Origin of the sequence: Legionella quateirensis (assembly GCF_001467955.1) — a bacterium.
Taxonomy (GTDB): Bacteria; Pseudomonadota; Gammaproteobacteria; order Legionellales; family Legionellaceae; genus Legionella; species Legionella quateirensis.
On sequence record NZ_LNYR01000048.1, the window covers coordinates 1 to 177,035 of the forward strand.

Sequence of the window (177,035 nt, forward strand, 5' to 3'; positions counted from 1 at the left end):
TGACGACACTTCGGCATAATTCCAGAGAGTTACGTCATCCCGAATGCAATGAGGGATCTCCTCAACGCGGCATTGTGCCTGCATTTGGAGATCCTACACTACGTTCAGGATGACGAAATTTATGGATTGATAGAAAATTTACAATAATACACAAATCAGATTTCTATAAGGCTTCGAAAATTGCAGCCGCTCCCATACCCGTACCTATACACATCGTTACCATTCCATAGCGGCCTTTGGTTCTTCTCAATCCGTGCAGCAATGTAGCTGTCCTGATTGCTCCTGTAGCTCCCAGAGGATGTCCTAAAGCAATAGCTCCACCTAGCGGATTCACCTTATCTCCAGGCAAGTCAAGCTCCTTCATTACTGCTAAGGCCTGAGCAGCAAAAGCTTCATTAAGTTCTATCCAATCAAGCTGATCAAGTGTAATTCCAGCACGTTTTAGAGCAATAGGAATTGCTTTGATAGGGCCTATCCCCATAATTTCTGGAGGAACCCCAGCGACTGCGAAACTCAATAAACGACCCATAGGTTTCAGATTATATTGTTTTAATGCTTCTTCACTTGCTAATAGGGCAATTCCAGCACCATCACTAGTCTGCGAGCTGTTTCCTGCTGTTACTGTTCCTCGAGCAGCAAAAACAGGTCGTAGTTTGGAAATAACTTCATAAGAAGTATCTGCTCTAGGCCCCTCATCCACACTGATCAGTTTTTTCTTAACGGTAACCGAGGAGGTGTTAAGATCAGCATGTCTTACAGTAATTTCTATTGGGCTAATTTCGGCTTCAAAATCACCTCGTTGCTGAGCTGCAACTGCTTTTTTATGGCTCGCAGCGGCAAACTCATCCTGTTGCTCACGCGATATTTCCCAGCGTTTTGCTACATTCTCAGCGGTAATACCCATACCATACGCTATTGCAATGTCCTCATTATTAAAAATCACTGGATTTGCAGTATATTTATTGCCCCCTAAAGGAACCATGGACATACTTTCAACACCACCAGCTAAAGCTAAATGCATATCTCCATTACGAATGGATGCTGCTGCAGTAGCAATACTCTGTACCCCAGAGGAGCAAAAACGATTAATGGTCATCGCTGGTGTGGATTGAGGCAAATCAGCCAATAAAGCAGCGATACGGGCGACATTCATTCCCTGCTCAGCTTCTGGCATGGCACAACCTATGACAACATCCCCGATTTCATTCCAGTCTACAGATTGATGCCTGTGAATTAAACATTTCATCGTGTGTGCTAACAAATCATCGGGTAATGTGTGACGAAAAACGCCTCTTGGTGCTTTGCCAACCGGAGTGCGCAATACATCTACTATATATACATTGGTCATTATTAAATATCCTTCCTTAATTGCGCAGTGGTTTACCAGTCTCTAACAAATGACTGATCCTTGCCTGAGTTAATGAGGTGTCAGCCAGAGTGATAAACGCCTGACGTTCCAATTTCAGCATCCACTCTTCATTGACTAGTGTTCCCTGATTCACATCACCACCACAAATTACTTTGGCTAATTCATTTGCAAGGAAATAGTCATGTTTGGAGATAAATCCACCTTCTAACCAGTTTATTAATCCTGCTTGCAATCGAGCATGGCCTTCAATACCAGCAACTTTAAAGTGCTTGCTCAATACGGGAAGGTAACTTGCTGCCTGCATGGCTTTGACTTTGGCCAATGCTGCAAATAACACTTCATTAGCATTCATTATTATGGAATCGGAATGACGTAAATACCCCATCTGCATCGCTTCTGCGGCACTTCCAGCGACTTGAGCAGTTGCAATCTGTTGATAATAAGGTTGAATAAAAGTCAACAAATCGGCTTGTTGGGCATGATTGGCAGCACGCAATGCCATTTCTTTACATCCGCCACCAGCTGGAATGACGCCTACTCCCGCCTCAACCAGACCAGGATACGATTCAAATGCAGCTACAACTGCATCACAATGCATCATCAGCTCACAACCACCACCTAAGGCTCTACCCCTCAATGCGGCGATAGTGGGTATCGAACTGTATTTCAAGCGCATGGCTACCCGTTGAAATTGGGCAATCATATTATCCAGAGCCTGAAGTCTGCCTTCCTGAATTAACATTGAAACACCACGTAGATCAGCCCCGGAACTGAAATTGGAGGCATCGCTCTGATGTATAATGAGACCCTGGCATTGTCGCTCTGCAATTTCCAGAGCAGCCTCCAGACCATCCAGAACGGATTGCCCTACTGTATTCGCCTTACTTTTAAAATTAACTACTGCTACATCGTCTTTCAGATGCCACAAACATACCCCTTCATTTTCATAAATGATATTTATAGGATAAAGGGATTCTTTTAATACCCGATCAGGGAAAAACTGACGTTGATAAACCGGTAGTGAGCTTCGAGGTTGATACTGATTAGCTTGTGGTGAATAAGCACCTTCCTGAGTATAAAACGATTTAATTTCTGCCAGCCAATCAGGTAATTTCACATTATTTAATGATGAATTAGATTGAATTGATTGATTAATATAATCAGTCATCTTGCGTATATCTGCTAATTGCCAGGTTTCGAAAGGTCCCTGCATCCAGCCAAAACCCCAACGAATTGCTAAATCGACATCTCTGACATTATCAGCAATTGATTCCAGATGATAAGCACAGTAATGAAATAAATCCTTAAAACAGGCTGCTAAAAATTGAGCTTGTTTATTAGATGAAGAGATCAGACTTTGCATACGTGCAACGGGATCTATGATCTTCATAATTACTTTCACTTCATCACTAACTTCTGATTTGGAAGGCACGTATGTTCCTGATTTGATATCATAAACTTCTATAGTTTTACCATTTTTTCTATAAATACCCTGACCTGATTTTTGTCCCAAATGTCCGTCTTTAATTAATCCCAGCAACCATTCAGGTAATTTAAAACTGCTATGCCAAGGATCGTCTCTGAGCTGATGATACATAGTATGAATTACGTGTTGCATGGTATCCAGACCGACAACATCCATAGTACGGAACGTTGCAGATTTTGGCCTGCCCAACAATGGGCCTGTTAGTGCATCCACCTCATCTAATCCCATATTCATCGCCATAGTATGATGAAGTGTGGTTAACAGAGAAAATACACCAATACGGTTTGCAATAAAATTAGGAGTATCTTTTGCTCTTACCACTCCTTTACCTAAATGACTGGTTAACCAGGTCTCAAGATTGTCTAATAAACTCGGTGAAGTTGTACTTGCAGGGATGAGTTCAGCAAGATGCATATAGCGAGGAGGATTAAAAAAATGAACGCCACAAAAATTGGCTCGATGCTGTTCCGGCAATACATCACATAAAGAATTAATGCTTAACCCCGAGGTATTGCTCACTAGAATTGTGTGTTCTGAGAGGTAAGGTGATATCTGTTTATATAATTCTTCTTTCCAATCCAATCGCTCAGCGATTGCTTCAATTATCAAATCACATGTAGATAAATCAGCCAGATTATCCTTATAATTTCGTGCCTTTAAGTAGGCTGCAGTTTGTGCTGTTGCAAGAGGGGCAGGTTTTAACTTACCCAAATTAGCGATTGCCTTATCGATTAATCCATTAACAGGCCCCTCCTTTGCTGCTAAATCAAATAACAAAGTTTCTATTCCTGCATTAACACAGTGCGCAGCTATTTGAGCACCCATAACACCTGCACCCAGAACCGCGACTTTCTTGATGAAAAATGGTTCCTGCATTATTATTTCCTCTTTATTGGTCATGAAATTTATAAAATCCCCAATTGTTCTATTCTCTTACTGATTGTTATTTAGATAATTTACCAAGCTCCAGACAGGAGGTACAAACTTAAAAGGATGACAAGCACTTGTCTTCCCGAGAGAAACGAGGGATCTCCTGAATGTGGAACAGTGCCTGCATCTGGAGATCCTTCACTGCGTTCAGGATGACGAAATTTCCAAGGTAATTGGAACGCTACCTTTAAATACTAATCCAATAGTTCACGGACATTCTCAGGACAAATTAAATCGAATGCCTTGAGCCAAAGGTAATTCATCACCCCAGTTAATCGTATTGGTTTGACGCCGCATATACGCTTTCCATGAATCAGAACCAGACTCTCTACCACCACCAGTTTCTTTTTCACCGCCAAAAGCACCACCGATTTCAGCTCCGGACGTACCAATATTAATATTGGCAATTCCACAATCACTACCGTAAGCGCTTAAGAAGCGTTCAGCATTTTTCAGATTTTGCGTGAACAATGCAGAAGATAGTCCCTGAGGAACACCATTCTGAAGTGCTATTGCTTCATCTAAAGTACGATAAGACATCACATATAGAATAGGTGCAAATGTTTCTTCCTGCACAATATCCCAATGATTTTTTACATCACAGACTAAAGTAGGCTGAACAAAGGAGCCGGCTTGTTTTATCACATCACCACCAAAGACAATCTGTCCACCTGCTTCCTTGATCCTGGAAATTGCATTCTTGAATTGCTCTACTGCATCCTGATCAATTAATGGTCCCATCAGATTACGACTGTCCAAAGGGTCCCCAATAGTGATCTGCTCGTATGCATGTTGTAATCTCTTGATTACATTCTGATACTGAGACTCATGGACAAACAATCGTCGAGTAGAAGTACAACGTTGACCAGCTGTACCTACCGCTCCAAACACAATCCCGGGAATAGCTAAATGGAGATCAGCTGACTCATCGAGAATTATCGCGTTATTTCCGCCCAGTTCCAAAATTGTTTTACCCAGTCGCGCGGCAACTTTTGCTGAAACCTTTTTTCCTACAGCTGTAGAGCCTGTAAAAGAGATTAATGGAATTCGTGAATCATCTACCATGGCCTCAACCACATCGTGTGACTCAGGAATAACAAGACTGAAGATCTCGGGACAGTTATTTTGTCTCAAAACGTTATTGCATATAAGCTGTACAGCCACAGCACAAAGTGGTGTTTTAGCGGAAGGTTTCCAAATCGTAACGTTACCGCATATAGCAGCTAAAAACGCATTCCATGACCAAACAGCAACTGGAAAATTAAATGCAGAAATAACTCCGATAATTCCGTAAGGATGCCACTGTTCATACATTCTATGATTAGGTCTTTCTGAATGCATGGAATTTCCATACAACATTCTGGATTGACCAACTGCAAAATCGGCAATGTCAATCATTTCCTGAACTTCGCCATCCCCTTCTTGTTTCGACTTGCCCATTTCAAGTGAAACCAGACTGCCCAAGCTGTCCTTATGTTCTCTTAAAGCCTGACCAATTTGACGAATGATTTCGCCTCGTTTGGGTGCAGGAACTTTTTTCCAAGCTTCTGCCGCCTGTTCAGCGCGTATCATAACCTGCTCATAATCTTCCATAGTGCACGTGGCAACTTCAGCCAACTTAGCTCCATTTGCAGGACAAAATGAAGATAATGTGTGATGATGAGCTGCACTCTGCCAACCCTGGCCGCTAAAGGCACCAGGATTCACTTCTTTAATGTTTAATTGTTGTAATAATTCCATGGAAAGCTCCTAAGCGTAGTATTTACCAAAGCGATTATTCAATACTCTGTCCAGATGGAATTCTTCCTGTAAAATAAGCCCTTTATACTCATTTTCCTGTCCCAATACCAAATCAACCACTGCGCAAATACCTGAAGCGGTACTCACTTGAATAGCGGACCACTCCAAACCACGAATGGTTTCAGGATACACTTTTTTGACATAACTTTTTTCAGTTAGCTCACCCTGTTTAATACCCTCAACAGTAACGTAAACGATAACAATGTCCTGATAAGTTTTAGGTATAGCGTTTTCCAGAATACGTTTTAAAGTAGATCGATCTTCATTTAATCGCAAATCATTCATGAGCAGACGCATTTTTTCACAATGCCCAGGATATCGCATGGTCTTATAGTTCATGGATTGAACTTTGCCTGAATAAAGCTCTCCCAAACTTCCCAGCCCGCCTGAAGTATTGAATGCCTCGTATTCACACCCATCTATTTGAATTGACTCCAAACCCTCAAGTGGGGCCATCACAACTGCCTTGCCGCCTTCAATACCATAACATGGGTTTCCGTACTCATTAATTACCCCGTCAGTAGACCAGGTTAATGAGTAATGAAGCGCATTATTTGCTCGTTGAGGCAGTGCGCCTACTCTCAATTTAGCATGATGGCATTGTTCAAATTCCTGCATCAGGGTGTTTGCTGCGATGCTGATAAATCCAGGAGCCAGACCGCATTGTGGCACAAATGCAGTTTCAGCATGTTCTGCAATAGCTTTTACGGCTTCAGTAACCGCTGTATCTTCAGTTAAATCAAAATAATGAGCTTTAGCAGCTTTTGCGGCGAGCGCAACATGAGTGTTTAAAAAATACGGCAAACTGGAAATCACCGCAATTATGTTATGTTTTTCTAAATAGGCTTGAGTGGATTGTTCATCTTTAACATCCAATGCAACCGTTTTAATTTCAGGCAATGCAGCTAATAACCTTGTAACATCAGAGCCATTAAAATCCACATCTGCCAAATGAACTTGATAAGACCCGCTATCCGCCAATAAACAAGCAATCAAGCTACCTATCTTCCCAGCACCAGTAATCATTACATTGTACATACAATCCCTCTCCGTTGTAAAACGAGATTATCCTACACAAAATAGAACTAATTTGATAGACAGAAGAGACAAAATCCATGCACAAATGCAAAAAATTCCTGTTATTATCAACTGATTCATCGCCTCTTATTCCATATAACTTGACCTTAAAGGCGTAGTCATTTATCTTGACTGCTTTGATCACTATGATTAGTTCATGAAGCCAGCAGCTCTTACCAACTCCTTATTAATGGATTCATCAATCCGGATAAACCAATTGACCTATCTTTTTGTATTTTTGGCAGGCCTGTTGGGTCCACTGGGTTTTGCCCCATTCCATATGCCAGGACTAACCATTATTAGTTTGGCACTTTTATTTTCATCAGCCCTCAACTGCAGCAAAAAGCAAGGTTTTATGCTCGGTTTTCTATTTGGATTAGGCTATTTTGGTTTTGGAGTATCTTGGGTTATTGTCAGCATCCATGATTACGGTCAATTAAATTATGCCCTTGCCGGAATAACTACTCTGGCCTTTATCGCATACCTCGCGCTATTTCCTGCGTTAGTAGTCTGGTCCTTCAAAGTTCTCAATCAGTCACACTATAAGCTGTTTACCCTGTTGTTATTCAGTACTTTATGGTGTTTAAGCGAATTTGTACGATCATCATTATTCAGTGGCTTTCCCTGGTTAATTGCTGGTACTACGCAAATCGATACGCCACTAAAATATCTCGCGCCCATTATTGGTTTGCAAGGATTAAGTTTTATTTGTGTCTTTCTTGCCTGCTTGTTAACTATTGGAATCCGTGAACAATCAATCAGGCGATACTACTATCTCTGCGCTTTTGTATTGATTCTCATCATTCCAGCTGCAGGAAAATACATTCAATGGACACAGGTTAAAAATGATCCTGTTTCTATAGGTGTTATTCAGGCCAATCTGTCAATGAGAGATAAATGGGATGAACAGTTATTTTGGCAACTTTTAAAATACTATGAAAAAACCACCGATAAGCTTTTGGGGAAACAATTAATCATATTACCTGAATCGGCAATTCCTTTGCCTGCGAGCTATCTGGAGGATTATTTGGATCGGCTGCATGAAAAAGCATTAAAAGCGAACAGTTCCCTGATTCTTGGAATTCTACAACCAACGGATACTAATGAAACTAATTACTATAACTCGATAATAAGTTTAGGTACCGCACGCGGGGAGCATGTCAAAAACCAATTGGTCCCATTCGGTGAGTACATCCCCAAACCTTTTGTTGCAATTAACCGATGGATGAACTTGCCAGAGCCCAATATTTTACCAGGGAAACCCCATCAACCATTAATTAACATTGCAAATCACCCTATTGCCAGTTTGATTTGTTATGAAATTGCCTATCCCAATATCGTCAGACTGCAAATGCCCCTGGCACAATGGATCGTTTCAATTAGCGACAACGGCTGGTTTGGTCGTTCACTTGCCAGTTATCAGCAATTACAAATGGCACAAATGCTATCATTACTTACGGGCAGATTTCAGGTTGTAGTCAATAATGATGGTCTATCCTCTGTAATAAATAATCAGGGAGAGGTTCTTGATAGCCTCCCCCCTTTCAGTTCAGGGATTCTTCAAAGTGAGATTTTTCCTGCTGTTGGTACAACCCCTTGGGTTCTTTGGTATGAGTATCCGGCGCTAATATTATGCGCATTTATGTTTGTTTTTGCACTATTTTTACAGGTTAGACGATTAACTAAGCAATAATCTATTGCTGGCGAGGACAAGAGGGGTTATCCTAAGCGCTTTACAGTCACTTATTTAATTGGACTATGGATAATACCTATAAACCCCAAGAAGTTGAAGAACAAGCTCAACAATATTGGCATAAAAAACAATCATTTAACGTAACCGAAGATTTAAACAAAGAGAAATTTTATTGTTTATCTATGTTCCCCTATCCTAGCGGAACCTTGCATATGGGACACGTTCGCAATTACACCCTGGGTGATGTTATAGCACGCTATCAGCGAGCCCTAGGTAAAAACGTCCTGCAACCAATAGGATGGGATGCCTTCGGTCTTCCTGCTGAAAATGCGGCAATTAAAAATGGAATCCCACCAGCGGTGTGGACCAAAAAAAATATTGCAGCAATGAAAGAGCAGTTTTTACGATTAGGTAACGCATACGACTGGAAGCGCGAATTAACTACCTGTGATCCAGAATACTATCGCTGGGAACAGTGGTTCTTCATTCGATTGTTTGAAAAAGGCTTGGTCTATAAGAAAAATGCCGTTGTAAACTGGGATCCTGTTGACCAGACTGTTTTAGCTAACGAACAAGTCGTTGATGGACGAGGCTGGAGATCCGGTGCCTTGGTTGAGCGGAAAGAAATATCTCAATGGTTTATTAAAATTACTTCCTACGCAGATGAGTTGCTGAATTCACTAGATACTCTGGATGAGTGGCCCTCTCAGGTAAAACAGATGCAACGCAACTGGATCGGTAAATCTATTGGGACAGAAATCTATTTTCATGTAAATAATTACCCAAAACGCTTAAAAATATATACGACTCGACCAGACACTTTGATGGGAGCAACGTACCTTGCAGTTGCAACCGATCATCCTCTGGCAAAGGAAGCAGCAACTCACAATGAAGAGGTTAAAGCATTTTTAGACAGTTGCCAGGGTACCAAAATGGCAGAAGCAGAACTGGCTACCATGGAAAAGCGTGGTATTGATACTGGGATGACCGCAATTCATCCTATCACAGGTAAAGATATTCCTGTTTGGGTTGCCAATTTTGTGCTCATGCAATACGGCTCAGGAGCTGTAATGTCCGTGCCTGCTCATGATCAACGTGATTGGGAATTTGCTCATAAATACAATCTTCCAATTATCGAAGTAATAAAACCTGAACACGATAAAAAGCATGATCTGACTCAGTCAGCTTATACTGGTGAAGGAATATTAATTAACTCAGGACAATTCGATAAATTACATTCTTCTCAGGCCATAGAATCAATTACTCATTTCCTGGAAACACATGAAGCAGGTAAAGCGACTATTAATTACAGGCTTCGAGACTGGGGAGTGTCCCGTCAAAGATACTGGGGTACTCCTATACCCATGATACTCTGTGAACAATGTGGCGTAGTTCCAGTTCCTGATGAGGAACTTCCAGTAACTTTACCAGAAAATGTTGAATTTACCGGCGCAGGCTCGCCTCTTGCTCAATGCCCTGACTTTGTCAACGTTACCTGTCCTAAATGCGGACAGGACGCAATGCGCGAAACCGATACATTCGACACTTTCGTTGAGTCATCATGGTATTATGCTCGCTTCGCCTGTAAAGGACAGGAAAGCGCCATGCTTGATGACCGTGCCAAATACTGGACTCCAGTTGATCAATATATTGGTGGAATTGAACATGCGGTCATGCATTTACTTTATGCACGTTTTTTCCATAAACTCATGCGTGATGAAGGTCTGGTTAATTCAGATGAGCCTTTTAAAGCCCTGCTAACTCAAGGTATGGTATTAAAAGACGGACATAAAATGTCTAAATCTATCGGTAATGTGGTTGATCCTAATAACCTCATTAATACCTACGGTGCGGATACTGCTCGTCTGTTTGTAATGTTTGCAGCGCCTCCAGAACAATCTCTGGAATGGTCCGACACCGCAGTTGAGGGAGCGCACCGCTTTCTCAAACGAGTGTGGGCATTTGCGCATCAACACGTCAATTTATTCATAGATATTAATGATATTATTCTAAGTGGTAATGGAATTATCGATTGGCAAAAAACTGAAAATCGTTTGAAAAAATCACGACATGTTGTGCATCAAATACTGGCTCAGGCAAATAATGACTACGAGAGAAATCAATTTAATACCGTCGTTTCCGGGTGCATGAAATTATTTAACGAAATTTCAGGCTATACCATAGAAACAGAAGAGGATAAGTTTTTTATCCATTCGAGTATGAGCATTTTACTTAAGTTGTTAGCCCCAATAACACCCCATATATGTCACCATATTTGGCAACAACTGGGATTTGAAAAAGCAATTATCGATGCGCCATGGCCTAAAGTTGACAAAGGTGCGTTAAGAACAGAAGAAGTGGATTATGTAGTTCAGGTAAACGGCAAACTGAGAGCGCAGTTTACCGCGAGTGCTGAAGCTTCAGAAGAGGAGTTAATTGAGGCAGCCAAGAAACATGCTCACAGTTTCCTGGAGAACCTCAGCATCAAGAAGGCTATAGTTGTTTCACACAGACAATTAATTAACCTGGTTGTTGGTTAATGAAAGCAAATTATTTTATATCGTTGCTTTTAGTACTTCTTTTATCTGCTTGTGGATTTCACTTGAGAGGAGTAATTGATATTCCTGAGTGGCTCAACAATGTATCCATTATCTCCAGGGATGGAGATAAAGATCTGATCTCAAAAATGAAAACACAACTGGAAGGATATAAAATTGATGTAAATCCTGATCCAGCAAATGCCAAATATTGGCTGATTATTAATAAATCTAATGTCCATCAACAAATCATCAGCATTGGCGCCAGCACGAACCCAAGACAGTATCAATTAATAATGACTACTCTATTTTCGCTGCAAACACCAAAAGGTCAAATTATTAAAGCACCAAAACAAGTAATGGTCACTCGACAACTCACTGTAAATAATAACAGAATTTTAGGTTCAAATGAGGAAGAGACCATTTTATTAAATGAAATGCATCAAGACACCGTCATTCAAATTCTTAATCGGATAAGCCGTAAATAGTTGAATGCATTTGTTTGATTATTCACAATCAAACATGATATCTGTGATTGGGCACTTTATCATTCTGAATAGACAACAAACAAAGCCTTGATTAAAATGATAAATGGGGCATACAAGAACTACCATGCAAATAAAACATCAATTGCTTATACAACAAATCCAGAAAAGGCTTGATCCTATCTATGTATTAGTAGGCCAGGATAATTATCTTATTGAAGAATCATTGAATATTATCAAGTCATCGATCAAAAAAGCGCATGATTATGAGGAAAAAATTATATCCGTTCAGAATTCAGAAGACTGGAATACCATTCTGGAAGAAGCAAACAGCTACTCATTATTTTCAGATACTATTTTACTCAATATCCTCTATGATAAAAAATCCATAGATGCTGCAGGAAAAAAAATCCTGACCGAATACCTTAACTCGATTAATTCTCGTTGCTTTATTATTATCAGAGCCCCAAACGTTCCAACAAAACAATTAAGCTGGCTATCCAATCATAATCACGTCACGGTAGTAGTAGCCTATCCATTAAGCTCTGAAGCTATGAAAAATTGGATTCAATCACGGTTTAAATTAAATTCCTTGAATAGTACGCCTCAAATAGCAGACTTAATTTACAAGTATACTCAAGGTAATATGCTTGCTTGTGCACAGGTAATTGAAAAAATCGCATTAAGCAATCCTCCCGGTAGTCAAATTACATCTCAATTGGCATTAGAGCACTTATTCGATCAGTGTGATTACTCTCTGTATGAACTGGTGGATGCCTGTCTACTAGGACAAGCGGATAAGGCAATACAAATTCTCAGACAAGCGGCTAACAATAAATCTGAGCCCACGTTAGTTTTATGGATGCTTACCCAGGAGATAAGATTATTGCTCCAGTTATCCTATTTAGTTCGGCTTGGAACGAATATAAAAAGTGCCTGTAGTGAATTAAAAATATGGCCTCAACGAGTCAATTTCTACCAACTGGCCATCAAACGATTTGATGAGAATCATGGACTGAAAATGCTTTATTATTGTAAAAATATTGATGAACAGATCAAATCCAGTTTAAATAATCAGGTATGGAACTCACTGGAACAATTGACCCTGTCTCTTAGTTTAGGAAAGCAATGTATAGTATAGCGATCTTTGGCGGGACCTTTGATCCTGTTCATAATGGACATATTCAAACAAGTATTACCTTACAATCCTATTTTAAATTCGACTCATTTTACTTTCTGCCATGCAAAATACCTACAATAAAACCCCCTGCACAGGCTAACAATGAGCACAGAGTAGAAATGCTTAAATTGGCTATACAAAACCACCCCTATTTTGATATTGATTTACGTGAAATCAATCGCGACTCACCTTCTTACATGGTTGAAACCTTACAAAGCTTCAGAGAGGAGTATCAACAAGCATCAATTAACTTGATCATAGGATATGATGCCTTTCTTTCCTTGCCTCAATGGCACCAATGGACCCGAATTATAGAATTAGCCAATCTGGTGGTTATTGACAGAGAGCACTATGTGCAAAACCCTGTGCCAGAAGCAATTACACGCCTTCTGACAACTCACAAAAAAGATACTAAAAATAGTTTATTAAACAGCAAAGCAGGAATCATTTGTTTTTTTGATGCAGGTCATTATGCAGTATCGTCAACTGCTATACGCAACATGCTCAAACACAACCAGGATGTTAAAAATGACCTGCCCAAAGAGGTTTATGAATACATTAAGTCGTGGGGACTGTATCAATAATATTTTCAGTTTTATCGACCGCTTTAACCTGTTTAATAAATTCAGGTAGATGTGAATAAAGCAATGAAACAACGGGATCAAAACGCGCATAAAGTTTTGAATCATTTGAATACTGCTGATAAGGTAAAGAAGTCATTTTAACTGCAACCATAATCAGTGCTACTATAAATACCCCACGGACAAATCCAAATCCCATACCCAAAGTTCTGTCGGTACCACTTAATCCGGCACGTTTTAAAATAAAACTGAGAATGGCATTAATCACGCCGCCTACAAATAAAGTTCCAAACATAATAATGATAAAGGCAATTGCGGTACGTGCTGATTGTTCCTGTATGTATGATTGAAGCCAGGGATCAAGGCTTTGCGAATAGTTAATTCCTAACCATATCGCTAAAACCCAGACACATAATGCGACAAGCTCTTTTACAAAGCCACGAAATAAGCCAGTCAATACTGATAATCCAATAACAGAAATGATGGCAATATCAACCCATTGAAGTTGCATGGTTAACTAACTCCGGTATTCACAATAAAGCCATTTAACTGCATGGCGCTGGCTAATTGATTTTTTAATTTCATTACATCCAGTTTACGAGGGGAATGTCCTACATACACTTTATAAATGGCGCCATTTCGACTTGCGATCTTTACAAAATTAGCTTTATAGCCTTTGGTTTGCAAACGTTTAACCAATGATTGTGCATTTGTTATTTGTGAAAACGATGCTAATTGAAGTGCGTAAACATCCTTTTTAGTTGCAGGAATGTATTTTGCTTTGGCAGCAGAAGCAACTTTCGTCGATTTTGGAACGGTTTTGTTCCTTGAAGCAACTACAGGGGCTTGATTCCTGGGTTTTACTGCTGCTGCAGCTACAGTCTGCTTCACCACTGTTTGTTTCGTTATCGTTTGTTTTGCAGTAGATTTAGCAGCCTGGTTCAATGCAAGTTGAACTGGCTCTGATTTTAAATCTGGCTCAATTTTCGCAACAGCAGCGGCCTTATTCGTATTAACCAAATCTGATTTAATGGGTTCTGCCCGAACCAACTCAGATAACTGATTCTCTTCGGACACCGCCGGGATTTTAACTTTAGCTACCTTGATTGTTTTGAATACGTCTTGTTCATTCGTTGAAACCACATCAGGCACTAATGGCTTTGGTGGTAATTTAATATTAACGCTGTAATTATTTTCAAGGTTTTGGCTGGATTTTTTCAGAACAGCAGGTGCGAATATAGCTCCTAATGAAATAATAACGGCCAAACCAATCAAACGATGTTTCAGTTTCTCATCCATTACCAGTTTCATTGTATCTCCTTCTGCTCCAAAATGTTATGTTGGGCAGCCATTACCTGACTAACCGTAAAAAATGACCCGTAAACAACAATTAAGTCTCCAGCTTCTGCCTGATTTAAAGCCTGCTCAAAGGCAAGAAGTGGTGTATTATAGCAAACATCCACAATTATTTCCGCACCTTTAAATTGCGCCAGAAGCAAATCGGGGCTGGCAGCGCGTTTGTTATCTAATTGTGCAGGATACCATCGATCAACACAATCCCTTAGAGGAAAAATTAACCCAAAAATATCTTTATCCTTCAAAGCGGAGAATACTGCATGCACCCTGGTATTGGTATTCAGTTGCTTCATTCTATCTGCCAGAAGCCGTGCAGACTGAGGATTATGCGATACATCATATAAAATACGGACACTACCCCTTTGTTGTAGCTGTAATCTACCGGGTAGAAATACAGTCTTCATTGCAGTTCGAAAATGTTCATGTGAAACAGGAAGATTGTCTTCCAGCAATAAACAGGCACTAATCGCAGCAGATGCAGATTTTAATTGTATATAGGGTATAGGCAGATCACTAATCGTACTCCCCTCAAAATTCAGGCTCCAATTAGACTCATGACGTTGAAATGAAAAATTTCTTGAGTACAAAAAAGTGGGTGAATCAAGATCATGAGCCACATTGAGAATACTTGCTGGAGGATTGTCATCCGCATAGACCAAAGGTTTTTCCGGTCGCAAAATACCGGCTTTTTCATATCCGATGGCGTCCAGAGTAGTGCCTAAAAACTCTTGATGATCATAATCAATGGTTGTTATAACCGCCAAATCTGCATCAAGGATATTAGTCGCATCCATTCGACCGCCTAATCCCACTTCAAGAATCAGAACATCCAGATTGTGACTTTTGAAATACCATAATGCAGCCAGGGTCGTCATTTCAAAATAAGTCAGGTTGACTTCACCACGCCCCTCTTCGATAGCACAAAAAGCATGACACAACTCATTATCCGGAATCGGCTTTAAATTGACTCGAATTCTTTCATTAAACTGAAGGAGATGAGGAGAGGTATATGCCCCTACTCTATACCCTGCGGTATGATAAATCGTTTCAAGAGCAGTTACTGTTGAACCCTTGCCATTAGTACCTGCTACAGTAATTATTGTACAGTCTGGGGCAAGCAGATTTAACTTTTTTGCTACTGCCTTGATACGAGTTAATCCCAGTTGGATTTCCTGAGTATGCCGGGACTCCAGATTGCTTAACCAGTGATTTAAATCCCACTCACTCAATGGATTGTGCAAAATAATTCCCCAAGCTTCTACCAGTCAGTTTGGCTACTAATTCTGAAATAGTTGAACGTAGATGTTTCCGTTCAACAATCATATCAATATGCCCATGCTCCAATAAAAACTCACTCCGTTGAAACCCTTCCGGCAATGTCTGTCTCACGGTCTGTTCAATAACTCTGGGGCCTGCAAAACCAATTAACGCATTAGGTTCGGCAATAATCACATCACCAAGACTGGCAAAGCTTGCAGAAACGCCCCCCATAGTTGGATCGGTCAATACAACAATAAAAGGTAATCCGGTTTCAGCGAATTTCGCCAATGCTGCCGACGTTTTAGCCATTTGCATTAAAGAGAACAAACCTTCCTGCATTCGAGCGCCACCGCTTGCAGTAAAACAGATATAAGGTCGTTTTTCCTGGGTAGCAATATTAATAGCCCGAACAAATTTTTCACCAACGGTTGCCCCCATTGAACCACCCATAAAATTGAATTCAAAGGAACTGACAACAACGGGTTGTTGAGACAAAGTTCCCTTAACGACAACAAGCGCTTCTTTTTCGCCCGTTGCCTTTTGAGCTTGTGAAATTCTGTCTTTATATTTTTTAGAATCCCTGAACTTTAATCTATCCTGTGGTTCAAGATTCGCCCCAATTTCTTCCTGACCCGCTTCATCTAAAAATTGAGAAATTCGTACACGCGCTGAAATACGGTGATGAAAACTGCATGATGGGCACACCATTAGATTTTTGGCCAGCTCAGTACTGTAAAGAACTTCATTACATCCCGAACATTTAACCCACAATCCTTCAGGAACCCCTTTTTTTTGTGAGGTTTCAGTACGTACCCTTGATGGTAATAGTTTTTTAAACCAGCTCATAAATTAGAACCTATATAGTGAATCGATTATTATTATACACAAAACAGAAGATATTCTTAACTAGGGTCTGTTGACAATTCAACTCCCCCTCCCTACGTGCCGCGCTTTATGCGCGGCATCCACTCATCCTGTATTAACATATTACAACACAAGACCCATAGTTCAACTGGATACCGCGCATAAAGCGCGGTACGTAGGCGATTTGGGTCAATTGTCAACACGCCCTAATCATGATTTCCATTCTTCTTTCAAGAATGAATCACAGATTCAGGGGGCATATAACATCAAGAAACAACCCCTTATTACATTCTATTAATATGCGGCATTTTCTCATTATTAATGATTTAAATCTACCCAAAGCATACCCTGTATAATTTTTAATTCACTGTGAACAAAATTGTAACATGCTCATTTTATTAAGCAATTTTTTGTATTTTTCAAAAAAATGTACTAAGCACGCTAAAGTTTTTCATCACTTTTCCGATAACAAAAGTGGGTACGGTAAATTCGCAATAAAAATAATGAATTTATCGAACAATAACCAAGGATTCAGGTCTGAGGAGACTAAAATCATGGCTCAAGTAATAAATACAAACGTAGCGTCGTTGACATCCCAACGGAATTTGGGAGTCTCAGCGAATGCAATGCAAACATCGATTCAGCGGTTATCATCCGGCTTTAGAATTAACAGTGCTAAAGATGATGCTGCCGGTTTGGCAATTTCTCAACGTATGACTGCCCAAATTCGCGGTATGAATCAGGCCGTTAGAAATGCTAATGATGGTATCTCTCTGGCTCAGGTAGCTGAAGGAGCAATGCAGGAAACAACGAACATTCTGCAACGTATGCGCGAATTGTCAGTACAGGCTGCAAACTCAACAAACAACTCATCTGACCGCTCATCAATTCAAAGTGAAGTATCACAATTGCAAAGTGAGTTAAACCGTATTTCTAATAACACAGAATTTAACGGACAAAGAATCCTGGATGGTTCATTTACCAATGCCAGTTTCCAGGTTGGCGCTAACGCAAACCAAACGATCAGTTTTAGTATCGGCAGTATTAAAGCATCATCTATAGGTGGTATTGCTACTGCAACGGGTAATGAAGTTTCTGCGGCAGCAGCTACTGACATTACTATTGCTCTGGGTGGTGGAGCCGCTACTACAATTAACTCATCCGCTGGCTTTGCAGGAGTACTTAACGGGCAAGACGGTACTTCCGCATATGCTAAAGCAGCTGCAATTAATGATGCAGGTGTTGCTGGATTATCTGTAACTGCCTCTACTTCAGGTACACAAACTGTTGGTGCTATAGGTGGTACTGCAGCGGATACCTATGACTTGACTCTTAATGGTGTTGCGGTATTCACTGGTCAGGACGTCGCTACAGCAATGACCAATACTACCCTTCGTGATGCAATTAATGGAGTCAGTGATCAGACAGGTGTGACAGCATCTCTGAATGGTGGTGACTTGACTTTAACCGCAGCTGATGGTCGTAACATTACTGTAACTGAAAGTGGTACTGGCTTTACTGCAGGTACAGACGGTTTAACAGTTACTGGCGGTGATTTCGATGGTGTATTGCGAGGAAAACTGTCTGTGAGCGCAACTGATACGATTAACATTGGCGGTACAGTTGCTACATTAGGTCTGAATGCTGCAATTGCTAAAGACGCTCTTGGAATCGACACTGTAGATGTTAGTACTGCTGCTGGTGCACAAACTGCTATTAAGCGTATTGACGCAGCATTGAACAGTGTTAACGCAAACCGCGCCAGTATGGGTGCTTTGCAAAACCGATTTGATTCTACTATTGCCAACCTGCAAAACGTATCAGATAACTTGTCTGCTGCTCGCAGCCGGATTCAAGATGCTGACTACGCTTCTGAAATGGCAAACTTAACCAAGAACCAAATCCTGCAACAAGCTGGTACAGCAATGCTGGCTCAAGCGAACAGCATGCCACAATCTGTTTTATCATTGTTAGGTCACTAGGATGTAACAATTGAGGTGTAGCTGTGGCTACACCTCAATTTGTTTATACCCCCAAAGCTATTTGGGTATAAAGGAGTATGAAATGAAAATCGAACCAACACCTTCGGTCAATCAAGTGACCCAGACTGAATCAATAAAAGACGCCGAAGAAGTCATTAAAATTGATCATCAAAGCTCTATAGATTCCGTCCTGGATGCTGAAACCAAGCAGACATTGGATGAGGCCACAGGATTGATTCAGACTATTGTTTCAGACAAACTATCGGATAAAATAATTCGTAAAATGCCATCTGATGAATACTTGCATTTATTAAGTTTGCTTGATGATATTATTAGTGGTTCTATAGATAAGCACGTTTAATAAATGGACCTGTTTGATGTGGCTGAATAATAAAAACAATAATTTAAATAAGGGAATATATGAGTTTATCATCACCAGGTGTGGGATCAGGGCTTGATGTAAAAACCTTAGTGGATGCATTAGTAAAAGCCGAAATTACCCCTGCGCAAACACGACATGACAGACAGTTAACTGATGTAAGTACGGAATTATCCGCTATCGGACAATTGAAAAGCAGTTTATCAAACCTTCAGTCCTCCTTGACCAAATTATCTGACTTAAGTCAGTTCTATAATATGAAATATTCAATGAGCGACCAGGATTATTTTTCAACGAATATAACACCGCAGGCGACTAAAGGATCGTATCAGATTGAAGTTCAAAAAATGGCTCAACAACAAAGCCTTGCCAGCAACTATTTAACGAATACGGGCAGTGGTACTCTGACGATTAACTTTGGTACTTATAATAACGATAAAACCGTATTTACTCCCAACGCAACAGCCACTCCCCTATCAGTTACTATTGCACCGGGCAGCGATAGCCTTATCGCTGTTCGGGATGCGATTAATAATGCCGGTACATCAGTTACAGCGAGCATAGTTCAGGACAATCTCGGATCCCGACTCACCTTGACTTCGTCAAAAACAGGTGAAAATTATGCCATGAAAATCAGTGGAGGAATTACTGCATTAAATTATGATCCTACAACGGGTGTCAATGCATTAACAGAAACTACAGGTGCTCAAAACAGTACAGTCAAAATTAATGGGTTAGTGCTTAACCAAAGCAGTAACCAGTTGCAGGATGCCATATCAGGTGTCACGCTCAACTTGAAAAAAGCTGAGATTGGAAAAATTATCACGTTAACGGTAGATGATAATAAGGATCAGTTAACCAGTTTAATGAATGATTTTATTAAACAATACAACGACAGCATGACCTTCCTGACCAATTTGACCGGATATAATTCTGGAACAAAACAAGCTGGTGTATTCCAGGGCGATCCGCAGTTTCGAAATCTGAAGCTTAATATCAACAGATGGGCAACCACCCCGATAACCAATGGAAGCAGCCCAATTAAATCGCTGGCTGATTTGGGAATTACCACCAATAAACAAGGTTTATTGGAACTCAACCAGGATAAATATAAAAAAGCCCTTGAAAACAATTATAAGGACATTGGATCCTTGTTTGCAAAAACAGCAACAGCAACCGATCCGAACATTCGCATCAAATCAGTTAATACAAAAGTAAAAGCCGGCTCTTATGATGTAGCCCTGACTGAATTCACACCCGGTGTCAGTATGTCAGGAACCATCGGCTCTCTTCCAGCTAATTCCGCAGATGGCGTCACTTTGAAAGGCACTGGCGAACTTAACGGATTATCAGTGAACATCCTGTCAGGTTCTACAGGAGCACGTGGTCAGGTAGTAGTAACCGATGGAATTGCAGTATTAATGAATTCGTTTTTAGACTCGTACATGAGTTCCAAAGGGGATTTGAATATTAGAGCGGAGCAATTAAATAACCAGGTGAAACAATTAGGAAAAGTTCAGGATGGAATCGATACCCGCAGTAACTCCATTCAAACCAGGTATTTAAAACAATTTACCGCTTTGGATGAATTACTCTCACGACTTCAAAATACCAGTGGCTTTTTGACCCAGCAATTAGCCAATTTACCGCAAATCAAAATAAAATGAGACTATACTTATGAAAAATCCATATACGCAAGTTTCAAATCAATATAAATCAATAGAACTACAAACTCGTATTGATACAGCATCCCCACATGAACTAATTGAGTTATTGCTGCAAGGGGCGCGATCACATATTGCCACTGCCCAGGGTAATATTCAAAGAAATCAGATTAAGGATAAAGGAGAACACATTGGGAAAGCGATCAGTATTGTAGAGGGTTTAAAATCAAGTTTAAACCAGGATCAAGGCGGTGAAATCGCAGTAAATCTGCTTAAAATATACGACTATATCCAACATATATTGTTAAAAGCCAATTTGAACAATGATGAAGATTTATTAGCTCAATCCAATATGTTACTCGCCGAAATCCACCAAGCCTGGCAAGCAATTAATTCAAGTACGGAATCCCCGGAAATCCCGAAATAAAATGCTTAATACTGTAAAGTAAATATACTTTTTGCCGCTATACAATATACGATGAATAAAGATTGAAATCATTATGAATAAAATTTTGATATCAATAGCCGCATTTATAGGATTCATGCTGAGTGTTCAAAACAGCTTTGCCTATGTTCGTTACGGTGAGACTTTATGCAATAAGCCGGATTATTTTTGTATGAAAATCAAAAATGGGGAAAGCTGGGAAGAATTGTTTCCCAATATTGAAGAAAGAGATATTGTCCGACGCATTAACCGTATGAACATCAGTTTAAAACAAGGAATGATAATTGCCATTCCGAAAAACATAGAACGTTTAACCATATATGATGTATCTCCCTTCCCCCGTTATATAGAATCTGATGGTGAAAAAACAATCTATGTTAGCCAAAAAAAACTGGCATGGGGAGCTTATGATGAAGACGGAGAATTGCTCTGGTGGGGACCAATTTCTTCAGGAATAGGAAGTTGTAAAGTTGCAGGAGGATGTGGTACACCAACAGGATCATTTCGAATTATTAGGAAACAGGATATAGATTGCGTATCTACGGTTTTCCCTCGAAGAGCTAATGGGGAAAGCGGAGGCGCATTAATGCCCTATTGCATGCACTTTTTTAGAGGATTTGCCTTACACGGCAGCTATGATGTTCCTGGCTATAGAGCAAGTCATGGTTGTGTTCGAATGTTCATTGAAGATGCTCGATGGCTCAACGAAGAGTTTATTGATTTACCTGGAGGAGGAATGAAAGGAACACGCGTTGTTCTTGATGCTCCAGATGATCCTAACGAACAATAAGTGCCCACATTCAACTTAATAGACAAATAATGTTCAAGCTGTTACTATTTTAATAAGTGATATTTACCTGCATATATGCTAACTTATAAAGTTGACTTTGTGATTAAAAAAACTGCACTTTTGACGGAGCGCAAGGGATCTCATAACCCCGTCGTTTATCGATTGTTTTCGGTCTGTAAATCTCGCAAAATCATATTACCTGGGTAAATCTGGAGAACAATAAAATAATGGCTCATTATAATACACAGTCAAAATCTATGCAGACCACTACCATCCAATTATTAATGCCCTGGATAGTATGGGGTTTAGGATGCATGTTTTATTTTTATGAGTGCCTGTTACAAGTTTCCCCCAGTGTCATGAGCAATGAATTAATGAGAGATTTCTCAGTCACCAGTCATACCTTAGGTATTTTATCAGGAATTTATTTTTACTCTTATGCCGCGATGCAATTACCTGGTGGTGTATTAATGGATTATTTTGGTCCTCATCGCCTTCTTACACTAGCTACTGTAGTCTGTGCATTAAGTACTATTGCTTTTGGGATGACCGATAATTTTTTTATGGCATGCATTGCTCGCTTAATGATTGGTTTTGGTTCTGCTTTCGCAGCTGTTGGTACAATGAAGTTAGCAGCAAACTGGTTCCCTGCACAAAAATTCGCATTATTAACAGGGCTGATGGTCACCATAGGAATGTTAGGAGCCATAGGTGGAGAAGCACCTCTTGCGCTGTTAATTGATAACTTTGGCTGGCGTCACAGCATGATTATCATGGGAACAATTGGATTACTCCTGGCTATTTTACTTATTTTAATCGCCAGAGATACACCCAAAAATTACACTCCTCCGGTTCACCAACATCCTGTTGAAGAAGAAGAGCGCTTATTACCCAGTTTATTTGCCTTGATCAAAAACAAACAACTTTGGCTGGTAGCTACTTATGGTGGTCTGATGTACATGGCTACTCCAGTATTTTGCGGTCTTTGGGGCGTTCCATTCCTGATGAACAAAATGTTAATTGCCAAATCTACCGCTGCCAATTATATCTCACTGGTATTTATCGGCTGGGCTATTGCAAGTCCACTATGGGGTATATTTTCTAACCGCATCGGTCTGCGAAAACCTCCTATGTATATCGGCTGTGTGGGAGCATTAATCTGCTCAAGCCTCTTTATTTTTGCTCCTGTCAGCTCATCAACCGTTATGGAGTTACTGCTCTTTACTTTTGGTATTTTTTCTGCTGGCTTTCTGCCTGCATTCTCTGTGGCAAAAGAATTATGTAACAAAAAATACGTTGCGACAGGTCTCAGCTTTATGAATATGATGAATATGGTGGGAATTGCTCTGGTGCAACCACTGATAGGATACGTTCTTGATACAATGTGGCAAGGTGAAATGAACGGTACAGTTCGACTTTACCCGCTTGTAGCTTATCACACGGCTTTGGCAATTCTGCCTTTGGGTATGATCATAGCGTTACTTATTTTACCAAAAATTAAAGAAACCTATTGCCAAAGTGTACATTAATGAAATAATACGGCGTTTTAAAAGTAGAATGAATATGGCTAAAAAATTATATATTAAAACCAATGGTTGCCAAATGAATGAATACGATTCATCAAAAATGGCAGAAGTCTTAATGGAATCTCATGGTTTGGTTAAGACAGATCAAGTAGACGATGCGGATGTCATATTGCTGAATACCTGCTCTATCAGGGAAAAAGCACAAGAAAAAGTATTTTCTCAGTTAGGTCAATGGCGAGAATATAAAGCAAAAAATCCTCATGTCGTTATAGGTGTCGGAGGATGTGTTGCCAGTCAGGAAGGGGCTGATATTATCAAAAGAGCTCCCTTCGTTGATATTGTTTTTGGTCCTCAAACATTGCACAGACTCCCTGCTCTGCTTAACGAACGTCTTGAAAAAAACAAATCGGTTGTAGATATCAGCTTCCCTGAAATTGAAAAATTTGATCATCTACCTGCCCCTCGGGCTGAGGGTCCAACTGCATTTGTATCCATTATGGAAGGTTGCAGTAAATATTGCAGCTTCTGCGTGGTTCCATACACCCGTGGCGAAGAAATCAGCAGACCATTTGATGATGTGCTTGCCGAATGTTACCAGCTTGCGGCACAAGGCGTAAGAGAAATCAATTTACTGGGACAAAATGTAAATGATTATCGTGGTAAGATGGAACAAGGTGAAACCGCTGATCTGGCACTTTTAATACATTATATTGCTGCAATTGAGGGAATAGGCAGAATTCGGTTTACTACGTCTCATCCTTTAGCTTTTTCAGATAATCTAATCAATGCCTATGCTGAAGTTCCTGAACTTGCCAATCACTTGCATCTCCCCGTTCAAAGTGGATCCGATCGTATATTAGGATTAATGAAACGCGGTTATACAGCATTGGAATTTAAATCTAAAATCAGAAAATTACGCAAAGTTCGTCCTGATATCCGATTATCAACCGATATAATCGTAGGTTTTCCGGGTGAAACTGATAAAGATTTCCAGGACACTATGGATTTGGTTCATGAAATTGGATTTGATACTTCATTCAGTTTCATTTACAGCCCAAGACCGGGTACACCGGCTGCAAATTTGCCCGATGACACCCCTCTGGACGTTAAAAAGCAACGTTTGCAAATACTGCAAAACCGATTGCTCATGAATGCTGCTCGATACAGTCAATCCATGATAGGCACTACCCAAAGAATTTTGGTTACCGGATTTTCTAAAAAAGATAATAATCAGTTGGCCGGTCGTACTGAATGCAATCGTGTAGTAAATTTCGAAGGACCGGAACATCTCATTGGTCAATTTGTTGCACTACAGATTACTGATGCCTTGCCTAACTCGTTAAGAGGACGCCTAACTGAAGTCGAGATGCAACCAGCCTGATGATAGAACACATACAAAAACACATTAAAGTTCCTCGCGAGTATCACAGTCAACGTATCGACAGCGTACTCGCTCAATTGTTGCCAGATTATTCACGCTCTCAAATCAGCAACTGGATCAAATCGGGCGCTGTAACTTTAAATGAAAAACCCTGCAAACCCAAAGATAAAGCTCTGGATGGTGATTTGATCGAAATTCATGTTGATTTGAACACAATTGATACTGATTTTACTCATTGCGAACCGGAAGATATTCCGCTTGATATCATTTATGAAGATGAGGACGTTCTGGTTCTAAATAAACCTGCAGGTTTAGTGGTCCATCCAGGAGCCGGTAATAAAGATCATACTCTCGTCAATGCATTGTTGCATCATGCGCCAGACCTTCAGCATTTGCCTCGAGCAGGAATTATCCACCGTCTGGATAAAGATACAACAGGATTATTAATCGTAGCTAAATCATTAACAGCACATACATCATTAATTCGTCAAATGCAGGCAAGAGATATAAGCCGTCAATACATCACTCTGGTATTGGGACATGTGATATCCGGAGGCACTATTGATACAGGTTTTGGCAGACACCCCAGAAACCGACTTAAAATGACAGTCACTGGACAAGGAAGACAGGCGATAACTCATTACACAGTCAAAAAACAATATAATGAGTTTACCCTACTGGATGTCAGTCTGATGACAGGAAGAACCCATCAAATCAGAGTTCACCTGGCTTATATCAATCATCCCGTGGTTGGAGACCAGCTTTATAATGGAAGAATGAGATTTCCATTAAATGCCAGCGATCAATTAAAAACAAGGCTTCAAAAATTTAAAAGACAAGCGCTTCATGCCTGCTCCATTACATTTTGTCATCCCAAAACAGAAGAAGAATTGACATTTAAAGCACCCATGCCTGATGATTTTAAATTATTGCTTGAAACCCTGGATGAGCATTATGAATACTAAATTAGCCAATTGGCCCGCCCCTTTAAATATTTCAGCCTTGAGTACAACTCGACTGTCAGGACATAGTTTACCGCCTTATAATGAAAACAATCTTGGATTTCATGTAGGTGATGATCCCAATCATGTCATGAAAAACAGACAACAGTTAAGAGAACAGCTCAAACTACCAGAAGAACCTGTCTGGTTGGAACAAACCCATAGCACAACGTGCATTATTCCGGAAAAAGACCTTAATCGATCTGCTGATGCGGCAATAACACGCTCTCCATTACATCCATTAGTCATTCTAACCGCAGATTGCCTTCCAATTACGTTGTGCAACATACAAGGTGATGAAATCGCCGCCATCCATGCTGGATGGAAAGGACTATTTAATGGTATTGTAGAAAATACCCTGGCTAAAATGAACAGCCATACTTCAGATGTACTGGCATGGATTGGACCAGCAATATGCCAAAATTGTTATGAAGTTGGAGAAGAAGTATATCAATCCTTTACTGAGAAGTATCCTTTAAGTCATGTGGCATTTAAATCCACTGGCAGCAAATGGTTAGCAAATTTACCCAAAATTGCTAAGTTAATCCTTAATTTACATGGAGTAACGGCAGTTTATCAGTCGGATTTATGTACTTTTGAATTAAAAAATGACTTCTATTCCTATCGTAGACAGTCACAAACAGGTAGAATAGGTACCTTTATCTGGTTTAACGATCAACCTCGGGATGAATAAAATGATAAAACACCTAAAATTATTAGTAAGCACCTTACTCTTGTTAACAGTCTCGTTAGCTGTAAAAGCCGATGAGACTGCTGTTCCTAATTTGGCACCAGTATTAAAGAATATAATGCCAGCAATTGTTAATGTAGCAGTTCAAGGATATTTACCCAATGACGCATCGAATTCAGGGTCTGGCGGAGATGAAGAAGTCGCTCCAGACAACAGACGTCAGTCACGAGTACCGGACAAAGGCCGCAAATTTGAAAGCATTGGTTCTGGAGTAATCCTCGATCCCAAGTCAGGCATCATTGTGACAAATGACCATGTAATCCGTAATGCAAATTTGATTACTGTAACCCTGCAGGATGGCAGAAGATTGAAAGCTCGCTTGATTGGTGGAGATAGTGAAACTGATCTGGCCGTTCTAAAAATTGACGCAAAAAATTTGAAATCGTTAGTCATTGGCGATTCTGATAACTTGCAAGTTGGTGATTTCGTAGTTGCAATCGGCAACCCCTTTGGATTAAATAGTTTTGGTAACAGCCAATCAGCTACTTTTGGTATTGTCAGCGCATTAAAACGCAGTGATCTGAATATTGAAGGTGTAGAAAACTTTATTCAGACCGATGCAGCCATTAATCCTGGCAATTCTGGCGGTGCTCTGGTTAACACTAAAGGCGAGTTAATAGGTATCAATACAGCCATCATTTCTCCTTACGGCGGTAATATCGGAATAGGATTCGCTATTCCTATTAATATGGTCAAGGATGTTACCCAACAAATTATTAAATTTGGCTCTATCCATAGAGGATTGATGGGCATCTTTGTACAACACTTAACACCTGAATTAGCTCAATCCATGGGCTATCCCGAAGATTTTCAAGGTGCTCTGGTATCGCAGGTCAATGAAAATTCTCCAGCCGAAATTGCCGGATTAAAAGCAGGTGACATCATTGTTCAAATCAATGATACGAAAATTACTCAAGCGACCCAGGTTAAAACAACCATCAGTTTATTACGAGTAGGATCTACTGCAAAAATCATGATTGTACGTGATAATAAGCCTCTTACTTTAAACGCTGAAGTTACTGATATCAAAAAACATGAGCAGAAACTGCAGTCCAATAATCCATTCCTTTATGGACTGGCTCTGCGTAATTTCGAACAGGAATCACCACCGCACGGTAATGTTATTGGAGTACAGGTAGTAGGTGCATCTGAAAGCAGTGCTGGATGGCGCGCAGGTTTACGCCCAGGGGATATCATTATCTCTGCCAATAAAACTCCTATTAAAGATGTAAAAACGTTACAGTCCATTGCTCAAGATAAAAAACAGCAATTGTTAGTTCAGGTATTACGCGGTCCAGGAGCGTTATTCCTGTTAATTGTATAGTCCCTTATATTCATTGCGCGGACATCAAACTTCCTTTATTTGATGTCCGCGCATTTTATCCTTCCAAGATGTTCATCATGTCCCTGATAGTTTATTAGCAGCAAAAATAACTTTTACGTTCTCCTGAAAACACAGCCGAATCTTCCGCACATCTTCAATAAACCAGTCCAGCTCTGCTCTCTGACGTTCTGTAGAAATTCCTCAAGAAGTAATCAGTGATATGATCAAGTGACAGCACCTCGTTCAGGATGACGTTTTTGAAATTAGAAAATTAAGAACTATGTTTTACCAGACTGTGTTGAGAATTCATCAAATGTATCCCAATGTAGAGCGACTTGTTCATAAACGTTCGACAAGCAAGTGTGACTAATGGCAGAACTATTAGTTATTTTTTTCTGCCACAGATCCAACACCGGCAGCAAGATCATATTCATGATGTTATTTTACAGATGGGGATGAAGTTAAATAAGTAGATTTTAATGGCAGTTATTTCATCCATTATTTTTATCAATGGTAACTTGCCAAATAATCGAACATAGGTTGTGTTTCGCTTCTTTACTATTCTTAATGGTATTAATTTCAAGAAATAAGCAGACTTCTCCTCCCCTAAACAGTAAAGCTTTTTTGTTGGCTTTAGAGAAAGACTATGAATTAGAAACTCTTTGGATTTATTGCGCTCTTTCTCCAGTTTTTGGTATACCTTTTTATAATCGATGGGGGTAGAAAAAGAGTGTTGAGAGATATCAATTACATTATTGTAAAATCGATTATGATCAATTCCTAACACGTTAAATAAACTTTCTATACGGTGATTACCACCTACTTCTCTCTGAATACAAAAAAATTGTTTTTTAAAAATAATCGCAAAAACACAACCATGAAATGAATCAGTGATTAAATAATCGCAATTTTTTATATAATCCAACCACTTTGAAACTGAATTATATTGTTCAAACTTATCCTTTAACACGTTGATAAAGGTATATTTAGATTTAAGAAAGGCCAATAGTTCATTTTGACGTATTGCCTTATCTTGCTCACTATCGAGTAACATATATGCAATATACTTTGTAGTTCTATTTGTTGTCTCAAACAGTTCTTCATCAATAATTATTTCGTAATCTTCCGCATCCAATAATAAGGTTGGGTCCAAAACATGCTCTGCATTAACGTTAAATAAGTCTTTGCAAATATCAACCCCTGCTTTTTCTCTAACCGAAATTGCGTCAAATCGTGATAATAGTGCTTGTATTTTCATTTGTTCAACATAAGTACACTCATAGTAACTCTTGGCAAAACTAGCTGCATAAGAAAGTAATGTTTTATTTCCGAAAACCCAATTAAACATATATTTATAATTATCATGCCATCGCCAAACTTGATCGCTACCTGCAATAAATATGTCAAAGTGCTTATTCAGCTCTCTTAAATCGTTCTCATTTTTACAAAGAAAAGTTCTTACAAGGTATTTATTTCTAAAATTCTCAAAAGGGCAATTAATCAAATGAGTTCTAAACTTGTTAGGAATATAATTAATTATCTCAGGTTGGTACCCTAGCTTTTTTAATAGAGTAGAAAGAGCATAAGGAACCATAACAGCGCCAAAATTATAATTGGTAAAATGAAAATTCATAATTCCGACTTTTAATTTTGGCATCATATGATCCTGTCCTTATCGATGATACAACGAGCACTATGCGTTTACTGTTCCAAACAGATCACCGTGAAGATAAATCCTTTTAAAACCCAAGAGTTTTACCCTCTTGTTCTTGAAGTAATTCTTTTAAATTCATAACTTTACATTTTATTCTGAAGAGTATTTGAATTCAATTCTTCAGAGTAATTTAAATATAGAATTAGTTAAAGAACATTAGGGTGTACAATTTTTATAAGACAGTGATCATTGCGAAAGTGGGATCCATCCTAAAAATTAGCACGGTGCCACATTGTTGCATGGATCCCCCGCTTGCGCGAAGATTAGGGATAAAAAGTGAAGATAGTTCAGCATCAAGCCGTGGGACAGTGAGACCAGAGTGGTCAAGGCAGTCTGTTAAAATAAAAATTGTTCGGAAGTCTTATCAAATAAGTTAATAACTGATCAATACTGTATTTCGGTTGCGTCTAAAACCGGCTATGATCCATTCACCTACCCCCAAACAACTAATGGTTCATTATTAAGATATTGACGATCGTGGCTCGCTTCGGTTCTCTAATGTTTGATCATCATCAATTTCACTTTTGTTGGATTCGCTCGAATCGACTACCTCTAAAACTTGATGCACTTCGGTATTCGTATCGGTCCATAATTTTGCAGGTGTGTCCCGTAAAATATCAGCTGGGGTTTGAATTTCCCTATTGGGTACATCCGGAGCAGATGAGAGCAAACGGGATGCGGAACTACCATGTAGTTGTGAGGATTCAGTTGTATTTTGTTCAGCCGAATCAACATCAGCATTGGCATTCAGTTGTTCCTTTTCTTTTAATTGATTGACTAACAATTTCGTGATACCCATCGAAATAATTGCTCTAAATCCAGAGGCAACCAAAGCAGAAATTGCATCAATGATGTCATAAGTTGTCTTTTCTACCCAATCTGCAGCTGTCAGAGCTATGGTACCCACAGCAGCGCCCAATACAATGGCTGAACCTAACCCTACTGCTGCTGCCAACCCTGCCGGGGGAAATATAATAAATAATACGGTTGCTATAACCGCGCTGCCTAACAAAGCAAGCCCTAAGGGTGCACTCCAATGAAACAATGATTTTTGATTTTTTTTAAGAACTGGATCGTGATCAGTCTCTTGCTTGTGCTTTAGTAACTCTTCCATTTGAGATTTTACTTCTGATGGCTTTATGAGTTCATCGTCAATTACCGGTGTAAACTGCCGCAATTCAGCCAACATTCCTTTCTTCTGTTGCTTGTACTTTAATGCCGCCCCATGCATAAACTCAAACATTCTCAAATTGGTTTCTATATCATGTTGCGTTCTTCTATATACAAATTTTGCCTCAGGCAAACCTTTTGCGCCAATTTCAGGATGAAATTGAGTTGTTATTATTGGCACCCCGTTTATGTTTTCTATTGCTTCGTTTGATTGGTTATCACTCGCAATAGCTGACTCGATAAATCCTTTAGGTAATCTGGAAATTATTTGACTGTGCGCGCCAAAAAAATTACCTTCATAATGTGTTGATGAAACATCATCAAGGTGATTTTTCCCACCAAATATCTGGGCTGCCATTGTGTCTTTATTGATTCTGATCGCATCATAATTCATATAGCATTGTTTATCTAACTGCGTTGAATTTAAATCTGCAATTTCCCCACCGCCATAGACAGCAATAACCTGATGTCCTCCGCAGACACCCAATATAGGCATACCTTTTTGAATGGCAACATGGACTAATGCGAGTTCTGCTACAGTGCGAGAAAAATCATAAGGTTGCCCTTCTTGACGCTCTTTATTAAATAATTCAGGATCAATCATGGCGTTGTTACCGGATAATGCCAAACAATCAACATCTTCAAGTATTTCAGCTGCTCTGGCTTTAGCATGTGCAAAAAGTAGTTGTCGCCCCTGAGGATCTTTATACAGCTGTTGAAATTTCTCTTCAGGGATGTCTTCCAACATCATTCTGAAATCAGCATCCACAACGGTAGAACCAACGTGTTTAAATGCTTTTTTTAAAGAAACTACACTGCTTCCACCAACAATAGGACTAAAAGTGACCGCAACTTTAGGCATAAACGATTCCATCAATTCAAGAATTATTGCTTTTATTATAACCTACCAGTATTAAATAAACCTTAAGTGACTTTCAAAAAACCATTCACCGATTCGTGTTAATTTTGAAACGTATCGAGTATTACAATGCTCTTGTATTTTTTTCATTTGGGTAACCCAGCTGAACGTTAAAAGACAATATAATTCAGGTAACAATTCCCTTCCTGACAAAATCAAAAAAAATATAAAAAAAAGGACTAACAGACTTGACATCACATCGTGAAAAAGACAAAATCACGCCTCTTGTGGCTATGTAGCTCAGCCGGTTAGAGCGCGGCACTCATAATGCTGAGGTCGGTGGTTCGAGTCCACCCATAGCCACCATTTCCCTTCTTTATAAAATTCCTTAAGTTAGTTATCAAAAAAGCTATTGTAAGCAATCAAATTTAGTTATTATGTTAATATCCATGACTTTACGGTTTTTAAATGCGCTCTTTAGTAATTTTACTTTTAGCCTTGATGTGGTCTTCTTTGATTCATGCTAATGATGTTAATATTTCCACCATCACCAAGAATGGCTCTACCATTTTTTATCTACAGGCTGGTGCTTTTAATTTAAAGAAAGATGCGGAACTGCGGCAACAGGAACTTTCAAAACTAACAGAACAAAAAATCGAGATCAAAAACCTTGCCGATAAACATCTGTACCTTGTTCAAATAGGTCCAATTGACGATTACCATACTGCCAGAGAACTCAAAAACACGTTATCTCAAAAACCTGACACGCAACAAAATAGTGCGAACTCAAAACAAACCTCATCTCTTGATGTAAGTGAGGTGCCAAAAAATCTGGATAAATCACAAACACTTCACGCATCCAGTAAACTATGGAATTTGAGAAATGCAGATATACGTGCAGTCATAGCCGAAGTATCACGTGTTACAGGTAAAAACTTTGTAATTGATCCCAGAGTACAAGGAAAGATATCAATTATCTCTTCCACCCCACTATCGAATCGTGAATTGTACCAAGTATTTCTGTCTGTACTTCAGGTTTCAGGATATGCAGCCATCCCTAACGGAGAAATTGTTAAAATCATACCGAATATTGATGCCAAAACCCAATCGCCAGATCTGTTGAATGGGATGAGAGCTGCTCCCAGAGGGGATGACATGATGGTTTCTGTTGTTCCAGTTCATTATGTTCCAGCCGAACAGCTTGTCCCCGTATTACGTCCCCTGATGCCGCAATGGAGCAGTGTTTCTGCTTACGCGCCCTCGAACATGCTTATCCTTTCCGGACGGGCAAATAACATTAAAAGTCTAACGGATATTATCAAACAAGTTGACAGCTCCTCATCAAACGGCATCGACATGGTGCCCTTAAGACATGCTCTTGCTATGGATGTTGCCAATACTCTGAAAGACTTGGTTAAGACACAACCCAGTATAGGTAGTAGAACGCAAATTACCATTGCTGCTGATGACCGATCTAACTCAATTTTAGTTAGCGGTAATAAAACCGATAGAATCAGGCTGCGAATGTTAATCTTGAAATTGGATAGAGAAAGCTCGGAAGGAATTAATTCCAACACTCAGGTTGTTTATCTGAATTACCTGAGAGCAGAGGATTTAGTTCCCATACTCGCAGGGATTGCCCAAGCTAATTTTAGCGGCAATGTAGGCACAACTATTGGCACCATTACTCGCCCTGCATTGGACAGCACCAATCCAGCGTCAAATCTGGTCAGCCTTAGTGGAGCAGATGGTCAGAGTTCATCGCAACCCATGTCAGCCCCACCAGGATTGAACGCATCCCAGGCAACTGGCAATACCACTTCTGCAAATACCCAAAATGAAGGCTCTACCAAGCCAACAGTACAAATTATCGGTGAGCCCAATACCAACTCCATCATTATAAATGCCCCTTCTTCAATTATTCGCATACTAAAAAATGTAATTTCCCAATTGGACATCAAACCTGCCCAGTTACTGATCGAGGCTTTGGTTGCAGAAGTTGATCAAAATGATGTTAATAATTTAGGTATCGAATGGGGATCTGATCTGCAAACAGGAGATCCTAAAAAATTCAGACCTGGCTTTGCAATTATTAACAGCAAAACACGAACGGATGATTTCCAGGCTCAAATTTATGCTTTGGCTCGAGAACAAAAAGCAAATATTTTATCAACGCCCTCTGTTGTTGTATTGGATAACCGTCAAGCTAAAATTCTCGTAGGTAAGCAGGTATCCGTAGCTTCAACCACACAGCCGAGTAACGCAGGCGGTTCGACTAATGGAGGTACTCCTTTCACTACCTTTGATCGCGTGAATGTGGCATTACACCTCTATGTAAGACCACAAATAACTCGTGGTCAGGGAATTCAGATGCAAATTGACCAGGGTAATGACACCTTAGATCCTGCAAGTACTACAGAAAGTACACTTAACCCTACTTTTAAAATCAGCAGCATCGTGACCTCCGTTCACGTTGAAAGTGGTGATATTGTTGTATTAGGCGGTTTAACTCAAGACAGTTTGGGAAATGACAATAACCGCATACCCATCCTTGGCGACATACCCGGATTAGGTAAACTATTTCAGCACAACATTCGAAATAGAGACAAACGAGTTCTGATGGTCTTTATCAAACCGATTATACTTCGTAATGAACGAGATAATTTAGAGGTAACAGGCGCTAAATATAATGATGTACGTCAATACCAATTAGACTGGATACGTTCGCAGGAAGAGTACGAACAAGTCAATAACCAGACTTTATTACCACCGTTAACGCAAGGAAGTTTGCCCGTACCCTTTAGTGGTCCGCCTAAAAATTTATCACAAATGACCAAGTAAACTATGGACAAAGACGAAAAATCACTAAATCTTCCCTATAGTTTTGCTAAAAACAACGGTGTTGTGGTGAGCGAAATTAAAAATGGGGCTGCACTAGTATATCACCTGCCCTCTACTTCGTTACAGGCTCTGGTTGAAGTAAAACGCATACTCCAATGTGAGCTGGATTTAAAACCAATAGATGAATCTGCTTTTCAACAGCATCTGGCTCATATCTACCAATCCAAATCATCCATACTGGATGCTGCAGAAGGTATGGAAGATGATATGGATCTTTCCATGCTGGCCAGCCAGCTTCCCGTAAGTGAAGACTTGTTAGAAAACCAGGATGATGCCCCAATTATTCGTTTACTTAACGCTTTGTTTACCCAGGCTATAAAACAAAAAGCGTCCGATATCCACATCGAAACTTATGAAGACAGAGTCCTCGTACGCAATCGAATTGATGGAGTGCTTCAAGAAGTTCTAGAAATACAACGTGCTATTGCACCTTTGGTTATTTCACGGGTAAAAGTTATGGCAAAACTGGATATCGCTGAAAAACGTATACCCCAAGATGGCCGTATTTCTCTTCGAATTGGCGGTCACAATATCGACGTCAGGGTTTCCACCCTCCCTTCAAACCATGGTGAACGAGTGGTTCTAAGAATATTGGACAAACAAGCCGCACAGTTGGATTTAAACTTGCTAGGAATGCCCAAATCGACCCTGTTTGCTATGCGAAAAATGATCGCTGAACCACACGGCATCATTTTAGTAACGGGCCCAACTGGTTCGGGTAAAACAACTTCTTTATACGCCATGCTTACTGAGCTGAATCAGGTCACCCGAAATATTCTTACAATTGAAGATCCAATAGAATATGATTTGGCAGGCATCGGACAGACTCAGGTAAATACCAAAGTACAAATGACTTTTGCTAAAGGTTTAAGAGCCATACTACGACAAGATCCCGATGTTGTAATGATTGGGGAGATACGGGATCTGGAAACAGCAGAAATTGCTGTTCAGGCAAGTCTGACCGGGCATCTGGTATTATCAACCCTGCATACCAACAGTGCTTTGGGAGCATTGACCCGTCTTCGTGATATGGGAGTCGAGTCATTTCTAATGTCTTCCAGTATCGTCGGTTTGATTGCACAACGACTTGTAAGAAAGCTCTGCTCTCACTGCAAAACTCCTCATCAATTACGCGATGATGAAAAAGAACTGATGGGGCTTGCTCCTGATGCAGATGTTTCTCAGGTCTATGAACCTAAGGGCTGTGAATTATGCAATAATCTGGGATACAGAGGCAGAACAGGTATTTACGAGTTAATAACCATTGATGAAACATTAAGAGGGATGATTCATCGCCATGAAAACATGCAAACCTTGGAAAGTTATCTAAGACCCACAACTCCAAGTATTCGAGATGATGGGTTTAAACGTGTACTCTGTGGTGATACGTCACTTGCAGAAATCCTTCGTGTTACCAGTCAAAATTAAACAAGTACCTGATTTAATTTATATTTAATTTTTTTTCATTTAAGAATGTTCCTGTCGCACTTTTTAACTTTATACTGATAATGAAGTGAGTCATTTTCTTTTTATTATTTATATAACAGGGCAGCTAAACTAATAATGCAGTCCTCCCCAATACCATATACTTAGATCTGAAGGAGCAAAATGAGACATACTACAACACATTGCATAAGGTACATGATTGACAATAATCAGGGCAAGGCGCACAATATTGCCTCAGTATTTAAGCGAGTACATCATGGCTAACTCCTATTTGCAAATCTGGTTACAAAGACAAATCGCTGCAGGCACCTTTCCCGCAGATCGAGAGGACTGGTACATAAGTAAAGGGTACGGTACTTCTGAATCAACATTGGATGAGCGATTCATACTCTTTGAACAATCATTACATCAAGCAGACTCCCCATATTATCAAACATTTCAAGATATCGCTCTTGAACGTCGTGAAGTAGAGGTAACTCTGGCAAACCAAATGACGTGTCGAACTGAAGTGATCTCATTTCATAACCAAAACAGCGATTTAATGCCAATTAGTAATGGTGCAGGGAAACACATCCTGTATTTCACGGGTATAGCTTCTTTATACCAAAACTGTTTTGGGGATATCACTGAAGCGGTGCGCAGAACAGAAGCCAGCTATTATGCTTTTGAATATCCAGGAATGCGCTCTTTAGGTGGAGAAGTTCTCGAAGTTAATGATTTGGTTAATACTGGGATAGCAGTGACTAATGATCTGCTTAGAAAGGGAATTTCTATTGACGACATAATTTTTCAAGGCGATTCCTTTGGGGCAGCTATTGCAAATAAAGTAAGTGATCAATTTAAACAGCAATCTGGCGTTGAAATACGATGTATTATGAATAATACCTTTTCAACATTTCAGGCAGCGGTACAAAATGTATTAAACCAAACCGCATGGCAAAAACCATTGAAACCTGCAGTGAGACCCGCACTTCGATATCTTGGCTGGGATATCCGCCCAGGAGATCTCTATGGCAAAGATACTCCTTACCGAATTCATGTAAACCACATTGGCGATCTGACTCTTGGGCATGCGACTCTGGCTGAATTAGTTGAATCCAATTCTCAAATCCAGGATTTTGTCGATCCCTGCCCTGAAGATTATCGCGAGATAAGAGACTCATATAATAATTTGCACTGGGCTTCATTGAGTGCGTATGGAGATCAATATCTGGCTACGAAATACGGTAGAAATAGCGATGGACTGGTCGATACGCATTTGGCAGACTTGAGTATTCTCGTCTATGAAAATGGTCAGGGCGTATATACTACACTGGTTTGTAAATATCTGAGTGACAGCAATAAATACGTTATGGAACATCCTCAATCACTGTCATTGGAACATTTACCACAACCTCTTCAGTCAGAAGCGGTATCACTATGTACATTGATGCTGCCGACACTCCCATCACTGCCTTCAATGCCCAATCTGTTCCGATTCTTCAAACGTCCAGTTAGTGATGAGAATGAAGAATTATTACCTCAAGCTCAATTAACCAGAAATGAGCCAAAATAAACAGAGCACTGGATTGGCCCATTTGAACTAATTGTTCGATGGGCCACTACTGCACGGGATCGAATCCGTCATTACTTTATCCATTGCTCGTTCCGGCAACTTAATCCCCGAATAAATCAAAACATCACCTTTGTCATGAATAGCTGGGATTTTCTTCAATATCCCCTTTTCTTTTGTAATCCAAACACCTGTATCGTATTTTGCTAGTACATCCTGCACTGCACAATCTCGGCATCGAATGAATCATTTGATTAGGCTTTTTTGCACCTCAATCAGCCTAACCAAATTCTATAGTTCTACCTTGGGTAATTTCATAGAGTACCGAATTAACTTTAAATTGACCATCAGAATTAAACCCATTAGCCAAAGTCATATACAATAGATCGTCCATAGTAAAGACATGTGCACTGACTCCACCATAAGTAGGAATATTCTGTATTACGCTGAATTTCCCATCGGTCCATTGATACAATTGGGACTGTACATCAGTCTTGTATTTAAGACCCTGAGCTATTCTATAATTTACTCTCATGAGGTAATGATGTTCATTTAAGAAAAAATAAGCAAAATTACGGCTGCCAGGCCCTTGCAAATTCTGGAATCGAATAAATTGTTTACCATTCCACTGATAAATCAGTGAATCAGTTTTTATATTGGCAAAAGCAAGATAATGCCTGTCTTTTATACTAAAAAACTCAAAAGCACGAGCTCCTGCTCCCTTGAACTGCTGATGCTTTATAAATTGTGATCCATCCCAACGATATAAAACTGCTCCATCAAAATGGTCGGCAAAGGCAAGATATGGGGTTCTGTCTATGTTAAAAAATTTAAAGGACTCGCCCCGTAATGATGGAATAGTTTGAAAAGGACGAAACTGCTTCCCATCCCACTCATAGATTATTGAAGGGGTATTGTTCGCGATTGACTTATCATCCGTATGACCACTACCGTTGGCAAATGCCAGAAAATGACGTGTACCTATAGTAAAATAATAGGATTGTCTAGCCGCATAAGTTAAAAACTGCTGGACTGGATAGAAATAATGCCCATCCCAACGATACAGCATTGAATAGGTTAAATGATTCAACGGCGGTTTAGGTCCTGAATTCAGACTGGCAACTGCAATGTATGAGTCTTCCCCAATACTAAAAAAGGTAGCGCCCGCATTACCGTGACTGGGTATATGTTGATATTCGCTAAATTGTTCGCCTTGCTTTTTATAAATGATGACATCAACATCAGCATCACCACTATCAAGTGTTGACGGAGTGCCGGGTATATCTTTCGCCAGCTGAGCAGCTGCAATGTAATACTCGCCATGAAGGTTAAAGGGTGTAAGTTCTCTGGCACCAGTAGTATTAAAATACTGTACTGGATTTAATAATTGCTCCGATAATCCGGGGATCGAGAAGCCGAGCATGAAGAAATAAACTAATTTTCTTACTAAATTCATATATCTTCCCTACTCCTGTTCTTAATAAATCTTTACAGTTTAACAATATAAATTCTATTGACCCGATCATCTTAATTTCGCGATACTTTAAAAATCAATACATCATAAATGGACTTAAATGAAAAATAATAACTCAGCATTTAGTTTAATATTCTTATGTTTATCATTAGTTACCCCAGTTAATTTCGCTGCTGAAGCCACAACTTATACTACCCCGATTCAATTCATGAATCTATATTTTGATTTTACAGGATCTGGAGAAGTTGATTTTCCCAAAAATAAAATGACTATTGGAGACTATTTAATTCAGTCTGAAAAAGCAAAGAATCAAAATACTCCTTATAACGGTCCCTTGGTAATGTTTCTGGATTCATCCATCTACATATACGATCAAAATAGAAAGCTGCTATATTCCAAATTATTACGTACCAACAGGTCTTCTGGCTTTTTTGAAATGACGGCTGTATCTCATATTGGTCCGGCTCTTTCCTACCTCGCTAAAATAAAAGAAAATGGCGATCCTTCCTGGAAGTCTGCTATGGCGGGACTTTTAGAGGATATCAGACAGGTCAGAACCTTAAATGCACAGACTACTGACAATTGGCTGGATAAAGCCAATATTAAATCCTGGCAACCTCATAAACAACAAATTCAAGCCATGGTAGATTATGCGATGTCTATGGCAGGAAATTATATCATTTCGGTGCAAAATGGTGCCCCTTTTGATTTGTACTCGTTACAACAGAATTTTTTAAATGGTAATAAGGACTACCCCATTCCCTATAATTCCGTGATGATTGCGACTTTTATGTTAACTGCCATACAAAGTATGACTGAAGTTCATGATGGCTTGGTTCATTTACATCTGGACTGGCCACATGCCATGGTTATTGTTCGCAATGTAGCCGGATCAAATGTTTCAGCCGGCCTCACTACGGGAACGAACTGGATGGTTCCCTTTGTCCATGCACTATCCAATAATCAAATTCCCGCTGATAGAATACTAATTGCTCCTTATGCTCAAATCAAAGATGATACAGGAGAAGATCCCCTTCCTGTAGCTTCATACCAATATTATACTGAAGCTGTATGGGGAAGTATTTATAATCGAAGTAAAATTGCTCAATCCGTTTTTACGCAATTGGAGACTATTTATATGCCGGGACGGCCAGCCATACCCGGAGATTATAACTACAGCAAAGCATCGGATATAACCGATTTTATGGTTCGTCTGAAATACTCCCTGCTTGATCCAAGAGAAATGCTCTCTAATACTGTCGGATTCTGGATGGCTGGGGAAATGCAAAATAAAAACTGGGATAGTACTAAAATTGAGATACCAGGCTTAACTACAGGCTTTCCTACTGGAATAACAGAATACCCAAAACAAAACCCCGATATTTCCAATCAGGCAAAAGCTGAATTATTAAATCAGGACATTAACTGGCATTTGTAGTCAACGATCCTGATAAGGCTATATACCCAAAAGGAGCTGAATAGTACGTTACCATTTAGCTCCTTCATACATAAACAGTAGTTCCAACGTCAATCTGCCTGTCAGTTTTGACTACTCATAACAAAAATGGATACAACGTCACATTAAAAGCCTAAATAAGCAGCTAAAGGATCGGGTTCAGCATCATAATATACATGAAGTGTATTTGAAGTGGTTTCCATTACAACAGGCTCTAGTTGATTTACCAATGCATTTAGCGACTCTATAATTTTAGGGATACCAGGTCTTATAGTCCTGTTGTCAGAATACATTTTTTCAAAAATGTCATTCAACTGTGCATAACATTGGGGCTTAACGGGTATTTCATTCCATAAGAACATTAAAATCATACCAAGAGCAAAAATATCTGTTTCTTCATTTTTTACCCGAATTTCACTATAACACTCCGGTGCGGCATAAGGCGGTGAACCTCGGCAATCGATTGGCCTATCATTAATTTTCGATATAAAACCAAAATCAATGATATAAACTTCAAATGCATCGCCATTTTTATATACCAAAATATTTTCGGGTTTGAGATCTCTATGAATCCATCCTTTATCATGTATTTGTACTTTTAGAGCCTTGACCAATTCAACAGTGAGATCATAGCGTTCCTGGATGGTTAATGTGTTATCCGTAATCAGACTGTATAGTTGCACCCCGGGTAACTCTTTCATAATAATATAAGTTTTATCCTGATCTACAACCAAGGGCTTGCAATGGAAGATATCACTCTGCCCCATAGCAGTTGCTTCTGTAATAATCAGATCCAGATGAGATTCACCTTGATGAATAATGTCCTGTACTTTTATCAATCGAACTCTGTTGGGTTTACGTTCTTTTACTTGCAGTTCTCCGTTATCATCAATAGATAGAGTATATCGACAACGATAAAACGTTCCGAAATTCCCCGCCCCAAAGACTTCATTATCCATGACTTCATAACGGACTCTGGGACCAGGAATCCCGTTTCGAACTCGTTCAGAGCTCAAATGTTTAATGATTCTAAAATTAAGATTTAACTGATCATGCTCTCCTTCCCCCCAAAATTGAGTCGCAGGATCGTTCTGTAAGATTTGAGTTAAAGCACGTTTTGTTGTTTCATCAAGGTGACTTAAATCACTTATATCTACCATTGTATATGATCCATCCCTAATCAATAGAACATAAAGCATACGTTTTTATATGCAAAAGCACAAATAGAGTTATTTAATATTAATTTCTCAAGAAGTTAAGGCAAATTGTTTCATCATTCAGGTCTTATTGAACAGATTTAAAGTTGAGCTTATATGGATGCAAGTGGAATTACCTGATCTCATCAACTAAAATTTAGTAACTGCAGGTAAATCTTATACACCAGGAACTGGAGACGGCCATGAGCAGTAAACATCAAGATATTTCATTGGGTTTTTCTCATAGGCGCTTTGCACGAGGAGCTCATATGTGTATGCTTTATCGTGATGAAACTGAACGTCGTGCCGTAATTTCCAAATACATCGAATCAGGTTTACTCAATGATGAAAAAATTGGTTATTTTGTTGATACAATGAAACCTGAAGAAGTTATAGACTGGTTATCCGAGCTAGGCGTTGAAGTTCCTGATGGGAAGCAACTCACCATCTCATCTGCCCCAACAACGTACTGCCCACATAATATATTTGTCCCCGAAGAGATGCTAGAAAGCCTGCGAAAATACCATGAACAATCAATCGCCGAGGGATATTCAGGCGCGCGTCTTTCCGGAGAAATGAGCTGGTCACTTAGACATATACCAGGCTCCGAAAGACTGGTTGAATACGAAGCGTTGATTAATACAATTCTTAAAACCCACCCTATTACTGCATTATGTCAATATGACGCAACCAAATTTGACGGTGGAGTACTATTTGATATTCTACAAGTACACCCATTAATGGTTGTTCATGGACAAATTGTGGAAAATCCGGCTTATATTCGACCGGAGGAGTTTTTAAAAGAATATCACAATAGAACCTAATCATGCATTCTCCATCTAACCACCAAGATGACTCCCTATTATTGCGTTTATACGCCGCACATAGTGCGCTTTTTGCATTTAATACCATTGTAGGAATCATGAGTTTCCTTGAACGAGTAATTAACAACATACCCGGTGTTGACCAAAATGAGATATATTTAATTGACCCATCGAAGACCAATGAAGTTATTTTTAATTCTCGATTTATCGGCCCAATAAATCTTAAAGCAGGTTCATTCTCCCGTGAGGATTTTTTCCAGTTATGTAATTCTTTGGAGAAAAAAAATATTGAAGTGTATCCTGTGAAAACAGCCGATATTTTTTTTGGCTTTATTGCTATTAAAGCAAAAAATATCAAACAATTTCAAATATATGACCCAATAGTGAATAGTTTTGCGGTATCTGTTTCAATTATTTTAGAAAATAATTATCAAAAGAATCTTCTTGAAGTCAGCAACAACGAATTGGTGATGCATAGACACCATCTTACCAAATTAGTGGAATCACAAACGGCTTCATTGAATGAAGCAAATATAAAATTAGCCAATATTTTAGATAAAACCGTTGAGGCGATAGCGTTGATTACTGAAGAACGTGATCCCTATACTGCAGGGCATCAATTCAGAGTAGCAAAATTAGCGGAGGCGATGGCAACAAAGTTAGGATTAAATACTAATGAGATCCATAATGTCTATTTGGGGGCATTGATTCATGATATAGGTAAAATTCGTGTACCATCAGAGATCCTTATTTCGCCTGCCAAGTTGACTTCAATCGAATTTGATTTCATTAAAATACACCCTGAAGCTGGGTATAAAATAGCTCAATCGGTTCCCTTTAATCAAACCATTTCAGATATTATTCTGCATCATCACGAACGACTGGATGGTAGCGGATATCCAGATAAATTGACAGACAAAGAAATCCCGTTTACTACCAAAATTGTTACGGTAGCGGATGTATTTGAAGCAATGAGTTCTCATCGCCCTTACAGACCAAAACACAGCGTCCTGGAAACATTAGATGAGTTAAAGCGGGGAGCAGGAATTCGGTACGATGCAACCGTGGTCAATTGTTGTATTGAGCTTATAACAGAAGACTGTTTTATACTTCCACTGCCCCCCTATCTGGGAAGAAATTAATAACCCAATAAATTTATCGAGTACCTTTAAGATAATCCTCGCATCGATGATAGGGATCCTGAGCATTTAACTCTTCTGCTTTGTGTGCAAATACAGAAAAGCGTTACAGTGCTTTTAGATGATTATCCTTAAGTATTTTGGGAAGTGCTTTAGATAGTATTCCATGTAATAATTCTTGTACGTGCATAAGACCTCTGGGTTATTTGTTCTCGACAAACAAATTGGATCATATTGTCTTATGCACTTCAATAACTTATTGATAATAATAAATTCTTATTTCTTTTTGCGCCGATTTATCAGAGCTGGCTACATTAAATACAAAAATTCGCTGGTTTGATGTCTATGAGTCGAGACCTACCTATATATTTAGTTCCAAATATAAAGATACACGATATATTAGTTGCATTTTGATTCTTGTATAAAACATAAAATTATAAGAATATATTCTAGGATGTGGATTATATAAGGAAATTTTATGCAAGGGTTAAGACTCGTACTATTCAATTTTATTTTTTTATTAACAAGCAATGGTTATACAGCCACCCCTTTATGGACTTTTTCGTCGCCATCACCAGCAGTCGTGTCTGTTGGAGCAGGTGAAGTTGCAACGGCTGAGTACACAGTAACTAACCAATCAAACAAGCCTAAACACTTATTTTTAGTTGCACAACCTGGCTTAAGCGCTTCGAATTGCGCTTTAACAAATAAAGGGAGTACCTGCAGATTAACTATCTCGATAAATGGTAATTTAATTCCTGCAGCAGGCATTAACACTGGCCCAGTTCTTTGTGACCAACTGAATCCGAATCAATGTTATCAACCGGCACTTACGAATCAACTCAATATAAAAAGAACATCGAATGTTCCTACGTCTAAAGTAACGATTAATGTAAACCCAACTTCTCTTACATTCTTCGCTGGAACACCAAGCAGTCCAGCAACACTTACCAATCAATCGCTCAACATTGATTTAAAAAACTTACAAATCCTGCTTCCCGCAGGCCTAACCCTGGATCCTGGATCAACCTGTACACCAGGTGGTAATCTGCCAGCAGCAAGCTCTTGTACTCTTATTTTTACAGCGATGACCGAATTAGGGACTGTAAATGTCGCAATCCAAGGGGATAATTCAAACAGTCTTAATTTACCAATTAACGTCAACTCAATACCCAGACGTGTTGCTGTGGGGAGATCGTCAAGTAATACTCTTATCAGTTATTACTCTCTTGATGCAGGACAAAGCTGGATGGCATCAACAGTTCAACCGCAAGGAAGCGGTCAATTATCAAGTGTCAGCTGTAATTCAACTGGTTTAAATTGTGTTGCAGCGGGGGGAGTTTCAAACAATGCTGTCTCATTTAGAACCGCTGATGGAGGTAAGACCTGGAGTACTTCATCAATGAGTGACGTACCTCCAGGGACCACAGCTTCTGCCTTCAATAAAGTTTTTTGCGATGCCAATACCGGATTGCAATGTGTGGCAGTCGGGACTTATCAATTAGGTAGTACATTGCCATTAGTTAATATTAGTTCCAATGGAGGTCAAACCTGGAGTTTAGCTAACACCAGGCCTTCTTTTAACAGCGCTTTACTAGCTCTTTCTTGTGATAGCACTGCCAGTCGATGTACCTCTGGCGGGTCTGCAGGCATGTTTTACTCATTAAATGGCGGTGTAGATTGGAACACTGCAAACAGCTTTCCTGCAACAGCCATTGTTAGAGATATTCAGTGTGATAGTGCTATCCCTATGAATTGTACAGCGGTTGGTCAAACTGCTGCTAGCGCAGCTTTTGCAAGTTACACATCAGATAATGGTGACACGTGGATCCAATCAACCATAAACCCTGCGCTAGCCCTTGTTAGACTAAGTAGTGTCAGTTGTTCCACCAATTTATCAAAGTGTATTGCGATGCAAGGCGCTACATTTTCACTGGTAATCAATATTTTGAAATCCACTGATCAGGGGCAAGTTTGGAATCAAATTGGGACTATGCCAGTAGCAGTTTCCTCAATATTTAATGATGTTTTTTGCGATGGCAACGGACAAAATTGTACGGCTGTTGGTGGTATTGGCGCAGGAGTTAGTGCTGGTGTGACCTATTATAGTCTTGATGGCGAGACTAATTGGACGGCATCTAATTTGCCTGCTGGAAGCACTGTTTTAATAGGTGTTAGTGGACAACGCTAATACTCAAATACTTCACAATAGTGACTTTGCAGCAAAAAACCTTAAGTCACTATTTTCACTAGAACCTATTGATTACACTATGAAAATTTAACAACCTTGCTACCCTTTGCCGGTGCAAGGTTGCTAATAAAACCAGCCAAAACCAGTTGGGTTCTGAACCAACATCAGAATTAAATGAAAGCAAAGATTCAGTTTCGGGTCTCGACCCAATTTACGCTCGCCTTTCAGCAACCCTCATCCCCAGCCCTTCTCCCTTAAAAAGGGAGAAGGGAGCGTTTGGGTCCGACCCGGACACATCGGTAACACAAATGACCGGACACATAGGTAGCAGCAAGGTTGGGTGGAGAACCAACATGAGATCCGAATAAGTGCAAAAAAGCAAGGCCAGGTCTCTACCCGACTATGCTACTTGTTGGAACTATTAGATGAGTTAAAACAGGGAGCAGGAATTCTTTATGATGAATCAGTACTGAATTGTTGTATTGAGCTTATAAGTTAAGACTATTTTAACCCCCCATCCCAACGTATCAGTAAAAAAAATAAATAATCCAATAACATTATCTAGTACCATTAAGATATTCTTCACATCGATGATAAGGATCCTGTGCAATTAATTCTTCTGCTTTGTGTGCAAATACAGAAAAGCGTTGCAGTGCTTTTTGACGATTATCCTTAAGTATTTTGGGAAGTGCTTCGCCGGAGTGCTCCTGTTGCATTGCAGATTTTTCAAGTTTGGAACTGACCGTATATGCTCGTATGATGGGGTTTGGAAATGAGGAAGATACGCCCAGGCCATCCAATGTGCGAATTTTGCCATCTACTATGGGAGCATTGTTCATCCAACCCATATATCCCTCTTCCTGCTGCTTGATTCTTTTAAGCGCACCTCCAATTTCCTTGTATCTGCTCGACAAAAGGAGAGTTAATGAATCAAGCGAGTCTTTGGGAAGTTTATCATCAATCCATTTTTTAAGATTTCCTGTGCGAAACAGCTCACGTCGATTCCGCGTAGATTCAAGTAATGCAGCTCTATCTTTGACTATGTTGTCAAGGCGAATTGCAAGGTCATCCAACTTAACAAGCATCATACCTAAAGGATAGATTGATTGGGCAGCGCTACGATCATGGTAATTCCAGTGATCAGGGTTACTTTCTGGAAGATAGGGATACTTTTGAATCGCTTTTGTTATATTGATACCATAAATCTCATCATGAAGACTATCAAACGCCTTTTTTAAATCAAGGGTTAGGTGAATGATCTCTGCTTTAAATCTCTTTTCAGGACGTTTCTCACCAGATGAATGAACTCCTTGAGTCATTGAATGAACTTTTTCACGAGACATTTTGTGCTCCATAATAATTCAATATGTTCATTATAGCACACGCAACGTCTAACTAAGGGCAATCGTATAACCCGTTCAAGTCTGTCCGTTCACAAAAGCCAAGGCATCGATGCTGGATCAAGACCCAAGATGAAATCTAAATTAAAACAGAGATTTATGTAGGGTCTGACCCGACCCTACTACTTGCTAATCAGAAATTTTTCGCCAGGTAGTTCCATTTTCTCCGTCTTCCAATTCGATACCCTGAGTTAACAATTCAGCTCGAATTTGGTCTGCTCTTGTCCAGTTACGTTCGGTTCTTGCCTGTAATCGCTCAGCAATCAACTGCTCTATAGCTTCCTTATCATCTGATGCAAGACCAGACTGCAAAAATGCTGAGGGTTCTTCCTGTAAAAATCCCAATATTCCAGCCAAATGCTTCAAGGTTGCAACAAGTACAGGCGACGCATTTTTATTGACTTCACGACTGAGCTGAAATAATACCGACAAAGCAATAGGCGTATTGAAATCATCATTCATGGCTTGGGTAAATTGCTCAACCCAATGATTATCTAATTCATCACCAACTCGTGTAGGCGATGATTCTTTTATGGATTGATACATGCGGGTTAACGCTTTTTTCGCATTGAGCAGATTTTCTTCAGAATAATTTAAGGGACTGCGATAATGACTACTCAATAGAAAATAGCGAATGACTTCAGGATGATGATCCTTCAATACATCAGCAATCGTGAAAAAATTACCGGTTGATTTAGCCATTTTCTCACCATTAACCTGCAACATTCCTACATGCAGCCAATAATTTGCAAAAGGCTTACCTGATGCTGCCTCGCTTTGCGCAATCTCATTTTCATGATGGGGAAACTGTAAATCCAGACCGCCACCATGTATATCAAATTGCTCACCTAACTCATGCATGGCCATAGCGGAACACTCAATATGCCAACCTGGACGCCCATCTCCCCAAGGAGATGGCCAGCTGGGTTCATTAGGTTTTGCTTTTTTCCATAAAACGAAATCCAGTGGAGAGCGTTTTTCTTTAACAATTTCAACTCGAGAACCCGATACCAGCCCTTCAATGTCTTTATGAGATAATTTACCGTACTCGGAAAAAGACTCCACCTGGTAACACACATCCCCATTATCACTCACATAGGCATTACCTTTATCGAGCAAACGTTCAATTAATCGGATAATGGTATCAACATGTCCTGTTGCTCTGGGTTCTATATCAGGAGGCAGTATGTTTAAAGACCGGGTGTCTTCATACATTGCTTCAATATAGTGATCCGTTAATTCTTTGATGGAAATACCACGCTCATTTGCCCGAACTATAATTTTATCATCGATATCTGTAATGTTTCGAACATAAGTCACCTCAAAACCCTGAGATCGCAAATAACGGACGATGACATCAAAAGAGACCATAGAGCGAGCATGACCTAGATGGCAATGATCATATACCGTGTTTCCACAGACATACATTCCAATTTTACCGGGTTTTAATGGAACAAATGCTTCTTTTGTTCTGGTTAAGGAATTATATAAATGCAACATCTCTGCCCCCTAGCTCACTTTGCCCCAAGTGTCTTTTAAATCGACCACACGATGAAACGCCTGGACCTGCCCTTCAACTACTTTATTTACGCAATAATAACCTAATCGCTCAAACTGAAACACTTCGCCTTCAGATTGATTTGCAAGCTCGGGCTCACAAAATGCCTGTTGAGTTTGTAATGAATCATGATTTAAAAACTGCAGAAAATCGTCTTCACGCGCAGGATTTGCATCATGAAACAGCCTGTCGTATTGATAAATGGTCACCGGATAAGCATGAGCACAAGACACCCAATGAATTACCCCTTTGACTTTACGGTCTTCAGGATTTTTACCCAAAGTATTGGGATCATAGCTACAGCGTAGTTCTATAATGTCACCCTTCTCATCTCGTATTACTTTCTCACACTTAATCACATAGGCATGCCGCAAGCGGACTTCAGCGCCAGGAGACAGACGAAAATATTTTTTAGGAGGATCTTCCATAAAATCAGAACGCTCAATATAAACTTCCCTTGAAAAAGGTAAATTTCTGCTTTCTGAATCAGGATCCTGCGGATAAAAATTGGATTTAATAAGTTCCACTTTATCTTCAGGATAATTTTCAATCACAATTTTAATCGGATCGATAACACATAATGCACGCTTTGCCGTTTTATTAAACTCTGCACGCACACACTCTTCCAATAAAGACATATCGATGACTGAATCACTACGGGAAATCCCTATAATCTCGCAGAATTGACGTATAGCTGCCGGTGGATAACCTCTTTTACGCATCCCTCTCAAAGTAGGCAATCGTGGATCATCCCAGCCGGAGACAATATTTTTTTCAACCAGCTCACGTAATTTACGTTTGGAAGTCACAGTATGCGATAAATTTAAACGCGCAAACTCCGTCTGAACAGGTCGGGCCGGTAAGGGTAAATTATCAACCAACCAGTCATATAAAGGGCGATGATCCTGAAACTCTAACGTACACAATGAATGAGTGATTTGTTCCAGTGCATCGGATATTGGATGTGCATAATCATACATTGGATAAATACACCATTCATCGCCAGTTCGTTGATGAGAAGCATGTCGAATACGGTAGAGAACCGGATCACGCATATTCACATTCCCGGATTTCATATCAATCTTGGCTCTTAGAACGTGTGTGCCGTCTTCGAATTCTCCCGCCTTCATTCGAGTAAACAAATCAAGGCTTTCTTCGATTGGTCTGTTTCTGTAGGGACTTTCGCGTCCAGGCTCCTGTAAGGTACCTCTATAAGCACGAATTTCTTCCATACTCAGACTGTCAATATAGGCCATATCCTTTTTAATTAAATAAACAGCCAAATCGTACAATTCGTGATAGTAATCAGAAGAATGAGTCATGTCACACCACTCAAACCCTAACCAGCGGACATCGTCGATGATAGCATTGACGTATTCCTCTTCTTCTTTAATTGGATTTGTATCATCAAAACGCAGGAAACATTTACCTTTAAATTCATCGGCCAAGCCAAAATTCAAACAAATTGATTTGGCATGTCCAACATGCAAATAGCCGTTAGGCTCAGGAGGAAATCGAGTCACCACTGATTGATGTTTACCACTGGCCAGGTCATCTGTAATCAACTGTCTTATAAAATGAGCCCTTTTATCTGTTAATTCTGTCATACATTTTTTCCATTATTATCTATTGCCTGCCGCATGGAGCTGATTAAATTTGCTCCAGCCTGTGCTGCGTTTTTATTTGATTCATATGCCTCGAGTATCGTAGTGATTAGCGCAGCCCCTACTATAACGCCGTCAGCAAAACCTGAAACCTCCGCTGCCATTTCAGGGGTTTTTATCCCAAAGCCCACCATTAAAGGGAGACCGGTTTGTGCTTTACGCTTTTGATACTCTGCTTTTAAGGAGGACATTTCCAGCGCATCAGAACCCGTTACACCTTTTAAAGAAACATAATACAGATAACCTTTGGCATATTGATTTATCAATTCCATCCGTTCTTGGGAAGTTGTGGGAGAACATAGAAAAATACTGTACAAACCATGTTTTTCCCAGACTCTTGAGATACCTTCACCTTCTTCAGGAGGTAAATCAACCAGAATGGTGCCATCTACTCCGGCCGCTACAGCATGTTGTGCAAACAAATCATAACCATACTGTTCTATAGGATTTAAATACCCCATAATAATGACTGGAGTATCCTTATCACGTTGTCGAAATACCTTAACCATCTGAAGAACATCGGTACAATGTACTGATTGGGCCAGGGAACGTTCCATAGCATGCTGAATCACAGGACCTTCAGCCATAGGGTCAGAAAAAGGTATGCCAATTTCCAAAATATCTGCCCCTGCATGTACCAATGCATGCATCAGCTCAACTGTACTATCAGGATGAGGATCACCTGCAGTAAGGTAGGGACTCAACATTTTTCTGCCTTTGGCTTTCATATCCGCCAGAGTTTTATCAATTCGGTTCATATAGTACCTAAATTAGTATCAAACAAACTTCAATCCAAAATCAGCCGTTCCAATCCTCATGGGGTAAACAAGACTCAGAACGACATTTTATGTTCCATTAAACTGTAATTCCATTAAACTGTAATTCCATCAATAGATGCCACTGTATGCATGTCTTTATCACCACGTCCCGATAAATTGACTATAATACGTTGGCTTTTAGTCATGGTTTTCGCTAATTTCATTGCATAAGCAAGAGCATGACTTGACTCCAGTGCGGGTATTATCCCTTCAATGCGCGTCAAAGTCCGAAAGGCTTCCAGAGCTTCATCATCATTGATTGCAACATATTGAACCCGTCCAGTATCTTTTAAATAAGCATGCTCAGGACCAACCCCTGGATAATCAAGACCTGCCGAGACAGAATGCGTATCTTTAATTTGCCCGTACTCATCACAAAGCAAATAAGTTCTATTACCGTGTAATACGCCTGGTTTTCCTGCAATTAAAGAAGCCGAATGTTCTCCCGTTTCCAAACCTTTACCACCAGCCTCAACACCATAAATGGCCACAGACTCATCGTTTAAAAAGGGATAAAATAATCCAATTGCATTTGAACCGCCGCCGACACAGGCAACGAGGGCATCGGGTAATTGGCCTGTTTTTTCAAGACATTGTTCTCGAGCCTCCACACCTATTACGGTCTGAAAATCTCTAACCATTTGAGGATAAGGATGAGGCCCCGCTACAGTACCAATAATATAAAAGGTATCATCAACATGACTTACCCAATCTCTCATTGCCTCATTTAATGCATCTTTAAGGGTTTTTGATCCAGAGGTGACAGGAACTACTTCGGCACCCAGGAGTTTCATACGATAAACATTACTGGATTGCCGTTTAATATCTTCAGACCCCATATAAACAACACATTCAAACCCAAGTTTTGCAGCTACGGTTGCTGACGCCACGCCGTGTTGTCCGGCACCGGTTTCTGCAATAATTCGGGTTTTTCCCATACGTTTGGCAAGCAAGGCCTGCCCTACTGTATTATTTATTTTATGCGCGCCAGTATGATTCAGATCTTCTCTTTTGAGATAAATCTGCGCGCCGCCTACCATTTTACTTAAACGATCAGCATGGTAAAGAGGATTGGGACGCCCCACATAATCTCTTAATTCCGAATGCAATTCAGCTAAAAACTCCGGATCATTACGGAATTTGGTATAAGCCAGATCCAACTGTTTCAGCGCAAACATCAACGTGTCAGCTACAAATATCCCGCCATAAGGACCAAAATGCCCTTGTCTATCTGGAAGTTCTTTAGTACTCATTCTTTGCCCCATAATGCCTTCATAAACCGGCTCATTTTTTGATGATCTTTTACCCCAGGCAATGCCTCAATTCCACTACATACATCTACTGCATAAGGCCTATGTAGCTTAATAGCATCCATAACATTAAATTCATTAAGCCCGCCTGCCAAAATATAAGGTTTGCTTAGGTTATCAGGAATAATATTCCAGTCAAAAGTTAACCCCGTACCGCCTCTACAGTTTTGTGTGGCAGTGTCTAAAAGTACAGCGCGAGCACTATGAAATTCATTCGCAACATGGATTATTTGACTTGATGATTTCGCGTGCACTGCTTTTATATAAGGAACTTTAAACTCCTGGCAAAACTCAGCAGACTCATTACCATGAAACTGCAATAATGTAACTGGCAGTTCATCAAGAATCTGCCGAACAGTGCCCTTGTCCGGATTAACCAACACGGCAACTGCATCGATAAAAGGCGGCAGATTTTTTAATAGCATCCCGGCTTGTTCTATACTGACGTAACGCGAACTCTTAGGGTAAAAAATCAATCCAATAGCATCAACTCCCAAGCTGATGGCATGAGCTATATCCTCATTACGTGTCATCCCACACATTTTGACTCGTATACGAGTTTGATTCAATCATTTCTCCCAAAGAAATAGGGGACCCGGATTATTTTGTAAAACACCAAATTCTGATGGATAAGCTACCTGAACCAGATATAAACCATAAGAAGGAGCTGTTTCAGCGCCCAATTTCCGATCTCTGGCATGTAAAACCTCTTCAACCCAAGACACCGGATGTTTATTTGAGCCTACTGAAATCAATACACCTGCTATATTGCGCACCATATGGTGTAAAAAAGCATTTGCGGTAATATCAATTATGACTAACTCACCTGATCGGCTCACTTGTATTTGATGTATATTTCGCATCGGTGTTTTAGATTGACATTCTACAGAGCGAAAAGAAGTATAATCATTCTCACCTAATAATTTTTGCGCCCCTTCATGCATAAGCCGGTGATCCAATTGCCTGTATTGCCAGGTAACATTGCTACGTAATAAAGCCGGACGTATCGGACCATTATAAATTACGTAACGATATCTCCTGCTGGTAGCGGAGTAGCGAGCATGAAAAGTGTCTTTCATCTCCTTTCCCCATTTAACACAGATATCTTTAGGCAAAAAAGAGTTCGCGCCATGAATCCAGGCACGTATGGTACGCTCCTTTTCACAATCAAAATGGATAACCTGATTTGTCGCATGTACGCCGGTATCTGTTCTACCTGCGCAAACAACAGAAATAGTACTATCTGCAACCTTTGACAAAGCATGCTCAACGGACTGTTGAATAGTATGCAAGCCTGTCTGTGCTTGCCAACCATGATATTGGCTTCCATCGTATTCGACCACTAAGGCAATACGCATTCAATTTTCCTGATAAAAAGGGTCAATTTATATTACCCCATTTATTTTGTCTATATCTAGATGATGGTTTATGTCAGATTATGGGAATACAGTTTTTATTTTTTATGAATTATACACTAACCTGAGGTATTTAGTTTAAAAATTAATCATTTGGCATGGGAACTTTTTGTACATAATCACTTGATCCCGATGAGAGTTTAAACGATACCTACATCTCATCTATCTTTAATTTGTTCCAGCAACCCCTGAGCCTCTGCTTTTTGTTGTTCACTACCGTACTCAAGGACTTCCTCCAGAGAATGTCTGGCAGATTCAAAATCATCCATTCCAATATAAGTTTTTGCAAGATCCAACAAGGTGTTGAGTGCCTTGGTACTTTTTAATGGATTCGCAGACTCATTTGTTAATTCTGATTCTGGTTTGATGGCTGATTCATCAGTTAGATCCTCACCATCCGAGTTCATTTTTTCCTGTGACGGATCTACAAAAAAGTCGGTAATTGATTTATCGATTGAAGTATCCACTTTCTCAAATTGTTGCGGACTCTCTTGATTACTGAATGAGTCGGTTACTTGCTCTCCTTCGCCTTTATCCTCATCGACTGGTTTATCATCACGATCACTTACTGGGATCTCTGATAACGACGAAACAAAATCTAAAGACATGTCTTTATCCGGATCTTCATAAGTTTTATCTTGAGTAGCCTGCTGAGTCGATTGATCCTGGAGTGCCTCATGCAATCCTGCCTCAAACTCCAATACATCGTTTTCTGGTAATTCTTCTTCACTGGCTGATTCAGTTAGTATTTTATGAACGGGTTCATCGGGTTGATTCTCATTCTGTATAGGGTGAACCTCAATAAGAGAACGTTCCGGTTGAACCGCACTCAATTGTTCTGGATTAACAGATTCTTCACTTGGGGATTGATCAACGCGTTCGGAGGGTTCAATAACGCTCTCCTGGTCATCTTTATGAAGTTCGTCCTTTGAATCCTGTTCAATCAACGGTTCATTCAATGTCTCTTTCTTTTTTCTGCCTGAACGTTTTTTTATTACTTTTTCCGGAGACACCTCGGTCTCGAGCTTCGCTTCAGGTTCAATCTCTGGGGCATTTTGTTCAGCTGCTGGCTCCTTTTTCACCTCAACCAACGCCTCATTATTTTCATTAACCACCACTTCCGTTTTTGTCTGTTCCCTCTGGACATCAGCGGGAATAGCTTCAGGATTGGATTGAGACTCAGTAATCGATTCTTCAACTATTAAAGGCACAGGCTTGACCAAAGGAGTAAATGGCTTAGGCTCAATTGGGGTATCGGTTAAATAGGGAGATTCCTCGGTTTCTTGTTTTCGAAGTATGAAATACCAATAAGCAAATCCACCACCGCCTGCAGCTACAAGCAATAATAAAAAGAATGGCCAATAACTAGTAGTTGAATTATTGGAATTTGAAGAACTTGCCTGAGCAGCCACTGCAAATCTTTGTTTCATCATCACTTGTACTTGAGCCTGCAATTGCTCAAATTCTTTGTCCCGCTTATCTAACTTTTGTTGTAATTTCTTATTTTGATCCTGCAATAAATGTAATTGCTCCATCAGTAATGCATTAGATTCTCTAACTGATTCAACCGCAGCAGTTGTAATGGATAACTCAGCTCGGGTTGTTGCATCCCGATCACTAATCTGAGGGGAATTATTATTGGGTATAGAGTGTTGTTGATTGGTATTCATCACAGGAAGTGCTGTATTTACAGGAATCAACTGCGTTGCAGATCCTTGTGTTGGTTCAGCCTGTATATTCATTTTCGGAATGGTCGGAATCTGCGAGTTATTCACAGGAGGACTGGAAATTATTGTTTTTCCATTCATATAAGGCGGCGATAAAACATGATTTACAGATGTTTTCTCATTCCAAGCTTTATCATGAGCCATGACCTCTTCCGTGGCCAGATCAGCTGGTACCTGCATAATTTCTTCAGTACTCGGGATTACTAAACGTACCCCTATTTTTAAACCATTCAAATTACCCTCTTTAAATGCATCGGGGTTTGCTCCTACTATAGCAAGAACAACTTGGGGTAAAATGATCTCTGATGTTTTATATCTTAGTGCTATTTGCCACACATTTTCATTCGTAATCGTTGGTCCGTAAGTCGCTTTTTTCTTACTGTCATTTAAATTTAACGGGTTATGTTCAACTTTGGTACTTATTGTTTTATTAATTACACCAGGTTCATAAGTATGTTTTTGTACCGTTTTATAATGTGTTGGACTACTTTGTGCAGTAGTGGAGACCAATTGATACCCCGGAGGGTCTAACAAAACCGTATATGCCTTATATAACTGCCCTTGGGGCCAGGTTAAATCCACAACCAATTCAATATAAGGTTCTGTCATGCGTTCCTGGGATTGAACCAGGATTATGTATTTACCTTGCGCGTTTTTTTCAATTCTAAAACTGAGTAAAGATAATATAGCTGTGCGTTCAATTCCTACTTCATCAAAATTTTCAGGATCAGCCAGCCCTACCCTTATTCCGGGCAAAGGCGTTGATCCAACATCTATTAATTCTATTTCCGCAGAAAATGGTTGATCAAGAGCTGACTTTACTGTCATGTTTCCCAGACCTATAGCATAAATAGACATAGGTAGAGTCAACGCGAATATAGCCGCATGCAGAACAGTTTTTTTCAATCAGAGCTCCATGCACACTGTGATAGATGGATATTTTTATTCATAAAAATTAACACTATATGTCAGTCTATTCAAGAAAACATCATAATATTCTATAAGAAATATCAACTGTTGTTTAAATTCAATGCAATAAAATACTTATTAATTCACTCGCTAGATTTCTAGAGCGACGTTCCTCTCTCAAAAAAATTAGTTTAAATGAATGGATTACATCAGGATAAAGTCAATTGTATCAGCTACGTTCCCCTGCCGAGAAGTTTCTTAAATCACCTTAATGTTAACTTAATAATCAATATATATAATTGTTATATATAGTTTCATTTTGAGAAGGTATTTTATGGTTAAAATTTACCTACTGACAGCACCTTTTGATGAAGAGGCAAAAACAGGTGATGGACAATATGCAGCCTCTTTAACATCCGGCTTTGTACAAAATTACGAGGCCATACAATGTACATGGTTAAAAAGGAATATGGGGCATTATGCAATTCCACTTCCAGCTGAATCTACATCAATTCCTCATGAAACCATCCCAAGTGCTGAGGTTTTGCAGCCAGTTGCTAATAAAAGAACAACGATAAGTGGTTATAAATTAGACACCCCATTTTCACCAACCGTCGAAGTGGAAGAAATTAATAAACAAACAGTTAGCCCTAAAACGCCCAAAGTTATTGTAAGACATGATGATATCCTGCATTCACTAACCATTATGGACATTTATTCTCAGAAGCCCATCCAATTAAATCGAGAAAAAGTTTCTGACATATTGTCTACTTTAGATACTAAATTAAGAATATTAACAAGAGCTACTGCAAATAATGCACATGAGCTTAGCAAATTCAAAAAACAAAACTCTAAAAAAAATCATCTGGTTAAATTATATAAGCTGAATATAGAAGGAATTCAACAGTACTGCAGTCTAAATGAATACATCGAAGCACATTTAGAAGATGCACAATTTGAAACAAGACATCGTAAAGCGTACACAATTTTTTCAAATTTATTTCAGCATTTTGAAAATCCAATTAATTTGAAAGAACTAGAGAAATTATCGGATACTCTCACTGGAATTAAAGATTATCCCTTTGATTTACATAGTAATAATCTACCCTATGATTTAGAAAACGATACGACATTTAGAACTCTATATGATTTGAATCTTTTAAAGGACTCAATCGATACTATCATCTTTAACTTAAACTCTTTAAGTATTCGTCAATCTGTAGCAGCAGCTTATCCCCATGGTTTCAGCCTGTTTCAGGATCCCAACGTTGAGTACGCCGATAAAGTAAGTTGGGTTAATGCTGTTTTCCTGGATGGATATAGATTAACCCACGACCAAGTTCAGTTTTCTAATGCCTTGTTAAATCCTTCATTAATGGGTGTGGATCTTGCACCTTCAGCTGATGTTGAGAAAGCGATAGAAATTTATACAAATATTAGCAATAAACTGCAGAATACCCAAAATATATTGTTAAACAAAAAAGAAAGAGCGCAACTAATTTCAGATTTACAAACACTGATTTTAAAAAAAGATGAACCATTTGTGACATCGAATACAGGTCTTAATGGTTTTTATAGTAAAAGAACATTTAGCGCAGCAGAAGGATTTCACCTGGCTTATCAAGCCAACCAACGTGATCCGGTGAAACATCATGTAATCAGTAACATTATAAATAGTATGCAGCCTATTGATGATAATACCTATCTTGATATTCATATACGCCCGCCGGATTGTGGTGTATTCATCTCTCCAAGAGATATTCTGACATTCCAGGAAGCCGGTATTAAAGTCAATATCACCATTCATGAGTACAAGCAAAATTATACCCGACGTTATTTACAGCAATATACCCATGACTTAATGCGCCAGGCTAATACTGTACAATTTTTTAATGAAATGGACAGGGATAATGCAATCATTGCTGCTACCTACGGCGATTGTGATAAGCGAAATACAGATGAGCCTTCAGGTGTTGCTAAAAAGGCAAGAGAGGTTGGTGATTTCGAGTTAGATAAATTCCCTGTCGAACCCTATGATCTGGAAAGAAAATCAGGATTAACAGTTGCATCACAGCAGCTAAGTACCGCGCCGTCGCATCCTCTTGATGTAATAAGTAGAAAACCGAATATATTGTCCTTTGGAACCATTCGACCTGGTAAAGGTTTTGAAGAAGCCTTAAGTTTGGCGCGATTAATTAAAGCCGATGCAGAAACGATTAACAATCAAATCAATGCAATACCCATTGTTAAACTGGCAGGTGATCCCCAGGATAAAGACTTAATGCAGCATATCGTTGAAGAACGATTTGGAGCAAGTGTGGTTGAGGACTATCAGCGCACTCATCAATATAATAATTATTTTAATAACAGTCAGCGCAGAGATTATTGGAAAGGTCTCGTAAATGAATTAAATAATCAGGTTACCCAGGGAACGACTGTACTTAATAATCCCTATATCGAAATACATCCTTGGTGTGAATCTCATGAATTACTGGAACTTAAAGAAAGCTGTAAATACGTTTGCCGCATGGATGATATGGGAATGAGAAATAATGGTTCAGCGATTATCAGCGTATTAGACGTTGGCATTGTTTACACAAAATTTGGCTCCGTTACCGATGATATATATACAAAATCCGGCCAATATGGTGCTGCAGTTGATATTGGAGAATATCGATATGGAAAATATAGTTTATTAAAGCGTGAAGAAGAATATAAAGCGCAGCATGGCCCCGACGCGATACTTCCTAGATGGCTTCGTAAAAATCCAGACTCAGATTATAAGCGTAAACCAGAGTCTAGAGACCCCAAAGAAATTCTGGACTCAATAATTGCAAGAGAAGTTAATCAGTTACATACCACTCGAGAATTATCAGATAATTACAAAACAGTGGTAGAAGCTCAAAAATTATTAAGAGAACGATTTTCATTAAAAAATGCAGCAGATCATCTATTAGAAAACGTTGGACTCGGTGAGTTAATTATTAGAGAAACACCTGAGGACTTATTTGATGAGTTTGATCCTGTACTCGCCCAGACAGAACTCTTAAGTCATCTTGCTGATATTAGACCTTCTCGGTTTAGTTTATCGCTTTCAGCTCCAAATATAGGGTTTTTTAGTTCAAGTTGTGCTTCAGAAAGCCGTGTTCTGCCACATAAACTATCGCGGTCGCTTAGCGAAGAAATTCTGGACGATTCAAAGCAATATATCAGAGCCGCTCAAAAGGGTAATGTTTAAAATATACCTAATCGAACAAATCAATTCGGCGTGATTTACAGGAAGAAATGTTACGTTAAGCAGGATCGTCTGGATGCCGAGGACAAGCCGCGTCAGGTAGAAAGGAGGGCTGAATAGTCAGCAGCTTAAGTAATCATTGACCTTGATCATGCAAGGCTGTACTTATTATCATACTCCTCTTGAACTGGAACAACCGCCTTTCACACAAGGCTGATCATCAAACTGAGGCATACAGTTTGGTTCTTGTTGCATTTGTGTCTCGAACTCTTTAAGAGCTTGCATTTCCAAATTATGTCGTAAAGTATAAGGTAATGCCTCTGAGCAGCGTTTAAGAAAATGGTCTTTTATTTTATTTATTGTAGACAATCCAAATCCATTGCTCATTTTTATTCCATGACCAAAATAAGTATTATGAATTTGCGTCTCTGAATATTCTTCCCATAATCCAGCTAAATGTATTAATTCCCAACACTTTTTATAACAATCAATAGCTTTATTTTCCAATTTGAGATTCTGATAAAAATCTGCAAGATAAAAATAAGTATTTGCAAGCAATAAGCAACCAGAAGTTTTAAATTTAAGTAAATTGGAAGTTAGGACATTTGTAGTTGTGTTTAGGTTATCGATTATATTTTGTTCAGAAATCTTATGACAATCAGTAATCAAATTGCTTAATAGTTCTCGAGATGCATGGAAAGAATTAAATTTAAATGTTGAAAGTGCAAGATACTCTTCATACTTATTATTTTGTTTTCCTTTTTCTTTCATGGCAGCTAAATACAATACATAGCCACAATAAAAATCAGATCTGGAGAGTGGAGATGGATCTCTAAATTGAAAACTTGAATCTCTTTGTAATCGTAGAGTGTTGAATTTATTTACCCATAATACACTTAGCTGAGGGCTATCAAGTATTTCTGCTTCAACACTCTTACTCGTGGCTTTAAGCAAAGCCAGCTCCAATGGTGTTAGTTTCTGTAGATCTGTAATAATTTGTTCCGTACTGGCAATAAGATCTATTCGTTTAATTTCAACATGAGAAAAACCCATAGGTTCCCTTATTTTATTATTACAATTTTATCATCGACTATGAGTATTTTACATCTTTTTTGAGCACTTTTCAAGCTGATTGTCCTGAAAGTGCGTGATTAAAATACGAACAATCAACTGGAATCTGTGCTATCCTTTTATAATGCAGTCGCAACTCATTTCATATCTACCTACAATCCAACAAGCATCCAAGGAAGTTACATGCTAAAAACATACAAATACATCGTTTGGTTCATTGCGGCATTATTTGTAGTTTATTCCTTCTGTCTCAATACAGCTTCCGCAGTTTTTGCTGATTCAATAAAAACATCGCTTCATGCGGATAATATCAGTGTATCGGTTGCATTAAGTGCATTTATACTCGGGTTTGCCTTCATGCAGATACCAGCAGGCTATTTATTGGATAAATTCAATGCGCGATATATAGTCAGTACCGGCATATTTATTCTGGCGACTGGTAATGTTCTGATTTCATTTGCAGATAATCTGACCCTGTTCACTCTGGCCAATTTCATTCAGGGTATTGGAGCATCCTTTGCATTTATTTCTGCTGCAGTACTCATATCGCAGTGGTTCTCTGAAAAACAGTTCCCTGTATTATTTGGCTTAATCCAGGGCGTCTCATGTACTTTAGCGGGCATCATTCATTATTGGTTCACTTTAGCCTTAGCTTCACACAGCTGGAATGAAATCTACCGTAATCTGTCCCTTTTTGGATTTTCTTTATTTATACTGTCCCTGTTATTAATAAAATCGCCCAATGAGTACAAACGAGAACAAGGTTGCTCTTTAAAACAGTCCCTAATTACCGTTTTAAAAAACAAACAAATACTTTTGTGTTCTATTGCAGCTGCTACATCCTTCGGTGTTCTACTGGCCTACGCGGGTCTTTGGTATCTGAAAATTCAAATGTATTACTCCATTGCCAATCTTCAAGCCGTGATGATAAGCGCAATGATTTTTTTTGGTATTGGTGTGGGCACTCCCTTCCTCGGCTGGTTTTCAAATAAAATAAAATCAAGGGTTAAGGTAATTCATGTCACCCTGTGTCTAGGGACTATGGCGCTAATACTAGGGATTTATCTTCCACATTTTAATTTGGATACTCTAATCATCATTCAACTCATTTCATTTCTTATAGGTTTTTTTCTTTCAGGCTCCATGTTGTTTTATACCTTGGTAAGTGAGTGTTCAACAAATGCTACGAGAGGAGTTGCTATTAGCGTATTAAATACTGCCGTGTTCTTATTTAATACCCTGATGATGTTTCTTCCTTATCTATTTATAACCGCGTTGTCACCAGACTTTTTTACCTATCTCTGGATACTGCCTTTCTTTATTCTGGTTTCGATACTGCTACTTTATTTTATAAATGACAGTTCTCCATCTTAATTCATAGGGAGTTATAACATGAATGATAAAACAGCATACCGAGGTTCACTGTTCTATTTCAAGGATACAGCGACTATTTCTAATGTACCTGTGAATAAAGACAAACAATCAGCTGAAGACTGTCAGTACGTATACATTGAGGATGGGCTTCTGATTATAGAATCAGGAAAAATCGTAGAAGCAGGCACTTATAGTGATTTAAAAAATAAAATTAAAGACATCAAACTTGTCAATTATGCCGGTAAATTAATTACTCCTGGATTTATTGACACCCATCAGCATGCATCGCAAAGCGCCATTGTTGCCGCCTATGGGGAGAAATTATTGGAATGGCTGGAGAATTATGTTTTTCCTGCTGAAAGTACTTATATTGACGATGAACATGCGCGAAATGATTTAAATTTCTTCCTGGATCAACTATTAAAAAACGGCACAACTACTGCCGTATCCTATGGTCCCTTGTTTTATAGCGCATCGGATATATTCTTTGAAGAATTAACCAGTCGAAATATGCGCTTCATCACCGGCAATATATTAATGGATATTAATTCGCCCGACTCTCTAAAGTTGACTGCAGAACAGAATTATGACAATTGCAAACAATTGATCGAACGATGGCACAATACCAATAGACTCTCATATTGTATTTCACCCCGTTTCGCTCTGTCTTGTTCTCAGCAAATGCTGGAACTTTGTGGTGCGTTAAAAAAAGAGAATCCTGATTGCTACATTCAGACCCATTTAGATGAAAACCTAAGAGAAATTGCTGAAGTAAAAAAATTGTACCCCAAGAGTAAACATTACATGGATGTATATGACCATTTTGGACTGGTCACTGACAGAACTGTATTTGGTCACTGCATCCACACAACACATGAAGAACTTGAGTTATTTAAAAAATCAGGAGCAATAATATCCTGGTGCCCATTAAGTAATAATTTTCTAGGCAGTGGATTATTTAATTTTGGAAGAGCAGTTAAATACACGGACAAAATTACAATGGGAACAGATTGGGGTGCTGGTAATTGTCTTTCCATGTTCGCTGTATTGGATGATGCCTATAAAGTCTCCATGCTTAACAGCGTTCAGTTACCCAGCATGACCCGATGGTATATGGCAACCTATGGAGCGGCTAAAGCCCTCCAGCTTGATGACAAAATTGGTAATTTTTCTGCAGGAAAAGAGGCGGATTTTGTCGTCATCGATGCGGACGCAACTCCGTATTTAAAATACAGACGGGAGAAAGTTAATGATATTTTTGAATTTCTCTTTATTTTAATGACATTGGGCTCAGAGGAAAATATAAAGGCAACCTATATCTACGGTAAACCTGCATATATTAATGATCATTAGAATAAACAAGTTAAAGAGTGTGTTTCCAGTTTATGCGCTATCCATTCGGGCTGAGGAATTTCTGTATTTAAAGTAGCCTGGATGAAGTGCAAAGCGCGTAATCCAGGAAGCCCCTCGAAGCGGGCACCGACTAAAATGTACTATGCTGCGCATAGCCTTCCCGGATTTCGCTGCGCTTCATCCGGGCTACTTTTGATGTTCTCCGGATCGATCAAAGTGACTCATAACCCTCAAGCTACACAATTTCTGTATTTAAAGTAGCCTGGATGAAGTGCAAAGCGCGTAATCCAGGAAGCCCCGCGAAGCGGGCACCGACTAAAATGTACTATGCTGCGCATAGGCCTCCCGGATTTCGCTGTGCTTCATCCGGGCTACATTTGATTTTCTTGCTTGCCTGACGGCTACGGGTCTATTTGCTGGAAATCTACGATGTCGCAGGTTTTATTTATAACTCCATCACCTGTTACTCAGGAACAGAACGTTCTTCTTCAAAAAAACGAACCTGACCTGTTTTAATGTCATGCACTCCAGCAACTATCCCAACTTTTTTGCTTTTAACCAAATCTCTAAGGATGGGACTTCTGGCCTGAATTTCCCTGACAACATGTAATGCATTAGCCTGGGCAATAGCATCCACTAACTGTGCATCACTGCAATTTTTAGTGCCCAGAGTTTCCATACTGGGTTTCACAACCGGTTGAATTTTATCTAAAACATCAGTTAAATGCCCCAATTTGACGTCTTTACATGCTCCAGAAACAGCGCCACAAGACGTATGCGCCAATACGACAATCAATCGCGAACCTACAACCGCTGAGGCATACTCCATACTGCCCAGTATGTCATCATTTACTACATTACCGGCAACACGTAATGTAAACAAATCAGCTAATCCTTGATCAAAAATCAACTCAGGCACACTGCGTGAATCCATGCAATTGAGCACTACTGCAAAAGGAAACTGACCATACGAAGAGATCTTGGCCTGTTTTAAATAATCACGAGAAATTTGTTTATTCGCCAGAAATCGCTGATTCCCTTCTTTCAATCGTAGTAATGCCTGCTTGGGAGACATTTGCTGTTGTTTTTCCTGACTTATGGTTTTACCCAAAGGAGCTGTTTCGCTGGATGCTGCGTGAGCCAAATCGTTGGAAATCCATATGACACTGCAAGCCAGAACCATAATTTTTAATCCGATATGATACATTAATCAACTCCCTTTCATTAATTTATATTTTAACCAAATTTATCATAACGTTAACTTACCTCTATTTGCAAAGATCCATTACAAATTGATTCCTTCATCTATAATTAACAAATAAGGAATTATAGACCCAAAGAAGTGAGGACACCATGAATAGGGAAATAGAAGTTGAAGAAATCTACTTGATGAATATCAGCAACAAAGAAAAATGCAAACGATTAAATGATTTCTTATTGGACTGCTTTAATGAAATGGAAGCAGTAGATCAGAACATGCATCCAGAAGTTCATCACAATTTATCAGAAGCCTATCAGCTTGCGAAAAACTATCTAAGAACATTGGAAGAAATGTCTTGATTCAATTACGTTCACACAGCGCGATTCTCACCTCCAGATGCATTGGTCCCCTTTTAAATTAATACAGAAGAACTCTTTGCCTGCAAGTTAATCTCTAGCTATTGTCCCTGTTCACATTTCAAGTTACAGTCATGATTCTAATTAATAAGTGGAGCATTCATGTTAAGGAAAACCCAAGTACTAGGGGCAGGTCTGATTATTTTAGCGGCCTCATCAGCAAACTCAGGATTTTATGCCGGAATTGGAACGGGATCAGATACAGTTGATTTCGCAATGAGATCCCGGGTCACGGGACCAAACCCGGGACATCCTGCAAATTTTGATGTAATCAATAAATCACATGCATCAGCTACGGGCATTTTTGGTTCACTCTTTGCCGGATATGGTGCACTTGCCTATAAGAAATTTTATTTTGCCGCAGAAGCAAACGGTACTCTCAGTGCAACTGAATCTAACGGCTATAATTTTGAATTCATCCACAAATCATTCATACAGACCGTAATTAAACTTAAAAACACTTTCGGCATTAGCGTACTTCCAGGATATCAATTTTCACCTGATACATTATTTTATGGTCGCCTGGGACTCACTAACAGCACATTGCAAGTAAATACTTCTGACATTTCCCTGGCTAACTTCACCAGGAAAAAAAATGGCTTTCGCTATGGATTGGGTATAAAACAGAATATTACCAATCGACTGGCATTGCGTATGGATTATAGCCGTATAACCTATAATGGCACTAATACAAGTACTTTTGATCCCGTCGGAGTAGTTATCAAAGCAACACATATGTCACCCAATGAACAATTAGTTGAATTTGGGTTAATTTTTAATTTTGCATAACTCACTTTAATCCATTTGCAATGAATGGCTGTAACAGCCATTCATTCCAGATTTTAATTTTTTACGCAGACTGCCCAATTAATATATTGCATTAACTACCCCCCTAATTCATAATTAGAGTCTCGATTTTTATGGAAAAACTATGACAGCATCGTTACTCGATGGCAGAGAATTAGCAGCTCTTCGCCGGAATGAACTCAAACTCAGAGTGCAGCATCATGTTCAACAAGGACAGCGAGCACCGGGGCTGGCTGTCGTACTCATTGGTACTGATCCTGCATCAACGATCTATGTAAATAATAAACGAAAAGCCTGTGAAGAAGTGGGCATCACATCCCACTCTTATGATTTACCGGCAGAAACCAGTCAACAGCAATTACTTCAACTCATTACCGAATTAAATCTCTCAGAACAGATCGATGGAATATTAATTCAATTACCATTACCCAAACACATCAATGAAACAGTGATCATTGAACACATCAAACCAGAAAAGGATGTGGATGGCTTTCATCCTTATAATTTGGGAAGACTAGCCCAGCGAAATCCCTTATTGAGGCCATGTACGCCCTTGGGCATTATGAATCTGTTACACCATTATCAATTGAATGTTAAAAGAAAACATGCGGTAGTCATAGGTGCATCAAATATTGTTGGCCGGCCAATGAGTCTTGAGTTATTACTCGCAGGAGCTACAGTTACGGTCTGCCATAAATTCACCCAAAATCTGCAAAAACTGGTGGAAATTGCCGACATCGTTGTTGTAGCAACAGGTAAAATGGATGTCATAGATTCCGACTGGCTTAATGAAAGTCAAATAGTCATTGATGTTGGAATGCATCGTTTGAGCGATGGCAGTATTAGAGGTGATGTTGATTTTCGTAAAGCAGTAAATAAAGTAGCCTGGATAACTCCTGTGCCCGGTGGAGTTGGTCCAATGACTATAGTTTCATTACTTGAAAATACTATGTTAGCCGCAGCGAAACTCATGGGATGAAACTTATTTATCCAGTTCATCCCAATCAAATTCACCGCTTAACTCATCAAAATCATCTTTAAACTCATCTCTCAAGCGCTTTCTTTCTAATCGGTCTTCCAACATGCGCTTTACTCTTTTTTTCTGAGTCATGTCGTCAATGTCATCATCATAGTTATAATCAGAAAACGATTGATCATCAAATTCTTCATGTAAACCCATTTCACCCTCCTTTTGAATGTCCTCAAGAAAAGTATAGTGCACAAATTTAAAATACGGTAATTGGAATTGAATTCATTAATTCAGTACCAGACTGTTTAGAATAGATCAGAACAGAGGGACATTTATCCCCCTGTTCCGAAATCAAATACAATTCTCTGAAAAAAACAATTCACGGCTATAAAAAATACATCACTGCTCGATAAAACACTGCGTCCAGAACAGTTATTACGATAAATAAAGGGATTCTGTTATACTCAGCAAAACTCTTTAAACAAGTACTCATTTATGCTCAGCTATCAACATGGATACCATGCGGGCAATTTTGCCGATGTTATCAAACACGTGACTTTAACCCGACTGTTATCGTATGTAATAAAGAAAGATAAACCATTGTTTTATCTTGAGACCCACTCTGGCAAAGGACAGTATGACTTAAGGGATAAACAAGCTGAAAAAACCGGTGAATACAAACAGGGAATTAAATTAATCTGGCCTGATCGTAAACAGCTCAATCCAGTATTTAAAGACTATTGTGATACCATCAAAAGCATGAATCATGAAGATGGTTTAAGAAATTATCCCGGATCCCCATATTTCGCAATTCATACATTACGCATGCAGGATAGATTATACCTGTGTGAACTCCATCCTGCTGAATTTGAAGCACTGGATCAGATGGCTCATTTGAATAAAAAAGTCCATACCAGCAATACTGATGGTCTGACCAGTATGAAAGCGCTTTTACCTCCTCCAGAGAAAAGAGGATTGATTTTTATTGATCCCTCATTTGAACGCAAGGAAGAATATAAAGAAATCCCTTCCTCTATAAAACAGGCCTTTGCCAAATTTTCAACTGGCGTGTATTGTCTTTGGTATCCTGTGGTAAACAGAAAACTAACAGAACAGCTCATCAGAGGTATGAAAGATATTGAGGCAAAAGAAGCACTAAGAATAGAGTTTAATCTTACTCTGGCACCAAAAGATGGAATGACTGGCTGTGGATTATGGATTATCAATCCGCCCTTCACTTTAGCCGCGGAACTTAAAATTGTACTGGATACGCTTAGAACCTATTTTAATTCAGGCGTGTCATCTTACATTATTGAACCTTATTCAAAATAACAAGAGAAATAAATGTTTCAAGTGCTCCCTATATCTGCATTTTCGGACAATTATATCTGGGCTATTACGGGCGATAAACCAGGGGTTTTCGACTGTATCGATCCTGGAGAAGCTGCTCCGGTCATTCATTTTGCACAAACACATCAACTGAAACTTCGTACTGTTTTATTAACGCATCATCATCATGATCATATTGGCGGAGTGACTGAGCTACGTAACGCGTATCCTGACGCCATCATCTATGGACCCAGCGATTCACGAATTTCTTACCTTACTCAATCAGTGGGTGAACACCAATCCCTCAAGATTGGAACATTAACCATTGATGTCCTGTTTAATCCAGGACATACGTCCACTCATATAAGTTATTATGAACCTCGTCAGCAATGGTTGTTTTGCGGCGATACCCTGTTTTCCGCGGGTTGTGGTCGAGTGTTCGATGGAACAATGGAACAATTACATCATTCGCTAATCCTGTTTAAACATTTACCGCAGTCTACTAAAATATTTTGTGGCCACGAATATACACGGCAAAATCTCAGATTTGCCCTGACTGTAGAACCTGATAATCAGGATGTAATAAACTATATAAACCAATTAACACACCAGAAACTCGGCTGCTCCTTGCCCTCTAACCTAGAACTGGAGTTAACTGTAAATCCTTTTCTTCGCACGGATAAACAGGCAGTAATTGAATACGCTCTAAAACACGGCGCGCAATCTACTGATTCTCTAGAGGTATTCAGAGTCTTAAGAAATCAGAAGGATGTATTTCAATAACAAACAGAATGCACCAAAATAACACTTTATGAATAGATAAGATCCAGAAAGGGTTTAATAGTTCAGCGTTTTTTAGTAAACTGTTTAGCCAATTATGAACACAGGTAATACCATTGAAATTTAAGTCATTCATTATAAAAAGTTTTTTATTCTGCAGCTTCATCTTTCTTGGCATTTCAAATGTTTCAATTGCTCGCGGTGCACCGGATGTTTGGGATGTACTGCGTAATGAATTTACCCTAAATCATGAAGTAACCCGTCCGGAAGTTCAGGAACAGATTAGATGGCTGGTTGCTCACCCAAGTTATTTAAATAAAGTCAGCAGACAATCAGAACCCTACATTTATCATGTTCTGGGTGAGATAAAGAAACGCAAATTACCTGGCGAGCTGGCGCTTATTCCAATGGTTGAAAGTGCTTATGATCCCTTTGTTTATTCTGGGGCAGGAGCTGCAGGATTATGGCAGCTGATGCCAAGAACAGGTAGTGAACTGGGATTAAAACAGGATTGGTGGTTTGATGGACGTCGCAGCATAAGACCATCTACTGATGCAGCACTGAATTATTTACTTTACCTGAATAAATTTTTCAAAGGGAACTGGATATTGGCTATTGCGGCTTATGACTCCGGAGAAGGAACTATCGGCCGAGCAATTAAATCTACAGCGCGTCCCAGTAAATCGGTCAACTTTTGGAATTTGCCTGTACCAAGAGAAACCAAACTTTATGTACCTCGATTACTTGCCTTGGCAGAAGTAATAAAGAATCCAGGTCGTTATAAAGTTAGTTTGCCCAGTATCCCTTATCTACCTTATTTCGAAGAAGTAAATATAGGCAGTCAAATTGATTTGAATCATGCCGCCAAACTTGCTGGTATCAGTTATACTGAATTAAAAAAATTGAATCCTGGATATAATCGTTGGACAACCCCGCCTTATAAACCATTTAAATTACTCATTCCTACAGAAAAAGTTGAGCGTTTTAACTTGAATTTATCCAATATACCAGAAGATAAACGTGTAAGCTGGCCAAAACATCAAGTTCAAGAAGGCGACAGCCTCGACTCTATTGCCGCTCGATATAACACAACGGTAAAGCTCATTAAGCAATTAAATCAATTGACCAGTAATAGTGTAAAACCCAATCAAGCCATATTGATCCCAAGTAATAAGAAGACACCTGTGGTTGTCAAAAATGAAGCTTCTGTTTCAACTGCTTTGGCAAAACAGTTAACCAAAACTAAAATCCAAAGAGTGATTCATATAGTCAAAGCTACAGACAGCTACCAAAAAATTCAGAAAACTTATGGAGTAACTGCTGAAGACATTAAAACCTGGAATAAACTTACGACAAATAAACCGTTAAAAACCGGCCAACATTTAGTCATTTGGAACAAGGTAAAGCAACAGACCCTATACATAGTAAAACCAGGAGATAGTTTAAGCGTTATTGCAAAGTCTCATCAAACAAAAGTGAAATCACTTCTTAAATTAAATCCAAGCCTCGGAAGAAAGAAAACGCTTCGCTTGGGACAAAAAATATGGGTAGGTTAATCAAAACAGATAAACCATAAAGAAGAGCGCTGATACGGTCTATCAGTAGAATCTTCAGATTTAACTCGTTGGATTAGTACGTGGCTATCGAAATTGATGCAACGAATCAACCAGAAAATGGATTACGAATAGCCCTAAAAACGGAAAATGTCTGAAATTATAGTATATCGTTTATTAAAATGAGCTTCAAAATATATTGATTACTTATTGATTTACAATACAATTTTTATTAATGTGCGAGTATATGTTGATTTATTTTTCTTTTCAGGTATGAAGCTTGCAGGAGTGTCCTGAAACTTGTGTTATACTGTTAATATCTAATTAATAAACTAAATAATATGAAATTACTGTTTGATTTTTTCCCCATAGTTTTATTTTTTATTGTATATAAATTTTTCGGAATTTATATAGCAACAGCTGTTGCCATGATTGCTTCAATCAGCCAGGTAGCTTTTTATCGATTAAAATTTCAACACTATGAAAAAATGCATGTGATCAGCCTTGCCATCATTATGGTTCTTGGTGGCGCCACTTTATTTTTTCATAATCCATGGTTTATCAAATGGAAACCAACCGGAATTTATTGGCTATCCGCTCTAGTATTCTTTAGTTCCAGTTTTATAGGTTCAAAACCTATCATTCAAAAAATGATGGAAGCCAACGTAAAACTGTCTTCTAAAATCTGGCACAGGCTTAATTTTGCCTGGACCTTGTTTTTTATTATGATGGGCGCTTTAAATCTTTATGTCGCTTATTATTACGATACTGATGCCTGGGTTAATTTTAAATTATTTGGTGGAGTTGGATTTACTTTACTGTTTGTACTGATACAGGCTTTTTATTTAACCAAGCATATGGATGAAAATGCGCTGGAAAAACAATAATATATAACAGAGTCTTCATCTACGATGATGAAATATAAGTAGGAGCTACGATGAGATTATTACTTGTTGAAGATGACGAACTACTTGGCGATGCTGTGAAGACTGGTTTAACCCAGTTTGGATATATTGTTGATTGGTTAAAAGATGGTGAAGCGGCTCGTGCTGCTTTAAAATCAGAATCATTTGAGTTAATCATTCTGGATTTGGGGTTACCCAAATTATCAGGCCTATCCTTATTGCAAAGCACTCGACATGATGGTAACGCCACACCAATTATTATCTTGACTGCCCGTGAATCTGTAGAAGATCGTGTAAAAGGTCTGGATAGTGGTGCCGATGACTATCTCGTAAAGCCTTTCGATCTAAATGAATTAAGCGCTCGAATTAGAGCCTTGGTAAGACGATCCCAAGGTCGAGCCGATTCCGTTCTGCAATATAGAAATATCACTCTGGATCCCGCAGCACATTCTGTCTTGGTCGATGACGTACTCGTTAATGTACCTCGCAGAGAGTTTGCCCTGCTGCAAAAACTACTTGAAAATAGTGGTCAGGTTTTATCTCGCGAACAGTTAATGCAAAGTATCTATGGCTGGGAAGAAGATGTAGACAGTAATGCCCTGGAAGTGCATATACATAATTTGCGTAAAAAACTTAATGCTAATTTTATTCGTACTATCAGAGGTGTTGGCTATATGGCAGAAAAAAATGATGGTGTTATTATATCGTGAAATCTTCTATACGAAAATTTCTGTTAATTAACCTGCTACTGGCTATCACGATCACCACCACTCTTACCGCCATAGGTAACTACTATCTGGATCAAAAGGACATTCAAGACCATCTGGATACCTTGATGGCCATTTCAGCATTGTCCTATCAGGCATTATTAGGAGATGATCTTCATCAACGCCCTCTGATAAAAATTCAGGATGCTCTTGAAACCATTCCGCAAAAAATTGATGCCTATTACCAAAAACGATTTTTAAACGATGAACCCCCGGAAAACTACCTCGATAAATTTAATTTTCAGGTTTGGACAAACGGTGGAAAATTATTATTACATTCGTCTACAGCACCCAAGGTTCCATTAACTTCTGAAATTGACGGATTTAGTGATAAAAAAATCGCCGATCAAAATTGGCGTGTGTTTACTACTTATAATGATAAAGCAGGCATTCGTACCGTTTTAGCTGAGCGATATGATACGCGCAATGAACTTGGTCATCGCATAGCCCAGGATGATCTCTACATCATGCTGCTTACATTTCCCCTATCTGGATTATTGATCTGGATTATTATCGGTAGAGGTTTAGACAGCCTGGACAAAGTAGCAGAAGAAGTAGCCAACCGTGCTCCCTCTCATTTGGAACCCGTGGATTTACAAGAAGTCCCAGAAGAAATTAAACCAGTAATAGATGAATTGAATAAGTTATTTTACCGGCTTAAAGAAGGTTTCGAGCGAGAAAAACGTTTTGCTGCTGACGCAGCGCATGAATTAAGAACTCCTCTTGCTGCTCTTAAAGCGCAAGCACAAGTCGCTCTTAATTCAAATGATATTGAAGAAAAAAATCAGGCGCTGCAAAAATTAATTGCCAGCGTAAATCGCAGCACTCATATTGTTCAACAGCTATTAACTATGAGCAGACTAGTGCCTGAGGCTACCAGTTTTCATGATGAAGATGAAGTCAATTTAAGTAAACTTACTCGTGAAATGTTAGCTATGCTGGCTCCGGCAGCAGTTGAAAAACAGATAGAATTAGAATTTGAAAGTGATGATAACATACCCAAAATTCAAGGAAATCCAACAGCATTAGGTATTCTAATTCGTAATCTGGTAGATAATGCCATTCGTTATTGTGGCGAAAATGGACGCGTTATTGTGCGTCTAATCAAACAGAACAATGAATTGGTCCTTGAGGTTGGGGATAATGGACCAGAGATTCCACCTGAATTACAGGCCCGTGTATTTGAGCGATTTTTTAGAGTATTGGGAAATAAAAGTCCTGGTAGTGGTCTTGGGCTAGCCATAGTACAACAAATTTGTGAATTGCATGGAGGCAGGGTTGTTCTTGATTCTCCCAAAACAGGCACTGGCCTCATTGTAAAAGTGTACTTACCTCTTAAATCAAAAAACCGAATGATACAATAATAACTTAGCTGGAGTATTCAAAGGCTTCATCTACAGAATCAAGAAAGCTTATTTTCAATCGTATGACCTGCAGTTAATAACTCGTTCAAATCAGCTCCAATAGTCGGATCATTTAACCAGGGTGTAATACCTGAACTCAAAGTACCCGTATTGAGAACTGCCTTATCTTTCTCACATAAAACCCTATTCTCCGGGTGCTCCAGTTGTTCTAGCAGGTGATCAATTGCAGCAAGTTTTTCTGATTTGCTATAACCACTTAAGCCAAAAAAGCTACCTGCGTATTCGATTAAACCCCAAGAATACTCTGTTGTTCTGGAACTGGTAGCATCGATGTAAGGCCTTAAACTTTCTCTAAACCGTTCAATTGCGACAGATCGAGGATTTACTGATTGTGTTTCTTCAGGCACAGGATCCATTACTGTCGTAATGGGTTCCACACGAGGTTCTGTTTGAATTTCTGCTATGTCTTGAATAGATGTATTTTCTGCAGTGAGCTGTATTTCAATCAAACGTATTTTTTTTTCAAGCGCTGCAATTTGAACTGGTAAATTTTTAGTGATATTAATTAAACGAACTGTGGGACCAAATTGGTGGGCATAATAAATCATACTTCCTTGATCAATTCCACTCAATTCGGAGTTTCTAAATTGTTCCAGCGCATTTTCTTTCTCTGAAATTAAAGATGAAGCAAGTGCGTTATCAACAATCACCACTAAATCCTTGAATTCCTGTTCAAGCTCAAGCAATTTATGCATAATAAACACCCCGATTGTTCATTATATATTCAATATTAGTTTAGCAGGTAATTATTAAGCGAATATTAAATTAAATAACATAATCATAAATTCCGCATGTAAACTTATTATTCCTGTATTCACTAATACTATTGAGCAATAATCGCTATTCAATGATACATAGAATCAATTATGTACTGTAAGCCCGAATAATAGGGTTGCTGGTTACTTTACAATCAATGTTGGAGCTGAAGTTGCACAAATTCATTATTGACCTAAAACAGGGGCTCTAGTCACAGTAAAAGCTAGCGAACTGAATCAAAAAAGCCGAATGATACAAGAAATAAATACCTGTACCAATCGGTTAAATGTATATACACACATCAGATCAACTGATTAATTAATATAATTTCAAACAAAGCAGTTCATCTGATTAGAATACTCTTTATGAACCAGATGAATCTTTAACTGGATTCGCTTGTGATTGTTGAGCAGCGTTAGCGTTAGCAGCATTAGCTTGGGCAGCATTAGCTTGAGCAGCATTAGCTCGGGCAGCGTTAGCTTGAGCAGCATTCGCTTGAGCAGCGTTAGCTTGAGCAGCGTTAGCTTGAGCAGCGTTAGCGTGAGCAGCATTAGCTTGAGCAGCATTAGCTTGAGCAGCATTAGCTTGAGCAGCGTTAGCTTGAGCAGCGTTAGCTTGAGCAGCGTTAGCTTGAGCAGCATTAGCGTGAGCGGCATTAGCGTGAGCCTGGGCTGCTTTTGCATGGGTTGCATTTGCTTGAGTTGCATTTGCTTTAGCAGCATCAGATTGAGTCGCTGAAGCATGTACAGCAGTTGCTAAAAGTGCTGTTGCAGCAATACCTAAAATACGTTTCATAAACACTCCTGTAGGTTATTAAGTTAAAGTCCATTGGCTGACCATGATTTATTTTAAAATCATAGTGATAACAGCTTATAGGATAATGTATTACTTCTCAATAGAGAATGCTCCAAGAAGAATTAACCCTTATTTTTAGCTACTGAGAACTATTCGATAAATTGCTTCGCAAATAACGAAAAAACGATCACGTTACAACTTTTAAACGAAAGAATTATGGCTGCTTTTTTTCGTACAGCTGGCTGGAGATAATATAAGAAAGGGAATCTGATTTGTTGAAGCATTTTATTCTCTTTATAAAGAGGTTATGTTGAATTGTCATAATTAAAAGCATCTGACGCGTCATCTGAGACTCTACGAACCTATTCCAATCAGTTCGGTTTGACAATCGCCACCGGAATGTCTATAAATTAATTAAACAGATCAATTTTAGAGCATACCAGTCATGTTATCTAAACAAGATTTGCAAAGATTATTCGATTCGGCACAAAGTGAGATGTTTCGAGAGCCAGTTCTAAAGAACAAAGCTCCTCAATCGTTGCATCAATTAACGCGTGCTATTGATGTGGCGAATCGCCAGTATGAAGCTGAGCGCGATGCTCAGGAACCACTGGCACCAATGCAGATGAGGTTAAAAATAAACGCTCAGGCAGTCATTCTTGCATATTTAGAACTGGAGGCCTACGATTACTATAACCGGAATGTGAACAAAGAAGATAAAGAAGATAAAGAAGATAATGAAGAAACATACCTTGATGTTTTTAAGAAGGAGTCTGGAAATATCGAGAACATAAAATACTACATTGTTGATTATGTAAAAAAATGTGATGCTATTGGGGATCAACTATTTGTTCAATGGGTGAAAGGTATTTTTACAACGGCTGATGCTGCTTTAACTGATTCCGATAGTGGCGAACTGGAACGTGAGAGACGAATAGATGATTTATTTAACGCAGAAGAGAGTAATGAATATGTTGCGGGGATGGATAGACCGTAACAGAGTATCACAATCATGGTGCAACTAGTCGCAACTGTTCAGATCAAGTCATGCTCTTAAAGACAGAATTTGCAATGACTCACGTATTAACTGCTCACAGGTTTTAATTCCATCATCAATTTTACTAACCACTTTCAAAGCTTCCTGTGGTTTATATCCCAATGCCTCCAAAGCACTAATGGCCTCATCCTGGCTGCTCATCTTATGTTTTTGTTGATGCATGGAATCGGACTGAACTTCTCCGAATTGCTTAATGCTGTCCCTCATTTCAACAACAAGCCGTTCTGCTGTTTTTTTACCGATACCAGGTAATTTCGTTAAAAGCACCGCATTTTCCTGATGTATGCATTGAATAAACTCATTTGGGGAAATACTGGATAATACTGCCATCGCCACCTTTGGACCCACACCATTCACTTTAATCAACGCACGGAACAGCGAACGTTCCTGTTTATCCAGGAATCCATATAGTAGCAAAGCATCTTCACGAACTACTGTATGTATATGAAGACCGACAGCAGATGACGATCCTTCGAGCTGGAAGAAGGTATTTAATGAAGTCTCAACATCATAACCCACGCCATTGACATCCAGGACTATTTTTCCTGGTTGATGTTTATCTACAATCTGTCCATTCAGCCAACCAATCATCGTGTATGTCTCCTTCGTGTGTACCCTTTTTTACGAACTGCAGCAGCTAATCCGTTTCGCATATGACTATGACATATCGCAATTGCCAAGGCATCCGCCGCGTCATTTTGAGGGGAACTGTTCAGCATAAGCAAGTGTACCACCATATGGTTCACCTGATCTTTTTCAGCTGCACCATAACCCACTACAGTCTGTTTCACTTCTCTTGCAGAATACTCACTGATTTTAATACGATGGGAAGCAGCAGCAACCATTGCAACTCCTCTCGCCTGCCCCAATTTTAAAGCTGAATTGGGGTTTTGATGCATAAATACTTGCTCTATTGCAACTTCGGTAGGCGAGTACTCATCCATTAATTGACAAATACCATCATATATCTGCAATAATTTTTGACTTAACTCGCTGTCAGGCGAAGTACGAATACAACCGCTATCAATATATTCAATCCTACGGTTTGTTTCCCTGATCAGTCCATATCCAGTAATCCGCGATCCCGGATCTATCCCTAAAATAATAGTCATTAATTCATGGATTCTAATAAGTTTTCTGAAAATTCAGCATTACTGTATACCTCTTGTACATCATCCAAATCTTCAAGCATGTCGATTAATTTAATCAAGGACTCAGCTGTTTCATCATCAACAGTAATCATGGTTTGTGCTCGCATGGTCAGATGAGACTGTTCAATCTCCAAATTAGCGTCTTGTAACGCATTCAGCACACTATGATAAGCTTCAACGGGTGTTATTACTTCAATTTGCCCCTCTTCAACCGTGACGTCTGACGCTCCGGCATCTATGGCAAGCTCCATCACCTGATCTTCAGATTGACCCGCTGCCATAAGAATTTCACCCTGATTAGCAAATAGATAGGAAACTGAACCATCAGTTCCAAGGTTTCCGCCGTGTTTTGTAAATGCATGACGAACTTCTGAAACGGTTCTGTTTTTATTATCCGATAAACAATCAACCAGAACAGCAATGCCGCCTGGACCATAACCCTCATAACGCATGGCAACCATAGCATCACCATCAAGGCCGCCTACTCCACGCTTTACGGCATTATCTATGGTATCGCGCTTCATATTGGCATTCAGCGCCTTCTTTACAGCATCTCGTAATCGTGGATTTGTTGATTCATCGCCACCTCCCATGCGGGCAGCAACGGTAATTTCACGAATTAATTTAGTAAATATTTTTCCTCGCTTGGCATCCTGTACTCCTTTACGAAACTTAATATTTGCCCACTTACTATGACCTGCCATTGCTTCACCTCTAACCCAAATAATTAATTACCCTGATTATACATCGCTCCATCGGTAAAAAGAACGCCTAAAACATCATTCGCACTCGACATTTTGAACTTTTTTAGACTATGCTAGCCTGTTTAGTAAAAAACCCTTAAGGAGACTTACAGTGTATATGCAAGGATTTGGTAATTATCATCAAAGTGAAGCCGTTAATGGTGCATTACCCTTAAATCAAAATTCGCCTCAGCACTGTAATCTGGGTCTGTATGCTGAACAGTTAAGCGGTACAGCCTTTACTCGTCCCAGACACAATAATCTTCGCAGCTGGCTATATAGAATACTTCCTTCAGTGGCTCAAGGAATTTATTACCCCTATGAACGAAACGTCACACATCCATTTAATGAGGAACAGTCACCCAATCCTTTACGCTGGTCGCCTTTGTATACCAGCTCGCAGATCGAGTGTAATTTTATTGACGGCTTATTTCATATTGCTGGTTCCGATAAGGTCAATGCGTATATGTACCATTGCAATCAATCGATGGAAGATAAATATTTTGCTAATAATGATGGCGAAATGTTATTTGTACCCTATCACGGTGAAATCAATCTGCACACGGAATTTGGTACACTTAATCTGTGTCCTGAACTCATTGCAGTCATACCACGCGGAGTCAAATTTAAAGTAGAGCTCATTGGTAAAGAGGCGAAGGGGTACCTTTGTGAAAATCAGGGAAGCCCTCTGACCCTTCCTCAGTTAGGTCCAATTGGCGCCAATGGATTGGCGAATCCCCGTCACTTCCAATATCCTGTTGCTTCATTTGAACAAAATACCAAAGAAAGCACTTTAATATGCAAACATCAAAATAAACTTTGGTTTGCTGTGAGTGATCATTCGCCTCTTAATGTGGTGGCCTGGCACGGAAATTATGCGCCTTACAGCTATAATTTAAGTCTGTTTAATACCATAAATACCGTAAGTTATGATCATCCCGATCCGTCCATATTCACTGTACTTACCTCTGAAAGTGACACTCCTGGGGTAGCCAATTTGGATTTCGTCATTTTTCCGCCACGCTGGATGGTAGCAGAACATACCTTTAGACCCCCTTATTTTCATCGCAATTACATGAGTGAATTCATGGGACTGGTGCGTGGAGAATATGATGCTAAAAAAGAAGGTTTTTCCCCCGGGGGAGTCAGTATCCATAACGGCATGACACCGCATGGACCAGATCATGTATCTTATGAGAAAGCCTCGTCGCTGGAACTAAAGCCGGAATACTATGATTCTTTAGCCTTTATGTTTGAAACAAAAGACGTGTGGCTGGTTACGGAACAGGCTATCCATAACCCGGCATTTCAAGCAGATTACGCCAAATGCTGGCAGGGATTTAAAGCAGAATTTAAAACAGAATAACTGATATAAATAACCAATTGCTCCTTGCTAATAATCCCTTAAGACAAATAGATAATCCCCGCTTTAGCGGGGATTATCTATTTAATTAATATACAAAGTATAGGAGATCGAAATGATGATAAATCGAAAGTAAGATAAATTGTTTATCAGAGCTTTCGTAAGTATCCAGGAGTCGCTGTTTTTTTTCTATTCATCTAGAAGAGATCCTCCTGGGTTAAACCTACTCGCTCCAATAATGTTCTTAATGTTTTTAATGCCTCAACCTGAATTTGACGTACCCTTTCTCGAGTCAAATCAATTTCTTTGCCCACATCTTCAAGCGTTGCCTTTTCGAACCCTCTTAACCCAAATCGTCGTGCTATCACTTGCTGCTGGTTTTCAGTCAATTTATCTAATAGAGATTCTATATGTAGACGAAGATTCTCATTAGTTAATAATTCAGCTGGATTCACACTGTTTTCATCAGCGATTGTATCCAACAAAGATTTGGTTTCATCAAACCCGATTGGCGTATCAACTGAAGTTACTTTATCGTTTAAACCCAACAGTTTCTGAACATCTTCCAATGGTTTATCAACCATTTCAGCGATTTCTTCAGGTGAAGGTTCATGATCGAGCTTTTGCGTTAATTGTCTTGCTGCCCTTAAATAGACATTTAACTCTTTGACTACATGAATTGGTAAACGAATGGTTCTCGTTTGATTCATTATAGCTCGTTCAATAGTTTGTCTGATCCACCAGGTGGCATAAGTTGAAAATCTGAATCCACGATTGGGATCAAATTTCTCCACGGATTTCATTAAACCCAAATTACCTTCTTCAATCAAATCAAGTAATGGCAATCCTCGATTCAGGTAACGGCGAGATATTTTAACAACTAAACGCAAGTTCGATTCAATCATCTTCTTACGTGCCGCTACATCACCCTTTAAAGCAAGAGTTGCATAGTGAACTTCTTCCTCGGCACTCAGTAATGGAGAAAACCCAATTTCACTTAGGTACAGTTGGGTTGCATCCATCGCCTTAGCAATATTTTTGCCTCGGTGGAAAGAAGGAAAAGCAACATCATCACTGAAATCAGGGAGATCAAGAAGTTCTTCGTCTTCTGACTTATCTATAACCGATTCAATATCATCCTCGATTAATAGCGAATCATCATCAGGTTCAGCCCACTCTTCTTCCTTGATTTCCGTCTCTTTTATTGGCTCATCTTCCTCGCTCATTGTATCACCTATAATGTTTAGCCCCGTTTCGAAATGTTTTTTTCCTTCTCAACAAGTCTATTGTTGCTATAACTACAAGTTATATGTCAACCTTTTTGTAGATAATTCAATGGATTGACTGGTATACCCGCCTTTCTGATTTCAAAATGAACACCCCAATACTTACGTTCAATCATTCCAGCCTCTGCTATCACTTGTCCTGCACTAACTCGCTGTCCTTCCGTAACCAGGTTCCTGGAATTATTTCCATAAGCTGTTAAAAACTCATTATTATGTTTGATAATTATTAAATTACCATATCCAGCTAATCCACTTCCAGCATAAGCAACCACGCCACCAGAGGAAGCGCGAACTCTGCTTCCTTTAGTACATGCAATATTTATGCCTTTTTTACCCTGATCAGGAATAAATGTGGTCACAACCTGACCGTTAACTGGCCACAACCATCCAGAACGCGAACCAAAGCGCGAGAAAACAGTAGGCGAGTGGATCACTTTTTGCGGACGTCGGGTAACTGGTTGCGTATATTTAGGAGTGTAGGCTTTCCTGACAGGATAGGTTGTTCGCCTGACACCTTGGACATTCAAAACTTGACCTACTCTTAAAGAAAATGGTGGTCGCAAATGGTTTAACTGAGCAAGTTGTCTATAATCTGTATCATAACGAAATGCTATTGCATAAAGAGTCTCACCACGCCGAACAATATGAGTTTTTTGATACTTGGAATAGGGTTGCCATTTTAACTCAGTTACCGGCGCCAGGTCATTTCTTGCCCCACAACCGGCAAGAATTATCAAGAGGAACAGGCAAAAAAGTCTTTTGCATAAATTTAGCATTGTAAAAATCTCAAATTAAATGTTCTTTAATTAAACTAGAAGGTGTGGAAAGTTCATCACCTCATTCCCAAAATCCACGTCCCGCGAACAAGTCGCGACACGTCGAAATCGGAATTATCAAAAGCCTCTATACAAACAAAATCAGGTATTGAACTTAAGCCTGTAAATGCATTCCAGAAAGCAAGTTAGATAATTGATCAAACAACTTATAATTGGTCATATCCAGGTGAAGCGGCGTTATAGAGACAAAACCTGAATTAACTGCATGAAAATCAGTTCCCGGCCCTGCATCTGCTTCCAATCCTGGTGGTCCAACCCAAAAAATGGGTCTCCCTCTTGGATCATAATCTTTAACAATGGGTTCAGCACCATGACGTGTACCCAGGCGAGTCACTTGCAATCCCTTGATTTGATCCAATGGTAAATTCGGAACGTTTACATTGAGTATCGTTTGAGATGGAAGACTGTTAATACTTAATTTCATAACCAGTTGCCGGGCTATAACAGCCGCAGTTTGATAGTGCAGGTTCGAATCACCAACCATGGAGATTGCTATGGCTGGCAATCCAAGGTAACGCCCTTCCATAGCTGCAGCAACCGTTCCGGAGTATAGAATATCATCGCCCAGATTGGCGCCTTCATTTATTCCGGAAACCACTATATCAACTACAGGTTCTAAAAATCCGGTTAAAGCAAGATGTACACAATCGGTGGGAGTCCCCTCAACGCTGTAATACCCATTATCCAGTTTTTTTATTCTAAGCGGATCTCTCAAGGTTAATGAATTACTTGCACCACTTCTGTTTCGATCTGGGGCAACTACCTCGACCTCTGCAGTTCTGGCAAGCTCTGTGGCCAAAACTCTGATTCCAGTTGCAGAAACACCATCATCATTACTTACTAAAATTCTCATCATCAACTCTCAGGTGATTCCAACCATTTCACTACAGCCAGATAATCGGCTAAATCGTGTTCATTTTGTGCTATAGAAGCCTTTAATTCAGTATTCAATCCACCAGTTTTCAACTCCAGCTTTTGCTTGGCAATAGTTTGCTGAATGGCCAGAATTTTATTACCAAAAGCCTGTGGATTTAATTGCAATTGATAGGCGAGACTACTCAATCGACTGCCCAGTTGCTGAATTTGCTCGCAGGTCAAACCAGCAGGCTGTTTCTCGGGACAGGACTTGATAGCCATTTGTAATACTTTAGGATTGGAGCGATAATACTGCTCGCCCTGCTCACTACAGGCCGTTAATCCCATTATAATGAAAATCATCACCAGGTACTTATTCATTCACAACCTCTTGATGTAGACTACAAAAAGCCGATATTATCACCAGTCAGCAAGTAACGCTATCTTAAGAGAATACCACATGCTTGATTTTAAATTGAACCGTGACGCACAAACCGGTGAGTTGTATATTGAGACCGCTTTATGTGGTAAGCCTTTACTGACTACACCACAATTAAATAAAGGCACTGCTTTTACTAATGAAGAGAGAAAGGAATTTGGTTTATTGGGAAAACTTCCCAATCGTGTAGAGACTCTGGATGAGCAAGTAAAACGAGCTTATTTACAATATTCAACCTATACAACTCGATTGAAACAGAATATTTATCTAAATAATCTGCATGATAAAAATCAGATTGTTTTTTATAAGTTATTAAGCCGGCATTTAGCGGAAATGCTGCCAACGATTTATACGCCAATAGTAGGCACAGCAGTAAAACGCTTTAGCCATGAATACAGGCAACCCAGAGGTCTTTATATTGCTCATTCTGATAAAAACCAGCTTGAGGAGATAATTAATAATCGTTCCAATCCGGAAATAGATCTCATTGTCGTAACAGACGGCGAAGGAGTTCTGGGTATTGGCGATCAGGGGATAGGAGGTATGGATATCCCGGTAGCCAAGCTCATGGTTTATAGCTTATGCGGAGGCATCGATCCAACGCGAACTTTACCCGTATTTCTTGATGTGGGCACCAATAATCAGGAGTTACTAGATGATCCGATGTATCTGGGATGTCGTCATCAACGCATTGACAGCTCTGAATACGATAGTTTTATCCTGACCTTCGTCACAGAAGTGCATAAACAATTCCCCAATGCATTTCTTCATTGGGAAGATTTTGGGCGGGGAAATGCCAGACGAATATTGGATCAATATCAGGATCAATTATGTACTTTTAATGACGACATTCAGGGCACTGGCGCAGTAACTCTCGCGGCATTGCTGGCTGCCTGCGACGTCACCGGAACAAAGCTTCAAGATCAACGAATTGTTGTATTTGGTGCTGGTTCTGCAGGTACGGGTATTAGTGATCAGATTATCGATGCAATGGTTCGAGAGGGTCTGACTGTCCAAGAAGCACATCAGAGATTTTGGTTAATTGACAGACAAGGTTTATTGCTTGATACCGATATGGATATGACGGATGCACAAAAACCTTATGCACGGACAGCTGAGGAAATTACATCATGGGCCATTAATGAAAAACAACATCCATCGCTCACTGATACTGTGCGTCATGTAAAGCCCACGATCTTGATAGGCTGCTCCGCTCAGACTGGTGCTTTTTCCCAGGATATTATTGAGAGCATGTCGGCACATTGTGATCGCCCCATAATTTTCCCTCTTTCTAATCCTGATGAAAAATGTGAAGCGCAACCAGCAAATATTTTAGAATGGAGTCAAGGAAGAGCACTTATAGCCACTGGAACCGCATTTCCGCCTATAGAATTTCACAACCGCATGGTTCAGGTAGCCCAATGCAATAATGCCTTAGTATTTCCAGGCATTGGCCTTGGAGTCCTGGCTGTTAATGCGACACGATTGACTAAAGAGATGATTCTGGCTGCGTCGAGAGTACTGTGTGACTTTGCACCCAGTAAAAAAGACAGTTTCTTGCCTTTATTGCCCTCTCTGGATAATGCTCAAACTGTAGCAAAAGCAATTGCTGTTGCGGTAGCTCGTTGTGCTATAGATTCAGGATACGCCCAAAAAAATCAAGATGCAGATTTGGAACAATTGATTCATGATATATTTTGGGAACCGCGATATTTACCATTTAGAAAAGTAACGTCTCAATAGCTACGAGAATTAAATCATCCTGTATTATTTGTCATCCCATTTAATACGTCATCCTGAGCGTCGCGAAGGATCTCCTAATATTAGCACCATGCCAAATTCAGGAGATCCCTCGCTTCACTCGGGATGACGGGGCTTTTATTCGTCATCCTGTTTTATTTGTCACCCTGTTTTATTTGTCACCCTGTTTTATTTGTCACCCTGTTTTATTTGTCACCCTGTTTTATTTGTCACCCTGTTTTATTCGTCACCCCATTTAATACGTCATCCTGAGCGTAGCGAAGGATCTCCTAATATTAGCACCATGCCAAATTCAGGAGATCCCTCGCTTCACTCGGGATGACGGGGCTTTTATTCGTCACCCTCTTTTATTTGCCACCCTCTTTTATTTGCCACCCTGTTTTATTCGTCATCCCATTTAATACGTCATCCTGAGCGTAGCGAAGGATCTCCCAATATTAGCACCAAGCCAAATTCAGGAGATCCCTCGCTTCACTCGGGATGACGGGGCTTTTATTTGTCACCCTGTTTTATTCGTCACCCTGTTTTATTCGTCATCCCATTTAATACGTCATCCTGAGCGTCGCGAAGGATCTCCCAGTATTAGCACCATGCCAAATTCAGGAGATCCCTCGCTTCACTCGGGATGACGGGGCTTTTATTCGTCACCTTGTTTTATTTGCCACCCTGTTTTATTTGCCACCCTGTTTTATTTGCCACCCTGTTTTATTCGTCATCCTGTTTTATTCGTCATCCCATTAAATACGTCATCCTGAGCGTAGCGAAGGATCTCCCAGTATTAGCACCAAGCCAAATTCAGGAAATCCCTTGCTTCACTCGGGATGACAGTTGTTTTGTTAAGGGTTCACAAAATTAACGATAACAGTCTGTATTTTTCCGGGTACTTGTTCCCAGGAACGAGCATAACTGAACACCATTTTAGTTGATTTAGGGTACGTTTTACCTTTATTCAAAGCAAAGGTAAACGTCATCTCTCCTCCAGCTCCAATCAGATTTGTTTTAGGGCGATGATACTGGCTGCTTGTTAATTTTAATAAGTCCTTATCATATTGCTCAACAGTCCACTGAAACCCTGTTGTTGGATTTGCTGCCAAAGTAACTTCAAAACTGGTCACGTTATTATCCACATCCATTGTTAAATCATCAGCAGCATTCGCTATTATTGAAATACCCATTAATAAACAACCTAATAATATGTTCATCATTAATCCCTACCTGTCTCATTATGTCATTGTTATGGATTTCTATTAGCGTTAATTGTCTGCAATACTCCTGAATTAAAAATTAATTCATATTGAAAATCAGCCGATGATTTTTGATAAATCCAGGTTTCTATAGTACTTGCTCCGACCCCTACTTGATATCCGTATTGATTGAAAATAGGAACAGACTGCTCATAAACCTGCTTATACAGTGGCTCACCACATTTAGCTAGTACGTTATACTGGCTGTCACCTTCATATACTAATTTATCACCGCAGCGCATCGCAGATACATTGGTGAAAACAAAGAGATTCAAAATCATAGCCAAAAAACAATTTCGAGCAAACATCATATGCTCCTGCGTCTGAGATATGAAGACAGCTATCAATGGTGTGATATAAAACCCCTCTTCCCATTTGCACGTCAAATACCATAAGTTTATTTAAGCTTAGCACTTTGTCAGAAATCCAACGAGTTAATCAATCATGTATTTTGCCTATCAGGCAGTGTAATGGCCAAATGATCTCTCGTTCAATATCAATATTCCCCCAGCTGGATTTCAATTCATTAAATATTAAATCAAGTGGATTAAAACCTTTCCGTTTTTGAAATTCCTTAACCGCAGACCATGTAGATAAATAACCAATCAACTGATTAAAGTTGATCCTCTTTTTAATGCTAAATTCAGGTGTTTCCATTAGAGTAAACGGAAAAGGAATGGTCTGATATTTCTCATCTATATAAAAACGTTCTTTAGGCCAAAATTCCGTACCCAAAACATCATAATAAAGCTGTTTAATAAGGCGATCTATAGAATCATTATTCAATGAGCCTAAACTATAACACCAGGCTGCAATGATGCCTTCGGGACTACTAACTCGTTTTACCTCATCATAAAACAAAGGAAAATTGAACCAGTGCAGAGCCTGTGCAATGGTAACCAAACCAATGGAGCCTGACTGAATTGGGGTTTGTTCAGCTGGAGTACAGAAGTACTGAATATTTTGACGTTGTACCGCTACATCAATCTGTGCCGGATTAATATCCGTAGCAATAACCTGTGAAAAACGTTCAGCCAAAGCCTTGGCTGCCTGACCATTTCCTGTACCACAATCCCATACAGTCACATCGTGTGCTACCATCTGTGCCAAATGATCAAACAAAGCGGGCGGATAATCCGGGCGACAAAGTAAATAGTGCTCTGTTCCTTTATTAAAATGACGGATATAGTCCCTATTCTCTTTACTCATCCCAGTTATCCCTCTCTTTATCGGATTCAGGCAAGAAGCCACCTACTTGTGCATCCCACATAGACTTATATAAACCGTTTCTGGCGACTAATTGATCATGAGTACCATCCTCAACGATTTTCCCTTGTTCAAATACAAGGATCCTATCCATATGCAACAAAGTAGATAAGCGATGCGCAATGACGATTGTGGTTTTAGATTCCATTAAATGCCATAGTGAATTTTGTATCGCCTCTTCTGTAAGAGAATCAAGTTGAGAAGTCGCTTCATCCAGTATCACTAATTTGGCATTTTTTAATATAGCACGGGCAATGGCAACGCGCTGTCGTTGTCCCCCGGATAATTTAATCCCTCGTTCCCCGACCATAGTATTATATCCTTCAGGTAATAAAGAAATAAAATCATCACAACATGCCTTCTTCGAGGCCTCGATTACCTCTTCATCAGTGGCGCCAGGATTTCCATAGCGAATATTTTCCATCAGCGTTCGATGAAACAATGTGGTATCCTGGGGAATCATGCTGATTGCTGCGCGAAGAGATTCTTGAGTTACCTTGCTGATATCCTGCCCATCAATCAGTATTCGTCCTGACTCAACATTAAAAAAGCGCAGTATTAAATGAATAAAAGTTGTTTTACCGCTGCCTGAAAAACCAACCAGCCCTACTCGTTGATTCGGTTCTATGAGTACCGATTTATTTTCGAATACTTTCTTTCCCTTGTTGTAATGGAATGTAACATTCTCAAACTCAATTTTTCCTTCTTTAACAACCAAAGGCTTTGCATCAGAGACATCCATAATATCAATAGGAGCACTAAGAAGAGCAATTGCCTGACGAGCAATGCCCATTTCGCGATACAAATCAGCCATGGCATGACATAAGTACCAAATTTGGGTCATGATGGCAAAAGAGACATTAAAAATAAATACCAGATCACCAGTAGTAATTAATCCCTTTTGCCAGAACACCAATAACAGATACACCATGGTTACCAACATGATTGTAACCGGGATGTCCAGATACAGACGAAATATATTCATATAGATAGTCAGCTTTTTGTTACTTTGTTCTTCCTTATCCTGACTCAGCTTAATATAGGCCATTTCGTCCCGGGATCTGGCAAACAGCTTCACCGCATTTGCGTTGCTGAGACTGTCAACAATTTTCCCGCTTAATTCACTTTTATCCTCAGCATTCTCTACTGAATATCGATCTACTTTTTTTGACAATTGGTAACTGATTAATAACTGCAAAACAATCCAGGTTAATAAAACTACGGCGAACCAATAATTAATGGTGCACATAAGAATCAAGGCAACGATGATGGATGAAAACGCGGCTATACCATACCAGGTAATGATCATAAAGATTGAATCTAAGGCGCGCGGCAAATCATTAATTTTATTCGCAAGACTACCGGCCATCTGATTGGAAAAATAATGATAGGATTGTTTGCTTAAATAGTCGAACACGGACATACGCACATCGGCCTGAAATCTTGGAATAACATAACCTTGCCACCAATTTTGTAATCTCAAAATAAGCAGTAAAGTGATCCAGGCTCCTCCTCCAACCCATAACGCAGGAGCGACCGCTAAAAAAATATTTTGTCCAGGAGAATGTGAGCCTAATGCGTCGACTATCATTTTTAATGAATAAGGAATGGCATTATTTTCCAAAACCATAGTAATGGGAGCCAGAAAAAAAACAATGAAGGCCAAACGCTGCTTTTTTATAAAATATAAAAAAAACCGGCCTAATTTTTTAGGTAACTCTGCTGTATTTTTATTCTCATTATCCATAAGATACACCCACTATTAGCATGAACTAACGTCAACCATATTAACCTATTTATTTAACAATCAGATAAATTTATTATATATATGAGCGATATAGATTATTCAAAGTATAGACAAAAATAAGGAGTACCCTACTGAATTGTTGCGTCCTTTAACTTATCACAAGAACGATATGGTTATTTTGATAAGTAAAAGGAACTAAAATTCAAAAGAAATGCTGCATCGAATTCTGCTTTTTATGCAGCAGACACGGTATTGGGAGTTGCTTTCATAATAACGTCCTCGATAGCATTTATTTTTTTGACACTGTCGGTGGAGAAAAATGAGAATTTATTGCCATTCAACATCATGCCAATGCCAAGAGCGATACCATAACCAATTCCGGCAGTGAGAATAATAGCGGTTATGTTCAATATGATGGTCAGCAATCCCCGATGTTTTTCAAGCTCAGGGCGATTAGCGGTAATTGATTTATCACAGATTCTTTTAAATTCTATATAATTATCTTGCGTTGGATTAGCAAAATATACTTTACCTGCTCTCTTTAATTCACTGTGGAGCACTGAAGCCGCATCAAAAGCGTTCTTATAATGTGTTTGCCCCTTATTTAATTTGAATTGAAATTCATTCTTTTTTTCATGAAGTAAATGAAGATGTCTATTAAATTGCAACTCAATAACAGGAGCTTGTCTGTGTTCTGATTTCTCTGGTTCATTAGCGTGTTGTTCTTTGAAATCGCTTGTATTGGGATTGTCTTGAACTCTTTGTGGTGTTGATTTAAAGTCTAGTAAATCGAGTGATTTTCGTTTGGCGACGAGAGTCGAATAATCCTGTTCCGTTATTCCATCAAGAAATTCAGCGGCTCTCGTTTTAATTTTCAGCTTCCTATCCATAATGCTCATATTATAAAATTTAGGTTCCATGTAAGGATTACCACTATAATGGTTTCTGGTGTGTTGCTTTACATAATCATCAACAGGCTTTCCGTTGTGTCTGACATAATTTTTTCCTGCGATATAGGCATCAAAATAATTTAATGCTTGAATATGTTTAATTATTGATCCAAAATGCTGCGGTAAATCCATTATTTTTACATAATTTAACGATTTTATTGCTTCCATAAAAAATGGACGATTAAATTGGCTTAGTTCACCACGCGTTGTAATAAGGTGCTGAATATAGGCCCCATAATTTGCAAATGTGCCTAATTTCCCATCACTCACGGAAGTACTCAAAGACTCATGAAGGTTTTCGATTTTAGATAAGGCCAAAGCGTAATCCAAAGCAAAATAAGGACAGTGTTTTCCTTCCGTTTGTAAATATCCACCACTAAAAGTCAATTTTGCATTTGGACAATGTTCTATTATCGATGATAAGCCTTGAAGAACAGTTTGCATTGAGTTTGCGGCATCTAGAATATAAAACTCTAAGTGCCCTTGATTCACTCTAACGTCGATTGTACTCCAATGGGTTCCATGTTTATAAACAATCTGAATGCGAGTATGTTCAGGAAGTAACTTTTTATTCTGATTCAACTGGATTAAAAACTGATCAAACTCATTCTGTTCAGGATTCATGGCATCTAAATTTAACACCACGCAATTCAATGCGGAATGATGCTTGTCCTTATAGTGTTTTAAGCTGGCAACTGCTACAGTCATTGCTTCGATAGAGATAGGACAGTCTTTAGATGCAAGCTCTGCTTTAACTTGGTCGATTAGTAACATAATAATTTTAGGTTTATTTAAAATGCTCGAATTATACACAATAAATCTTAACGAAATATTAGGCGACATCTTTCTTTTCACTATCAAGAAGATAAATACACTTATTCTCTTGAAGACAGAACAGAACATAAGATCGTGCTCGATAACTACCAAGTGATGAGGAGCGTTCAAGTAGAAGCGGCGGTTCTTAGATGTTTGCGGGTAATTTCCTAGTGAATTGTCAAAAGTCCCTAGTCAATATTATTCAATTTAATCTTGATCTTAGGACACATAAAAGCGATGATTTTATCTTTTTGAAGCAGGAGATCGTGTGGAACACGAAACAATGGAATTTGATGTCATTATCGTGGGGGCTGGACCTGCGGGTCTATCTGCCGCTATAAAATTAAAACAATTAGCTCAGGCCTCAAATCGAGAGCTGTCAGTATGCATTTTAGAGAAAGGCGCTCAGATTGGAGCTCATATTCTTTCCGGTGCAGTATTAGAGCCAATAAGTCTCAAAGAATTACTACCTGATACATGGCAGAACGCGCCCCTTGATACCCCGGTTAGTCAGGATCAATTCTATTTCCTGACCGAAAAAAAATCGTATAAGTTACCGACTCCCAAGCCCATGCATAATCAGGGAAACTACATTATTAGTCTAGGTGAGCTTTGTATATTTCTTGCGGAACAGGCCGAAGCCCTGGGTTGTGAAATTTACCCTGGATTTGCCGCAACAGAAGTACTGTTCAATGATAAAAATCAGGTTATTGGCATTTCAACGGGCAATGTTGGGATTGATAAAGAAGGCAACGAAACCAATAATTTTCAGCCAGGAATGCACTTATTAGCAAAACAAACGCTATTTGCCGAAGGCTGTCGTGGACAGCTTAGTCAGTATTTAATGGGACGATATCATCTTAGAGACAATGTGCAACCACAAACTTATGGAATAGGAATAAAAGAATTATGGCAGGTAGATGCTTCTCGTCATGAACCCGGTAAAGTAATTCATACGATAGGCTGGCCCATGGATCACGCCACCTATGGAGGTTCCTTTATTTATCATCTATCTAAACAACGTGTTGCAATAGGATTTGTTGTCGGTTTGGATTATAAAAATCCATGGTTAAATCCATTTGCTGAATTACAACGATTTAAAACACATCCACTAATCAATTCTGTTTTAACAGGTGGTGAACGACTGGGCTACGGGGCGCGTGCACTTAATGAAGGCGGATGGCAATCCCTTCCTAAACTCGTTTTTCCAGGCGGAGCATTAATTGGTGATGCGGCGGGTTTTCTCAATGTACCGAAAATCAAGGGTATACACACCGCGATGCAATCAGGAATGCTTGCTGCTCAGGCTTGTTTTGAAGTTTTAAATCAAGACAATACAAATCAATTTGAATTAAGCACCTATCCAGAAAAAATAAAAAATTCCTGGTTAGCTCAGGAGCTTTATTCGGTGCGTAATATTAGGCCAGGATTTAAATTAGGGCTTATTCCAGGTTTAATTAATGCTGCTTTTGAAACCTACATCACCAGGGGCCGCTCTCCGTGGACTTTATCCAATCATGCGGATCATACGAGCCTGATTCCAGCAGAAAAAGCAAAAAAAATTGACTATCCAAAACCCGATGGTAAATTAACTTTTGACAAGCTTTCTTCCGTTTTTTTATCCAATACCTATCATGAAGAAAATCAACCTTGCCATCTCAAACTGCAACAACCGAAATTAGCTATTGATGTGAATCTAAAAGTCTATGCCTCTCCCGAGAGTCGTTATTGCCCTGCTGCTGTATACGAAATAGTTGAAGAAGATCAAGGACCAAGATTACAGATTAATGCCCAGAACTGCATTCATTGTAAAACCTGTGATATTAAAGATCCTCGTCAAAATATCATCTGGCATGCCCCAGAAGGTGGTGGTGGCCCTAACTATACAGGAATGTAGGCTATTTGATTGTCCCGCCATAAATCACTTCATGGCGGGTTTGAACCTGAGGTTTTAGATACTTTCCGGGTCTTTATTGATAATTTTAGGCCATTCATCATTCGCTTTTTTGATATAGCCATTGATGTCTTTAGACCAAATTTCCTGAATCTGGTTGTTAAGATTCAGATAGAGAGTTCCATTTACAATCTTCCATGCCAAAGGATCACTGATTATCTTTTTCCCAACGGATACACCATAGGCACAATAACCTCCATATGCAGGCAAGTATTTTTTAGGATCCGCCTGAAATGCTTTTTTATTGGCGTCAGTTGCAAAAATATAACTTATCCCGTTATAAAAAACCGTATGATTGCCACTCCCTCGAACAGGGCCACTGTTTTGATGGTATGAAACCAGATCATAGCCTTGCGCACCTACCAGGCTGTTGGCAAAATCGGCAGCAAATCCTGTACCAGATAAGTTAAACCAGACGCTTAGCAAAACAACTAAAAATTTAAAGTTTTTCATCCTATCCATCCTTATTCATTAACACGCTCAGCAGTTATATCTATCTGTTTAAATAGATTATCAGGAGGTATTACTTATTCATCCTATTAAATAGAATAGGAGTTACTCGCAAATTATGCCATAACGTTCAATACTCTTTTTATGCGGGCATGCACTTAATTCAAAAGAATTACAAACTCCAATTGAACTACATCATATAACAGCAGGTTTTAAAATTTCCTTATAATTTGGATAAAAATCTTCAAGCTGCTGGGATAAATGATCTACTGTACCCAAAGGAAACCAAATATCGGGTTTCGGTCTAGCACCTTCATGAAGTATAAGTTCCTGCATCAGGAGACCCAGTTTATTAACATCCAACTCAATACCTCTATCACCGATTAATGCTTTGACCTTTAAAAGTTCTAAAGCGTCTCTTATCTTGGGCATAGAAAGCCAGATCTGAGGATCCATTTGATAAATATCATTAGTCTCTAAAGTACTGAGCAAGGACAATGCCTTAGTGTAATCATCAAAAGTCACAGTTAAGTAATTTTTTTCTATTCGCTCCAGAATCTGACCCAAGTTGATGGCAATATGATAAGCATCCATATCTCTGTTCAGACTCAGTTCTTCAAATCGCTTTAAACAATTCATAACATAATCCTGGATTGAAGAAAGCAAGGGTTTAACAAAAACACCCTTATCTGTTGTAAATTGTCTGACCTTCACAGCTGAATGCATGGTATCAGGAACTACCATCTGTTCCGTTATACCAATACTGGAACCATCCAGCCCATCGGAACATTCTTCGCGACAGTCAAAATCAGCAAGAAGATCTAAAAGATGTTTAAAATTATAATCATATAAATCAACAAACGCATAACACTCCATGTGCAAAAAAATACGTGAATCATGAGTAGTAAACTTGAGCTGAAAGTAAGAATAGACAGGGAACTCAGCAGAGTCTATGGACGAGTGAATACCAGGAATATGTCTTTTCAGCTGGCTCAGTAACAGTTGATGATGAATTCTATGACAAACAGCAAAATAAATCGTTAACGAATCAGAAGTGGTTTTAACCAAGGTGGGTTGAAAATAATTCTGAAAACAAAATCCATAAGCTTTTTTAAGCGATATAGAATCATTTGACAGGGGAATCCCTAAAGAAGTACCCGCTGTAAAAAATGTTGGCAATCGAGTCAAAGTGCTCATTGAGCTGTCTTGTTCCTCCGTATCCAGACTACCCTTATCTTTGTCCAGAATGTATGTATCACCATCAATTTTATTTATACCCCTCATAAAAACATCCTTTTAATATTTAAAACTCCATAGAACCACAACCTGCCAATCAGTGGAGGCGTAATCGAAGGTACCGTAATTTAAAAGATCAAGTCAAGTATCAGAAAATGATATAAAATCCATTGAACTACATTTTAAATAAAATGACGGATACAGCCTATATTTTCATTACTGATCACATTAAGTTGAACTCCCACCGGATTACAGTGTTCCAATGTCATATGTTCACAGCAATAACACAATATCAAATGTGCTCACATCAACTAATATGACTATAAAAAACACCGTATCATATATCCTCATAAGCCTGTTAAAAATACAATTTTACAACAGAACCACTTTAATTCCGTTGTCATTTATCGATGATAAAGGTAGACTTGCCACTGTGAGTCCCGGTGGCGCAGCTGGATAGCGCGGCCCCCTCCTAAGGGGCAGGTCACAGGTTCGAATCCTGTTCGGGACGCCACTAAAATCAAAGAGTTACGAAATTTATTCTTGTCTAGACTTACTTTTTAGGGTGCATCCAGGGTGCAAATTAAAAGTGTCTGCAAATACCGCCATCTAATAACACGTGTCTAAACAGTTTCAGCGCACCATAACAATGTGTAATTCTCATTTAAAGTGGATTTTTTTGATTTCCTAATCTTTTTTAAGATAATTCTCATTATAATAAGAAATATTTGAAAAAAAGGCTAAATTAGCTATAATTCTCATTATAATGAGAATAGGGTTACCCAAAATGAATAAGTATCATATCGAGAACCTGGAAGAGTTAGCAGAAGTACTCAAAACTAGACGTCGGGAATTGAATATAACTCAAAAAACCTTGGCGGATTTTTGCAATCTTTCTCATAATGGCATTAGTCGCATCGAACTCGCGCAATCTGATGCTCAACTATCAACACTTTTAAAAATGTCTAAAATTCTAGGTTTTAAAATTATACTCGAGATGGAACAATGAAAGTACTTTATGTGTTCTATGAAAATAAAAGAGTAGGTATTTTTTCGCGTGATGAAAATCTAGTTTCTTCTTTTTCTTATGATGAACAATGGCAAGTTGACAAAAATAGCTTTCCACTAAGTCTAGCTATGCCCCTCTCCCAGAAATCTTTTAATAATAGAATTACTCTATCCTTTTTTGAAAATCTTCTTCCCGAAGGTGATGTACGAGACATTTTGGAAAATGACCATAATATTCATGGTTCTTTCGAGTTCTTAGAGCGCTTTGGTCAAGATTGTGCAGGAGCGGTTATTATTACCTCTAATGAGAATTTTTCATATAGACCTAGTTCTTCTATGAAAGAAATAGATATAGAGAAAATATATTCAGCAATAAGTAAAAAAAAATCTATTGCTGAAGTAATCTCTCACATGGAACCAGGATATCTCTCTCTAGCTGGAGCGCAAGACAAATTCGCAGCTATTTTAAAAAACGGAAATATCTTTTTACCCACCGAGGGAGCACCAACTACCCATATAATTAAAACCCCTATAATTCGACATGGGATTAAAGAATCAGTATATAACGAATTTTATTGTATGGAATTAGCTCGAGCTATTGGGCTTCCTGTAGCTCCTTGTGAAATTATGGAAGGAGTCTATCCTCTTTTTATAACAGAACGATACGATCGTATTAAAGACAATCAAGGAATAGTGCATCGACTGCATCAGCAAGACTTCTGTCAGGCACAAGGGGTAGTGAGCGAAGCTAAGTATGAATTTAAAGATGGTCCAAGTATCAAAGGCAATTATGAATTATTACTTAAAAATGTCTCAGCAACCAAGCGTATTCAGGCTATACAAGATTTCCTCTCTTGGATATGTTTTAATTTACTTATTGGAAATAACGACGGCCACTCTAAGAATCTTTCTTTATTGTTAGTTAACAACAAAAACGAACTTGCCCCATTTTATGATCTTCTATGCACAGCGATTTATGAAAGTTTGCACAAGGATTTTTCTTTTAAAATAGGAGATCGATATACTTTTGCCAAAATAGGCTTGAATCAGTTTAACCTTCTTGAGAGGGAGTTAAATGTAAAAAAAGGTACATTCACCCAACGAGTTAAAGATATGCGAGAGCTGATTTTAATTAATAAAGATCTAGTTCTGGAAGAAATAATGGATAAACATCCACTAGCAAAAATACCTAAACGTATTAGTGCCTTGATTGAAAAGCGAGCAAAAGGTTTGCGTCAACAAGGTGTTTGAACTATTGATCTGGATAACTCTAGTACTTTTAAGGAAAGAAAGTAAGAAACATTCGAATGAATGTATATTGCGCCCTTGCTTTTAGAGATCTGGCACTGTGCGCTAAATCTGTTAACTCATTTGCGGAGAAATGATCATGTCTACGAAGACAGTATCGCAGATGGAAGCTGTTCTCTTGGATAGAATCGAAAAAGCTAAAATCAAGTTAGATAAATTACAACAAAAGCACAAACTTGAAATTGGTACTCTTGCCTACAAAGACGGCCTTCATCAATTTGATATTAAGCATTTGGATACAGCATTTTTAAAACGTGCTGGGGAGTTATTTAATGGCAATTCTTAAACAAATTGAAAAAGAAAAACAAATTATTGCCCGTTGTGAAAACTCTCTTTCCTTAGAAAAAATAAAATAGTGTTAATAGACGTCAGCTGTAGCAAATTTAAATTTATTTTAAAGAAGGTACCTTAGATGATGTCTCATTTACAACCATATCCTGTTTAGCCTTTTCTTGAAGTTCTTTAACAAAATCATCAAGCTTAGCTGAGTGAAGTACTTCGAAAAATGCCTTTGCAGAGTGCGTTTCTCCATGGCGTGCTTTAAAAAAGTTAAAATTACCGCCTCTTGCTGTAGATGCTTCTTTGATGAACTCAATAACAGTCTTATAAGCGAGATCCATCTTCTTTTGTTCACAATAAAAATTAAATTGATTATGTAGCATCGCTAACATGTCTTCCTTGTTCTCTTTACCAATTACTAAAATGTTTTTACTTAAGCTGCTTATCGATTTTTTCATTGCCTCAGATAGAGTTAAAATATTATTTTCTAAGTCAACGCAAGTAATTTTTTTATCTTCATCCTCTGCCGTCTCTGGTATTTGAATTTTTGAAGTGAGCGCTGGTTCCTTAGATGAGTTAAAATTCTCTGATTCTTCAGTGGGTAAAGAGTCCTTTCTATTATTCATGTTAATTTCTTTAGTAACGCCCTCCTTTATATTAAAAACGAACGCTTCAAAAAAGGAAAAAGCAATATCATTGGTAATTTTTTCACCCAGACTTTTGAGCTGATTCACAAATTCGTTAGTCAACTTGGCTACTCGATTTTTATCGATATCGGGTAGCTTGTTTAATTCTTCAATTAGCTGATTCTTATAATATTGTTGAATAATTATTTGTGAGTATTTTAATCCTTTGTTTCTCAGATATCCATTGTATGTTTTTCCATCCTTAGTTTTAGAGTATCTCTCTCTAAACTGCGCTAAATTTTCTTGTGTCCCGTCTTTAAGAACATGAATTATACTAGGATTTTTTTCTTTGCTTTTATTATCCTCTACAAAGGCTGATATTTGAGCAGTCTTTAGTAATTCATCTGGCAAAAAGGCCTTTTTTAATGTAATTTTCTTTTCAGAAAAACCTGTGCTTACATCTGCAACATGTTCTGTAGCCCTGGATTCAAGCTGCCCAACTAAATGGGCTGATTTAAAATAGGCGTTTTCTTTTTTAGCCGTTACATCTCTTACGAAAACAAGAGCATCCGTATAGCAAGAGATTAAATCTGCCTGCCTTATTTCTTCAGTAACAAAGATAGGTATCTCTGGAAAATGCTCTAAAAGCAGCTCACTAATAATTTTTCTAACTTGACCGTAATTATGTTCATGTGTTCTTCCCACGGAGTCGGGAATAAAAAATCCTTCGCTATTACCCGATTTTAAATAAAATACAGGTGTCGCATGCCGCAATCCAATTAAAATATAAGCACAACGATAATCACCTTTTTCTGCTCGACCTTTCTTCACTAGCTCCATGAAATTTTGGCCTTGGCAATAGATGTTATTATCCATTATGACATTAACATCATATTTTTCCCGATAAAATTGCGCAATTAGCTGCATGCCTTTATCACGTAATAAAACGCCTTTTCCAAATGTTGTATCTGGATCATACTCAAAGTATTCATGCTGAGGCATTTTTTTTAATGTCATAAATACAACCAAACAAGTAGGCTATACTTAAATTATAATATAAAGAGCACTTTTTTTTGCAAATATTTAACCTCATTGCGCAACAATAGCCCACAAAAGTCATCACTAAGTAACCATCTAAACTCAGAGCCCCATCAGAATCCCAATTGATTTTATTTCAAAGCTTGAAATAAATTGACCTAAATTAGATCTTATTTTGATCACCTATTCCTTTTAAAAGTTACTTACTTTAAGATATCGATAAAAGTAAGGTATTTATAATTGAGTAAAATTAAAATAGGATAGCGACTTATCGCCCAAACAAATCATTAAAGGAATCTATTTGCATGGAGATACATAAAGATATTTCGAGATGTTTATTAAATCCCCCTCCTAAGGGGCAGGTCACAGGTTCGAATCCTGTTCGGGACGCCAATGAAATCAGGTCTAATCCGAAGTCATCGATTAATAGTTACAGAGTCTTTCCCAATTACGGGGTCATTCACCAAGAACACAAAACCATCCGTACAAATGAGACACCGAACTGAATTTTATGCGCTCTATTGAAGCTTAAAAATTAATTTGCTATGGTGCCTTAAAATTACGCTATTAATCAAAAAGAGTAGCCTCGGACATGAACACAGAACAATTATTTTCTTATGGTACCCTGCAATACGAACAGGTTCAGCACGCTAATTTCGGACGAAAATTACAAGGCAAAATCGATTACCTACCCGGATTTGAATTATCTATGGTAGAAATCACCGATCCCGATGTTATTGCTACCAGCGGAGAAGCCTTCCACCCTATTATTAGCTACACCGGCAATCCTGAAAAAAGTGTGAAAGGAATGGTTTTTGAGCTCAGTACGGATGAACTAAATCGAGCAGACTCCTATGAGGTTTCAGATTATAAACGCATAAAAGTTCAACTAGCCTCTGGTTTATCGGCCTGGGTATATGTTAGTACTGCGACTCGTTTAGAATGATATTTTGGATAATTGGTAGTGGAGTGCTCAAAAGAAGGTACTAAAAAGAACACGAGTTGTACTTCAAAACTGCATCTATCTATACATCCTTTACCCTGTAATCGCACCCTCTTCCTCATGCTCTACACCTTCTTTAAAATCATTGTTCGGTTTCTAATACAACCGTTTTTCAACGATAAGCAAAGTTAGGTCATTTTTTGATTTAATGCAAATATCAGCTACATTTTAATTGGTACACAAACAGTTCAAGGAACCCTAATGAAACAGTTCATTTTATCTATTTTATTCATGATTTATGGAACTGATCTTTCTTATGCATCATCCAACACCGTTGAATGTACTATGAAAGAAATGAACGATACAATTTCTTTTGTTATTCCTGAAACTATGGGTAAGGTCCCTTCGGTTGATTTTGCCTATCCCATTAAAGTGATTGAATTCAGTATGAGATCAGGTAACTTACTTCTGGTTGCTGTTGATCAGGAAGACTCCTCTCGTCCAAGATTATTTATTTCAGCGCAATTAAATAAAAAGAACAAGACCTATATTGGGCAGTTTATGACAGATTCTGGTGGTAATGAAATACAACTGGATAATGGAGTAGTAACCTGCAAAGTGAATGGTACACATAATTAAATCAAGTCAAACGAAATTAAAAAATAATCCATAAGATTAGAGTGTTATAAATGTTTCATCATCCTACAGCTTTTGTTAAATAAAAATCGGGAAAGATTATATTTTATATACTAATAGTGTTATAATTATTCATGTATTTTTATAAGTGAGTTAAAGATGCTTTTATTTAGTTCTGCTAAACCAACTGTGACATTTACTAAATTAAATCAGGTTAATGAAAATTCATTTAATAGCCATTTAGAATTGGTCACTAAATGGTTCACCAATGAGTGGGGTTATATTCATGATAAAATTGGTGATGGTCAATTTAAAGAACCCGAACAAGCCATTGAAGATCGTATGCAATACTTGACCGAAAATGCAGGCCGGGTTTATTTGGCTTTTTATAACGAACTCGTTGTTGGTGCCTTTCGAATCGAAAATAAAATGCTAGATACCAATGAAATATGGTTTATCTACGTCGATCCCTCGGCTCGTGGTTTAGGAGTCGGTCGTCAAATAGTACAGGAAATTAAACGTCTATCGAAAGAAGATAAGGCCAATATCGTCTTATTAGAGACTTTAAAACCTAATTTAAATCATTTGTACAAATCTGAAGGTGCAGAACAAATTTGTGACAATACTCTGGATAACAATCCTACTGATGTGTTAAGAATAAAACTGTAAACCATTCAAAAATAGTAAAGTACAACAGCAATTTGATTTAGGGTGTGTTGACAATTCATCTATTTATTTCCAACGTCGCGGGACGTCGAAATCGGAATTGTCAACACACCCTACTTGAATCACAAAAACCTTTTTAGTCCAATATCTTCCCTAGTACAATTTTTTTTCTGTTCCTTTTGTTCCCCAGACTGGCAACAATGATATTGAGTCGAAAGTGCACCAGTTCATTTAAGAGGATAGGATCTGATTAATGCCCAACAGGATACATTTAAGGTGACTTTATGATCGTTTGTAATATTGTTTGTCATTGTGTATTTTTTTTGATAAAATTTTTCCTCATATATTTACATAAGGTTCAACATGTGCTTTAAGTCCTCTAATTGTTTGTGTCACTATTTGGAACAGGCTATTAAACAAGATAAGACACAAGAATTAAAAGCAATTTTTACTAGTTATTATCTTGATGAGCATTATAATTTCATATTGGATGCCTATCGATTGCTCGAAATCAGAAGTGATAATAAATATACAGCTGAAATGAATCAATTAGTAAAAAACTATCTTTTAGACCGCTCTGCAGAATCAATTAATGTTAAGAATGAGTATGTAAAACGGGACTTTATGAGTCTATACGATGAAAAGATTGACGATCTTGGGTCAGCAAGATCCTCGCTTAATGAAAAGCTCCTTCTGCTAATAAAAGATGTTCAGTACCTAGTCTATCAAAATCTCTCAGGTATGGACTCCTTTGATAATTATCTCGCCAAAACCAAAAAAGAAAGTATGGATGATCTGAACAATGTGAAATCTCACAAACGAAGTGGATGTACTATTATCTAGGAGAGATTATAAGAAGCCCCCTTCTGATTCTCGTTTCAATTCCTGATGATGAATAAAAACAGTTTTTTAAGCGGTCACAATAAGTTATCAGGAATAAAAATGTGTCTACTTCAACTAAAGTCATTTATGTTCCTTAAAGCACTATCCAAAAATAATTTGGCTTACAGTCTAGAGAGCAAAAATCAAATATAATTAAACAACGTTAATCCTTGAATACGGACAAAGCTTTGTTGCGCGATCTGTAAATTCAGGACTTGGATGTTAAATTCTGTGGCGACTTGTACAGGATCGATCTCCCTGAGCAGTTTCAAAGCCGCGGCACTGGTATCAAGCAAATTCTTATTCGCATTATCGGCACTTTCCAATTGATTTAATCGAGCGCCCAAATCAGCTTGAACCTCGGAAATATGGGAAAATGCTTTATCCAACTGAGCCAGTAATTGATTGTTTTCAGTTTCCGTTGCTGCCTTATCCACTGCTGTTTTATAGGGTTTATTCAGATTGGCTATCATACGTTGTACTGTTGAAAACATGGATTCGTTTTTAGATGGTGCAATTGCGAAAGAATCGCCCGCCTGTGGTGTACCACTGACCGTCATTTCCATACCATTAAAAGAAATTACTGAACCTTCCTGATATAAAGGAGCATCATCAGGTAAACCAGTAGGTGGAATTACATCTCCACTCGCAGTGCCACTAACCATGACCACCAGTTTGCCTTGAGTATTCAGTGCAAAACTCATAGAATAATTATCAGATACATAAGCAAGTGGATTAACGACTGATCCGGTGCTGACTACCGCGGTGCCCGCGTTTGGAGTAGCGGTTTGGTTAATTGTAAAAGTTCCATTGCCATTGGGTATGCGCATAAACACATTATCGCCAGTATCGTTAATGGCTACTTGTAAACTATGGGTTACTGCCTGAAATCGTTGCGTACTGTCTCCATTATAAATATATTGACCTGCGCCATTTATAGAAAACGGCTGAACTAAAGATTTCCCGCCACTAAACATGTAATTACCATTTGAATCTTTGGTATTAGCATAATCCTGTAATTGACCCAGGAGATTTTTCGCCTCTACGGATAAGGCCTTTCTATCTTCTTCAGATAAAGAACCATTACCTGCCTGAATTTGAATTTCTCTCAAACGGTTTAATGAGTTAATTGCATCACTTAATATCCCCTCTTCCAGACTCAGGGCACTTTCCACAGATTGCCGATTTTTTTGCAACAGTTCTGTAGTACCTATACGATGATTCATCAACTCGATCTGAGCAGAGGCTACCGGATCATCAGATGGCGATTCAACTTTCAACCCGCTGGATTGCTGAGACTGCAATTTCATTACCCGTCCTTGCAGATCTAATAAATTATTTAATCCACTTTGATACATTTGATTGGTAGAAATTCGCATTTATCACCTCATCATATCGAATAATAAGCTCATCATTTGATTGGATATTTCCAGCAGTTTACCTGCGGCCTCATAGGCCTGTTTAAATTTAAGGAGATTAATTCCTTCCTCATCTTCATTCACGCCGCTTTTGCTTTGCCAAAAATCAAGAGCTTGTTTATGTAATACATCGGCTGATTCAGAACTTAATTGAGCTTGTTTGGTTTGTCCGCCAACTTCAGCCAATAAATTGGCATAACGATCAAAAAGATTTTCAGTTCCATTCGATAATAACTTGCTTTGTTGAATACCCGACAAACTTAAACCATTACGGTTGTCACCTGCGGCGCCTGAATTATATTCCGCAGTAAATTGATCCCCTGATTTAGGTATGCCTGAGATCACTACAGAATAGGATGGATTCAACGCATCAGGTATCTGAACTGTATTATTTGTATTGGGTACAAAGGCTAGAGGTCCAGTTGTTGTGCTGTCCGTTACATTAACCAGGTTATATTGAGTGTCCGAAATAAAATCAATTCGATACTGTTTATTAACTGCCGTAGTATTGTATACCGTGCCTAAAGCAATTTGTCCCTGACCTGAATTATTCAGTGAGGCTCTGGTACTGACGGGTGAAGCCAAAGCAATTTCACGCGCATCATTAATTTGCAATGCCAAATCTCTTGCTGCGCCACGAGTTGGAATAAGGGTAAAATGATCATTATTCGCAAGATTTGCAGTATCATCAACGGTTATCGTCATACCCTCAAAAACGAGTTGACCTGCTGGTGGCGTGGGTGGGGTATTAGTCCAGTTTAGTATAGTTGAAGATCCATCTGATTTACGAGTCACTCGGACCTCATTGGTCAATGCATCGGTAACTACCACTTCGTAATCGCTTAATTTCGTTTGTGATATATCAGAAATGGCTACCGATAATACCCCTGTTCCTGTATTTGTTGTTGGCGCTACAACCCTGTTCCTTTGCTGCGCAGGACTGTTGAAATCAGTAAAGAAATCCTTACCAATTTGATTATTCAAATCCATACCCAATTTATGCTGCGCATTAAAGGTTTGCGCCAGTCCTATGGCCATTTGACCTATCATTTGGCCGGCTTGAGCAATCACATCGTGTTCATAATCCATTAATCCACCAAGCATACCTGAAGTCAATCGTGATGAAATATCAATTTGACCGGTTCCATTACTCAAATAAACCTTGGTTCCGGAAACTCCAGAATTACCAGTACCGACAACCAGATCCCTTTGCTCAGTGCCTGACACCAGCATATCACCAGTTGCAATTCCTACACTGATTGTGCCATCGCCCTGATCAAAAATAGACAAATTGGTATATTGAGACAGCTCTTTAAGCAATTCATCCCTTCTATCAAGTAATTCTGGTGAATCAGAAGTACTCATCAACTGTTTATTTACTGCCGCTATATCTTTAGTAAGTTGATTGATTTGGCGGACTGCACCCGAAATCTGAGCCGTTGAATTTTGTTGGTATTCATCCAGTTTTGTTTGCATGGATGTAAACTGTTGCACTAATATTTGGCTTTGTTTTAATGCCACACTTCTTGAGGAAATACTGTCCGGAGCACTGTTTAATTGGCCTAAAGCATCAAAGAAAGACTGTAATGAGGTAGAAATACTGGTTCCATCCTGAGACAGTAATTTATCAATCTGAATGGCTTGATTGTAGAAAGTATCAAATTGCGATTTAAGGCTTAAAGTACTTCTGACTTGCGAATTAATGAATTGATCAACATTTCGATCAATTGACGAAACAAAGACGCCACTACCAACGAATGAACCGGCATAACGCTGAGAAGGTCCAGGACTAAACTGAATGGTCTGTCGTGAATAACCTTTAGTAGTCGCATTAGCTATATTGTTTCCGGCCACTGTGAAGGCACGTTGAAAAGCACTTAATCCTGAATAAGCAATACTCAGTATGGACATATTCGTTCACTCCCTAAACTAATACATGCAATTATTTCAAGTGTTATACTTGATCGGCTAATCCACATCTTTGTATTGCCTGATTCAACTCATCGCCATGATAAATAGACAGTATTTTACTTCCGTAATTCGGATCACTTGCATATCCGGCTTTATGCAATTCCTGAACGTAGAGGTCTGGATTCCCTGCATTAGCCAATGCGCTCTGATAGCGATCACTGCCTTTTATTAAAGAAACATAATCATTAAAACTGTGTTCAATCGAAGGATATTTACGAAACGACGCATTCATGCTGATTGGCGTATCGGCAATATACTCCGTAGTTTTAATATTCACTGATTCGAATTCTTTACTGGAACCGGTTTTAACATTAAATAAATTATTACTGCTGGAACCGTCTGCATCTTTTGCAACAAACTTTCCCCAACCTGTTTCAAGAGCGGCTTGAGCGATCAATACTTTGGGATCAAGTCCCATTAAAGATGCTGCCTGTTTGGCTTTAGGCCAAATGGACTTAACAAAGTCATCAATCAGTGCCGCTTCTGTTCCCTTTTGCTCTTTAGGCTCGTTCGTCCTGTTCAGTGGAAGTGGCGAATCAGTACTTGCTGATTTAATGGAATCAGGATGATTTTTAGCCACAGTGCCTTCCAATTGTCTGGACAACATGGCAGCTAAACCTATGCCACCAGATCCCGCTATATTATTAGCATATTGCCCGTCCAGCATCTCCTGAAAAGTTGCCTCATTCTTGCCACTAAAAGGACTGGACTCATCAAGAAAATGTTGTCCCATACGCATACTTTTAAGCATGGATTGCAAAAATATGCCTTCAAATTGCTTGGCAACTTCGGGTAAAGCCTTTTTTTCATCTTTATTAGCCTGGACTTTCAATTCGTTTAAACTTTGAAAATCGCTGACCGCAATCCGTTCTACTTTCATTTCCATCACCTGTTCATTACATCTTTAAATTACGATTAATGTAGCATTCAACGCACCTGCCTGCTGTAAGGCTTCAAGGATGGAGATTACATCCGCCGGCGTTGCTCCTACAGCATTAATTCCCCGAACGATATCCTTCAATGTGGTTCCTTTAGGAAGAACGAAAGCATGATTACTCTTTTGCTGAACATTAACCTGAGATTGTTGTGTTGAAACAGTTCTTCCACCAGCAAATGCATTAGGTTGGCTTATTACAGGCGTCTCGGTAATACTGACAACCAGATTTCCATGAGATACCGCCGCCGATTTAACAATTACATTACTGGAGATAACCACAGTTCCAGTTCGTGAATTAATAATAATTTTTGCAACGGGTTCTCCCGGCCTGAACTCTATATTCTCCAGGACAGACACATAATCTACTCGTTGTGACAACTTTTTCGGAGCGGTGACTGTCACTGAGGCAGCATCCAGAGGTCTTGCGGTACCAGGTCCCATCATTTCATTAATGGCATCGCTCATCCTTTTTGCAGAAGTAAAATCAGGGATATGCAAATTGAAGGTTAGTGTTTTTGAAAAATAAAAAGGATTGGGAATATCTGCTTCAACAGTAGCACCATTAGGAATTCGACCTCCACTTGGAACGTTGACTGTGACACTGGAACCATCAGAACCCGATGCGCTGATTCCTGAAACAACAACATTTCCCTGCGACATGGCATAGACACGACCATCCGCTCCTTTTAATGGGGTTAGCAATAAGGTTCCCCCTAATAGACTTTTAGAATCCCCTATGGATGAGATATTAACATCCAGCGTTTGCCCTTTTTTCATAAACGTAGAAAGGCTGGCCGTTACCATCACAGCAGCAATATTTTTGGAATTAAGTTTAGTGCCTGCAGGGATATTAATACCCAACTGGGTTAACATATTGGCGAAACTGTCTTCAGTATATTTGGTACCTGATTTATCACCCGTACCATTTAAACCCACAACCAATCCATAGCCAACCAACTGGTTAGTTCGAACTCCAGCCAAAGTAGCAATGTCTTTGATCCGCTCAGCAAAAGCCTGGCTTGCCATCAAATTCATTACGATTAACCATGTAATAACCAGCACTCGCCGCATTACAGTTCCTTGTCATTAAATCGTTTACCTAACCCGCACCTGTTCAAGCGTTTCAAAGGTGCACATTGACCCATGTAAACTTCGCTTCTCAAACCTTTTGTGTCATACACTAAATCAGTAGTCACAAATTAGGCAAAATGTCTCTTAAAATTATGTTGGGAATAAGGGACTCCAGAGGAATCGAGCTAACCAACCTTGAGCATTCGTATTATTTATTTGCCCCGTTCCACCATAAGATATTCTGGCATTCGCAACTCGATCTGAATTAATCGAATTATCCGCTCGGATATCCTGAGGCCGAACTATACCAGAAAGTTGTACGTATTCATTACCCTGATTAATTTTAACCCATTTTTCGCCTTGAACCACCATATTTCCATTAGCCAGTACTTTTGCCACCGTAACCGAAATACTACCAGCCAATCGATTATTCTGAATAGACTTTGCATCACCAGTAAATTTCCGTTGGTTACTCAGATCAAAATCCATACTGTATCCGCTACCTAATGATATGGGCCTGCCCAGAAAGAGATTATTAGTCACTTGTTCTTGATCATTTTTCTTTTGCGTAGTAGACGCATTTTTTTGAGCATCCGTTCGCTCGACCAGGAAAATAGTCAATATATCACCAGGATGTCTTGCTCTTGGAGTTTCAAAAAGTGGCAAAGCGGTCTCACTGCTGTAAATTGCTCCATTGGCTTTACGCAGTTCCTTAGGATCAGGAGAAGCTGGATAGGTTGGCGCATAATCTGGATTAGTACCTGGAGCAGGTGGGTTAATTGCTTCACAGCCGCTCAAAAGTAGTACCGACACACAAGTCGCTGCTAAAGTTATAGTTTTCATGACACTAATCCGCTTAAAGAGTTTGCGTTAAATACTGCAACATACTGTCAACAGTCTGAATACTCTTTGCGGTAATTTCATAACTTCGTTGTGCCTGAATCATATTAACCAACTCTTCAACCACATTGACGTTTGATGCCTCAAGAGAACCTTGCAGTAAGGTTCCTAATCCAGAATTACCCGGATTATCAGTTTGTGGCGTACCACTGGCAGCTGTTTCAGTATATAAATTCTGTCCTATTGGCTGAAGACCTGCATTATTAATAAAATTGGTTAACTGGATGGTTCCAATCACTGATGGTGTATTATTTCCAGCAACAGTTGCACTTACTGTTCCATCTGTCCCTATTGTTATGCCTGTTGTTTGAGCGGGAATAGTAATCGCAGGTTGAATGGGATATCCATTACTATTAACAATCTGTCCCGTATTATCGGTTTTAAGACTTCCATCTCGTGTATAAGCTTGAGTACCATCAGGCATCAAAACCGTTAAAAATCCTTGGCCTTCAATCGCAACGTCCAGAGGATTTTGGGTATTTTGCAAACCACCCTGAGCAAACATTTTTTCCGTAGCTACTAAATGAACTCCTGTTCCCATATTGATTCCGGTTGGGATTTGAGAGTTTTGAGAAGATTGTGCGCCGGCCTGACGCAAGTTTTGGTATATTAAATCTTCGAATAATGCCCTACCCTTTTTAAAACCGGTTGTATTAACGTTTGCAAGATTATTCGCAATGGTAGCAATATTCTTATCCTGGGCTTCCAGGCCTGATTTACTGACCCATAGTGCTGGTTCCATGAAAGTCTCCCGCAATTATTCTTATTATTATAAAGACTAGTCCTGCAATAGTTGTGCCAGTTTCTGTCCATTATCATCAACAGTTGATAAAATTTTCATTTGAGCATCAAATTCGCGACCGGCACTAATCATTCCAACCATCTGATCAATTGCCTTAACATTGGACCCTTCAATCGCGCCATTAATCAATTTTACAGTCGCATCTGCCTTGGCAACACCACCTTGCTTAAGCTGCAATAATCCCTCGTCATTTTTAACGATATTGGTTTTATCCAGTGTCACCAGCTTAATTCTATCCAGTATTGCCAGACTTTTGATATCTCCATCCAAAGGAATAATAGTTATCGTGCCGTCATTACCAATTTCTATAGATTTTGCAGGTGGAATGGAAATAGGTCCGCCATCCCCTAGAACCACCTTACCTGAGGCAGTAATTAATTGCCTGTTAACATCCAGGCGCAGACTCCCTCCACGCGTATAAGCCTCTCTTCCCTGACTGTCTTTTACTGCCATCCATCCTTCACCATCTATGGCTATATCCAGATCACGGCCAGTGGGTATAATTTCTCCTGGAGATAAATCAATGCCATTAGGCCCTTGAACGATAAACGATTGTCCGTTTTTATCATTGATTCCATTTTCATTGTTCATATACATGGTTTGCGCCTGATATAAATCAGCTTTAAAACCTGGGGTGTTAATATTCGCCAAATTATTGGCGATTAATTCCTGTCGTTTAAAATCAGAACGACCCCCACTTATTGCATTATACAGGATAGGCTCCATGGCTTATCTCCTACCGAATATTAATGATGGTTTGAGTAATGGCATCCCCTGTTCGGATGGTTTGTGCATTTGCCTGAAAGTTACGCTGGGCACCGATTAATTTAACCAGTTCGCTGGTTAAATCCACATTAGACTCTTCCAGTCTGCCGGAGTTAATCAATCCCAAACCACCGGTTCCTGCACCACTCACCAAAGGCTGACCTGAAGAGAAGGTCTCTGCCCAACTCGTATTACCTAAATTTTGCAGGCTTTCAGGATCAGCAAAGTTTGCCAACTGAATTTGCCCCATAGTCAGTGTACGTCCATTCGTATAACGTCCCAAAATGATTCCTGAATCATCAATATCCAAACCAGCAAGACTGCCTGTTGTATACCCGTCATTTTGAGTAGACTGAACAGCAAATGGACTACCAAATTGTGTACTGTCGGATAAGTCAATATTCAAACTTAAAGGATTAGACCCATTATTTAAATTAAGAGATAATGGAATTAAATTATTGGGCAATGCCGCATTGGCTGTATTGGTTACCCCAGCAAAAGTTCCATCGGTATTAAAGTTTGCCCTGAACAAATTATCCGTATTATGTGGCCCGACGTTGGCAGGTACGTTTTGATTATCAATTTGAAAAGCAACATACCATTGATTTTCAGTACCTGCTGGCGACGCAGCATTGGGATCCCCTGCTGCAGCTGTTGAATCTGCCTTGACAAAATACATGCTCAATACATGAGAATTACCCAAACTGTCATAAATAGTTGATGAACTGACATTGTTATAAGTATCCGTAGAAGGTGTAGCGCCACCAGCCCAATCAACCGCAGGTGCTTTACTCTGTGAATATAAATTGACGCCAGCAGTTACTAAAGTACTCGCTCTGGGGCTAATATTGGCAGTATTGATTTGCAAATCTCCTGAAGCTCCCGTAATGGCACCACTTTTATCAGCAAGCAAACCGGTTAATCGCTGGTTATTTGCATTCACTATATGATTTTCATTATCCAGTTTAAACTGACCAGCCCTGGTATAAACCTTGGCGCCCTGATCACTTAGAATAAAAAATCCGGAGCCATTAACGGCAAGGTCCAGAGTATTATTCGTTGGGCTTAAAGTTCCCGTTGCAAAAGATTGATGGACTCGAGATAATTTGACACCACTACCAACTGAAGAACTGCCAGTGCCATAAGCACTATAAGTATAAATATCGGCAAATTCCGCACGCGCTCCTTTAAATCCTACTGTTGCAGAGTTAGCAATGTTATTTCCAATTACATCCAGGTCTTTGGTTGACGCCTGAATTCCACTTAATGCCGTATTAAAAACCATAATAGCCTCCTGCTTATAATTTTTAGCACTCACCCTGATACATGCAGAGATTGCGGATAGTTTATACTGTTATTTGCCTTACCTGATCCAAAGAAATTGAACCTACTCCGGCTACATTTAATTTTAAACCTTCTCCATTTTGTCCCAGGCTTACACTGTCTACATTTGCTGAAGTCATGGTTTTTAAGGCAACTTCCTGTCCACCATAAGTTCCGTTGACTTTGATTTTATAATTACCCGCAGCTACGCGTTGATTATTTTGATCGGTTCCATCCCAACTAATTTGAAAGAATCCCGGTACAGGTTGCCCTAAAGAAATCGTTTTAAGCAGCTCACCTGACTCTGAGTAAATAGACGCTGTTGGATTAGCAAGTCCTGCTGGCATGTCAATAGCCGCCTTTGCTTCACCATCTGCACCCAAACTCATGCTGTCGCTGTGAACCAGAACTTTACGACCCACCAGTGCCGAAGCTTGAAGAGCCTGGTTTGATTGTAAGGAGGTGGCCATTTGCTGTAACGAATCCTGCATACGGGTAATACCGTCATTTGTACTAAATTGCGCCAGTTGCGATAAGAACTCACCATTGGGTTGAGGTTGCATGGGATCCTGATTTTGTACTTGAGCGACCATGAGTCTTAAAAAATCCTGCTGACCTAAACTTTTTCTGGCAGACTGATCTACCTGATTCAGGCCTAAATTAGTTGCTGAATTAGATCCATTTACTGAATTTGTCATCCTTTTCCCCTTATTCATCTTATTCACCCAATTGCAGTGTTCGCTGCATTAATTGCTTGGTTGTATTCAGTAATTCTATGTTCATTTGATACGATCTGGACGCAGAAATCACATTAGCCATTTCTTCTACATAATTAATGTTGGAGGTATAAACAAAACCGTTCGAATCCGCCAAGGGACTATTAGGATCATATCGCTTTGAAGGTTCTGCATTACTTTCATAAATTCCTTTCAGTTGCACACCCGCCTTAATGTTCTCTCCCATCCATTGCTGTGCTTTTTCCTGAACTGCTTGAAAGATAGGATATTTTGCTTGATATACTTCTTCAGGACTGCTCGCTTCAACGTTCGCATTACTCAGATTTCCAGCACTGGTTGTTAATCGAGCAGTTTCTGCCGTCATAGCCGATCCGGCAATGTCAAAAATAGCATTTAATGACATGATTATTCCCCTTTTAACGCTACAATCATGGATTTGATTTTACTGTCAAGAAAACTCAGACTTGCTTGATAATTCAGCGCGTTCTTCGCAAATTCTGCAGTTTCAATATCTTTATCCACCGTGTTACCGTCCATGGATTTATGATTCGATACTCGGTATTTCATTTGAGTAGATAAATCAGCATTGGTATTAATATGGTTAGGAGAAGTCACCTGCATCTGCTGAGAGTTTCCTGCCATAGAAGCAGCCAGTACTTCATTAAAATCCATATCCATGGCTTTATAATTTGGAGTATTGACGTTTGCCAAATTGTTCGCTAATTGTGATGCACGGTGATCTCGAGCAATAAGCGCTTTGGCATGAATCCCAAAGTAAGAATCAAGATTAAGAGGCATATTCACTCCTTTTTATTATTAATCATAGTAAAGCAAACATTGTGCCAATACAGAAAGAATGAGAAAATATGGCAATTTAACCCGTCTGGAGTACTCTATTATGTCAGTCCTTACGTCAATTCCTCCAAACGCCATCCAACAAATTAAATCTTATCTGCTCCATCTGCAAAATACAATTTGCTCTTCAATTGAAAAGCTAGATGGCCAAGCACAATTTAGAGAGGAATCCTGGGAGCGTTCAGGTGGTGGAGGCGGGATCACGCGAGTGCTATCCAACGGTCGAGTATTTGCCAAGGCAGGTGTCAATTTTTCCCATGTTTCAGGAGAACAACTACCTGTTTCTGCCACTGCGCACAGACCAGAACTGGCCGGTAGAAATTTTAGTGCTTTGGGCGTTTCGCTGGTGATTCACCCCGAAAACCCCTATGTCCCCACGTCTCATGCAAATGTACGATTTTTTATCGCTGAAAAAGAAGGAGCAGATCCCGTATGGTGGTTTGGTGGCGGATTTGATTTGACTCCATATTACGGTTTTGTCGAAGATTGTAAACACTGGCATCAAACGGCATATGAAGCCTGCCAACCTTTTGGCTCGTCAATCTATCCTGAATTTAAAAAATGGTGTGATGATTATTTCTTTATCAAACACCGAAATGAAGCACGTGGGATTGGGGGTTTATTTTTTGACGATTATAATAAAATCAGTTTTGAACACAGTTTTGCTTTGATGCAAAGTATAGGAAATCATTTTATTCCGGCCTACGCACCAATAGTTTCACGTCGAATGGAACATCCTTATGGACCTGCAGAAAAAGCATTTCAAAATTACAGGCGCGGTCGTTATGTCGAGTTTAATTTAATCTATGATCGAGGTACTTTATTTGGCTTACAATCGGGAGGCAGAACGGAATCCATATTAGTGTCTCTCCCACCCGAAGTACATTGGAACTATAATTGGCATCCCGAAGAAGGCAGTATGGAAATGAAATTATATACCGATTTCCTTCCTGCAAAGGATTGGATTAATGCTGTTAATTAGAGATCCAGAATTCAATGGGCTATATAATTTATAATGTGAATTATGGCCTGTTGCCATCTCATCACATCAGTACTATCAAATCGCTACATAACGCATGATTTCAATCCAACCCAACATCACTTTTTTTCTGGTTCCTCAAACAGAACCATAATCCCAACGCAGCTACACTATTCATGAGACTAAGCAATAGAAACACTTGAGGAATAGCCACTTTAAAATGCAATAAGACCATAACCAAAAAGGTTCCAAACACCATAAACAAAGCATTATAAATATTATTTGCTGCAATAGTTCGTGCCCGTGCGTCAGGATGACTGGCTACCTGTAAATAGGTATATAAAGGTACCACAAATAACCCGGCACTAAATGCCAGCATAAATAGATCAAAAGCAATTCGCCAATGATTAAAATGAGTAAAAAAGACGAGCAAGGTCGTCAGATGATCCGATACCTGAATCTCTGTCGGGGATGCCCAATACAGATCAAAAGTAAAGCAGGTTAATGCCAACATAGCTACAGGGACTACAGTAAGAGAAACACTTCCTCGTAGAAACAGATTAATCATTAAAGATCCTGAAGCGATACCAATAGAAAATAATGCTAAAAATACTGCGAAAACATTGGTATTAGCCCCCAAAACATAATGGGAGTAATCTGGTAGTTTGGTAAGTAATACGGCACCAATTAACCAGAACCATGAGATAGTCAAAGTAGATAAGAACACTCCTTTTTCCTTTTTAGCCTGTTTTAGCATGGCTACTGTCGAACGCCAGATATGTAAATCCAACACTAGAGCAGGAAGTGATGATGGCGCGCTTGGAATAAACATACTGGATGTTAACCCTGTAAAGGCCGCACACAAGGTCATAACGATAGCTACATAAGGGGCTCCATGCTCCGAGCCTATCGCTAAAGTCCCCAATGTGGTACCTAATAGAATGGCCATAAATGTACTGGCCTCAATTAAACCTGTAGCGCACATTAAATCCTGTTTCGGCAGGTGATCAGGCAAAATAGCATATTTTATCGGCCCGAAAAATGAAGAGTGAATTCCCAGTCCTAAAAGAGTAAACATCATAAAAAAAATACTCTGTCGGTACAAAGCAAAACCGCCCAATATCATCAGGATGACTTCAAATACCTTTACTAATCGCGTTAAAATTGCTTTATCTAACTTATCAGCTAACTGACCAGAGGTTGCAGAAAAAATAAAAAAGGGAGTGATATATAATGTACCCGCCAATGCCTGATAATATTCGGACTGGGACTGGTTACGGCTTATATGATAGCTAATCATGGTTAACATTGCCAATTTATAAGCATTATCATTAAAAGCACCGAAAAACTGAGTAAGAAAAAGCGGTAAAAATTTTCTCTGCTTTAAAAGATAAATATACCCTGCTCCCACGATCACCCCATCACTGCTATTTTAAATAGAATATCAGCAAGGATATTGGTGTCCCGATAGAAAGTAAATGAAAAAACTCAATTACCTGATTAAATAGGGTTTGTTGGCAAAATGCTAAATGTTTCATTTCAAACGTTATCCAGATCTCCCTGTAAAGGCCTTCTCCCTCAGCCCTGAGGGAGAAGGACGTTCCAGGGAGATCTCGATAACACTTGAAGTGAAACATTTAGCATCTTTTCAACAATAAATTAAGGCTAGTTGGAAGAGCGGGATAACGTATAAATAATGAGGGGATTTAAATAGTCGATATAATTGAATAAACAGACCTCTGTTACGAAAAGATCCTGCGTCGCTCCTAAGCCCTGATCCATTCAAAATAGTGCACTCAATCCGCTAAACGTCCTTGTTTTCTGCGTATGAAATACAACCGAGGATTTAATTTAATGTAGGCACAGACAAGTACTGATTACGAAACCGATCACGCAAATGAGAAGGTTCCTCAGCTTGTTCCGAACCTAAATTCAAGCGCTCCAATACCTGGGCTGATAAAGGGGCAATACTTCCCTCAAGAGCTTTCAAGGCAAAGCTTCTTTCAGATGAAGGAACCAACACTGCAATTTGATTTATCGCTTTAACAATGCAATTGGCAATTTCATGTGCTTTATGTTGTTCAACACACAGTTCCAAATCCTCGCCTTCATGCAACAAAGTTTGCCAAGGTCTTTTATTAAAAAATCCTGGTGTACCTCCGAAGCGACGCTGTATGTCATTCTGCTCCATTTCTTTATCATAATAATCCAATCGCACCGAAAAAGTTTCATGGTCGACACGCAGATTCCAGTCCGAATTGTAGTGGCGTACATACATTTCATTAAACAAATTAACAAACGTATTTAAGACTTCATTGTCCCTAAATGCCAAACCAAGCTCCACGCGCATCCCACTTCTTTTTTGATTGACGTTCCAATGAACACCAACAATACCGTCTGATTGCAATAAAGATTCATGTTGAGGCATTGCTCCTGGCAAGGTATAAGTACTGCCCATAATAGAAAAACCATGCGAAAAATTTCCAAAATCTGATTTTTTAGGCACTACCGAGCAGACACCAAAACGTTGCTCTATCTTCTGGAATAGTTCATCCAGAGGTTTCTCACATACTGACGCATCCTTGGAACGTTTAATATGAAGATGATAATCATAACAAACCGCCCCAGGATTAACTGCGGAATTTATAGTCGTACGCCGAATAACAGCATCTAAACCTAATTCGTCTTTAAAAAATTCAACCAGTGCTTTTCGGTTTGCGGAAAAACCTAAGGGACTTTGATCGATATCCCCTTTAATTTCGGAAAAGATTATTTCGGCCTCTCCTTCTGGCCGTAATAATAATCCTAAATATACAGCAGCCTGAAAAGGATGTTTGTCATAGGTAACGGCCCCATACGTTTCGATAACACGAGTTACTCTTCCTCTAAGGATATCAAATAACCATCTCGCATGTTCCCCATTAGGAACCGGGCTAAAACAACACACATCAATTTGTTTTTTATTGTGTTCAGGTAAATCCTGCAGACTGAATCCTATAGTAAAATTATTTTCCTTTTTATAACTGGCTAATGCATGACCATCACCCATTCCGGAATCAACAATTATAGCAAACTCATTATTTTGCTCTAAGTGAGCTGTAAGCAATCGTTGATTTCGGGCACGAGATAATTTAGCGAAGTGTAAACGATTATAATCCAGCCAATCCCTGCTATGTGGATAATCGATCACAGGCCAAGGCAAACCGTCATCAGCATATATCGTGTTCTGCACTTGTGTTCTTACACTCTCAATATCCGCTAATTTTTGGGAGTCAACGTTACATGGAACAGCAGAATGTTCCCTTGATGGCATACGATCATCCTCATTATCCCCGTAATTTGATGCCAAATTACTTAAGATATTCAATAACTCATTCATGTAATGCTGAAACTGAATCCGAACTATCTCAGGTTGCTCTAACCAATTGAACCTCTCCAATATTGAGATCAAATGATCAATTCGTCGCAAATACTGTTGTTCAATTATTCTTATTTGCTGTTCAGTTAATCCATTGATCCGAATACTTGCTTCATCATCCGCGATAACGCTGATTTGATCCGACAACAATCCTTTAATATCACTGACAAAATCATTTAAATTTAAAATAGCCTGTTTGACCTCATGTCCATCAGGTAAGTGACGCATCATCTTATTAGTAATGGAAAAATGAGGAAGATTTTGTGGCGATAAATCTGAACCAATCCAGGTATAAGACCCTTGAGCCTGATGTATTGAATTGGCGGCGTTCTGCTTTAACTCATTTAGTAACTTGGAAAACATAGTTATTACCCACATCGAATGATTAAAAAGAGAGCACTATAAGCTATTTGCGAACAAAATGGTATGACGAAAAACGGACAGTCAAAAATTGACATGTCAATAAAAAGCGATTGTCCTCCAATAAAAATCATGTTAAACTGTGCTAATATTAATCATATTGAGATATAAATGACTGATAAGACCGTTTTTATAGCACATCCTTGTTTAAAGCATCATGAAATGATTAAGGATATATGTCGACCGCTACAAGGTCTTGGGGTACATTTTTTCGGATATACCGCCGTTGATTCAATGAATAATGGATATTGCCTTGGCTCCAGAGCAAATTATGCAGAAGAATACCTTCGTAAAAAACATGTAAAAAATGATTTAAATTATAGAGATGAGAAACCTAAAAGTAAAAATGACTATGATTTTTGGGACTTTCAAGAACTGGATGCAAACAAAAAAGACCTGTACCAGATGGCTGCAGAGTTTGATCAAGGACATACGTTAAGCATTACCAAACACGAAATGGACATGACCCACAGTTTTCACTTTAGTGGTCATCTGGCAGATGAAGGTTTTAACCAACGTTTACTTGAAAAAATGGACACCTTACATGCCTTCATGGATTTATTTAACCACCAATTAAAAAACATCCCTGAACTCAATGAAATCTATAATCATCCTGAGCTTATAGACAACCCGGTTACTTCAGAGAATAGAACCATCACATTAATTGATGCCGATCCACGCAGTTTCACTATTGATAACAAAGCGCGTCATACCATTAACTTTAAATCTGAATCTAAATATCTATTAACAGCTAATGAAAGAAACTGCTTAAAGTGGTTAATCAAAGGGAAATCAGCTGAAATGATAGCTGAGATTAATCACATTTCTAAAAAAACAGTTGAGCGATACATCGCGTCATTAAAAGAAAAGTTTCAGTGCTATACCCTGTTCCAATTAGGCCAGAGAGTAGTTGAGTATGGGATAGCAGAGCTTTTATAATCAGCGTACCAGTGAGTTAGGGATTTGCACAGTTCCACTATCATCCGTTTAATTCACTCAGGCTGACTCATCCAGCAAATGCGCTATTTTTGTTGTTTCACCCTGATAAAACAGGGTATCAACGGGACATAATACAAATTGTTGGGGTAATAATTCCTTTTTAATTGGCTTAAATCCATTCTTTTCATAAAACCTTTGCGCTGCTTGCAATTGATCTACCGTGCCAAGAAATAATTGTTTGAAACCGTGTTTTAAAGCGTTCTTAATCAACGTCCTTAGTAATAATGACGCAATTCCCAAACCGCGATATTCAGGCGTAAGAAAAAATTTTTTCAGCTCACCTTGTGAATCATTTAATTTCTTTAGACCGATGCTCCCAATAATCACTCCTTGAGCATCAACTGCATACCAAAAATTACAGGAATTATGAAAATAGTATTCTTCTTCTGCCTTAAGAATGGATGCATTGATTTCTGGTGTTATATTGATATTAAATTCATCAACCTGAATTCTCTCAATCATATGAATTATTTGTTTACGTAACGTTCTTGAAGTTGAAAGTCTTAATATTTTAATCTGATCACGAACGATACGACTTTGCTCCAATGCCCAGGCATATTTACCAATGGCTCCGATTACCTGCTCTTGATCTTCCTGAGTCAAAAAATGAAAGGCCCGCTTAATTTTGGTATTTGAATATTCATCAATATACTGTATTTTTTCTTTACCCTTTTCGGTGATTCTAAGAAAACGTTCCCGCTTGTCTATCCCTTCGGTTACTGAGATTAAACCATCTTTAATCAGCGATGCGACAATACGTGATAATGTGGGCAAGGAAATTAATAATAATTGACTCAATTTGGCACTGGTCACATCAGGTTCTTTATTGATTTCGATTAAAGCATGCCAGTATGAAGGTTGTTCTTTGGCATCCACCTTATTTAATTGCAACATTCCTAACTCTCGAATCAATTTTCTGGAATGATGTCTTAATAAATCAATTGAATCGTTCATTTGCAGAACCTTAGTAACAATTATAAATATAATTTCAATTTTAATGTATTTTACTTAAAATAGCACAACATTAAACATATTTTAATCATAAATTTGGTCTTTTATGTTGCATAAAAAGCATAAATTAGTTAAAATAGTTTCATATTTTATGTATTTTTATAATAATGCTATTCATTTACCAGGATATAAATAAAAAATCCGTTTTGCGTTTACTGAAACGTATTACTTAATCTGTATGGAGTTTCTATGGATCATCTAAATCAATTATCAGCCCTTCTGCCTCTTATTGCATTAGTGTTTATCTCTTTAATAAGTCCAGGCCCTGACTTTGCCATTACCGTAAAAAACAGCCTGGTTTATTCAAGACGCACCGGTTTATTAACCGCACTGGGTATCGCATTGGGAAGTTTAATCCACATCAGTTATACCCTCCTTGGCTTAGGTCTGTTAATAACAGAAATTCCTGTTTTAATGCGATGTATCCAATATATTGGCGCATCATACCTCTTATATATTGGTTATAAAAATCTGATGTCCAAAGCCGCTGGAGAACGCATCGATGGATATGACAGCTCTGTAGATCTAAAACCTTTACACGCATTTTCAGTAGGCTTTATAACCAATTTAATTAATCCCAAAGCCATGTTATTTTTTATCAGTCTATTTTCCGTACTCATGCCCCGGGATATTTCAGACTCCAGTAAATTAGTTTTAGCCTTCGTACTTTTTTTAGAAACCTTGCTCTGGTTTTCATTTGTAGCATTCAGTCTTTCTGGAAAAACGACCCGAACAAAATTCCAGAAAGTCAGCCATTGGATTGAGCGAGTAACCGGATTCATTTTAATTGTACTTTCACTTAAATTATTTTTTAGTCAAATTACCGTTTAACACGATAAAAGGCCTAACCGCATATATAAGTTACTGCCAAACAGCATATCTAGTGTAAAGAACATGAGCCTGTACTTCCAAAATGAATACATCAACACACTGTTCCGGGTTCGGATTGAATGGCATACAATACGTGTCGCGCTAATGGATGTGAAGGATCAAGATTAGGATGCAGAAAATCACCGTCGCTCACGTGCGTCATTCCTATTTTTTCCATCACCCTTCGTGATCTGAGGTTATCAGGCACCGTAAACGCAACCACTTTTTTCAATTTTAAATGATTAAACGCAAACTCCAGCACTGCTTGAGCACCTTCAGTTGCGTATCCTTTGCCCCAACAGGATGAGGCAAGACGCCATCCAATCTCAACACAAGGTGTAAAATGCGCCTCCCAGGAAGGATTGTTTAAACCAATAAAACCAATAAATGCTTGAGTTTCCTTTTCCTCTACAGCCCAGAGGGTAAATCCTTTATTAACAAGTTGTGATCTCATACGTGTTATAAAAGAGTGCACCATATCCATAGTCCACATACCAGGAAAGTACTCCATTACTTTAGGATCCTGATTCATCAAAAAGAAAGGAACACTGTCTTCATCGTTCCAGTCTCGTAAAATTAAACGAGAAGTTTCCAAACTGTTCATGGCAAATAAATCCTTCCTTCCATATATAGGTGACAGTTACCATACAATAAAACGCGCTTATCCTTGATCTCGCAGTACAGTTCCCCTTGTCTACGGCCGCCTTGAAGAGCATGAATAACCGATTTATTTAACTCCTTACACCAATAAGGTGCGATGACGCAATGAGCTGAGCCAGTTACCGGGTCTTCTGGTACATCACAACCGGGATAAAAGCATCGTGAATAGACATCAGTACCAGAGCCTGGAGCTGTTAAAATTAATCCCCTATAATCCAGCCTGGCGACAGCAGACAAATCAGGAGTCGCTTCTTTGACATCCAATGCATCTTCATAAACGAACATCAAATCAAATTGACTTTGAAATACCCTATTGGGCATTTTTAAATTTAAATTGTGCATATCCGGAGTCCATGCGGTTTCATTTAATGGCAACTCCGGAAAATTCATGACCAAACCCTGATGTGATTTTTTAACAATCAATTCGCCACTTAAACTATTAAATCGAATTTCCTGTTCTTTATATCCCATTTTTTCGAAAATAATATAAGCGCTGGCGAGCGTTGCATGACCACAAAGAGCAACTTCTTCATTGGGGGTCAACCATCGTATTCTGAATCCATTTCCTTCAGGCACAAAAAACGCGGTTTCAGATAAATTATTTTCCGCAGCTATAGCCTGCATTTCCGCATCAGTAAGCCACTCATTCAAGGGACATACTGCTGCAGGATTTCCCTTAAATAAACTTGATGCAAAAGCATCAACCTGATATATCGTCAAACTGTTCATAGTTATCTCCCAAAGAAACGTATACATAATATACATAGTTTGTTATTATATAGCAAGCTATATAAATTAAGGATGTTCATGTATCTCTCTACTTTACTTAAAAAAACCAACAGGCTATTGCTCAAACGTGCCAATGAATTAATCAAACCTTATGCAATAAACCACGCGTACACATTTATTCTGATGGAATTATTTAATCAGGATGGTTTAACTCAAACGGAACTTGTGCAATTAATTGATGTAGAACAACCCACGCTGGTCAGAACGTTGGATAGAATGGAACGAGATGGATTTATTATCCGTAATCAAAGTTCTTATGACAGGAGAGCAGTAAATATATCTCTAACACCTAAAGCAAAGGCAACAAAAGATAGTCTCGAGCTTATCGCTCACCAACTTAATGAGCAGGCACTGGTGGGATTTTCTGATGAAGAATTAGCTAATTTACGCGATTACATGCACCGAATTTCAGAAAATTTGAAACACAATTTTAATAAGTAATATATAGAAATTAGATAAGTACTTTGTTAATTTCGAATCATTTTTTTTTAACTGCTCATTTCCGGATGAAAAATCCCCAATATTTCAGTGGATTATCGGTATTCAGTCGCTTATTCTTTTTAGAAACTTCATCTCAACATTGAAGTGGAATAAAAAAATAAAAATCGTCACAAAATATAAATTTAAAACCTACTTTAAAATTATTCGACAATGTGATTAAATATGCAACACCATTAAATAAACGTATTCTATCTTACGTTTTAGTACGCTTTTGGAGTTGTAATTTTGATTTATGAGATATATTCCTTCGATTTTGACGGATGCCTGGCAAACCTTTTATATTTATCCAGTAAGAAAAAAGACATTATTCGTGCCAATCAGGGCTTACTCGCGCTAATCAAAACATCATCCAATCCTAAAATTATTCTGGTAGGCTCCAACAGACAAGGATTCTTAGACGATTTTACCAACGCTGCAGATAATAAACGAGGCTCCTGTTTCCCGGCAATTAAACTGATCTGTCAGGAACTGAATACTCACGAAGCTCCTGCAACTCTGGATGAATTCTTACTTAGTGACATCTATAACGATCTACCCGATGGTGCTTCCTTTAAAGAAGCACTTAAATATATAGAAAAAAACAACAAAGATTATAAAGTTGACAAAGTAAAGAGACCTGATCTTTTTCCAAACTGGATCCATGATGAGAGTAAATTAACGGTTATTTATGCTCAAATGCACAAAATGGCAAAGGACCATCCCCATGATGATCTTCAATTTAATTTCATTGATGATCGAGAAGATATTTTAAATAACTTGTATGAATACTTCGAAAAATATCCGGAGCTGATTCCCCATAATGTCACTTTGAACTTAAAAAGGTATATGGGACCAGTAGATAAAAACGAAAACCCGATTGATCCCTTGGTAATGGAATATGCACCTATCAAAGGAACAAGACCTGAAGCGGATCAGGACTACCGGCAAACGGTTAAGATGATGGCTGCAGTGACCATTGAACAAATGAATGCACATGATTATTATCTATGCGCCACCAAGGCCAAAAGTCCTATAAAAAGTTACGAAGAAGCCAAAAAATACAATTACAATATATCCGTGATTAAAGCCGCCAGTTATTATAAACCAGGTATGATGCCCATTAATCCACCAGAATTTACTACCCCCAAAAAAAGCAGATTTGCTATTTTTGGAAAATCATTCTTTTCCAGTAAAAATATACTAACTGAAGTGAACAGTTCCTATTCTAGTTCTAATCCCTCGTTCTCCATTCCAGGCAGCAGTACAGACTCAACTCCAAAGCCTGGTTTTAGTTATGCCTCGAGTTCAAGTTCAAGTTCGAACATTGACGATGATTCCGATCCCGTTTATGTGCCAAAAAATAGTGCTAATTTGGAATTAACATTAGACCCCATTCCAGAACATCCGATAGAAGAAATTAAAGATGAAACTCATGAACCAGGACATCAGTTTTTTAATGCGGAACAGCACGAAACTGATACAGTAAAAGTCCCAAGGGCTATAGGGCTACACCGATTATTCGCTCCCATAGAAGACGAGACCCAGGAAATTATTTTATCAGAGCCCAATATGGAAACCGTTATAAGTATACCGGCTAGTTCAAATTAACATGCAACAGAGCATATAGAATAGGCATAGACGATTTTTTACAATCAATAAAAAGTCGTCCTTGCACACTCTAATACTGAATTGTAACGAATTACCGCTCTGCTTTGAGATTATTGAAAACCACTTGCTACCTGGCGTTTTGCTGAATCAATAAATTAGGAATAAAGAGAAAATGGAATAGTTGCTAAGGAGTAAGCCAGACTGAATTATCTGGCTTGAATATCTTATTTATTATTCGTTTGCTTCGGTAGCTAAAACAACCTCTTGGGCTTTCAGTCCTTTGGGACCTTTATCCAGCACAAAAGTAACAGGATCATTTTCATGAAGTGTTTTAAACCCAACACCTTGAATGTCTTTGTAATGTACAAAAATATCATCGCCCTGCTGATTAATAATAAATCCAAATCCCTTTTTTTCATTAAACCATTTAACATGGCCTGTCTCTCTCTGCGACATTAGCTATCCCCTTTGTCTTAAACTTTTTACATCGTGATCGTTATTTAAAATATATTAATGTTTATTTCAGATAGTCTGTCAAAATGACTAAAATTAAGTCATTCATTAAGTTGCTATCTGCGCTATAATAAACAGTTTCTCTATGCACGAATAAACACGCACACTCTGATTAGCATAACAGTTTTTTGTTGATTGTTAAGGATTTTTTTCAAAAAATGTGTTTGTTTTCAATAATTTTTTGTTTTAGGAATGAATAATGAATCATACCAAATCATCTTTTATAAAATTAGCTCTAGATTGTCAGGTTTTAAAATTTGGTGAGTTTACGCTGAAATCTGGCAGACTTAGCCCCTACTTTTTTAATGCGGGATTATTTTATCATGGTAGCGCTTTGCGTAAACTGGGACAGTTTTATGCCCAAACAATTATGAATCATCGGATTGAATTCGATCATTTATTTGGCCCCGCCTACAAAGGTCTTCCCCTTGCGACTACTACAGCGGTAGCGTTGGATGAGTTAGGTAAAGACTGTACTGTCACCTTTAATCGAAAAGAAGTTAAAAATCATGGAGAAGGTGGACAATTAATTGGCTCTCCATTATCTGGAAAAACGCTTATTATAGATGATGTCATTACCGCAGGAACTGCTTTTAGAGAGTCTCAAACGCTGATTAAGGAGAATGGGGGTATTCTCAGCGGAGTAATTATAGCTTTGGATAGATGTGAACAAGGCCTCACCAAACAATCAACTTTATCAGAAATCAAAGCTCAAGGAATTAATGTCTATTCTATTATCAATTTATTTGATTTAATTGAGTATCTGAAGAATGATAATCAAAGCACCCAGGTGAAAAAATTGGAAGCTTATCAGGAGCTGTATGGGTGTGAGAGTTAAACAATTCATGGATACTCAGGTTCAATATCACGACCATAAAATGAGACATTTCATCGAGAGCCATTCAGGCTGATGACTGACTTTTCTAATGAGGAACATTATCTACTAATCAATATAAACTTTCGTCTTTGCGAGCAACGCGAAGCAATCCAGAACGAAGTTTTATTGGACACGTGTTCTGGATTGCTTCGCGATGCTCGCAAAGACGGGTATTTATAGGATCATTGGGACTTTAAGAAATACATTTTTGGAGTTATTAATTATTAGGATTAGGGGATTACTCAATCCTCAGCCTGAACGTATTAAGGGTAAATAAGATTAACTAATCCTGCTTAGCGCCCGGATCACTCTCTGAATATAAATTAAGAACAATCCGGGTTACCCATTTAGGATAACCCGGACAAAAATTAACTAGACTATTTTGCGTCTTCTTCTCTTAGCTCAAGCCACATTGCATTCAATACTGCAAAAAAACAAGCCAAACCAGTACCTAAAACCCAGGAAAAATACCACATACCACTCTCCTCAATAAGCTGAATCCTGATTATCCAGAACAGTTTTCTCAGTTACTTTGCCTCGCAAAACTCTATAAACCCATGCAGTGTAAGCCAGTATTATAGGTAAAAATACTATCGTTACAACCAACATAATAAACAAGGTCAACTGACTGGAGGAACTATCCCAAACCAGTAAACTGTGTTGTGGATAGGTTGACGAAGGAAGAATAAAAGGAAACATACTCACACCAACAGTTCCAATCAAAGTACCAACACTCAGTCCGCTAAAGATAAAAGCCAACACAGCTCTATTTGCAAAAACTATAGCGAACAACGTTGACACAAGACTGAGGGCAGGAACCAGCATCGTCAAGGGATAGGCAGTATAATTATTAAACCATGCGCCGGCTTGACTTGATGCTGATTTGTATAATGGATTTGATGGTCCATCATGTGGAACTATGCCATTAAGGACATACCCGTCAATGCCATAGAAAGACCAAAATCCCAAGGCGCAAAAGAGTACAATAACACCCAACGCGCACCATTTGGCGCTGGCTTTGGCTCTTTGCTGCAGAACCCCTTCTGTTTTGACCTGAATGAAAAAAGCGCCATGCATAGCCAGCATTAACACAGACAGAATACCGCATCCCAGAGCGAAAGGATTTAGTAGCTGCCAGAAGCTTCCTGTATAAAATACTCTTAAGCTCTCATCAAAATAAAAAGGGACTCCCTGCAAAACATTACCTAAAGCGACTCCAAAAATCAGCGAGGGAACAAAACCACCAATAAATAAAGCCCAATCCCAAGTGGTTCGCCAGACTGGATTTGTCAGCTTGGAGCGGTATTTAAATCCAACCGGTCTTAGAATCAATGCTAAAAGAACAACCAGCATTGCCAGATAAAAACCGGAAAATGATAGAGCATATAATGCAGGCCAGGCAGCAAAAATAGCGCCGCCACCCAGGATAAACCAAACCTGATTACCTTCCCAGGTCGGTCCAATGCTGTTAATGAGCACACGTCGCTCGATATCCGTTTTGCCTAACCAGGGCAGCCACATGGCAACACCCAGGTCAAAACCATCCATTATTGCGAAACCGATTAATAAAATACCTATTAATAACCACCAAATCACTCGTAATGTTTCATAATCTAAAGGCATTGGTATCTCCTAAAATTAGTGCTGCATGCCATCTGGACCAAGGCGAATATATTTCACCATTAAATAAAGCTCTACAATGGCCAAAACAGTATAAAATAATACAAATCCAGCTATTGAGATCATGACCTGACCGGGAGTTAATGCTGAGGCGCCCATAAAAGTTGGCAATATTCCCTGAACGACCCAGGGTTGTCGACCATATTCAGCAACCACCCAGCCTAATTCAGCAGCAACCCAGGGTAGAGGTAAAGAATAAAATGCCATTCGATGATACCAACGGGTTTTTTCCAATCGATGTCGTACCGATAAATAGAAGCCGATTGCAAAGAGCAGAATAAAGTAAATACCACAGGCAACCATTATTCTAAACGAAAAAAACATAGGTAGAACCTTGGGCTTCAAGTCCTGAGCGGCCAAGTTGATTTGATCTTCAGTAGCATCCGTTACATTTTCAGTATATTTCTTAAGCAATAATGCATAGCCAAGGCTGTCGCTGTGTTCACTAAATACTTTTTTAGCCTCTTCATTATTGGGTTCTTTTTGCAAAGTTTTCAAAGCATTATAAGCAATCATACCGTCTTTGATTTTTAACTTGCCTTCCTCGATCAACTCAATAATTCCCAACAATGGCGTATTTAATGAACGAGTGGCAATAATACCTAATGCAAAAGGAATATCGATGGAATATTTGGTACTCAGAGTTTTCTCATCGGGTATACCAAAGACAGTTAATGAGGCAGGAGCTTTCTCTGTATGCCACATAGCTTCCATAGCAGCCAATTTCATCTTTTGGTTTGAGTTTGCTACGTACCCGCTTTCATCTCCTAATACCACTACAGATAATGCTGAAGCCAAACCAAAGGATACAGCTACCGTCATGGAGCGTTTAGCAAAAGCCTTATTGCGATCACGTAACAGAAAATAAGCGCTTATGGATAAGACAAACATGGCGCCTGTAACATAACCCGCACTGATGGTATGAACAAACTTGGCCTGGGCGACTGGATTAAACAACATATCATAGAAACTGCTGACTTCCATTCGCATGGTTTGATAATCAAAATAGGATCCAACGGGATTCTGCATCCAGCCATTAGCGATCAAAATCCATAATGCAGACAGGTTGGTCCCCAAGGCTAAGAGCCAGGTACAAATCATGTGTTGAAATTTGGTCAGTTTATCCCATCCAAAAAAGAATAATCCAACAAAAGTAGCTTCAAGAAAGAATGCCATCATCCCTTCAATTGCCAGTGGCGCGCCAAACACATCACCAACATAATGAGAGTAATAGGCCCAGTTAGTTCCAAACTGAAACTCCATAGTTAGGCCGGTTGCAACACCCAAAACGAAATTAATACCAAATAAAACTCCCCAGTACTTGACCATTTGCCGCCAGATTTCCCGTCCGGTCATGACGTACACCGTTTCCATAATGGCAAGCATCACCGAAAAACCCAAGGTCAGCGGAACAAATAAAAAGTGGTAAAGCGCGGTTAAAGCGAATTGTAACCGGGAAAGATCTACTACCTCACTAACAGGAATCATTAAATCACCTCTTATTAATTTGGGAATACTCTGATTGTACTGATTTACCTAACATCCATTCCTTGCCACTTGACAGTACAGGATGCATTCCTCGGACACAGACGTACCATAATAGAAAAAGCAATATCATTTTAACTGTTATCGTTAAAGTTATATCTCGCGTAAATGGTTTCATAGTAGTTATCCAGATTTGGAACACCAATACTATATATTAAGTAAAAAAAATTTTCACTAAGTTCTTGACAATGCTAAAGATAATCATTATCATTAAATTTTGTTTTAACGTGTTAATACATTAATATGAAACTACATTTTGATACTAAAAATTCTGCCCTTCCCGAATTGATGCAAGCCATCAGTTTATTAAATGATAAAGAAGAAGCGCTTCAATTTTTTACGGATTTATGTACTCCGGCTGAATTGGAATCGATGGCTGACCGTTGGCAAGTTGTTCCCTTGCTCCGTCAAGGCATACCCTATCGCACTATTCATGACCAAACCGCTGTTAGCGTCACTACCATCACTCGTGTAGCCCGTTGTTTAAGTTTTGGAACTGGTGGTTATAAACTTATTGCAGATCGAATGGAGAATTTATGAAAAATCGTTTACGACTGGCCTTACAAAAAAAAGGACGATTATCTGATGAATCCATCAGTCTGTTACAACGTTGTGGCTTAAAATTTCGTATAAAACCCAATGCTCTTCTCACTCATGTAGATAATTTTCCTATAGATTTGCTTTTTGTACGTGATGACGACATTCCCACTTTAGTATTTGACGGTTTATGCGACGGGGGAATTGTTGGTGAAAACGTTTTATTGGAAGCATCTCTGGCTAAACCTGGTAAACTTTTTAAACAATTATTATCTTTAGGCACCTGTACCTGTCGTTTATCCATAGCAGTACCAGAATCCTTTGATTACCAGGGTCCCGGTAGTCTGGATGGTAAACGAATCGCAACCAGCTACCCTTATTTACTCAAAAAATATCTGGATGAACGTGCTATTTGCGCTGAAAGCCTTATCTTGTCAGGTTCCGTAGAAGTCGCACCCCGTATGGGAATGGCTGATGCGATTTGCGATCTGGTATCAAGCGGCCAGACTTTGGAAGATAATAAACTCTATGAGGTAGATACCGTACTTCAAAGCCAGGCAGTATTCATTCAGACTGAACAGCACTTTTCACCCGAAGCTCAGGAGCTATTTGACATGCTTGCTCGACGTATTCAGGCGGTTCAGCAAGCTCAGGAACGGAAATACATTGTTTTTCATGCCCCCAAATCTGCACTGGAGCGTATTTCGAAACAATTACCTGGTGCGGAAGCACCAACCATTCTCCCTTTACCAGATAACCTGGATAAAGTTGCAGTGCATGTTGTTTCCAGTGAACGTGTCTTCTGGAAGACACTGGAAACAATACAGGCCTTAGGCGCAAGTTCAATTTTAGTGTTACCCATTGAAAAAATGTTGGAGTAAGTACGATGTTAACCATTACAAACTGGCAATTGTTATCACCTTCTGAACGAGCACTGTGCTTATCCCGACCTGTAGAGACTGATTCAGTCAAAAATAAAGTTCTGGAAATCATCCAACAGGTACAAACTACCGGGGATCAGGCATTATTTGAGTTAACGCGAAAACTGGATGGAGCCTGTTTAAAGCAGCTCAAAGTGCCGCAACAAAAAATCCAGGATGCAACAATCGATCAGCACGTTCTTTCTACCATGAACCAGGCCATCCAGACGATAACCAACTATCACCAGTCTTTAATACCTGAAGAGAAAAGCATCTGTACAGCTCAAGGGATTCACATTCTTACTACGTACAGACCGATTCAAAAAGTAGGTTTATACGTCCCGGGCGGAAATAAGACTCCATTAATATCCTCTCTTTTAATGCAGGCGATACCTGCTCGAATCGCCGGATGTCCAATAAAAGTACTGTGTACTCCGCCAGACGCAAACGGAGAAATCAATCCTCATTTACTGGTTGCTGCCCGATTATGCGGAATTGAAACCATCTACACTCTGGGTGGCGCCCAGGCAATTGCAGCCATGGCGTATGGCACTGAAAGCGTGACTAAAGTGGATAAACTGTTTGGACCGGGTAATCGTTACGTTACCGAGGCCAAAAGTCTGGTATCCATAGATCCATGTGGTGCAGCAGCAGATATGCCAGCAGGGCCATCTGAAGTCATGATCATCGCCGATAATCATGCCAATCCTTCGTTCGTTGCAGCAGATTTATTGGCTCAGGCAGAGCATGGTGCCGACTCACAGGTCATTTTAATCTGCGAGAATTCAGAATTTGCCAACGAGGTCAATCAAGAGATACAACTGCAGTCTGTACACTTATCGAGATCTTCAATTATTAATCAATCGCTGGCTAAAAGCAGAATCATTGTCTGCTCAAACAGCACGGAACAGCTGGCTATTATCAACAATTATGCACCAGAACACTTAATTATTAACCGGGATGATGCTGATTCATGGGTAAGTCACATTAATTCTGCAGGAACAGTATTCCTCGGTTCATGGGCTGCAGAAACCATGGGAGATTACGTCAGTGGCAGCAACCACGTACTGCCTACAAACGGTTATGCAAAAAATCATAATGGATTAAGTACTCTTGATTTCTTAACCCGTTTTAATGTGCAATCTATAAACCAGGAAGGTATCAAAAACTTAGGTCCGGCTGCTGTTTGTCTTGCTCAAATCGAAGGTTTGGATGCCCATGCTAACGCAATACAAATCAGACTCAATGCCTTGGAGGCTTAAATGTCCATACTTAACTTAATACGACCCGAGTTGCTAAACAGCCAGAATTATGTGCCTGGTGGAGAAGATTGCACATTCAGACTTCATGCCAACGAATTACCCTGGTGTCCTGTTAACTCAAACGGCGCTATGTCTCTGAATTTTTATCCGGATACTCGTTTGCAAGCTCAATTACAGGCCAGGTTAGCTGAACGCTATCAGGTCGATAAAGATCACATTGTACTGACCAGAGGCAGTGATGATGGGATAGATCTGGTAACGCGCTTATTTTTAACAGCACGTCAAGATGCATTCATGCAATTTCCTCCGACTTTCCCTATGTATGCCTTTTATGTTCGTCTACAACAGGCTGAACTCATTCAGTGTCCACTGAACCCTCTTGATGATTTTAGCCTTTCTTTAGAACAGATTAAAAACAGTTGGCAATCCAACTGTAAAATTATCATGTTTTGCAGTCCTAATAATCCAACCGCAAATTTAATCGACCTGGATCTGATTGCTGCTACGTGTGACCATTATGCAAACCGTTCAGTCATCGTCGTTGACGAAGCGTACATCGAGTTTTCCAGAACAAAAAGTGCTGTGTCCTTGCTTAATCGTTATGAAAATCTGATTATATTAAGAACGTTATCCAAAGCATGCGGCCTGGCAGGCTTGCGTCTTGGCAGTATCATCGCTCAAGCTCACGTTATAGAAGCACTCAATAAAATTATAGCGCCTTATATTATTCCGAGCACAAATATTGAATTAGCTGCCCAGGCATTAGATAACACGAACTGGTTTCCCTCGGTTATCGAGCGCATCTGCAGTTCACGGCAAAAGCTCATTCAAGTATTAAACAACAGTCCTGTGATTGAAAAAGTATATCCATCTGAAACCAATTTCGTACTCATTAAATCGCAGTATGCTAAAGAATTAACTGCCTGGTTCGCGGAACACAACATCGCTGTAAGAGATTTCCCCCCTTCTTCCTTATTACACGATCATTTGCGCATCACAGTCGGTGATTCGGAGCAAAATCAATTACTCATTACCTCCCTATCTAATTTTATCAATAATGTTTCAGGATTAAATTATGCAAAAGATCTTATTTATTGACCGTGACGGTACCTTAATTGAAGAGCCCTTTGATAACCAGGTCGATTCATTGGAAAAAATAAAACTGACGCAGGGAGTAATCCCTGCCCTGCTTCAGCTCAAAAAAGCAGGGTTCAAATTCATTATGGTTTCCAATCAAAACGGAATTGGCACCTCCAGCTTTCCAGAAGAAGATTTTGCGATTTGTCATGAATTTACCCTCGATCTGTTTTCTTCGCAGGGCATATTATTTGATGAAATATATATATGTCCTCATATGCCCGAAGATAATTGTAATTGCCGAAAACCTAAAACCGGATTACTGGATCAGTTTATGAGGGATGTACCTGTTGATAAATCCCGTTCCTGGGTTATTGGTGATAGAGATACCGATAAAGCATTAGCGGATAACTTAGGAATTCAATTTCTTCCCATATCCAAAGAACACTCATGGGATGATATTGCGGTATCCTTATTGAATAATCGCCGCAGCGCCATCGTTTCCAGAACAACAAATGAAACACAAATACAGCTGAAATTAACCTTGGATAGTGACCAAACCAGTGCTATTAAAACCCCCATCCCATTTTTTAATCACATGCTGGAACAGGTCGCAAAACACGGTGGCTTCGATCTGGATCTACAGGCATTGGGCGATGTGGAAGTTGATGATCATCATCTGGTTGAGGACACTGCAATTGCTTTAGGTGAAGCAATTAAAACAGCACTCGGTGACAAATGGGGAATAAATCGGTACGGATTTACCTTGCCTATGGATGAAGCCCTTGCCTCCATCGCAATTGATATAAGTGGTAGAAGCTTTTGTCAATTCAATGGTCAATTTAGCCGGGAGTTTGTTGGTGGTATGGCTACGGAGATGGTCCCGCATTTCTTTCACTCCTTATCCAGTGCTTTGGGTGCAACCATTCACCTGACTGTAACCGGTTCCAATCACCACCACATGATCGAAGCGTGCTTTAAATCATTGGGAAGAGCATTGAGACAGGCTTGTGCCAGGACCAGTGAAACACTCCCGTCAACCAAGGGGATGTTATGATTGCTGTAATTGATGTGTGTGGCAATAACCTGACTTCTCTGGTTAATGCGTTGAAACGTCTGGAAGTCAATTATCAATTAACCCATGATAGCAAGGAAATACAGCAAGCATCCCATGTGATTTTACCCGGAGTGGGCACAGCAACTTATGGTATGAATGCATTACGTGACTGTAATCTGGTGGAGATTATTACTCGCTTGAAACAACCCTTACTGGGCATCTGTCTGGGCATGCAATTACTTTTAGATTTCAGTGAAGAAGGGATGATTGACTGTTTGGGATTAATTCCAGGTCGGGCTGAATTATTAAGTAGAACTCAAGACTCCCCTGTTCCGCATATGGGATGGAATCAATTGCAATGGCGCACGGAATCTCCATTACAAGAGGGATTAAAACCGAGTGATTATGTCTACTTTGTCCATAGTTATGCGTTAAAAGACAATGACCATGCTGTAGCTCAATGCGATTACAATGAACAATTCACGGCAATTGTTAATAAAAATAACGTTTATGGAATGCAGTTTCACCCGGAAAAATCAGCCGGGATTGGGCTTACTTTACTTAAAAATTTCTTATCTCTGGAGGCTGTATGTTAATTATTCCAGCAATTGATTTACAGGCAGGGACTTGCGTTCGTTTAAAACAAGGACAGTTTGATCACGTAACCCAATTTAATATTCCACCAGTTGAGCGTGCTTTATATTTTAAAAAATCAGGAGCACAACGATTACATATAGTCGATTTGGATGGTGCTCGTATGGGGGCCATGCAGCAACTGCCTTTAATTTGCGCCATGTTGGGCACTGGGATCTCCGTTCAGGCCGGAGGGGGAATTCGAAGCATTGAGCAGGCAAAACGATGCGTTGATTCCGGTATTTCCCATCTGGTCATTGGCAGCATCGCGATTTCAAATCAGGAAATTACCTCCCAGATTATTCAGGAAATTAAACCAGAACACATTATTCTGGCTCTTGATGTACGTATTGATCAGGACGTTCCTGTTCCAGCGATTAATGGATGGCAGGTTAATAGCCAAAGCAACCTTTGGGATGTGGTTGGTTATTATCATCAATTAGGTATAAATAACATACTGTGTACAGACATCGCCTGTGATGGAATGATGTCTGGACCTAATTTTTTCCTGTACCAACAGGCAGTAGAACGTTTCCCGAACATTTCCTGGCAAGCATCAGGAGGAATTCGGAATAAAGAGGATATCACTACTCTTGAATCCCTAGGTGTCGCAGCCGCAATTCTGGGATTAACCTTGTATCAAGGTAATTTTGATTTGGCTGAATGTTTACAAGAGTATGCATGATGAACGCTCATAATCAGATCCGGGTTCAATTGAAGAGGTATTTTTTATGTTAACCAAACGCATCATACCTTGCCTTGATGTCTGCGATAACAAGGTGGTCAAAGGGGTCAAATTCCGCAATCACAGAATTATAGGTGATATAATTCCTCTGGCAGCCCATTATTCTGATACAGGTGCTGACGAACTGGTATTTTATGACATTACTGCCAGCAGTGATCTGCGTTCCGTATCACCCGACTGGGTCAATCAGGTTGCAGCCGCAATCAATATACCTTTTACAGTTGCCGGGGGAATTCGTACTGTACATCAAGCCAAATCATTGCTAAATGCTGGAGCAGACAAGATTTCGGTTAATAGTCCAGCATTGGAAAATCCATCATTGATTAACGAATTAAGCGCTCAGTTTGGTACTCAATGCGTCGTTATCGGGATTGATAGTCAATGGATTGTAGATGATTACTATGTGTATCAATACACGGGGCATGAAAAGACAAGCATTAACTCCCGGCGTAAAACCAGGGAATGGGTTAAGGAAGTCCAGGATAGAGGAGCAGGTGAAATAGTTCTTAATTGCATGCAATCTGATGGTGTACGTTCAGGTTATGACCTGATTCAGTTACAGGAAATGCAGAGTTTATGTCAGGTACCCTTAATTGCTTCTGGAGGTGCTGGTTCAGTGGAAGATTTCATTGAATTATTTCATCGAACCGCAATCAACGGTGCATTAGCTGCCAGTATTTTTCATGACAACAAAGTATCGATAAACGAAGTGAAGCAAGGCCTTCAGGCAAACAATATTGAGGTGCGAATATGAATGATTTGGAACTAAACGCTCTGGATTGGCAGAAAATGAATGGTTTATTACCCGCCATAATTCAACATGCTGAAAATGGTACCGTATTGATGTTGGGTTATATGAATCAGGAATCTTTAAGCGCTACACTGTCCAGCGGTCAATTGACTTTATACAGCCGCAGCAAACAAAAGTTATGGCTCAAAGGTGAGACTTCTGGAAACAGCATGACCATACGGCACATCAGCACTGATTGTGATAAAGACAGCCTGTTAATCCATGTCATACCAAAAGGACCAGCATGTCATCTTGGCTATACCAGTTGCTTTCAACCACCATTAACCAGCACTCTTGGTTTTCTTGATGGTTTAATCGATTTAATAAATGATCGAGCCAGACAAAATAGCAGCAACAGTTATACATCTCAGCTTCTTAATGAAGGACTGAATAAATGCGCACAAAAGGTAGGGGAAGAAGCAGTTGAAACAGTTATCGCGGCAGTAAATCGAAACAGAGAAGAATTGATAAATGAAACAGCAGATCTGATCTTTCATTTACTCGTATTATTAAAATCCTGCGAATTGAGTTTCTATGAAGTCCTGCAATGTTTACAGGATAGGGATAGATCAGTTCATACCTGATAAGCAATACACGTGGTGGTGTTCTCTCCTACATCATGAAGGCACTACCTCGTCTCTTTCCGAACCCATTCTTCGTCACCCTCCGCACTCAATTTTCGTCACCCTCCGCGAAGGCGGAGGGTCCATGAGGAATAAGTCCAATAGCAAAAACCATAAACAAATTGTCATATCACTTGATTGTTTCTAATAAAAAATGGGGGGTTATATTCAGAAATTACATCAAATCTCATCAAAAAGGTTGGGGAACACTCGAATAGGTAGAGAAAGAATGGCCCCTCCGCCTTCGCGGAGGGTGACGGGGAATGAGTTGCGGAGAGTAATGATGCTACGGGGAATGAGTTGCGGAGAGTAACGATGCTACGGGGAATGAGTTGCGGAGAGTAACGATGCTATGGGGAATGAGTTGCGGAGAGTAACGATGCTATGGGGAATGAGTTGCGGAGAGTAACGATGCTATGGACCCTAATAATTACCCAGAGATTTTTTCATACGAACAATACGTTGATATGCCTCGTTAATTCGCTGTTCCGAAATGTCACCTGAATGAACTTTTTGCTCAATAATATCAATGATTTCTTTAGGATCCTGAAATTGTTGTACCAACTGATTTCCAAATATCAACATGTCTGCGCCGGCATTAATAGAAAGAGTAAGGGCTTTGGCCAAGCCATAGTGATTTGTAATTGCCTTCATCTGCAGATCATCAGTAATGACTACCCCATCAAATTTTAAATCATGACGTAATAAACCAGTAATTATTTTAAATGAAAGTGACGCAGGAAGGCCTGTTGCATCCAGTTTTCTATTAACAATATGCGCAATCATCACCATGCCACAATGCTTGGGTTGTCTTATCTGCTTTGCAAAAGGAATCAATTCTTGCGCACTCCAGGTATCCGTTACATCGACAAAGCCTAAATGAGAATCTGCGAACGAACTCCCATGTCCCGGAAAATGTTTGTAGGCACATTGAATGTGATTATCCAAAAATTGTTCTGTAAATACTGAAGCATATTGGGACACTACTGCAGGATCTGAAGAAAAACTGCGCTCCTTTTTACCGATTATTGGATTGTCTGGATTAACATTAACATCCAGGTCCGGAAAAAAATCCAAATTAATTCCTGATGTGTTCATAGTAACAACCATTAATTTTGCTATAGATTTAGCCTCTACCAAAGGCATGGTACCCACAGTTTTTGCAGAAGGAATATCGGGAAAACCATATGCAGGACTCAATCGGATCACTTGACCGCCTTCGTAATCAATCGAAATGAATAAAGGAAGATTTTCTCGATGAGATAATTTATTGGCTTTTTCTGTGATTTCTTGTAATTGCTGATCCAGTTTTTTAAGTTGCTCAGGTGTTCCTATATTTTTATCAAAAGTTTGCGACTGTTGATTAAAATCAAACAGAATTACTCCGCCAATATTATTCTGTTTTATTGAAACAGCAATTGGCGAATGTTCATTAATCTCTTTTCCTTGAAAACCAAGGATAAGCATTTGTCCGATTTTATCGCGAAGCGTCGGTTCTGCAGCATAAAAACCTGTAGAAAATACACCTAAAAGAACGGTCAGAATAATTCGATAAATAAACAATTTATTTCTCTGTACTTAAGAAATACTCATTAAAACAGGATTCCATAAATAGCACACCAATTAATTTCTTTCTCGACAAATAATTCACTTCACTCCCAATCTACAGCTGTGATTGAGCAGAAATTGCTTGTTCACAAATTGTCCGTAACCCAATGCTCATTTGTTTCAATGCAGGTATTTGTTGAACATCCACATGGTATTCTTTGGCGAGTTTGATTGGATCCGTAAAACTTAGCCAGACCTGCCCTGAACCATCCTTTGTTGCCATAATACGTAGAGGTAAATCAAGAGCAAGAGCAGCATTGGTCTGCATTAACACTGTACCTTTAGCTGGATTACCTAAAATTAATACCTGAGTATCAGGAAGAGCCTGATTTGCGTTACGCGCTTCAGATGCATGATCTATACGTGCAAAGACAGTTCCTCCATTTTTTTTGATTAAGCTGGAAACTCTATCCAGTGTTTCTGATACTGAATAAGGACTTTGCACTGTTTCAGACCAATCTGAACCAGTCGGTGTGCCCAGCTTTACGTCAAATGATGCCGCAATTTTACGTGCTAGAATATCCAAATCAGGTAAATTACCTTTATTAGTCAATAAAGTGACGCAGAGTAACTCGGAAGGATCAGTAAACCGACTTAAAAATGCTGAATAACCCGGAATAGATCCTTTGATTTCCATCAATCCTTTATGCCCGGGGAAAAACCATCCCACATTACCAGGAACAGAATGATCATTAATAATTGGAGCACTGTACAGGAAACTCCTGTCAGCAGCGTCTTTAACTAAAATATCTCCCGCAAGACCAATATCCCATAAACTGATATCCTCAGCAGATGCGATTATACCGCTCGCGGCAAAGGTAGCAGACCAGGTTGCAGGAGGAACGGCAACAACACCCTGTTCTGATTGACTATATCCCATAGCTGTTTCAACCGGATTAATGAATACGGGATTGTGCAGAAAAGTACTGTGTTTAAAAGGATGAGTCCCATTATTTATTTCATTGGAAATGGATTGAACATCAGAGATAAAAAAGGTATGTTTTAAATCCAAGCGTTCAATTTGATTCTTCGTCACATAATTCTGATAACTCATACCACTGACTTTTTCGATTATCAAACCCAATAAATAAGGATTGGATGCACTGTTGCGCATTTGAGTACCCGGGTTAAATAACAGTTCTTTATCATTGATTAAAGCCAGAATATCCTGTGCTTGATAATTTTTTGCATAATTGAATTCTGTACTCAATGTGTAATCAGATAAACCTGAACTGTGCGTTAACAATTGTCTGATGGTTATTGATTGCCAGCTTTTGGGCAAATCAGGAAGAAACTGCGAAATAGAAGCATCAAGCTGTATTTTACCTTCTTCCTTCAGTTGCATTATCGCTACTGCGGTGTAGGCATTGGTCAGCTGTCCAATATTAAAAACAGTCCTTGTAGCGGCCAGACGCCTGTTATCGATATCTGCAAGACCATAGCCTACAATACGAGTAATATAAGGGGCTTGTACTATAGCTAAAACCAATCCTGGAACCTTATTTTCATCCATGTATTGTATGATTAAATCATCGACTGATTGCCCCTGGTACACTGTATGAACATCACCTCGACCATTTCCAGCATAAGAAGTTACAGAATCCATAAGAACCCCTGTTAAAATGATCACTATTAAACATCCTTTTATCCATTTAGTATTCACGGACTAGTCCTTGTTTAATATTTTTTTTATCTGCATTTATCTTAAGATTAGTAGATAAAAAAAGAACTTGCGTAATAATTTATTAAAAGTGAATCAGAAAAAATCCGGGACAATTTTAAATAGATGCAGCCCTCTATATTCTCTTTTTAAGATTCGTAAATTATAGGCAATACGCTGCGGTTTACGAGCTGCAGCATGTCGTATATACACAGCCTAGACTACAGCCAATAATACCGCGGTAAGATAATTACCTTCAGGAAAAGAAGCCAGAGTCGGATGGCAACTCGCCGGTCCATAGACTCCGAGAATTCGAACCTGTTTGCCTACAACTCCAGCTTGTCCACAGACCAAAGCACAAAACTCCTGGGATGAAAGTGCTGAGGAACAGTTGCAGGTCATCAAAAGCGAACCTGTTTTCATATGCTTAAACACTTCCCTGTGCAGAAAACGATAATAATTTTTTGCTTTTTGCACATGCTGTTGTGAAGGGACTAATTTAGGGGGATCCAGGACAACAATGTCATATTCCCCGGCCTTTATGAGATAATCACGCGCATCAGCCTCAATAAAATCAATAGTGGTTAAGTCATTTAACCTGGCATTGTTTTTCGCCTGATGTATTGCCTGTGCTGAACTGTCAACAGCTGTTACACGTGAAGCCCCTGCTTTGGCCGCATGCAATGCAAAACCACCCGTATAGGTATAAAGATCCAGGAGAGATTTACCTTTGGATAACTCAGCTATTCGCTTATGATTTTCTCTTTGGTCAATAAATAAGCCGGTTTTTTGTGCATGAGCAAATTCAACCTGAAATTTAACCCCCTCTTCCAAAACTTCTGCTGTCTGCTTGATGTCCCGAGTTTCTACGTTCTTCCAACCATCCTGCGCTAATGGTTTGCTTTGCGAAATCCAAATCAATTGATCTTCTGGAACTAGTTCATGAAGCGCTTGAGAAATAAGTTCTTTATTCAATTCAACCCAATACGCAGAACTGGAAATCACACAGATCTGATTGAATCTGTCAATGGTCAGTCCGGAAAGTCCATCAGCCTCACTGTTGAATAATCTATACGCTGTTGTCTGTTCACCGGGTAAATTTAAACTCTGTCTCACTCGCTGAGCCTGGTGGAGTCTGTGAGTAATTATTGATTTATAATTGCTTTGATCGAATGGCTCATTTGCTAATGCTAAAACTCGAACCCGATATAAGGAATGTTCATTATAGACGCCAACACCAATATACTCTCCTTCCGCGCCATAGATCTGCACTAAATGCCCTGTAACCAGTTTACCGCTATTTCGGGCAATGGCTTTGGGAAAAATCCAGGGATGCCCTCTTAATACTGTATTTTGTTTTGCTCCCACTAAAAAAATTTTAGCACTCATTTCTATTTCCCACAGACCAAAAGTCGGCTAATCTACACTATTGAATGATATTTCTGCAATGGAGAGAAGGACAATTATGCTGCAATCTATAAAAACGATATTCATTATTCTATGTTTATCACTTTTTAGTTCTTTAACATCCGCAGATCCCTGGTTTACAGGACCCTTACTCGCCCCCGCCGGACATACCATTCCTAAAGGACATTCCAACTTTGAAGTTTATGGTATCGATGTCTTTACTGATGGAGCCTATAATGCAGCAGGCAACGTCATACGTACTCCTCTATTCAGATCGTTTATTATTAATCCTATACTGACACATGGCTTTACTGACTGGCTGGACTTTCAAATCACCGTTCCTTATGTGTTCAACTCAACACGTGGTGTCAGCTCCAACCGATTGACTGATGTTTCTGTTGCAGCTGGGTTTCAATTATTTGAACAAAAAGGTGCCCTTAATCGTATGGACGTTCGTGTTTTACTGCAAGAAACCCTCCCTACCGGACGATATGATCACCTGAATCCTCAGTTAGCGGGAACTGATGCAACGGGTCTTGGAGCTTACCAGACTCAATTGGGTATAAACCTGCAATACCTGCTCCCTGTATTTAATACTCATTATTTACGAACCAGACTCATTATTTCCCGCATATTCGGAAGCACTGTATGGGTTGATGGGCTTAGCAGCTATGGCGGAACAAACAATACCCATGGCAGAATCAGATTAGGCGCAGAAAATGATTATGATTTGGCATTTGAGTATACATTAACACAGCACTGGGTTGCTGTTATGGAAGGATACATTTCAAACGGGCAAAATACCCGCTTTAATGGTATCCTCGATATTGGCAACGTGGGAAGTCCACCTACCAATATCAGTATCGGTAATGGTGCATTTAAAGAAAAGGCTCTTGCACCAGCATTGGAATATAACTTTAATTCTAAAGTGGGTATTATTGGCGGTGTCTGGTTTCCAGTCAGTGGGAAAAACACATCCCACTATCTAACCTATATGTTAGCACTTAATGCATTTTGGTAATAAATAAAGGCATGCACTACCATGGAAAAAAAAAATAAATTCTCATACGGACTAACGCTAGGTGCCTTGGGTGTTGTATACGGCGATATCGGCACCAGTCCTTTATATGCTTTAAAAGTTACCTTATCCAATCTGCCCATAACCCAGGCCGCAGTGCTGGGCGTTTTATCACTAATATTCTGGTGTCTAATAATCATTATTTCATACAAATATCTGATTATTGTATTTCGTGCAGATAACGATGGAGAAGGAGGCATTCTTGCCCTCCTGGCGTTAATGAAACATAAAAGCACAAAATATGAACCATTATTCTATATTGTAGCCATATTCGGGGCGGGGCTTTTATTAGGTGATGGCATGCTTACCCCAGCCATATCAGTTATCAGTGCGGTTGAAGGTCTGGGTACCTTATCGCATACCTTCACACCTTTTATTCTGCCAACAGCCTGCATCATACTTATCTTTCTTTTTATGATTCAATCTCGGGGTACAGAAAGTATAGGCTATCTCTTTGGCCCCTTCATTATGGTCTGGTTTCTTACTATAGCCATACTGGGTGTCATTCAAATCATCAAACTGCCACTAGTGCTTCAAGCTATAAATCCCTATTATGGTATTTCTTTTTTATATCATGAAGGCTTAAGAGGCTACCTGTTATTAGGCGGTATTTTCCTGGTTATGACTGGAGGAGAAGCTCTTTTTGCCGATATTGGTCATTTTGGTAAAAAACCGATAAGAGCCAGTTGGTTTTTTGTAGTACTACCCTGTCTGCTGCTTAATTATTTTGGTCAGGGCGCCAACCTATTATCCCATCCGGAGTCCATTAGTAACCCCTTCTATATGATAGCTCCGAGCTGGTTTTATTTACCATTAATCATCATTGCCACCTTCGCTACCATCATTGCTTCGCAAGCGGTAATTTCAGCAACGTTTTCTTTAACCAAACAGGCTGTATTATTAAGCTTATGTCCACGAATACCCATCATCCAAACGTCCAGAAAACATTCAGGTCAAATTTACGTACCACAAATCAATTTTATACTGTTTGTAGGTACCCTGTTTTTTGCTCTAACATTCAGGACATCAGACAATCTGGCACATGCCTACGGTATTGCCGTCAATATTGACATGCTACTGGTCGATGCGATGGTAGCTTATGCAGCCATATCAATTTGGGATTGGTCTAAATTTAAAATTGCATTAATTTTTGGCTTATTCATTGCGATAGACTTCGCATTTTTAGGCGCTAATTTCCATAAATTCTTTACTGGCGGCTGGGTCCCTGTCATATTTGCCTTATTCATCGCCTTTATCATGTACACATGGAAGTATGGATTAGAATATTTAAGAAACAATTTCTATTTGAATAAAGAAGATATTTCAAAAATATTAAAACAACTGCAATATAAAAGCCTGAACCAGCTTCCGGGCGTAACCGCAATTTTCATCACTGATGTTTATGATAAAAGCGGAGGAAGTTTTCTTCACTTTTTAAAACTCAGCAGATCAGTTCCCGAAAACGTGCTTATAGTTAATTATGTAGTAGAGAATATTCCTTACGTGCATTACAGCGAACGCTACGAAATTGCCTGCCTTGATGAACGGGTTTGTAAACTGACCTTGCATTATGGTTTTATGGAAACTATTTCGCTGCCAAGAGCTTTAGAAAAAGCCAGCGAAAAACATCTTTTGCCTTTCAAATTAAATATTGATCATGCAACTTATATGGTTGAAATACCTAATGTTATGGCTTCAAAAGCCAAGAAATCATTAGCATTCTACTCTCAGGAGCGGTTATTTTCCTTCTTAATGCGCAATTATTCGGCGAATTTGAATATTGAATTTTTTAAATTGCCCTACAACAGAACCATTGCTATCGGTACTTACTGTATTCTATAAAGAGATCAGTTCAGGTTGATTTAAAGGCAGATCAACCATGAACTGTGGTCTTTGAAGCTGATTAATCTTTCTTATCTGCCATCAGACACGTTCATAAATGCATCGCATTAATCAGGATTCTGATCGCAGCATGCAGTATTTCATGGTAAAATTTCTAATTTATTTAAAGGATAAAACATGTGGTTCAATAATGCTCTTATATATCAATACGAATTGGATGAAGCATGTGATTTAAATGCTTCTTTAGCTGAAGAAATTCTTAAACCATGTCCTCCACATGCACGATTTATATACGGATGGCTTCCTGCCTTTGCTGATGAAATGGTTCATGAAGTTGCTGGTAGTGCCCTGATTTGCATGGGCAAAGAAGAGCGTATATTACCTCGTGGGGTAATTAACAAAATGCTTGAAGAAAGAATCCAGACGATTGAAACACAACATGGCCGTAGCGTGAAACGAGCTGAAAAGGCTCAAATTGCAGAAGACCTGGAGTTCGAATTACTACCCAAGTCATTTTGCGTCCAAAAAAGACTGCCTGCAATTCTTGATACTGTCAGTAAACGCATCATCATCAATGCATCAAGCAACAATCAGGCCTCTCAACTTACATCACTTTTGAGAAAATCTGTTGCAGGAATTACTATAGAACCGCTTACTCATACAGAAAATCTGGCAGTTCGATTTGCCGAGTGGATTCATTCTCCCGAAACCTTACCTACGGATTTCCAGTTAGCATCTGACTGTTTGCTGTTTTCTCTTGATGATGAAAAAAAACGAGTACATTGTAAAGGATATGAATTACCTGCTGAGGAAATTTTAACTCTGCTCTCTCAGGGAATGGCTACTGCTGAAATTTCATTAATCTGGAAAGAACGAATTCAATTCACGCTAACTCATGATTTTACATTTAAAAAATTGAAAAGCCTGGACTATCTGCTCGATGATTTTAATGAAATCAGGGGACTAGACGAAGAATACCAACGCCAGGACGCTGCTTTAACCTTATTAGGTGGTGAATTAAGGGAACTGACTAATGATCTTCTAAAAGCATTGCTTCCCACTTCTGCAGCCTCAGATTCATTAAACTCTGAAGAGATTCCAGAAGAAGCTTTGGTTTAATCAAAACATGCAATTTGGCTTTTTCTCTATCAATTCAATATTCAAATCTACCGGGTTCCAGCAGCGCTAGAGCCCGGGTTAACTCTATTATCAGAAATTTAGAGGAGATGCATTACTCTCCCCTCGAATACAATTAAGAAGCAACACGTACCATATTGGACGTGTGATAGGTAGCTTGATAAACAGCCATTGCATCTTCTGCGGCCTTCTTAAGTCCTAAAGCCATGTTGGCATCATACATTACCACCAGTGCTTGTTGAGCACTTGGAGCCTGTGGATAGGTTTTTACCAAATAATTGGCTCGTTCTATAGCTGCGACATACAGTTTACGTTTGAAATAATACTGTGAAACATCGAGTTCATGTTGAGCAAACATATTACGCAAATAAATCATACGCTGTAAGGCGTTTGCTTTGTATTTACTGTTTGGGAACTTTTGGATTAAGGTCGCAAAATCAAGGAAAGCCTGGGTCTGAGTACCGGGATCACGCCATGATTCATCCATGGGGAATACTTTAGCAAAAACACCACGAGTTTGTTGAAAATTAGCTAAACCCCGCATGTAATAGGCATAATCAACATTTTTAGCGCGTGGATAAAGATGAATGAAACGTTCTGCTGTTGCAGCTGCCGATGGATAATCTTCATTCTGATAGTAAGCATAAATTAATTCCATTTGCGATTGCTCAGTATAATCACTAAAAGGATACATAGATTCCATCGCTTCAAGCTGTTTCGCTGCCGTCGCATATTCTTGTTTGCGTAAAGATTTTTGTGATGCAGCATAAAGCTGTTTCGCTGTCATCCCCTTATATGGATTTTTTTCTTCGTCATCCTGATTCCATTTGGCACAAGAGGACAAAGCAATAACAAGACCAACCAGGAACACAATTTGAATTCGTTTCATAAACTACACCTATATTTTGTATCTGTTGCACTATCCAACAGCGACAGGAAAATTTGGGACATTATACCTAGGACACACTAATTTGCGAACACTCTCTCGCTGATTCTTTAATTTAAATAACATGAACATAGAACAGAAGTACTGTATTCGCTCCAATTAGTTCAAGTACAACAAAAATTTCAAAAACCATTTGCAAAACATCAGGCGTTACGATAGTATTCTCGGCTGTCGGAGAGATGGCAGAGCGGTCGAATGCGGCGGTCTTGAAAACCGTTGAAGGGCAACCTTCCCAGGGTTCGAATCCCTGTCTCTCCGCCAAATCTTACTCGTAATCACTTAAAATAAAATTATTTCTTCATATATATCTTCGAATAACTATCCTTAGATCTTCATCAATAATATCACTCTGCAAATAAACCCAATTTTCGTTCATTGAATATCATATCCCCACAGCTGTTTGTGAGGATAATTCAGGGACAAACCGAGGCAGGTGACCGGTCTAAACCAATTGTCACCAGCCCCTGTTCATTACAAATTTATCAGTACTATTGATTTATTTAAAAATTACGGACACACCTTACTCTATTAAGAAGCCCTTTACTAATAGCTCCTTGGCTTCCCGTATTAAAGAGTTGACGCCAGGCTCTGGCGGGATCAGTTGCATACTCGGTAGAACTCCAATATCCATCGGTAAAAAAACCACCAATATCACCACGATTGGTATAGAGACAGTTTAATTGAGCTTTGGCAGGTAGGAACCAATCAGAATAACAAATATTCCCTGCCAGACAAGGACTATTACCTTGAGAGTCAATTGAATAATCATAACACGATCTTGCAGCATAACTGCCAGCACCTAGAGTCGCTATAATAAGGTCCGTATTGATTTTACCATCTGTATCACCAGACGCATTGGTTGCAGCAAATGTTCCCCATTTAATACTCGAACTAATATCTGAAGTAGTCGCGATCAGATTTTGCGTTCCTCCATTAGCGCATGCAATGATACCACCACTAGACGCTTGTCCTGGTATGGGGGTTACATAGGAGTACCCATTAATCAGCGTAGCCCCACCTGCCGGAGTATCAATAACAACATCCACATCCCCCGCAATGTGCGCCGGAGTTATTACCGTTACCGATGTAGAATTTATTACCTGTAAATTGGTTGCAGGTGATCCACCAAAGGTCACAGCAGTAGCTCCATTCAGTCCGGAACCAGTTAAGGTAACGACTGCTCCGCCTATTGTTGGTCCTGGATTTGGATTAACCAAGGTCAAGGTACTCCCTGATTCGATTTTTATTGCTGCTGTTAATACATTAGTATTAGTACCTTGAATGCTGAAGTTTGATAATGGCACCACCGTATTTCCAGGTATATAAGTGATTGTACAACTGCCTCCTGGAGGCACAAGAGCACAGGTATTTCCTGTCTCGATCACATTTCCATCCAATGCAGTACCAGTGAAATTCGATGTAATGTTGGTGGCTGCAACTTCTGTAGAAGAATTACTAATGATTAACTGGCCTGATGCTCCATTCACCGTTAGGGTCAAAGGAGAACCATTCGCTGCAATAGTTGCATCAAGTATTGGCGGTGCCTGAGTGATTTGAAGAGTATTCGATTTGTTCGGTTGATAACACTGATTATGGTTATTTCCTTGATTACAAACTACTGGTCCTTCCATTATTGGTGCATTTAGCTCTGTACCGTTTATCTGCAAGGACAGAATACACGATTCTTTATTATTCAATATAAATGGATTACGACAAATACCGAAGCCAGTAGTAATTTGACTAATACCGCGAATCGATCGCATTGCTAAGTTATGTCTTTTTTTTGATTGATTGGTTATTCTGTATTGCACCGTTGCGGTACCATTAGCTGGTACTGCCATCTTGGTGGCTGTCAACGACTCAAATGTCCAAAGAGGACTGGCCTGGATTGCTGACATCAGTAGTAATAACATTAAACCTGGCAATGCTTTATGAATCAATTTAATTCTGTTTCTTCGCATGTCTGTTTCCTTACATAAGATAAATTTAAATACAATACTCCTAGCGTGCAAAGGCCAACCCGGGTCATAAGTTTAAAATTAGAATCAGCTTATTCCGACTCACTTTTATGCTAGTAAGTAATTGATGATTTACACACAACTGTCAGTATTTTGGATTAAACCTTTTGACTATCGACTTTACCTATATAGATGAATGCAGTGTAGATAATCTTTCTGATGCTCTGGTTAAATCCAGAAATTGGAAATGAAGACTATCCGATCACTGATGACTAAATGTTGGCGAGTTCTCTGTCTCAACAATCCATTTATTTTTATAAAGTAATGACAACTCATTGTCTGTACTTATATGTAATCAAAAAAAGCTAGGCATTTCAATAGCTTAGGAAAAAAATGTAACTCATCATTAATTGCATGAATTTCGTCATCCTGAGCATAGCGAAGGATCCTCCAATGCAGGCTCGCTGCCGCATTCAGAAGATCCCTCACTGGGTTCGGGTTGAGGTTTTTTCCGGTTGATGTTTCCTTCGAGAATTTTGTCATCCTGAATGAAATGAAGGATCTCCAGATGCAGGCAAACTGCCACGTTCAGGAGATCCCGTAGGTGACAGGATGAATGTATTCAATTATTGAAACTCAAGTTCCAGAATTAAACAATTTCTCCCGTCTTTTTATATACGTCATCAATCGCTTTCAAGGATTCTAAAAGCTGTTGCATTTTGGCTAAAGGCCAGCTATTCGGTCCATCGCTCAACGCTTTATCAGGATCGGGATGTGTCTCCATAAAAATGCCGGAAATCCCTGCTGCTACAGCAGCCCTGGCAAGAACAGGAATAAACTCTCGTTGACCGCCTGATACGCCATTATTTCCACCTGGCAATTGTACGGAATGGGTCGCATCATAAACAACAGGACAACCTGTTTCACGCATTATGGCCAATGACCTCATGTCTGAGACCAGATTATTGTAACCAAAGCTTACTCCGCGCTCACAGGCCATTATCTGTTCATTACCTTCAGCTTTAGCCTTTGCAATGACATGTTTCATTTCCCAAGGTGCCAGAAACTGTCCTTTTTTGATATTCACAGGCTTATTCAATGCGGCAACCTTTTGTATAAAATTGGTTTGTCTGCATAAAAAAGCAGGTGTCTGTAACACATCAACAACACTGGACACCTCAAGCAAAGGGGTATCCTCATGAACGTCAGTCAACACCGGAACGCCAATTTGAGATTTTACTTTTTCAAGGATCATCAAACCTTTTTCAAAACCAGGCCCTCTATAACTCGAAATAGACGAACGGTTTGCTTTATCAAAAGAAGATTTATAGATAAAAGGAATAGTGAGATGAGCGCACATTTCCTTTAAATAACCAGCTGTTTCCAAGGCCAATTCTTCGCTTTCAATAACACAAGGACCAGCAATTAAAAATAATGGTTTATCGATACCGACTTCAAATCCACACAGTCTCATGCTTTTTCCTTCTCTTCATGTAATTTTCGAGCCGCTAATACAAATTGTTTAAACAGAGGATGACTCTCTCTGGGGTTTGAAGTAAATTCAGGATGAAATTGACAGGCCAGAAACCAGGGATGGTCGGCTAATTCAACCATTTCCACCAGCGATCCATCGGCTGAACGTCCAGCAATGATCAAGCCATGTTTCACCAACTCTTCTACGTATCTGTTATTCACTTCATATCGATGACGATGGCGTTCTACAATTTGTGATTTTCCATAGACGTTTCGAGCTAAAGTTCCATCTTCCAATTGACACAATTGAGCGCCAAGCCGCATTGTTCCACCCAGATCTGTATCTTCAGTACGCGTTTGTCTGCTGCCATCAGCATCCATCCACTCACTGATCAAACCTAAAACAGGATAAGGTGTCTCTTTATTAAATTCAGTAGAATTCGCACCAGTCCATCCGACAACATTTCTGGCAAACTCAATCACTGCTGTTTGCATACCCAGACAAATTCCCAGGAAAGGAATCCTATGTTCACGGGCATATTGAATGGCTTTAATTTTTCCTTCAACACCTCGTTCTCCAAATCCACCCGGAACAAGTATTGCATCCATTCCTTCGAGTAAGGTTGCACCGTGTTTTTCGATCAGTTCTGCATCCAGATATATGATTTCAACTTTCGTTTGAGTATGTATTCCTGCATGGAGAAGTGCTTCATTAATAGATTTATAAGCATCATTCAATTCAGTATATTTGCCAACCATGGCAATTTTTACCGTCATAGTCTGGATAGCCTGCATACCCACAACGCGTTGCCATTCACTTAAATCTGCCGGGTTCACGGTTAGACCTAATTTTTTGACAACAATCTCATCCAGGCCCTGTTCATGCAAAATCATAGGAATTTGATAAATACTTTTAGCATCTTCAAGTGCGATAACGCCTTCTTTTTCAACATTGGTAAATAATGCGATTTTAGCGCGATCTGTTGAGGAAATGGCTTTCTCTGATCGACATATCAAAATGTCAGGCTGAATACCTATTGAACGCAATTCTTTTACTGAATGCTGCGTCGGTTTGGTTTTGGTTTCACCAGAGGTTGCAATATAAGGCACTAAAGTCAGATGAATAAATAACGCTCTCTGGGCACCTAATTCAATACGCATTTGCCGGATGGCTTCAAGAAACGGGAGTGACTCAATATCACCTACCGTACCGCCAATTTCAACCATCGCTACATCAAACCCATCTGCGCCTAATTTGATGCATCGCTTGATTTCATTGGTGATATGCGGGATTACCTGAACAGTTCCTCCCAGGTAATCTCCCTTTCTTTCCTTTTTAATCACGTTTTCGTAAATTTTTCCCGTCGTAAAATTATTTCGTTTAGTCATGGTCGTTTTAACGAAACGTTCATAATGACCAAGATCAAGATCAGTTTCTGCCCCATCATTAGTAACAAAAACCTCTCCATGTTGAAATGGACTCATGGTGCCAGGGTCTACGTTGATGTATGGATCAAGCTTTATGAGAGTAACACTAAGACCTCGAGCCTCAAGAATGGCTGCGAGTGATGCGGCAGCGATACCCTTCCCTAAAGAAGATACGACTCCGCCTGTAATAAAAATATAATTTGTCATTTTTGACCCCGTTCAAAATGCCGAATCCACCAAATTGGCGCTAAATTAAATTTGCATGTAAACGGGATTTAATTCTACCAAAATGAGGATATAAATAACACAAATTTAAGAAAATTATTATCTGGACTTCAAGGTTTGTTGACCTTTACTTTTCATAAATGGCTAAAGCACAGATTATCTGGTGTAACATAAGGAGATCCCTCACTGCGTTCGGGATGACGTTTCCTACAGGAATTTCGTCATCCTGAGCGAAGCGAAGGATCTCCAAATGCAGGCACAGCACCACATTCAGGAGATTCCTCACTGCGTTCGGGATGACGTGTTCTTTAAGAATTTCGTCATCCTGAGCGAAGTGAAGGATCTCCAAATGCAGGCTCAGCACTACGTTCGGGATGACGTTTCCTTCAGGAATTTCGTCATCCTGAGCGAAGCGAAGGATCTCCAAATGCAGGCATGGTGCTGCGTTTAGAATGACGATGATTTCTGGACTAATTGAGAAATTACCGTAATTGTTGGCTGATTAAATACATCTCAACCGCACAATCCGCAGCATCTCTTCCTTTATGTCCATGAGTTCCGCCTAATCGATCCCAAGCCTGCTCATCATTTTCTGTCGTCAAAACACCGAAAATGACTGGAATATCATAATCGAGCATCACTCTTTGGCATCCTTGGCTCACCTGTTCACATACATAATCGTAATGACTGGTTTCACCTCGAATCACAGCACCTAGCGCTATAACCGCATCGACTTGCTTATTCTTAACTAACAATTGTGCAACAAAAGGTATCTCAACAGCACCAGGTACCTCAACTAAAGTGATGTCAGTTGGTTTAAAACCAAGTTCTGCCAAACGATCCAAAGCCCCTGTCTTTAAGGCATTGGTAATCGCCTCATTAAAAGTGCTGACCACTACTGCAATAGGGAATGGACTTTTTATTTCATTACAATGTGCTTTAATTACTTTCATTATTATCCTAATCAATAGCCAACAAATGCCCCAGCTTTTGTTTTTTTGTCATTAAATATCCACGATTTTCATCTGTAGGTTCCATCTCTAATGGAACACGCTCAGCGTTTATTCCATAATGTTCCATAGCCGAAATTTTTAAAGGATTGTTCGTTAACATTCGTATTGAATCAATGCCTAAATGTTTCAGTATCTGATATGCAATCGCATAATCACGATCATCTGCAGGCAATCCCAGTTTTAAATTCGCCTCAACCGTATCGAATCCTTGTTCCTGCAAAGCATAGGCTTTTAATTTATTCGCTAAACCAATGCCTCTACCTTCCTGACGCAAATAAATTAATACGCCCCCTTCTTCTGCTATTTGTGACAAAGATGCTTTTAATTGTTTGCCACAATCGCATTTACAGGAGCCAAAAACATCACCCGTAATACATTCCGAATGAATTCGGACTAAAGGAATCCGATTTCCAAACACAGGAGGTTTAACTAAAACAAAATGCTCTGCTGAATCCAGCTCATTTTCGAATACCGTCATATTAAAAGTGCCATTATCGTTCAATGGTATTCGAGTAGTTGCTGCAGCAGTGACTAATTGTTCGTTCTTTATTCGATACTCAATCAAATCCTTGATCGTAACCAACGGAATTTGATGTTTCTCAGAAAAAATCACCAACTCATCTCGCCGGCTCATGGTACCGTCTTCATTAATAATTTCACAAATCACGGCAGCTGGTGTTAAACCCGCCAGTCGAACCAAATCAACACTGCCCTCGGTTTGTCCGGCTCGTTCCAATACCCCTTTGCGTCTTGCCCTCAAGGGAAAGACATGACCAGGGGAAATGATATCTGCCGGCCCACTTTGTGGATCGATAGCTACTTTGATGGTCTGAGCTCTGTCTTGTGCTGAGATACCCGTTGAAACACCATGAGCAGCCTCAATTGATACGGTAAACGCCGTACCATAAGGTGACCTGTTATTATGAGCCATCATCGGTAATTGAATTTTATCAATCAACTCTTCAGACATTGGCAAACAAATTAACCCACAACCAAAACGTGACATGAAGTTTATTGCCTCTGGTGTGGCAAATTCCGCGGCCATCACCAAATCGCCTTCATTTTCCCTGTCTTCATCATCCATTAGAATAATCATTTTACCGGCTTTAAGTGTTTCCATTGCCTGTTCTATACTGACTAATGAATGCTTCATGACTCTACCTCATAGTTCAACTTCCCGGCGATTTGAAGCTGATGAGCAACAATACGGGTAAGATAATCAAATTCAATATTTACATGCTGTCCCACTTGTAACGTCCCTAAGGTGGTGTGTAACAGAGTGTGCGGTACCAGCATTAACTTAATGGATTGGTTTTTTACGTTATTAATAGTCAGGCTTACTCCTTCCACGGTAATACTGCCCTTGGGTATCAAATAATACATGGAGTTTGAATTAAATCCTTCAAGTTCCATTTCAATGTATTCATCCAGACGATTAATAGATTTTATCAAAGCCTTAGTGTCCACATGGCCGCTCACATAATGGCCGCCAAACCGTGTTGACGCAATCATGGCACGTTCAAGATTAACCGGATCACCGGATGACAAACTCCCTAATGTTGTTACATTTAACGTTTCAGGAGAAACATCAAAATGCAACTCCCCGGATTCAGATGACAATAAAGTAAGGCATACGCCATTGACGGCAATGCTCTCACCAATCTGCAGATGTTCATAATTTGATGAAATAATCAGTTTATTCCCACAATCATTTTCATGGTTAGCAAGTACCTCACCTGTCTGTTCTATTAAACCAGTAAACACTAAACCTCCTGCCAATCGATACATGCTATCATATTGTCACCCATTTCATGCCAGGAAACTTTATGTTCGCGATCAAATAGTTCACAGTACTGATAGGCTGAAACTGCTTCAGTACCTAAATAGATTGGAACTATATATAAGTAGGTTCTATGAACCAATCCCTCTTGATGTAATGCACTAAAAATTGCCCCGCCTGCTTCTACCCAGACATCATGGAAGCCCAACCCACCCAGATGTCCCAGTATGGAATTCAAATCCATCCGTCCTGACTTTAAGGGCATTGCATGATAAGTACTATTAGGATAAAGAGAAAGTGAGCTGCTCGAACAAATTTGCCCCGGAGCAACTTTATTTCGCTCTGTATCAGGCAATAAACGATGTTCATCATGGTATATATGACAATGACTGGCTGTCGAGAACACCAAAGACTCTTCATTCAAACTGAGGTCCCGATCGATGATTGCCACCGGTTTTGCCTGTTCCTGGTGATTTAATCGGACATTCATTCGGGGGTTATCCCGCTCTACTGTTCTGGAACTGGTTAATATCACATCGCTTGCGGCACGCATTTTATGAGTAAATTCAGCACACAAAGAATTTGATAAAATGACTCGTTCATTACTCAAACGCCCTATTTTGCCATCTAGACTCTGCGCCATCTTGACCGTAACTCTGGGTCTATTGGTTAAAGTCCAATGAGAGTAGCTTTTATAAAATTCGTCAATTTCAGGCAAAGGTAAATGAGTTACCTTGATTCCGTGTTCCTGCAAAAGAGCAGTAGAATTATTTTGAGCAACAAGAGGGTTAGGATCTAAATAAGAAAAGTATACTTCTTCTATGCCGTGATTGATAATCGCATTGACGCAAGGCGGCGTTCGCCCCCAATGATTACAAGGCTCGAGAGTAATATATAAACTAACCCCTGGCGTTTTAGGGGTAAATTGTGCTAACAATAGTTGTTCTGCATGCGGCGAACCTGCACCTCGATGCCAGTCCTGTGCTATAATGTTTCCATTTTGCACAGCCACTGCTCCAACACTGGGATTGGGCGCACAGATCCCTTGACCTAGTTTGGCTTGATTAAGTGCTGCAAGCAAAAACTGTTCGTGCATCGATTAACCACCTTTTAAAAGTGCACGAATGATAACAAATTATTCAATTTATGAGTAGCCTAATGATTCAATTGAATTTAAAATTTAAGTTAAAACCAATTTTTTCAAGCTTATCTGCGTTGGGATGGTTATTTATACTATTTTTTTTGGCTCAACCGTCTTTCGCTGAAGGACTATCTCCTTATTCAACAAAAGAACTGGAACAGCTGGAACATCAATTCATTCAACTGATTAATCAATCAGACAGTGTAGAACGCAACCCCTTGGCCAACCAATTCATAAATCATATTGGAAAAAAGCTCGCATACTATGGTCGAATCAAAACACCCTATTTTTTTATAGTCAAATCCAGAGAAATTAATGCCTTTGCAGGTCCTGGAGGATATATTGGTATTAATTCCCAACTGATATTAACGACCCAGAATGAGAGCGAACTCGCTGCTGTAATGGCTCATGAAATAGCTCACGTTCGTCTGCACCATCTGTACAGTATGATTGAACACCAAAAACAGATGCGAGTTCCCATGCTGGCCTCCATGCTGGCTTCAATAGCGCTTGGTGCTTTAAATCCCACAGTAGGAATGGGAGCCATGATGGCCTCAATTTCCGGATTTTCTCAGGATAATATCAACTTTACCCGTTCCAAAGAAAAAGAAGCAGACAGAATAGGTATCGACATGCTGATTAAAGCAGGGTTTGATCCGCGTGGAATGGCCGCTTTTTTCCGGAAAATGCAGGAAAATTCTCGTTATTATTATTCTGCAGATGTTCCCGCAATACTCCGAACCCATCCGATGGACGCGGATCGTATCGCTGAGGCTGAGAACCGCACCGCCCGCCTTGATAGAAAAAGCTATAATGATTCACTGGACTATGCTCTTTTTAAAGAACTGATTCGTGTTTCCGTGACGCCACAGACCAAACAAATACTGGATTACTATGAACATCAGTGTCACAAAAAAAACAGCACTATTGCCTGCCAATATGGATATGTACTCGCTTTATTAAACAATAATGAATACGCCAAAGCAGCTGATCGTTTAAGGCCTATTATTGATAAAAATTCGGACAATCTATATTTTCAAATTGCAATGGCCCAAGCTGAACTTGGCTTGTCACAAAATAAAGCCGCAATAAATCGTTTGGCAGATGCTCAAAAAAATTATCCAGATAATTACGCCGCACTAATGGCCTATGCCCAGGGTTTGCTGTCTGCCAACCAGGCAGAAAAAGCGACCAGCGTATTGCTCAAAGGCAGCAGAATCTATAAAGAAGATCTGCCCCTGTGCAGAGAATTGGCTCGAGCTCAGGCCGAATCGCATCAAAAAAATTATGCTTATTTTACCCAATCTCAATGCTTGTTGCTTGAAGGACAACATCGAGCGGCTATAGCACAATTAAAAGTTGCGCGTAATTTATCAAAAAATGATCCTTATCTGATGGCGCGTATTACCGCTAAAATTGATGAAATCAAATACATGACCGAAAATTAAAGGTCAGAATAATTTTCCGTCTTTGCGAGCAAAGACGGGTTTTATAAGGTCATTGAAACTTAAATCAATACATGTTTGTTTTGATAAATTATAAAGGGATTTCTCAGTGTGAGTGTTGGAATCAAGTTAAATTTTTCAAGTACAAATATAGACTATTTTATCAACTTAGTCTATATTTAGACTAAGTATTGAATCAAGGTATAAGATGATTCCAGATAAAACAACTTCCAGGGTAGCGAAAGAGCATATTCAAACTGCTTTTAAAGTAGTGTTGAATATTTTCGACAAATGGCATTGCACTACTGAGGAAGCACTGATTTTGTTAGGCCTCAAACGTTCGACCTGGTTCAAATACAAAAATTCCCCTGAGAATGCTTCATTCAGCCATGATATTACAGAACGTATATCGTACATTTTAAATATTCATGCTGCATTAAGAATATTGTTTTCCAATCAGGATTCTGTTTACCAATGGGTAAGAAAACCGAATAGCGCCCCATTTTATAATGGTCGTTCGGCAATGGATGTCATGCTCCAGGGACGAGTTGTTGATTTGTGGGCTGTTGCCAGCAGACTCAATGCCGAGCGTGGTGGTAAAGCTTAATGGTTTCAATGGATTCACTCAATAAATTAACCTTTGTGAAACAACGTTGTTATCGGATTATTCCTTCCCAATTTCCCCCGATTCACTTATTTGAAGATGTCGCCAATCCAGAGGAATTCGAAGCTCTGTTTGCCATACAAATGCTAACCAATCCGAGAATACAAGAGGAAATAGGTCTGTTGGATCGAGTTCCTGTAGATCAACGACTTTATGCTGTTCCGGGTTGTGGTTATATCATGGCTGCCTTTACTCACATTAATCCAAATGGAAGCAGATTTTCCAATGGTGACTATGGGATATATTATGCAGCAGAGTCCATATCAACTGCGATTGCAGAAACCATCTACCATAAAGAGCAATTTCTCTCATATACACAAGAGCCCGCTCAAGAATTGGCCATGAGAAGTTTGATTGCTGAATTCAGCGCTGATTTATTTAATTTAACACTACTGGATAAAGGCAACAATCCTCTGTATTCATCCACTGATTACACCCAGAGCCAATTCCTTGGTTCTCAAATTAAAGAACACCAGGAAGACGGCATCGTATATCATTCCATTCGATCACCGGGAACAAATTACGCGCTGTTTAAACCAAATTCAATTCATCAGTGCCAGCAAGGTGCTCATTTCAGTTATGTATGGGACGGCGCACAGATTACAACGGTCTATCAAAAAGTAATAAAAAATGAATATACTAGGATGTGTTGACAATTCATCTATTTATTTCCAACGTCCCGCGACTTGTTCGCGGGATCCAGAGATCGAGTATCATTAACAAACATAATGTATTCATCAAGATTGAACTGGATCCCGCGAACAAGTCGCGGGACGTCGAAATCGGAAATGTCAACAGCCCCTAGTGCGTTTTGATCATTTAAGTAAGATCACTCTGCCTTAAGGTCTATTTAATCACTATTGCCATCCAGGAACTCTCAAAATGAAGCTGTTCAAAGATAATTTTTATCCTCTGTTAAAATTAGCAATTCCCCTCGCCCTGACTGGATTGCTGCAATCATCCGTATGGTTTTTTGAGACCATGTTTCTTGCACGATTAGGTCCGGATATTTTAGCTGCAGGATCTTTGGTAAGCTGGTTATTTGGTACTGTAGTAGTCATTCTCTTTGGTACATTAAGCTCGATTAATATTTTAGTTGCACACAAACACGGAGCTGATGATACGAATGGTATCTTACATGTAGTCCGCGACGGATTCTGGCTGGCTTTATTACTTGCACTACCTATATTTCTATTATTTTGGAATATGTCCCCGCTCTTTCTACTTTTTGGTCAGAGTCCGGCTATAGTGCAACTGGCCAAAACTTATTTACATGCTGTGGCATGGGGTGTTTTGCCTAATGTCATCATGATAGCGCTGCTTGAAGTCATCATGGGTCTTGGACGAGCGCGTTTTATTTTGGTGTTCAATATCATCTCAGTGACGCTCACCATTTTTTTTAGTTTTGCCTTTATTTTTGGTAGATTTGGCTTTCCGCCATTAGGTATTGCCGGAGCTGGCTGGGGATTAACCACCAGCTATTGGATTACTACGTTTTTTTTGACTCTTTATGTTGTAACCAACAAAAAGTACAGCTGCTATTTCCGTCTATTATTGAAACCAACCAAACCTTCTTATTTAATTGAATTAATGAAAGTTGGTGTTCCTATGGGCATTATGTATTGCGTAGAAGTTGCCTTTTTCTTCGCTTTAACTTTAATCATGGGATCATTTGGCAGCCTGGTCATATCAGCAAACCAAATTGCCTTGCAATATCTTGGCACACTAATGTCTCTGATTTTCTCTCTTGCGCAATCCATAACAGTACGTATGGGACATCTACTGGGATCGGGTAATAAAGCTTCCGCAGAACGCACAGGATATATAGGGATACTTATTGCCGCATCGCTGATGCTTCTGGTAGCGATTATTTATTGGATTATCCCAACTACCTTAATTAATATTGATTTTGACGTTCACAATGCCAACAATTTGGAACTAGTGCGTATAGCAACACAACTGTTAACCATCAGTGCCTTGTTTCAGCTAATTGAAGCTATAAGAATCGCTTTATTTGGTGCATTACGTGCTTTAAAAGATACCCATTTTACTCTATGCATATCCATCATCAGTTTTTGGGGAATTGCTTTACCACTTGGATATTTTATGGCCAGCCATATGAGTCTTGGCGGTGCAGGTCTTTGGTGGGGAATGGTATCAGGAGCCGGGTTTAGCGTACTGTTACTGCTCTGGCGCTTTAGAATTAAAATAAGAACTTATTAGTAGTGGAGGTTGAGAGATCGCCATCCTAAAAAAAGCGGAGTGCACATCAGGTGCATGAGCATTTTTTTTGCGAATTCTCATTCAGGGGATAAACGGACAGAGTTGAGTGGAGGTTGAGAGATCGCCATCCTAAAAAAAGCGGAGTGCACATCAGGTGCATGAGCATTTTTTTAGGATGGCGATCTCTCAAGATACACCAAATATGTCCGTTTATCGGACAGAAACTTCTTTCCACCAACTTGTCTTTGTCTCAGCAACCCAATCAGCATTTCTTAAATTTTTAACAAAAACTGCTGTTTCTTCTGGAGTTGAATGTTTAGGATCAAGTTTAATGCACCAGTCCCAATCACCAGAAGTAGACCATAGACTTTGAACGCCACTCATTTTGGCTATAGAAGAAGAGTCTGACCAGGCATTTTTTGTTTTTAAGAAAACAACACTATTCCATGAGTTCATTATTACTTTCCTTAGTATTTAATTATGAAAGATCGCGTTGAATATAATTCATCGCGTTATATAACCTTAGACTATGAGTTAATAGATTTCAACGAAACCGGATAATTTAAAATAACAATGCGATGGTGCATTATATTAGGAACTTTAACTTCTCCATAAATCAGGGAAATGGCATCTCGAACGAAGAGAGAGATCTTCTGAAGCCAGTATGGAGCCTAAGTTTGTAACCTTCACCGTGTTCAATGATGACGAAATTCCTGCAGTTTTTGCAAAGTTACGGCTAATTTCCCTAACTATTTTTTATTAAAGAAATTCTCAAAAATATACCGTTTTATTTCTCCAAACGCATGTAACAAATCCTGCTGAAGCACCCAGGCCTCTTGCCAGTTTTGCTTGATAACCAGCTCTTCCTGTTTCATTGCCAAATCATACATCACATTTGCTCCGGTATTTCCACAGGTACCTTTTAATCGATGGCATTTTGCTTTTGCTGCCAAAACATCATGTTGAGTAATCACTTCACCTACTTCTTGTAATAAATTTTGTGTATTATTCAGAAAAGCAAAGAAAAATTCTTTTATTGCTTGTTCATTAGTGCCAAAAATCATTTTTATTCGTTCAATATCGAGAACTTTATTAGTCTTCATTTTGTTAAATGCAGGTATTGAATGACAACTTGAATTACTTTTTAACCAGTTAGATAGAACCCGTTCTAATTTAACGACACTGATGGGCTTGGGAATATAATCATCCATCCCTGCTTTTAAACAAATTTCCTTATCCCCTTTTAAAGCATGTGCGGTCATGGCGATTATAGGAACATGCTTTAAACGCTTTGAGGTCTCCAAGGTTCTTATCATTCCTGTTGCAGTGTATCCATCCATTTCTGGCATTTGACAATCCATTAAAATTAAATCAAATGAACATTTGTTATAGGCCTCTATGGCTTCAGTTCCGTTATTTACAATTGTAACTTGTGTATAACCGAGCCGTTCCAGTAAATGAATTGCTACCTGCTGATTTATTGAATTATCTTCAGCCAATAAAATGCTGACTTGCTTTGATTCTATGGATGGAGAGGTAGACTCAATTTCTTGAGGTACAGAATTATCGATACATGTTCCATTTTTCAAAGTAGAAAGTATTGCTTCATATAATTTTGACTGACGAACAGGCTTGGTTAAACACGTTAAAATATTCAGCTCATCCAATCGTTCCCGTGCAACAGGTAATCCCAAAGAAGTCAACATTAAGATTGGAATTTGCGCCAGATCAGAAGATTTTGATATGTGTTCAGCTAATTCAAGACCATTCATTCCCGGCATATTATAATCCAGCAGAATTAACTGATAAGGATCACGATCCTGAACAGAGGCTTTTATTTGTTTCAAAGCCTGATGGCCATCAATAACAGTGTCGCAGTTCATTCCCCAGGAACTGGTCTGAGATTGTATAATCTTTCGATTTATCTCGTTGTCATCTACAGCAAGAACTCGCATATTTTTTAATTTAGGCAAATAACTCCCGATCAAATTAGGTGTACTTGCTTCAACTACCTTAACTTCAATAGTGAACCAAAAAAGACTTCCTTGCTTCGGTGTGCTTTCAACCCCAATAGTACCGCCTAAAAACTCAGTCAACTTCCGAGAGATAACCAAACCAAGACCACTCCCACCAAATTTACGGGAAACAGATGCATCTCCTTGAGAGAACGATTTAAATAACCGCCCCATGACTTCTGGCTCAATACCTATGCCAGTATCTCTTACCTCAAATAATAACTTAATATAATGTCCTGATTTTCCTTTTTTTGCTTGTTCCTTTACTCGGGATACCTTTAACTCAATTTGTCCTTTCTCGGTAAATTTAATTGCATTTACTAATAAATTAATCAGTATCTGACTTAAACGAGTTGCATCACTATTAATCCATGCAGGGATATCTGCATCGATCAAAGCACCAATAGCTAAATTTTTTACATGTGCTTTATAAGCCACTATTTCAACAGCATCCTCAATGACCTGTCTTAAATCAAAATCGACATAGTCTATTTCAAAGTGACCTGACTCAATTTTGGAAAAATCCAGGATATCATTTATTAAGGTGAGCAACGTTTCTCCTGATAATCGAATCGCCTTTACAAACTCCATTTGCTCCTCTGTTAATACCGTTCCCTCTAGTAGGCTGGTCATCCCTATCACTCCATTTAAAGGAGTGCGGATTTCATGGCTCATAGTTGCTAAAAAGACACTTTTCGCTTGATTGGCCTGTTCAGCCAATTCTTTAGCTGTCCTGAGTTTTAAATTGGCTTCCTGTATTTCCTGAGCTCTCTGATAAATTTCGCTCTCCATCTGCCCTGCTCGAGATCTTAATAATTCATTAATTACCTGCTGCTTGGTGCCTAATTCTTTCAAGTGAATAAATTCAGTGACATCCTCAACACGATGAATGATGAACTGAACGTTATCTTGATCATCGAAAACAGGAGAATTTATAGGGCTCCAATAACGCACTTCAAAACTATCCGGCTCCGATTCTGAACGACGGACATCATATTGCTGAACTGCCATCGAATCTGGAGTTTTATTGTTTAATACATTCTCCAATGACGTACGTAAATTTCTTACCCCGGTAGCATTGATATCTTTAGGATTATCAGGAAACACTTCAAAAATATTACGACCAAGGATGTCGTCACGGTTCACCATAGTGGCGGCTATATAAGCATTACTTGCCTCAACAATATCAAAATGTATGTTTAAAATCAGGTAAAGATCAGGAGTAGACCGCAAGATACGCAATACATCTTTTTTCGTCATTGCTTTAGCTATCATATAACCGCCTTGTCAGGTTTTAGTAATCCCAATTCAAACCTTTCAATCAGATTTCTGGTTTTTAACTGCTTTAATCGATTTATCGTTTACCGAGTTTACGGTTTTATGGCCATGACAATCCCTTTTCTCAACCAAAGATCCCAGATTTCGTATTTCTTGAGTCAATTGATGCTGCCTGGCATAAATATCATGAGCTAATTTTTGAATGGTTATCTGTTCCTCATAACGAAGCTCTCCCAGATTTTGCATGTACTGTTCCAATAGGTTCCATTCATTATTAATTAATTGACTCAATTCAGTCATTTTACTGAAAACATTGGTCAAATCTTTTGTTGATTTTCTGAGTTCTGGTTGTTGCTTCTCAATCATTTCTTCAAGTTTACGGGTGAAATTAACAATGCGCTGAGCAACAAATAATCGACTCCGTAACTCTACATAATTAAATGGCTTGGTAAGAAAATCATCAGCCCCTGAATCTAAGGCGTTCACTATATTAGCTGTTCCAGACATGCTGGTTAACAAAATCATATAAGGAGGTTTAGTCAAATTCTTTGCACGACGACATAAACTAAGTCCATCAATTTTGGGCATCAGCCAATCGACAGTAACTATTTGGGGACTATGCTTGCCTTTTAATATATCCCATGCTTCCTCTCCATCACTTGCCTCTATGACTGGATAATCCCATTGAGTTATGGTTGCCCGGAGTAACATCCGTGTTGAAGAATCATCATCAGCAATCAATACAGTCGGTTTATTCTCTACACCACACCTAGTACTCATATTAGTCCTTAATCCACGTACACCCCATTGTTATCTATTTTATTTTTATACCAGCGAACAAAATCAGGTGCGGATAATGGTTTGGATATTAAATAACCCTGTATCTGTTCACAGCCCAAATGAGTAAGATTATCCATTGCATCCTTTGTTTCAACGCCTTCTGCAACCAGTGATAAACCCATATTTTGCCCCAGATTTATGATAGCACGCACAATGTGCATATTTGCCTTATTGGCCATTAAATCAGTGACAAAAGACTTGTCTATTTTTAATTCAGTAAAAGGTAATCGTTGCAATTCTACTAAAGAAGAGTAACCTGTTCCAAAATCATCAATAGACAGGGAATAACCTTTCAGACGTATTCGAGTCAATACTTCCAGAACAATATCAGGCCAATGCATTGCCGCTGACTCTGTAATTTCGAAACAAATTTGATTGGGATTGACCTTATATTCTTTGGACAATTTGTCCAGTTCATCCGGTAAAATCAGGTCAGTTAAAATTTTAGGTGATAAATTAATCGCAATATTAACTCTAATCTGATTCTTGTTCCAAAGAGCATATTGACTAAATACTTCTTTTATAACCCAATAGGTCATTGGAATAATGAGGCCGCTTTCCTCGGCTAATGGTATAAAAAGATCAGGGGGGATGAGGCCATGGTTCGGTCGCTCCCAACGAATTAAGGCCTCCACTCCAACTAATTTTTTATTAAGACTTGTGATTTTAGGCTGGTAATACATGCGAAACTGTTTTTTTTCCAAACCAATGGTAATCGCTTCATCATCAATAATACCGCTTTTTTTATCTATCAAATCAAGTATCTGTGTTATTGAATCAACAGCAAAGGAGCTTTGTGGCATCACATGAACAGATAATCCTTTTGATACCCCGATTCGATGAATGGACAGCATAATTTTTTCTTCGCAGTCACCTACTACCAATATTGGTATGTTGCACTTCAAATTAGCCAGCAAACCTAGCAAATCGATGATGCATGGCTCTTGAATGGATGTATCCAGCAATATAAAGGCAATGTGTGGAGAATCAATGGCCGTAGGTAACTCGCGTCCATTATTAATAAAGAGCGCGTCAAGGCAACAGATTTTACATATGGAGGAAATCAAAGAAATTAATTTTTTATCGTCAACGCAAGCAATTATGTTTCTTTTTACTGTCATTTTATTTCCTTTTGCCGCTAGATAATCCACTTTTATGTATATTTTTAGATCACCTCTCTTATTATAGTCAACAGAAAATGAATAACCAAATGGAGCTAAGCAAGAGCAAAATCTACTTAATCAAGATCCAGTTTTTTTAATTTATATCTTAATGTCCGAAAACTAACTCCTAATAATCGAGCAGCAGCCGTTCGATTCCACTTCGTTTTATTAAGCGCATCCAATATCAGCTCTTTTTCCTGATCCTGAAGAAATCCGGGTAAATTGGCAGATGATGTCGTCATATGTGGTGGTACAATAGACGGAACTTTAGGTAAATGCAGATCGGCTGGTTCTATTGTTTCTCCTTCGCTCATGGCCATGGCGCGCTCAAGTATATTCTCCAGCTCCCTTACATTACCTGGAAAATGATAACTTTGTAACAGCTTTAAACATTCATCGCTAATTGTAACAGGACTTCTGTTTTGATTTTTTGCTAATTTTTTTAATATCGCCCTTGCTAAAACTGGAATATCTGAAAGTCGTTCGGACAGAGTAGGAACACGCAATTCAATAACGTTGACGCGATAATACAAGTCTTGTCTGAATGTGCCAGCACTAATCTCTTCCAACAGATTTTTATGACTGGCACTTAGAATTCGAACATCTACTGGAATTTCATACAACTCACCAATCGGCTTAATCGCTTTCTCCTGAATCGCACGCAATAACTTAACCTGCATGGCCAAAGGAAGTTCCGCTATTTCATCAAGAAACAAAGTCCCCCCCTGTGCCGCCACAAATAAACCCGTTTTATCAGCTATGGCTCCCGTAAAACTTCCTTTTTTATGACCAAAAAACTCCGATTCCATCAATTCCCCGGGTATGGCACCGCAATTGACAGGAATAAAAGGTTTATCTCGTCTCGGTCCATTTGAATGAATGAGTTGCGCGACCAACTCTTTTCCAACACCGGAATCACCCTGGATAAAGACCGGAGCCTGGCTCCGGGCCAATTTATGAATACTCTCTCTTAATTGATTCATCACCGGACTTTCACCGACCAGTGTTTCATCCTGAATGTCATTTTGAGCGTTTTGCATTGCCAAGGCTGTTTTAACAAGCTCTTTCAACATCATTAGATCGACGGGTTTTGAAACATAATCAAAAGCCCCCGCTTTTAGGGTATTTACAGCCCCTTCAACATTTCCAAAGGCAGTAATCACCGCGACCGGTAACTGCGGTTTGTATTTTTGAATGAATTTTACCAGTTCAATGCCATCACCATCAGGTAAACGCATATCCGTGAGAACAAGAGAATAATTATTTTGTTTCACGCATTCTATTCCATTTTTAAGATCCGAGGCGGTATCACACATTAAACCCATGCGCGACAAAGTGAGGGTCAATAACTCCCGAATATCCGGCTCATCATCGATTACCAGAACAGTGCTTTTAGTCATATCAATAGCTCTTCCGATGGATTTAAAGTAATAGCGAAACAACTTCCTTTATTGCATTTCACCAGATCTAATCGCGCCTGATTAATTTCGCATAAATCTCTGGCAAGAAACAAGCCCATACCCGTCCCAGTTATCAAAGTAGTAAAAAATGGCTCGAATACATTGTCTCTATTCTCAATAGGAATTCCTGGGCCTGTATCACAAACGCTTATTATGGTTTTATTTGATGAGGACTTTACAGAGATAACGATATTCACATTACCCTCTTCATCACGTCCATGCTGCATTACATTGTCACAAAGTATCACCAGTATCTGTTCCAGTTGGCTTTTATCAAATACACATGAAACGTGTTTGTTTTTGGGTAGTTTAATTGTCATGTTGCATTCATTACTGTGACAAAAATTTTGTTTAAACTGCTCTAATAAACTGGCTATTTCATTAACTTCTGGATGAGACTGTTGACGTCGCGTCAGTTGCAATACATTTTTAATAACGCCATTCATTCGTTCACAATTATTAATAATTAATTGCTTCAAACGTGCATCTTCTATATTTAAAACATGATCATCACCAAATAACTGTGCTGCATGAGCAATGGCACCGAGGGGATTACGCAACTCATGGGCTATACTTGCCGAAAATCGGCCTAATGCCGCCAGTTTGAGTTGTTGTGCCTGTTGCCCTATATAAGACATATCTTCCAAAATAATCAATACTTCAGAATTATTGGCTACATCAGTTGAAAAAAAATGTACTCTTAAATAAGGTTCTTCAATTAAAGTCTGAGCGACGCCTTCATTTGTTTTGTTTTTCAGTAAAAAATTATCAAACTTACTGGCAATTTGTTCCGAAAGTTGATGCAAAGTAATTGGATTATTATTTTTTTTTACATTAAAAAATTGTCGCGCAGCAGAATTCATCAATTTAATGTGCTTTGCTTCATCCACATATATAATTCCTGAGTGTAACCTCTCGACGATGTATTCATTAATTCGCTGCATGCTGGCCAATTCATAACTACGATGACGAGCCAAATGTTCCGATTGACGAACCCAGTTGGAAAGATACCAGGCTGTAATCGCTGTAGCAAAGAAGCCCGCTCCATATATTCCACTATAATAAAACGTACTTAAATCTTTTTGATTATCTATCATGAACTTCAATACGTTGCCGCATAAAAGCAGGCAGCTGGCAAGTGCAGCAAAAAATATCGCTAAACGACCCGGCACCAAAATACTAAGAGCAGCAATAGTAACGTTTAATAAAATCCCATATCCGGAATCCATATTCCCTATAATGCTCAACATACTCGAAATCGCAATAACATCGAGGGTTCCCGATAGAAACACCTGATTGTCAAAGCTTATGATTCTGCGTTGCCAAATCACTAAAAAGAATAAAGCGAAAATAAAATAAACAACAAGAATGCTGTAAAACAGAGGGGAGTGAGGGCGATAAATGAAACTAAAAAAATACATCCCTAAAAATAAAATAACGCTTAATAGTCTATAAATGTCATAAACTAATAAAATTCGCCACTGTCTGTCTTCAGGATTTTGTATCAGACGAATAGGCATTGAACTAATCCATTAGTTATTTAAGGTTTATCTAAGTATAGAACCATAAAAATGAGTTTTGCGATAGATGAACAGGGCTTAATACTTCCATAATTTATAAGACATCCAAATTTCGCGAGCATCCTGGGAGCCGCTGTCCTTGGCTTTGGCTATCCAATATTTTGCTTTGGCCAAATCACGCTTGACTCCCTTTCCATCAGCATACATCAAACCCAGATTTATTTGCGCCAGGATCAGGTTTTGCTCTGCTGCTTTGGTATACCAATAAATCGCTTTATCGAGGTTACGTTTCACTCCTTCCCCATTCATATACATCACAGCAAGATTATTCTGAGCTAATGGCTGGCCTTGTTCGGCTGCTTTTTCATACCAGTTAATCGCCTGTTTATTGTCTTTTTTAACCCCAAGACCATTCATATACATCACGGCAAGATTATGTTCTCCCAGAGGTAAACCTTGTTCGGCAGCCTTTTTGTACCAGGATACGGCTTCTTTATTATCTACAGACACCCCCTGGCCCTTCATGTACATTAAACCCAGATTATTTTGCGCTTCAGCATCACCCTGCTCTGCTGCTTTCCTGAACCAGATTAAAGCCTTTTGATAATCTTTATACTCTCCTTCACTCGAATAGATTATGCCGAGATTATTCTGAGCCATTGCAAAACCTTGCTCTGCGGCTTTTAAATACCAGCTGACTGCCAGTTCCATGTTTTTAGAAACACCTTGACCGTGTTCGTACATAAAAGCGAGATTATTTTGCGATTTCATATTTCCCTGGTTTGCAGCTTTCTCAAACCAATAAATTGCCTGCTCACTATTTTTCACTGATGCATCGCCATCCATGTACAAAACACCCAGATTGGTTTGTGATAAAGACGAACCTTGATTGGCTGCTTTGGTATACCAATATATTGCCTTGGTTAAATCTTTTGGTATTCCATCACCGCGCTCGTACAGTACACCAAGATTATTTTGTGCATCCAGATCTCCTTGCGCGGCTGCTTTTTCATACCAATAAATGGCCTGAACAATATTTTTTTGGACGCCAGTACCATTCATATATAAAACCGCTAAATTATACTGTCCATCAGAACTCCCTTGATCAGCGGCTTTTTTATACCAAACAAACGCCTGTTGAGGGTCCTTTGCAACGCCATTTCCATTTTCATACAATATTCCCACATTATTTTGACTCAATGCTGACCCTTGACTTGCTGCTTTTTTCAACCAAAACATTGCTTGTTTACTATCTTGTGGCACGCCCTGGCCATTCAGGTACAATAATCCAAGATTATTTTGAGCATCAGCATTCCCTTGATCAGCAGCCTTTTGATACCAATAAGCCGCTTTTTTATAATCTTGTACTACACCATCACCTTTCTCATAACTCATCCCCAACTCCAGTTGAGATTGAGCATCTCCTTCTTCTGCCTTATCCTGGGTATTTAATTGCTCTTGAGAACTTCTATGAGCATCAAAATCCAGAGCCCATCCAGAACACGTCAAAAAGACCAAACTTAGAGCTGTAAAAAGAAATCGTTTCATAATAGCTCCTGCGCAGTATTGTTCAATTATAGCACAGCAATAATTGGCCTGTTCATCATCCTGACGAACACGCATCATCCACAAAAAAAATAAAGCATAAGTAAGTTCTCGCTAAATCCGGGAATTTCGTCATCCTGAACGCAAGGAAGGATCTCCAAATGCAGGACACCACGCCACATTCAGGAGATCACTCATTGAATTTGGGATGACGGTTGCCGGGGTTAAAGAACAGGAATGATGTCTAACTCTTTGAACTTTCTTGATAAAAATTAAGACATCTGCTATATGCTTAGTAAGCTTACATTTTATTAAATCTCAATGAGCATAAAACATTTAAATTTAAATTTATTACGCGCTCTGTATGCTCTGCTCTCCTGCAGGCACGTTACTCTTGCCAGTAAACAGATTGGTGTCAGTCAATCTTCAATGAGCATTTCATTAAAACAGCTTAGAGAATTTTATAATGATTCGCTCCTGGTACCCGGGCGACATAACATCATGCAACTGACCCCACTGGCTGCATCCCTGATTGAACCAACACGGAATGCCATGTCCCAGATTGATACTATATTTTCATGTCACCAGCCCTTTAATCCGGCAACGGATACTCGAACCTTTCGCATTGGCATGTCAGATCTGGTTTCGTATTTATTAGCCCCAAACTTGATTCACAAAATAGAAGAAGTAGCGCCAGACATTAAAGTCAATATTGTACACCCAAGATATCTGACCTCCTCTGATGTATTTGAATCGGGTGAGTTGGATGTCATGGTAGGAATGTTTGAGGGTGCTCCAGGAGGCTTAAAACATCAAGCATTGTTTCATGATGAAGCCGTAATTGTTGGATGTAAAGATCATCCAGGATTTGAAAACGGAACAATCAGTATGGACAATATTCTCAAATACCCGCTGATCCAATTATCATTAAGCGGCACTCCGTTTCACAATTATTTTGACCGATATCTGGCTAAACTGGGTTATGCCAAACGCGTATCAATAAGTGTAGGGCATGGATTAGTCCCGCTCATCACTTTGCCAGGTACCAATTACCTGACTCTGACTATTCGTTCTGCAGCAGAGAAATTAAACGATTATCTTCATCTAAGTATATCGCCAGTTCCCTTTCCAATAGACATTTATAGCTGCTATCAATATTGGCATCAAAAAGACAATGAAGATCCCTCGCATCAGTGGATTCGTTCGCTCATAAAGGAAGTAGCCAAACAGGCTAAAAGCTCTAAAAGACCGGGCGTGAATTGAGAACACGCCCACATCAATCATAAATGAATTCAGAAAGTAAAACCCGATCACCTGTTTTAGTGGGAATAGGATGCAGGGTAGTCATCTTCCAATTGGGAAGATGGGTAGGAAGATGCCTGATACTGACTTAACAGAGAGGAGAGTGACTCCAACGATTCATTAATAAGCGTTACACCTCTAGAAACTTGACCATAACGACGTCCCAGCAGACCTCTGTATTCATCAAAATCAGCAAAGGTATTCTCAATAGTTGAAATCAAGTATGCGTTAACGTAATCCATATCTTCAAAAAAACCTGGAGAAGTTGCCTGACGAATCAAATTATTCACGATATTAGTTGCCGCAAAAGCGTATTGAGAGATTAAAACAACATAGCGAGCTTCATCTAAAACAAAAATACCCGTTCCTTTACCACCAGACGTTGATTTAATCAGATTATCTGTGTTAACTGCATATTGATTCCACAACTCATTATAACGCATTTCAAATTTAGAATCTTGAAACTTCATAACCACCACCATTGAAAAAGAAAATGCCATATTGTACTAAATAATTATTATGGAAATATTAAATGATGGAGTATTGTGAATCCTGATCATCTTGGGTTTAAACCCAATTTAACCATCATCCTTCTTGGCCCCCAATTCCCTGCAAGACCATTAAATACCCCAGCTATCGAAGTGTGACAATGAAGACAATGTCCCGTGTCATCAAGGTGATATTTTAATAACTGATACCAGTCTCTAACAATTACAGCCAGCTTGCAGTTTGGACAATAAGTAGTGCTACCTTCAGTATCATGCACATTACCGGTGTACACATAATGTATGCCTGACTTAAGGGCTATCTCTCTGGCTCTTTGGAGGGTTGAAAACGGAGTTGGCGATTTATCCTTCATTTTCCAGTCAGGATGAAAAGCAGTAAAATGGATAGGAACATCCGGTCCCAAATGATCCATTACCCAGGCAGACAGATGCTCCAACTCGTTAGTGGAATCATTTTCATCAGGAATAAGCAAAGTAGTAATCTCAAACCAGACCTTGGTTTCTTTTTTTAAATACTCCAAGGTATCCAGTACAGGTTGTAAATGAGCACCCGTTATTTTGTAATAGAATTGTTCGCTAAAGGCTTTCAAATCAATATTCGCAGCATCCATATAAGTATAAAATTCCGTACGCGGCTCCGGATTAATATAACCTGCAGAAACAGCAACAGAATAAATACCCAGTTGATGGCATTCTTTAGCTACATCGATAGCATACTCCATAAAAATCACCGGATCGTTATAAGTAAAGGCCACACTGCGACAGTGCAGATTTTTTGCGGCCAAAGCAATATCTGCAGGCATGGCGTTATCGGCTAAAGTATCCATATCCCGCGATTTACTGATATCCCAGTTTTGACAGAATTTACACGCCAGATTACAACCTGCCGTTCCAAACGATAAAACCGGAGACCCTGGTAAAAAATGATTTAAAGGTTTTTTCTCAATGGGATCAATACAATATCCACTGGACCTACCGTAAGTAGTCAGTTTAATCTGATTATCAATATTGGCTCTGACAAAACATAATCCTCGTTGACCTTCACGCAATTTACAATTACGCGGGCATACATCACATTCAATGCGACCGTCTTCAAGCTTATGCCAGTAATGAGTTGGAATAATATCTGACATCAGATGACCCTGCCGTTAAACAATATTCTATACTTATAAGTATAGTACCTGCAGTAAATCTGGAGTTTGTTATGACTGTTCGACAACCGGCTGTAGCAGGGATTTTTTATCCTGGCGATCAGTTAACACTTCGCAATACAATTCAGCATCTTTTGAGCCAGAGCAAACAGTTCAGTCCTCCGCCAAAAGTGCTGATAGTTCCACATGCAGGATATATATACTCAGGCTCAATAGCTGCCTCAGCGTTCGCTTCATTAATCCAGCAGAGCGACACAATTAAGAAAGTTGTATTATTAGGCCCCGCTCACACCATGTACCTGAAAGGGATTGCCTATGATCCGGTCACAAAATTCGCTACCCCATTGGGAGAAATGGAGCAGGATCAGGATCTTTTAGCTAAAATAAGTACTCTTCCTTATGTACACGCGTTGAGTCAGGCACATCAAAGAGAACACTGTCTGGAAGTTCAATTACCCTTTTGTCAGATGATATTCAACGAATTTACTGTGCTTCCTCTGGTGGTTGGTGAAACCAGTGAACAGGAAGTGGCTGATCTGATAAAACAAGTCTTGGGTGGAGAGGAAACCTTAATCATTATCAGCAGTGATCTAAGTCATTACCTGCCTTACGACATAGCGCAACAAACAGACAGAAACACCTGTCTTTCCATCAGTACCTTAAATTCAGAATCATTACATCATCAAGGAGCATGCGGTTATTATCCATTACGTGGATTTTTACACTTTGCTCGTCAAAATCAGATTTGTGGACGTTTACTGGATCTGAGAAACTCCGGAGACACAGCAGGGACAAAAGATAAAGTAGTCGGATATGCATCCTATCATTTTTATAAAGATCTTAAATTTGCAGATCACTGTGCGGATGAACTACTGTATCTGGCAAAAGAAACGCTAAGGTTGCAAGCGACTGAAAATAAACTCCTAATATTTAATCCCACAGAATACAATGAATTATTGCATATCCGCATACCTACATTTGTTACGATAAAAAAGAAAGGAATGCTAAGAGGATGTATGGGCAGTCTTTATTCTCAGGATCTGCTTGCTGATAATGTAATCCAAAACTCCATCAGGGCAGGATTCCTTGATCCGCGATTTCCCAAATTAACTTCTGAAGAGCTCAATGACATCTCTTTGTCAATTTCCATTTTAAACCCAATGGAAACGTTGTATTTTAACACGGAACAGGAGCTTAAATCACAATTACGCCAGGGAGTTGATGGATTGCTCTTAACCTATAAACAGTATCAGGCAACCTTTCTACCCAGTGTGTGGGAATCTATAGACAGCAAAGATAAGTTTCTTGAACATTTAAAATTAAAAATGGGACTTCCTGCAAATTTTTGGTCAGCAGAGATGAAAGCACAACGGTATACAACAGAAATCATTAAATAACATAAAAAGTAGTACTATTAAAATAGTTCAATTAAAATACTGTCACTATAGTGCATCAACATCGTCAAGTCAGGCTTATCCCATGAAAAAAATCAACATCAGTTTATTCGTTACGTTCGCCCTGCTTGGTGCATGTATTCATGCTGCAGTATCAAGCCACATTATAATGAATCCATCCAAAAGTCCGGAATTACCGTCCGGAGCATTCTGGATTGACAACCATTGGCGCAAAAACCCACAGACGACCCAAGCAGAGCCTTTTCGTTGGAGAAGTACATCACATAATTTCAGTAATAGTAATGAGAACAAACCAGAGGTAAGCCTAAAAGGTTTAAGCCATTTATTTATTTCAGGCAGTGCTAACCCTACTGAAGCCAATATGATGTGGTTGAAAAAAAATTACGGTTCCAGACATCAGGTATTTATAATCGATCTGAGACAGGAAACTCATCTTTTTATTAATGGTTTACCCATCAGTATTTTTTATAAAAAAGATGAGATTAACTGGGGTAAAACCCTGACTGAAATTAATAAAACGGAACAGAACTGGGTTAACTATCTATCCATTAAGGGCACTGTTCAAATTAATAATCTGGGACGACCGATTTCAGGTATAAAAGTCCCCACCAACCCGGTAACGGTATCAATAAAAAATACCCATACTGAAAAAGAGATATCTCAGCTTAGCGGTTTAGAGTACTTTAGAATTCCAGTGCCCGATTATCATCCTCCGTCTCCCGAACAGGTTGATCACTATTTAACGTTATTTAAAAAATTACCTGCAAAGGCCTGGCTTCATTATCATTGTGCTGCGGGTAAAGGAAGAACAACTACCTTTATGGTGATGCACGACATTCTGGCAAATGGAACACAGGTTAGCCTGAGTGATATCGTAACTCGACAGTCGCGATTAGGTGGGATTAATTTATTTGAGCCCTCTGAATCCCTATCTACCCAGCCCTGGAAAAATGAATATCATAGGGCACGCATTGATTTTATTAAATTATTTTACACGTTTGTTCATAAAGGAATATACCCGAATCAAAGCTTTACCCAGTGGATAAACAATCAACCTGACGGACCTTATAAATCGATATTGAGCACTGCTGCTTACCCTTGATAGCAGAATAATCATTCTAAATTAAGTCTGAGAACGTCCCTGATTGCTCCTCAAACAAGCCCCTGACTGGTAATTTTATTAGGATCTCAAGGATATTCCTGATTTTCTATGCTAGATTTTATATAAGGAACCCTAAATCCATCCGCCAGACAAATAGAGTGAGAGATCTACTTAAATGGAAAATTCATTTGTATTTAATGAAGCCAATCTAAAGCGAATACCTCAATTCTTAGTATTAATCATTATCCTGCTATTAGGTCTTCCCTATGTTGGTTTGTATTTCGGATTAGATTTTAGCACCATCGCCAATAAATTAAATAAGGGAGCTGAATTCAATTCTTTCTTTATTGAATCTCAGATCCGTGGTTATTTCAGACAAACACTTTTACAATGGTCTGGCTTCTCTCTTGCTGCAGTAACAGTTTTACTGGCGTTTACTCAATACAGATTAAGCAATGATAAAATCGCTTTAATTATAGGATTGGCTGTTTTATTTTCCGGATCGACTGAAGCCCTGCATACTTTGGTCATTGATGGCCTATCCCTTGAATATGAGGAAAAAAACAATCTGGATGCTTTAATCTGGATCTTTTCCAATAGTATTAGCGGACTAATATTAGGTATTGGCTTAATTATGCTGATCACCTCCAGTGATAAACAAAATGTCAGTTTTACTACCTTTATTTTACTGACAACCTTCCTGGTATTGACCGCAATTACTATTATTTATTATGCAACCGGAGTAATTGAACTCCCGGAAATGTGGTTTTCTGACTTAACTTTGTCTCGCCCCTATGAATTAATTTCTGTCTTTATCTATTTAATATTGATGATATTCATTTACCCAAAAGCTTACAAAACGCACCCAACTATTCTGGTTGACTGTATATTCTATATGGCCGTTACTCAAATAGTGACGTCATTTTATATTATGATCCTGTCCAGCTCCCCTTATGACAGTGCGTATAATATTGCCTACGTACTAAAGCTTGTTGGTTATTTTATACCATGCACCTGTCTGGTAATTAATTATGTATTCTCCTACACCGCCGTTTTAAAAGCGCAAAAAGCTTTAAGGATAAAGCAGGATGAATTAACTTATATCGCTTCTCATGACTCATTAACCAATCTATACAATAGACGAGAATTTGAAGTACTCCTGAATAAGTCGATTTCAAGCTCTGCCAGAACGCATACTTCAGTGGCTCTTTTGCTTATTGACATGGATAACTTTAAAGCAACTAATGATACCTTTGGCCATGTCCATGGTGATGAGCTGCTCAGACAATTTTCCATGCGGTTGATTTTGTTAACCCGAAAAGGTGACATTCTATCCAGAGTAGGTGGTGATGAATTTACTTTGATTTCACCCAACTTGAAAACCCATACTTCCGCTCGTCAACTTGCCGAACGCATATTAAATGAATTAAACAGCCCCTACCCCATAAACGGCAAATTAATTACAGTTACTGTAAGCATAGGCATCTCCATTTATCCAGACGATGGCACTAATTCCGATGAGTTGCTCATCAGAGCGGATTTAGCAATGTACAAAGCAAAACGGAGTGGAAAAAACACGTATCAATTTTATACTGAACAACTCAGCTATTTGCAGCATCGAGAATCGGAAGTTGAAGCACATTTACGCAAAGCACTCCAAAATGACGAGTTTGAATTGTACTATCAACCCAAGTTTAATTTGTTAACTATGGAGATTATCGGCGCCGAGGTGCTGTTACGATGGAATAGCGACACATTGGGACACGTTTCTCCTAATGAATTTATCCCTGTTGCAGAAACCACTGGTTTAATCATTGATCTGGGTCTATGGATCATTAGAAAATCTTCCGAGCAAATAATGACGTGGATGCTTAAGTACACTAATAAACTCGCTTTTTCCATTAATATCTCACCTATCCAGTTGGCAAATAATCAATTTCTTAAAAACCTTAAAAACACCTTGAAAGACAGTAATTTTCCATCAGAACACATGGAACTTGAGATTACTGAAAGTCTGTTGATGGGTGACAACGAAGATGTCAATTCTGTACTCAATGGCATCTCCAGTTTAGGTGTAAAAATCTCACTTGACGACTTTGGAAAAGGTTATTCGTCCCTTAGCAGGCTAAAAATGCTGCCAATAGATACTTTGAAAATTGATAAAGACTTTGTTTCCGATATCCATAATGAAAAAGATAAGGTGGTCTTGGTTGATATTATTATCAAATTAGCTCACGAACTGGGAATGAGCATAGTTGCTGAAGGGATAGAGACCGCGCCACAATTAAAGTATCTTATTGCAAAAAAATGTCAAATAGGCCAGGGATTTCTTCTCAGCAAACCGTTACCGGCCGATCAATTCGAAAAGCTTGCGTTTATAGAGTTACCAGAAAATAACTCATTCTCCGAAGAGTCGGTATAATATCTAAGCAATGTCGTCACTATTCTCGCGAGAATATTCATCTACAATTCAGAATAAACGTCCGTTTTTACGTCAGAATAAACGTCCGTCTTTGCGAACGAAGTGAAGCAATCCAGATCACATCCCCAATCAGGCTCCGCTCTGGATTGCTTCGCG

Annotated in this window: 153 protein-coding genes and 3 tRNA genes; 75 read left to right on the plus strand and 81 right to left on the minus strand. The window is 39.2% G+C overall.

Features of this window, described 5'->3' with window-relative positions; all coding sequences use genetic code 11:
• Window positions 1-163: 163 nt before the first annotated feature.
• The 4 genes from Lqua_RS15675 to Lqua_RS15690 all read right to left on the minus strand — a co-directional run bounded on the left by Lqua_RS15675 (window position 164) and on the right by Lqua_RS15690 (window position 6,623).
• Entirely contained in the window at window positions 164-1,348 is a 1,185-nt protein-coding gene (locus Lqua_RS15675) for an acetyl-CoA C-acyltransferase (protein WP_058475229.1), read from the minus strand.
• A 16-nt stretch (window positions 1,349-1,364) separates the two neighbouring features.
• Complete coding sequence (locus Lqua_RS15680; protein WP_058475230.1) at window positions 1,365-3,731, minus strand: 3-hydroxyacyl-CoA dehydrogenase/enoyl-CoA hydratase family protein; 2,367 nt, start codon at window positions 3,729-3,731, stop codon at window positions 1,365-1,367.
• Window positions 3,732-4,004: 273 nt separating this feature from the next.
• Window positions 4,005-5,525, minus strand: coding sequence for an L-piperidine-6-carboxylate dehydrogenase (amaB, locus tag Lqua_RS15685; RefSeq protein ID WP_058475231.1), 1,521 nt, complete (start codon window positions 5,523-5,525; stop codon window positions 4,005-4,007).
• Window positions 5,526-5,534: 9 nt separating this feature from the next.
• On the minus strand, window positions 5,535-6,623 hold the full coding sequence (locus Lqua_RS15690; RefSeq protein WP_058475232.1) for a saccharopine dehydrogenase family protein: 1,089 nt from the start codon (window positions 6,621-6,623) through the stop codon (window positions 5,535-5,537).
• Window positions 6,624-6,819: 196 nt separating this feature from the next.
• Here Lqua_RS15690 and lnt point away from each other — a divergent pair, with 196 nt between their 5' ends.
• The 5 genes from lnt to nadD all read left to right on the plus strand — a co-directional run bounded on the left by lnt (window position 6,820) and on the right by nadD (window position 13,141).
• Complete coding sequence (lnt, locus tag Lqua_RS15695) at window positions 6,820-8,355, plus strand: apolipoprotein N-acyltransferase (RefSeq protein WP_058475233.1); 1,536 nt, start codon at window positions 6,820-6,822, stop codon at window positions 8,353-8,355.
• Window positions 8,356-8,420: 65 nt separating this feature from the next.
• Entirely contained in the window at window positions 8,421-10,895 is a 2,475-nt protein-coding gene (gene leuS, locus Lqua_RS15700; protein ID WP_058475234.1) for a leucine--tRNA ligase, read from the plus strand.
• Window positions 10,895-11,380, plus strand: coding sequence for an LPS-assembly lipoprotein LptE (locus Lqua_RS15705; protein ID WP_058475235.1), 486 nt, complete (start codon window positions 10,895-10,897; stop codon window positions 11,378-11,380). The genes leuS and Lqua_RS15705 overlap by 1 nt, the downstream gene beginning before the upstream one ends.
• Before the next feature lie 124 nt (window positions 11,381-11,504).
• Entirely contained in the window at window positions 11,505-12,518 is a 1,014-nt protein-coding gene (holA, locus tag Lqua_RS15710; protein WP_058475236.1) for a DNA polymerase III subunit delta, read from the plus strand.
• Window positions 12,506-13,141 carry a nicotinate-nucleotide adenylyltransferase gene (gene nadD, locus Lqua_RS15715; protein WP_058475237.1) on the plus strand — a complete coding sequence of 212 codons (636 nt, stop codon included), beginning with the start codon at window positions 12,506-12,508 and terminating at the stop codon, window positions 13,139-13,141. The genes holA and nadD overlap by 13 nt, the downstream gene beginning before the upstream one ends.
• Here the strand turns inward: nadD and Lqua_RS15720 are convergent.
• The 4 genes from Lqua_RS15720 to accD are packed head-to-tail and all read right to left on the minus strand — an operon-like array spanning window position 13,116 to window position 16,600.
• Window positions 13,116-13,649 (minus strand): CvpA family protein, encoded by a 534-nt coding sequence (locus Lqua_RS15720; RefSeq protein ID WP_058475238.1) that lies wholly within the window; start codon window positions 13,647-13,649, stop codon window positions 13,116-13,118. The genes nadD and Lqua_RS15720 overlap by 26 nt on opposite strands.
• 2 nt (window positions 13,650-13,651) lie before the next feature.
• On the minus strand, window positions 13,652-14,449 hold the full coding sequence (locus Lqua_RS15725) for an SPOR domain-containing protein (RefSeq protein WP_058475239.1): 798 nt from the start codon (window positions 14,447-14,449) through the stop codon (window positions 13,652-13,654).
• Window positions 14,446-15,735 carry a bifunctional tetrahydrofolate synthase/dihydrofolate synthase gene (gene folC, locus Lqua_RS15730; protein ID WP_172459535.1) on the minus strand — a complete coding sequence of 430 codons (1,290 nt, stop codon included), beginning with the start codon at window positions 15,733-15,735 and terminating at the stop codon, window positions 14,446-14,448. Before folC ends, Lqua_RS15725 begins: the two co-directional genes overlap by 4 nt.
• Window positions 15,716-16,600 (minus strand): acetyl-CoA carboxylase, carboxyltransferase subunit beta, encoded by an 885-nt coding sequence (accD, locus tag Lqua_RS15735; RefSeq protein ID WP_058475240.1) that lies wholly within the window; start codon window positions 16,598-16,600, stop codon window positions 15,716-15,718. Before accD ends, folC begins: the two co-directional genes overlap by 20 nt.
• Before the next feature lie 572 nt (window positions 16,601-17,172).
• On the opposite strand from accD, the gene Lqua_RS15740 reads away from it, so the two are divergent.
• From Lqua_RS15740 to Lqua_RS15785, 10 genes are all read left to right on the plus strand, one after another.
• Window positions 17,173-18,600: a flagellin N-terminal helical domain-containing protein gene (locus Lqua_RS15740; RefSeq protein ID WP_058475241.1), complete on the plus strand. Its 1,428-nt coding sequence runs from the start codon at window positions 17,173-17,175 to the stop codon at window positions 18,598-18,600.
• Between the two features lie 82 nt (window positions 18,601-18,682).
• Window positions 18,683-18,961 carry a hypothetical protein gene (locus Lqua_RS15745; RefSeq protein WP_058475242.1) on the plus strand — a complete coding sequence of 93 codons (279 nt, stop codon included), beginning with the start codon at window positions 18,683-18,685 and terminating at the stop codon, window positions 18,959-18,961.
• A 59-nt stretch (window positions 18,962-19,020) separates the two neighbouring features.
• Complete coding sequence (fliD, locus tag Lqua_RS15750) at window positions 19,021-20,646, plus strand: flagellar filament capping protein FliD (RefSeq protein ID WP_058475243.1); 1,626 nt, start codon at window positions 19,021-19,023, stop codon at window positions 20,644-20,646.
• A gap of 10 nt (window positions 20,647-20,656) precedes the next feature.
• Window positions 20,657-21,070: a flagellar export chaperone FliS gene (gene fliS, locus Lqua_RS15755; protein WP_058475244.1), complete on the plus strand. Its 414-nt coding sequence runs from the start codon at window positions 20,657-20,659 to the stop codon at window positions 21,068-21,070.
• Window positions 21,071-21,143: 73 nt separating this feature from the next.
• On the plus strand, window positions 21,144-21,878 hold the full coding sequence (locus Lqua_RS15760; RefSeq protein ID WP_058475245.1) for a L,D-transpeptidase: 735 nt from the start codon (window positions 21,144-21,146) through the stop codon (window positions 21,876-21,878).
• A 227-nt stretch (window positions 21,879-22,105) separates the two neighbouring features.
• Entirely contained in the window at window positions 22,106-23,407 is a 1,302-nt protein-coding gene (locus Lqua_RS15765) for an MFS transporter (protein WP_058475246.1), read from the plus strand.
• 34 nt (window positions 23,408-23,441) lie between these two features.
• Window positions 23,442-24,785 (plus strand): tRNA (N6-isopentenyl adenosine(37)-C2)-methylthiotransferase MiaB, encoded by a 1,344-nt coding sequence (gene miaB / locus Lqua_RS15770; RefSeq protein ID WP_083501378.1) that lies wholly within the window; start codon window positions 23,442-23,444, stop codon window positions 24,783-24,785.
• Window positions 24,785-25,750 carry a 23S rRNA pseudouridine(1911/1915/1917) synthase RluD gene (rluD, locus tag Lqua_RS15775; protein WP_058475248.1) on the plus strand — a complete coding sequence of 322 codons (966 nt, stop codon included), beginning with the start codon at window positions 24,785-24,787 and terminating at the stop codon, window positions 25,748-25,750. The genes miaB and rluD overlap by 1 nt, the downstream gene beginning before the upstream one ends.
• Complete coding sequence (pgeF, locus tag Lqua_RS15780) at window positions 25,740-26,480, plus strand: peptidoglycan editing factor PgeF (protein ID WP_058475249.1); 741 nt, start codon at window positions 25,740-25,742, stop codon at window positions 26,478-26,480. Before rluD ends, pgeF begins: the two co-directional genes overlap by 11 nt.
• A gap of 1 nt (window position 26,481) precedes the next feature.
• Window positions 26,482-27,861, plus strand: a complete 1,380-nt coding sequence (locus Lqua_RS15785; RefSeq protein ID WP_058475250.1) for a Do family serine endopeptidase — start codon at window positions 26,482-26,484, stop codon at window positions 27,859-27,861.
• A gap of 430 nt (window positions 27,862-28,291) precedes the next feature.
• Here Lqua_RS15785 and Lqua_RS15790 read toward each other — a convergent pair whose 3' ends face one another.
• Window positions 28,292-29,521 (minus strand): polysaccharide pyruvyl transferase family protein, encoded by a 1,230-nt coding sequence (locus Lqua_RS15790; RefSeq protein ID WP_083501370.1) that lies wholly within the window; start codon window positions 29,519-29,521, stop codon window positions 28,292-28,294.
• A gap of 514 nt (window positions 29,522-30,035) precedes the next feature.
• Complete coding sequence (locus Lqua_RS15795) at window positions 30,036-31,607, minus strand: gamma-glutamyl-gamma-aminobutyrate hydrolase family protein (protein ID WP_058475252.1); 1,572 nt, start codon at window positions 31,605-31,607, stop codon at window positions 30,036-30,038.
• A 286-nt stretch (window positions 31,608-31,893) separates the two neighbouring features.
• Between Lqua_RS15795 and Lqua_RS15800 the strand changes: the two genes are divergently transcribed.
• From Lqua_RS15800 to sdbB, 4 genes are all read left to right on the plus strand, one after another.
• A tRNA-Met gene (locus Lqua_RS15800) sits at window positions 31,894-31,970 on the plus strand.
• A gap of 102 nt (window positions 31,971-32,072) precedes the next feature.
• A complete protein-coding gene (gene lspD, locus Lqua_RS15805; RefSeq protein WP_058475253.1) occupies window positions 32,073-34,445 on the plus strand; it encodes a GspD family T2SS secretin variant LspD in 2,373 nt (790 codons plus the stop codon).
• Window positions 34,446-34,448: 3 nt separating this feature from the next.
• Complete coding sequence (lspE, locus tag Lqua_RS15810) at window positions 34,449-35,933, plus strand: GspE family T2SS ATPase variant LspE (RefSeq protein WP_058475254.1); 1,485 nt, start codon at window positions 34,449-34,451, stop codon at window positions 35,931-35,933.
• Window positions 35,934-36,207: 274 nt separating this feature from the next.
• Entirely contained in the window at window positions 36,208-37,506 is a 1,299-nt protein-coding gene (gene sdbB, locus Lqua_RS15815) for a Dot/Icm T4SS effector alpha/beta hydrolase (RefSeq protein ID WP_058475255.1), read from the plus strand.
• A 277-nt stretch (window positions 37,507-37,783) separates the two neighbouring features.
• Here the strand turns inward: sdbB and Lqua_RS15825 are convergent, their stop codons facing one another.
• The gene (locus Lqua_RS15825; RefSeq protein WP_065240193.1) at window positions 37,784-38,959 is read right to left on the minus strand and encodes a hypothetical protein; all 1,176 of its coding nucleotides are present in this window, start codon (window positions 38,957-38,959) and stop codon (window positions 37,784-37,786) included.
• Between the two features lie 118 nt (window positions 38,960-39,077).
• Between Lqua_RS15825 and Lqua_RS15830 the strand changes: the two genes are divergently transcribed.
• Window positions 39,078-40,415, plus strand: a complete 1,338-nt coding sequence (locus tag Lqua_RS15830) for a DUF5624 domain-containing protein (protein ID WP_058475257.1) — start codon at window positions 39,078-39,080, stop codon at window positions 40,413-40,415.
• 143 nt (window positions 40,416-40,558) lie between these two features.
• Here Lqua_RS15830 and Lqua_RS15835 read toward each other — a convergent pair whose 3' ends face one another.
• Window positions 40,559-41,593: a protein kinase family protein gene (locus Lqua_RS15835; RefSeq protein WP_058475258.1), complete on the minus strand. Its 1,035-nt coding sequence runs from the start codon at window positions 41,591-41,593 to the stop codon at window positions 40,559-40,561.
• Window positions 41,594-41,832: 239 nt separating this feature from the next.
• Here Lqua_RS15835 and Lqua_RS15840 point away from each other — a divergent pair, with 239 nt between their 5' ends.
• From Lqua_RS15840 to Lqua_RS15850, 3 genes are all read left to right on the plus strand, one after another.
• Window positions 41,833-42,453, plus strand: coding sequence for an MEDS domain-containing protein (locus Lqua_RS15840; RefSeq protein WP_058475259.1), 621 nt, complete (start codon window positions 41,833-41,835; stop codon window positions 42,451-42,453).
• A 2-nt stretch (window positions 42,454-42,455) separates the two neighbouring features.
• Window positions 42,456-43,595 carry an HD-GYP domain-containing protein gene (locus Lqua_RS15845; RefSeq protein ID WP_058475260.1) on the plus strand — a complete coding sequence of 380 codons (1,140 nt, stop codon included), beginning with the start codon at window positions 42,456-42,458 and terminating at the stop codon, window positions 43,593-43,595.
• Between the two features lie 475 nt (window positions 43,596-44,070).
• On the plus strand, window positions 44,071-45,783 hold the full coding sequence (locus Lqua_RS15850) for a WD40/YVTN/BNR-like repeat-containing protein (protein WP_058475261.1): 1,713 nt from the start codon (window positions 44,071-44,073) through the stop codon (window positions 45,781-45,783).
• Window positions 45,784-46,340: 557 nt separating this feature from the next.
• On the opposite strand, the gene Lqua_RS15855 is transcribed toward Lqua_RS15850, so the two are convergent.
• The 8 genes from Lqua_RS15855 to Lqua_RS15890 form a co-directional block, all read right to left on the minus strand.
• The gene (locus Lqua_RS15855) at window positions 46,341-47,126 is read right to left on the minus strand and encodes a hypothetical protein (protein WP_058475262.1); all 786 of its coding nucleotides are present in this window, start codon (window positions 47,124-47,126) and stop codon (window positions 46,341-46,343) included.
• 186 nt (window positions 47,127-47,312) lie between these two features.
• A complete protein-coding gene (cysS, locus tag Lqua_RS15860; RefSeq protein ID WP_058475263.1) occupies window positions 47,313-48,683 on the minus strand; it encodes a cysteine--tRNA ligase in 1,371 nt (456 codons plus the stop codon).
• Between the two features lie 9 nt (window positions 48,684-48,692).
• Window positions 48,693-50,348: a glutamine--tRNA ligase/YqeY domain fusion protein gene (locus tag Lqua_RS15865; RefSeq protein WP_058475264.1), complete on the minus strand. Its 1,656-nt coding sequence runs from the start codon at window positions 50,346-50,348 to the stop codon at window positions 48,693-48,695.
• Window positions 50,345-51,163 carry a tryptophan synthase subunit alpha gene (gene trpA / locus Lqua_RS15870; RefSeq protein WP_058475265.1) on the minus strand — a complete coding sequence of 273 codons (819 nt, stop codon included), beginning with the start codon at window positions 51,161-51,163 and terminating at the stop codon, window positions 50,345-50,347. Before trpA ends, Lqua_RS15865 begins: the two co-directional genes overlap by 4 nt.
• A gap of 113 nt (window positions 51,164-51,276) precedes the next feature.
• The gene (gene trpB / locus Lqua_RS15875) at window positions 51,277-52,476 is read right to left on the minus strand and encodes a tryptophan synthase subunit beta (RefSeq protein ID WP_058475266.1); all 1,200 of its coding nucleotides are present in this window, start codon (window positions 52,474-52,476) and stop codon (window positions 51,277-51,279) included.
• Complete coding sequence (locus Lqua_RS15880) at window positions 52,473-53,102, minus strand: phosphoribosylanthranilate isomerase (RefSeq protein ID WP_058475267.1); 630 nt, start codon at window positions 53,100-53,102, stop codon at window positions 52,473-52,475. The genes trpB and Lqua_RS15880 overlap by 4 nt, the downstream gene beginning before the upstream one ends.
• Window positions 53,103-53,891, minus strand: a complete 789-nt coding sequence (gene truA / locus Lqua_RS15885; protein ID WP_058475268.1) for a tRNA pseudouridine(38-40) synthase TruA — start codon at window positions 53,889-53,891, stop codon at window positions 53,103-53,105.
• A gap of 215 nt (window positions 53,892-54,106) precedes the next feature.
• Window positions 54,107-56,581, minus strand: a complete 2,475-nt coding sequence (locus tag Lqua_RS15890; RefSeq protein ID WP_058475269.1) for a FimV/HubP family polar landmark protein — start codon at window positions 56,579-56,581, stop codon at window positions 54,107-54,109.
• Between the two features lie 337 nt (window positions 56,582-56,918).
• Between Lqua_RS15890 and sidI the strand changes: the two genes are divergently transcribed.
• Window positions 56,919-59,822 carry a Dot/Icm T4SS effector Ceg32/SidI gene (gene sidI, locus Lqua_RS18405; protein ID WP_065240194.1) on the plus strand — a complete coding sequence of 968 codons (2,904 nt, stop codon included), beginning with the start codon at window positions 56,919-56,921 and terminating at the stop codon, window positions 59,820-59,822.
• A 168-nt stretch (window positions 59,823-59,990) separates the two neighbouring features.
• On the opposite strand, the gene mesI is transcribed toward sidI, so the two are convergent.
• Window positions 59,991-60,872, minus strand: coding sequence for a Dot/Icm T4SS effector metaeffector MesI (gene mesI / locus Lqua_RS15900; RefSeq protein WP_058475270.1), 882 nt, complete (start codon window positions 60,870-60,872; stop codon window positions 59,991-59,993).
• 201 nt (window positions 60,873-61,073) lie between these two features.
• Between mesI and Lqua_RS15905 the strand changes: the two genes are divergently transcribed.
• On the plus strand, window positions 61,074-62,264 hold the full coding sequence (locus tag Lqua_RS15905; protein ID WP_058475271.1) for an MFS transporter: 1,191 nt from the start codon (window positions 61,074-61,076) through the stop codon (window positions 62,262-62,264).
• Between the two features lie 18 nt (window positions 62,265-62,282).
• On the plus strand, window positions 62,283-63,617 hold the full coding sequence (gene guaD, locus Lqua_RS15910) for a guanine deaminase (RefSeq protein WP_058475272.1): 1,335 nt from the start codon (window positions 62,283-62,285) through the stop codon (window positions 63,615-63,617).
• A 463-nt stretch (window positions 63,618-64,080) separates the two neighbouring features.
• Here guaD and Lqua_RS15915 read toward each other — a convergent pair whose 3' ends face one another.
• The gene (locus Lqua_RS15915) at window positions 64,081-64,800 is read right to left on the minus strand and encodes a carbonic anhydrase family protein (RefSeq protein ID WP_420798068.1); all 720 of its coding nucleotides are present in this window, start codon (window positions 64,798-64,800) and stop codon (window positions 64,081-64,083) included.
• Between the two features lie 170 nt (window positions 64,801-64,970).
• Here Lqua_RS15915 and Lqua_RS15920 point away from each other — a divergent pair, with 170 nt between their 5' ends.
• The 3 genes from Lqua_RS15920 (at window position 64,971) to folD (ending at window position 67,020) form a co-directional block, all read left to right on the plus strand.
• On the plus strand, window positions 64,971-65,177 hold the full coding sequence (locus Lqua_RS15920) for a hypothetical protein (protein ID WP_058475274.1): 207 nt from the start codon (window positions 64,971-64,973) through the stop codon (window positions 65,175-65,177).
• A gap of 159 nt (window positions 65,178-65,336) precedes the next feature.
• Window positions 65,337-66,023, plus strand: a complete 687-nt coding sequence (locus Lqua_RS15925) for an outer membrane protein (RefSeq protein WP_058475275.1) — start codon at window positions 65,337-65,339, stop codon at window positions 66,021-66,023.
• A gap of 142 nt (window positions 66,024-66,165) precedes the next feature.
• Window positions 66,166-67,020 carry a bifunctional methylenetetrahydrofolate dehydrogenase/methenyltetrahydrofolate cyclohydrolase FolD gene (gene folD / locus Lqua_RS15930; protein ID WP_058475276.1) on the plus strand — a complete coding sequence of 285 codons (855 nt, stop codon included), beginning with the start codon at window positions 66,166-66,168 and terminating at the stop codon, window positions 67,018-67,020.
• 3 nt (window positions 67,021-67,023) lie between these two features.
• Here the strand turns inward: folD and Lqua_RS15935 are convergent, their stop codons facing one another.
• Window positions 67,024-67,221, minus strand: a complete 198-nt coding sequence (locus Lqua_RS15935; protein ID WP_058475277.1) for a PA3496 family putative envelope integrity protein — start codon at window positions 67,219-67,221, stop codon at window positions 67,024-67,026.
• Between the two features lie 285 nt (window positions 67,222-67,506).
• Here Lqua_RS15935 and Lqua_RS15940 point away from each other — a divergent pair, with 285 nt between their 5' ends.
• The 6 genes from Lqua_RS15940 to Lqua_RS15965 all read left to right on the plus strand — a co-directional run bounded on the left by Lqua_RS15940 (window position 67,507) and on the right by Lqua_RS15965 (window position 73,709).
• Window positions 67,507-68,343, plus strand: coding sequence for a 23S rRNA (adenine(2030)-N(6))-methyltransferase RlmJ (locus Lqua_RS15940; RefSeq protein ID WP_058475278.1), 837 nt, complete (start codon window positions 67,507-67,509; stop codon window positions 68,341-68,343).
• Between the two features lie 12 nt (window positions 68,344-68,355).
• Window positions 68,356-69,123 carry a hydroxyacylglutathione hydrolase gene (gene gloB, locus Lqua_RS15945; RefSeq protein WP_058475279.1) on the plus strand — a complete coding sequence of 256 codons (768 nt, stop codon included), beginning with the start codon at window positions 68,356-68,358 and terminating at the stop codon, window positions 69,121-69,123.
• Between the two features lie 113 nt (window positions 69,124-69,236).
• Window positions 69,237-70,676, plus strand: coding sequence for a lytic transglycosylase (locus Lqua_RS15950; RefSeq protein WP_058475280.1), 1,440 nt, complete (start codon window positions 69,237-69,239; stop codon window positions 70,674-70,676).
• 338 nt (window positions 70,677-71,014) lie between these two features.
• Window positions 71,015-71,560, plus strand: a complete 546-nt coding sequence (locus tag Lqua_RS15955; RefSeq protein WP_058475281.1) for a septation protein A — start codon at window positions 71,015-71,017, stop codon at window positions 71,558-71,560.
• A 50-nt stretch (window positions 71,561-71,610) separates the two neighbouring features.
• Window positions 71,611-72,288 carry a response regulator gene (locus Lqua_RS15960; protein WP_058475282.1) on the plus strand — a complete coding sequence of 226 codons (678 nt, stop codon included), beginning with the start codon at window positions 71,611-71,613 and terminating at the stop codon, window positions 72,286-72,288.
• On the plus strand, window positions 72,285-73,709 hold the full coding sequence (locus Lqua_RS15965; protein ID WP_058475283.1) for an ATP-binding protein: 1,425 nt from the start codon (window positions 72,285-72,287) through the stop codon (window positions 73,707-73,709). The genes Lqua_RS15960 and Lqua_RS15965 overlap by 4 nt, the downstream gene beginning before the upstream one ends.
• A gap of 38 nt (window positions 73,710-73,747) precedes the next feature.
• Here Lqua_RS15965 and ceg19 read toward each other — a convergent pair whose 3' ends face one another.
• Entirely contained in the window at window positions 73,748-74,464 is a 717-nt protein-coding gene (ceg19, locus tag Lqua_RS15970) for a Dot/Icm T4SS effector Ceg19 (protein WP_058475284.1), read from the minus strand.
• 424 nt (window positions 74,465-74,888) lie between these two features.
• Window positions 74,889-75,320: a hypothetical protein gene (locus tag Lqua_RS18050; protein WP_058475285.1), complete on the minus strand. Its 432-nt coding sequence runs from the start codon at window positions 75,318-75,320 to the stop codon at window positions 74,889-74,891.
• Between the two features lie 445 nt (window positions 75,321-75,765).
• Here Lqua_RS18050 and Lqua_RS15980 point away from each other — a divergent pair, with 445 nt between their 5' ends.
• The gene (locus tag Lqua_RS15980; RefSeq protein WP_058475286.1) at window positions 75,766-76,317 is read left to right on the plus strand and encodes a hypothetical protein; all 552 of its coding nucleotides are present in this window, start codon (window positions 75,766-75,768) and stop codon (window positions 76,315-76,317) included.
• Window positions 76,318-76,365: 48 nt separating this feature from the next.
• On the opposite strand, the gene ruvA is transcribed toward Lqua_RS15980, so the two are convergent.
• The 3 genes from ruvA to Lqua_RS15995 are packed head-to-tail and all read right to left on the minus strand — an operon-like array spanning window position 76,366 to window position 78,232.
• A complete protein-coding gene (gene ruvA, locus Lqua_RS15985; protein ID WP_058475287.1) occupies window positions 76,366-76,968 on the minus strand; it encodes a Holliday junction branch migration protein RuvA in 603 nt (200 codons plus the stop codon).
• The gene (gene ruvC, locus Lqua_RS15990) at window positions 76,965-77,489 is read right to left on the minus strand and encodes a crossover junction endodeoxyribonuclease RuvC (protein WP_058475288.1); all 525 of its coding nucleotides are present in this window, start codon (window positions 77,487-77,489) and stop codon (window positions 76,965-76,967) included. The genes ruvA and ruvC overlap by 4 nt, the downstream gene beginning before the upstream one ends.
• A complete protein-coding gene (locus tag Lqua_RS15995; RefSeq protein ID WP_058475289.1) occupies window positions 77,489-78,232 on the minus strand; it encodes a YebC/PmpR family DNA-binding transcriptional regulator in 744 nt (247 codons plus the stop codon). The genes ruvC and Lqua_RS15995 overlap by 1 nt, the downstream gene beginning before the upstream one ends.
• Window positions 78,233-78,383: 151 nt before the next feature.
• On the opposite strand from Lqua_RS15995, the gene hmgA reads away from it, so the two are divergent.
• The gene (gene hmgA / locus Lqua_RS16000; RefSeq protein WP_058475290.1) at window positions 78,384-79,637 is read left to right on the plus strand and encodes a homogentisate 1,2-dioxygenase; all 1,254 of its coding nucleotides are present in this window, start codon (window positions 78,384-78,386) and stop codon (window positions 79,635-79,637) included.
• A 194-nt stretch (window positions 79,638-79,831) separates the two neighbouring features.
• On the opposite strand, the gene rpoS is transcribed toward hmgA, so the two are convergent.
• From rpoS to Lqua_RS16020, 4 genes are all read right to left on the minus strand, one after another.
• Window positions 79,832-80,860 carry an RNA polymerase sigma factor RpoS gene (gene rpoS, locus Lqua_RS16005; protein WP_058475291.1) on the minus strand — a complete coding sequence of 343 codons (1,029 nt, stop codon included), beginning with the start codon at window positions 80,858-80,860 and terminating at the stop codon, window positions 79,832-79,834.
• Between the two features lie 86 nt (window positions 80,861-80,946).
• Complete coding sequence (locus Lqua_RS16010) at window positions 80,947-81,696, minus strand: peptidoglycan DD-metalloendopeptidase family protein (RefSeq protein ID WP_058475292.1); 750 nt, start codon at window positions 81,694-81,696, stop codon at window positions 80,947-80,949.
• A 154-nt stretch (window positions 81,697-81,850) separates the two neighbouring features.
• Window positions 81,851-82,609, minus strand: a complete 759-nt coding sequence (gene surE, locus Lqua_RS16015) for a 5'/3'-nucleotidase SurE (protein WP_058475433.1) — start codon at window positions 82,607-82,609, stop codon at window positions 81,851-81,853.
• Between the two features lie 2 nt (window positions 82,610-82,611).
• A complete protein-coding gene (locus Lqua_RS16020; RefSeq protein WP_058475293.1) occupies window positions 82,612-82,992 on the minus strand; it encodes a hypothetical protein in 381 nt (126 codons plus the stop codon).
• A 79-nt stretch (window positions 82,993-83,071) separates the two neighbouring features.
• On the opposite strand from Lqua_RS16020, the gene Lqua_RS16025 reads away from it, so the two are divergent.
• Window positions 83,072-84,793 (plus strand): NAD-dependent malic enzyme, encoded by a 1,722-nt coding sequence (locus Lqua_RS16025; RefSeq protein ID WP_058475294.1) that lies wholly within the window; start codon window positions 83,072-83,074, stop codon window positions 84,791-84,793.
• 854 nt (window positions 84,794-85,647) lie between these two features.
• On the opposite strand, the gene Lqua_RS16030 is transcribed toward Lqua_RS16025, so the two are convergent.
• From Lqua_RS16030 to Lqua_RS16050, 5 genes are all read right to left on the minus strand, one after another.
• Window positions 85,648-86,013 carry a protease inhibitor I42 family protein gene (locus Lqua_RS16030; RefSeq protein ID WP_058475295.1) on the minus strand — a complete coding sequence of 122 codons (366 nt, stop codon included), beginning with the start codon at window positions 86,011-86,013 and terminating at the stop codon, window positions 85,648-85,650.
• Between the two features lie 32 nt (window positions 86,014-86,045).
• Window positions 86,046-86,366, minus strand: a complete 321-nt coding sequence (locus tag Lqua_RS16035) for a DUF2845 domain-containing protein (protein ID WP_238585600.1) — start codon at window positions 86,364-86,366, stop codon at window positions 86,046-86,048.
• 127 nt (window positions 86,367-86,493) lie between these two features.
• The gene (locus tag Lqua_RS16040) at window positions 86,494-87,264 is read right to left on the minus strand and encodes a class I SAM-dependent methyltransferase (RefSeq protein ID WP_058475297.1); all 771 of its coding nucleotides are present in this window, start codon (window positions 87,262-87,264) and stop codon (window positions 86,494-86,496) included.
• Entirely contained in the window at window positions 87,257-89,068 is a 1,812-nt protein-coding gene (locus tag Lqua_RS16045) for an ABC transporter ATP-binding protein (protein WP_058475298.1), read from the minus strand. Before Lqua_RS16045 ends, Lqua_RS16040 begins: the two co-directional genes overlap by 8 nt.
• Window positions 89,069-89,301: 233 nt before the next feature.
• The gene (locus Lqua_RS16050; RefSeq protein WP_133141074.1) at window positions 89,302-90,831 is read right to left on the minus strand and encodes a hypothetical protein; all 1,530 of its coding nucleotides are present in this window, start codon (window positions 90,829-90,831) and stop codon (window positions 89,302-89,304) included.
• Between the two features lie 271 nt (window positions 90,832-91,102).
• Here Lqua_RS16050 and Lqua_RS16055 point away from each other — a divergent pair, with 271 nt between their 5' ends.
• Entirely contained in the window at window positions 91,103-92,731 is a 1,629-nt protein-coding gene (locus tag Lqua_RS16055) for an electron transfer flavoprotein-ubiquinone oxidoreductase (RefSeq protein ID WP_058475300.1), read from the plus strand.
• A 54-nt stretch (window positions 92,732-92,785) separates the two neighbouring features.
• Here the strand turns inward: Lqua_RS16055 and Lqua_RS16060 are convergent, their stop codons facing one another.
• Both Lqua_RS16060 and Lqua_RS16065 read right to left on the minus strand, forming a co-directional pair.
• A complete protein-coding gene (locus Lqua_RS16060) occupies window positions 92,786-93,241 on the minus strand; it encodes a YHS domain-containing (seleno)protein (RefSeq protein WP_058475301.1) in 456 nt (151 codons plus the stop codon).
• Window positions 93,242-93,433: 192 nt separating this feature from the next.
• Window positions 93,434-94,522, minus strand: a complete 1,089-nt coding sequence (locus Lqua_RS16065; protein ID WP_058475302.1) for a hypothetical protein — start codon at window positions 94,520-94,522, stop codon at window positions 93,434-93,436.
• 389 nt (window positions 94,523-94,911) lie between these two features.
• Between Lqua_RS16065 and Lqua_RS16070 the strand changes: the two genes are divergently transcribed.
• From Lqua_RS16070 to Lqua_RS16085, 4 genes are all read left to right on the plus strand, one after another.
• Window positions 94,912-94,988: transfer RNA gene (locus tag Lqua_RS16070), tRNA-Arg, on the plus strand.
• A gap of 273 nt (window positions 94,989-95,261) precedes the next feature.
• Complete coding sequence (locus Lqua_RS16075) at window positions 95,262-95,483, plus strand: helix-turn-helix domain-containing protein (RefSeq protein ID WP_058475303.1); 222 nt, start codon at window positions 95,262-95,264, stop codon at window positions 95,481-95,483.
• On the plus strand, window positions 95,480-96,733 hold the full coding sequence (locus Lqua_RS16080; RefSeq protein WP_058475304.1) for a type II toxin-antitoxin system HipA family toxin: 1,254 nt from the start codon (window positions 95,480-95,482) through the stop codon (window positions 96,731-96,733). The genes Lqua_RS16075 and Lqua_RS16080 overlap by 4 nt, the downstream gene beginning before the upstream one ends.
• A gap of 136 nt (window positions 96,734-96,869) precedes the next feature.
• Window positions 96,870-97,076, plus strand: coding sequence for a hypothetical protein (locus Lqua_RS16085; RefSeq protein ID WP_058475305.1), 207 nt, complete (start codon window positions 96,870-96,872; stop codon window positions 97,074-97,076).
• A 103-nt stretch (window positions 97,077-97,179) separates the two neighbouring features.
• On the opposite strand, the gene Lqua_RS16090 is transcribed toward Lqua_RS16085, so the two are convergent.
• The gene (locus Lqua_RS16090) at window positions 97,180-98,712 is read right to left on the minus strand and encodes a hypothetical protein (protein ID WP_058475306.1); all 1,533 of its coding nucleotides are present in this window, start codon (window positions 98,710-98,712) and stop codon (window positions 97,180-97,182) included.
• 613 nt (window positions 98,713-99,325) lie between these two features.
• Between Lqua_RS16090 and Lqua_RS16100 the strand changes: the two genes are divergently transcribed.
• From Lqua_RS16100 to Lqua_RS16115, 4 genes are all read left to right on the plus strand, one after another.
• Entirely contained in the window at window positions 99,326-99,679 is a 354-nt protein-coding gene (locus tag Lqua_RS16100) for a gamma-glutamylcyclotransferase family protein (RefSeq protein WP_058475307.1), read from the plus strand.
• 258 nt (window positions 99,680-99,937) lie between these two features.
• Window positions 99,938-100,315, plus strand: coding sequence for a hypothetical protein (locus tag Lqua_RS16105; protein ID WP_058475308.1), 378 nt, complete (start codon window positions 99,938-99,940; stop codon window positions 100,313-100,315).
• A 156-nt stretch (window positions 100,316-100,471) separates the two neighbouring features.
• Window positions 100,472-100,981: a GNAT family N-acetyltransferase gene (locus Lqua_RS16110; protein ID WP_058475309.1), complete on the plus strand. Its 510-nt coding sequence runs from the start codon at window positions 100,472-100,474 to the stop codon at window positions 100,979-100,981.
• Window positions 100,982-101,341: 360 nt separating this feature from the next.
• Entirely contained in the window at window positions 101,342-101,821 is a 480-nt protein-coding gene (locus tag Lqua_RS16115; RefSeq protein ID WP_058475310.1) for a hypothetical protein, read from the plus strand.
• A gap of 182 nt (window positions 101,822-102,003) precedes the next feature.
• Here the strand turns inward: Lqua_RS16115 and flgL are convergent, their stop codons facing one another.
• From flgL to flgB, 11 genes are all read right to left on the minus strand, one after another.
• The gene (gene flgL, locus Lqua_RS16120; RefSeq protein ID WP_058475311.1) at window positions 102,004-103,239 is read right to left on the minus strand and encodes a flagellar hook-associated protein FlgL; all 1,236 of its coding nucleotides are present in this window, start codon (window positions 103,237-103,239) and stop codon (window positions 102,004-102,006) included.
• A gap of 3 nt (window positions 103,240-103,242) precedes the next feature.
• Entirely contained in the window at window positions 103,243-105,189 is a 1,947-nt protein-coding gene (gene flgK / locus Lqua_RS16125; protein WP_058475312.1) for a flagellar hook-associated protein FlgK, read from the minus strand.
• 43 nt (window positions 105,190-105,232) lie between these two features.
• On the minus strand, window positions 105,233-106,129 hold the full coding sequence (gene flgJ / locus Lqua_RS16130; RefSeq protein ID WP_058475434.1) for a flagellar assembly peptidoglycan hydrolase FlgJ: 897 nt from the start codon (window positions 106,127-106,129) through the stop codon (window positions 105,233-105,235).
• A 24-nt stretch (window positions 106,130-106,153) separates the two neighbouring features.
• Window positions 106,154-107,257 carry a flagellar basal body P-ring protein FlgI gene (locus Lqua_RS16135; protein WP_058475313.1) on the minus strand — a complete coding sequence of 368 codons (1,104 nt, stop codon included), beginning with the start codon at window positions 107,255-107,257 and terminating at the stop codon, window positions 106,154-106,156.
• 150 nt (window positions 107,258-107,407) lie between these two features.
• The gene (gene flgH, locus Lqua_RS16140) at window positions 107,408-108,100 is read right to left on the minus strand and encodes a flagellar basal body L-ring protein FlgH (protein ID WP_058475314.1); all 693 of its coding nucleotides are present in this window, start codon (window positions 108,098-108,100) and stop codon (window positions 107,408-107,410) included.
• A 13-nt stretch (window positions 108,101-108,113) separates the two neighbouring features.
• Window positions 108,114-108,899: a flagellar basal-body rod protein FlgG gene (flgG, locus tag Lqua_RS16145; RefSeq protein WP_058475315.1), complete on the minus strand. Its 786-nt coding sequence runs from the start codon at window positions 108,897-108,899 to the stop codon at window positions 108,114-108,116.
• Window positions 108,900-108,935: 36 nt separating this feature from the next.
• Window positions 108,936-109,685 (minus strand): flagellar basal-body rod protein FlgF, encoded by a 750-nt coding sequence (gene flgF / locus Lqua_RS16150; RefSeq protein ID WP_058475316.1) that lies wholly within the window; start codon window positions 109,683-109,685, stop codon window positions 108,936-108,938.
• 10 nt (window positions 109,686-109,695) lie between these two features.
• Window positions 109,696-111,009, minus strand: a complete 1,314-nt coding sequence (gene flgE, locus Lqua_RS16155) for a flagellar hook protein FlgE (protein ID WP_058475317.1) — start codon at window positions 111,007-111,009, stop codon at window positions 109,696-109,698.
• Window positions 111,010-111,070: 61 nt separating this feature from the next.
• Entirely contained in the window at window positions 111,071-111,745 is a 675-nt protein-coding gene (locus tag Lqua_RS16160) for a flagellar hook assembly protein FlgD (protein WP_058475318.1), read from the minus strand.
• 19 nt (window positions 111,746-111,764) lie between these two features.
• On the minus strand, window positions 111,765-112,187 hold the full coding sequence (gene flgC / locus Lqua_RS16165) for a flagellar basal body rod protein FlgC (RefSeq protein WP_058475319.1): 423 nt from the start codon (window positions 112,185-112,187) through the stop codon (window positions 111,765-111,767).
• A gap of 2 nt (window positions 112,188-112,189) precedes the next feature.
• Window positions 112,190-112,582: a flagellar basal body rod protein FlgB gene (gene flgB, locus Lqua_RS16170; protein ID WP_058475320.1), complete on the minus strand. Its 393-nt coding sequence runs from the start codon at window positions 112,580-112,582 to the stop codon at window positions 112,190-112,192.
• A 100-nt stretch (window positions 112,583-112,682) separates the two neighbouring features.
• Between flgB and hemF the strand changes: the two genes are divergently transcribed.
• Window positions 112,683-113,621, plus strand: a complete 939-nt coding sequence (gene hemF, locus Lqua_RS16175; RefSeq protein WP_058475321.1) for an oxygen-dependent coproporphyrinogen oxidase — start codon at window positions 112,683-112,685, stop codon at window positions 113,619-113,621.
• A gap of 100 nt (window positions 113,622-113,721) precedes the next feature.
• Here the strand turns inward: hemF and Lqua_RS16180 are convergent, their stop codons facing one another.
• Entirely contained in the window at window positions 113,722-115,029 is a 1,308-nt protein-coding gene (locus Lqua_RS16180; protein WP_058475322.1) for an MFS transporter, read from the minus strand.
• 435 nt (window positions 115,030-115,464) lie between these two features.
• Window positions 115,465-117,399 (minus strand): hypothetical protein, encoded by a 1,935-nt coding sequence (locus tag Lqua_RS16185; RefSeq protein ID WP_058475323.1) that lies wholly within the window; start codon window positions 117,397-117,399, stop codon window positions 115,465-115,467.
• 168 nt (window positions 117,400-117,567) lie between these two features.
• Here Lqua_RS16185 and Lqua_RS16190 point away from each other — a divergent pair, with 168 nt between their 5' ends.
• Window positions 117,568-118,395 carry a helix-turn-helix transcriptional regulator gene (locus Lqua_RS16190; protein WP_058475324.1) on the plus strand — a complete coding sequence of 276 codons (828 nt, stop codon included), beginning with the start codon at window positions 117,568-117,570 and terminating at the stop codon, window positions 118,393-118,395.
• 57 nt (window positions 118,396-118,452) lie between these two features.
• Here the strand turns inward: Lqua_RS16190 and Lqua_RS16195 are convergent, their stop codons facing one another.
• Window positions 118,453-119,409 carry a bifunctional helix-turn-helix transcriptional regulator/GNAT family N-acetyltransferase gene (locus tag Lqua_RS16195; protein ID WP_058475325.1) on the minus strand — a complete coding sequence of 319 codons (957 nt, stop codon included), beginning with the start codon at window positions 119,407-119,409 and terminating at the stop codon, window positions 118,453-118,455.
• A gap of 246 nt (window positions 119,410-119,655) precedes the next feature.
• Between Lqua_RS16195 and Lqua_RS16200 the strand changes: the two genes are divergently transcribed.
• Window positions 119,656-120,297, plus strand: a complete 642-nt coding sequence (locus Lqua_RS16200) for a LysE family translocator (RefSeq protein WP_058475326.1) — start codon at window positions 119,656-119,658, stop codon at window positions 120,295-120,297.
• 91 nt (window positions 120,298-120,388) lie between these two features.
• Here Lqua_RS16200 and Lqua_RS16205 read toward each other — a convergent pair whose 3' ends face one another.
• Window positions 120,389-120,940: a GNAT family N-acetyltransferase gene (locus Lqua_RS16205; protein WP_083501374.1), complete on the minus strand. Its 552-nt coding sequence runs from the start codon at window positions 120,938-120,940 to the stop codon at window positions 120,389-120,391.
• On the minus strand, window positions 120,937-121,725 hold the full coding sequence (locus Lqua_RS16210) for a PhzF family phenazine biosynthesis protein (RefSeq protein WP_058475327.1): 789 nt from the start codon (window positions 121,723-121,725) through the stop codon (window positions 120,937-120,939). The genes Lqua_RS16205 and Lqua_RS16210 overlap by 4 nt, the downstream gene beginning before the upstream one ends.
• A 78-nt stretch (window positions 121,726-121,803) precedes the next feature.
• On the opposite strand from Lqua_RS16210, the gene Lqua_RS16215 reads away from it, so the two are divergent.
• The gene (locus Lqua_RS16215; RefSeq protein WP_058475328.1) at window positions 121,804-122,226 is read left to right on the plus strand and encodes a MarR family winged helix-turn-helix transcriptional regulator; all 423 of its coding nucleotides are present in this window, start codon (window positions 121,804-121,806) and stop codon (window positions 122,224-122,226) included.
• Between the two features lie 285 nt (window positions 122,227-122,511).
• Window positions 122,512-123,873, plus strand: coding sequence for a hypothetical protein (locus tag Lqua_RS16220; RefSeq protein ID WP_058475329.1), 1,362 nt, complete (start codon window positions 122,512-122,514; stop codon window positions 123,871-123,873).
• Between the two features lie 231 nt (window positions 123,874-124,104).
• Here the strand turns inward: Lqua_RS16220 and Lqua_RS16225 are convergent, their stop codons facing one another.
• Window positions 124,105-124,329 (minus strand): cold-shock protein, encoded by a 225-nt coding sequence (locus Lqua_RS16225; RefSeq protein ID WP_058475330.1) that lies wholly within the window; start codon window positions 124,327-124,329, stop codon window positions 124,105-124,107.
• Between the two features lie 256 nt (window positions 124,330-124,585).
• On the opposite strand from Lqua_RS16225, the gene pyrE reads away from it, so the two are divergent.
• The gene (pyrE, locus tag Lqua_RS16230; protein WP_058475331.1) at window positions 124,586-125,224 is read left to right on the plus strand and encodes an orotate phosphoribosyltransferase; all 639 of its coding nucleotides are present in this window, start codon (window positions 124,586-124,588) and stop codon (window positions 125,222-125,224) included.
• Window positions 125,225-125,640: 416 nt separating this feature from the next.
• Here pyrE and cydX read toward each other — a convergent pair whose 3' ends face one another.
• Genes cydX through cydP form a run of 4 tightly spaced genes read right to left on the minus strand, consistent with a single transcriptional unit; the run spans window position 125,641 to window position 128,606 of the window.
• The gene (gene cydX / locus Lqua_RS17755) at window positions 125,641-125,739 is read right to left on the minus strand and encodes a cytochrome bd-I oxidase subunit CydX (RefSeq protein ID WP_065240195.1); all 99 of its coding nucleotides are present in this window, start codon (window positions 125,737-125,739) and stop codon (window positions 125,641-125,643) included.
• A 10-nt stretch (window positions 125,740-125,749) separates the two neighbouring features.
• Entirely contained in the window at window positions 125,750-126,886 is a 1,137-nt protein-coding gene (gene cydB / locus Lqua_RS16235) for a cytochrome d ubiquinol oxidase subunit II (RefSeq protein WP_058475332.1), read from the minus strand.
• Window positions 126,887-126,901: 15 nt separating this feature from the next.
• A complete protein-coding gene (locus Lqua_RS16240) occupies window positions 126,902-128,431 on the minus strand; it encodes a cytochrome ubiquinol oxidase subunit I (protein ID WP_058475333.1) in 1,530 nt (509 codons plus the stop codon).
• 4 nt (window positions 128,432-128,435) lie between these two features.
• A complete protein-coding gene (cydP, locus tag Lqua_RS18965; RefSeq protein WP_338011284.1) occupies window positions 128,436-128,606 on the minus strand; it encodes a cytochrome oxidase putative small subunit CydP in 171 nt (56 codons plus the stop codon).
• Between the two features lie 125 nt (window positions 128,607-128,731).
• Between cydP and Lqua_RS16245 the strand changes: the two genes are divergently transcribed.
• The 9 genes from Lqua_RS16245 to hisIE are packed head-to-tail and all read left to right on the plus strand — an operon-like array spanning window position 128,732 to window position 136,093.
• Entirely contained in the window at window positions 128,732-129,028 is a 297-nt protein-coding gene (locus Lqua_RS16245; RefSeq protein ID WP_058475334.1) for a YerC/YecD family TrpR-related protein, read from the plus strand.
• Window positions 129,025-129,906 carry an ATP phosphoribosyltransferase gene (gene hisG, locus Lqua_RS16250; RefSeq protein ID WP_058475335.1) on the plus strand — a complete coding sequence of 294 codons (882 nt, stop codon included), beginning with the start codon at window positions 129,025-129,027 and terminating at the stop codon, window positions 129,904-129,906. Before Lqua_RS16245 ends, hisG begins: the two co-directional genes overlap by 4 nt.
• 5 nt (window positions 129,907-129,911) lie before the next feature.
• Complete coding sequence (gene hisD / locus Lqua_RS16255; protein WP_058475336.1) at window positions 129,912-131,207, plus strand: histidinol dehydrogenase; 1,296 nt, start codon at window positions 129,912-129,914, stop codon at window positions 131,205-131,207.
• The gene (gene hisC / locus Lqua_RS16260; protein WP_058475337.1) at window positions 131,208-132,305 is read left to right on the plus strand and encodes a histidinol-phosphate transaminase; all 1,098 of its coding nucleotides are present in this window, start codon (window positions 131,208-131,210) and stop codon (window positions 132,303-132,305) included.
• The gene (gene hisB / locus Lqua_RS16265; protein ID WP_058475338.1) at window positions 132,283-133,341 is read left to right on the plus strand and encodes a bifunctional histidinol-phosphatase/imidazoleglycerol-phosphate dehydratase HisB; all 1,059 of its coding nucleotides are present in this window, start codon (window positions 132,283-132,285) and stop codon (window positions 133,339-133,341) included. Before hisC ends, hisB begins: the two co-directional genes overlap by 23 nt.
• Window positions 133,338-133,937 (plus strand): imidazole glycerol phosphate synthase subunit HisH, encoded by a 600-nt coding sequence (gene hisH / locus Lqua_RS16270; protein WP_058475339.1) that lies wholly within the window; start codon window positions 133,338-133,340, stop codon window positions 133,935-133,937. Before hisB ends, hisH begins: the two co-directional genes overlap by 4 nt.
• Window positions 133,931-134,659 carry a 1-(5-phosphoribosyl)-5-[(5-phosphoribosylamino)methylideneamino]imidazole-4-carboxamide isomerase gene (locus Lqua_RS16275; protein WP_058475340.1) on the plus strand — a complete coding sequence of 243 codons (729 nt, stop codon included), beginning with the start codon at window positions 133,931-133,933 and terminating at the stop codon, window positions 134,657-134,659. Before hisH ends, Lqua_RS16275 begins: the two co-directional genes overlap by 7 nt.
• Before the next feature lie 46 nt (window positions 134,660-134,705).
• Window positions 134,706-135,473 carry an imidazole glycerol phosphate synthase subunit HisF gene (gene hisF / locus Lqua_RS16280; protein WP_058475341.1) on the plus strand — a complete coding sequence of 256 codons (768 nt, stop codon included), beginning with the start codon at window positions 134,706-134,708 and terminating at the stop codon, window positions 135,471-135,473.
• On the plus strand, window positions 135,470-136,093 hold the full coding sequence (gene hisIE, locus Lqua_RS16285; RefSeq protein WP_058475342.1) for a bifunctional phosphoribosyl-AMP cyclohydrolase/phosphoribosyl-ATP diphosphatase HisIE: 624 nt from the start codon (window positions 135,470-135,472) through the stop codon (window positions 136,091-136,093). Before hisF ends, hisIE begins: the two co-directional genes overlap by 4 nt.
• A gap of 462 nt (window positions 136,094-136,555) precedes the next feature.
• Here hisIE and Lqua_RS16290 read toward each other — a convergent pair whose 3' ends face one another.
• The 3 genes from Lqua_RS16290 to Lqua_RS16300 form a co-directional block, all read right to left on the minus strand.
• On the minus strand, window positions 136,556-137,695 hold the full coding sequence (locus tag Lqua_RS16290) for a glycoside hydrolase family 3 protein (protein WP_058475343.1): 1,140 nt from the start codon (window positions 137,693-137,695) through the stop codon (window positions 136,556-136,558).
• Window positions 137,696-137,795: 100 nt separating this feature from the next.
• Window positions 137,796-139,346, minus strand: a complete 1,551-nt coding sequence (locus tag Lqua_RS16295) for a serine hydrolase (protein ID WP_058475344.1) — start codon at window positions 139,344-139,346, stop codon at window positions 137,796-137,798.
• Between the two features lie 270 nt (window positions 139,347-139,616).
• Window positions 139,617-140,789 carry a class I SAM-dependent rRNA methyltransferase gene (locus tag Lqua_RS16300; protein WP_058475345.1) on the minus strand — a complete coding sequence of 391 codons (1,173 nt, stop codon included), beginning with the start codon at window positions 140,787-140,789 and terminating at the stop codon, window positions 139,617-139,619.
• A gap of 76 nt (window positions 140,790-140,865) precedes the next feature.
• On the opposite strand from Lqua_RS16300, the gene Lqua_RS16305 reads away from it, so the two are divergent.
• The 3 genes from Lqua_RS16305 to Lqua_RS16315 all read left to right on the plus strand — a co-directional run bounded on the left by Lqua_RS16305 (window position 140,866) and on the right by Lqua_RS16315 (window position 144,846).
• On the plus strand, window positions 140,866-141,828 hold the full coding sequence (locus Lqua_RS16305; RefSeq protein ID WP_238585601.1) for a hypothetical protein: 963 nt from the start codon (window positions 140,866-140,868) through the stop codon (window positions 141,826-141,828).
• Window positions 141,829-141,849: 21 nt separating this feature from the next.
• Window positions 141,850-143,727 carry a potassium transporter Kup gene (locus Lqua_RS16310; protein ID WP_058475347.1) on the plus strand — a complete coding sequence of 626 codons (1,878 nt, stop codon included), beginning with the start codon at window positions 141,850-141,852 and terminating at the stop codon, window positions 143,725-143,727.
• Between the two features lie 177 nt (window positions 143,728-143,904).
• Window positions 143,905-144,846 (plus strand): recombination-associated protein RdgC, encoded by a 942-nt coding sequence (locus Lqua_RS16315; protein ID WP_058475348.1) that lies wholly within the window; start codon window positions 143,905-143,907, stop codon window positions 144,844-144,846.
• A gap of 133 nt (window positions 144,847-144,979) precedes the next feature.
• Here the strand turns inward: Lqua_RS16315 and Lqua_RS16320 are convergent, their stop codons facing one another.
• On the minus strand, window positions 144,980-145,753 hold the full coding sequence (locus tag Lqua_RS16320) for an outer membrane protein assembly factor BamD (RefSeq protein WP_058475349.1): 774 nt from the start codon (window positions 145,751-145,753) through the stop codon (window positions 144,980-144,982).
• A gap of 230 nt (window positions 145,754-145,983) precedes the next feature.
• On the opposite strand from Lqua_RS16320, the gene Lqua_RS16325 reads away from it, so the two are divergent.
• A tRNA-Ser gene (locus Lqua_RS16325) sits at window positions 145,984-146,071 on the plus strand.
• A 239-nt stretch (window positions 146,072-146,310) separates the two neighbouring features.
• Here the strand turns inward: Lqua_RS16325 and Lqua_RS16330 are convergent.
• The 3 genes from Lqua_RS16330 to Lqua_RS16345 form a co-directional block, all read right to left on the minus strand.
• Window positions 146,311-147,771 (minus strand): IPT/TIG domain-containing protein, encoded by a 1,461-nt coding sequence (locus Lqua_RS16330; RefSeq protein WP_238585602.1) that lies wholly within the window; start codon window positions 147,769-147,771, stop codon window positions 146,311-146,313.
• Window positions 147,772-148,417: 646 nt separating this feature from the next.
• On the minus strand, window positions 148,418-149,242 hold the full coding sequence (gene kdsA, locus Lqua_RS16340) for a 3-deoxy-8-phosphooctulonate synthase (protein WP_058475351.1): 825 nt from the start codon (window positions 149,240-149,242) through the stop codon (window positions 148,418-148,420).
• Window positions 149,239-150,876 (minus strand): CTP synthase, encoded by a 1,638-nt coding sequence (locus Lqua_RS16345; protein ID WP_058475352.1) that lies wholly within the window; start codon window positions 150,874-150,876, stop codon window positions 149,239-149,241. Before Lqua_RS16345 ends, kdsA begins: the two co-directional genes overlap by 4 nt.
• Before the next feature lie 268 nt (window positions 150,877-151,144).
• Here Lqua_RS16345 and Lqua_RS16350 point away from each other — a divergent pair, with 268 nt between their 5' ends.
• Window positions 151,145-151,345 carry a hypothetical protein gene (locus tag Lqua_RS16350; protein WP_058475353.1) on the plus strand — a complete coding sequence of 67 codons (201 nt, stop codon included), beginning with the start codon at window positions 151,145-151,147 and terminating at the stop codon, window positions 151,343-151,345.
• Between the two features lie 31 nt (window positions 151,346-151,376).
• On the opposite strand, the gene ribH is transcribed toward Lqua_RS16350, so the two are convergent.
• The 4 genes from ribH to ribD are packed head-to-tail and all read right to left on the minus strand — an operon-like array spanning window position 151,377 to window position 154,783.
• Window positions 151,377-151,847 (minus strand): 6,7-dimethyl-8-ribityllumazine synthase, encoded by a 471-nt coding sequence (gene ribH, locus Lqua_RS16355; RefSeq protein WP_058475354.1) that lies wholly within the window; start codon window positions 151,845-151,847, stop codon window positions 151,377-151,379.
• Between the two features lie 7 nt (window positions 151,848-151,854).
• Window positions 151,855-153,060, minus strand: coding sequence for a bifunctional 3,4-dihydroxy-2-butanone-4-phosphate synthase/GTP cyclohydrolase II (locus tag Lqua_RS16360; protein WP_058475355.1), 1,206 nt, complete (start codon window positions 153,058-153,060; stop codon window positions 151,855-151,857).
• Window positions 153,057-153,671 carry a riboflavin synthase gene (locus tag Lqua_RS16365; protein ID WP_058475356.1) on the minus strand — a complete coding sequence of 205 codons (615 nt, stop codon included), beginning with the start codon at window positions 153,669-153,671 and terminating at the stop codon, window positions 153,057-153,059. Before Lqua_RS16365 ends, Lqua_RS16360 begins: the two co-directional genes overlap by 4 nt.
• Window positions 153,671-154,783 (minus strand): bifunctional diaminohydroxyphosphoribosylaminopyrimidine deaminase/5-amino-6-(5-phosphoribosylamino)uracil reductase RibD, encoded by a 1,113-nt coding sequence (ribD, locus tag Lqua_RS16370; RefSeq protein ID WP_058475357.1) that lies wholly within the window; start codon window positions 154,781-154,783, stop codon window positions 153,671-153,673. Before ribD ends, Lqua_RS16365 begins: the two co-directional genes overlap by 1 nt.
• Before the next feature lie 62 nt (window positions 154,784-154,845).
• Between ribD and Lqua_RS16375 the strand changes: the two genes are divergently transcribed.
• The 4 genes from Lqua_RS16375 (at window position 154,846) to Lqua_RS16390 (ending at window position 159,160) form a co-directional block, all read left to right on the plus strand.
• On the plus strand, window positions 154,846-156,276 hold the full coding sequence (locus Lqua_RS16375) for a M48 family metalloprotease (protein WP_058475358.1): 1,431 nt from the start codon (window positions 154,846-154,848) through the stop codon (window positions 156,274-156,276).
• A gap of 205 nt (window positions 156,277-156,481) precedes the next feature.
• Window positions 156,482-156,880 (plus strand): MbcA/ParS/Xre antitoxin family protein, encoded by a 399-nt coding sequence (locus tag Lqua_RS16380; protein ID WP_058475359.1) that lies wholly within the window; start codon window positions 156,482-156,484, stop codon window positions 156,878-156,880.
• Window positions 156,880-157,590 (plus strand): RES family NAD+ phosphorylase, encoded by a 711-nt coding sequence (locus tag Lqua_RS16385; protein WP_058475360.1) that lies wholly within the window; start codon window positions 156,880-156,882, stop codon window positions 157,588-157,590. The genes Lqua_RS16380 and Lqua_RS16385 overlap by 1 nt, the downstream gene beginning before the upstream one ends.
• 229 nt (window positions 157,591-157,819) lie before the next feature.
• Entirely contained in the window at window positions 157,820-159,160 is a 1,341-nt protein-coding gene (locus tag Lqua_RS16390; RefSeq protein WP_058475361.1) for an MATE family efflux transporter, read from the plus strand.
• Between the two features lie 210 nt (window positions 159,161-159,370).
• On the opposite strand, the gene Lqua_RS16395 is transcribed toward Lqua_RS16390, so the two are convergent.
• The 7 genes from Lqua_RS16395 to Lqua_RS16425 all read right to left on the minus strand — a co-directional run bounded on the left by Lqua_RS16395 (window position 159,371) and on the right by Lqua_RS16425 (window position 168,984).
• The gene (locus Lqua_RS16395) at window positions 159,371-159,616 is read right to left on the minus strand and encodes a hypothetical protein (protein ID WP_058475362.1); all 246 of its coding nucleotides are present in this window, start codon (window positions 159,614-159,616) and stop codon (window positions 159,371-159,373) included.
• Between the two features lie 293 nt (window positions 159,617-159,909).
• Window positions 159,910-162,450 (minus strand): response regulator, encoded by a 2,541-nt coding sequence (locus Lqua_RS16400; protein WP_058475363.1) that lies wholly within the window; start codon window positions 162,448-162,450, stop codon window positions 159,910-159,912.
• Window positions 162,451-162,492: 42 nt separating this feature from the next.
• Window positions 162,493-163,233 (minus strand): response regulator, encoded by a 741-nt coding sequence (locus Lqua_RS16405; protein WP_058475364.1) that lies wholly within the window; start codon window positions 163,231-163,233, stop codon window positions 162,493-162,495.
• Between the two features lie 8 nt (window positions 163,234-163,241).
• Window positions 163,242-164,414 (minus strand): putative bifunctional diguanylate cyclase/phosphodiesterase, encoded by a 1,173-nt coding sequence (locus tag Lqua_RS16410; protein WP_058475365.1) that lies wholly within the window; start codon window positions 164,412-164,414, stop codon window positions 163,242-163,244.
• A gap of 116 nt (window positions 164,415-164,530) precedes the next feature.
• On the minus strand, window positions 164,531-165,856 hold the full coding sequence (locus Lqua_RS16415) for a sigma-54-dependent transcriptional regulator (protein ID WP_058475366.1): 1,326 nt from the start codon (window positions 165,854-165,856) through the stop codon (window positions 164,531-164,533).
• Window positions 165,853-167,436 (minus strand): ATP-binding protein, encoded by a 1,584-nt coding sequence (locus Lqua_RS16420; RefSeq protein ID WP_058475367.1) that lies wholly within the window; start codon window positions 167,434-167,436, stop codon window positions 165,853-165,855. Before Lqua_RS16420 ends, Lqua_RS16415 begins: the two co-directional genes overlap by 4 nt.
• 78 nt (window positions 167,437-167,514) lie before the next feature.
• Window positions 167,515-168,984 (minus strand): tetratricopeptide repeat protein, encoded by a 1,470-nt coding sequence (locus Lqua_RS16425; protein ID WP_058475437.1) that lies wholly within the window; start codon window positions 168,982-168,984, stop codon window positions 167,515-167,517.
• A gap of 318 nt (window positions 168,985-169,302) precedes the next feature.
• Between Lqua_RS16425 and Lqua_RS16430 the strand changes: the two genes are divergently transcribed.
• Window positions 169,303-170,244, plus strand: coding sequence for a LysR family transcriptional regulator (locus Lqua_RS16430; RefSeq protein WP_058475368.1), 942 nt, complete (start codon window positions 169,303-169,305; stop codon window positions 170,242-170,244).
• Between the two features lie 56 nt (window positions 170,245-170,300).
• On the opposite strand, the gene Lqua_RS16435 is transcribed toward Lqua_RS16430, so the two are convergent.
• Together Lqua_RS16435 and amrS are read right to left on the minus strand one after the other, a co-directional pair.
• Entirely contained in the window at window positions 170,301-170,753 is a 453-nt protein-coding gene (locus Lqua_RS16435) for a hypothetical protein (protein ID WP_058475369.1), read from the minus strand.
• Window positions 170,754-170,839: 86 nt separating this feature from the next.
• The gene (gene amrS / locus Lqua_RS16440; RefSeq protein WP_058475370.1) at window positions 170,840-171,922 is read right to left on the minus strand and encodes an AmmeMemoRadiSam system radical SAM enzyme; all 1,083 of its coding nucleotides are present in this window, start codon (window positions 171,920-171,922) and stop codon (window positions 170,840-170,842) included.
• A gap of 71 nt (window positions 171,923-171,993) precedes the next feature.
• Between amrS and amrB the strand changes: the two genes are divergently transcribed.
• From amrB to Lqua_RS16455, 3 genes are all read left to right on the plus strand, one after another.
• Window positions 171,994-173,337 (plus strand): AmmeMemoRadiSam system protein B, encoded by a 1,344-nt coding sequence (amrB, locus tag Lqua_RS16445; protein WP_058475371.1) that lies wholly within the window; start codon window positions 171,994-171,996, stop codon window positions 173,335-173,337.
• A gap of 82 nt (window positions 173,338-173,419) precedes the next feature.
• Window positions 173,420-174,457 carry a fused DSP-PTPase phosphatase/NAD kinase-like protein gene (locus tag Lqua_RS16450; protein WP_058475372.1) on the plus strand — a complete coding sequence of 346 codons (1,038 nt, stop codon included), beginning with the start codon at window positions 173,420-173,422 and terminating at the stop codon, window positions 174,455-174,457.
• A 175-nt stretch (window positions 174,458-174,632) separates the two neighbouring features.
• Window positions 174,633-176,879: a bifunctional diguanylate cyclase/phosphodiesterase gene (locus Lqua_RS16455; RefSeq protein ID WP_058475373.1), complete on the plus strand. Its 2,247-nt coding sequence runs from the start codon at window positions 174,633-174,635 to the stop codon at window positions 176,877-176,879.
• Window positions 176,880-177,035 lie beyond the last annotated feature (156 nt).

Excerpts from the sequence above, each read along its gene's own strand:
- Lqua_RS15675 (WP_058475229.1), bottom strand. The coding sequence starts at position 1,348 with ATGACCAATGTATATATAGTAGATGTATTGCGCACTCCGGTTGGCAAA.
- Lqua_RS15680 (WP_058475230.1), bottom strand. The coding sequence starts at position 3,731 with ATGCAGGAACCATTTTTCATCAAGAAAGTCGCGGTTCTGGGTGCAGGT.
- amaB (WP_058475231.1), bottom strand. The coding sequence starts at position 5,525 with ATGGAATTATTACAACAATTAAACATTAAAGAAGTGAATCCTGGTGCC.
- Lqua_RS15690 (WP_058475232.1), bottom strand. The coding sequence starts at position 6,623 with ATGTACAATGTAATGATTACTGGTGCTGGGAAGATAGGTAGCTTGATT.
- lnt (WP_058475233.1), top strand. The coding sequence starts at position 6,820 with ATGAAGCCAGCAGCTCTTACCAACTCCTTATTAATGGATTCATCAATC.
- leuS (WP_058475234.1), top strand. The coding sequence starts at position 8,421 with ATGGATAATACCTATAAACCCCAAGAAGTTGAAGAACAAGCTCAACAA.
- Lqua_RS15705 (WP_058475235.1), top strand. The coding sequence starts at position 10,895 with ATGAAAGCAAATTATTTTATATCGTTGCTTTTAGTACTTCTTTTATCT.
- holA (WP_058475236.1), top strand. The coding sequence starts at position 11,505 with ATGCAAATAAAACATCAATTGCTTATACAACAAATCCAGAAAAGGCTT.
- nadD (WP_058475237.1), top strand. The coding sequence starts at position 12,506 with ATGTATAGTATAGCGATCTTTGGCGGGACCTTTGATCCTGTTCATAAT.
- Lqua_RS15720 (WP_058475238.1), bottom strand. The coding sequence starts at position 13,649 with ATGCAACTTCAATGGGTTGATATTGCCATCATTTCTGTTATTGGATTA.
- Lqua_RS15725 (WP_058475239.1), bottom strand. The coding sequence starts at position 14,449 with ATGAAACTGGTAATGGATGAGAAACTGAAACATCGTTTGATTGGTTTG.
- accD (WP_058475240.1), bottom strand. The coding sequence starts at position 16,600 with ATGAGCTGGTTTAAAAAACTATTACCATCAAGGGTACGTACTGAAACC.
- Lqua_RS15740 (WP_058475241.1), top strand. The coding sequence starts at position 17,173 with ATGGCTCAAGTAATAAATACAAACGTAGCGTCGTTGACATCCCAACGG.
- Lqua_RS15745 (WP_058475242.1), top strand. The coding sequence starts at position 18,683 with ATGAAAATCGAACCAACACCTTCGGTCAATCAAGTGACCCAGACTGAA.
- fliD (WP_058475243.1), top strand. The coding sequence starts at position 19,021 with ATGAGTTTATCATCACCAGGTGTGGGATCAGGGCTTGATGTAAAAACC.
- fliS (WP_058475244.1), top strand. The coding sequence starts at position 20,657 with ATGAAAAATCCATATACGCAAGTTTCAAATCAATATAAATCAATAGAA.
- Lqua_RS15760 (WP_058475245.1), top strand. The coding sequence starts at position 21,144 with ATGAATAAAATTTTGATATCAATAGCCGCATTTATAGGATTCATGCTG.
- Lqua_RS15765 (WP_058475246.1), top strand. The coding sequence starts at position 22,106 with ATGGCTCATTATAATACACAGTCAAAATCTATGCAGACCACTACCATC.
- miaB (WP_083501378.1), top strand. The coding sequence starts at position 23,442 with ATGGCTAAAAAATTATATATTAAAACCAATGGTTGCCAAATGAATGAA.
- rluD (WP_058475248.1), top strand. The coding sequence starts at position 24,785 with ATGATAGAACACATACAAAAACACATTAAAGTTCCTCGCGAGTATCAC.
- pgeF (WP_058475249.1), top strand. The coding sequence starts at position 25,740 with ATGAATACTAAATTAGCCAATTGGCCCGCCCCTTTAAATATTTCAGCC.
- Lqua_RS15785 (WP_058475250.1), top strand. The coding sequence starts at position 26,482 with ATGATAAAACACCTAAAATTATTAGTAAGCACCTTACTCTTGTTAACA.
- Lqua_RS15790 (WP_083501370.1), bottom strand. The coding sequence starts at position 29,521 with ATGATGCCAAAATTAAAAGTCGGAATTATGAATTTTCATTTTACCAAT.
- Lqua_RS15795 (WP_058475252.1), bottom strand. The coding sequence starts at position 31,607 with ATGCCTAAAGTTGCGGTCACTTTTAGTCCTATTGTTGGTGGAAGCAGT.
- lspD (WP_058475253.1), top strand. The coding sequence starts at position 32,073 with ATGCGCTCTTTAGTAATTTTACTTTTAGCCTTGATGTGGTCTTCTTTG.
- lspE (WP_058475254.1), top strand. The coding sequence starts at position 34,449 with ATGGACAAAGACGAAAAATCACTAAATCTTCCCTATAGTTTTGCTAAA.
- sdbB (WP_058475255.1), top strand. The coding sequence starts at position 36,208 with ATGGCTAACTCCTATTTGCAAATCTGGTTACAAAGACAAATCGCTGCA.
- Lqua_RS15825 (WP_065240193.1), bottom strand. The coding sequence starts at position 38,959 with ATGAATTTAGTAAGAAAATTAGTTTATTTCTTCATGCTCGGCTTCTCG.
- Lqua_RS15830 (WP_058475257.1), top strand. The coding sequence starts at position 39,078 with ATGAAAAATAATAACTCAGCATTTAGTTTAATATTCTTATGTTTATCA.
- Lqua_RS15835 (WP_058475258.1), bottom strand. The coding sequence starts at position 41,593 with ATGGTAGATATAAGTGATTTAAGTCACCTTGATGAAACAACAAAACGT.
- Lqua_RS15840 (WP_058475259.1), top strand. The coding sequence starts at position 41,833 with ATGAGCAGTAAACATCAAGATATTTCATTGGGTTTTTCTCATAGGCGC.
- Lqua_RS15845 (WP_058475260.1), top strand. The coding sequence starts at position 42,456 with ATGCATTCTCCATCTAACCACCAAGATGACTCCCTATTATTGCGTTTA.
- Lqua_RS15850 (WP_058475261.1), top strand. The coding sequence starts at position 44,071 with ATGCAAGGGTTAAGACTCGTACTATTCAATTTTATTTTTTTATTAACA.
- Lqua_RS15855 (WP_058475262.1), bottom strand. The coding sequence starts at position 47,126 with ATGTCTCGTGAAAAAGTTCATTCAATGACTCAAGGAGTTCATTCATCT.
- cysS (WP_058475263.1), bottom strand. The coding sequence starts at position 48,683 with ATGTTGCATTTATATAATTCCTTAACCAGAACAAAAGAAGCATTTGTT.
- Lqua_RS15865 (WP_058475264.1), bottom strand. The coding sequence starts at position 50,348 with ATGACAGAATTAACAGATAAAAGGGCTCATTTTATAAGACAGTTGATT.
- trpA (WP_058475265.1), bottom strand. The coding sequence starts at position 51,163 with ATGAACCGAATTGATAAAACTCTGGCGGATATGAAAGCCAAAGGCAGA.
- trpB (WP_058475266.1), bottom strand. The coding sequence starts at position 52,476 with ATGAGTACTAAAGAACTTCCAGATAGACAAGGGCATTTTGGTCCTTAT.
- truA (WP_058475268.1), bottom strand. The coding sequence starts at position 53,891 with ATGCGTATTGCCTTAGTGGTCGAATACGATGGAAGCCAATATCATGGT.
- sidI (WP_065240194.1), top strand. The coding sequence starts at position 56,919 with ATGGTTAAAATTTACCTACTGACAGCACCTTTTGATGAAGAGGCAAAA.
- mesI (WP_058475270.1), bottom strand. The coding sequence starts at position 60,872 with ATGGGTTTTTCTCATGTTGAAATTAAACGAATAGATCTTATTGCCAGT.
- Lqua_RS15905 (WP_058475271.1), top strand. The coding sequence starts at position 61,074 with ATGCTAAAAACATACAAATACATCGTTTGGTTCATTGCGGCATTATTT.
- guaD (WP_058475272.1), top strand. The coding sequence starts at position 62,283 with ATGAATGATAAAACAGCATACCGAGGTTCACTGTTCTATTTCAAGGAT.
- Lqua_RS15915 (WP_420798068.1), bottom strand. The coding sequence starts at position 64,800 with ATGGTTCTGGCTTGCAGTGTCATATGGATTTCCAACGATTTGGCTCAC.
- Lqua_RS15920 (WP_058475274.1), top strand. The coding sequence starts at position 64,971 with ATGAATAGGGAAATAGAAGTTGAAGAAATCTACTTGATGAATATCAGC.
- Lqua_RS15925 (WP_058475275.1), top strand. The coding sequence starts at position 65,337 with ATGTTAAGGAAAACCCAAGTACTAGGGGCAGGTCTGATTATTTTAGCG.
- folD (WP_058475276.1), top strand. The coding sequence starts at position 66,166 with ATGACAGCATCGTTACTCGATGGCAGAGAATTAGCAGCTCTTCGCCGG.
- Lqua_RS15935 (WP_058475277.1), bottom strand. The coding sequence starts at position 67,221 with ATGGGTTTACATGAAGAATTTGATGATCAATCGTTTTCTGATTATAAC.
- Lqua_RS15940 (WP_058475278.1), top strand. The coding sequence starts at position 67,507 with ATGCTCAGCTATCAACATGGATACCATGCGGGCAATTTTGCCGATGTT.
- gloB (WP_058475279.1), top strand. The coding sequence starts at position 68,356 with ATGTTTCAAGTGCTCCCTATATCTGCATTTTCGGACAATTATATCTGG.
- Lqua_RS15955 (WP_058475281.1), top strand. The coding sequence starts at position 71,015 with ATGAAATTACTGTTTGATTTTTTCCCCATAGTTTTATTTTTTATTGTA.
- Lqua_RS15960 (WP_058475282.1), top strand. The coding sequence starts at position 71,611 with ATGAGATTATTACTTGTTGAAGATGACGAACTACTTGGCGATGCTGTG.
- ceg19 (WP_058475284.1), bottom strand. The coding sequence starts at position 74,464 with ATGCATAAATTGCTTGAGCTTGAACAGGAATTCAAGGATTTAGTGGTG.
- Lqua_RS18050 (WP_058475285.1), bottom strand. The coding sequence starts at position 75,320 with ATGAAACGTATTTTAGGTATTGCTGCAACAGCACTTTTAGCAACTGCT.
- Lqua_RS15980 (WP_058475286.1), top strand. The coding sequence starts at position 75,766 with ATGTTATCTAAACAAGATTTGCAAAGATTATTCGATTCGGCACAAAGT.
- ruvA (WP_058475287.1), bottom strand. The coding sequence starts at position 76,968 with ATGATTGGTTGGCTGAATGGACAGATTGTAGATAAACATCAACCAGGA.
- ruvC (WP_058475288.1), bottom strand. The coding sequence starts at position 77,489 with ATGACTATTATTTTAGGGATAGATCCGGGATCGCGGATTACTGGATAT.
- Lqua_RS15995 (WP_058475289.1), bottom strand. The coding sequence starts at position 78,232 with ATGGCAGGTCATAGTAAGTGGGCAAATATTAAGTTTCGTAAAGGAGTA.
- rpoS (WP_058475291.1), bottom strand. The coding sequence starts at position 80,860 with ATGAGCGAGGAAGATGAGCCAATAAAAGAGACGGAAATCAAGGAAGAA.
- Lqua_RS16010 (WP_058475292.1), bottom strand. The coding sequence starts at position 81,696 with ATGCTAAATTTATGCAAAAGACTTTTTTGCCTGTTCCTCTTGATAATT.
- surE (WP_058475433.1), bottom strand. The coding sequence starts at position 82,609 with ATGAGAATTTTAGTAAGTAATGATGATGGTGTTTCTGCAACTGGAATC.
- Lqua_RS16020 (WP_058475293.1), bottom strand. The coding sequence starts at position 82,992 with ATGAATAAGTACCTGGTGATGATTTTCATTATAATGGGATTAACGGCC.
- Lqua_RS16025 (WP_058475294.1), top strand. The coding sequence starts at position 83,072 with ATGCTTGATTTTAAATTGAACCGTGACGCACAAACCGGTGAGTTGTAT.
- Lqua_RS16030 (WP_058475295.1), bottom strand. The coding sequence starts at position 86,013 with ATGAACATATTATTAGGTTGTTTATTAATGGGTATTTCAATAATAGCG.
- Lqua_RS16035 (WP_238585600.1), bottom strand. The coding sequence starts at position 86,366 with ATGATGTTTGCTCGAAATTGTTTTTTGGCTATGATTTTGAATCTCTTT.
- Lqua_RS16040 (WP_058475297.1), bottom strand. The coding sequence starts at position 87,264 with ATGAGTAAAGAGAATAGGGACTATATCCGTCATTTTAATAAAGGAACA.
- Lqua_RS16045 (WP_058475298.1), bottom strand. The coding sequence starts at position 89,068 with ATGGATAATGAGAATAAAAATACAGCAGAGTTACCTAAAAAATTAGGC.
- Lqua_RS16060 (WP_058475301.1), bottom strand. The coding sequence starts at position 93,241 with ATGAAAAACTTTAAATTTTTAGTTGTTTTGCTAAGCGTCTGGTTTAAC.
- Lqua_RS16065 (WP_058475302.1), bottom strand. The coding sequence starts at position 94,522 with ATGAGGGGTATAAATAAAATTGATGGTGATACATACATTCTGGACAAA.
- Lqua_RS16075 (WP_058475303.1), top strand. The coding sequence starts at position 95,262 with ATGAATAAGTATCATATCGAGAACCTGGAAGAGTTAGCAGAAGTACTC.
- Lqua_RS16080 (WP_058475304.1), top strand. The coding sequence starts at position 95,480 with ATGAAAGTACTTTATGTGTTCTATGAAAATAAAAGAGTAGGTATTTTT.
- Lqua_RS16085 (WP_058475305.1), top strand. The coding sequence starts at position 96,870 with ATGTCTACGAAGACAGTATCGCAGATGGAAGCTGTTCTCTTGGATAGA.
- Lqua_RS16090 (WP_058475306.1), bottom strand. The coding sequence starts at position 98,712 with ATGACATTAAAAAAAATGCCTCAGCATGAATACTTTGAGTATGATCCA.
- Lqua_RS16100 (WP_058475307.1), top strand. The coding sequence starts at position 99,326 with ATGAACACAGAACAATTATTTTCTTATGGTACCCTGCAATACGAACAG.
- Lqua_RS16105 (WP_058475308.1), top strand. The coding sequence starts at position 99,938 with ATGAAACAGTTCATTTTATCTATTTTATTCATGATTTATGGAACTGAT.
- Lqua_RS16110 (WP_058475309.1), top strand. The coding sequence starts at position 100,472 with ATGCTTTTATTTAGTTCTGCTAAACCAACTGTGACATTTACTAAATTA.
- Lqua_RS16115 (WP_058475310.1), top strand. The coding sequence starts at position 101,342 with ATGTGCTTTAAGTCCTCTAATTGTTTGTGTCACTATTTGGAACAGGCT.
- flgL (WP_058475311.1), bottom strand. The coding sequence starts at position 103,239 with ATGCGAATTTCTACCAATCAAATGTATCAAAGTGGATTAAATAATTTA.
- flgK (WP_058475312.1), bottom strand. The coding sequence starts at position 105,189 with ATGTCCATACTGAGTATTGCTTATTCAGGATTAAGTGCTTTTCAACGT.
- flgJ (WP_058475434.1), bottom strand. The coding sequence starts at position 106,129 with ATGAAAGTAGAACGGATTGCGGTCAGCGATTTTCAAAGTTTAAACGAA.
- Lqua_RS16135 (WP_058475313.1), bottom strand. The coding sequence starts at position 107,257 with ATGCGGCGAGTGCTGGTTATTACATGGTTAATCGTAATGAATTTGATG.
- flgH (WP_058475314.1), bottom strand. The coding sequence starts at position 108,100 with ATGAAAACTATAACTTTAGCAGCGACTTGTGTGTCGGTACTACTTTTG.
- flgG (WP_058475315.1), bottom strand. The coding sequence starts at position 108,899 with ATGGAACCAGCACTATGGGTCAGTAAATCAGGCCTGGAAGCCCAGGAT.
- flgF (WP_058475316.1), bottom strand. The coding sequence starts at position 109,685 with ATGGAGCCTATCCTGTATAATGCAATAAGTGGGGGTCGTTCTGATTTT.
- flgE (WP_058475317.1), bottom strand. The coding sequence starts at position 111,009 with ATGGTTTTTAATACGGCATTAAGTGGAATTCAGGCGTCAACCAAAGAC.
- Lqua_RS16160 (WP_058475318.1), bottom strand. The coding sequence starts at position 111,745 with ATGACAAATTCAGTAAATGGATCTAATTCAGCAACTAATTTAGGCCTG.
- flgC (WP_058475319.1), bottom strand. The coding sequence starts at position 112,187 with ATGTCATTAAATGCTATTTTTGACATTGCCGGATCGGCTATGACGGCA.
- flgB (WP_058475320.1), bottom strand. The coding sequence starts at position 112,582 with ATGCCTCTTAATCTTGATTCTTACTTTGGGATTCATGCCAAAGCGCTT.
- hemF (WP_058475321.1), top strand. The coding sequence starts at position 112,683 with ATGTCAGTCCTTACGTCAATTCCTCCAAACGCCATCCAACAAATTAAA.
- Lqua_RS16185 (WP_058475323.1), bottom strand. The coding sequence starts at position 117,399 with ATGTTTTCCAAGTTACTAAATGAGTTAAAGCAGAACGCCGCCAATTCA.
- Lqua_RS16190 (WP_058475324.1), top strand. The coding sequence starts at position 117,568 with ATGACTGATAAGACCGTTTTTATAGCACATCCTTGTTTAAAGCATCAT.
- Lqua_RS16195 (WP_058475325.1), bottom strand. The coding sequence starts at position 119,409 with ATGAACGATTCAATTGATTTATTAAGACATCATTCCAGAAAATTGATT.
- Lqua_RS16200 (WP_058475326.1), top strand. The coding sequence starts at position 119,656 with ATGGATCATCTAAATCAATTATCAGCCCTTCTGCCTCTTATTGCATTA.
- Lqua_RS16205 (WP_083501374.1), bottom strand. The coding sequence starts at position 120,940 with ATGAACAGTTTGGAAACTTCTCGTTTAATTTTACGAGACTGGAACGAT.
- Lqua_RS16210 (WP_058475327.1), bottom strand. The coding sequence starts at position 121,725 with ATGAACAGTTTGACGATATATCAGGTTGATGCTTTTGCATCAAGTTTA.
- Lqua_RS16215 (WP_058475328.1), top strand. The coding sequence starts at position 121,804 with ATGTATCTCTCTACTTTACTTAAAAAAACCAACAGGCTATTGCTCAAA.
- Lqua_RS16225 (WP_058475330.1), bottom strand. The coding sequence starts at position 124,329 with ATGTCGCAGAGAGAGACAGGCCATGTTAAATGGTTTAATGAAAAAAAG.
- pyrE (WP_058475331.1), top strand. The coding sequence starts at position 124,586 with ATGAATCATACCAAATCATCTTTTATAAAATTAGCTCTAGATTGTCAG.
- cydX (WP_065240195.1), bottom strand. The coding sequence starts at position 125,739 with ATGTGGTATTTTTCCTGGGTTTTAGGTACTGGTTTGGCTTGTTTTTTT.
- cydB (WP_058475332.1), bottom strand. The coding sequence starts at position 126,886 with ATGCCTTTAGATTATGAAACATTACGAGTGATTTGGTGGTTATTAATA.
- Lqua_RS16240 (WP_058475333.1), bottom strand. The coding sequence starts at position 128,431 with ATGATTCCTGTTAGTGAGGTAGTAGATCTTTCCCGGTTACAATTCGCT.
- cydP (WP_338011284.1), bottom strand. The coding sequence starts at position 128,606 with ATGAAACCATTTACGCGAGATATAACTTTAACGATAACAGTTAAAATG.
- Lqua_RS16245 (WP_058475334.1), top strand. The coding sequence starts at position 128,732 with ATGAAACTACATTTTGATACTAAAAATTCTGCCCTTCCCGAATTGATG.
- hisG (WP_058475335.1), top strand. The coding sequence starts at position 129,025 with ATGAAAAATCGTTTACGACTGGCCTTACAAAAAAAAGGACGATTATCT.
- hisD (WP_058475336.1), top strand. The coding sequence starts at position 129,912 with ATGTTAACCATTACAAACTGGCAATTGTTATCACCTTCTGAACGAGCA.
- hisC (WP_058475337.1), top strand. The coding sequence starts at position 131,208 with ATGTCCATACTTAACTTAATACGACCCGAGTTGCTAAACAGCCAGAAT.
- hisB (WP_058475338.1), top strand. The coding sequence starts at position 132,283 with ATGCAAAAGATCTTATTTATTGACCGTGACGGTACCTTAATTGAAGAG.
- hisH (WP_058475339.1), top strand. The coding sequence starts at position 133,338 with ATGATTGCTGTAATTGATGTGTGTGGCAATAACCTGACTTCTCTGGTT.
- Lqua_RS16275 (WP_058475340.1), top strand. The coding sequence starts at position 133,931 with ATGTTAATTATTCCAGCAATTGATTTACAGGCAGGGACTTGCGTTCGT.
- hisF (WP_058475341.1), top strand. The coding sequence starts at position 134,706 with ATGTTAACCAAACGCATCATACCTTGCCTTGATGTCTGCGATAACAAG.
- hisIE (WP_058475342.1), top strand. The coding sequence starts at position 135,470 with ATGAATGATTTGGAACTAAACGCTCTGGATTGGCAGAAAATGAATGGT.
- Lqua_RS16295 (WP_058475344.1), bottom strand. The coding sequence starts at position 139,346 with ATGGATTCTGTAACTTCTTATGCTGGAAATGGTCGAGGTGATGTTCAT.
- Lqua_RS16300 (WP_058475345.1), bottom strand. The coding sequence starts at position 140,789 with ATGAGTGCTAAAATTTTTTTAGTGGGAGCAAAACAAAATACAGTATTA.
- Lqua_RS16305 (WP_238585601.1), top strand. The coding sequence starts at position 140,866 with ATGCTGCAATCTATAAAAACGATATTCATTATTCTATGTTTATCACTT.
- Lqua_RS16310 (WP_058475347.1), top strand. The coding sequence starts at position 141,850 with ATGGAAAAAAAAAATAAATTCTCATACGGACTAACGCTAGGTGCCTTG.
- Lqua_RS16315 (WP_058475348.1), top strand. The coding sequence starts at position 143,905 with ATGTGGTTCAATAATGCTCTTATATATCAATACGAATTGGATGAAGCA.
- Lqua_RS16320 (WP_058475349.1), bottom strand. The coding sequence starts at position 145,753 with ATGAAACGAATTCAAATTGTGTTCCTGGTTGGTCTTGTTATTGCTTTG.
- Lqua_RS16330 (WP_238585602.1), bottom strand. The coding sequence starts at position 147,771 with ATGCGAAGAAACAGAATTAAATTGATTCATAAAGCATTGCCAGGTTTA.
- kdsA (WP_058475351.1), bottom strand. The coding sequence starts at position 149,242 with ATGAGACTGTGTGGATTTGAAGTCGGTATCGATAAACCATTATTTTTA.
- Lqua_RS16345 (WP_058475352.1), bottom strand. The coding sequence starts at position 150,876 with ATGACAAATTATATTTTTATTACAGGCGGAGTCGTATCTTCTTTAGGG.
- Lqua_RS16350 (WP_058475353.1), top strand. The coding sequence starts at position 151,145 with ATGCAGGCACAGCACCACATTCAGGAGATTCCTCACTGCGTTCGGGAT.
- ribH (WP_058475354.1), bottom strand. The coding sequence starts at position 151,847 with ATGAAAGTAATTAAAGCACATTGTAATGAAATAAAAAGTCCATTCCCT.
- Lqua_RS16360 (WP_058475355.1), bottom strand. The coding sequence starts at position 153,060 with ATGAAGCATTCATTAGTCAGTATAGAACAGGCAATGGAAACACTTAAA.
- ribD (WP_058475357.1), bottom strand. The coding sequence starts at position 154,783 with ATGCACGAACAGTTTTTGCTTGCAGCACTTAATCAAGCCAAACTAGGT.
- Lqua_RS16375 (WP_058475358.1), top strand. The coding sequence starts at position 154,846 with ATGATTCAATTGAATTTAAAATTTAAGTTAAAACCAATTTTTTCAAGC.
- Lqua_RS16380 (WP_058475359.1), top strand. The coding sequence starts at position 156,482 with ATGATTCCAGATAAAACAACTTCCAGGGTAGCGAAAGAGCATATTCAA.
- Lqua_RS16385 (WP_058475360.1), top strand. The coding sequence starts at position 156,880 with ATGGTTTCAATGGATTCACTCAATAAATTAACCTTTGTGAAACAACGT.
- Lqua_RS16390 (WP_058475361.1), top strand. The coding sequence starts at position 157,820 with ATGAAGCTGTTCAAAGATAATTTTTATCCTCTGTTAAAATTAGCAATT.
- Lqua_RS16395 (WP_058475362.1), bottom strand. The coding sequence starts at position 159,616 with ATGAACTCATGGAATAGTGTTGTTTTCTTAAAAACAAAAAATGCCTGG.
- Lqua_RS16400 (WP_058475363.1), bottom strand. The coding sequence starts at position 162,450 with ATGATAGCTAAAGCAATGACGAAAAAAGATGTATTGCGTATCTTGCGG.
- Lqua_RS16405 (WP_058475364.1), bottom strand. The coding sequence starts at position 163,233 with ATGAGTACTAGGTGTGGTGTAGAGAATAAACCGACTGTATTGATTGCT.
- Lqua_RS16410 (WP_058475365.1), bottom strand. The coding sequence starts at position 164,414 with ATGACAGTAAAAAGAAACATAATTGCTTGCGTTGACGATAAAAAATTA.
- Lqua_RS16415 (WP_058475366.1), bottom strand. The coding sequence starts at position 165,856 with ATGACTAAAAGCACTGTTCTGGTAATCGATGATGAGCCGGATATTCGG.
- Lqua_RS16420 (WP_058475367.1), bottom strand. The coding sequence starts at position 167,436 with ATGCCTATTCGTCTGATACAAAATCCTGAAGACAGACAGTGGCGAATT.
- Lqua_RS16425 (WP_058475437.1), bottom strand. The coding sequence starts at position 168,984 with ATGAAACGATTTCTTTTTACAGCTCTAAGTTTGGTCTTTTTGACGTGT.
- Lqua_RS16430 (WP_058475368.1), top strand. The coding sequence starts at position 169,303 with ATGAGCATAAAACATTTAAATTTAAATTTATTACGCGCTCTGTATGCT.
- Lqua_RS16435 (WP_058475369.1), bottom strand. The coding sequence starts at position 170,753 with ATGAAGTTTCAAGATTCTAAATTTGAAATGCGTTATAATGAGTTGTGG.
- amrS (WP_058475370.1), bottom strand. The coding sequence starts at position 171,922 with ATGTCAGATATTATTCCAACTCATTACTGGCATAAGCTTGAAGACGGT.
- amrB (WP_058475371.1), top strand. The coding sequence starts at position 171,994 with ATGACTGTTCGACAACCGGCTGTAGCAGGGATTTTTTATCCTGGCGAT.
- Lqua_RS16450 (WP_058475372.1), top strand. The coding sequence starts at position 173,420 with ATGAAAAAAATCAACATCAGTTTATTCGTTACGTTCGCCCTGCTTGGT.
- Lqua_RS16455 (WP_058475373.1), top strand. The coding sequence starts at position 174,633 with ATGGAAAATTCATTTGTATTTAATGAAGCCAATCTAAAGCGAATACCT.